The sequence below is a fragment of the Neorhizobium sp. S3-V5DH genome (assembly GCF_004343065.1).
In the GTDB taxonomy this organism is placed as follows: Bacteria; Pseudomonadota; Alphaproteobacteria; order Rhizobiales; family Rhizobiaceae; genus Neorhizobium; species Neorhizobium huautlense.
Genome location: NZ_SMCL01000006.1, coordinates 57,672 through 225,532, shown reverse-complemented (window position 1 = coordinate 225,532; position 167,861 = coordinate 57,672). Strand labels below are relative to the sequence as shown.

The window sequence follows — 167,861 nt, the reverse complement described above, 5'->3', positions numbered from 1 at the left end:
GTCGCCCTTCCGCAGTTGCGCTTCACTTCGCTCGCCATGACCAGCTTACGGTGGGACTTCCACCCACAAGAATGCGCCCATGCTGGGCGCACAACCGAAATACCAGCCGCCTCGGCGGCTGGTATTCGCAGTTCATTCAAGACACCGAATGGAAAGACGGGTCGCAATCGTCGTTCCGGGTGTAGAGACGGCCAGACTCTGAAACCGGCCATCATGTTCAAGATTAAGTGAAGATTTCCCACGAATCAATCACGCGGATACTCTTGGCCGTGAGTTTTTTGCGCCTCATCCCATCGCAGAGGCGCAGATGCGTTTCACTTACTCGTTCTGGGCGCAACCCAGAGGTCGTTTTGTAGACTTCTCACGCATTTTGGTTGGAACGTTCCGCCTTTGAAGGGATTTGTACCTTCGACGACGCGATCATTCGCATCGCTTCGTTATTTCGAAAGAGGAAAGGACAGGAAATGAAGACCTATCTTACTTCCAGTATTGCCGCTCTCGTCATTTCGGCTGGATTTGCAGGCGCCGCGGGCGCCCAGGACATGTACTCCAATCCTGAAGGCATCCCGCAGTCCCCGCCGACCATCCAGCAGTCCCGCGGCCAGGATGTTGACACCATGTCGACCGGCAGCATCGTCCGTTATGGCACCAGCCCCTCCTGGAATGGCAGCACGGGCGGCAATGCCGATCTCGACGGCGGCCAGGATGAAGGCGACTATTACGACGGCGCATACCGCCCTCATAATTAAGCATTTGCTTCAAGGCACCGCATCCCGCGCTGGTCGCAAGCAATGTGCGAGGACGCCAAGCGATAAAAGAAAGCCGGCTTTCCAGGCCGGCTTTTTCATTGGTGGGGTGTGTTGCGTTCGATAGGGCGGCGATCCTCCGGCGGTCCTCGATCGACCCCTTGTCTTCGCCGTCAATCATTCTGAACTGAAAATGAATCTGCCCCTCAGCCCGTGTTCAGTGCGCCGCCTTCATTCTGCCGCCATTGGGACCGGGAGAAGACCATGGCCATTCTTGCACGCCGCCTGACAATCATCACGCTGATCATGACGATCTTCGCGCTCGCTTTCGTAGCGCTGGTGGAGCAGCCTGCGCGGCGGGAGTTGCGCGTGCATCTTGGAACCAATGCGCCCTGCTATCACCCCGCGACGCCGGGTTGTGTCGCATCGCTTTAGCGGGTCCGGCAGGAGAGCGACGCGAAACAGGGGAGCGTCGTTTGATTGTCAGAAAGTTCCCACTATAATAGCGCATGAACACACGAATCTTTTCACTCTCCCCCCTCCCCTTCATCAGCCCCAGCGCCCTGGAACCCCAAGTATTCGACAATCCGGTCGAAGCTGTGGATGCGCTGACCGCGCTTTACGAACGCAACACGCAATTCCTGATCGATGCGTTCGGCAGCCTCGCCAAGGGCGCGGCCGTTACCGGCCGCTACCGCGCATGCTATCCGCAGGTCAGCATCGAAACGACCTCGTTCGGGCATGCCGATTCCCGCCTTTCCTACGGGCATGTCGCAGCGCCCGGCATCTACACGACGACGATCACCCGACCGAAACTCTTCCGCCATTATCTGAAGGAACAGCTCGGCCTGCTGATGCGCAACCACAGCGTTCCGGTGACCGTGTCTGAATCTGCGACGCCTATCCCACTGCATTTCGCCTTCGGCGAGGGCGCCCATGTGGAAGCGTCAGCGACAAGCTCGCTTGCGGATCTCTCCCTGCGCGACCTGTTCGACACGCCCGACCTCAACAACACCGACGACCTGATTGCCAACGGGGAATACGAGGCCTTGCCGGGCGAACCCGCCCCGCTTGCACCATTCACGGCACAGCGCATCGACTATTCTCTGGCCCGCCTCAGCCACTATACGGCCACCAATGCAGACCATTTCCAGAATTTCGTGCTCTTCACGAACTATCAGTTCTACATCGACGAATTTGCCGCCTGGGCGCGCGAGCTGATGGCCAAGGGTGGCGAGGGATATACCGCCTTCGTTGAACCGGGCAACATCATCACCCCAGCAGGCAGCGACAAGCCCGACACACCCGGTACGGTCCGCATGCCGCAGATGCCTGCCTATCACCTGAAGAAGAAGGGCCATGCCGGGATTACGCTGGTCAATATCGGCGTCGGCCCCTCGAATGCCAAGACGATCACAGACCATATCGCCGTGCTCCGCCCGCATGCCTGGCTCATGGTCGGCCATTGCGCAGGACTGCGGAACAGCCAACGGCTCGGCGATTACGTGCTTGCCCATGCCTATGTGCGCGAAGACCACGTACTCGACGACGACCTGCCGGTCTGGGTGCCGATCCCGGCGCTTGCCGAGGTGCAGCAGGCGCTGGAAAGCGCGGTCGAGGAAGTTACCGGCTACCAGGGCTTCGAACTGAAACGCATCATGCGTACCGGCACCGTCGCGACGATCGACAACCGGAACTGGGAATTGCGCGACCAGCGCGGACCGGTCAAGCGGCTGTCGCAATCACGCGCGATCGCGCTGGACATGGAATCGGCAACGATCGCTGCAAACGGCTTCCGCTTCCGGGTGCCTTACGGGACGCTGCTCTGCGTTTCCGACCGGCCGCTGCATGGCGAACTGAAGCTGCCGGGAATGGCGACGGCATTCTACCGCACCCAAGTCAGCCAGCATCTGCAGATCGGCATCCGCGCCGTGCAGAAGCTCGCCGCCATGCCGATCGAAACGCTGCACTCACGCAAGCTCCGGAGCTTCTACGAGACCGCGTTCCAGTGATGTTGTGACTGTGGCCCTACTGGTGTATAATTTTCGACGTTCATACACACGAGGCTGCCATGCGCACCAATATCGAACTCGATGACGAACTGATCACGGAAGCAATGGAGCTGACCGGCCTGCCGACAAAAAAGGCGACGGTGGAGCAGGCATTGAGGGATTTGGTCCGCATTCGTAGGCAGATGCGCGCAGTCGACAATCTTGAAGGCATCGGCTGGGATAGCGATCTTGATGAAATGCGAAAAGACTCGAGGAGATTTGCCGATTGGGGCTTGAAAGGCGGCGAATGATTGTCGCTGACAGCTCCGTCTGGATTTCGCTATTTCGGAAAGACGATGCCGAGGTCGCGGAAAGATTGCGCTTTTTCATAGCCCAAGGCGTTGTTCTTGTCGGCGATATCATCATGCTCGAAGTGCTCCAAGGCGCTCGCGATTACCATCAAGCCAGCTGGATCGAACAGAACTTCCGCGACTTTCCCGCCGCACAGATGCTGTCTCCCTCACTCGCAATAAAGGCGGCAGCCAATTACCGTACTCTTCGGAATCGAGGCGTTACGGTTCGGAAGACGATAGACATGATCATCGGCACCTATTGCATCGAACACCGACACAGCCTGTTGCATAAGGACAAGGATTACCTGCCGATGGTCGAATATCTCGGCCTTCGGACCGCCTGATTATTCGGCTTTCGTGGGCCTTGCCACCAGCAATGACAGCGCCGTACCCACCAGCGAGGAAACGATCACCAGCAAATGGGTGTTGATTGCGGCCTGGCCGAGCTCTTTCAAGGGCACCCCGGCCGTGTCCGCGCCGAAGGCGATGGCGCCGGCGGTGATGCCGGCGGGATAGGTGCCGACGCCTGCCGGGGCATGCACGGGAAGCACCGAGGAAAGCTCGCCGCCCAGAGCGCCGCCGAAACCGGCCGCGACCGTCAGGCCGCCGAGAAGGCTCAGCACCCAGGCAAGCACGGCAATCTTGGTGAACCAGTTGAGGAGCGTGGCACCCCAGGCGCGGGCAAAGGCGCCGCTATCGGACGGCAGTCCGGCCTCCACCTCGCTCAGCAGGCTCCTTGCCTTGTTCGGCACAACTTTGGCCGTCAGTCGGAAGGCGGCCCTGCGGAGCGCGAAGGCGATTGCCGGCAGGATCAGGAAGGCAAGCCAGAGAGCCCAGGCCCAGACAGCACCAAGCTCCAGTGCGAGCCCGGTACCGGCCGCGGCCAGCAGTGCATGGAGATCAAAAAGCCGCATGACGAGCAAGGCGGACGTGCCCCGCGCCAGGCCCAGGCCGAATTCCCGCTTCATCAACAGCGGAAAGCTCGCCTCACCCGTGCGGAACGGCAGAATGACGTTCAGAAGATTGTGGACCTGCACCAGCCGCAGAAGCGTGCCGAAATGACCGCCGGTTTCTTTGGGAAAGTAATCGTAGATGCGCCAGGTGCGCAGGACATAGGTCCCGAGGAGAGCCGCCAGAGCGACAAGCGCGGTACTCCAGCCGGCGCCGCTCCACAGCGACACGATGCTCTGCCAGCCCCAGACCCACTGGATGAAAGCGGCATAAAGGAGAATGATCGCGATCGTTGCGAGCGTCATCGTGTTACGAATTATCCATGCGCGGCGGCTGGCAACGGAATAATTCTTCATATAGTAGGATGCCCCATGTGACGGTTTCGGGTGAAGTTTCAGGTTAGGGTCGCCATGACGGCGCGCGCTTCCGGCCCGAGGTTTAGGAGAAAGACAAGGTGCGTACAACAGCAGAGTCGGTCACCAGCCGTATCCAGACGGCCGAACCGATCGAACTGTCCCTCGTCGTGCCTCTCTTCAACGAAGAGGAAAGCGTCGGACCGCTGATCGAGCGGATCACGACGGCAATGGCGAACTATCCCGGGACATGGGAACTCATTCTCGTCGACGACGGGAGCACCGATGCCACGATCGCCAATGCCCGAACTGCGCTTAGCCGTCCTGGCCTCGACCTCAAGATCGTGGCTTTGCAACGCAACTTCGGCCAGACGGCAGCCATGCAGGCTGGCATCAACCAGGCCGAAGGCCGGCTGATCGCCACGCTCGACGGCGACCTGCAGAACGACCCGAAGGACATCCCCGCCATGGTGGCGGAGCTGGAGCGGCGCGAACTGGACCTCCTCGTCGGCTGGCGCAAGAACCGTCAGGACGGATTGCTGCTTCGCAAGGTGCCATCCTGGATCGCCAACCGGCTGATCGGCCGCATTACCGGCGTACGCCTGCACGACTACGGCTGTTCGCTCAAGATCTATCGCGGCTCGGTCATCAAGCAGGTGAAGCTGATGGGCGAAATGCACCGCTTCATCCCGGCTTGGGTGGCGGGCGTCGTGCCGAGCTCACGGATCGGCGAAATGCCGGTGACGCATCACGCGCGCCAGCACGGCGTTTCGAAATACGGCATTTCCCGCACTTTCCGGGTGATCCTCGATCTGCTCTCGGTGATGTTCTTCATGCGCTTCAAGGCGCGGCCGGGGCATTTCTTCGGCTCCCTCGGGCTTGGCCTCGGCGCATTGTCGGCGATCATCCTCACCTACCTGTTCATCGACAAGTTCATCATGGGTAACGACATCGGCACCCGGCCGCTCTTCCTGATCGGCGTCATGCTGTTCCTGTCGGCCGTGCAGATGATCACCACCGGCATCATCGCCGAGATGATCGCCCGCACCTATTATCGCGAAGATACGGCGCTCAGCTACATCGTCAGGGAAGTCTATGAGGGCGATCAGGCGCATCAGTGACGCGCTTGCCCGCCGTCCGGAAATCGTTCTTTGGCTGATCGCCGCCTACTACGTGCTGGCGGTCGCCTTGCGGATGCTGCGCTCGGAGGCGCTTAATAGCGATGAGGCCGAACAACTCGTACAGTCGCAGTTCTTCCTGATGGGTTACGGGCGGCAGCCGCCTTTCTACAATTGGCTGCAATACGGCATCATCCAGCTGACCGGTCCGTCGATCTTCGCCCTGTCGCTCGTCAAAAACCTGCTGCTCTTCCTTTGCTGCGCTGTCTATGGGCTGGCGGCGCGGCTTGTGCTCAAGGACAGGCGCCTGGTCGCAGTCGCCATACTTGGCGTGATCGCCGTGCCGGCCGTCAGCGTCATGGCGCAACGCGACCTGACGCACGCGATCGCCACGCTGTTTGCCGTCGCATTTTTCCTCTATGCCTTCCTGCAGACGCTGATCCGCCCGAGCCTCGGCTTCTATCTGTTAACCGGTCTCGCTGTCGGCATAGGGCTGATCGCCAAATACAACTTCGTCATCGTGCCGGTGGCGGCGATACTTGCCATCCTGCCGGAGCCGGAGCTTCGCAAGCGTATCTTCGACTGGCGGATCATTCCGGCGCTTGCCGTCACTGCCGCCCTGTGCCTGCCGCACGGGCTCTGGCTGCTCGGCAACCTCGCCGAGGCGACGGACGGGACGATCAAGGCGATGCGGGAGGATGCCTCCGGCAATCCCATCCTCGATCGGTTGTCCGGCCTCGGCACGCTGGCTGTGGCGATACTTTCTGGCACGCTGCCGGTCCTTGCCTTCTTCCTGATCGCATTCCGCAGATCCCTCGTCGAGGCACGGACGGCAGCCAGCGAATGGACACGCGTGATCGGACGCATGCTGCTCCTGTGCCTTGTCGCCGTCGGACTGATCGGCCTCGGCTTCGGCGCAACGACCATCAGCGAGAAATGGCTGTCTCCCTTCCTTATCCTGCTGCCGCTCTATCTCTGCCTGAAGCTCGGTTCAGCCGGAGCAGACAGCAGCCGCAGCGTCGCGCGGATGCTTTTTCCCGTTGCTGCGCTCGCCCTCGGCTTCATTGCCTATATGGCGCTCGGCAATGTTATCGGACCACGCCTCGGCCAGTACAACAAGGAGAACCTTCCCTCCGGCCCCTTCCTGCGCGAGGTGCTGGCTGAACGGGCCGATACAAATCCTGCCTATGTCATCGCCGCCGATCCGTTTCTCGGCGGAAGCGCCCGGATCGAATTGCCAAGCGCGCGCATATTGTGGCCTCGCTTCGGCCAGACGCCGCTCCTCGACACGATAGAGAGGGGGCAGGTCGGGCTGATTGTCTGGCGGGAGAACGGCAATGGCATGCCGGATGGTTTGAGCGCCTATTTGCAAGAAAACGGCATAGACGCCGAGCGCCTGGCGACAGCCACCAAGGCCGTGCCTTATCTCTTTTCCGGCGGGCGAGACACCGTCACCTTCGGTTTCGCATGGACAGTCGGCGACGCAGGGACGCCCAGAACAGGCAATCGGCCTCGAAGCGGAATGAAAAATTAGTGTTGCAATTCCCCGCTAGGCTGCGGCTCTCGGTCAGCGCCGGAGGGGATATTGCTGCAACAAAATCGATCGGCCGCCTATGGCATCCGGCTTTCGTCCGAACGCCATGTCATCCTGCTCGCAGCAATCGCCATCTATTTCATCATCAATTTCCTGGTGCGAATGGCACTGCCGGTGAACCTGGAACTGGACGAGGCAGAACAGTCCTATTTTTCTCAGTGGCTTATGTCCGGCTATGGCTCGCAGCCGCCGCTCTACAATTGGCTTCAATATGCCACCGTGCAGCTTTTCGGCCTGTCGCTTGCGTCGCTCTCGGCCTTGAAGAACCTCCTTCTGTTCAGCGCCTATGTCTTTTATTTTCTGGCTGCGCGGGAAGTGATCCGCGACCGGCAGATTGCCGCGCTGGCAGCGCTGGGGCTGCTGACCATTCCGCAAGTGGCCTTCGAAGCCCAACGGGACCTCAGCCACACCGTCGCGACGATCTTTACCGCCTCCCTGTTTCTCTACGCCTTCCTGCGCACAGTCCGACGCCCCTCGATTTCGTCTTTCCTGCTGTTCGGGCTGGCGACCGGGCTTGGCGTTATTGCGAAGTATAATTTCGTGCTGCTTCCGGCCGCCGCCTTCCTGGCGATCCTGAGCGACGCCAGATGGCGGCCGCGCCTGTTCGACTGGAGGCTGTTGCTCGCCGGCGCCATCGCGCTCACGATCGTCGCGCCGCACGCGCTGTGGCTCCTGGATCATTTCGGCGCGGCCAGCGCCCATACCATGCGCAAGCTCACCGGGTCCGGCAGCACTCCTGCGGTCGCGATGCTGAGCGGCCTTGGATCGCTGACGCTCGCCTCGCTCGGCTTCGGCGGTCTGACGATTGCTGTTTTCTCCCTTGCCTACCGGGAAAGGCTGCCGGCGATCATCCGCGCCCGCAGCGACTGGACGCGCCTTTCCGGGCGGATCCTGATCTTCGCACTCGGCCTGATCGTGCTGATGATCCTGTTTGGCGGGGTCGAAAAGGTTCGCGACCGCTGGCTTACGCCGATCCTCATCCTGCTGCCCATCTATTTCGCGCTCAAGATCGACGCCGCGGCCACGAACCTGCATCCGGGGATGAGGAGGATCTGGGGTGTCGCGTTCACGCTGATGGCCCTCATCCCGACCCTGCTTCTCGGCCGGGTCGCCACCGCATCGCTGACGGGGCTCTACCAATACCCGAATTACCCATTCATCTCGATGGCCGAGGAGGTGCGCCCGCAGGTGACGTCGGCGCCGACGCTTGTCATCACCTTCGACACCCATATGGCGGGGAACCTGCGTCTTCATCTGCAGCCGGTTCCCGTCCTCGCGCTTTCGACACCCGCAGGCCTTAAACCTCCGCCGACGCCTGAGCATCAGCGCATTCTCTTCGCCTGGCGAAGCGCCGCCGATGGCACCTCCGCCGGCCTACCGCAAAAGTTCGAACAATACCTGCAGGAGCGCGGAATCACCCCCGATGCATCGCAGATCCGTGCCGTCACGCTTCCCTATACCTACGGAAGGGCTGGTGACCAATACCACTTCGCCTATGCCGTTTTCGACATCGGCCGTTGACAGCTATTCCTTCACCGTGTCCCGCAGGTGGTCGAGAGCCCGGCGCAGCTTGTCGATCACCTCGTCCACCTCGGAGCGGCTGATCGTAAGCGCCGGCGAGGCCAGCATGCGGTCCCCCGTCGCGCGCATGATCAGACCGTTTTCGACGCAGTGATTGCGCACCAGTGTGCCGATGTCGTCAGGCTTGGCATAACGGCGGCGGACGGATTTGTCTGCTGCAAGCTGCAGACCGCCCATCAGCCCGACGCTCTCCGCCTGCCCCACCACCTCGTGATCCTCGAGGCTCTTCCAGGCGGAGGCGAAATAGGGGCCGATATCCTCGCGGACGCGTTCGACCAGCCCCTCCTCCTCGATGATCCGGATGTTCTCCAATGCGGCGGCGGCACAGACCGGGTGACCGGAATAGGTGAAGCCGTGGTAGAAATCGCCGAGCTCACCGACCATCACGTCGGCCACCCGATCGCTTACCAGCACGCCGCCGATCGGCAGGTAACCGGAGGACAGCCCCTTGGCGATCGGCGCCAGATCCGGCTCGACGCCGTAATACTGATGGCCGAACCACTCTCCCAGCCGGCCGAAACCGCAGATCACCTCGTCAGCGACCAGAAGAATGTTGCGCGCCCTGCAGATGCGGGCGATTTCCGGCCAGTAGGTTTCCGGCGGAATGATCACGCCCCCCGCCCCCTGGATGGGTTCGGCGACGAAAGCGGCGACGCGATCCTCGCCAAGTTCATCGATCTTCGCCTCCAGCTCGCGGGCAAGCTTGAGGCCGAATTCGGCGGGCGAGAGATCGCCACCTTCCGCATACCAATAAGGCTGGCCGATATGGTGGATGCCCTCGATCGGCAGGTTGCCTTGCTCGTGCATCAGCTTCATGCCGCCAAGCGAGGCGCCGGCGACCGTCGAGCCGTGATAACCATTCTTTCGGGCGACTACTTGCGTCTTTTCCAGTTTGCCGAGCGCCTTCCAATAGACGCGCGCCATGCGGAACCAGGTGTCGGTCGCCTCCGAGCCGGAATTGGTGAAGAAGATACGTTTCAGCCTGTCGCCTGTATGCGAGGCGATCTTCTGGGCAAGCAGGGTGGCCGGAGGGGTCGTGGTGCCGAAAAAGCTATTGTAGTAAGGCAGTTCCTGCATCTGCTTGTAGGCGGCATCGGCGATCGACTTGCGACCGTAACCGACATTGACGCACCAGAGGCCGGCAAAGGCATCGAGATATTTCTTACCCGTGGAATCATAGATGTAGACGCCCTCGGCCCGTTCGATGATGCGCGTGCCCTTGGCGTTGAGCTGCTTCATGTCGGAGAACGGATGGAGGTGATGGGCGGCGTCGATCGCGGCGAGATTGGAAAGGGCGCTGATATCGGTCATGGAGTTGGCCTCTGATTGTGCGGCCAATTCTTATCGGCTACGAACTCTCTTCCGCAACGCCCTTTCAAAGACCTGCCGATGTCCTTTCAATCCGTCCCGCCTCATATCGAAATCCTGCTCGTCGGCATGAATGGCGACCTGCGCGGCAAGCGCATTCCGCTGGACAAGGAAAACAAGGTCTGGGAGGGCGCAGTGAGGCTGCCGACGTCCACGCAGTCGTTGGACATATGGGGCGACGACAATGACGATATCACCGGACTGTCGCTGACGATCGGAGATCCGGATGGCGTCTGCATTCCCGACCAGCGCAGCCTCGCGCCGATGCCCTGGGCGCCGGAAGGATCCAGGCAGGTGCTTTCCACCATGCATGAGCTCTCCGGGGAACCGAGCTTCATGGACCCTCGCGGCATTCTCGCCGCGCTCTTGAAACGCTTCGAAGAGCGCGGGCTGACACCGGTCGTCGCGACGGAACTCGAATTCTACGTGGTGCAGGACGACTGGCGCGAGACCGGCAGGCCCCGGCCACCGGAAAAGCTGATGTATCGCGGCAAGCCGAACGGTTTTCAGCTCTACGACATGGGCGCCGTCGATGCGCTCGACGATTACCTGCAGACAGTCAGGACCTGGGCGAAGCTCCAGGACCTGCCGGCCGATGCGACGACGGCCGAGTTCGGTCCCGGGCAGTTCGAGATCAACCTGCTTCATCACGCCGACGCGCTGGCAGCCGCCGACGACTGCATCTATCTGAAGCGCATCGCCGAACAGGCCGCGAGGAGACACGGGCTGAAATCCACCTGTATGGCCAAGCCCTACGCGAACCAGGCGGGCTCCGGCCTGCACGTGCATGCCAGCATCATCGACCGGGACGGAAACAATGTGCTGGACGCCAAGGGCGGCGATCCGGTACGGCTCAAATCCGTCTGCGCGGGAATGCTGAAGACCATGCGCGACGCGCAGCTCGTCCTCGCGCCGTTTGCCAATTCGTATCGCCGGTTCCAGCCCGGATCCTTTGCGCCGGTGGATATCGACTGGGGCTTTGGCCATCGGGGAACGGCGGTGCGTATTCCCGACAAGGACGGCGCGGCCGCCCGGATCGAGCATAGGGTCGCCGGCGCCGACGCCAATCCCTATCTGCTGCTGACGGCTATTCTCGGCGGCATGCTTCTGGGGCTGGACGAGATGCTCGATCCGGGTCCTGCGACCGAACCGGGCAAGGAGCCGCCGGCGGGAGCCAAACGCCTGACGCACGACTTCCTGACGGCGGTCGAGGAATTCTCCGCCTCGCCCTTCATCAAAGACGTGTTCGGCGCGCGCTACCAGAAGCTCTATGGCGATACGAAGCGCAAGGAAGCGATCACCTATCTGCGCACCGTCAGCGATTTCGACTACCAGACCTATCTGCCCCGGGTTTAGAAAAGCCGACGGTCGGGAGGCTATTTGCCGCCAGACTGTGTCGATGGCAAAGACGGTTTCGAGATCCAGGGCGCGTATGGCAGATCGTCGATGTCTAGCAACATCGGCGGCCCCTTCTCATAATCGAAAGCCAGGTTAATCGAGGCGACGAACTTGCCGTATTCCTCCTGGAGCTGCTGGAGCGCTTCGCGATTGCCGGTCTGCGCCGCAACCACCTCCTCCTCCTTCAGAGCCCTGGTCAGGTCGCGATAGGTACTGTTGCCATCCTTATCAGGGATAAGGACCACAACCCCGCCCTTTTCCTTGAACTTGATGCCCACGTAGAGCTCATCGTCGGTGAAGAGATCGCGATTCTTGTTGATCATCTGCGGGAGGGCGAGCGCAAACAGGCTTTCCCGGCTAAGGCCGCCATGCGCTTCGTATTGCTGGTTCACCAGCTGCGCAAACTGCCAGCCTTTCTCGGCAAGCAGCCCTTTCAGCATGTTCTTGGCGATGGGATCGCTTATTTTGAACTGATCGGAATTGATGAAGTCGATAGCATCGGAGACGAGTTGGCTCTTCTCGTCCATTTCGACAAATGCGGCGTTGATCGCGAAAGCGGCTCTTATCGTTTCCTTGGCGGGTTCGCCGGAGATTCCGTTCGCCACCTGGACGAGATCGGTTCTCTTCGCGTCGGTTTCCTTGCTTTCTTCGGCAGGGGCGGCCGAAAGGGCCGACTGCTGGAGGATCAGCAAGGCTGCAGGTTCAAGCCCGGAGATGGAAGTCATGCCGTTCCTCGCGCGTGCCTTTCGCCTGTCATAGGCCGAGGCAACGTCTGCCGGAACCATCATGGCCCGAAACAAGCAATCTGCTCTATCGGAGGTTGAAGTTAGGAGTCAGGGGATAACAAGATATGAACGCCTCATCGCGAGATATTGCCATCACCGCGGCAGCTCCGCGACAAGCAAGAGCCGGCGATTGTTTTGGGCGGATGACGGCGAGGTCGAAGTTGTTCTTCAGCCTATCTTAAATCCCTCGGGTCTAAGGAAGCGGTATATTTAATACAATTGCGGCTCCGTGGATGCGTCTCGTTCTCGCCAAGTCACTGCTGACCGGTCTGTTGTCACTGCTCGCTTCGCTTGCGCTGTCGTTCGCCTTCGTCCCCATGATGGGGGGAGAGGTGGCCGGTGCAGGCCTGGTGATGACGATCGTCTGCCCGCTGGCGATTTCGATTCCCGCCTCGGCTATGATGTTCTGGCAGTCGGAAAGGGTTCGACGGGCCGAAAAAACCGCTTCCGATGCCCTGGAAAAACTTGCCCTTGCCTATGAAGAACTTCGACTGCAATCCCGGCGCGACAGCCTGACCGGACTGCTCAATCGCGGCGCATTCCTGGAAGAGCTCGAGGCGTTCAGCCGCAACGGCATGACCGGTGCTCTGATTTTCCTCGATCTCGACCATTTCAAATCGATCAATGATCGCCATGGCCATGCGGCCGGAGACGACGTGCTTCGCGGTACAGGCCGGATACTCTCGACCTATCGGGGGCAATTCGACATCGCCGGCCGTCTCGGAGGCGAAGAGTTCGCCCTTTTTCGAGGCGGGATCGCAATAAAGGACATGCCGAGGCGATGCGAGGATGTTCGCGAGGCCGTCGGCGGCCTTGATATCCGCTCCTCCTCCGGGGCGAAGATCGGAGTTTCGACGAGCATCGGAGCCTTGTATTGCGGCGCGGGTTTCGATCCCCATGCCTGCCTCAAGGCAGCGGACGTCAATCTGTACGAGGCAAAGTCCCGCGGCCGGAACCAGGTCGTCTCGTCGGCTTAGCGCGCGGAAGCGCTCAGATTCCGCTGCCGTCCCGCTCGGCCAGTTCGCGAGGTTGCGGCTCGTTGACCAGTACCCTCAGTTCGCCGGCATGGATCTTCAAATGCACATCGCGCTTCATCGGCAGGAGTTCGCCGTCGATGACGCAGCGAATGTCGTGCCGCTCGCGCGGGAAATGCAGTTCGACCTCCGTAGCGGTCATGGCCGTTACCGCCGGGTTCTCTTTCAACCGCCCTCGCAGGATGTCGACGGCGAGTTTCGCGACGCCTGGAGGTGTCAGGGGATCGGCGAAATAAAGGCCCAGATGCCCGCGCGTCAGTCGATCCGCATACATCAAGGGATCGGGACCGAATTCATTGTTGGAGACGGAGATAGCGGAAACCTCACGGGAAACAGTCGTGCCGCCGACATTGAACTCGACCTCGAATTCGGGCGGATTGAACATCACCCCGATCGCGGCGCGGGTGCTGGCCCGGATTTTCCCAAGCCGGGACGCATAGGTCATGGAATTGCGGTAGCGCACCATGCGAGCGTGCAGGCCGGCCGAGAACTGATGGACAAAGCTCTTGCCGTTGGCGCTGGCGATGTCGATGCTCTCCGGAGTGCCTGCAGCCAGCGTGTCCAACACCTGCCATATATCGAGCGGCAGCTTCAGGGAGCGGGCAAAGAGGTTCATGGTGCCAGCCGGGACGACGCCGAGGACGAGGCCGCTCTTCCAGGCAATGCCGGCCGCAGCCGAAATCGTGCCGTCGCCGCCGCCTGCGATGAGGCCCTCGATGCCGGGAGTGGCGGCCGCCCTTTCCATGGTCGCCACCACCTCATTGCCGGAGACCACATGGCATTCGATCTGATGGCCGGCGGATTTGAAAGCCTGAACGGCCTGGGCGCAATAGGCGTCCATGTCGGTGGTTCTGAAGGTACCGCCATCGCGGTTGAAGACGGCAAAAAGGTTCATCGCATCAAAGCTCTGGGCGGGCGGTTTCGGCCGCGAGACAACGGGACACCGGAGAAATGGTTGCGATGACGTGCTTTATCAACACGGCGCCAATGAGGCCGGCACCTGGCACACAATGCCGTGAGCACCGAGAGAATACTCCGGAGGCTCTACCGCAACGCACAATCCCGTGTTACTTTTGACCTGTGTCATTTTTTCAATGACCGCTCACCTCCAGAGCGGGTGGACGTCTCCCACGTCTCACCCGCATCTTTTTTCAAGCAGATTCAATTTTATGACCGATTCCGCCGTCTCTTTCGATTCCGCTCGCGATCGTTCAGTCTCTCCCGTCGCCGACGCCACTTCCAGCCTCTCGCCGCTCGCAATCCTCCTGATCGAGATTGCGCTTGCCGTCGGTGGATTTGGCATCGGCACCGGCGAGTTCGTCATCATGGGGCTTCTGCCCGACGTGGCGTCGACGTTCGAAGTCAGCATCCCCACCGCAGGCTACGTCATCAGCGCCTATGCACTGGGCGTCGTCATCGGCGCGCCGGTTATCGCAATCCTTTCCGCCCGCCTGCCGCGCCGGACGCTGCTTCTCTGCCTGATGGGTCTGTTTGCAGTGGGCAATACCCTCAGTGCGCTGGCGCCGACCTTCTGGAGCTTTACCGCCCTGCGCTTCATCACCGGCCTGCCGCATGGCGCCTATTTCGGCGTCGCCTCGCTGGTTGCCGCATCCATGGTGCCGCCCAACAAACGCACCCGCGCCGTCGGCCGCGTCATGCTCGGGCTGACCATCGCGACGCTTGCCGGCACGCCGCTTGCCACCTTCATGGGGCAGATGCTCAGCTGGCGTGCCGCCTTCTTCCTCGTCGGCGGCATCGGCGCGCTGACCGTTGCATTGCTCTGGTATTTCCAACCCCGCGACAAAGTGCAGGAAGGGGCGAGCATCCGGCGAGAGCTCAGCGCTTTCGGCCGCAGCCAGGTGTGGCTGACGCTCGGCATCGCCGCGATCGGCTTCGGCGGCATGTTCTCCGTCTTCAGCTACATCGCCTCGACGACGACACAAACCGCCCAGTTGCCGGTCGGCATGGTCTCGATCGTGCTTGCGCTCTTCGGCATCGGCATGAATGTCGGCAATATCGTCGGCTCCAGGCTGGCCGACATATCGCTGAAGGGCACGATCGGCGGCTCGATGGTCTTCTATATCGTGGTGATGCTCGCCTTCGCGCTCTTTGCTCACCATCCGATCGCGCTCTATATCACCGTCTTCCTGGTCGGCTGCGGTTTTGCCCCGGGTCCGGCACTGCAGACGCGGCTGATGGATGTGGCGGCCGACGCGCAGACGCTTGCTGCCGCATCCAATCACTCCGCCTTCAACGTCGCCAATGCGCTCGGCGCCTGGCTCGGCGGGCTGGTCATTTCCTGGGGCTGGGGTTTTGCCGCAACGGGTTATGTCGGCGCATTCCTGTCGTTGCTCGGGCTCGGCATTTTCGCCGTCTCGGTCAGCCTGGAGAAGCGGAGAGGTGCCGCCTGACTTGATCAGGCGGCTTTGGACGGCGCTTTGGCTTCGGTTTCCGGCATCACCATGAATTTCCGCCCGTCACGGCAAATGACGTGTTCCTTGCCCCAGACGCGCAGTGCCGTAATCACCGGCTCCAGGCTGAGGCCCAGCGGCGTCAGCGTGTAATCGACACGCGGCGGCACGACCGCAAACACGGTCCGCTCCAGCAGCCCCGCCTCTTCGAGCTCCCTCAGCTGTTTGGTCAGCATGCGCTGCGTCACCGACGGAATGCGGCGGCGAAGCTCGTTGAAGCGCAGCGTCCCGTTTTCGAGCAGATGATAAAGGATCACGCCCTTCCATTTGCCGTCGAGAAAACTCAGCGTCGATTCGACGGGGCAGCCGGGGAAATTGTCGGTGAGCTTGGCACGCGGCTTCGACATCCGGAGATCCTTTCACGGTACACTTTTGGGTACTATACACCAAAAATGTGCATTCTTGCGCCGACAAACCATACGGGCCATCTAGTCTCCAGGCAACAAATGCCATTCACGAACGAAGGAGATTTTCATGCGCGCCGTCGGCTTCAACGCACCCCAGCCCATTACCGCCGAAACTTCGCTGATCGACATCGATCTGCCGATGCCTGAAGCGGCCGGCCGCGACCTGCTGGTCGAAATCAAGGCGGTATCCGTCAACCCGGTCGACACGAAGGTCCGCGCTTCGGCGCCTGTCGAACCTGGCCAGCACCGGGTCCTGGGCTATGACGCGGCGGGTGTCGTCAAGGCAGTCGGATCGGACGTGAAGCTCTTCAAGCCGGGCGACGAGGTCTATTACGCGGGTGCGATCAACCGGCCCGGCACCAATGCGCAATTCCATCTGGTCGACGAGCGGATTGTCGGCTTCAAGCCGAAGACGTTGAGCTTTGAGGAAGCCGCCGCGCTGCCACTCACCGCCATCACCGCTTACGAGACCCTCTTCCATCGCATGAAGGTTCAGGACAAGGTGCCGGGCGCCTGGAACGCGGTGCTCGTCATCGGCGGCGCCGGCGGCGTCGGTTCGATCGCCATCCAGCTCCTGCGAGAGCTTTCCGACGTCACCGTCATCGGCACCGGCTCCCGACCGGAAACACAGGCTTGGATCAAGGACCTCGGCGCCCATCACGTGCTCGATCATTCGAAGCCGCTTGCCAAGCAGCTGGCGGAACTGGCGATCGGCGCGCCGGGTTTCGTCTTTTCGACCACCCATACCGACCAGCATATCAAGGACGTTCTGGAGCTCATCGCGCCGCAGGGGCGGTTCGCGCTGATCGACGATCCGAAGGAGCCGATTGACATCCGTCCGTTCAAGAGCAAGACCCTTTCGATCCATTGGGAAATGATGTTCGCCCGGCCAGTCTGGCAGACGGCCGACATGATCGAGCAACACAAGCTTCTCAACCACGTGGCCGAATTGGTGGACGCAGAAAAAATCCGCACCACCCTTTCCGAGACGCTTGGCCCGATCAATGCTTCAAACCTGAAGAAGGCGCATTCGATGATCGAGAGCAACCGGACAAAGGGCAAGCTGGTGCTTTCGGGCTTCTAAACGACAAAAAAGCCCGCCGTGGCTGAAACGGCGGGCTTTCTTGGTCAGGCTTGATGATCTCTGTCAGGCCTGGATGACGACAACCTTGGCGCCGACCTTGACGCGTTCATAGAGGTCGATGACGTCGTGATTCATCATGCGGATGCAACCGCTCGACATGGCGAGACCGATCGATTCCGGCTGATTGGTGCCGTGGATGCGGAAATGCGTGTCGTTGCCGCCGCGGTAGAGGTACATCGCGCGGGCACCCAGCGGATTGTTCGGGCCGCCGGGCATGCCACCCGCGAGCTTCCGGTAGCGCGCCTCCCGGCGCTGCATGTTGGCCGTCGGCGTCCAGGTCGGCCACTCGGCCTTGCGCCCGACATAGGCATTGCCGGCAAGCGCAAGGCCCGCCCGGCCGACGCCGACGCCGTAACGGATCGCCCGGCCGTTACCGAGAACATAATAAGCGCGGCGAGCGGGCGTATCGACGATCACCGTGCCTGCCGGATGCGTCGTTTCATAGGCGACTTCCTGACGGCGCAGTTCGGGCTTGATCTTCTCGGCCGGTACCGCCTTCAGCGGAAACTGCTCGTTCGGCAGGGCTGCATAGTTCGTATACTGCGGAACGGTGGAGGCGCAGCCCGCCAGCATCAGCGGCAGACCGACCAGGAAACCGCGACGGGAGATCGACATGAATGTGTCCTTGGTGCGTCAAGATGGTGACGCAACTTAAGGAGATTATGGTTAATGAAGTGATAAGGCGGATCGCTCCGAACACGTGACTGACGCAAAACGTAAAGCTACCGGTACCCCGGAGAGCTTGTCGCGGCATCTAGGGAACAGCGGTCGAGAATCAATCTCCACCGCCTTGCTCACATATTCGGATAAACCGGCCCTTCGCCGCCCTGGGGCGGGACCCAGTTGATGTTCTGGTTGGGGTCCTTGATGTCGCAGGTCTTGCAGTGGACGCAGTTCTGCGCGTTGATGACGTAGACCTGCTCGCCGTCCTTCTCCACCCATTCGTAAACGCCGGCCGGACAGTAACGCGTCGAAGGGCCCGCGAAGACCTCGAGTTCAGAACGCTTCTGCAGGTCCATGTCCTTGACCTGCAGATGCACCGGCTGGTCTTCCTCGTGGTTGGTATTCGACAGGAAGACCGAGGAAAGCCGGTCGAAGGTCAGCACGCCATCGGGCTTCGGATAATCAATCTTGCTGTGCTTTGCCGCCGGCTCCAGGCTCTCGGCATCGGTCTTGCCGTGCTTCATGGTGCCGAAGAGGGACAGGCCGAAAAGCTGGTTGGTCCACATGTCGAGGCCGCCAAGCGCGATACCAAGCCCCGTTCCGAGCTTCGACCAGAGCGGCTTGACGTTTCTGACCCGCTTCAGATCCGTGCCGATCGCGGTCTGGCGCCATTCGGTCTCGATCTCGATCGGCTCGTCGTTTGCCCGGCCGGCGGCAATCGCCGCGGCAATCTTGTCGGCGGCGAGCATGCCCGACAGAACCGCATTGTGGCTGCCCTTGATGCGGGGAACGTTGACGAGACCGGCCGAACAGCCGATCAGGGCGCCGCCTGGGAAGGATAGTTTCGGCACCGACTGGTAACCGCCCTCGGTGATGGCGCGGGCGCCGTAGGAGAGACGCTTGCCGCCTTCGAAAGTGGCGCGTATCGCCGGATGCGTCTTGAAGCGCTGGAACTCCTCGAACGGATAAAGATAGGGGTTCTTGTAGTTCAAATGCACCACGAACCCGACGGCGACGAGGTTGTCTTCCAGGTGGTAGAGGAAGGAACCGCCGCCCGTCTTCATGCCGAGCGGCCAGCCGAACGAATGCTGCACCAGGCCTGGCCTGTGGTTCTCCGGCTTCACCTGCCAGAGCTCCTTGAGCCCGATCCCGTATTTCTGCGGCTCCCGATCGTCCTGCAGAGCGAACCGCAGGATCAGTTGCTTGGCGAGCGAACCGCGCACACCTTCGCCGATCAGCACATATTTGCCGTGCAATTCCATGCCGCGGGTGAAGGCCGGGCCAGGTTCGCCGCTCTTCTCGATGCCCATGTCGCCGGTGGCGACGCCGATCACGGCACCCTGGTCATTGTAGAGCACTTCTGTCGCGGCAAAACCCGGATAGATTTCGACGCCCAGCGCCTCCGCCTTTTCAGCGAGCCAGCGACAGACGTTTCCGAGCGAGACGATGTAATTGCCATGGTTGTTCATCAAAGGCGGCATGGCGAAGTTCGGCAGGCGGACGGAACCGGCCGGCCCTAAGAACAGGAACTGGTCGTCGGTGACCGGCGTCTTGAAAGGATGCCCCTCATCCTGCCGCCAGTCCGGCAAAAGCTTGTCGATGCCGACAGGATCCACCACCGCGCCCGAGAGAATATGCGCGCCGACTTCCGAGCCTTTTTCCAAGACAACGACGGTCAGTTCCGGATTGATCTGCTTCAGGCGGATCGCCGCCGAAAGACCCGCCGGCCCGGCGCCGACGATCACCACGTCAAATTCCATCGATTCGCGTTCGGGAAGTTCCTGCTCGCTCATTTCCAACTCCGCTCGCCGGCCCCTCCCGGCTCATATTCAGGCACCTGTCTTGACAAAAGCGACCCCGTTTGTCGAGGCAGGAAAGCGTCTTCAGCCTTGCCATTCGCGCAAACTGCGTTTCGCTTTACTGATATTACTTTTACGTGCACGTCAATTATAGCGACGAGACCCACGAAAGCAAGATCGGCCTTTCACGACTCCGCGGCGCTGTTATAAAGGCCGATATCGATGACAGAATTGGCGAAGGAAACACATCATGGATCTCGGAATTTCGGGCAAACGCGCCCTTGTGCTTGCCTCGTCCCGCGGGCTCGGCCTCGGCATCGCCAGGGCACTTGCCGCCGAAGGTGCGAATGTGCTGCTGGTCGGCCGTTCCGGAGACATGCTTGCTGAAAACTGCAAGGCGATCAATGCCGAGGGCAAGGGAAAGGCCGACTGGGTCTGGGGCGACCTTTCCGAACTGAATTTCGTCGAGACGATGACCACGGCTGTGAAGGAAAAGCTCGGCGGCATCGACATCCTCGTCAACAATACCGGCGGCCCGACGCCCGGTACCTCGGAGGAAATGACGGCGGACAAGCTCGATACTTTCTTCCAGTCCATGGTACTGCGCGTCATCACGCTGACCAATGCCCTCCTGCCGCAGATGAAGGAACAAGGATGGGGACGTATCCTGACGGTCGCCTCCTCCGGCGTTTTTGAACCCATCCCGAATCTGGCGCTATCCAATACGCTGCGGTCGGCCCTGGTCGGCTGGAACAAGACGCTCGCGGTGGAAGTAGCGGGCCACGGGATCACCGCCAATATGCTGCTTCCCGGCCGCATCCATACCGACCGCATCGACGAACTGGACGGGGCGAATGCCAAGCGTACCGGAAAGTCGCTGGAGGAAATCCGCGCGGCATCGGTCAAATCGATCCCCGCCGGTCGTCTCGGCAAGGTGGAGGAATTTGCGGCAGCCGGCGCGTTCCTGTGCTCGGTACCGGCAAGCTATGTTACGGGTACGATGCTTCGGGTCGACGGCGGCGCTTCCCGTTCGATCTGACGGGCTGCGGCGAGCCGCGCCGAACCCAAAAGCTAAACATTGAATCGAATTGCGGTCCCGGCATTTCCGGGATCGCAATATGGCGGCGATAGGAATTGGGCAGGCCCCAACTCACAGGATCGCCGGCATGATCGAAAGCATTTCCGGGGCCGCCGAAGCTCCCTCCCCGAGTAGTCCCGCAACGGCCGCGCGGACGCCGACCTCCACGGCTGCGGCAATCGCCCAGACGCTTGCGGTTGAGCAAGTGGAGACAGCATTTCTCGGAACCCGGCAAGCGGCCACGCGGTACGCGTCCGAGACCGCGGCGCTTGCGAGCAAGTCCACCATGCTTCATGCGCGCAGCCTGGAAGCGGTGGACGATGTGGTTGTCCGTAATCTCCTGGACAGCCTCTCGCCGGCGAGCCGCATCATCGGTAGCTTCTTCCTGACCGATGGCGAAGACCCGGCGCCGAAATCGTTGATTGCCACCTATTACGAAGACGTCTGACCTCCCCCCGCCGCGCAATCGCATTTGCCGGTGCCGATACGAAAGCCTATGATCCCCAAAATCCCCGGCTCGGAGGTCGTCACATGAAATTCGCCAGACCGGCACTCGTCATCCTGGGCATTCTCCTGACCCTCATTGGCATCCTGTGGATCAGCCAGGGCAGCGGGATATTTCCCTATCCGGCGGCAAGTTTCATGATCAACCAGACGCCCTGGATCGCCAACGGCGCGATCGCGGTGATCGTCGGGCTCGGGATCATCTGGCTTGCGCGGCGTGTTCTCCGCTAACGGTGCGGCAGGTAACCTTAACGAATAACCTGAACACCAGACTCCGTTTGCCTTAGCCCCCTCCAATGTCGTTTATAGAAGGCGCAATGCATTGCCAAAGTCGGCGCTCAGCGCTGCGGGCGGCCGGGTCAGGGGGTGACCCGGCCGTTTCGGTATCAGGGGTACGCGGCCTGGGGAAAGCGAGGAGCGTTATGCCCGGAGTTCAGAACTTTTCCGCCAGTTTCGGAAAGTCCTGAATCAGCGAATCCCGCACAACAAAGCTGATCGGCTTGTCACTATGCCGTTTTGTATCGACCAGCAGCCTTGCGAAGACGACGCGGCGCCCATCCTTCATCGCCCAGCCAACGAACCAGCCGAGCGGGCGCGCATAATCCGCCTTGCCGGCCTTGTCACGCAGCCAGCCTGAACCGGTCTTGCCCTGGATATCCCAACCTTCGCCCGCCTCGAAATGCGGGACGATGGCGAGGGTCATATCGACGGCATGTTCGGAGATCGGCAGGCCTCCATTGAGGAAGCGGCGCAGGAATTGCACCTGCTCGTTCGGCGAGATCTTCAAGGACGACATCAGCCAGGATTCGGTCAGGCCGTCGGTCTTGCCGGGGCCGCCGGAGACATCGCGATTGCCGTAGCCGAAGCGCTGGATGTAATCTGCAAACTTTCCTTTTCCGAGCTTGCGGGCGATCTCCTGCGAATACCAGACGACCGATTCCTTTTCCCAGATCAGCGGATCGACATCCTTCTTGACCCGCTCCGGTCCGCCGAACTTCGCCTGGTATTTCCAGCGGGGGTTCTGGCGGTCGGTCAGGATGCCGGCGTCATAGCCCATCATGGCCAAAGGCAGTTTGAAGGTCGATTGCGGATAAAAATCCTGGTCGCAGGTGCCCTGACGATAAAGCGTATCACCGCTGCCCTCGTCGATAATGACGGTGCAGCGGATCGGATCGGCGGCGCGAGCCATAGTGCAATCCAGCAAAGCAGCGGTAATTCCGAGGGAAAATGCAAGAAGAAAGGAATTTCTAAAAGCCATCGAGGTGCTCCAAGTGTGTTGACCGGGCCTTTTTAGGTCGGCTTGCGAGCCCCAATCAAACGATGATATCTGCGGGCAGACATGAATCAAACTAGGGCATTGCCATGGTCCGGCCGTATTTGCCGCTGAACGCGCTGCGCGCCTTCGAGGCGGCCGCGCGTCACCTCTCCTTCACCCGGGCGGCGATCGAGCTCAACGTCACGCAGGCGGCCGTCAGCCATCAGGTGAAGCTTCTGGAACAGCGGCTCGGCGTGACGCTGTTCCGCCGCCTGCCGCGCGGGCTGATGATTACCGAGGAAGGACTGGCGCTCCTGCCGGCGCTGCAGGATTCGTTCGACCGGATGGCGGCAATGCTGGAGCGCTTTGAAGACGGGCATGTGCGCGAGGTGCTGAAGCTTGGCGCAGTCGGCACCCTCGCGGTCGGCTGGCTGCTGCCCCGGCTTGCCGATTTCCGGGAGAAGTATCCGTTCATCGACTTGAGGCTCTCCACCAACAACAACCGCGTCGACATCGCCGCGGAAGGGCTCGACTACACCATCAAATTCGGCAACGGTGCCTGGCACGATATCGAGGCGGAAGCGCTCTTCGAAGCACCGCTTTCGGTGCTCTCCATTCCGTCGATCGCAAGGCAGCTGAAAGCTCCGGAGGACGTGGCGCACCAGACGCTGCTGCGCTCCTACCGCGCCGACGAATGGCCGAGCTGGTTCGAGGCGGCAGGCGTCTCCCCGCCGCCGATCCGCGGCATGGTGTTCGACAGTTCCGTGCTGATGGTCGAGGCGGCCTTGCAGGGCGCCGGCGTGGCGCTCGCTCCGCCGCTGATGTTTTCCCGACAGTTCGCCGCAGGTATGATCGAACAACCCTTCAATATCACCATATCCAAGGGCAGCTATTGGCTGACGCGGCTCAAATCCCGCTCTGTCACGCCGGCCATGGAAATGTTCCGCAACTGGCTCGCCGGAATGGCTGCCGAGACGCGAGGTCAGTTGAAAATCTAGGGCCGCCAGGGTTGCCATCCGCCTTCCCTTGTGCGATCACGCGCCCTCTCAAAATTTTCTGGGCGCGAGCAGCGCCCTTTTTGCGTTCGGAGCCTTGTGGGTTTCGGTTCAACGATCTTCGATGGATAAAAGGAGCACGGCCATGGCACGGGCGCTCGGGCTTGATTTCGGCACGACCAATACGGTTCTGGCGCTTGCCGACGGCGGCAGCGCCACGCATTCCATGCACTTTACCAGCAGCGCGGGCGAGAGCGATTCGATGCGCACCGCGCTTTCCTTCATGAAGGACCCGGTGATGGGGGCGCAGGCGCTGAAGGTCGAGGCCGGACAGGCGGCGATCCGCCAGTTCATCGACAATCCCGGCGACTGCCGTTTCCTGCAGTCGATCAAGACCTTTGCGGCAAGTGCGCTCTTCCAGGGCACTCTGATCTTCGCGCGCCGGCATGTCTTCGAAGACCTGATGGAGATCTTCCTCAAGCGTCTCAAGACCTATGCAGACGACAATTGGCCCTCGGAGATTTCCCGCGTCATCGCCGGCCGGCCGGTGCATTTTGCCGGAGCCAACCCGGACCCGAAGCTCGCCACCGAACGCTACAACGAGGCTTTGACGCGGCTCGGCTTTCCGGAAATCCACTATGTCTACGAGCCCGTGGCGGCGGCCTATTATTTCGCCCAGACGCTGAAAAGCGATGCCAATGTGCTGGTTGCCGATTTCGGCGGCGGCACGACCGACTATTCGCTGATCCGTTTCGAGCGCAAGGCAGGCAAGCTGACGGCGACGCCCATCGGCCATTCCGGTGTCGGCATTGCCGGCGATCATTTCGACTACCGGATGATCGACAATCTGGTGGCGCCCGAAATCGGCAAGGGCACGTTCTTCAAGAGCTTCGACAAGGTGCTGGAGGTTCCGGCCGGCTACTATGCGAATTTCGGCCGCTGGAACCAGCTGTCGATCTTCAAGACCACGCGCGAATTCACCGATTTGAAATCGCTGGTGCGTTCGGCGCTCGATCCGGACAAACTGGAACTGTTCATCGATCTCGTCGAACATGATGAGGGCTACCCGCTCTATCAGGCGATCTCTGCGACCAAGATGGCGCTGTCCGGCGCTGAAGAAGCCGAATTCAACTTCGCGCCGCTCGGCAAGGCCGGCCGCAAGCTGGTGAAACGGGCCGATTTCGAGACGTGGATCGCCGACGATCTTGCCCGCATCGAGGGCGCGCTTGACGAGGTGCTGGAAAAGACGAATACGCGGCCTGCAGAAATCGACAAGGTGTTCCTGACCGGCGGAACGTCCTTCGTGCCGGCCGTGCGCGGCATCTTCACCCGGCGCTTCGAGGCTTCGAGGATCGAAAGCGGCGGCGAACTGCTATCGATTGCGCATGGCTTGGCCTTGATCGGAGAGAGCGACAACGTCCAGCAATGGGCGGCGTGACTTCCCTCGGAGCCCGCGGTTCGCTAGGGTGAGATCGATGAACGCCGCCAAGGATCTCGATACGCCGGAGCTTCGTGCCCTTCTGCATTTCTATGCGGATTCGGGGGTGGAATGGCTTGTCGAGGACGAACCGGTCGACCGGTTTGGGCAATTCGCTGCGCAGAAGGCGGCGCAGGCCGAGGCAAAAATGCCGGCGACGGCGCGCCAGCAGCCGGTGCAGGGCGAAACCGGTCCCTTGTCCCGAGCCGCGAGCGCTCCAGCACCCGCACAGGGTCGCACCGCTCCGACCGCGCGGCCCGCCGCCGGATCGGCGCTGCCCTCGGTCGCCGTGCCGGACGGCGAGGCCGTTGCCTCGGCCCGCTTTGCGGCGGAAAGCGCCCGGTCGCTGCCGGAACTCAAGACGGCGCTCGAAGCCTTCAACGGCTGCAACCTCAAGAACGGCGCACGCTCAACGGTTTTTGCGAGCGGCGATCCCGGCTCGGGCATCATGGTGATCGGCCCGATGCCGAATGCCGACGACGACCGCGACGGCATTCCCTTTTCAGGGCGGCAGGGCCAGCTCCTGGATAGAATGCTCGGCGCAATCGGTCTTTCGCGCCAGGCGGTCATGCTCACCAACGTGATTCCCTGGCGGCCGCCCGGCAGCCGCATGCCCTCAGACGCCGAACTCGACATCTGCCGACCCTTCCTCGAGCGACAGGTGGCGCTTTCGGAACCTAAACTGCTCCTGCTGCTCGGCAATTTTCCTGCCCGCTTTTTCTTCGGCGGCAATGGGACGATCCACTCGTTGCGTGGAGAATGGCGCGATATTTCGTTCGGCGGCATTAATCTTCCGGCGATCGCAACCCTGCATCCGCAGGAGCTTCTGGCTGCCCCCGCCAACAAGGCGCTCGCCTGGCAGGATCTGCTGACGTTCAAAATGCGCCTTTCTGATCGCTGACTGCCTGAATTTTAGCCAAGCCTACTCCAAATTGGAACAAAGTTACCAAATTATGAAAAGCGTCATGCATTTAGCGCATGGCAGCGCAGCGTTTTGTTGCATTGCAGAATCGATGCTGCATTGCAATATATGGATTGTGTCTTGGGAGGAATTCTAGGTTTAAGGAACCAAGGCCATGACTACCCGCTTCCGTCCGATCCATTCGGGCTTCGAAACCCTTCGCATCGCCGGCATGCCGCCGCGCTCGACGCAGGGTTACCATCATTTCGGTTCAGCCACCAACGAGCAGATGACATCGCGCGCCATGGCGCGTCCGATCGGCGTTGCCCGTCCTGCTGCCGTCTTCGCGGATTTCCGCGAGCGCTGATCAAACCGACAAGGAAGCCGTCATGACAACTGCCCTCCTCCATCCGATCCGGACGCTGCGCGAAAACCTGTCTCAGATCGGCGCTGCCGTAAATGCCTCGCGCGAATATAGCCGCGCCGGCGCCATTCGTGCCAGCGCCGAGAAGGTCAATCCCCTCACGGCGGCAATCCCGCTCTGATCCCAACGTTCTTCAGGTCCCGGCACCCGGCGGCGATGCCTTGCGCGCCGCCTTTCGCTCGAGTCCGAGCTGGTGCTCTCGGTAAATGATGAATATCCCCGCCGAGACCGTGATTGCTGTTCCGACGAGCATACTGACGGTCGGGACATCTCCGAACAGAACATAGGCGATGCCGATCCCCAGCAGGATCGACGTATATTCGAAGGGCGCGACGGTCGAAACGTCGGCGTTGCGATAGCTTTCGGTCAAAAGGAGCTGTCCGATGCCGCCGCAGAATCCGGCTCCAACGAGATAGAGCTTTTGCTCCACCGTCAGGGGAGCCCAGCCGAACGGCAGGCTGACCAGGGAGAAGACCGCCGCCGTCAGCGAGAAATAGAGAACGATGGTCGAGGTCTTCTCGGTGCGGACGAGCTGGCGTGTCTGGACCAGCGCAAAACCTGCCAGGACTGCCGACAAAATCACGGCGGCGGCTCCGACCGCCTGCTCCGATCCCATGCCGCCCTCGTTGAACATGGTCAGTTTCGGCCACGAGACGATCACCACTCCGACCATGCCGATCGCCACCGCGGTCCATCGGTAGATGCGCACCGTTTCCTTCAGGACGATGGCCGCAAAGACCACCGCCAGCAGCGGCGTCGAATAACCGAGCGCAATGGCATCCGGCATCGGAAGGTGCACCAGGCCGTAAAACCCGCAGGCCATGGAGAGGATGCCGAAGAAACCGCGCTTCAGGTGGCCCGGAAGACTTTCGGTGTGGAAACCGCGCTGGAGTTCACGCTGAGCGGCGAGATAAACCAGGATCGGCACAAGCGCGAAGGCAGACCGGTAGAATGTAATCTGGCCGGCAGGAACACCTGCGCCCGCCGACTTGATGCAGGTTTGCATCATCACGAAAACGACGACGGAGGAAACTTTGAACATGATTCCCCGAAGGGGATTCAGGGCGTCGGCAGCCATAAAAAGAACTCTTGGAAGATTTTGGGCCGCGTCAATACGGAGCCTGGCAGGAGGTTCGGAGATTCACTTTGCCGTCAAAGTAACTCAAAAGTGCGGCGCACGCGATCAAAACCGGTGATAGGTCTATGAATATCCGTGACCGGATAAATACGTGCGGGAATATACGGAGCCGTATGAGTTTATAATTTAGCGAAAATTTCAACAATCGTTTAGCATTGCGTGCAACTATGCCGGCGGCAATGGGACGCCGATCAATTCAAGGGATTACCGAAAGGCTCCCGACGCCACATTGAAGAGCCGGTTCAGGAAGAAACATGCGAACAGATACGGGCCAGATCGTTCATCTGGCAGATTACCGCCCCACCGATTTCATCCTGGAACGCGTCGATCTGACGTTTGAGCTCGATCCGACCAATACCAAGGTCGAGGCCAGGCTGATCTTCCACCGCCGCGAGGGTGTCGATCCGTCCATCCCTCTGGTGCTCGATGGCGACGAGCTGTCGCTTTCCGGCCTCCTGCTCGACCAGAACGAAGTACCGGCCGGCCAGTACGACGTGACGCCGGAAAGCCTGACCATCCGCGATCTGCCCGCGGAGGCTCCCTTCGAGATCACCGTTACGACGTTCATCAATCCCGAAGCCAACACGCAGCTGATGGGCCTCTACCGCACCAACGGCATCTACTGCACCCAGTGCGAGGCGGAAGGTTTCCGGCGCATCACCTATTTCCCCGACCGGCCGGATGTGCTGGCGCCCTATACGATCACCATCATCGGCGACAAGGCCGCCAACCCGGTCATGCTGTCGAACGGTAATTTCCTCGGCGGCGCGGGATATGACGAGGGCCGGGCGTTTGCCGCGTGGTTCGACCCGCATCCGAAACCAAGCTACCTCTTCGCACTGGTCGCCGGCGATCTCGGCGTCGTCGAAGACACGTTCGTCACCATGTCCGAACGTGAAGTGGCGCTGAAGATCTATGTTGAGCACGGCAAGGAAGCTCGCGCGGCCTACGCCATGGACGCGCTGAAGCGCTCGATGAAATGGGACGAGGAGCGGTTCGGCCGCGAATACGATCTCGACATCTTCATGATCGTCGCCGTTTCGGACTTCAACATGGGGGCCATGGAAAACAAGGGCCTCAACGTCTTCAACGACAAATACGTGCTGGCCGACCCTGAAACCGCGACCGACCAGGATTATGCGAATATCGAGGCGATCATCGCGCACGAATATTTCCACAACTGGACCGGCAATCGCATCACCTGCCGCGACTGGTTCCAGCTCTGCCTCAAGGAAGGCCTGACGGTCTATCGCGACCACGAGTTTTCAGCGGACCAGCGTTCGCGTCCGGTGAAGCGCATTGCCGAAGTGCGGCACCTGAAGTCGGAGCAGTTTCCGGAGGATGCCGGGCCGCTGGCCCATCCCGTCCGCCCGACCAAATATCGCGAGATCAACAATTTCTACACGACGACCGTCTACGAAAAAGGTTCGGAAGTCACCCGGATGATCGCCACGCTTCTCGGCCGCGACGATTTCAAGGCCGGCATGGATCTTTATTTCGAGCGCCATGACGGGCAGGCCGCAACCGTCGAGGATTTCGTCAAATGCTTCGAGGATGCCAGCGGCCGCGACCTGACGCAGTTCTCGCTCTGGTACCATCAGGCAGGCACCCCGCTCGTGACGGCGTCCGGCGGTTACGACCAGTCGAACGGCACCTTCACGCTGTCTCTGGAGCAGATGATCCCTGCGACGCCCGGCCAGGCGGCCAAGGAGCCGATGCATATCCCGCTGTCTTTCGCGCTGATCCTCGACAACGGCTCTCTCGCAACGCCCACCGCGGTCAAGGGCGGTGAGGTCACCGGCGACGTGCTGCACCTGACGGACCGCAAGCAGACTTTCACCTTTTCGGATATCTCCTCACGTCCCGTCCTTTCGCTCAACCGGTCCTTTTCGGCGCCGATCAACCTGCATTTCGATCAGGCACCGGCCGATCTCGCCCATATTGCCCGCCACGACACCGACCTCTTCGCCCGTTGGCAGGCACTCACTGATCTTGCCATGCCGAACCTGATGAAGGCGGCACGCGACGCCCGCGACGGCAAGGAGATCAGCTGTGATCAGGCCCTGATCTCCGCCCTTCTCGAGGCCGCGGCAGACGACAAGCTCGAGCCGGCCTTCCGTGCCCAGGCGCTGACGCTTCCAAGCGAGTCCGACATCGCTCGCGAACTCGGCAGCAACAACGATCCCGATGCGATCCATCGCGGACGCCACGCCGTGCTTAATGCGATAGCGAAGGCTGGAGAAAAGATCTTTCTGCGGCTTTTCGAAGAGATGGCGATTCCCGGCCCCTATAGGCCGGATGCGGCGAGCGCCGGCAAGCGTTCGCTCAGAAACAGCGCGCTTTCCTATCTCACCTATGCGGAGGGAACGCCTGCCCGCGCGGCGGAGGCTTTCGGTTCGGCCGACAACATGACCGACCTGGCGCAGGCGCTCACGCTGCTTGCCAATCGCTTCCCCGATTCGTCCGAGACGACGGCGGCGCTTGCGAGCTTCCTGACCCGCTTCGACGGCAATCCTCTGGTCATCGACAAGTGGTTCTCGATCCAGGCGACCATTCCCGGCGCCGGAGCCTTGACCCGCGTAAAGGGACTGATGGAGAACCCCCGTTTCGTCGCCACCAATCCGAACCGCGTCCGCGCCCTGATCGGCACCTTCGCTTTCTCCAACCCGACCGGCTTCAACCGCGCCGACGGAGAAGCCTACCGGTTCCTCGCCGAGCAGATCCTGGCAATCGACCCGAAGAACCCGCAACTCGCCGCCCGCATCCTCACATCGATGCGCTCCTGGCGTTCGCTGGAGCCCGTTCGTGCCGATCACGCGCGATTGGCACTCGGGGCGATCGAACGCGCCTCGGCGCTGTCGACGGATGTCCGGGATATCGTCGAGCGCATGCTCAAGGGCTGACGAAAAATGCCGCCACGGGCACTCCCGCGGCGGCGCTTCTCCTTACGCCGCTGATGCGCTGCCCGCAGACTCGGGCGAATCGCATTGAAATCAGAGTATTAAAAAAATCTTATCAACCCTCTGGACACGAAGAATCACTAATGATTCATTAAGTCAGATTCGGGCGAGCGGCGCGTCGAATCACCACGAGGGACTACATGAAAACGATGGCGGACGTGCAGCGGGCAACCGCGGCCGAGGGGCGGCTGCGTTTCAAATTTCCGAGCTTTTCGAGTTTGAAGCACGTCATCCCAGACGAGGCTCGGCTTTCGGTTCAGCCCATTTCGCGGCAGATGCCGCGGGTGGAGCTGGTTCTGAAGCGGTCGATCCCCCTCCTCATTATCGCCTTCCTCTCCGTTGTCGCGGCGTCTCGCATTCTCGGTATCATAGCCGAGCATGGACGAATGGAAGATGGCGCGCAGCAATCGACCGCGCTCATGGCTATGGCGGCGAAGGCGGCCTTGTCGTCCGAGCCCTTCGACTTTTCCGTCAACAACCGTCGGATGGCGGAAACGCGCGTTGGCGCCGTTCTGCCGTCGCCTCAGCTTCGGGCTGATGCCTTCATTCTGCTCGTCGATGATGCCGGATACATCTTCGGCGGGTCCGGACAGGTGGCTGCCTATGTCGGGCGGCGTCTCACATCCGTCCTGCCGGAAACCGCAGCTCTGCGCCGGCTTGGCGAAGACAATAGCGTCATCGAGACCTATTTCGGCGCTGTCCCGCACTATGCTGCGATCCAGCCTATCGGCAGCGAAGGCGCGCTGATCGTCGCGGCCCATTCGCTTGAAAGCATCAACCGCTTCTGGCGTCACGAAGTCTCGCTCAACGTGACGCTTTTCACCGGCATTTCCGCAATTCTGCTCATTATCCTCTACGCCTACTACATGCAGGTGAGACGGGCGCGCGAGGCGGACGACGTCTTTGTGGAATCGAACCTGCGTATCGAGACCGCATTGTCACGCGGACGCTGCGGCTTGTGGGATTTCGACGTCACCAACCGCCGCCTGTTCTGGTCGGGCTCCATGTACGAGATGCTCGGCCTGCCGCCCGCCGGCAACGTCATTTCCTTCGCCGACGCAGCACGGATGATGCATCCGAGCGACGGCAATATCTACGCGCTTGCCCGGGCGATCAGCCGCAGCAACGCCAAACAGGTCGACCAGGTCTTCCGCATGCGCCACGCCGCCGGCCACTATGTCTGGATGCGTGCCCGTGCCCAGGTGGTGAAGACCGCCGCCGGCCGCACTCACGTCATCGGCATCGCCATGGACGTCACCGAGCAGCACCGCCTCGCCCAACGTTATGCGGAAGCGGATCAGCGCCTGGCCGACGCGATCGAATGCACCTCGGAAGCCTTCGTGCTGTGGGACAAAAACGACCGGCTGGTCATGTGCAATACCCATTTCCAGCAGGCTTACGGATTGCCGGACAGCGTGCTGGTGCCCGGCACCGAACGTACCGCCGTCAACGCTGCGGCAGCGCGTCCTGTCATCGAACGCCGTGTCGCCGATCCGGACGGCAGCGGCATGTCCCGCACCACCGAAGTGCAGCTTGCCGACGAGCGCTGGCTGCAGATCAACGAGCGGCGCACCCGCGACGGCGGGCTTGTCTCCGTCGGCACCGACATTACGCTGCTGAAACGCCACCAGGAGCGGCTGCGCGACAGCGAACGCCGGCTGATGGCGACGATCGGCGATCTTTCCTCGTCGCAGAAGAAACTGGAGCGCCAGAAGGCCGAGCTTTCCACCGCCAATGCCAATTATCAGGCGGAAAAGGAACGCGCCGAAGCCGCCAACAAGGCGAAGTCCGAGTTCCTCGCCAATATGTCGCACGAGCTGCGGACGCCGTTGAACGCCATCCTGGGCTTCTCGGAAATCCTGATGAACGGCATGTTCGGCCCGCTGGGCTCGCCAAAATATATGGAATATTCCAAGGACATCCACGACAGCGGCAAACATCTCCTGAACGTCATCAGCGACATTCTCGACATGTCGAAGATCGAAGCCGGCCACATGCGCATCCAGTGCGAAGCCGTGGACCTGAAGCCGCTCATCGAGGAAAGCCTGCGCCTGACATCCGTCGCGGCCCAGGATAAGGCGATCACCATCCAGCGGCGCCTGTGCGACGATCTGAACATGGGCGGCGACCGCCGCGCGCTGAAACAGGTGATGCTGAACCTCCTGTCCAATGCCGTGAAATTCACCAATGAGGGCGGCAAGATCGAATTGCGGGCGCGCCGGCTGGAGAAGGGCGTTTTGCTCACCATCGCCGACACCGGCATCGGCATACCGAAGGAATCGCTCAACAAGATCGGTCAGCCATTCGAGCAGGTGCAGAGCCAATATGCAAAGAGCAAGGGCGGTTCCGGCCTTGGTCTTGCCATCTCCCGCTCGCTGATCACGCTGCACGGCGGCACCATGCGGATCCGCTCCAAGGTCGGTGAAGGCACCGTTGTTTCGCTGCACATTCCAGACCTGCCGTTTCCGGTCGCCATGAGACGGTCTGCCTGAAACCGACCCACTGGCCGAGGCGCGGGAGCGGCAGGGTCGATCCTGCCGCTCCCGCGTCCGCACCGTAGAAAGGGTCAAAGGTCGCTTGTGATATCGGAATTTGTCAGCCAGCCCAGAACAGGCTCGTCGGATTTGCCGTTCTTGGTGACAAAGACATCCTCGCATCCCTTCACCGCCAGCATCGCGGCGCGCGCATCGGCAAGCGTGGCGTCTTCCTTGACGAAAACGAAGCGCTTGGCGATCTCGCCGATGGTCTGGTCACCCGCCTGATGGCTGAGCAACTCGGTAAGGCCTGCTGCGGACGGGCTGCCTGCAGGTGCCTGCCCCGCTTCCGCGAGTCTGGACCGGTCGGCGATGAACCGGTTGAGCGTGCTTTCATGGATCACGTATTTGATCGTACCGCGCGGCGTAAAGATCAGAACCCGCGAGTAACCTTCGCCGACAAGCGCTGTCAGATCGCCGACCAGAATTGCCTTTTCGTCCTCTCCCTCCTTGAGCTGGAGGGCCTTGATCGAGGCCTCGGGGTTTCATCGCCTGTCGCACTGGCGTTTGAGCCGGGCGCTGCTCCGGCGTCAATCTGTCGACAATCCGATTGACCGCCTCATTGGCCTCCTTGAAATTCTCCCGGGTGAAATAGAATGTCAGGATAGTTCCCACCCAGGTGCCGAAAAGCGGCGCAAGCACATTGAAGACCTCTCGTCCGGGACCAGTCACCTGGGCAAGCGACCAAAAGGCAGTCAACAACAAGCCGAAGAAGGAGCATATAAAGACCAGTCCCGCGAGGTGGTTCTTGAAGTTCCTTTCCCACCATCCTTCGGCGACTGCAATTCCGCCCTCACCTGCATTCCCCATTGATCCCTCCACAAAACAACCATCGAGGGAATTATGCATCTTTAAATAGATCTTAAAAGGTGTAACAATTTATAAGGGAATTATCCTTTCGATACCACAACCTTCTGAAATATTGTGCGCACAGCCGTGGACAGACGCTTGACCTCGCCCTCAAGCGTTCCGATGTCCGGGCAGTCGCCGGCGCGGCAGATGCGTTCAACAAGGCCGGTCGGAGCATCGCCCGGATCGAAAGGTCCGTCGACGCAAAGCCGGATGATCTGGGACAGTTCCGTGAAGAGCCTGAGGCCCTCCAGGCAGGCGTCGAGGTCGCCGGGTGTCATCAACGTCTCGCCCACCGCCTTCAAGGCCTCTCCGGTGCTGAGCCCATAGGTATCAGCCGTGAGGCCCTTTGCCGGCGCGATCAGCCTGAGATATTGCGCAATGAATTCGATATCGATCAGTCCGCCGGGGATCAGCTTGAAATCCCAGATGTCGCGCGGCGGCTTTTCCTTTTCGATCAGTTCGCGCATTTCGGCCACGTCCGCCGCGACCTTTCCGACCTCCCTTTCCGCCGCCAGCACATCCCGTATAACGCCCCTCGCCTCGTTGACGAGACTGGCCTCGCCACAGATGAGCCGCGCCCGCGTCAGGGCCATATGCTCCCAGGTCCAGGCCTCCTCGCGTTGATATTTCCCAAAGGCGTTGATGCGGGTGGCGACCGGCCCCTTGTTGCCGGAAGGCCGCAGCCGAAGGTCAACTTCGAATATGACCCCTTCGGCCATGGGCGCAGAGAGAGCCGCGATCAGGCGCTGGGTCAAGCGCGTGAAATAGCGAGTGGAATCGAGCGGCTTCGCGCCTTCGCTTTCCATCGCCTCGCTGTCGTAGTCGTAGAGCAGAATGAGGTCGACGTCTGATCCGGCCGTCAGTTCGAAGCTGCCGAGCTTGCCCATGCCCATGACGGCCACCCTGCCGCCCGGATAGGTCCCATGCGCAGCTTCGATCTCCCGCACCACTGCGTTCAGAGCCGCTTCGATCAGGAGATCGGCGAGATGGGTAAAGCCGCGTGCAGCCTGCACGCCGGAAATTGCACCGGTCAGGAGCCGGATGCCGATAAGAAAACGCTGTTCGGCAGCAAAGATGCGCAGACGGTCGAGCTGCTCCTCGTAGTGTCTGGCTCCGCTGATAAAAGTCGTCAATCGCTGGGAAAGATAGTCCCGCGTCGGCAGTTCCGTCATCATGCCGGGATCCAACATGCCGTCGAAGACATGCGGCTTGGAGGCGATTATGTCGGCAAGCCGCGGCGCCGACGACATGATCGTGACGATAAGCGCAAGTAGCGGCGGATTGTTGCCGATCAGCGAGAAAAGCTGGATGCCGGCCGGCAGCCCCTTCAGGAAATGGTCGAAACGCAGAAGGGCTTCGTCTGCCCGCTGGCTTTCCCCGAAGGCCTTCAGGAGAGCCGGCATCAACTCGGTCAGCCGTTCGCGCGATTCGACGGATTGGGTTGCCCGGTAACGGCCATAGTGCCAGGTGCGAATGACGCGCGATATGTCGGCTGGCCGCTCGAAGCCCAGGGCCGCGAGCGTCTTCAGCGTTCCCGGATCGTCCTGCTGGCCGGTGAAGACGAGGTTGCCGTCGCCGCCGGAGAGCTTCGCCTCCTGTTCGAAAAGCCGCGCATAACGCTTCTCCACAGTCCGCAGCACCTCTTCCAGCCGGGCCGAAAAACTCGCGGCATCGGGAAAGCCCAGCATGAAGGCGATGCGTTTTAGCTCCGCATCCGTGCCGGGAAGGTCATGGGTCTGCTCGTCGTGCACCATCTGGATGCGGTGCTCGACATCCCGCAGGAACCAATAGCAGTCCGTCAATTCTGCCGCGATTTCGGGCGTGATCCATCTGGCATCCGCCAGCGCCTTGAGCGCCGCTTCGGTTTCGCGGGCGCGAAGCGGTGGCATCCGCCCGCCGGCGATTAGCTGCTGGGTCTGGGCAAAGAATTCGATCTCGCGGATACCGCCCCGGCCGAGCTTCACGTCGTGACCCTTCACGGTGATCGCCCCGTGTCCCTTGTGCACGTGGATCTGCCGCTTGATCGAATGGATATCGGCAATTGCCGCATAGTCCAGATATTTGCGGAAGACGAAAGGCGTCAGTAGCCGCATGAAGTTTTCGCCTGCAGCGATGTCGCCGGCAATCGGCCGGGCCTTGATGAAGGCGGCCCGCTCCCAGTTCTGCCCCCTGCCTTCGTAGTAGATCAGCGCCGCGTCGAGCGAGACGGCAAGCGGCGTCGAACCGGGATCGGGACGCAGGCGCAGGTCGGTGCGGAAAACATAACCGTCAGCCGTTCTCTCCTGCAGGATGCGGATCAGACGCCGCATCATCCGGCCGTAGGTTTCGGAAGCGTCGAGGGGGTCGGCGAGGATGCCGGCCTCCGGATCGAAAAAAACGACGATGTCGATATCGGAGGAATAATTGAGTTCGCGGCCGCCAAGCTTGCCCATACCGAGCACGATCAGACCGGAATCCTTGCTTGGACTATCCGGGTCGGGAGTTTTAAGCTTGCCGCTTTCCTGACCGGCGAGCAAAAGGTGGTCGATTGCGGCGGCCACGCAGGCATCAGCCATCGCACTCAACCATCGGGTTGTGTCGCTTGCAGAAAAGACGCGCGCGAGATCGGCAAGGGCGACCAGAAAGCTCAGGCCTCGCTTCGCGGTTCGCAGCGCGGTCATCACCTCGTTTTCGGAAGGCGTCTTGCCGTCTCTGGGCCGCCAGGCATTCCGCGCTGAATCGACCAGCCGGTCCAATGCCGGCTCCAGCGGCTCGGTGACCGCGGTGACAAGAAGCGCTGGGGAAACGGTCGCTATATCGCGCAGATAGGGCGACAGCGTGAAAGCCGCGATGATGAATTCCTTGAGCGCGCTATCCGCCTTCAGCAATTCCGCAAGGAGCGGCTCGGTCTTGGCGATATCCCTCAGCCCGGCGGCGACCGATTTTGATTCCGCCTGGTTCAGCGGCCGAATGATCTCCGCCTTGACCGAATCCAGCCGGCTCTGCTTTTCCGCCACGATATCCCTCCTCGAATCTCGCCTTGCCCTCTCCCAATTAGGGCTTCGGCGCGGGAAAGACCATGGTCGCGGTAAGGCCGGGCGCTTCCTTGTCGCTCTCGTCGGTGGCGGAAAGCTCGAGCGAGCCGCCATGCAACTCCATCACCGCCTCGACCAGCGACAGGCCAAGACCAGTGCCCGGTTTCGAACGGCTTTCGTCGAGGCGCACGAAGCGTTTCGTCACCTCCTGGCGCTTGTCGCGGGGAATACCCGGTCCGTGGTCGCATACGGAGAGGCGGAACGATCCGTTCTGCCCCGAAAGCCTGACGCAGATTTTCTTTTCGCCCTTGCCTTCGGCGGCATATTTGACCGCATTGTCGAGCAGATTGAAGATCGCCTGCCCGATCAGCTCGCGATTGCCCTGAACCACCAGTCCCGGCTGCAGTTCGGTCGTCAGGGAAAGGCCCGCTTCCTCCGCCACAGGCTCATAGAGCTCGGCGCTATCGCCGGAAATCGCCGAAAGATCGACTTCGGACATCTCCGCCGCGATCGAACCCGCCTCGACCCTCGAAATCATCAGCAGCGCATTGAATGTCCGGATGAGCTGATCGGATTCGGCAATGATTCCTTCCAGAGCCGTCCGCCGCACATCGTCTCGTCCTTCTGCCAGCGCATCGGCCGCCTTGTTGCGCAGTCTGGTCAGCGGCGTCTTCAGGTCGTGGGCGATGTTGTCAGAAACCTGGCGCAGCCCCTCGTTCAGCTTTTCGATGCGCCCGAGCATGGCATTCAGCGAATCCGACAGGCGATCGAATTCGTCGCCGGACCTGCCGACGGGCAGTCGTTGAGAGAGGTCGCCGGCCATGATCTTCTGGCTTGCCGCCGACATCCGGTCGATACGTTTCAGCGCGTTGCGGCCTATGCCGAACCAGATCACCAGCGCGCCGATGCCCATGATGGTCAGAGCCACCATCAGTGCCCGGCGCACGATGCCTCGGAAGCGTCCGGGATCGCCGAGGTCACGCCCGATCATAACCCTCAAGCCGTTATCCAGACGCAAGACATTGGCAACCGCCATGTGCCGGCCTGGGCGGCTGACTTCCGCATAGGGCTCGTAGCTGAAAGGAAATCCCGTCCAGCCCTGCTCGTCGAGGACACCCGGCTGCACCGAAGCGACATTGCCTGCGAGCATCTCGCCGTTCGGGCCGGCGATCACGTAAAGATTGGCTCCGGGCTGGCGGGCGCGACGCTCGATCATGCGCAGAAGAAGACTGATCCCTCCGCGTTCATAGGCGCGCTGAACATCCTGCACTTCTTCCTGCAGCGTCTGGCGCGTCTGCTGGGCAAGCAGGCGCTCGGACATGGCTGTCACGTAGAAGACCAGAAAAGCAGCACACAGTGCAAAGAGCAGGATATAGAGCGCCGACAGCCGCACGGCCGTCGAGCGGAACATCAGACGGGCACGTGCCAGCAATGAAGCCTACCCCTCGTCCTTGATCATATAGCCCGCACCGCGGATGGTCTTCAGAAGCGGCTTGTCGAAGTCCTTCTCGATCTTCGAGCGCAGCCGCGAGACATGCACGTCAATGACATTTGTCTGAGGGTCGAAGTGATAGTCCCAGACGTGTTCGAGCAGCATGGTCCGCGTCACCACCTGGCCGGCATTCTTCATCAGGTATTCGAGAAGTCGGAATTCGCGCGGCTGCAGCAGGATTTCCTTGCCCGCGCGCCTTACTTCGTGGGACAGCCGGTCGAGTTCCAGATCGCCGACGCGATAGACCATGTCCTGCTCCGGCGCCCCCTTGCGGCGGCCGAGCACCTCGACCCGGGCGAGCAATTCGGAAAAGGCGTAGGGCTTCGGCAGGTAATCGTCGCCGCCGGCGCGAAGCCCGGTCACGCGATCGTCCACCTGACCCAGCGCGGAAAGGATCAGCACCGGCGTATTAACGCCGCGCTTGCGCAGTTCGCTGATGACCGACAGCCCGTCCCGGCGTGGCAGCATCCGGTCGATGACCATCACGTCGTAGGAATTTTCGGAGCCCATGAAGAGGCCGCTTTCGCCATCGCTCGCGTGATCGACCACGATCCCGGCCTCGCGAAAAGCCTTGGTCATGTACGCGGCTGCCTCAAGATCGTCTTCGATCACCAGAATCTTCATGTGCGGCACAATAGCGTCCGCGTCCGTTTTTGCACCATGGGATTCGGCGCCCTGGCGGGAATAACGAATACTCGTTTCCATCTTTGATCCCTTTCAACGGAAGGGGCGCCGGCCGTTGCCGGCGGCGCCCCTTGCTTGGGTCTGGCGAATTGATCAGCCCTCGTTGATCGGCAGGGCGACGAAGCGGCTGTTGCCGCCCGATTCCACCTGGAACAGCGCACGGGTGCGGCCGTCCTTGCGGGCCTGGTCGATCACCTTGCCGATATCGGCTGCGTTTTCGACCTTGCGGTTGTTGACCGACACGATCTTTTCACCGGCCTTGAGGCCGCGGGCTGCAGCTTCCGAGTCCGGATCGACATCGGTCACCGAAAGGCCGGAGCCGTCTTCGGCGGGAGCGACGGTAATGCCGAGATCAGCGAGCGCCTTCTCACTGGACGGAGCCGGGGCGTCCGGCTGCTTCGGTTCCGCGGCGGCAGCCTCGTCGCTCTGGAGGTTGCCGAGCGTGACCGGGACGGTCTCCTTCTTGCCGTCACGCCACAGGTCGACATCGACCTTGGCATTCGGGCCGAAAGCGGCGACGCGCTTGGCGAGATCTCGGGCGTCCTTGATCGGCTGGCCGTTGACGGCGGTGATCACGTCGCCTTCCTTGATACCGGCCTTCTGGCCCGGCGAGCCTTCCTGCGGAGCGACGACGAGCGCACCCGAAGCCTCCTTGAGGCCGAGGGAATCGGCAATATCCTGATTGACCGGCTGGATCTGCACGCCGAGCCAGCCGCGCTCGACCTTGCCATCCTTGATGAGATCGTTGACGACATCCTTGGCAACCGAGGCCGGAATGGCGAAGGCGATGCCGACATTGCCACCAGACGGCGAAAAGATCGCGGTATTGATGCCGACGACTTCGCCGGAGAGGTTGAAGGTCGGGCCGCCCGAATTGCCGCGGTTCACCGCCGCGTCGACCTGGATGTAGTCGTCATAGGGACCGGAGCCGATATCGCGGCCACGGGCCGAAACGATACCGGCGGTCACGGTGCCGCCAAGCCCGAAAGGATTGCCGACAGCCACGACCCAGTCGCCGACACGGACCTTCGTATCATCGGCAAAGGTGACATAGGTGAATTTGCGGCTTGAGGCGTCGACCTTCAGCACGGCGAGATCGGTGCGGCTGTCCTTGCCGACAAGCTTGGCTTCCAGCTCGGTACCGTCGTTCATCACGACGGTGTAGGCCGAGCCGTCCGAAACGACGTGGTTGTTGGTCACCAGATATCCGTCTTCGGAAATGAAGAAACCGGATCCCTGTGCTGTCGGGCGGAGGGGGTGCGGGCGGTTGTCATGACGATCGCGATCACGCGGACCGCCGCGCTCGGCGCGATCCTGGTTGCGGTCGCCTGGGCCGCCAGGCATCTGGCCGCCGAACTCGCGGAAGAACCGCTTCAGGGGATGATCGTCGGGAAGCTGGTCGAAGCCGCGGCCGCCGAAATTGAAGGTGAAGTTGCTGTCGTCGTCATCCGAGGCGACTTGAGTGTTGGATTGAACACGAACGGAAACGACGGCGGGAGAAACGGCCGAAACGACATCGGCAAAGCTTGGAGCCTGCGGTGCGGTAACGGTCACCGGAGCAGCATAGGATTGGACGATCTGCGCCGGGATGCCGCTCGAAAGCATGACCGCCGCAAGACCTGCAACCGTCGTGGTCTGCAGGACGGTCTTCAAAGAGGGACGTTCAATATTGCGCATCTGTTGCTACCTTCTTCTCGTCAGTCATGTTGTTGGCCGGAGGTCCGGCGTGCGGTGGATGACGAGAGATATAGGCGCCCGGAAGTTAACTGCAGATGGCGACCGGATGAAATATTGGTAATGTTCGGGTGACGCGTCGCCCTATTTTTTAAGCAGCTCTTCTATGCGAGCCTGTTCTTCTGGCGTCAGCGCCGCGACCGTCCGCTGGTTCGGACGCGTGCGCACGAAAATGAAGATCGCAATCGCGCCGATAACGAGCAGCAGGATGGGTGCGGCCCAGAGGATCATCGTCTTGGCGCTGAACCGCGGCTTCAAGAGCACGAATTCGCCATACCGGGAAACCACATAGTCGATCACCTGGCTGTCGCTGTCGCCATTCACCAGCCGCTCGCGCACCAGCACGCGCAGGTCGCGCGCCAGTTCCGCACTGGAATCGTCGATCGACTGGTTCTGGCAGACCATGCAGCGCAACTGCGCCGAAAGATTTCGGGCGCGCTGTTCGAGGGCCGGATCGGAAAGCACTTCATCAGGGTTGACCGCAAGAGCGGGCAACGCGCTGAAAACCAGAAAAATCGCGATCAGCAGCCGGCGCATCATTCCGCCGCCTCCAGCGTCGCTTTCACCGTTTTCGCCTTGCGGCTCGGCGCTCCGACCCGCAGGCGCCGGTCCGAAAGGGACACGAACCCGCCCGCCATCATGATCAGCGCACCGCCCCAGATGCAGAGGATGAACGGTTTCCACCAGATGCGCACGACGATGCCGCCGCCCTCCATCGGATCGCCTAGCGAAACATAAAGCTGGCTCAGCCCGAAGGTGAGGATGCCCGCTTCCGTCGTCGGCATCCGCCTCGCGGTATAAAGCCGCTTCGACGACCAGACGTCGGCAATCGCCACCCCGCCGCGGCTCACTGTGAAGTGACCGCGTTCTTCCGTAAAGTTCGGCCCCACCGCCTCGCGCATGCCGTCGAATGTCAGCGAATAGCCGCCGGCATCGACCGTTGCGCGCGGCTTCATCTCGACCACCGTCTCGGTTCCGAACAGGGTGGCGGAGAAAATGCCGAGCACCGTCACGCCAAGGCCGAAATGGGCGATTGCCGTCCCGAATACCGATCGCGGCAACCCGGCCAGCCGGCGAAGCCCGACGGCCAAGCCAACCTTGGAGAAATTCCCGCGGTACCAGAGATCGGCGACGGCGCCGAACATACCCCAGAACCCGAGCGCAAGGCCGAAGATCGCCATCACCGGTCCACCGTTCTGGACATAGTAGAAGACGAGGCCGGCCACGAGGGCGAGCGCCGCGAAGAGATAAAGGCGCTGCAGGGTGCCCAGCAGATCGCCGCGTTTCCAGGCAAGCAACGGTCCGAAAGGTACCGCGACCAGAAGCGGCAGCATCAACAGGCCGAAGGTCATGTTGAAGAACGGCGCACCGACGGAAATCTTTTCGCCGGTCAGGGTTTCGAGGACGAGCGGATAGAGCGTTCCGATCAGGACCGTCGCGGTCGCGACCGTCAGGATCAGGTTGTTCAACACCAGCGCACCCTCGCGCGAGATCGGCGCGAACAGTCCGCCCGCCTTCAGCATCGGCGCGCGCCAGGCAAAGAGGATGAACGCGCCGCCGATAAAGATCGCGAGGATGCAGAGAATGAAGATGCCGCGGGTCGGATCCGTCGCGAATGCGTGCACCGAGGTCAATACGCCGGAGCGCACCAGGAAGGTGCCGAGCAGCGACAGCGAGAACGTCATGATCGCAAGCAGCACGGTCCAGATCTTCAGGGCTTCGCGCTTTTCCATCACCAGGGCCGAATGGAGAAGTGCGGTGCCGGCAAGCCAGGGCATGAAGGAAGCGTTCTCGACCGGATCCCAGAACCACCAGCCGCCCCAGCCGAGCTCGTAATAGGCCCAATAGGAGCCCATGGCGATACCCGCGGTGAGGAAGGTCCAGGCGCCGAGCGTCCAGGGCCGCACCCAGCGGGCCCAAGCGGCGTCGATCCGGCCCTCGATCAGAGCGGCGACCGCAAAGGAGAAGCAGACGGAGAACCCGACATAACCGAGATAAAGCAGCGGCGGATGAACCGCGAGCCCGAAATCCTGCAGCACCGGGTTAAGGTCCTGCCCCTCCGCCGGAGCCGGATCGAGCCGGAGGAAGGGGTTGGAGGTGAGCAGGATGAAGAGCAGGAAGGCTGCGGTGATCCAGGCCTGCACGGCCAGCACGTTCGCCTTGAGGCTATCGGGGAGGTTTCTGCCGAAGACCGCAACCAGAGCGCTGAAGAAGACCAGGATCAGCAGCCACAGCATCATGGAGCCTTCGTGATTGCCCCAGACACCGGAATATTTGTAGATCAGCGGCATCAGCGAATGGGAGTTCTCCCAGACGTTTCTGACGGAAAAGTCGGAAACCACATAGGCCCAGGTCAGCGCAGCAAACGAAAGTGCAACCAGCCAGAATGTCGCCAGCGTGCCGGTTGTCGCGAGCGCCATCATCGCCGCGTCGCCGCGCCGGGCGCCGATCACCGGCAGGATCGCGAGGATCAGCGCGGTGGCGAGCGCCAGAACGAGTGCGTAGTGACCGATTTCGACGATCATTGGCTCGCAGCCCCCTTGCCCTCGTTCCATACGCCGTCGGCCTTCAGCCGATCGGCGACTTCCTTCGGCATATAGTTTTCGTCGTGCTTGGCCAGCACGCTGTCGGCGACGAAATTATGGGCGGCATCGAACGTGCCTTCGGTCACCACGCCCTGCCCTTCACGGAAAAGGTCGGGCAGAATTCCGGTATAGCTGACCGGCACGTTGCCGGTGCCGTCGGTGACGGTGAAGCTTACCGTCGAGCCCTGGCCGCGCTTTACGGAACCTTCCGCCACCAGACCGCCCAAGCGGATCCGGGTGCCCGGCTTGACGTCGGTCTTTGCCAGGTCGGCCGGCATGAAGAAATAGGCGACCGACTGGCTGAAGGCGAACATGACCAGCAGCACGGCAACGATGATGAAGCTCATCCCGCCCGCGATCACCGCCAGCCGTTTCTGCTTGCGAGTCATTGCGTCACTCCCTTGGGCGCCGAACCCTCGACGGCAAGCCCTATCTCGTTTGCCAGCGCCACCAGTTCACCCGAGGACGGAAACTGCTTCAGGCCGCTCTTCAACGCTTCCTCGGCCTTTTCCTTTTCGCCCAGCACCGAATACGAGCGCACCAGCCTCACCCAGCCTTCGAGATTGTCCGGGTCCTCTTTCAGCCGGGCGGCGAGGCTGTCGACCATGCCGCGGATCATCGCCTCTCGGTCGTCCTGCGCCATCGCTCCGGCTGCCGCCATGTCTTCCTGCGTCGGGTTGGCGAGCGCCGGCGCCCCGCCGGTGGCGGCATCCGGATTTGTTGCGACGGTGCCGCCGTTCTTTGCGATGTGCTGGTTGACGAGCTGCATCCAGGGGGCCTCTGGGGGAGATTCCTTGGCGATCGCCTCGAAGACGGCCCTTGCCTCGACCATGCGGCCGGCCTGTTCGAAACCGAGCCCAACATAAAACCGGGAGCGCGGATTTTTGGGATCGAGCTTTACGGCTTCTTCGAATACCGAACGCGCATCCTCGGTCACGATGCCGTCATTGGTGGCGATGAGAGTCTCGCCAAGACCGGCGAGCCGCTCCGAGCTGGCACCGAGCAGACGGATTGCATTGCGATACGCCATCTCGGCATCGCCAAGCCGCATCGTGCGGAAATAGATCGGCGCCAGCAGGTCCCAACCGGCGCCGTCATTGGGGTTCTGCGCCAAGTGCCGCTCCGCCTTGGCGACGAGCAGGGCGATATTGTTTCCCGGATTGGCGAGCCGCGCTTCGAGCGGCTGGTCCGGCAGGTTCGGGTTGCCGAGAGCCAAATAAAGACAGAGCCCGACAATCGGGGGAATGACCGTCACGATGGCGGCGACCAGCGCATGGGATCTCTGCTTCGGGGCTTCAGAACTCGCTGCGCCATCCTCACTCGCCGCCGCAAGCAGCCGGCGACCGATCTCGGCGCGAGCATATTCAGCCTGCTGGGCATCGATGAGCCCCTGGGCACGATCGCGCTCCAGTTCCTTGAGCTGGTCGCGGTAGACTTCGACCTCACCGGCGTGACTTGCAGGCGCCGCCATGCCACGGCGGGAGAAGGGCATGATCAGCACGGCTGCAACCGCCGCCGTCAGAAGCGCTAGGATGATCCACAAGAACATAATGGCCCATTACTGCAACCACCGGCGCATTCCAACCGCGGAGCCGGCGTTGACGCAAATTTGAGGCGTTTCGCCGCAAGTTATAACGCCGATATGGCACCGGAAGTCGCCCGTGGCCATGACATAAGTCAAAGATGGGGTCAGGTCAGCGGCGTCCAGGTCCCGTCCGAGTTGCGGCAGGCAGCACCTCGTGCGGTCATTTCGCGCCCTCCGGCCGTCAGCGTGTGGCGATATTGCCGGCAGTTCTGTCTTCCTACCTGATAGGGTGCATTGGCTATTACCTGGCCGCTTGCATCATCGCCCTTCCAGGGGATGGTCTGGCCCCCTGCGGCAGCTTCAAGGGCGCGATATTCCGCCTCCAGGGCGCGGGAGCGGTCGCTTGAGGAAAGTTCAACGCCGGCGCGGCCGACAATCCCACCCTGCAACGCGGAGATATAGGATGCCGAAGCGGAAGGACGCGGCGAAAGAAGCCCGCGCGATCCTCCCTTGTCGGCACCGGACGACGTACTGCAGCCTGCTAGCAGACCGGTTACGACAGCCAGGGTTAGGATGTTTTGGAGACCTTGGGATCGCATGTCAGAACCGGCTCATAAGTCATCTTCATTCAGGAATCGATCCGGGAGTGCTCCCGTCCCGGCATGGCATCATTATGGCATTGCTGGGAAACTCGCAGATCCGCCGATCGTTCAATTTCCCATTTTAGCGGAGGGAGATAGCCACGTCCCAGTCCACGAAGATATAGCAGGCAATCTATCCGTCCATATTGCGGCGCACTGATTGCCGGAATGTTGCGCATCCGTCACACTGGCGCCCCCCACCGAGCCCATGATCTTTCAGCTCGCATCCTTCGTCACGCCCGGCAGAAGCAGCTGGGCTCTCAGGCCGCCACGCAGGCCTCGGGTCAACTCGAACCGACCCTGATACTCGCCGGCAATCTCCCGGACGATCGAAAGGCCAAGCCCGGCTCCCGGCTTGCTTTCATCGAGCCTCCTGCCGCGCTTCATGGCTTCGCGGATCTGGTCGGGTTCAAGTCCCGGTCCATCATCTTCGATTGCCATTTCAAGCCAGTAGCGGCGTGGCACCTCGGCTTCCCTGCCAGGCGGAGCGGCAGCCGTCGCTGCGGTGATCCAGACACCCGTCTTGCAGAAGCGTGCGGCGTTCTCAAGCAGGTTGCCGATCGTTTCCTCTACGTCTTGCTGCTCCATCGCAAGCGCCATCCCGGGCGGGAAGACGGACAGATGGAATTCTTTTTCGGGGTTCAATCGGCGAATCACCCGCACCAGCCGCTCCAGCACCGGCTCGACATCCGTACGGGCGAGCAGGGATTCGCGCTGGGCGGCGATGCGAGCTCGGTTCAGGTAGGACTGTACCTGCGCCTGCATCGCCTCGGCCTGCGAACGAACCAGGTCCGACTGCACCCTCTCAAGCATCCGGGATTCATTCAGGAGAACGGCGATCGGCGTTTTCAGCGAATGGGCGAGATTGCCGACCTGCATGCGCGCCCGCTCGACAATGCGGCGGTTGCTTTCGATCAGCGCGTTGATTTCGTTGGCGAGCGGCATGACCTCACGGGGGAATTCGCCATCCAGCCGCTCCGCCTCCCCTCGACGCACCATTTCAAGCGCGCGGCGGGCACCCACCAAGGGCTGCAGCCCGTAGAGAATGGCGAGGCCGTTGACGACGAGGCTTCCGACACCGAAGACGGCGAGCGCGATATAGAGGCTGCGGGAGAATGCGCGGATGTCATCTTCCACCACACCGAGATTGCCTGCCACCCGGAAGCGGGCGGCACGGCCTTCCCCATCGAGCACCACCTCAGTCTCCGAGATCAGCAGATGGTTTCCGAAGGCGTCGGTTGCCGGATAGAAGCGCTCGTAGCGATTGTTGAACGGCACTGCCAGAATCGAAGGCACGCTGATGTTGGAGGTGCCGAGCGAGGATGAGGAGAGCGGCCTGGCAGCAAATGTGCCGAGCGGTTCGATGATCCAGTACCATCCCGTCTCCGGCTGTGAAAAACGCAGGTCGCCAAGTTGCGGGCTGCCGGAAAGCTGGTTGTCGTCGCCGATCGTGATCGAGTTGATGACGTTATAAAGCTGCGCCCTCAGAAGGTCGGTGAAAGCGCGCTCCGCCGATTGCCGATAGAGCTGCGAGATGACGATCGAGATGACCACCAGCGCCAGGGCCGACCACAGCGTCGCCAGCAGCAGCACGCGGGCTGTCAGCGACCTGGGGCCGGTCGGAAGGATCCTAATGCGCATCTGTCGGCGCTTGCATCCTGTAGCCGAGGCCCCGGACCGTTTCAATGAGATCGACGCCAAGTTTCTTGCGGAGCCGGCCCACGAAAACTTCGATCGTATTGGAATCGCGGTCGAAATCCTGGTCATACATGTGTTCCACTAGCTCGGTGCGGGAAACGACCTGACCCATATGGTGCATCAGGTAGGAAAGCAGCCGGAATTCGTGCGAGGTCAATTTCAGCGCCACGCCGTCCACGCTCGCTTTCGAAGCCTTGGTATCGAGTCTCACAGGGCCGCAGACGATTTCCGAGGAGGAATGACCGGCCGCGCGCCGGATCAGGGCCCGTACGCGCGCCAGCACTTCCTCTGTATGGAAGGGCTTGGCCACATAGTCGTCGGCACCGGCATCGATACCCGCTACCTTGTCGCTCCAGCGGTCGCGGGCGGTGAGCATCAGAACCGGCATACCCTTGCCTTCGGCCCGCCATTTCTCGACCACGGTTATCCCGTCCATGACAGGCAGGCCGATATCGAGGATAACAGCGTCATAGGGTTCGGTTTCGCCGAGGTAATGTCCTTCCTCGCCATCGAAAGCCTGGTCGACCACATAACCCGCCTCCTTCAATGCATCGGACAACTGCCGATTGAGATTGACGTCGTCTTCGACCACCAGAATGCGCATGCACCGCCCCTCGAATAATATGCCGGCAGATATATCAGATAATAAGCCTGCCGGATCCGCCTACATTGGAACCCTTACGGTTACCTTGCGCGGCCTTTGGCTGCCGTTGCCCTGGACGAGCACGGTCACGATGCAGGTCTGGCCGTCCGAGGAAGGCTGGGCGGAAAGAAGCTGGCCGCCCGTCTCCCGCACGACGCGGGACGCAGCCGATCCGCAATCGCTCGCAACGAGCAGAAGATAATCGCGCGCAGAGGCGTTTTCCGGCTGAAGACCGGAAAAACCGGCGATGCCGGCGGCCAGTATTGCGATGATCGGCAGTCGCGCCATGATTTAACGTTTCCACTCGCAGACAAAACAGGATTCATGTCCAAAGCATGTGATGAATTATGTAGCCAAAGGCTGCTGAATGGCAAATGAATGGTCCGTAATGCTTCCCTTCAGGCGGCTATTTTCCCCTGATTCCAGTTGCGGCCCTGAGCCGCCCGCTGATTGCCAGAAGCCCGCCGGCAACACCCGCCAAGGTTACCGCAATGTTGGCAAGATCGGCCTGCATATCTGCGCTGAGCTCGATTCCCTTGATCTGCAGAAGCGATGAACCGACCGCTATCAAAGCACCCCAGACAGTCTTCGATTGATACCAGGCTTTCATATCATCCATGTTCTCGTCTCTGATTTTGATTGTTCAGGGTGAAGATGCCGAAGAAGGATCGGCAACCGGTATCGCTCCCACCGCAAGCTGGCCGCGAGAGGAGAAAAACGTCTCCGCGGCGTAGCTTGCCCGAGCAGGCTGCTAGTGGATACCGCCCGCGCCGAGCCGAAAGGCGGAAGCGTATTCGCTGGGCGGGCAGCCGATCCTTTGGCGGAAGGCGGTGCTGAACGCACTGGCTGACTTATAGCCAATATGCTCCGCGATTGTTTCGAGCGACTGGCCGCCGCGCAGCAGCGCATCTTTGGCAAGTGCCATTCGCCAATTCAGCAGATATTCCACGGGTCCGAGGCCGACCGTCTCTGAGAAGCGACGCGCGAAAACCGAGCGCGACATGCCCACCTGCCTAGCGAGTTCGCCGACCGTCCAGCCGCGGGCCACATCCGCATGGATGTGCGCAAGCGCCTGAGCGAGTTGCGGCTGCGCCAATCCAGCGAGCAGGCCCGCATGCGGCGACCAGAAGGCCTCCCGACGCAGGGTCTCGATCAGCATCACTTCGATCAGACGGCAGAGAATGGCGTCCCGCCCGGGCCGGATGTCCTCCGCTTCCTCCCGCAGGATCGAGGCGAGAGCGCGCAATCGCGCCCCTCCCTGCTCCGAAGCCGGTACGTGCACGACGCGTGGCAGCAGCCCGATCAGCAACTCGGCATTGGCTTTCTCGCATTGGACAAGACCACCCAGGATTCGTGTCGTCGGCCCACTTTCCAGATCGCCGACCCGCATCTCGCCATCAACGTAATGACGAGCCTTGAAGGCTTCATCAGACAGCGCCGTCTCCACGCCCGGGCTGCTCAGGAATCGGTCGTTTATCGGCCTGACCGAGAGGATGTAGTCGCCTTCGCGCAGCTCAATAAGCCCCGCCTCTTCTGCCTCGAAATAGCAGCCACCCTCCGTCACAAGATAGAATGTTGGGGCCGGCTGTTCGGGCACCTGGACACCCCAAGCTCCGCGGCCGGACATACTCCCTAACAGCACGGTGCTGGGCCGTAATAACCCTATAATATCGGTCAGAGCATCCATTTGGGACGATCCATAATGAAAAGAGGACTATCCGTTATAGAATGCTTCCCTGTACAAGGATAGGTCCAGCCCCATTAACAATGGAGCCTCACATGACCAAAACCGTTCTCATCACCGGCTGCTCCTCCGGCCTCGGCCGGATGACTGCCATTCATTTCGCTTCTCAAGGCTGGAACGTCATCGCCACCATGCGCAAGCCTGAACCGGAACTCGCGGAAAACCATCCCGGCCGCGTTCTCGTACACCCCCTCGACGTGTCCGATCGCCAAAGCGTCGACACCGCAATCGCGGCCGGCGTGGAGCATTTTGGTGGTCTCGACGCCATCGTGAATAACGCCGGGATCACCATGCTCTCCGTCTTCGAGGCGACTCCGGCAGAGGCTTTCCGACGCATATTCGAAACCAACGTCTTCGGAGTGGTGAATGTCATTCAGTCGGCCCTTCCGCATCTGCGCCAGCGCGCCAGAAGCACGATCGTCAATGTCAGTTCCGGTGTTGGCTTCGCTGCCGTGCCGCTGCTCTCGGCATATGTGGCCTCCAAGCACGCCATTGAGGGGCTCTCTGAGTCCCTCTCATACGAGCTGGAATCACAGAATATCGGAATAAAACTGGTTGAGCCGGGCGCCATGCGGAACACCAATTTCACCGCCACGGGCATGTCTGCTTCGGAGGCGGCCGTCGTGCCGGAGGGGTACAAAACCTATTTCGATCACGCCCTTCAGTCGATGATCAACTATCCTTTTGCCTCGACCGACGAAAAGTCGGTCGCCGAGGCGATCTATGCTGCTGCGAGCGATTCGTCCGGTCGCCTTCGTTACGTGGTCGGCCCCGATGTTGAGGAATATGCCCGCCTGCGCTGGTCCACTTCGGAGGATCACTATCTTGCCGAGATGAGCCGGCTGACGGGGCAGAGTGCTTGGCGCGAAATGGCGAAGTAACATCACGCCGACAGCCGCCGGACCGGCAGCCGTCGGCACTTCCCGGTTCAAACGACGAGTTCGACCGCCACCTCCGCCGGAATGCCGAGCGGCACCGCCCGGCCGATCTGCCGGCGATACGGCCCCCGTTCATATCAGGTGGCGGTATTTGCCCTACCTCTGGCGCTTCCCATATCTGCCGGCCACCCCAGCCAGAGCGCCAAGCACCCACCAAGCGCAAAGGCTTGCCGCTGCCGAGCCCGCCAGGATAACCTTGGAGCCCGACAGCTCCCCTTCGATACCGAGTTTCGTCGTCAGCCAAACGCCCATCGGCTCCCCAAAGATCAGACCGAAGCTCATTCCGGTCAAAAACCTGCTCGCAGCTTCGCGGCAGGTCCTCGGCAGGAGGTAGATCAACGAAATGCCGGCGCCCGCAGTGGACCCGAGAATCGTCGCGATGCCGACGCCGGGCTCGCTTCCGAGGTCAGTCATTTTTAATCTTTCTGTTTTAGGATGAACACATAAGAGCCGACAGGGCTCGATAGCCACTATCGGCTCTCTCGGCCTCCCTTCGGGGTGGCCGCTTCTGTTTTTGCCAATCGTCAGAAGAGCTTGGCGCCGCCGGCTCAAAGGTTGATTCCGCGACTTCAGAGGCGGTCGACGCTACAAAAAATCGACTCGTCCCCTCATAGGCGAGCCACGGCACGGCGGCGGCCGCTTCTGCAATCATTCGCATCGCCCGATAGGCGACGGGGTTCTTCATGAAGCCGGTCCGCGCCAGCGCCGCATAGGAGAGCCCTGACCAATGCGCCGCGCCTTCGCCCGCGACGATCGCAAAGCCAGCCGCCATCTTCGTCGCGCGTTCCAGTGCTTCAGTCCTTTCTGCAGGCACGGCTTTTCGCCCGCCCGTGGAGGCCCACGGCAGGTGGAATGGCGATTTCATGTTCAGAACCTCTAGGTTTTTGTGAAGTCCATCTTCAGACGAGGACCGCCGAACTCAGAGCGGGCGTTTCGCGGCTCTGTCGACGTCGTAGTCGGCCGCAAGCCGCATCTCCCGCACCGGCCGCACCCGGTCGATGGATTCCTGGTAGATCGGATGCGCCTTGTAGGCGGCAAGCGCCGCTTCGTCCTCGAATTCGCCGTAGACCACAAAGTCCACCTGGTTGCCGAGCTGATCGACCTTGTTGTTGATGCCGATCTCCAGGAGGCTCGCATGCGGTATCCGGGTCAGCAGCGACAGCCCCGAAAGAACAGTATCCCGGTCGTCCTCGCTGCGTGCGGTAAAAAAGACGATATGGCGGATCATGCGTCACTCCGGTTTTTAAAGGCGGGGCGTCGGCTATCATATCTCCGCCCGCTTCCCAAGTGTGCCGAGCGCCGCATGGAAGATCCTGCCATATCCGGCAACCAGTTCCGCCCGTCATTGCCATTGATGATCCGCCTTGCGCCGACCCACTCGGCTTTCTCCGCTGAAAAATAATGATCGAGCCTGCGGCCGGTAAAACCGCCGTGCCGCATTCCCTCGATCAGGATCGTCGCCGCGACATCCTTTTCCATCGCCCGGGACGGATCGGCGACGAGGTCGATCCCGGTCACCTTCGACATGGCCTCGTAGTCCCGCTTGTGGGCGAGCTGCACCAGCCCGCGCCACAGCCAAATCCTGCCGTCGGCGTCCGGACGCCAATAGGGCGTCTTCACCGAAGCCAGCCGGCCGGCGGAAAACGCCCTGTCCAACCGTCCGATCGCCGCCGCGTCGCTTGCCGCCCGCGTCTCGCGCACCGGCTGCATGGTGGCCGCCGTCTCGTGAAAGGCGGTCGCCAGCACATAGGCAAGTCCGTTGGGGCCGCCCTTGGGGCACACGCACCTGCCAAAGGTCGAGAATCGCGTCGAGCCCCTCAACCTGTGCTGCCCGGATTTTTCCCTTGATTAATCTTGTGCGGATGAAATCGAGGAAGGCAGCGCGGTTGCGCGGCATTTTGAGCTTACCTCTTTACCGTGTCCCGAAGTTTCAATCGGTTTAGAAAAACTAAATCGTTTTAAGCCTTTAGGCGCCGCTTTACTTTTCTCTAACGCTATGGAACCAACGAACATCTACGACGTTCACGTCGGCTTTCTGATGAACAAGGAGATCATGATGATGCCGCAGCCGGTACAGGCCGTCCCTTCGAAACAGATCCCACAGCATGTCGTCGAGCGCATGGAATCGGAGTGGAAGCAGATCCGCGAGAGCGCTCCAAAACCGGCCGATACCCGCCGCTAATCCCCTTTTCATTCACGCGGCCGCGCGTGAGATGCCTCGCACGCGCGGTTCGCCATGGCCCTCCAGCAGGAGTGCCGTCAACGCCCAGACCAGCGCGCCGAGCCGGTCGGGCGCCCGCCCCGAAGACAGCCCGTCTGGCCCGAAGTCGCACATCTGATCCTCGAGTTCCGCAAATCGTCCCGCATGGGCCACACGACCCTGCTCGTAGAGCGCCGCCACCGGTTCGGCGCGCAAGTATTTTCCCCGCGTCGCCCTGACAATCGTTACCGGCAAGGCTGCGTCGACACTTCTCAACGTCGCCGTCACCATATCGCCGCCCTGGTTCACTTCCGCCACCACCCGGTCGGCCTGGAAGCGCGAATAGGCCTTGGCAACGGCATGAGCCCGACCCGCCGAGCTTTTTCCCTCGACCGAACAATCGGCGAGCACCACCGCCCGGCCGCTTGCCTCAAGCCCGGCCACAACGATGCCGCAGCATGATCCCTCGCCCGAACCGGCCAGAGGATCGACCGCCACGACAATGCGCTGCAGCACTCCGCCCGATCAAAGTCTCGAAATCATCCATGGCCGATAAATCCGATGCAATTTCTGGGCGCGCAACGGCATCCGCCGCGCTCCTGTCGAACGCGCCGGTTCCCGATGCCAATCTCCCGAAATGAAAAGACCCGGTGTTCAGACCGGGCCGATGACTGAAGCCTCGCACCGGACATCCGCTAAGGCTCCCCACCGGCGCAATTCTTCGACTATGCCAAAAACCTATCAAACCACCGTCACGCCGTCAAGGATTATTTTCCTATCTTGGTGAATTTTTCCTCACGTCCCGCAGAACGTCTGCGTCACCCGCTCCTCCGGCTTCGGCGGCGTCGTCAGGTCGGCGAATTCCGGCCGTTCCTCGAAGGGGTGTTCGATCGCCGCAAGCAGCCGCTCGAAATAGCTGAAGTCGCCGTAATTGGCAGCCGAAAGCGCCTCCTCGACGCGGTGGTTGCGGGGAATGAGGGCGGGATTGGCCGCGCGCAGCGCCGAAGCTCGTTCGCTGCCCTCTTGCATCTCGCCGGAGAGACGCTCGCGCCAGGCCGAAAGCCAGTCGCTGGCTTTGGGAATAGCGGCAAAGCAGGCAAGGAACGCTTCATCCTCGCCCTCCGCCGCACCGGCGAGCCGCCGGAAGGCAAGGGTGAAATCCGCCTCCCCTTCCTGCATGGCGGAAAGCAGCGCCTGGATCAGTTCGCCGTCGCCTTCGGCCTCGGAGAAAAGCCCGATCTTCCTGCGGAAAACCGCCAGCCATTCTGTCTGAAACCGCTCGCCGAATTCTTTCAGCACGCCGTTTGCAGCCTCCACCGCCTTTTCCTCGTCGGCGTTGAGCAGCGGCAGCAGGCATTCCGCCAGCCGGGCGATGTTCCACTGGCCGATCCCAGGCTGGTTGCGATAGGCATAACGGCCCATCTGATCGATCGAGGAAAACACCTTCATAGGATTATATTCGTCGAGAAAGGCGCAGGGGCCGAAATCGATCGTCTCGCCTGATATCGTCATGTTGTCGGTGTTCATCACCCCGTGGATGAAGCCGGCGCCCATCCAGCGGGCGATTAGCGCCGCCTGCCGCATGGCCACCTCCCCGAGCAGCGCCAGATGGGGATTTTCGCGCCCTTGAAGCTCGGGGTAGTGGCGCTCGATCACGTAGTCGGCGAGTAGCTTGACGCCGTCATTGTCGCCCCGGGCAGCAAAGAACTGGAAGGTGCCGATCCGCACATGGCTTGCCGCCACCCGCACGAAGACGGCCCCCTGCTCGACCCGTTCGCGATAGACCGGCTCGCCGGTCGCGACTGCCGCAAGGGCCCGGGTCGCCGGAATGCCGAGCGCCGCAAACGCCTCGGAGAGGATATATTCGCGAAGCACGGGTCCAAGTGCAGCACGCCCGTCGCCGCGGCGGGAAAAGGGTGTCGGCCCGGCTCCCTTCAACTGAATGTCGCGGCGCACTCCCCTGCGGTCCACCACCTCGCCGAGCAGGATTGCCCGCCCGTCGCCGAGCTGCGGCACGAAATTGCCGAACTGGTGGCCCGCATAGGCCATGGCGATCGGCGCGGCACCCGGCGGTACGACATTGCCGGCAAGGATCGCCGCAAGCCTGGCGGGATCGGAAAAATCCGCCTCGATGCCAAGTTCCTCCGCCAGCTCCTGGTTGAACTTCAACAAGACCGGACCGTCCACCGGTTCCGGGTAGACGGACGCGAAAAACCTGTCCGGCAGGCGGGCATAGGAATTGTCGAACTGGAACACCAAAAATGTGCCTCCTCAGGGCCGCCGCGGCCCCGTTTACTCAATATGGGTAACCTCCCCTGCCGAACAAGGAAATGACACTTTTGTTGCGCGTTGGTGGTAGATCGAGCGGGACTGTCCAGCGCGAACAGGCGTCAAGTAAAACCTCCGGCGGACGACCACCTCACCATTTGGATTAGTTATAATTCACTAAAACCTATGTAATAATTGATTTACATCGGGTGGATCCCGGGTAAAGGCGTTGTCGCGTTGGAGGGGATGAGTATGAGAAAAGTTCTGTTTGCGTTGACCGCCACGGCAGTCCTCGCGCTGAACGGGGGCGCCGCCCTCGCCATGGGGGGTATTGGATACGGCGGCGGTCATGGCGGCGGTGGCGGAGGGGGTCCCCGGGGCGCGCCGTTTCCGATTGCGGCACTTGGCCTGCCGCTCGCAGCCGGCCTTTTTGCCTATGTCATACTCAAGCGTAGCAAGAACTGATCCATCCGCTGCATCTTTACTTTCCAGGGCTACCCTTCTCCTTGAAAGAGAGCGCCTAGGTCCCCTCTATTCGAACCTTGTACTGTGCGCCTTCGGCAACGCTGTTTTCGAAGATATCCGCAAGGTGTTCGTTGAAGACGGCATCGTGTCCGCACTGCTCACGGGCGGAGGCGTTCACCCGGTACTCTTGTTTTCGGTGCTGTGGGTCGCCTGGGCGCTTTGGAAGATGCCTCTCGAAAGCCGTCTGCCGCTCTGGGCGGAAAGGTTGGTCATTGGCCTGGTCGCCCTTCTTCTCTATCTGCCGCTGACCTGGTTTTCCTGGGTCGCGCTGACCATCCTCGGCGGACGGGTGCTTCTCTCCGACCGCAAGCTCGGCACCCTTTCGATCTATCTGACCGTGCCCAAGTTCTGGGGCCTCATCCTCGTCATGGCGATCGGCACGCCGGTCCTGACCATCGATGCCTATGTCACGGCACTCGCCGCGGGATACGAGAGCAGCGCCAATTTCGTCGTTCCGACGGACGGCAACGATCCGGTACTCATCCTGTGGGCCTGTTCCTCGTTCCACGGCATTTCCTACATGCTTCTGGCATGGTTGGCGTTTTCGGTGGTGAACAAGGTCAGCCCGCTTCGGGGTCTCAACTGGCTGGCGGCGGGCATTGCCGGCGTCGTGCTCATCAACTGGATGCGGCTGTTCGCAATGATCCGCTTCATGGACCTTTACGAGCCTTTGCATGACGGCGTCGCCGGAGAAGTGGTCGGCCTGCTCACCACCTTCTGGATAATCGGCCTCGCATCGATGGGTCGGAAATCTGCGGTGCGCGCATGATCCGCATGTTTATCGTTGCCGTCCTGCTTCTGGCCCTTCCGCTCGTCCTCAAGGAAAAGGCCGGAGGTCTGCGCGATCTTGCCTCAACACGATGGCGCGAAGGCGTCGCAAACGAGGAAGTGCTGACTGCCATTCAGACGTCAGGCATGTCGGTCAAGGTCGGTCCGAACGGATCGGAAGGAACGGCGCAAGCGGCCGGTTGCGAGCTGCTGTTTCAGCCTGCCGATCCGCGCGGACAAAACCTCGGTTATCTCATCGAGCTTTCCAAGGAATTTAACCGCCTGTCATTCCTCTACAAGGGGAGGCTCCACGACGAGTTTCCCTATCTGAACGCGCTCACCCGGCATATCCTGTTCATTCTCCTGAATGCCGTCGGCATCGATAATGACTACCGGCCGGTCATCGGAGTTTTTGAGAAGGGCGCCTGCGGCAACCTCGACCCGTTGCGCCAAATCTGAAACCCGGGTTTCCGGGCGTCAGTTGCCTTTCAGCCTGACGCCGAAGCCGAACAGGAAGGTCAGCAGCGCGCCTGCAGCCGCCGTGCCGTAAAGCCAGATGGCCGGCCCGCCTGCCTCCCCGCCGTCGAGCCGGGATACCAGGCCCGTGGCGGTCGCGATCATTCCGGCAAGACCTGCGCCGATCGCGTAACCGGCAGTCGAAATCGTCGGCAGCAGCGCGCTCGCCAGATCCCGCTCCGCAGTCTCGGCCGCCTCCATGGCGGCCTGGTTGATGCTGGCCCAGGCCAGGCCGAAACCTGTGCCAATCGCGATCTGGCCGAAAAGCAGGAGCCCCAGGGAACCGTACGCAAACGATGTGGCGAGCGCCAGGAAGCCGAGGAGCTGGAACAGGGCACCGCCGCGCATCCAGGCATGCCGCGCTCCCAGCGCCACGATGCGGCTGGCAGCAACTGCGACCACGCTCCAGGTGAGTGCCATGCTGACGACGAGGTATCCGACCACCGCCGGCCGGAACCCGAAGACCGCGTCGATCATCACAGCCATGTAGACGCTACCGACCGAATGGCTGGTCGACATCAGAAACAGCACCCAGAAGCCGTTTCCGAGTACCGAGCCCAGCCGGAAGGCTCCGGCCGGAAAAAGCCTCGCACCGATCTTTCCGTCGAGCTTCAGGGCCGGCAGAAAAAGCCCCGCCCCGGCGGCGATCGCCACAGCCTGCATGGCGCCGTCGGTGGCGACGGAGGAGAGCGACAGGACGAAGGAAGCGGCAAGGCACAGCCCGATCGTGGCGAAGGAAAGCGGCATGGGCGCCGCCTCCGTCACACGGGGCCTTGCAACCAGCGTCAGGACTGGCAGAAGCAGAACGAAGGGCGCGACGGCGAGGAACGCCGCCCGCCAGGAATAGGCCTCGGTCAACAGCCCCCCTGCGAGCGGCCCGGCAATCGCCGCCACCGCCCAGACGATCGCTTCGACGGCGAAGACCTTGGCGATGAGGGCGGAGGGAAAGTTCGCGGGGATGAGGCTGTAGCAGATCGCCACCACCAGCCCGTCGGCGACACCCTGCAGGAGACGCCCCGCCATGATCCAGGAAAAGGCGGGTGCGGCAAGCGCAAACAGTCCGCCGACGGCAAAGAGGAGGGCAGAGATCATCAGGCTCGCCTTCACGCCGATTCGGTCCCGGAATGCCGCCGCTCCGGTGCCGCCGGCAATCGAACCCAGGAAATACAGCGTATAGGCCCAGCTGAAATAATCCGTGCCGCCGATCTCTCGCGCCGCCGGCGGCAAAGCCGCAACGATTGCGAACTGGTTGAAGGCATGAAGCCCGATCCCGGAGGAAATCAGTGCCAGCATGGCACCGTCACGGCCCCGCAAAAGCCTCGACCAACTCGTATCCATATCCTGCAGCACACCCGTCTCCATGTCCGTTATTACGATGCGCGGCACGCTACGACCTCAAGCGCAGTTGAGGTCAAGGCGGCAGGCGAAAATAAAAACAGCGCAATTTCAGAGACTTAAAATGTATCGTCAGTTTCGGCCTTTTGTTGTATTTTAGCTACAGCTTTGCAAGCAAGTCGCACTACATCAATATCATCATCAACCGGAGGGAATATCCATGAAGGCTATTTTCATTCTCGCCACGACGGCCGCCATGACCGCCTCTTCCGTTGTCTATGCCGCGGATGCGGTCGAAGCGGTTCCCGCCGCACCGGAAGCGGTGGAAATGCCGGCTGCGTTCACCTGGTCCGGCCCCTATATCGGTCTTCATACCGGGTATGGCTGGGGAGACGGCGATGCGATCGTCGGTGGCTCCGACAGCTTCGACGGCTGGAGGTTCGGCGGTTTTGTCGGCTACAACTGGCAGTTTTCGAGCGGTTTCGTCGCGGGTCTCGAAGGCGACGTGAACTATGACTGGAATGAGAACAGCTATGCGGGCGGCGTCGACATCGGCACCGGCTTCTCCGGTTCAGTGCGCGGCCGCGTGGGTTATGCCATGGATCGGGCGCTCATCTTCGCGGCCGGCGGCTGGACCGCCACCAATGCCAGCATCGATGGCGGCGGGTTCGATGATGACGACACTCTGCACGGCTGGACGATCGGCGGCGGTATCGACTACGCCTTCACCGACAACGTCTTCGGCCGTATCGAATACCGCTACAACGACTTTGGGGAAGGCGATCTCGCAGGCTCCGACTTCAATTTCAACCAACACATCATCAATGTCGGCATCGGCGTGAAATTCTAATCGCACCACGTTGCGACCAAAGCCGCCGGAACACGCTTCCGGCGGTCAAGGGACGTGGTTTTCTTCAACACCATCGCCCTCAGGACGCTCAGCGCTTCGCCATCTGCTCGCGCAGGCGCTCGTGCTGGTCCACGATTTCCGACGTCAGGACATCGGCAAAATCCTCCATCTCGTAGAGAGGCCGGATCTCGATCTCGCTCGGGCCCGGCATCGGATTGGGGCAACGCTTGACCCAGGCGACGGCCTCGTCCATGTCCTTCACCTGCCAGAGCCAGTAACCGGCCACCAGTTCCTTCGTCTCCGTAAACGGGCCGTCGATCACCAGCCGATCGGCACCGTCGAAGGCAACGCGCTTGCCCTGGGACGAGGGTTTCAGGCCATCGCCGGCCAGCATGATCCCGGCTTTCACCAGTTCCTCGTTGAACTTGCCCATCGCTTCGAAAAGCTCAACGGTCGGCATCACACCGACTTCGCTATCCTTGGTCGCCTTGACCATCACCATGACACGCATCTTGCTCTCCTCTTGCCAACCGGCCACCTCGGCCGTCTTGCGAAAGACGGATGAAACCGGCCCAAACCGACAAACGACACCAAATTAAACTCAGCAAAGGGTCAGATGAAGGCTCGGGGCGTCACCTTGTGACCGCATATTGCGCGTGCCATCATAAATTCATGACAAGACTCAGCATCGACCGGATTGAAACCGCCGTTCACAAGATCGACAGCGTCTTTCAGAACACGCCCCAGTATTTTTGCCCCCATCTCAGCAGGGTTTTGGGATGCCGCGTCGTATTGAAGGTAGAGACGTTGAACCCCGTCCGGTGTTTCAAGGGACGCGGAACAGAAACGGTGCTGGCCAATCTCGAAGCCGCCGGCGGTCAAAAGGCGGTGGTCTGCGCAAGTGCTGGAAATCTTGGCCAGGCACTCGCCTATAGCGGAAGGAATAGAGGTTTCGGCGTTACCGTCACAGCCTCATCCGCTGCCAATCCCTTGAAGATCGAACGCATGAAAGCATTGGGCGCGGCGGTCGTTCTGGTAGAAGGCCAGATCGAAGAAGCACTTGAAGCTGCGCTTACGCATTCCCGAGAAACAGGCGCATTCCTGGTCGAAGACAGCAAAAACATCGATACCTGCGAAGGAGCAGGGACAATCGGTCTGGAACTCGCCAAACTGCCGTTCCCGCTGGATTCCGTCCTGATTTCGCTTGGCGCCGGGGCGATGGCGACAGGTATTGGTTTTGCGCTCAAAAACCGTTGCCCGGACACGACGGTTTTGTCCGTTCAGCCTCAAAATGCGCCCGCGTTGACCCGATCCTATCTTGCCGGCGCGGTCATCGATTCCGGGCCGCCCCACACGATCGCCGACGGCGTGGCCGGACGATACGTCATCCCCGATGTTTTGACGGATATGCTGGAAGTCGTGGACGATGCGCTTCTGGTCGAGGAAGACAGTATCGTCGAGGGCATGAGGCTCCTCTACAGTCACTCCGGCCTGATCGTCGAACCTGCCGCTGCTTTGGGTATTGCCAGCATTCTCGAAAACCCGGGCCATTTTCGCGGGCAAACCGTCGCGACAGTCCTGTGTGGAAGCAACGTCGCGCCACGGGATTTCGAAAATTGGGTGAATCATTGAAGCCATGAGCAGCCGGCTCGGTGGCCGCCCTTTGCTTTACTGAAAGAATCGCCAAATCTACTTTATTCACGAGATCTAAACTTGGCTCCGCAATGAGATCGGATGTATTTATCCACAGAATGGTCTGAAATCGACAATGCAAGCCCCTATATGGGGGATGGATTTTCTCCCCGCGCTCCCGTTTATTGCGCAGATCGAATTGAGGTAACGAGGCACCGCGACGTGAGCGCCATAACCGATCTGGTAACCGAACTCGTGCGATCGGCAAATGAGCTGGTGCGGCTTTCCGACGTGGGAAAGCGGCAGTTGTTAATCCGCGCCAGCGAGAAGATCTTTGACCTGGAGGAAGGCGCCTGCTTTGCGGGCACCCACAAGGAGATCGTCGATCTCCAGTCCATTTCCCTGACGCTCGGGATAGGCAAGATCACCAACGACCAGCTTCAGGCCAATCTGCTCGACGCCGCCGGCGCACTGAGAATGCTGCATATCGCGATCGACGGCCGGCGGGCATGAGTTCAGGTGCGATCAGGCAGCCACCCGTTCCGGGCTGTAGCCTGCCTCTCGAATGGCTTCCTCGGCCTTTTTCGCATCGCCTTCGACCGTGACCTTTTTGGATGAGAGGTCGACCGTCACGGCGGCACCCGGCAACGCTTCGTCCAGCGCTCCGCGCACGGTCTTTTCGCAATGGCCGCAGGTCATGTCCGGTACGGTGAAAACAGCAGTCATTTCAAGATTCTCCTTATCTCACTAGATATCTTCTGCACCTTCCGATGAAGGGAAGGTCAAGCGGGTTGTTTCGCCTTCTTGCGAGGCGTCGGCGCAGGTGCGTCGCCGGCAAGGTCGTCGAGGATCGGGCAGTTCGGCCGCTGATCGCCGCCGCAGCAATGGGCAAGATGCTTCAGCGTCTTCACCATGCTCTGCATCTCGGCAATCCGGCGCTCCAGATCGGCGATATGGGCGGTCGCCACGTCCTTGACGGCCGCGCTCTCCCGGCTCTGGTCCTGCCAGAGTTTCAGAAGCGTCTCAGTCTCTTCGAGCGAAAAACCGAGGTTGCGGGCGCGTTTGATGAAGCGCAGGACATGCACCTCCTCCTCGCCATAGACGCGGTAGTTGTTGCCTGTGCGGCCCATCGGCCGGATCAGCCCGATCTCCTCGTAATAGCGGATCATCTTGGCCGAAACGCCGGATGCTTCGGAAGCCTGGCCGATATTCATTTCTCTTCTCCAATCGTGACGGTCTTCAGCCTGAGCGCGTTGCCGAGCACGAAGACGCTCGACAGCGCCATGGCGCCGGCGGCGATCATCGGCGACAGCAGCCAGCCGAAGGCGGGATACAAAGCCCCTGCCGCAACGGGGATCAGCGCCACGTTGTAGCCAAAGGCCCAGAACAGGTTCTGCTTGATATTGGTCATGGTCGCGCGGCTCATGGCGATCGCCGCAACTGCGCCGGAAAGCTCGCCGCCCACCAGCACCACGTCGGCGCTTTCGATCGCCACATCCGTGCCGGTGCCGATCGCGATGCCGATATCTGCCTCGGCTAGTGCGGGAGCGTCGTTGATGCCGTCGCCGACGAAGGCGAGCTTCCTGCCGCCCGCGCGCATATCGTGGACCGCCTTTACCTTGCCCTCGGGCAAGACTTCGGCCACGACCCTACCGATACCGACCTGACGGGCTATGGCTTCCGCAGTGCGGCGGTTGTCGCCCGTCACCATGGCGACTTCGATACCCATGTCATGCAGAGCCTTGATCGCGTCGCGGCTGGCGGGCTTCAACGGATCGGCAACTGCGATTGCAGCCGCGACCTTGCCGTCGATTGCGGCATATAGCGGCGTCTTGCCCTCGTCTGCGAGGCGCGCTGCAGCTTCGGCAAAGGCTTCGACCGAGAGGCCGAGCTTTTCCATGAAGCGGTCGGCGCCGACCGCCACTCGGCGGCCGTCCACGTCGGCTTCGATGCCGTAACCCGTGACGGAGTTGAAGTTTTCCGCCTTCGGCACGGCAATCCCCTTCGCTTCCGCCGCCTTGACGAAGGCGTCGGCAATCGGATGTTCCGATTGCGCCTCGACGCCGGCGACGAGCTTCAGGACGTCGTCCTCGGCAAAACCTTCTGCGGCGACGAGGTCGGTCAGTTCGGGCCGGCCCTTGGTGACCGTGCCGGTCTTGTCGAGCACCACGAGATCGACATTGCGCAATTCCTGCAGCGCCTCGCCCTTGCGGAACAGCACGCCGAGCTCCGCCGCGCGCCCGCCGCCCACCACGATCGAGGTCGGCACGGCAAGCCCCATTGCACATGGGCAGGCAATAATCAGCACGGCGACCGCATTGACGAGCGCGTGGGTAAGCGCCGGGCTGGGGCCGTAGAAGAACCAGACGGCGAAGGTCAGCGCCGCCAGCACGATCACCGCCGGCACGAACCATGCGGTCACCCGGTCGACCAGGGTCTGGATCGGCAGTTTCGACCCCTGCGCCTGCTCGACCATGCGGATGATCTGCGCAAGCATGGTATCGCGGCCCACCTTGTCGGCACGGAAGCGGAAGGAGCCGGTCTTGTTGATCGTACCGCCGACGACGCTTGCTCCTGCCGCCTTTTCGACCGGCAGCGGCTCGCCTGAAATCATCGATTCGTCGACATTCGACTGTCCGTCGATCACCGTGCCGTCGACGGGCAGGCGTTCGCCGGGGCGGATCACCACGATGTCGCCCGCAACCACCTGGTCTGCCGGAATATCCATCGTCTGGCCGTCACGCTCGACGCGGGCAGTCTTGGCCTGGAGGCCGGCGAGTTTCTGGATCGCCTCGCCGGTACGTCCGCTGGCGCGCGCCTCCAGCAGCCTGCCGAAGAGGATCAGCGTGACGATGACCGTCGCCGCCTCGAAATAGACGTAGCGGGCGCTTTCCGGCAAAAGATCGGGAGCAAAGGTGGCAACCAGCGAATAGCCATAGGCTGCCAGCACGCCGACGGCCACCAGCGAGTTCATCTCCGGCGCGCCGCGCAACAGCGCCGGCAGGCCGAGCCTGAGAAAACGGAAGCCCGGACCGAAGATCACCGCCGTCGCAGCCAGGAAATAGAGGTAATAAAGGTTCTGCGTGTCGATGACGCCCATCAGCCAGTGATGGAACGGGTCGTAGAAATGGCTGCCCATTTCGAGCACGAAAAGCGGCAGGGTCAGCACGAAGGCGATCGCCAGATCGCGCTTCAGTACGCCCTCCTCACCCTGATGCATATGCATGTGGTCATGCCCGCCGGCGGAGGCGGAATGATCGTGGCTTTCCATATGCCCCGCATGCTCTGCCTGGGCATGATGATGGTCATGTCCGGCATGTTTCGCCGCCAGCGCCGCAGGCAGCATGCCGGCATCGCGCATGGCATGATCCATGGCGCCGGGCGGAATCTCGTAGCCCACCTTGCGGATCGCCTTTTCGAGATCGTCCGGTGAAAATCCTTCAGACGATTGCACCGTCAGTTTCTTGGTGGCGAAATTGACAGCGCTGCTGTCGACGCCCCGCACCTTGGCGGCTGCGTTTTCAACGCGGCGCACGCAGGAGGCGCAGGTCATGCCGTCCACGGGTATGGTGAAAGGCTCGGCGGGATGGATGTGGTTTGCGATCTGGTTCATGGGCGGAATCTCCCTTTCTTCGCGGGATGTCTCACTGTCCCGCCCTATGTGGAGCTTCCCATCATGGGAAGGTCAAGGGGCAATAAGATTTTCCGTTCGCCGGTCTTTTAGCTCCACTTTGACCTGCGTTGGTTGCTGTCGATCAATGCAGATTGAGGGAGATGTGGATTATTGGAAGTCTGGAGGTGCGAACATGCTGCCATTTTCCCGCGAGCAATTCATGTCCGTGTTCGTTATCTACAATCAGGCCATATGGCCGGCGCAGATCGTTGCCGAGGTTTTGGGGCTGGCAATCATCTATGCGATCTGGCGGCAGATAAGATGGAGCGGCAATTTCGCCAATCTGGGCCTAGCCGTAATGTGGCTCTGGACGGGGTTATCCTATCACTTCGCTTTTTTCAGCGGCATCAACAGCGCTGCGTTCATTTTCGCCGCCTTCTTCGTCCTCCAGGGCCTGCTGTTCCTGTTGGCTGCCGCCCTCAATAATCCGCAATTCGGGAAGGTGCCGCCGATCAGGGCCTATGCCGGCGGCCTTCTGATTTTCTACGCGATTTTACTTTACCCCTTGATCGGAGTTCTCCTCGGGCATTCGCTGGTCGAGTTGCCGAGTTTTGGCGTTACCCCGTGTCCCCTCACGATTTTCTCGTTTGGGGTCCTCTTGTTGGCGAAGCAAAGGGTGCCGATTTGGCTTTTGGCCATTCCCCTATTGTGGTCGGTCGTCGGAGGAAGCGCTGCGCTCCTGTTGAGTGTTCCTCAAGACTGGATGCTGCTTGCCAGCAGCATAACGTCGCTGATCCTGATGAAAATGACTATCGGAAACAGGGGCGAACCTGCCAAAGGTGCGTCCTGACCCAAAGCCGCCATTAGGCTCCTATGCCGTATCCCCGCTGCCATTGATCGAACCCGGAGCGGAGAGCCCCGACAGCAGAAGCACCAGTTCCGCCTGCCTGGTCGTGCCGGTCTTCTGCATGATCCGCTTCAGATGCGAGCGGGCGGTTTCGAGCGAAATGCCGAGCGAAGCGGCGATCGTCTCCGTTGTCTGCCCCAGCGCGATGCCTCGCGCCACCCGGGCTTCTGCCGGCGTCAGGTCGAAAAGACCGGAAAGGACCCGCATGTCCGGCGCGCCGACCTTGCCCACCTCCGTCACGGCGAGCACCGCCATGGAGCGGGAGAAGATGTCGCGGGCCGCCCGGCGCACCGGAAGGAGATGCAGGATGAGCGCCGGCGCGCCGTTGCGTGGCACCATCGGAAGGGACTGCACAGTGGGAACAGCCCGGGCGCGGTAACGCTCCAGGGCTTCGTTAAACAGGGCGCTCGCCCCGCCGCTCTCGAATACAAGACGGTTACCAGCGCCGGTGCGGATGCGCGGGCTCAAACTTTCCATTTCGGGATTCATGGCGATCGCCTGCCCGCTATCGCCTATCACGGCCGCGGGCAGCCCGAGCATGGAGAGCGCCTCGGTCATCGAGCGCGCTTCGTTGAAAGCAAGCCGGGACGACATGTAGGCTGCCCGGGCCAGGTCCGGCTTCAGCGCGTTCAACCGTGCCAATTGCTCATCGGAAAAGTGCCCGCGCCCCTTGGCTTGCATCAGGATGATTGCGATCATATGCCCGGTCGGCTCCTGGAAGACGCAACCTGCTTCCCATTCCATTCCATGAGGGTGCAGGAAAGCGGGACGAATGGGGTCCTGCTCGTATTCCTCCTTCGTCAGGATATCGATGTCCCTGCCGAAGGCGAAGGGCGATCGCTCCAGCGCCCGTTGCGCCCGGATATTGGTCAGCCGAAGTTTGCTGTTGGCGAATTGGCGAAAGGCTTCGGCAATATTCCTGCTGGTGACGTAGCGGTGGGTTCCATGACCGTCGACTGTGAAGATGGACGCGGTGGAGGATCCGATTTCCGCAGCGAGCCGCTCGCAGGTGTCAGTCCAAAGCTCGGGAACGAGAGCCGCCTCATAAAGGTGGTCTGCGAGCGTGCCGTCTGTCGTCATGGAAATGCCGATCTATTACCCTTGCCCCACGCAACAAGTATTATCTGTTGCTAAACAAGAAACATATACGTCATTTGCATGTACGAAATTGCCTTAAGTCAATTCTGACCTACCGTCAGAGGCCAATCAACAAGATAGTCTTCGAAATCGTCGACATCGACTTCTTCCTCGCTCACCGTGCGGCCGCGAGCGGAAATGCCCGCCTGATGCACGGTTTCGGGATCTCCAGAGACGAGCGGATGCCACCAGTAGAGGTCCTCTCCATCCCGCACCAGCCGATAGCCACAGGTCGGCGGCAGCCAGGAAATATCATTGACCGTCTCCGGCGTGAGCTGAATGCAATCCGGCACCGTCGCCTGGCGGTTGTCGTAATCCTTGCAGCGACAAGTCGTTCCGTCGAGAAGCCGGCAGGCGACGGAAGTGAAGACCACGTCCCCCGTATCCCAATCTTCAAGCTTGTTGAGACAACAGAGCCCGCAGCCGTCGCAGAGGCTTTCCCACTCGTCTTGAGTCAGCTCATCAAGCCGCTTGGTTTTCCAGAAAGGCATGTCCGTCATCGATGAAACATCACTTTTGCGGCAGAACGGAACAAATCGCCGTATCTGCATTTTACCTGTTGCGAATTGGCTATCGCGCATCAACCATTTGTCAGCTATTGCTGAATAACGGTGAGAGGCTCATGCTCTTGATCCCTGCAGGGGACGGCGTCAAGCAAAACTCATCCAGAACAGGCGGGGGAACTCCAAGGTGCAGGAAGAGCCGCAGGACGAACCAAGACCATCCGGCGGTCGGCCGCGCCGGAGGCGCCATATCCTGCTGCGCATCGATTCCTGGATCGACTCCACCGTCTGGAACCTTGGCTTCAAGCTCGGCGAAATCTGGGAAGAGATCACCATCTTCTTCCGCCGGTTTCGCGTGCGCGGCTGGAAGCGCCTCGGCTTCGAGCTTGCCGGCGAGGCCATGACGCTCGGCACGGCCGGTTCGGTGGTCGTGCTTGCACTCGCCCTGCCCGCCTTCGAGGAAACCAAGGAAGATTGGCGAAACCGTGGCGACTTCGCCGTCACCTTCCTCGACCGCTACGGCAATACCATCGGCCATCGCGGTATCATCCATGAAGATTCCGTGCCGATCGACGAACTGCCGGACCATCTGATCAAAGCCGTGCTGGCAACCGAAGACCGGCGTTTCTTCGACCATTTCGGCATCGACTTCCTGGGCCTTGCCCGCGCCATGAGCGAAAACGCCAAGGCCGGCGGCGTCGTCCAGGGCGGCTCGACGATTACCCAGCAGCTTGCAAAGAACCTCTTCCTGACCAACGAGCGCTCGATCGAACGCAAGATCAAGGAAGCCTTCCTGGCGCTATGGCTCGAGGCGAACCTTTCCAAGAAGGAGATCCTCTCCCTTTATCTCGACCGCGCCTATATGGGCGGCGGCACTTTCGGCGCGGCCGCGGCTTCGCAATTTTATTTCGGCAAGAACATTACCGAAGTGAACCTCGCAGAATCCGCCATGCTGGCCGGCCTGTTCAAGGCGCCGGCCAAATATGCCCCACATGTCAACCTGCCGGCGGCACGCTCGCGCGCCAACGAAGTGCTTTCCAACCTGGTTCAGGGCGGGCTTATGACCGAAGGTCAGGTCATTGCCGCCCGCCGCAGCCCGGCGACTGTGGTCGACCGGGCCGACGTCAATGCGCCGGACTATTTCCTCGACTGGGCGTTCGACGAGGTGCAGCGGCTCGCCGCGGCCGGCAAGCTCAAGGAGCATTCCGTCATCGTGCGCAGCACGATCGACACCGGCCTCCAGCAGGCCGCCGAGACCGCGATGGAATCGAGCCTGCGCGAATATGGCGAAAGCTACAAGGCCAAGCAGGGCGCGCTTGTCATGATCGAGAACGGCGGCGCCGTCAGGGCCATGGTGGGCGGGCGCGACTATGGCGCAAGCCAGTTCAATCGTGCAGCAAAGGCGCTTCGCCAGCCGGGCTCCTCCTTCAAGCTCTATACCTATTCCGCGGCCATGGAGCACGGTTTCACACCCGAATCGGTCATTTCGGATGCGCCGATCACCTGGCGCGGGTGGTCTCCGCAGAACTACGCCCGTTCCTACAAGGGCAAGGTGACGCTGCTTTCGGCCATGGCGCAATCGCTGAACACCGTGCCAGTCCGGCTCGCCAAAGACCATCTCGGCACCGATGTGATCGTGCAGACCGCCAAGGCCATGGGCATCGAAACGCCGCTCAGGAGCGACAAGACCGTCCCGCTCGGCACGTCGGAAGTTACCGTTCTCGACCAGGCGACCGCCTATGCCGTGATGCCGGCGGGCGGCATGCAGTCGCGCCGCCACGGCATTGAGCAGGTGCTGAGTTATGGCGGCGAGGTTCTTTATGACTTCAATCGCGACGAACCGCCGGCCCGGCGCGTGCTGTCGGAGAAGGCAATGTCGTCCATGAACCGCATCCTGACACAAATCCCGGTGATCGGCACCGCCAGGCGGGCCGCCCTAGACGGCGGCATTGTCACGGGCGGCAAGACCGGCACCTCGCAGAGCTACCGGGACGCCTGGTTCATCGGCTTCACGGGCAACTACACCACCGCCGTCTGGTTCGGAAACGACGATTTCACCTCGATGGACAACATGACAGGCGGCTCTCTGCCGGCGATGACCTTCAAGACGGTGATGGATTACGCCCATCAGGGCATCGAGCTTAGACCCATCCCAGGCATCGAAAATCCGCTGCCGACCGGCGATCACAAGGGCAAGGAGGTTGCGAAGAAGGAAGGCGAGGCTCCCGGCCTGCCGGCGCTTGTCCGGCCGCGCTCGCTGTCGGCCGAATCGACCCGCATCCTCAAGCAGATCGCCGCCAAGCTGAAGGCCGCCAGCCCCCTCCTTCCCGCCAAGGTGGCCGATGCCGGCATTGTCGGCCCGGCCGGCGACGACGCATCCCGGCCATCCCTCGCAGCCACCACCGCCAGCACCGAATTGAAGCGGTAGTCAGGCAGCGGGGGGCCTCTTTGCCCATTCCCCCCCGGCAGAATCAATGCTAACCCTCTGACACAGCTGTTCCCGAGGACCCAAGCAAACCCGTGTTTCGTGTTCCCATCCTCATCGCGATCGCACTTGCCATCGCCTTCGGCGGCGGGATCTGGTCCACCCTCGTGGCACTCGATGCGACCGTGGGTTTCGGCGCTATCAAGCTCGGGCCCTGGGAGGCCTTTCCGGAGGTGCAGACGGCGGCGGCCGACCCTTACGCGAAATCGCACAGGGCCAATGGCGGCAGGCTGCTTTATGCCAGCGCCGAAGGTCTGGTCTTTACGGCCACCGTCGATGAAACGGGCGCGCGCCTTTCCGGAAACTGCACCTATAAGCTGACGGGCCACACGCCTCAGGCGCGCCTCTGGACGTTGTTTGCCGCGCCCCCGGGAGGCGCACCGCCTTCGGCACAGTCGGATTTGCCGACGGCGCTCAACTCCCGCATCGTATTGCGCGATGAGGCCGGTAGTTTCGATATCGCGCTTGCCGCAACCGCCAGGCCCGGCAACTGGCTCGCCGTGCCCCCAAACGGCCCCTTCCGTCTGACGCTGACGCTTTTCGATACTCCGACCGCGGGCAGTTCTGGCCTTATCGACCTCACCATGCCGCGCATCGAAAAAACCGGGTGCGGCAATGCTTAGATCTGGGCTCGGATTTAGGCCCAGATTTGCCCTTCAGGTCATCTTTGCCATCGTGACCGGCCTTGTCGGGGCGGCGCTGCTGCATCTCATCATCGTGCTGCTGCTGCCGGAATTCAGCGAGCGGGACGCTTATACGCGCATCCTGGCGAAGGGCGAGATTCATCGCTTCTATCGTCTCGGAGAAAAGGCGGACCGGACGGGGCTTGCCAAGGACGACCCGTTTGTAGAGGTGGCCGTCTGCGCTTTCGATGTGGCGGACGGTCCGGTGCGTCTCACCGCGGCCAACAGCGGCGTGCCGTTCTGGTCGCTGGCGATCTACGATCAGTCGTCCAACGAAGTGTTCAGCATCAACGACCGCACATCCGCCGGCGGAGGCCTGGACCTGGTGATCGCCACGCCGGTGCAGCTCACCACGCTGCGAAAATCGCTGCCCCAGGCGATATCACAATCGATCCTGGTCGAAACGCGGCAGGCCGATGGTTATGCCGTGTTGAGAAGTCTCGCACCGCAAAAGAGCTTTGCGGATATAGCGTCGCAGTTCCTGGACAAGGCAACCTGTACGCCGTTCGAATGGCGCACCAGAAGCCGCTTCTGATGGAACCATCTCTTCGAAAGGTCAGTCGGCGCGCACCGCGTGATTTTCCGCCTTGCGGTCCATCCGGTCGTCGAAGCGCTCGTAGCGCACGCCGGTAAAGAACAGGAGCTGACCCGCCTCTTTCGCTTCGCCGATCTTGATCTGCGGCCGGCGGGGGTGCTCGCTGCGCCATCTGTTCAATATTACGATCTCTGCCATGCTCGCCTCCGTTTTCGGAATTCGAGACGGATGAAGACGGATCGATCTCACCCTGCCCTCTGAATGGGGCCGACGCTTCCGGGAACCCCGGACATTCGCGCCTTTCTCGTCAGTGCGCTTCTTGAAAAGCGCAAGGACATTTCGCCATAAACGGCCGGTTCCGCCTGAGCCGGCCGGGAATGGGATGGCCCTCAAGACTTACATGAACGCGAGGGCCACCCGGAACTCGAAGCCCCGGCAACACACGCCGGTTAACCAGAATTTCGCCAGAACGACCTTAACAGTGAGTTAATGCTAAAATAGCACTTACTACCGATGCTTACCTGTTGTCTGCAGCCAAAAACACAGACGCGGCTGCTTTTCGGCTCCGCTTTCGGGACAACCAACCACCAAAAAATGACAGGCGTATCAAAACGACCCGTCTTCACCGACCGTTAACTCTCATAGCGTTACCATCCGGTTAAACCAAGGCGTCCCGCGAAGCAGTTGTCTTCCCATCTGCATGAGCGATGCGGCGCCGCCGGGAGTTCCCCAGGAAAGGTACGATGACAGCATCAGGCAAGCCCAAACGGCCCACCTGAAGGCTTCACGGCACCTCATGAGTTGTATTTGCGTCTATGTGAGTTTGCCTGTGACGAATGAGTTCCGCGACCTCGAAAGGCCCCGTGCCATGCGTAAGAAGGATGTGGTGCTGATGGCCACCGTGACTGTTTTTGAAAGCCTGCCGCATCCGACGCGGTCAGAGCTTCGACAGTTCGCCGAGCTTTTCGCGCCGCTCTTTTCCGCGTCCTCCGAGGAAGCCCGCCGCGAGGCCGTCGCCGCGCTTTCCCAATGCAAGAACGTGCCGCCGGCCGTCGCCTTCTTCATCGCCAGCCAGCCGATTTCGATCGCAGCCCCTTTCCTCACCTCTTCGAGCTGCCTCTCCGACGAGACGCTGATCACCATTGCCCGCACCCAGGGCGAAGCCCATGCACGGGCGATCGTCCGCCGCGAAGCGCTGTCGCCTACCGTCATCGACGCATTGGTGGGGCTGCGCCATAACCGTGCCGCCAGACCCGCCGAGACGCCCGCAACGGAAGCGACCACGGCACCGGTCGTGGAGGACATCGCAACCGCCGAGCGGCTGGTCCGCGAAGAGGGCCTGCGCCAGCGCATCAAGGCGCTTGCCAGCCATATCGACCGTCCGGCTCACGACCGGCTCGGCCTGCGCAGCTTATCGCCGATCCAGGAAGCCCTGCTCGTGCGCTTCGCGCGAGATCGGGAGGCCGGCCTTTTCGCAACCGTTCTCGCCGATTCCCTTTCGGCAAGCCTCTGGCTTTCCGAGCGCATCATGCTGGACATTTCAGGCCAGCAGCTTGCCACCACGCTCAAGGGCCTTGCGATGCGGGGAGAGGACGCGATCTTCATCCTGCAGCGGATCTACGATCATCTCGGCAGCCATGAGGATGGCGTCACGCGCGCTGAAGCGCTGTGGACGATGCTCGATGAGGACGAATGCGGCAGGCGGATCGAAGCCTGGCGCCGGGCCGACAGTTATACCTATGCGGAACCGAAACGGCAGCCGGCCGCGGCCAACGAGATGCAAGAGCACGAGGCCGAACCCCGCATCCTGCGCACCAGCGCCAGCCTCCGGCGCGCGGCGGCCGGCGTCCACCGGGCTCGCTAGCCCAAGATCAGGCCGGCTTCACCACCTCGAAAAGATCGGTAACGTCTTCGGTCTCCAGTTCCACGAGCCAGAGGTCCGGATCGAAACGCAGCTCGCGCGACAAGATCTCGCGGACCGCGTCCGGCTCGGCCTTTTCCGCCCTCACCTCGAATTTGCGCTGCCCGTCGTCCTCGCCGAAGAAGTTCTGCGGTGCCGGGGCATAGAGTGTTTCCGACCCATCGCGAAAGCGATGGCGGATGAAGATGGCGCCCGCTTCCTCCGCGCCTTTCTTCTCGACGGCGGCAAAACCACCGAGCCCGAAGACGCGGCGGATCAGGGCGGAGACGAAGATATGGGATTTCAGACGCATTCCCCCTCTTACGGCGGTTCATCGCCCGACGCAAATGAGGAGGCGTATTTTACCCGGGTATAATATTGCAATAATTTAATCCGGGTGATATTGCGGATCTCAAATGAGGAAACCGATATGACCATTACCGACAGAAAAGCGGCAATCGCCGCCTACAAGAAAAGAAAGGCGCCCGCGGGCATTTATGCGATCCGCTGCCTCGCCACCGACCAGCAATGGGTCGGCCGGGCGGCCGATCTCGACAAGATCAGGAACCGCATCTGGTTCACGCTTCAACACGGCAGCCACGGAACCAAAAGCCTTCAGGCCGCCTGGAACGCTTACTCGGACGCGGACTTCGAGATCAGACGGCTGGAGGAGATCAGCGAGGAACTGACGGGTTATCTGGAAGACCGGACACTGAAGGGCCGCCTTATCCACTGGGCTTTCGAGCTTGGAGCCGAGGCGGTCTGAGGCCTTTCGACGCCTGCACGACCTCGACCGCTCCCCCTTTCCTTTCCTGCGCCGCACCATAGTTAAAGCCTCGTGCCATAAGGCATTGTCTTCAAAAAGGAGTTGGGGCTTGGGTACTTCCGTCCTGATCAGCATTCTGATCACCTTCCTGGTGATCGTTCTGGTTCTCTATCTCATCGCACGCCTGCCGATCGACGGCCGCGCAAAACAGATTGCGCGCATCATCGTCATTTTGATCGGCATCATCTCGCTCCTGAAATATCTCGCGGTATTCTGATCCCGATTGCGGCCGGATCACCTCGACTTCAGAAAAGTCCGGCCGCAATCGCCGTCTCCAGCTGCGCGCGCGGCAGGCGCCACGAGGGTTTTCCACAGCTAATGACCAGAGGAAGCGGGCTCGATCATCCGAGCTAGAAGGGCCGGAAAGCGGTCTTCCGTTTGCGGTCGGCAACGTAGCTCATGCTAATAAATAGAAGCCCATTTCCTCTATCCCGCAGCAATGAAAATAAATTCATGACCGCGGACCATTTGCCGCCCCACAAAGAAATTCATTCCTACACCCTTCTCGCCAGGGCGTGATACGTCACGCAGGATTTACCTCAAACAGCGGCAGAACTGCCGATTTCCAAGGCAAAACATCTTCCTTCGGCGGTTTGCCTACCTCTTTAGGCTGAATTGCACGGGAGGGATGACTCTTCCAACTTGCCTCAGCCAATCGGGCTATCCAGCAGCCGTTCGGCGACACGTGAGGCTCAAGAGGAGGGGCGTAGCGACATGAAATTTTTTCTTCACGTAGACGAGCAGAGGGGTCTCATTCACGATGTGGAAGGGATTGATTTTCCTTCCGTCGAGAAAGCCGTTCTCGAGACCTTCTTCGGCATGCGTGATATCGCTGCGGACTGTCTGAGGAGCGGCGAGGAGCTGACTCTCAAGGCCATCGCGATTGCCGACGAAACCGGCTTTGTCTTCGCGACAATCACCTCCCACGACGTGCTGCAGGGCCTTTTCCCGACGTTCAGCTGAAGTGCATTGATGACGGGTGAGCGGCAGGACTCAATCAGGAATGCTCCGGTATCACTTGGAGTACGTGGTTATCAGAGCTGAGCAATCCGCCGGTCTTGCCCGATATGGTGCTGCACCGCAGTGGAATGCAATCGGCGGCGCGGGGGCAGCTGCGCCGCCGAGTCCGGTGTAAGTCGCCTATCTGTCAGTACTTGCAAATTTCGAGTCCGCCGTGCCACCATTGTCGCTACCGGCGTTGATCCCGTCATGGACACCCTGGTTCTTTTCCTGTCCCCACCCGTTATTTCCCTTGGAGGTGGGTTCCGGCGGCGGCTCGCATTCGCCCTCTCCGCACGCGTAACTCGCAGAGAAGCCCGCGCCGGCGAGCACCATCGCGGCGCTTAGAGCGATAGCCTGCAGTAACTTCGTTGACATCGCGGTATTCCTCCCTTGCTTCGGATGTGAACTGCTTCACCCGTGAGAGAATGGTCCGGTTGCCCCTGCATGTCATGGCAGCAGAATGACGGATCGGTCAAAAGGCGTAGCGCGCTCGGAGGTGGAAGAAAGCAGGCTCGGAGCAGGTTGATACCAAGGCAGCTCTCAGACGGGTAAGTTCATTTGCTTGCGCAGGCTCTGGTCGAAGGCGCTTGACGGAACGAGGCGTCGCAGAAGACGAAGCCGGCGCGCCCGCTTGCCGGCGGGGTAACGGAGTTTCGGCGATGTGGCGGCGGCGGCGGTAACGACGGTGGCGGCGACCGTTTCCGGCGCGTCGCCCGTCTCGATGGCGCTGTTCCAGACCGCATTCATCGATGCACGCGCCTTCTCGTAGATGCCGAGCATCCGATCCGGCTGGGTTGCGTTTTGCTCGAAGGATGTACGGGTGAATGCGGGTTCGACGAGCAGGACGCGGATTCCGTCGGTACGGACTTCGTGATCGAGCGATTCGGAATAGCCTTCGATCGCGTGTTTGGTCGAGGAATAGAGGGCGCTGAACGGGCTTGGAAGGAAGCCGACCACCGAGGACATATTGATGATACGGCCGCCGCCCTGACGCCTCATGACCGGCAGGACTTCATTGGTAACGCGCATTACGCCGAAGACGTTGACTTCGAACAGGGTCTTCGCCTGATCAACCGAGGATTCCTCTGCGCCGCCGATCAGGCCGCTGCCGGCGTTGTTGACGAGCAGGTCTATGCGGCCGGCTTGGCTCACCACGTCCGCCACCATCCGCCGTACGGACTCCTCGTCCGTCACGTCACAGACCAGCATCGTTATCCCGCTTGCTGCGTCCGGCACGGCCTTCCGGCTGGTCCCGAATACCCGATATCCCTCACGCTGCAGCGCTCGCGCCGTCGCCAACCCGATACCGGAGGAAGCGCCCGTGACCAGGGCGACGCCGTGTTTTGTCTTGCTCATCTGTCTCAGCTTTCATTTTTCAGTGGAACATCTATGCAAAGCTAGTTACTATCATTTCGAAAGTAAGTCACTATCAAAAAGATATCGACATGCAAGATCTTTTGGACCAACCATGCCTGATCGCCCGCAGCCTCGCATTGATGGGGGATGCATGGAGCATGCTGATCCTGCGGGACGCCCATGCGGGGCTCACCCGCTTTGACGAGTTCCGCAAAAGCCTCGGCATCGCGCCGACGATCCTGACCCGCCGGCTTTCGGCACTCACCGACGAAGGGTTGCTGAAAAAGCGCCGCTACTCCGAGAGGCCGCCGCGGGATGAGTATGTGCTGACGACGGCCGGGCGCGACTTTCTTCCGGTCCTGTTCGCAATCGGCGCGTGGGGACGAAAGCATCGCGGCGGGGGGCAGGTAACCCGGTTTTTCGACGCCGAGACGGGAACGGAGATCGATCCCGTCACTATCGACCGCTCGACCGGCGCTCCGATCGGCACACGCCCCATTCGCATCGTGACGCCCGAATAGAGCAGAAAGGTCCGGTTTCCGTGACTCGGAGCTTATCAGCTGACCTTCTTATTGCGCCATCGTCTGCTGTGCCCACGGCTCCTTCTTACCGGCACGAAGGAGCAGCCAGCCTATGATGACCATGATCGCGCCCCAGATTAAAAATCCGATATCCCAGTAGATACGGTGGGCCTCAGCCACGGTTTCATTGACGCGATGGAGGCCGAGCAGCTGGTGGTTAATCAATCCCTCGATGAAGTTGAAGGCACCGAAACCAATCAGCATAGTGCCAATAAGGAGCTTGCTGGACCAGTACAGGTGTCGGCGGTGGGCGTGGCGCCAGAGGATGAACAGCCCTGCTGCGACGAAGAGATACGTGCTGCTATGGAATATGCCGTCCCAAAGCGTGTTCAGCTCCAGGTCTTCAATGGTTAAGATCGGATACCGGGAACTGAGCATATGATGCCATTGGAGCACCTGGTGCAGGACGATGCCGTCTAAAAAGCCTCCAAGGCCGACGCCGAACAGGATGCCGGCACTCATGGGGAATGTTCGTTCTTGCGGCTGCATGACCAGTGTGCTCCTGCCCTTCCGTTCTTCCGCGAACTTGTGGATCTCCCCGAGGTTCCGTTAGCCTTCCGGATTTAAGATGTTGGGGCCGCTTGCTGCCCGAAAAGCCGGCGCGAGGTCAGACAGTACCGTTATAATTTTCACGACGGAAACATGCCCGGCTTGCAACCAAATAAGTCCGCGCTAGTTCTTTTCTCCGACCAAGGAGGAAGTATGAACGAAGTTTTGAGTAAGAAAGCCAAGACCGGCGTGCAAGGACTGGACGATATATTGTCCGGCGGTCTCACCCGAAGTCATGTGTTCCTGCTTGAAGGCTCCCCGGGCACGGGGAAGACAACAATCGCGTTGCAGTTCCTCATGCAAGGCGCCGAACTGGGAGAACGTTGCCTTTATATAAGCCTCTCCGAAACCGAGGAGGAGTTACGCGACAGCGCCCTGTCCCACGGCATAGAAATTGCCGAGCAGATCGAGATTTTCGAACTCGTGCCCCCCGAAAGCCTGCTTGATGCCGATCAGCAGCAAAGCCTTCTATATTCGTCCGACCTTGAGCTGGGAGAGACGACCAAACTGATATTCCAGGCCTTCGAGCGAGCGAAACCGGCCAGGGTCGTCATCGACAGCCTTTCCGAAATCCGGCTGCTTGCCCAGAGTTCTCTGCGTTACCGTCGGCAGATTCTAGCACTGAAGCACTTTTTCTCCCGTTCCGACGCAACAGTGCTACTTCTTGACGACATGACTGCGGAGAACATGGACAAGACCGTGCACAGCGTTGTCCACGGCGTCATACACCTTGAGCAGCTTGCTCCAGACTACGGATCGGAACGCCGGCGGCTGCGGGTCGTAAAGTATCGCGGGCAGTCTTTTCGCGGCGGTTACCACGACTTCGTGATCAAGACCGGCGGCGTGGCGGTATTCCCGCGCCTGCGCGCTATCGAGCATAAGATGGGCTTCCAGCGGATGACGCTTAGGAGCGGTGTCCGCGAGTTCGACGAATTGCTCGGCGGAGGAATAGAGCGGGGTTCCAGCACGCTTCTGATCGGTCCGGCGGGGGCGGGTAAGAGTCTCTTCGCGTTGCAGTTTATCGACGCCGCGATCAAACGCGGAGAGAAAGCGGCAATTTTTATCTTTGACGAAGAATTGGGCCTTCTATTTTCGCGCACAAAATCAATGGGGCTCGATCTTGAAAAGATGCGCGACGACGGCTCCCTTTACATCGAGCAGTTGGATGCTGCCGAACTGTCCCCAGGGGAGTTCGCGCACCGCGTCAGGGATCGCGTCGCCAGCTTCGATGCCAAGGCCGTGATCATTGACAGCGTCAATGGCTATCAGGCGTCCATGCCGGAAGAGAATGCATTGATTCTCCACATGCACGAACTGCTTCAGTATCTGAACCGGCAAGGATGCAATACATTCCTGACCGTTGCGCAGCATGGTTTGGTCGGCGACATGAAGTCGCCGGTAGATGTCACTTATCTGGCTGACACCGTTATCCTGCTTCGGTATTTCGAGGCCCACGGCCGAGTTCGCCGCGCCGTTTCCGTTATCAAGAAGCGGACGGGTAAACACGAGGAGACTATTCGTGAATTTCGAATCGGCGAAAAAGGGCTAACTTTGGGTGAGCCGCTTTCCGATTTTCAGGGTATCTTGCGCGGCGTACCGACATTCGTAGGCAAGAGCAAGCCTTTGTTAGAAAGCTCAGACGAGGACGGCCACCATTCCTAACCGAGAGGCCATAGGCCTGATTCACGCACCGCTCGGACGGGATGCGCAGATTGCAGCTTCGCTTCTGCAGGAAGCGGGGATTGCGTCCACGGCGGCCCCGGATCTTTCCGCCTTCGTCGCTAGCCTAAACGACGACGTCGCTTTTGCCGTGATTACGGACGAGGCCCTGCGTTCCGCCGATCTGCGTTCCCTCGCCTCATGGATCGAGCATCAGCCGAGCTGGTCGGACTTGCCGTTTATCATCCTCACAGCCCGGGGCGGCGGCCCCGAACGCAATCCCGCAGCGGCCCGTCTGTTGGAGGTGCTGGGCAATGTGAGCTTCGTGGAACGCCCTTTTCACGCGACGACGTTCATCAGCGTGGCCCGCTCCGCCATGCGGGGAAGGCGACGGCAATACGAAGCCCGCCTCAGGATGGAGGCCCTGGATGAAGGCGAGCGGCGCCTCCAAACGGCGCTGGAGGCGGGACGCCTGGGTGCCTGGGAGCTGGATCTTGCAACCAACGAGCTGACGACGTCGTCCACCTGTAAACGGATTTTCGGCCGTGATCCCGAAGATCGCTTCACTTATGACGAATTCTTGGCCGCCACTCATCCGGACGATCTCGAACGTGTGCAGTCTGCAGTCAGGACTGCGATTGCGACGGGCTCGGACTATTCCATCGAATACAAGACCGTATGGAAGGACGGCTCCATTCACTGGGCGGAAATTCGGGCCCAGCTCTACAGGGATCGCATGGGCAGCGCGATCAGGCTGGTGGGCGTGTCGGCCGATATCACCGAACGACTGAAGGCGGAAGAACACCAGCGGCATCTCAACGAGGTCCTGGAAGAAAAGGTCGCGGAACGCACGCGAGAACTTAAAGAGGCCCATGCCCAGGTGATGGCCGAAATGAACCAGCGTGAATTGGCGGAGGAGCAGCTTCGCCAGGCGCAGAAGATGGAGGCCATAGGCCAGCTCACAGGCGGCGTCGCTCACGACTTCAACAACCTCCTGATGGCCGTGCTTGGCAACCTCGAGCTTCTCCGCAAGCATGTAGGCGAAGACATCAAGGCAATCCGGCTCATCGACGGCGCGTTGCAGGGTGCAAAGCGTGGCGCCTCGCTCACACAAAGATTGCTTGCATTCGCCCGCCGGCAGGACCTTCGCATAGGCCCTGTCGATCTCGGGGGCCTCGTGGTGGGGATGAAGGATCTGCTGGCGCGCTCCGTCGGCTCCACGGTTTCGATCGAGGTTGTTGCTCCCGACCAGCTCCCTCTCGTATCGGCCGATGCCAATCAGGTGGAGCTGGCACTTCTTAACCTCGCCGTCAACGCGAGGGACGCGATGCCGGATGGCGGGAGGATCCGTATAGAACTCAACGAAACGGAGCAGCTTTCAGGAACGGATACGCTCGCTGCCGGGCGCTATGTCGTTCTTTCCGTTGCCGACGAGGGCCATGGAATGGACGAGGAGACCCTGCAAAAGGCAATCGAACCGTTCTTTTCCACCAAGGAACTGGGCAAGGGGACGGGGCTGGGGCTTTCGATGATCCACGGTCTGGCCTTGCAGCTAAAAGGGGCGCTAAAATTATCGAGCATACCCGGCAAGGGCACGACAGCCCAGCTGTGGGTACCCATCTCGACATCGTCCGCTCCGGAACAGGAACAAAGCCAAATGACGCCGAACGACGCAGTGAACCCCGTAGGGCCGAAACGGATCCTACTGGTCGATGACGACGCTTTGATCGCCATGAGTTCCGCCGACATGCTGAGCGATCTCGGGCACCATGTGGTCGAAGCCCATTCCGGGCACGAGGCGCTTGCCCGCCTCACAGAGCACGATGGTTTCGACATCATGATTACGGATTATTCGATGCCGGGGATGACCGGCGCCGAGCTTGCCAAAGCAGCCCGCCAAATCGTTCCCGGGCTGCCGATTGTCATTGCGTCGGGCTATGCCGAACTTCCGCCGGGCCTGGACCTCGATGTCGCAAGGCTGGGAAAACCATATACTCAGGATCAACTGTCTCTGGAAATTCACAAGCTGACCGCCGCCGTCGAAAAGGCCTGACCGCCACGGGGGTGAAGGCCCGACACCAGGAGCCCGCCCGATTGTTTCCGTCGGGCTGCGCATGCAAAGCCGCTACAGGGCGCCGATCGATTTGAGCTTCTTCAGCACCATGGCGTTCGGTTCGCCGGTTTCCGGTAGACGATAGTGCTTTTCGAAGCGGCGGATGGCCGCCTTGGTCTGTTCGCCGGCAACACCGTCGACTTCCACATCCGCATAGGCAATGTTGGAGAGCCCCCGCTGGATCTGCAGCACCAGATCCGTCGAAGGCGATGTCGCCGCGGACGGCCGGACAGCGGCGGGAACTGCGGCTGGCGGCCGGGCGGCAGCGGGGATGGACCCGGCCACCCGGCGAGCATTGGGGATTTCGGCAGGCGGCGTCATGGACGGAAGGCGCTCGGCGGCACGGATTGCCGCCGCCACCGGGTCTTCGCTCCGGACGCCGGCATTCTGTGCCGGCCGGCGCGGCAAGGCAGCCTTCTGTATTGGCGCCGGCGCCGGCTGGGCCGGTTTGACCGAGGCGGGAGCCGGCGCCCTGGCGGTTTCGACCGGAGCGGGCTTCGGGGTCATGGGGGCGGCAGGAAGAGGTGCGGCGGTCTGCGGACGCGGAGCCGGCGGCATGGCCGGGACCGGAGCGGCGACCGGCTCGGAAACGGGTACAGCAACAGACGGCGCTGTTACCGCGGGGCTTGCGCGTTCGATCCGGAAGGTCGTCGTGTCGGCGGGCGCGGTGCGCCGCACTGGCCGGTAGCCGGCGATCGCATTCGGGTCATCGGCATCGCGGGTGGCCAGGAAGGGTGCAGGATGACCGCCCGGCTGATACCACAGCGCATTGGCGGCAACGAAGCTGAAAACGATGCCAAGGGTTGCAAAGCCGAACAGAGGTTTTGGATGGCGCAGGGCCGCGCGCCCCGCCGCCGAAGCGAGGTTCGACAGAAGACCCGGTTGCCGGACGGCTTTTTTCCTGTCAGGCGATTTTCGCTTTCGCGCGGTCATCGGCAAAATCCTGTTCGTCCATCATGGGCGCCTGCCGGACTGCCTGCAGCCGCGGCGGGAATTCAATCTCCTCATGCAATTCGCCCGGTGTGCCATCGATCCCCGAGCCGTCGACCGGAAGCGCGACGGTGACCACCGTCCCCTCGCCCGGCCGGCTGGTGATCGAGAAGCGGCCGCCATGCAGCGCCACCAGTCCCTTGACCAGCGAGAGACCGAGGCCGGTTCCTTCGTACGAGCGGGTATAGGCGTTTTCAACCTGCATGAACGGCTGTCCAATGAATTCGAGCTTCTCGGCGGCGATGCCGATACCCGTGTCGCTCACCGAAATCACCACGTCATCGCCCGACATCATGGCATCAATGGAGACGACGCCGCCGTGGCCGGTAAATTTGATCGCGTTGCCGGCGAGGTTGATCAGAATCTGCTGCACGGCGCGGCGGTCCGCTACCACTTCGCCAAGGCTCCGCGAGGCGCGGCTCGTCAAGGTGATGCCTTTTTCGCGGGCCGTCAGATCCAGCATGGCGCGGCAGGCTTCCATCGCCTCCGCAAGCGAGAAGGGCTCGGCCAGGAGCTCGTAGCGGCCAGCCTCGATCTTCGACATGTCGAGCATGGTGTTGACGACGGACAGCAGATGCGCGCCCGATTGGCGGATCAGCCCGACATATTCGCGCTGGCGGTCGTTCGCGAGCCGGCCGAAATATTCCCCCGCCAGCACATCGGAAAAACCGAGGATGGCGTTCAGCGGCGTGCGCAGCTCGTGGCTGACCGCTGCAAGAAACCGCGACTTGGCTTCATGGGCGGAACGGGCCTCGGCCACATGGGCGGCGGCCTTGGCATGCAGGTCCTGCTCGTCCGAAACGTCGCGTGCCTGCGCAAAGACGTAGAGAACCTGGCCCTCGCCGTCGCGGATGGCGGTCATGTCGAAACGGACGGGCAGGAACTGGCGCCCGGCGGAGGAAAAGGGCCGCTCGATGCGGATATCGGCGACAGCGCTTGCCGCTCCCTGACGCAAGGCATCGAACGCCTGGATAAGGCCGATCCGATCGGACACGTGGACGAGTTCGGCAAGCGACTGGCCGGCCGCTTCGCGCAGGTTTACGGGAAAGCCGCAGCGGTCCCGTCCGCCCGTCTTCACGACATGGCCGTGCAAGTCGAGAATCACCGACAGACCGGGGCAGGCATCGAACAGCACGTCATCCGGCTGCGCGGCCGCGACGGAAACCGCCACGGGGCGCGGGAAGGCAAAGGCGGCCGCGACGCAGAGAAGGAAGAGCGAGAGCACCAGGGCGACCCCGACCGGCAGCGCCAATGCCGGCGCAAGAAGCATGGTCAACGCAGGCGGCACGACGACCAGCGCGGCGGCGCAGGCAAAGACCAGACGCCGCAGCCGTGCGATATCGCCGACGCGGGCTTCCTCGCCTTCGCCAAGGCGGGTCAGCCAGCGGATTGCGGTCTTGTCGACCAGCAGAACCGCCTTCCCGGCAATGTTACTCAATACGCGCACGCAAAACCCTGAACAGATAAATTCGACAAGGCCGACAATAGGTCCCGGCGGCTTAAGGAAAGGATAAAAATAGGGGTCGGCACCCCGGCCGGAAGGCCCCAAATCCGGCTTTGGGACATATTGGCCGACCGTTCTCTGCTTGTGGTTAACGGCGGGTAAGCGACGGATTTGGCTTGATTTTTCTGGTTCTGTTAACTTTTGTGGCAGCGGGAGGCACGGCAAGCCCAAGGCTTTCGGCGGAGCTGCCGCAATTATGCTTAACATCGATCATTAAACTTCTAACGGACGTGTCCGCGGATGCCACACTGGAGAGGCGATCGTTCGAATTTTAGATAAATTTGCCGAAAATGCGAACGGCTGCGTCAAAGCCATATTTGCTTCCGGCCGATACAACCATGTTCAAGACCGGCACAGACCCGGCAGCCCGCTAAACCTTGCGGGAAAAACAGGTGGACAGGACGATGTGGTTTCTCATCAAGGGAAGTGTTTGGTTTGCAGCCGTGCTGGTGGTGCTTTCCTATTTCAGCAGCCGCCCGGCGACCGAAACCCAGGGCGCCTCGGCGCTTGAGGTCAGTGACGCTTTTGCCGCAGCAACCGAAGCCTATCAATATGTCAGCGCCATCTGCGCCGAAAAACCGGATGTTTGCGAAAAGGGTGCGGAGACCTTCTCGGCGCTCGGCGTCAGGGCCAAGGAAGGTGCTCGCGTAGCCTTTGAACTCCTCGACAGGCAGTTCGGCAGCAGCAAGCCCGCACTGGACACCGCCGTGCTTGCCGACCCGCAGCCAACGCCTTTCCCGGCGAAACCTCTCGAGAGCGCGGCCGCCGCGGCCTCCGACACCATCTTCACCGGCACCGTACCGGTGCCCCAGAAGCGCCCGGCACACTGAACGCTGGCGCCTTCACAACGAATTTTAAAGCTTGCGCCGGGCTCCGTTGCCTCGGTTCCCGGCGCCGGACTGCCTGCCCTGCTATTCGGCTTTTTGCTGACGCCGTGAGGAATGAACTCCTCACGGCGCATTTTTTTCTTCCATACCGACAGTCAATAACTATATGGAGCGCAGGTAATTGCGGAGCGCCCATGGCCAGTCTCGAACAGATCCTCGATGATTTCGCCTTCCTCGACGAGTGGGAGGACCGCTACCGCTATGTGATCGAACTGGGCAAGGCCCTGCCCGACCTTGCCGACGACCAGAAGACCTCCCAGAACAAGGTGCAAGGCTGCGCCAGCCAGGTCTGGCTCGTGAGCCATATCGACGGCGGGGCGGATCCGGTGATGACTTTCGACGGCGATTCGGACGCCCATATCGTGCGCGGCCTCGTCGCCATCGTGCTCGCCGTCTATTCGGGCAAGCGCGCCTCCGAGATCGCGGCGACGGACGCGATCGAGATCTTCGACCGCATCGGGCTCGTCGAACACCTCTCCTCGCAGCGGGCCAACGGGCTTAGGTCCATGGTCAAACGCATTCGCGAAGAGGCGAAGATGAAGGTGGCTGCGTAAGGCGCCGGCCTCCCCACTTGAGGAACGAGGCATGCCTTGACTATTTCAGAACGGTTACGTTCATCGTGGTGTCCGCTATCCTTCCATCCCCGAATGGCGCGCGCAATACAAACCTGTCTTTGCCGACATAACCGCGTTTGGCCGTATAGTAGGCAACCAGCCCCATCACCTTGACCGTCCGGCACTTCTCTAGTTTACCCTTTGCATCCGGAAAGATGGGTTGGCGCACGATCTCGAGACGACCATGCTTGGGTGCCTGAACAATACGAGTAGCCGGGACATCGGCGAGGCTACAGTCGTTGTTGATATGCCAGTGCTGGCCGAGCTTGGTGCGCTCGCCGCTGAGCACCGTTCTGGACACCGACCGGCGTTTGAAGCTGTCGTCGGCTACTGCGCAATCTGAAAACAACAGTGCGATCATGGCGGCAGACAAAGCCGCAATAGTGTATTTCATTGCTTACCCCTGGGTTGAGAAGCGATTGAATATTCGCTTCTCCCAGGAAGTCAATTCGACCACAAGACCCCCAGCATCATCCGCGAAATCACAGCTCCGGCCGGTAGTCCTCCGTGCCCCAATGGTGGCTTTTGCGAGGATTGGGCGCTTGCGGGGGCGCATAGTGGCGGGAAAGCACCAGAAGTGCGGTCCTGAGCATTAGCTTGGCCGAACGCGCCGGCCACTGGCGTTCACGCTCCACCGTCTCCAGTCCCTTGGAGAAGCAGCATACATCCACCGCCACGCCTGATAATTCCGGCCCCATGGCATCCACCGCCTTGGAGAACCGGATCCGTGCCGCCATCGCGCTGTCGGCGATTTCCGCCTGCCCGCCCGCCTGGCCCTTCGTCCGGGTCGCCAGACGCGGCTCCCAGGACGATGTGACGCGCGGCTGAAGCTGGCCGCGGGTGAAGTCGGACAACAGCCGCTCGCCCGCATCGATCGCCTCCGCAGGAAGAAAGTCCTTGCCGTCGCGGTCCTTCAGCCGGGCGACTACCCCCAGCGGAGATTCCAGAAGATTGCGGCGAACCGGCTGGCGTGCGCCCTCCACCTCCGCCGAGGCAATGGCGAACTCGCCATGCTGCTCGATGAACGCCTCCTCGCCCGTCACCAACGACCGGCGCAGAAAGGCGGAGGCTTCGGCAGTGGCGGAGATTCGCGTCGCAGACAGATGCACCAGGCCGAGGGAGCGTGCCTGCGATACCACGGCCTCCGGATAAAGCCGCTCCTCGGCGCCTAAGAGCCTGATTTCGCCGCCCTGCGTCCTTTGAATACCGCAGTCGCCGCGGGCCAGTTGGCGGATCAGCCTGAGAAGTTGTTTCCTCGATGCAGGATTGGATGCCCTTTCAATCATGAGACAGCACTTCCGACAGGCCAAAGACGGCAGTGGCGATCCGCTCGATCGCGGAGACGAAATTATCGAAGGCCGCGTCGTCGCGGCGATCTTCCACGACATGGCAGGCATGGCCGACCGTGGTGCGATCGCGCCCGAAAGCATGTCCGATATCGCGCATGGGGATTTGAAGCGAAACGTGGCACACATACGTGGCAATCTGGCGCGCATGGCAGGCGCAGCGGCGGCGGTCGCGGCGCAGCATCAGCCGGTCGCCGAACAAAAGGATCAATTCTGCAACCATCTGGCGGACGATTCGGCATGCGGTCCTGATCGGCATGCTGGCGGGAAGCCGGGACGGATCGGCCGGTGCGTCGAAGGCCGGAAGGCGGCCGCCCTGCGGAACCTGCGGCTCGAAATGTTTCTCCAAAGGCATGACAACTCCTCAATGAATAGGAATTAATTCATACACCTTAGAGCAAGAGTGAGGACATATAAATCGCGAGTCCGAAAATTGTCAGCTGAAAACATTATGATTTTTTGCAAATGCTTGAAAGGAAATGGGATTTTTTTCCTCTATTTATCCTCCTCGTTCAAGCCAGGAAAAAACCGGGCACGATGGCCCGGCCTTAGTCCGTATACCGCTCGGGCATACAACTCATCCGCCCGTCGTTTGCGCGATCGGTTCCTTTCGGACGAGATTAAAATCCTCCCATGCCTGACCGGAGTTCCGGATCAGGCCTTGCCGCGCTTGCGGCGTTGTCCAAGGCCCATTTCCTTGGCAAGTCTCGAACGAGCTTCCGCGTATGCGGGCGCTACCATCGGATAATCGGCCGGCAGGCCCCACTTCTCACGATACTCTTCCGGTGTCATGTTGTAGTGGGTCATGAGGTGCCGCTTCAACGACTTGAACTTCTGACCGTCCTCAAGGCAGATCAGATAGTCGTCCTCGATCGACTTCTTGATCGGAACCGGCGGCTTCGGCTTTTCGACGGCCGTAATCACCGGAGCGGGCGACGAGGTATTGCTCAGCGCCGAGTGTACGTCTGCGATCAGATTGGAAAGATCACTGACGGGGACCACGTGGTTGCTCACATAGGCAGCCACGATATCTGCGGTCAATTCCACCAGCAGATCCTGGCCTTTGCCCAATGCGATTTCTGTCATTTGTTGTCTCCTGTTCAACGTCATGGCAGGCTCTGCGACCTCCGCAGATCCTGCCGTTCGTAGAGTCTTTCGGAGAAAACCCCCTTGCCCCGCACCGTCTTGCGACCGAAGCCTACCCCTAAGCTTCATGCGGAAGAAAAGCCGATTTTCACCGGATATTGCTTTCGATTGAAACCTGCCCTGCGACCAGCTACTGTGTGTTCTTCCACTTGAAGAACTTGCTGTCTTTGCCCTATTGGCGATGGGGACGTCTAATCTCGAACAACATCTGCACTCTACTTGAAATGAAGTACCACCGCTCGCCTCAATGTCCAAGTGAGAAATTTTTCGGATACAGGGCTTTCTATCGGCTATAGACGCCCTAAATCAGCATTACTGACGTATAGACGGTGATTTCCTCAATTATGACAAGCTTATAACTCGTTTTGTGACGGGTTATATTCAGTTTTGGTGATCGTTCAGGTCATCCCGAACGGATTGCTCATGCAGAGGATAACCCATCTTGTGTGCCGCCATGGCGAGCAGATGGGCCGAAATCGGCGCTGTCAGGACGAAGAAGAAGAAACCTGCCAGCGCCCGCGCAAGGGTCGAAAGATCGCCGGCATGCAGGGCGACCGCCAGAAGCATGAGACCGGAACCGACAGTGCCCGCCTTGGATGCTGCGTGCATGCGGGTATAGACGTCCGGCAACCGGTTGATGCCGATTGCGGCCACCAGCGCAAATCCTGCACCGACCAGGATAAGAAGAGCGGTCAGCAGGGCGATCAACACCGCGATCATTTTTTTGCCTTTCGACTGAAGGCGGGGCCGGCGCCCGGCTTGCGGCTGCGCGCCAGCTTGGTTTTTTGCGCCGGGGGCGGAGCGGGCATCACCGGGCTCGCCTTCGCCTCGGGCGCTTCTTCACCCCTGCCACGCGCCAGGATGAAGCGGGCGAAGGCGACGGTCGCCAGAAAACCGACCAGGCCGAGGGAGATGGCGATGTCGATATAGAGCGTGAAGCCGGTGCGGATGGCGATAAGAGCAATAAAGCCGATCACGATGCCGACCAGCATGTCGAGCGCCACCACCCGATCAGGAAGCGTCGGTCCCTTGATGACGCGCCAGACGGTCAGCACGAAGGAAAGGCCAAGCACCACAAGCGCCAGCCAGAGGGCCGAAGAGAGGATCGTCTGTGCCGTCATCGGAAGGCCTCCATGATCTTCCTTTCGAAACCGGTGGCAATGTCGCGCCTGGTCGCCTCAGGGTCCGAGCAGTCGATTGCATGGACGAACAGCGTCTTGCGGTCCGCCGACACATCGACGGAAAGCGTTCCGGGCGTCAGCGTGATGAGATTGGCAAGCAGGGTGATCTCGAAATCCCGGTCGACCGTCAGCGGATAGGCAAAGATGCCCGGCTTCAATTCCATTCGCGGGCTCATCACCAGGACGGCGACCTTCCAGGCCGAGAGCGCCAGTTCCTTGAAGAACAGGACAAGCAGGGACAGGATGCGGCCCATCCGCCGCCAGTAGCCGCGGGCACTCATCTGTTCGCGAACGATCCACAGCGACAAGGTGGAAAGCGCGAAACCGAAGATGAGATTGTGCAACGTGCCGCTGCCGGTGACGGCGACCCAGACGACGGCAAAGACCAGCGAGAGGATATAGGTGGTCACGGCGCGGCACCCCCGGGGAAAACCGACCCGATATAGGCCGACGGCTCGGCAAGGCCCGCTGCGGCTCTCTGCGAAAGATCCAGTACCGTCTCCGGAAACAGACCGAAAAGAATGGAAAGCGCCGTCAGGCAGCCGAGCGGCCAGGCGATCCGCCAGTCGATTGCGGTCACCGGTTCGGGAACAATCTCAAGCACCGGCTCGGACCGCGGCCGCCAGTAGGCGAGCAGGAAGACGCGGGCAAGCGCCATGGTGACGATGAAGGCGGAAAGCAGGATGGCTGCGGCGAGCCACCAGGCGCCGATATCGAGAGAAGCCTTGAGAAGCACCAGTTTTGGCCAGAGCCCCGACAGGGGCGGCAGACCGGCGGCGGCCAGGAAAAGGGTCAGCGAGGCTGCGGAAAACCATGGTGCACCGCGATAAAGCCCGCCAAGAGCAGAGAGGGTCCAGACGCCGCCGAGCCGTGCCGCTTCGCCCGCCACCAGGTAGAGCGCCGTCATCGTCACCACCGAGTGCAGCGCGTAGAGGATCGATCCACTGACGGCCGCCGGCGTGCCGATCGCGACCCCAGCCAACATATTGCCGATACCCACAATCACCACATAGCCGACGAGCCGGCGCAGATCGTTCTGCGCCAAAGCGCCCAGAGCGCCGATGACCATGGTCAGCGCGGCGGAGATCGCGACGATGAAACTCAGTTCCTCCCGCTCGACGGGAAAGAGCATGACGGTGACGCGGATCAGCGCATAGATGCCGACCTTTGTCAGCAGGCCGCCGAACAGCGCCGACACCACGATGCGCGGCGTGTGATAGGAGGCTGGCAGCCAGAAATTCACCGGGAAAGCCGCGGCCTTCATGGCAAAGGCGAGAATGAAGAGCGCCGTCAGCGTGACGAGCGGGGCAGTCACTCTGAGCCCCGATGCCTTGCCGGCGATATCGGCCATGTTGAGCGTGCCGAAGATTGCATAGAGATAACCGACGGCGATCAGGAACAGCGTCGTGCCTATCAGATTGAGCACGGCATATTTCAGCGCGCCATCGATCTGCTCGGGTTCAGAACCGAGGATCAGCAGGCCGAAGGAGGAGATCAGCAGCACTTCGAACCAGACATAGAGGTTGAAGATGTCGCCGGTCAGGAACGCCCCGGAAACCCCTGCCATCAGCAGCATCAGAAACGGAAAGAAGCCGTAGCGGCGTCCGGCGGCATCGATGTCGCGGAGCGCAAAGACACCGGCAGCTAGCGCTACCACGGCCGAGACGAGTGCCATCAACGAGCCGAAGAGATCAGCGGTGAACGCAATGCCGAAAGGCGGCAGCCAGCGGCCCATGACCATGGTGACCGGCCCCTGTATCGAAACGCGCATGAGCAGCGCCGCATCGAGGAGAACGAGCAGGACCAGACCGGTGATGGCGATCGTCCCGTGCAGGCGCACGGATTTGCGCACCATCATTAGGAGCGCACCGACGCCGATCATCAGCACGACCGGCAGGACCACCAGCCAGTCGGCGATTGCAGGCGCGGCAAGGACAAGGGCTGCGGAGAGATCGGTCGAAGGGGCGGCCATTTATAGAATCTCCCTCGGGGCAAAAGCACCGCTGGGCGATACGGTTCTGGAAGGGGAAACCTGCAACACCATGCTTTCTAATACCCCATCGGCGGACGTTCTTCGTCCCGCGGTTCGGCAAGACGCATCTCGTCGGTATTATCGGTGCCGAGCTCCTGGTAGGCGCGGTAGGTCAGCACCAGAAGGAAGGCGAAGAAGGAAAAGGAGATGACGATCGCCGTCAGGATGAGCGCCTGCGGCAGCGGGTTGGCGGCGCCCGCCGGCAAGGCGTCCATGCCGTTCGGGATGATCGGCGGCACTTCGCGCGTCAGTCGGCCGGTGGTGAAGAGCAGCAAGTTGACGGCATTTCCGAGCAGTACGATGCCGAGCAGGATGCGCACCGTATGCTTCGACAGCATCAGGTAGATCGCGGCCGCGAAAAACAGGCCGATCAGAATGGCAAAAGGCGTTTCCATCAGCCCCTCTCTTTCGGCTTATGGGCGGGTTTGCGGGGCCTTTTCACCCGGACAGGCGGCTGTTCGCCGATGGCATCAGCCGGCTCGGACTCTTCCTGCTCCAGCGCCAGAGCGATCGACGTGATGGCTCCGACCACCACCAGATAAACCCCGATATCGAAGGACATGACGGTCGCGACAGGCACTTCCACGCCGAGAACTTCCGGGTAAATCCAGAGGCCGGTCATGAAGGGCACGCCGGCAAAGATGGAGATCAGGCCGGAGAGTGCTGCAAGCAGGAGGCCCGCCCCGGCGATCGCCATCGGATGAAAGCGGATGGCGCGGCGCACGGCCGAAACTCCGAAGGCAATGCCATAGATCGCAAGCGCAGACGCGGCAATCAGCCCGCCGATGAAGCCGCCGCCGGGCTCGTTATGGCCGCGCAGGAGGACGAAAACGGAAAACAGAAGCATCAACGCCGTCAGCACCGGGGCGACAGTGCGCAGGATGAGCGTGTTCATGGGCGACCGCCTTGCTTATCTTCAGCAGCGACACGCCTGCCCGCCTTCACCCGGATCAGGGCCAGGACCGCAAGGCCGGTGATCATGACCACGGCGATTTCGCCGAGCGTATCTGTGCCGCGGAAATCGACGATGATGACGTTCACGACATTGGCGCCGTGGGCAATCGTCTTGGAATAGGCGTTGAAAAAATCCGTCAACAGGTTGTCGAACGGCGCCTCCACCGACTTCAACAGCAGCAGCGTGAAGCCGAGCCCGCAGGCGACGGCAATCACTGCGTCGAGCAGCATCTGTCCCACCGGCCTGTGGTCGCGCGGGGAAAGCCTCAGCCGGGTCATGACCAGCGCCAGGATGACGACCGATAGGGTTTCCACCATGAACTGCGTGAAGGACAGATCCGGCGCCCCGAACAGCAGGAAAATCACGGCGACGGCAAATCCCTGAATGCCGAGCGACACGATCGCCGTCAGCCTGTCCGCGGCACGAAGCACGGCAATGAGGCCGATCAGCGCGATCAGCAGGAAGGCCGCCTCCTGAACCAAAATTTTTTCGGGCCAGTTCGGCATGCCGGGCAGTTCGCCGAAGACGAAGGGCGGAACCAGCAGCGTCAGCGCCAGCAGGATGAAGGTCGCCGTGACATAAATCTCCAGCCGCCCCGGCTGCACGAAGCGGGTGACGGCGCCGGACAGCCGGACCAGCCCGGAGATCAGATGATCGAAGCCGCGGTCGGGCCCCGGCCCGAGGTTTTCCAGCACGCGGACCATCAGGGCGCGGGCAGTGTCGAGCCGCCAGTAGACGAGCACGCCGAGCGTGATGGTGACCAGCGAAAGCAGCAGCGGCAGACCGACATGCGGCATGGCGGCAATCTCGACCGTGACCCTCCGATCGACAATGGCGCTCGCCATAGGCGATGAGACGTATCGATGAGCAAGGCCGGAGAAAAGTGCCCCGAGCAGGCCGAGTGCAGCCAGCACCACAGGCCCGAGCCAGAGCGCCGCCGGGCCTTCGTGGGCCTGTTTCGGCGTCTCGACGCGAGGGCCGAGAAACGGCTTCAGCCCGACGGCAAATGCGATCGCGAACATCAGCGCGTTGCCGACCACGGCAAGAGCGGTGAAAAAGACCGCGCGGGGATTTCCGGCCGCAAGTGCTGTGTAGATCTCCTCCTTGGCAAGAAAACCAAAAAACAGCGGCAGCCCGCCCATGGAAAATGCCGCAAGCAATCCGGCAGCGAAGGTGATCGGCATTGCCGCCTTCAATCCTCCGAGGCGCGTCACGTCGCGGATACCTGTTTCGTGATCCACTGCGCCGGCGACCATGAAGAGCGCGCCCTTGAACAGCGAATGAGCGACCAGATAGAGCACCGCCGCTTCCACCGCGTGCGGCGCACCAAAGCCGGTGAGCATGACGAGAAGGCCGAGCGAGGCCATGGTGGTATAGGCGAGCATCAGCTTGAGGTCCGTCTGCCGGATGGCAAGGAGGGTACCTGATATCAGCGTGATGCCGCCGAAGAAGGGCAGCAGGATTTCCCAGGCGGGCGTGTGCCCCATCACCGGGCTCAGCCGCATCAGCAGATAGACGCCGGCCTTCACCATGGTTGCCGAATGCAGGTAGGCCGAAACCGGCGTCGGCGCCTCCATGGCGTTGGGCAGCCAGAAATGGAACGGGAACTGCGCCGATTTGGTGAAGGCGCCGGCCAGAACCAGAATAAGCGTCGCCAAATAGAACGGGCTTTCGCGCAGCCCGTTTTCCAGATGGACGAGCAGCGAAAGCTGCGTGACCCCGGTGATATTCCAAAGAAACAAGAGGCCGGCGAGCAGGCAGAGCCCGCCGCCGCCGGTCACCACCAGCGCCTGTAGAGCCGCGCGGCGGGCGGCCTCCCGTTCGTGATCGAAACCGATCAGCAGGAAGGACGTGATGGAGGTGAGTTCCCAATAGACGAAGAGCATGAAGAAACTGTCGGAGACGACAAGCCCGAGCATCGCACCCATGAAGAGGAGGATGAATGCCAGGAACCGCCCCTGATCCGGATGGCTTTTCATATAGCCGCCGGAATAGACGACGATCAGGGTGCCGATACCGGTGATCAGCAGCGCGAAGGTGAGCGACAGGCCATCGAGAAACCAGGAGAAGGACAGGTTGAAGCTCGGCACCCAAGCATAGCCGCCGGTCACCACTTCACCTGCGGCAATCTCGCCCAGGAAGGTGCAAAAATGCAGGAAGGCAAGTGCCGGAGCGAGCGCCAGGAACCAGGCGGCTTTGTCACCCAGCAAGCGGGTGAGACCGGGAGCGAGGACAGCCCCCAGAAAGGGGAGAAAAAGGACGATGAATGTCAATGCCGACACATTGGCAGCCATGTCATCTCCTCGGGTTGAACGCCAGAAATTCCCCCGAGCATTCGGAAGGAAATGGCTTTCTAGGGTAAAGCTTTCCCAGCCTCAAGCAAAACCGGGCACAACACACAGAAACACGGCTTTCCGCCGGGGCTGCGGATGCCTATCTATGGGGAAAACGAAAGGATCCTGCCGATGTCCGATGTCACCACCCCCAAGGTTCACAAGAGCGATGTGGAATGGCGCGAGCAGTTGTCGTCCGAGCAGTATCGCATCCTCCGGCAAGCCGGCACCGAGCGCGCCTTTACCGGCCCCTTCTGGAACAGCAAGGAGAAGGGCCTCTACCGATGCGCCGGCTGCGGCGAAGAACTCTTCGTCTCCGATACCAAGTTCGATTCAGGCTGCGGCTGGCCGAGTTATTTCGAGCCGGTGAAACCGGATGCCGTCACCGAGTTTCGCGATACATCGCACGGCATGGTGCGGACGGAGGTGCGCTGCGCCAATTGCGGCGGTCATCTCGGTCACGTCTTTCCCGACGGCCCGCCGCCGACCGGCCTGCGGTACTGCATCAACGGCCACGCGATGACCTTCGAGCCGCTGAAATAACAGGGGCGGCGCCGGCATCGCCGGCGCCTTTATCGAACGCCTCTGTCTCTTACGCAGCCCGGCCGCGGATCACCCAGGCCCGTGCCCGAAAGGCTATGGAGCCGTCGCTCTCATAAGGAAGATCGGTCTCCAGTTTGTCTCTGAGCCTTTGCCTCTGGTCGGCGGGCAGGCTGACGCAGTAGCCCGGCGCCGGCCCCGCCCCCAGGGTGAAGGGACGCCAGAAGTCGTCGAAATTCGAAAAGCGTGTCGCAACCTCGATCTCACCCGCTTCGACATCCGCCCATCCGGATTGCTGCGCAAGGTTTGCCAGTTGATCCTTCGTGCAAAAGGGGAAGCGACGGTCCTCGCTGAGGTCGCGGGCAGCGGCATCCAGCGCGCCGGCCGCCGTCCAGAACGCGCGCATGAACCCCATGCCGCCGCCCGGATAATCCCAGACATAGAAGGCCAGGGTGGCACCCGCCCTCGCAACGCGCGCCATTTCCTGCAGCGCCTTTTGCCGGTCGGGTACGAAGTTGACCATCAGTCCGGAAACGACAATGTCCATGGTGTGCGAAGAGAGCGACAAGGCTTGCGCATCGCCCACCCGGAACTCGGCGCGAGGATCCTCCACATTCGCTCTCGCCTTGTTCAAAAACCCCTCCGATGGGTCGATGCCAGCCAGGCTTTTGGGATCGCAGGTAGCGAGGATCGCCGCCGACAATGCGCCCGTGCCGCAGCCGACCTCCAGCCAATCGAGCTTGGCGCCCGGCTGCAGCCATTCGAGGAAACGTGGCGCGACCTTCCGGCTCCATCGACCCATATAGAGGTCGTAGCTGTCGCCCATCTGCCATGCGTCATGCCGGGAAGCTTCGGTCACTGTTCATCCTCCACCCATATGCGGACCAGATGATACGTGCGTGCGTCCTTCCGGAAAATAGTCCAAGGGAGGTAGACCGGCCGCTCAGAGCCGGCCGGGCAGTTCCACCGTGAATGCGAAGCGCGCCTTTGCGCCGGGCTGCAGGATGGTGCTGTAGGGGCGCTCGGCAAGGTCGTCGGAACCGCCGAGTTCGGCGGCCGTGCCGTGCCAAGGCTCGATGCAGATGAAGGGTGCGCCGGGTTTTTGCCAGAGCGCCAGGTTCGGCAGGTTCTCGAAGGAGAACTTGAGCGCCGGCCCATCCTCGGCGGCATAGGCGAGACCTTCACCGGCGCCTTCGGGAAAGATCATCGCATCGGCCTCGAACATGGCATGGTCGAGTATGAGCCGGCCTGCCTTGAAGGGGGAATCACGTCTTTCAGGGTCTATCAGACCATTGCCGAGGCGAACGAGCGGCGGTTCTGCGCCGTTGTCGAGCGTCACGATATGAGCCTTCCCCTCCGCTCCCGGCAGCGGCCAAAGGAAGGCCGGATGGAAGCCGAGGCCGAAGGGCATCGGCCGCGTGTCGCGGTTTTCCACCTCCGCCGACACGGTGAGCTTGAGGCCGTCCAGCGCGTGCTCGACCGCCAGCAGAAATTCGAAGGGATACACGGCTCGGGTCATATCGGAAGCGGCCAATTCGTAGCGGCACATGGTTTCGGTTGCCGCGACCAGATCGAACTCGCTGCGGCGGGCAAAACCGTGCTGCGCCATCTCGTAGGATCTGCCCTCAATGCTGACCCTGTTTTCCGGGGCCTTGCCGACCATGGGGAAGAGGATCGGCGAGCGGCCGTTCCAGAAGGCGGCATCGCCGTTCCACAGCCAGGAACGGCCGTCGGCGGTTGCAAGGCTCTGCATTTCCGCGCCGAGAGAAGAGACATCGACCGTCAGATGCTGGTTTGCAATTCGGGTCTGGCTGGGCATGGCGGCTGCTCCTGGGCTTTCATTCGGGGAGAGGCGATATCAATTCTGGATGACGCTCGTATCAAGGCGGTCAGCCTTCAGGCACTGAGCGCGATCGGCCGCTCGGCCTGCTCTTCGGCTTTCAGCGCCATGCGGATCTCATAAGCCTTGCCCCAGTCCGCCATGACGCCAACCGCATGGTTGAGGCTGCGGCCGAAATCGGTCGCCGAATATTCCACCTTCTGCACCTTTCCCGGAAAGACCTCGCGGCGGATCAGATCGTCCGCCTCCATCTCGCGGAGCTGCTGGGCGAGGACCTTTTCGCTGATGCCGGCCAGGATGCGCCGGAGCTCGCCGAAACGGCGCGGCGCCACATTGATCTCCCAGAGGATGTCGGTCTTCCATTTTCCGCCGATCACATTGAGGGCGCTCGCAAAGCCGCAATCGTCATCCGGCAGTCGTTTCATCCTTGATCTCCTAACCTCAACGTAACCGCTTACCCGAAGGTGCGTAATTTACCGGTCTGGGCCGGCAGCCATATCAGAGTGCATCGCAAATATGGAGTTCTACCAGATGACCACAATAGGTTTTCTCGGCGCCGGCCGAATGGGCACCGCACTTGTCAGGACGCTTTTGCAGAATGGCCATCAGGTGCAGGTCTGGAACCGGACGGCGGAAAAGGCGGAAGCGCTCACGGCTTTCGGCGCGACAGCGAAGCCAACGCCGGAAGAGGCTATCGGCGGGGTGGACATCGCGATCGTCAACCTGCTCGACTATGCCGCATCCGATGCGCAGTTGCGCCGGCCCGCCGTCACCGAGGCGCTGAAGGGCAATCTTCTGGTGCAGCTTACCTCCGGTTCGCCGATGACCGGCCGGGAAACCGGCGAGTGGGCGACCGGTAACGGCATTGCCTATCTCGACGGAGCGATCATGGCGACGCCGGATCTGATCGGCGATCCGGGAACACTGGTTCTCTACAGCGGTTCGCGACCGCAATTCGAACAGTACCAGGCTTTATTCATGTGCCTCGGTGGCAAGTCCGCCTTCGTGAGCGAGGATTTCGGCGCGGCCTCGGCGCTCGACAGCGCAATCCTCGCCCAGATGTGGGGTACGCTGTTCGGCGCGCTTCAGGCGCTTGCCGTCACCCGCGTGGAAAAGATCGACCCGGACACCTATGCCACATTCCTGAAGCAAAGCCAGCCTGTCATCGATGCGGCCACCAAAGACCTGATGCAGCGCGTCCGTGATGGCCGTGACCGCGGCGACGAGGCTACATTGGCAAGCATCGCCGCCCATAACGCGGCCTTCCACCATCTGCGCGACATTGTGCGGGACCGCGGCATCAATCCTGCAATATCAGATGCCTTCGGCAGCCTGTTCGAGGCGGCGATCGCCAAGGGCCATCAGGAGGACGACTTTGCCATGCTCGCTCGCTTCATGGTGGCTGCGTGAGCGGTAACAAAGCCTCAGATCACCCGGCCACCCGCACCGCGAGCTGCGCCTGCGGCAGCTTGCGACTTTCCTTTCGCGGCGAGCCGGTGCGCGTTTATGCCTGCGCCTGCCTCGAATGCCAGCGCGCCACCGGCACTGCCTTCGCCTATCGGGCTCGGTTCAACCAGGAGGCTATCGTCGAAGACCGCGGCGAGCGGCGGCGCTTCCGGCGTCTCACCGACGAGGGCCGCTGGATGGACCAGATCTTCTGCCCGACCTGCGGGACGCTCATCTACATGGAGGCGGAAGTGATGCCGGGAGCGCTCGTCGTTTCCGTCGGCTGCTTCGGCGATCCCGATTTCGCACCGCCCGCAGCACTTTTCTGGGCCAGGCGCAAACACGGCTGGTACGAGCTCGACGAGGCGGTCGCCCGGAAAGACTGAGGTCAGTCCTTCGCGACCTCGCCGGAATACTGATCGTCTGCGACCGGCTCCAGCCATTCGGCCGTCTTGCCGTCGAGGGCCTCCTGGATGGCGATATGGGTCATGGCGGTGGTGGCCGTTGCCCCGTGCCAGTGTTTTTCGCCCGGCGGAAACCAGATGACGTCACCGGGGCGGATCGTTTGGATCGGCTCGCCCCAGACCTGCGCCAAGCCGCAGCCGGCGGTGACGACCAGCGTCTGGCCGAGCGGATGGGTGTGCCAGTTGGTGCGGGCGCCGGGCTCGAAGGTGACGGATGCCGCAACGACGCGGGCGGGCGCCTGCGCTTCGTTGAGCGGGTCGAGGCGCACTGCACCGGTGAAATAATCGGGCGGCTGCCTTTTCGACGGCTGCGATCCACTGCGCTTGATGTCCATGGTGATGTTCCCGCTGTTATCCGCTCTCCTCCCTCACATAGGAGGGGAATATCGAGAATTAAGCCCGTTCGCGAAGAATATCGCCGCGGTGGCTTTCTTAACAGGCGCGAGCGTATAGCGTAGCTTTGCCCTGGCTTGCCGCGCGCCATGCGTAACCGGCTCCAAAGGCGATGACAAACCAAGGGGTTTCGGATGCGCTTCATTTTGCCGGCATTGTTCGTTTTCGCAACGGCGGTTGCCGGGATCACCGGAGCTGCGGCAGAGGATGACGGCCTGCCGCCGGTGGATTATCCAAGCCTTCCGGCCGCCGTCGCCACACGCGCGGAACTGGTCCCGGCAGGCTGGACCGTCGAGGCAGAGGCTACCGGCGATCTCGACGGCGACAGACGGCCGGATCTCGCCCTCGTCCTTCAATCGGAAAAACCGGATCTCAGCCCCTCCGGCGAACCGCTCGTCGGCCCGCGCATGCTGGTCGTCGCATTCGGAACCCGCAAAGGCTATCAGCGGATCACGGTCAATCACCAGCTGATCCCGCGTGCCTCCAGCCGCTTCGTCGAGGACTATTTCGATGCTGAATCAGGCGCATTGAGCATCGAGCGGGGGACCCTCACCATCAAGCTGCATTATTTCGCCACGATGGGCGGCTGGGGCATGTGGGACAAGACCTATTCCTTCAAATTGAGAAAGAACGAATTCGTCCTTTCCCGCTACGACCACGACTACACCCATCGAGCCAAGGGCGACACCAAACGGATCATTGCCGACTACGAGGCCCGAAGGCTCAGAGTGATCACGGGCAATATCCAGGAGGACGCCACCAAAACGAAAAAGTTGAAATTGCCCGAACCGTCGACGGTGACGCTGGAACAGGTCGGGGACGGAATGAAGTTCAGCCCGATGCCCGCCGAATGATGCTCGCGGGAAAGACCGCGCCGTTTTGACTTTTCCGTGCCGTCTGTTATCCCTTGCAACCGAAGAGCGTCGGCTTTTGAGGTTCATTTTGCCTAAGTAACTCCCGGTCTCGACAGTTTCCCCTTCCATGCGGGCAGGCCGATCGCCGCCGCGTGGGTAATTCTGTTCGTCGGGGTGGCAGCTTGAGACCGGTTTGGCATTGATCTGCCAGTGCTGCTCAAAAGCCGCCCTGAGACGCCCGACGCCTTCTTCTCCATAAGTCAGGACCTTCGCCACGCCGCGCCCGAAAGGGCTTCTCGACTGCCGTTCCGAATGAACTTCCAGACCGGAAGATCAAAACGGCATGTGCGACATCCTTCATGTGGAATGGACCATCGTTCCCAAAACTCCACCCCAGGCAATACTCCGCTGCAGTTCCTGCGGCGATACGAGGCCCTTCCGCTCCAGCGGACGGACGCGCCTCAACGCCAACGGCAAACAGCTCGACGCCTGGCTCATCTACAAATGCATCGACTGCGACGGCACCTGGAACCGGCCGATTTTCGAGCGGCAATCGGTCCGCTCGCTCGACCCGGTCCTCGTGGAAGCTCTGCAGGCAAGCGCTCCCGGTTACGTGGCGGGCCTCGAATTCGATCAGGAAGGACTGAAGGCTTCGGCGGGCCGCATTGAGGAAAGCGAGGAATTCGAGCTGCGCAGGCGAACAATCTGCGCTTCGGGGAATCGGGCGAGAATCGTCATCACGCTCGCTCTCCCCTACCCCGCCAGCCTGCGGCTCGACCGGCTGCTGGCCTCGGAGTTGCAGCTTTCCCGCAGCCGGCTGAAGGTGCTTTTCGAGGCGGGCGATATCCGGGTCGAGCCGGCGCGGAAGGACGCGCTGAAACGCAGCATCCGCGACGGCACCGTGATCACGCTGGGCCTGCGTGACGAAGCCGAACGGCTGGCGACAGGGCGGGCAGCGATGGGCGGCTATCAGCGGTAACCGGTGGCGTCGGCCGGCTTGCCCGCTTCCTGCACCTCTGTCAGGTAACGCCAGCAATCCGGCCGCGAGCCATCGACATCGTCGAATTCGTAGACCTGCGCGAGCCCGCCACTGGAGAGCGACTGGCCGTTCCATCTCGCGCGGTCCGGATCAGCGGCCAGCGCGGCGATCGCACGGCCGATGAAATGCGGCGTCTCGGAGATGCAGAAATGAGGCTGGATGGTGATCGCGTCGCGCCAGTTTTCCTCGCTGACCTCGTATGCCTCCAGCATCATTTCAGACCGCAGCCAGCCGGGCGTGATCGAGACCGACATGCAGCCGTGCTTTTCGAGATCCTTCGCATGCGCCCAGGCCATGCGCGTCGCCGAGGTTTTGGCAAGGTCGTAGAAAGGCGACAGGCGGTAGTGATCGGAATTGTAGTCGGCCGTGCCGTCGGTGACTTCCACCAACAGCCCTCCCGGCCTTTCAATCATCAGTTTCAGCGCGTGATGGGCGGTGATGAGATGGGTGTCGATCGCGAGCCGGAGCAGGCGCAGGCCGTTTTCAAGATCGTGCTCCCAAACCGCCTTGTCCCACTCGAACAGGCGCTCGCCGCCCCAGATGTCGTTGACCAGAATATCCAGCCCGCCCTGCTCGCTGCGGATCCGCTCGACCAGCGCCGCCACATCCTCCGAAACAAGATGATCGACGGCAACAGCGATACCGGTGCCGCCAGCTTCGGTCACCAATGCCGCCGTCTCCTCAATCGTCTCGGGCCGGTCATATTCGGAGCGCTTTCCGCGCGTCGAGCGGCCGGTGCAATAGGCCGTGGCGCCGGCGGCACCGAGCTCGACCGCGATCCCCCTGCCGGCGCCGCGGGTGGCACCCGCCACCAGTGCGATCTTCCCGGTCAGCGGCTTTTTTCTTGAATTCGACATGAGAGCTCCTTCCCTTGACATTCCGCGGAGCTAAAATTGGCGTTCAGGACAGTATTCGTATATAAACGTCTATTCGTTTATTATTTGCGAGGCAAGATGCCGAGACCAAAAACCATGCCGGATGGCGAAGTGCTGAAGGCCGCGCTGAAACTGATGCACGAAAAAGGCCCGGACGCGCTGACCTTCGCCTCCCTTTCTACGGCCTCCGGCCTTTCGCCGTCGACGCTGGTGCAGCGGTTCCGCAACAAGGAAGAACTCGCCAGGGCGGCCCTCCTGCATGCATGGGACGAACTCGACGCCAAGACGGAAGCGGCGATCACGGCCGCGCCCGGGACACCGGACGGCGCGGTGGATATGCTCGTCGCACTCTCCGGAGATTATGGGGGCATCGAAGCCTATGCTGAAGGACTGCTGATGCTGCGCGAGGATTTTCGCGATCCTCTGCTGCGGGAGCGCGGTAGAGCCTGGGGCGAGCGGCTTTCGGGCGCTATCGTCGATTGTTTTTCAGAAAAGGCCGGCGCGCCTGACGATATTGGCATGCTGATGGCTTCCCAATGGCAGGGCTGCCTTCTCTGGTGGGGTTTCAATCCGACGGAAACGATCGCCGCGCATGTGCGCAAAAGCCTGGAGGCGTTTCTGGCGGCGATAGGCCTGCCTCACAGGTAGGAGCTTGCACGCAGCCTGGGGAAATGAAACGGAAGACCCTTCAGCGATACGATCGCAACACCTGCAAGCACGATTGCGGTAGCGACGATTTCGCGCAAGCTCACCGGTTCGCCGAGCAGGACGAAACCGAGCAGGATCGTCCAGGGCGGCAGGAAATAACCGTTCATCGAGCCGACAGTAGGACCGGCCTTTTTCAGGATGTTCATGTAGAGAACGATGGGCAGTGCCGTGCCGAAGACGCCGAGCACCAGCAGGACGCCCGCCGCATCGAGCGCCGGCGCGAAGGACGACATCCCGCCGAGCCAGATGACGACCGCGAAGGTCGGCAGGCCGGAAAAGAGCTGCTGGCCGAGCGCAAGCCGCATCGGCTGCGGGCTCGGTATGGCGCGTACATAAAGATTTCCGAGCGCGTAGCTCAGCGCCACAATCACCATGGCGCCGACGCCGTTCAGGCCGACATCACCCGCGCCGAACGCCGCGGGACCGACCAACATGACCATTCCGGTAAAACCGGTGGCGAGCCCGAGCGCCACCTTGAGCGTCAGCCGCTCGCTGGCGAACAGGGCCTGCGCCAGAACCGCGACGATAAGCGGCGTGGAAGCCTGGATCATCGAGGTGAGGCCCGCCGAAATCTGGGTGAGCGCATAGGCTGTCAGTGCGTTTGGCACGACGCCCTGCAGGAAGCCTAGAACGATCCAGTCACGAAGCTCATGCCCGCGCGGCAGGACCTGATGCCCGGCGGCCGCCATGAAGGCGGCGATGAGACCGCCTCCCATCAAGCCGCGCAGCGCCGTGAGCGCCAGCGGCGAAAGCGAAGTTCCCGCGATTTTCAGCAGGATGAAGGCGCTTGCCCATAAAAAGGAGCAGACGAGCATCTGCACGATCAACGGCACAGCGAAAGACTTCCGTATAGCAAGCGTGGGCATCGCGGCCTCCCATTTATCTTCATGTGAAGATATTTGCATGAAATTTATCTTCATGTCAAGATAGTTTGAAATTGCATGGGAGACCGCATGAGCCGCGAACACAAACCGCAGGACCACATCGATCGGGCACGGGCCCAATGGACAAAGGAACTGCCGGACCTGGATACGGAGCCGATGGAGATCCTCGGCCGCATCTACCGCCTGTCGCGGCTGATGACGCCGTCGATCGAAGAGATATTCGCCTCCTTCGGGCTGGATCGCGGCGAGTTCGACGTGGTGGCGACCCTCAGACGCTCTGGCCCGCCCTACCGGCTCACGCCTACTGAGCTTTACCGATCGCTGATGGTCGCCTCCGGCAGTCTCACCCATCGGCTAGGACGGCTCGAAAAGGCTGGTCTCATCCGGCGCGTGCCGTCGGAGCACGATGGCCGCAGTCTTGCAGTCCAGCTGACGGAAGAAGGCATTCGCCGGGCCGAAGCGGCATTCCGGCGGGACATGGCCAATGAGGCAGACGCCATCGCCTCTTTCAACCGGGAAAAGAAACGGCAGATTTCCGCGCTGCTGCGTGAACTGAACCTGACGGTCGAGGCACATCTTGCCGCGCGAGCGGATGAAGCCCCGGAGGCTTGAGCGATGGCAGTGCTTGGCGAAGAGGACAAGGCGTGGCAGCCACTCCTGCCGCATGAGATCGCCGCTGTTCTGGAAAAAGCGCCGTTCCCCTGGTGGATCGCCGGCGGTTATGCAATCGAGGCTTTCGTCGGCCACACGGTCCGGCCGCATGGGGACATCGACATCCTGATGCTCAGAACGGACCGTGTGGCGGCACGGGCACAGCTGAAGGATTGGGACTGCTGGGCGGCCGATCCGCCCGGGACCCTGCGCCCCTGGCGAGAGGATGAGACGCTGCCCGCCACGGTCGATCACATCTGGTGCCGCGGGCACGCCGACGACGCCTGGCGCTTTCAGCTCATGTTTGACGACGGCGATGGCGAGACATGGCGCTTGCGGCGCTGTCCCTCGGTAGTCCGTCCGGTTTCGGAAATGGGATGGCGGCATGCAGGCAGACTTTTCTACCTCGCGCCGGAAATCCAGCTTTTCTACAAAGCGAAGTCTCCAAGGCCGAAGGATGAAAAGGACTTTTCCGCAATTAGGCAGCAACTGCCACCAGACTCCTGGTCGCCTGAACGCATAGGATCCTCGCGATCCTATGGAGTGGTTGCGAATGGTTCTTGTTGCAGACGAGTTGAAGCGGAAGCGGGCCGAGATCGGTGCCAAGATCGAGGAGGTGCGGGCGAAGATCGTATCGCTGGAGAGGCAGCAGGCCGCGTTCGACGTGGTCATCCCGTCCTACGAACCGGAATACTCGCCCGCCGGGACACCTCGAGCCGCCACCTGGCGCAAGCGCCAAGGCGTCATTGAAGTCTCGGAGTTGCTGAAGGATGTCGATCGCCGTGGCTTCGTGCTGCGCACGCTCCGCGAAGCCGGGCGCCCGATCACGACGGCGGAGTGCGCCAAGGCCTTCGCACGCGAGACTGGTCTGGCCGAAGACGACGCCCGGCTCGGACAGGTCGCAAATCGATTTTCCCAGACGCTCGACCGGCTTGCCAGGACGAACCGTGTCCGCCGTGCCGGATAGGCTGACGGGTGTCGCTACCTCTGGGAAGTCGCGGCGTAGGTGTCGGGGTTTTCGCCGCCGTCCCAGACCAGATCGGGCGGATGCCGACCCTGCCAGTAGCCGCAGAGGTTCCGCGACGTCTTCCGGGACATCGCGAAGTGGATCATCCCCCAGAGCAGCATGCCGTTGTCGACGTGGCGGTTGTCCTCGCCCCAGGCGATCTCCGCCGCATACCAGTCGAAGTACCGCACCGAGAAGCGGTGATGGATACCGACGTAGGACCGCTGGATGCGGCTGAAGAAGCTTTCGACGTGGTTCGTGTTCACGCCGCCCTTCGTCTGGTACTCCTTGCTGTGGTTCACCCGGAACAGGTCCTGCAGGCCTGCCAGGTCGTCGTACGAGAAGCGCTCGTCGGCATGGATGCGCGATCCTTTGCGGACGTGCTTCCTGACGAATTCCCAGGCCTCGTTCGGATGCTCGCTACGCACGACGCGGGTCAGCGTCCGCTCTCGGCCGCGGCCAAACGGCGTCTTCTCCCGGAGCGTCAGGATCGTGAGGCGCTTGAAGTTCTGATACTCGGGGCGGCGTCGGTCGACGCGATCCTCCTTGCGGTTCTTCTGCTTGGTGTGACCGCCGGCGTACTTGCCGTCGATGTGGATCTCGCCCTCCAACATCATCCGGAACCGTCGGGTCGCGACCGCCTCGCGCATCTTCATGAGCAGCACCCATGCCGTCTTGTACTGGACGCCGAGCTCGCGGGAGAGTTGGAGCGCACTCTTGCCTTTGACCGAGTTCACCGAGAACCAGAGGCCAGCCAGAATGTCCTGGAAGCTCATCTTGCGGAAGGCGAAGACCGTGCCGGTCGTCACCGAAAATTCCCGGCGGCAGGCCGGCATTTGAAGCGCCGACGCCGGATCTCCCAGCAGTTCGTATGCGAACAGCGGACGCAGGTCGGTCGCCCTTCCGTATCCGGCCAGCGGATGAGGCAGAACGCCTTGGAGGACTTGGCGTCGTCGAACGAGCGGAGATGGCTAAGCGTGAACGTCCGGCAATACGGGGACAGCAGGAAGTGCTGGTTTCCCCAATATTTCTACACTCCGGAGGACCTCCAGATCGGGTGCGGCCTTGCGCGGCTGCGGAATGACGGACGGCAGGTTGTCGGAGACCATGTTCAGTTCCCTGTAGGATACGCGATACGACGGGACCTCGCCGGGTGCGGCGAGCGGAAGTCAGCGTCGTCGTATTCGTATGATCCGGAACATGCGGCGGAACATACCAGGGTGGTCGTCAGGAGTCGATCGCGAACGGCCCGGCGTTATCATCTGCTTGCAAAAATCTTAATTGCGATTATGTTAGCACTAAAGGCCACTATTCGCGTTTAGGTGTTATTATGTTCGCATTTAAGATGTCATCCCCCGTCGAAGTCATTCGAGGCTTGTCGGAAAGAATGAAGCGCCGAAGAATCCAGCACGGACTGACCCAGCGGGAACTGGCGACAAGATCGAATGTCTCATACGGATCACTGAGGTTATTCGAGGAAAGTGGGAAAATTTCGCTCGAGAGTCTCGTGAAAATTGCCTTCGTCCTTGAGGCCGAGGCTGAGTTCGACCACTTGTTTCCAAGTCGGCCGCCGCAGAATATCGATGATGTCGTTGATCGTCCTCTTAAGCAGCGGGTGCGCCGGAGATGAAGTTCAAACCAATCCAGCAGATGAGTGTTTATCTGAATCTCGAAGGGAGCGACAAGAAACTCGGCACACTTGCCTGGAGTGGCAAGGAACGAAGGGCCTACTTTGAGTACTCGGCGGAGTTTCTCGCGGCACCCCTTCTGATCTCGCCATTCCATATGAAGGTCGCTACTGGCTTGATCGCGGCGCCGCGCGACCCGTTCGACGGGCTCCATGGGCTATTTAACGACAGCCTACCTGACGGTTGGGGCCGTCTATTGCTGGACCGTCGTCTCCAGCGAGCTGGCATCGACTACACTCAACTCACTCCTATCGACCGCCTTTCCGCAGTGGGCAGAACGGGCATGGGCGCGCTGACATATGTTCCTGACTTGCCGGACGACCAGAAACAGCCGACCGATGCCGATCTGGATTGGTTTGCTGATCAGGTGGAGCTGGTGCAGACGGAAATGGATGTCGCTGACATCGATAGTTTGCAGGGCGCGCAAGGCGGGTCCGCGGGCGCACGGCCAAAGATCATGATCGGCTTCAACAGGGTCGAAAACACATGTGTGTTGGACTACGGCCAGCAGTTGGATCCGGGGTACGAAAGATGGATGGTCAAGGCTCCCAGTTCTGACGACCCGCGCGAAATCGGCGCCGAGGAAAAAGCCTACGCGTTCATGGCGGTAGCTGCGGGACTGGAGATGGCTGAGACCCGCCTGTTTGACACCCGTAAGGGAAGACGACTTTTCGCGACAAAACGGTTCGATAGGACACGTGCCGGCAGGCTCCATATGCACACAGCAAGCGGCCTGTTGAATGCCAGCCACCGCGAGGCATCACTGAACTATGAGCAACTGCACAAGCTTACGCATATGATGACCCGCGATGCCGGGGAAGTTCTCAAGATGTTCCGAAACATGGTGTTTAACGTCTATGCTAGGAACCGCGACGACCATGCGAAGAACCACGCTTTCTTAATGGACGGGAATGGTCGGTGGTCATTGGCGCCTGCATACGACCTTACCTTTTCGTCCGGGCCAGGCGGAGAACACAGCGCCGCAATCGCCGGAGAAGGAAGAACGCCTGGATTGCCTCACCTCTTGGCGGTCGCCAGGGGGGCCTCGATCTCGGATCAGGATGCCAAGGATGTTATAGAGCACGTGCGAACGGCCGTCGATCGATGGCCGGAGTTTGCTGAAAAGGTGCAACTATCCAGATCCCGTACCGTTGAACTGGACAATTTCTTGAACGGTAATAGGCCAAGTCATACGCTCGGCGTGTCCTATGATCGGAATGACTACAGCATTTCTGGACCAACGCGAGCAGTCAAAAGCTCAAGCGACGATGATATGGAGGGGTTCAGCCCGAAGCGCTGAATCCCTCTTACAAGTTTGGTGGCAGTTGCTACCTAATTTCGGACTTTTCCGCCATCCTGCCTCTCCTCGGCAAAGTGCGGAAGGCCTGGCTGCGCGAGGCGATCATCATCGCCTATGGGCCAGAAAATGCGTGGCTGGCGAGGCTTTAGAGACCTTCCTCGTCCGGGAACAGGATCTTCTCGTAGTCCGGGCACCGTTGAGGACGTGAGTATGGGCTCACCCCGAGACCTTCAATTCCATGCAGGTGAGGTCGAGCCAGCGGCCGAATTTGGTTCCGACTTCGGAGAATTTTCCGGCGATGCGGAAGCCGAGCTTCTCATGCAACCGAATCGAGGCGTCGTTTTCGGATTCGATCGCGGCGATCATCACATGCACGCCATTGGAGGCGGCGCGGGCGATCAGTTCCTGCATCAGCAGCCGACCAATGCCGCCGCCCCTGGCATCACGGTGTACATAGACCGAATGCTCAACGGTATGACGATAGCCATCGAAGGCCCGCCAATCGCCATAGGATGCGTAACCGGCGACCTTGCCGTCCAGTTCCGCAACCAGCACCGGAAAACCTTTCGCCTTTCGGGCGGCAAACCATTCCTTCCGGTTTTGAAGATCGACCAGCACGTCGTTCCAGATGGCCGTGGTATTGGCAACGGCGTCATTATAGATTTCCATGATGATCGGTAGATCGGCTTCGGTTGCGTCGCGCACCAGCGTCATGATTTTTGTCCATTATAATATCTCTACATCCACTTTAGCAGACGCACATCACCTGTCCACAATTGTTGCGGAACCGCTCTTCTGGTAAAGCCGCTAGCGGGAATGGAGGATTGGAATGCGGGTTTTCCTGGCAGCATCGGCAACACTTGCCGCGGTGTCGGCGCAAGCGGCCGAGTGGCAGACCTATTCCAACGACCGTTATGGCTTTACTGTCGAGGTGCCCCCCGGTTTCGTCATGCAGAGGGCGCCGGACAACGGCGATGGCGGCACATTTCTCGGCAGGAACGGTGACCGGATCTTCGTCTTCGGGACCTTCCTGGTCGACTTGTTCTTTGACGATGAAGCCAGGAACCGCATCGTTCAGGCGAAGAAGCTCGGCTGGGATATTTCCTATTCGCGGATCGAGCCGGATTGGGCGAGCTATTCCGGCACCAAGGGAGACCGCATCCTCTATGTCCGCGGCAACTGGCTGTGCAAAGACGCAGCCGCCTTCGTGCATCTGGAATACCGCAGCCGGGATCGCAAGGCCTATGATGCGATCGTCAAGCGGATGATCGCAAGCCTCAAACCCGTCGGCTGCCCCGAGTAAGGTCAGAGCCCGCCGCCCGAGAGGCTGAAACAGGTCATCACGGCGCCGTAATGCACCGCGGCGGCGGCGACGACGAAACCATGCCAGATGGCGTTTTGAAAGCGCAGCCTCTCCCAGACGTGGAAGATCACTCCGAGCGAATAGATGAGGCCGCCAATCACGATCAGCCAGACGGTGACCGCCGGCAGATAGGTGGAAACGGGGCCCATCACCATCACACCGCTCCAGCCCATGCCGAGATAGAGCAGGATCGTCAGCTTATCGTAGCGGCCGGGAAACAGGCATTTCAGCATGATACCGACGACAGCCGTCACCCAGATCGCCAGCAGCATGGCGAAGATCCAGGCGTCCCCCGAACCGCGCTGCAGAAACGGCGTATAGGTCGCGGCAATCAGGATGAAGATCGCCGAGTGGTCGAAACGCCTCAAAAACCATTTGGTGCGGGAGTGCGGCCAGATGTTGTAGGTGAAGGAAATCGACAGGCAGAGAACGAGGCCGAGGCCATAGACCCACGCGGCGATGATCTCGCCATGGCTCGACCAGACAGTCGCATAGAAGATCAACGCCGTTGCCCCGACCAGCGCAAAAACGATCCCGATGCCGTGGATGATTCCATCCGCGACGATCTCGTGAAAATCGTAATGCCGTCCGAAGTTGAAGAGTTCGCTCATCCTGCCTTCCGCCCTCCCGATCCAAGAATGGCCATAGCAATGGCGGAAGGCAAGAGACAAGCGCTTCACATTAGGTTTTAGGTTTTAACCTTCCGGCTCAGCCTTCCAGCGTAAACCGTCCAATGTAAACTCCGGTTAAGCCTCGCCGGCACAGGCTTGACACAGCGGCGTATGCGGTACGGTGCCTAGTCGTCTTTCGGCGATCGGCTGGCCGCATTTCGCACAGATGCCGAAGGTGCCGGCATCGATCCGAGCCAGTGCGGCATCGATCGCAACGAGCTCCTTCTCGCCGGCCTCACCCAATTCCTCGAGCACTTCGTCATTGTTGCGCTCGACGGCGCGATCGTCGTCATCAGGGTTGCGCGGCGTGGTGAAATCCTGCTCGATCCGGCTCAGCCGGTTTTCAAGCTCGGCCTTGCGGGCCTTGAGGATGCGCTGATATTTGGCGGTATTCATCTCGACAATTCCTTCTCAGCGGTCGATCAGAACCGAGCATTTCGCGTGGCGCACGACCCGGTCGGCCGTGGCGCCGATGAAGTAGTTGGAAATATCCGGCACATGGGATGCGACGATGACGAGATCGGCCTTGCGCTGTTCGGTCGCGGCGAGAATCTCCCGCGCTGGCGAACCCTGGCGTATCTCGATATTGGCCGGGAGGCCGACTTTTTCGCGCAGGTTCAGAAGAAGCTGCTCGGATTCCTGGCGCGCCCTGACCATCAGGTCGACCGAGACATCGGCCACGTAATAGCCGGGAAGGTCTTCCACCACGTTGAGCAGAACCAGGCTGCCACCCTCATCGAGAAGCGTCGCTGCCTTACGGAAGATCCTCTCCCCCTTCTCCAGCTGAGCTACGTCGACAGCAACGATGATTTTTGCGTACATCTCACTTTCCTCATTCGTTTTCCCCATTTTTCTAGGATCGTCCCGAGGGAACTGCGTTGATCGAAGTCAACGAAGAGCTATCCCCTTGTTCACTTTTACGAAACGATGCATCGCTGTTTTCTGGTCTTTTGTGAACGCAGCACCTGCGCCATATCATATCGCAACACGGCATCGGCCGGCTAATCAAACGAGGATTTTTTCCATGACCGGCAACGTTCAATCTTTCGCACTGACGCGTCCGGCGCATGTAAAGGGCGCGCATCTTATCGTCAGCGATCTAGGCAGGGTTTCCAGCTTTTATCAGCATATTATCGGGCTGCGGGTGCTCGAACGGAATTCGAGCGGAGAGATACTCGGGGTCGCGGGCCAGCCACTACTGACGCTCTCAACCGGCAACAACGTCGCCGCGGCGCCACGCAATGCGGCGGGCCTGTTCCACACCGCCTTTCTGGTACCTAACAGGCAGGAGCTCGCCCACTGGCTGGCCCATGCCGCCCACAACAACGTCCGCCTCGACGGCGCCTCGGACCATCTGGTCAGCGAAGCGATCTATCTTTCAGACCCGGAAGGCAACGGCATCGAGATCTATCGCGACCGAACGTCCGAAGAATGGACCTATCACCATGACGGCACGGTAGAGATGGCGACCGAACGGCTGAACCTGCAGGCGCTCTACGAGCTCGCGTCTAAGGAGAAGTGGGGCGGCATGGCGGACGGGACAGCTGTCGGCCATATCCACCTGCAGGTGGGCGACCTTCCTGAGGCCGACGCCTTCTACCGGGACGTTCTCGGCCTGAAGGTCATGGCCCGTTATCCGGGTGCGCGCTTCTTTGCCACCGGCGGTTATCACCACCACATCGCCGCCAATATCTGGAACAGCCGCGGCGCCGGGGTCCGCCAGGGCAACATGACCGGCCTTTCGGACTACAGCATTGTCTTCAACGAAAAAGAGGCGCTCGACAGGGCGCTCACGGCGCTCGACCGCCAGGAGATCGCCGCTACCAAAACCGCCGAAGGATGGTCCCTGAAGGACCCCTGGGGCATCGGCCTGACGCTCGCAGCCTGACCTTTGCCGCATTTCCTCCCATGGAAGCGGCCTTCCGGAACCGGAGCGCCGCTTTCGCGTTGAAAGGCATCACGGGGACAGCTGGAATATGGCGATCTTGGGTGCGCACGGCGCCAAGCCGAAGAAACAGCCGCTGGAGCTTGCGTTAAACCGCAAGGACACAGCGGGCATCTATCCGGAAGAAGACGAGGTTGCCGAGCATCTTCCGCTCGGTCGTGAGGCGCTCGACGTCGCCATGGCCTGGGCGGTGATCGGCATCTTCGCAATCGCTTTCTTTGCCCTCGTTCATTACATGTCGATGATCCTGATCCCCGTCACGCTCGCCGTGGTGGTGGGATTGATTCTCGGGCGTGTAGCCGACCGCCTCGGGGAAGCCGGCGTGCCGCGTTTCGGCATCGCGTTCATTCTGTCCACGCTCGTCTTTGCCGTGCTCTTTGTGATCATCAACTCGCTGGTGGAACCACTCAGCACGCTCATCAAGGAAGGCCCCAACTTCATCGAGCGGACGATCAACCGGATCATGCCCTTTCTGGAAAGCCAGCACTGGCTGAACATCTCGCCTGCGACCTTCGAAACCGGGCCGATGTCGATGCAATCGCTGCTCGAAAACTCCAGCAACATCTTAGGCGTGATCACTGCCAATCTGACGCCGGCGATCATCCAGGGGCTGATCTTCTTCGCCGCGCTGCTGCTCTTCCTCTACGGGCGGCTGAAGCTGAGGAGAACGATCATCCTCGCCTTCCCGACGCGGCGGCAACGGCTGATGGCAATCCGGGTGCTGAACTCGGTCGACGAAGTGCTGGGCTATTACTTCGCCACTGCCAGCGTTCTCTATCTCGCGCTCGGGGTGTCGATGACGCTGATCGCCTATTTCGGCGGCCTCGCCATGCCGATGCTCTGGGGCCTGTTTGCGTTTCTGTCGAGCTTCATCCCGTTTCTCGGGATCACGCTGATGACGCTTTCGGTTGCGGTTGCCGGCATCCTGACGCACGACGCCATGTTTATCGGACTTATCCCCGCCTTCATCTTCTTCTCCGTACACCTGGTGATGGAGAACCTGATCTTTCCCGCCATCATGGGCCGGCAGTGGGAGATCAATCCTTTCCTGGTATTCGTCGCCATCCTGTTCTGGACCTGGATGTGGGGAGCGGTCGGCGCCATGCTGGCGCTGCCGCTCTCCCTCATCATGATGACGGCACTCTCGGAACTTTTCCCCGAGCGCAAGACGACGCCCCATCTGCCGGGCTGATCGCCTCAGTCATAGAGAAAGTGCTGCTCCCACTCGTTGCGGGGCACCTTCGAGCCGATCTTGTAGTCGAAGGACATGACCGTGAGGCCTTCCTCGCCCGTCTCGCATTTGTATTTGAGACGGTACCAATCGCCGCCGCTGCGGAAAACGGCGCCGGGGGCGCGGATCGAATTGCCGGCCTCGATCGGGTCGGCAAAGGTGTAGGCGATCACCTTGTCGGGCTTGTATTCGCCCTCGGCGTCTTTCTTGATGCGGTCGATCGCTTCGAGATCGCAACGCTGTTCCCGGCGTTCGTCGGGTGCAAGCGCGTCGAGCTGTTTGGCGATGCGGGAGTCGAGGGCATGTGCCGGCAGGGCGGAAAGAACGAACAGAACCGCCAGCGACCAGTGTTTCTTCATAGCATTTCCTATCCAATCTGACTCGGACGGCGCGGAAACTAGGAGATGGATCACCCGTTGACCACCTACCAGAGCGGGAAATAAAGCTGACGTGATCAAGTTGGGGGACAGCGGGATCAAGTAACGGCGGCCTTGCAAGCGCTTTGGCTCTGGTACGCCCGTTGCTTGTTTTATCATCGGCGTCACGCTGCATTTAACAGCGATGAAGGTGCTTGAAAGGCTGAATAGATGATCGAGAACCTTATGCTGCTTTTGCCCCGATGGTCGGGCTGCTGTTGATTGCAGCTTTCGTCTATTGGCAGAAGGAACGCGACGCAAAGCGCCAGGACAAGAAATAACGCGCCGACCTTCCCGCTTGCCTCCAGCGCAAGCGCCCCCTATCTCTGGCACTCCTTTCAGACAATCCGGAGTGCTTCCTTGGACACCGCCTCGAAAAAGCCCTTTGCCCATCTTCCCGCGGCCCCCGTCGCGCCGAAGAAGCCGGTCTCCGACAGCCGCCACGGCATTGACCGCGTTGACGACTATGCCTGGTTCCGCGCCGACAACTGGCAGGCCATGTTCAAGGATCCGTCGATCCTCGACCCGGAGATCCGCAAGCATCTGGAAGCGGAAAACGCCTATATGGAAGCGGCGATGGGCGATACGGCGGACCTGCAGAAGGTGCTGTTTGCAGAGATGCGCGGCCGCATCAAGGAAGACGATTCCTCCGTTCCGATGAAGGACGGTCCTTTCGCCTACGGCACGCTCTACGTGACGGGCGGAGAACAGCCGCATTATTTCCGCACGCCCCGCGATGGCGGCGAAAAGCAGATTCTGCTGAACGGTGACAAGGAAGCCGAGGGCAAGGACTATTTCCGCCTCTCCGGCATCGACCACACCACCGATCATGCCAAGGGTATCTGGGGCTACGACGACAAAGGGTCGGAATATTTCACGCTGCGCATCCGCGACCTTTCGAGCGGCGAAGACCTTTCGGACGTCTTGGAGAATACCGCCGGAGGCGGCGTCTGGGCGCCGGACGGCGAGAGCTTTTTCTACACGCTGCAGGACGAAAACCACCGTCCGTCCAAGGTCTTTCACCACATCGTCGGGACACCGCAATCGGAAGATTGTCTCGTCTACGAGGAAGAGGATCCGGGCTTCTTCATGGGCGTCGGCGGCTCGTTGCTCGACGACTTCATCTATATCGACATCCACGACCACGAAACTTCGGAATATCGGCTGCTGTCGACGAAGGATCTCACCGCCGAGCCGATGCTGGTCGCCGAACGGGTGGAGGGCGTGGAATATTCGATGACGGAGGGCGGCGACGTCTTCTACATCCTGACCAATGACGGCGGAGCGAAGGATTTCAAGATCGTCCAGGCCCCGGTCCTAGCACCCGGCAAGGAAAACTGGACGGAGGTCGTGCCGCACGAGCCGGGCCGGCTGATCATTTCGCATATGGCATTCGCGCGCCATCTCGTCTGGCTGCAGCGCAAGGACGGCCTGCCCCAGATTATCATCCGCGACCGGCAGACCGGCGAGGAACATGCGATCGCGTTTGCCGAAGAGGCCTATTCGCTCGGACTGCAGGGCGCGGCGGAATACGACACCAACATCATCCGCTTCTCCTACTCCTCGATGACGACACCATCGCAGCTCTTCGACTACGACATGGCGACGCGAGAACGGGTGCTCCTGAAGACCCAGGAAGTCCCCTCCGGCCATAACCCCGAGGACTATGTGACGCGCCGGGTGATGGCGCCGGCCCATGACGGAGAACTGGTGCCGGTTTCGTTGCTCTATCGTAAAGATACGCCGCTCGACGGCTCCGCCCCCTGCCTTCTCTACGGCTATGGTGCCTATGGCATCACCATCCCGGCCGGCTTCAACACCAACAACCTGTCGCTTGCCGACCGCGGCTTCGTCTATGCCATCGCCCATATCCGCGGCGGCAAGGACAAGGGGTTTGCCTGGTACGAAAACGGCAAGATGGAGCATAAAGAAAACACGTTCAAAGACTTCATCGCCGCAGCTGACTATCTGAGCGAGCAGAAATTCACGTCTTACACGAAGATCATCGCCGAGGGCGGCTCGGCCGGCGGCATGCTGATGGGTGCTATCGCCAATATGGCGCCCGAAAAATTCGCAGGCATTATCGCCGCCGTGCCTTTCGTCGACGTACTTAACACCATGCTCGACGACACGCTGCCGCTCACGCCCCCGGAATGGCCCGAATGGGGCAATCCGATCGAATCGCTCAACGAGTATCAATGGATCGCCGCCTACTCTCCCTATGACAATGTCGGTGCAAAGCCCTATCCGCCGATCCTGGCGCTTTCCGGCCTGACGGACCCGCGCGTCACCTATTGGGAGCCGACCAAATGGGTGGCGAAGCTGCGCGAACAAGCGCCGGAGGCAGGCCCCTATCTTCTGAAGACCAATATGGCAGCCGGCCACGGCGGCAAGTCCGGCCGCTTCCAGCGCCTGGAAGAGATCGCTTTCGAATATGCATTCGCCATCAAGGTGGCGGGGAAGATGTAGAGGCTGGAACAACAGATCCCGGGAGGTGAGGACGATGACCGTCTATGTGGCCCTGCTGCGGGCGGTAAATGTTGCAGGCACCGCACTTCCGATGGCCGAACTCAAGGCGATCTGCGAGGATCTCGGGTTCGAGGACGGGAAAACCTACATCCAGAGCGGCAATGTCCTGTTCCGCTCGGACGACAGCGAGGCCGCGGTCGCGGCAAAGCTCGACGATGCGCTCGGAAGGAAATTCGGCAAGCGGCCGGGCGTCATGGTGCGCACGACGGAAGAGCTGGAGGCGGCAGCGGCGAACGCGCCCTTCCCCGATGCCAAGCCGAACTTCCTGCTCGTCTATTTTCTGCCGGAAAAGGCATCGACCGACGCGCTCAAGGGCATGGTGGCGCCGGACGGCGAGGAGGCGGTCGTGGCCGGACGGGAAATCTACGTCCATTATCCCAATGGCTCCGGCCGTTCAAAACTGAAAGTGCCGGCGCTCAAACCCGGCACGTCACGCAATCTGAACACGGTCCGCAAGCTCGCCGAATTGGCGCGAGCGATGGAATAGGCAAGCGGGCGGCATGGCGGGCATCATCATTCCGATCGTCTGTTTCGCCGTCATCATCTATGTCGTCGGGACGATCTCCTGGTCCATCTGGCGACAGCGAAGGAGCACGGCTGCCGACTGGCCGCCCTACCCTCTCATCAACGCCAGCGACGAGGAGATGGATAGTCGAGCGGCCGAACTGCGCAACTTGCTGTCCTGCAAGCCGCTCGGTGCGGAAAGGGCGCGCCAGCTCTGGGACCAGTTGCAGCGAGCGAAAATCGGCGAAGGCCTGATTCACCAATTCCACCGCGATTTCTGCGGCCACGGACTGATCCGCACGGATGCCGGCATTATTCTTTGCGATATCCAGGATGGCTGTTTTCCGGGCGCGGCCATCGCCACATGGTCTACGGAGGAAGAGTTCGTCGCCTTCTTCTCCCGCCAGAGCGATTTCACCATGAGCGGCTGGGATCCGGCCGAACCGGTCTTTTTTACCGAAGACAGCTGGTACCGGAACAATCAGCGGCTGACGACGACGATCATCGACGGATTTCTCCAAGGCATGAACATATAAGGAACCGGCGCGAAGCACGGGCCGGTTGTACTTCTTTGTCAAGAGTCCGCCGTCAAGCCAAAACACTCGCCGCAAGCCTCGCGCAAGCTTCGGACGTTAACCCTTCGTTAACCATTCTGAACACAGGCGCGTTTTGCCATGAAGATCGATAGCGGCCTCAGCGGCTATTATTATCCCAACCGGACGCAAGAGGTGGACCGGAAGACGGAAGAAGCGCCCCAACGGGAGGCGCTGCCCATTCAGCGCTCTCCCAACGCGTTGACCGGCAGCAGCACGCTGCTTTCCTCATCGCTTGCCAATGCGCTCTGGGTCATGGAAACCGGCGAGACCGGTTCGTCTGTAGCCGAGCAGCCGATGCCGGCCGTTCCGCAGGACTGGGTCGAAGGTATCTACCAGGAATTCGCCTGATCCTTTCCGATCCACCGAAAAACGGAAACCGGTTTCCGTTTCTCCCCAAATTGCTTTATGCCGCATCCGCCGGCGTTACCTCCACCGTGACATGCGACAGGTTCGTCATCGCCCGGAGTTTCTCCTTATAAAAGGAAGGCGGCCGCGGTTTTGGCGTTATCAGGGCGACGATCGCCGCATGATGCCCCGGCCCCACCTGCCAGACATGCAAGTCGGCAATCCGGTCTTCCTCCGTTTCCACGTTCCGGCGGATTTCGCCGGCAAGGTCATCGTCATCCGGCTGGGCATCCAGGAGAACCCCGGCGGTGGCGCGGATCAGTCCCCAGGACCAGCGCGCGATCACGAGCCCCCCGACAATCCCCATCACCGGATCGAGCATATCCCAGCCGTAGCTGCGCCCGAGAATCAGCGCCAGGATCGCCAGCACCGAGGTCAGCGCGTCGGCGAGCACATGCAGGTAGGCCGCGCGCAGATTGTGGTCTTCGGCATGATGGGCGTGATCGTGCCCGCCGTGATCATGCCCGTGGTCGTCGCCGTGGCGATGGCCGCCGTCATGTCCATGGGCATCATGATGATGGTGATGGCCATGATGGTGATCCTCTCGCAAAAGCCAGGCGCTCAGCAGATTGACCGCCAGCCCCAGGATGGCGACCAGAATCGCCTGGTTGAAATCGATCGGAACAGGACGGGCGAGACGAATGGCGCTTTCCCAGGCGATCAGAAGCGCGATCAGCGCCAGTACGATGGCGCTCGCAAATCCCGCAAGATCGCCGAGCTTGCCCGTCCCGAAGGTATAGCGCGGATTGCGGGCCTGCCGACGGGCGTAAACATAAGCGAGCGCCGAAATTAGCATCGCACCCGCATGCGTCGACATATGCCAGCCATCGGCCGTCAACGCCATCGAACCGAAGATCGAACCGGCGGCAATCTCCGCCACCATCATCGTTGCGGTCAGCGCAATCACCAGCCAGACCCTGCGTTCGTTGCGCTCGTGATCGGCGCCGAGAAATACGTGGTCGTGCTTCAATTCTTCGACGGAATGGGCCATCGCGGTTCTCCCCTTTTTTGTCGACCCCGGTTAGCGGATATAGGTTCTGAGCGCCTCGGCGAGTTCTTCCGCCGCCTGCGCCCTCTCTTTCTCATCTGCAGCGTGCAGAACGTGCTCATGAAGGTGATCCTCCATCACCTCGCCGGTGAGGCCGGCGAGCGCGCCGCGAATCGAAGCGAGCTGACGCAATACTTCACCGCAAGGCGCCTCCGCCTCCAGTGCCCGTTCGACCGCCTCCATCTGCCCCTTCAATCGGCGCACCCGCGCCAGAAGCTTTGACTTTTCCCGAATGGTATGGGCCATGGTTGCTCCGAAAGGTAATATAGGGGGGTAGGCTATTTGGAGTCTTATCAGAATGCAAATCGGGTCATGCCGTCTAGCGCGAAGAAGTACCCCCCACGAAGGAGCCGCCTCCTTCCCGCTCGTCCCAGTGCCGGCGATCCGCCGGCGAACGCCTGAGGACCTCTATCGCCAAGACCAGCCAGAAACCGGCAGCGATGGCGACGAGCACCCAGAAGGCCCGGAAATGACCTCTGGAAAATTCTTCGAACCTGCCGTGGCAATATCTGCAGCTTGCGTCCATGACGTCACCTCTCCGCTTGCGCCTTGTTCAGTGACCACCTAGATAATTCCTATAGTCACTAGAGCTTCAAGAGGAATTTTCGCCATGTTGTCGATCGGTAGTCTCTCAAAACGGACGGGCGTGAAGGTACCGACCATTCGCTACTACGAGCAGATGGGCCTCTTGAAAGCGGCCGAACGCTCGGAAGGCAATCAGCGGCGCTACGAAAGGAGCGATCTGGAGCGGCTTGCCTTCATCCGCCATGCCCGCGACCTCGGCCTCGACATTCCTGCAATCCGCGAGCTCATCCGATTGAGCGAACATTCGCAGCAACCCTGCGCCGATGCCGACAGGATCGCCGCCGAACATCTGGCGGCGGTGCGCGAAAAGATCGCAAGGCTGAGGAAGCTGGAGCAGGAACTCGACCGGATCGTCTCCCATTGCGACGGCGGCCATTCGATCGAGGAATGTTACGTGATCCGCGCCCTATCGGATCACGGACTTTGCGAGAGTGAGCACTAACGGGCCGTCGGCCATTCTTAATCGCGCTTGACAAGTTCCTCGATCGGGAGCATTCAACGCGCATGATCAAGACGCGCACCATCATCGCCTGCTCGTATTTTTGGGCCTACCTCTAAGGGGCGGCTCGACAGATCATCATGTCAACAAGCCGCCGTCAGGCGGCTTTGTTCATGAGAAACGGCACCTGACGGCGAAATAAGACCGAAAAAGGATGCCGGAAATGACCGAAGATACCGAAATCTCACTGCTCAGACCGCCCGTTGTGACCATCCGCAGCGCGAAATCGCGAGACCTGCCGGAACTCAACGAGATGATCGCGGCGCTGGCCGCCCATCACAACGACCCCGCCGCCATCACGCCCGAAAAGCTGGAACGCGACCTTTTCGGTCCCATGCCCTGGATCACCGCGCTTGTTGCCGATACCGGTTCGGGATTGATCGGTTACGCCATTCTCGTGCCGCTCTACAGGGCCCAGGAAGGCACACGCGGCATGGACCTTCACCATCTTTTCGTGCGCGACGGTCATCGCGGCCACGGCATCGGCCAACACCTCGTCGCGCGCGCCCGCGAAATCGCCAAGAACGCCGGCTGCGACTACCTTTCGGTCAGCGCCGCGACCGGCAATTTCGCAGCGCACCGCTTCTACGAGCATATGGATTTCAAGCCGCGCCCGGTGACCGGCATGCGCTATATGCAGGCGCTGGCATAAACGCGCGACTGGCCAAGGTCTATCCGGCCGCCTTGGCCAGTACCTCTCCTGCCCACTCATTCAGGCTTTTACCGGCAAGTTCCGCAGCTTGAGCGGCGCGCCTATGGATTTCGGGGCTCACGCGGAACATCATCTTTCCTGAATAAGGTTTCTGCGGTTCCTTACCGACTTTGGCACAGGTCTCGATATAGTCGTCGACCGCTTCACGAAAAGCAGTCCGCAGTTGGTCCACACTATCCGCGTGGAAACCGACACCGTCGCGGATGCCGGAAATCTGGCCAAACAGGATGCCGTCCTCGTCATCGTATTCAATACGAGCGGAGTAACCCTTGTAAGTCATTACATTCGTCATGGCATTATCCCTAGACGGATCAAGTAAGTACGTGCTGCACGCACTTGATAGCGCTTTGCTTCCTTAGCTGGATGCGGTCGATGGAAAGTCTCGATCTCCCCGTCCCTGTCAAAACGGACACGAGACCCGCTCCCCTCAATGACGACGCAACCAGCAGCAACAAGCAAGCTCTCGATAGCCGCCCATTCGAGCGTTCCGGATACCGGATCCCTAAAGACAGCTTCCAGTGTCTTGCGGTGCTTGCCGTTCATATAGACAAAGTAGTAGATGATAGCATTTTTTGCAAGCACCTCACTCTACAGGCGGCACCGCCTTCAGATAAGCCGCGATAGCTTCCAGATCGCTCTTCGGCAGATGCGCGATGTTCTGCTGGACCTCGACCATGGAGCCGCCGACGCTGTCGAAGTCGGGCGTGAAGCCGGTTTCGAGATAGGCGGCAATGTCGCCCTCGCTCCAGGACCCGACATCCTTGCTCCCAGAGGTGATATTGGGGATGCTGCCCTTGCCTTCCGGATTTGGACCGCCGGCCAGCCAGCGGTCGGGCTGGAAGCCGCCCATGGGGTCGCGCGGTGTATGACATTCGCCGCAATGGCCCGGTCCTTCCACGAGGAACTGACCGCGCTTTACTTTCTCATCGGTCGAAGCCAGCGCAACGCGCGGCTGGTCGTTGAAATAGAGATATTTCCAGACGCCGACGCCAAGGCGGATATTGTAGGGGAAAGCAAGTTCGTGCGGCGGAGCGGCGTTGGAATTTGCCGGCAGCGTCTTCAGGTAACCGAAGAGATCGTTGATATCCTTCGCCGAAAGGCGGGCATAGGAGCCGTAGGGAAAGGACGGATAGAGATGCTCGCCGTCCGGACCGACACCGCGGGTCATGGCGTTGCCGAATTGCGCCAGCGTCCAGTTGCCGATGCCTGCCTGCGGGTCCGGGGAGATATTCGGGATATGGAAGGTGCCGAAGGGACTGGGCAGCGCGCGTCCCCCCGACATCACCTTCAAGGCGTCTCCCTTGGCGCCGGTCGCGGCGTGACAGCCCGCGCAACCGCCGGCCCAGAACAGCTGTTCGCCGGCGCCGAGATCCGGATCCCCGAGATTGGCCCAATAGCTTTCCGGATGAGGATCGGGTTTCGTGAGCGCCCAGGCTATCCCGGCGCCGACCGCCACAACGACCGCGCCGGCCACCAAGACTTTCGCCCACCGAGACGCCATGATCTTCTCCTTGAAAGTTCGTGAAGGCCGGCGGCGGACCGCCGCCGGCGTCCGGTCCCACCGATCAGTTCATGGGAGCCCGGTAGGTCTTGTGACAGTCGGAACAGATCGGACCCAACCGTCCCAATGCTGCCGCAACACCTGCCTTATCGGCCGGCATGGATGCAAGCAGCGCATCGGCTTCCGACCCGAGCTTTGTCGCCAGAGCGCGGAAGTCATCCGGCTTTTCCCAAATCGCCGGTAGCGCCTTGGTCTTTCCTTTGTCCGAGCCTGCCGGAAATTGCTCCGGAAATGCTTTGATATTGGTGCTGATGGTCGTCAGCGCCGTTTTCACAACCGTCGCATCATATGGCTTCTCGCCCTTGGCGATCGCACCCAGAGCGCCGGCCGACTGCCCGTTTTCCTTCATCAGCTTTTGCCGGGCAGCGATCGCATCCTCCTGCGCGAACGCCGTGGACAGACAGAGACAGGCGGCAGCCGCCGCAATGGTATAAGACCTCAACTGCATGTGCACATTCCTCCCGTGAGCCGGCAGGGCCGGCCTGTTGACAACGGCTCACGATGCGATGGGTGCTCGGCGGGAGGAAGTAACAAGGCGGTGATAATATTCAATATTTCGCAATAGACGAAGGGCCGGAACGGCGGAGCGGCTTGCAGCCGCCCCGCAAGCGGCTACTTCTTCACGCGATAGGTCTGGTGACAGTCGCTGCAGGTGCCTCCAAGAGCGTTCATCGCCGCGCCGACGCCGGCCTGATCGGCCGGGACGGCGGCCAGCAGCTTATCCGCTTCGGCAGCGAGCTTTTCCGCCTTGGCGTGGAAGTCCTTGGGGTTCTGCCAGACCGCCGGAGCAGCTTCCGTTTCCGAACCTGCTTCCGAGCCAGCAGGAAATTGATCGGGAAAAACCTTCATGGTCGTGCTGATGGTCGTCAGCGCCGCTTTTACGGTCTCGGCCTCGTACGGCTTCTGACCCTTGGCGATGCCGCCGAGCGCGCCGAGTGCGCCGCCTACGGCTTTCATCTGGCTCTGGCGCCGAACCTGAGGTTCCTCCTGGGCAATGGCAGCGGACAAACCAAGACAGCCGACAACGGCAGCGAGGGCAATCGATTTAAGTCGCATGAAAGACATTCTCCTCTTTGGCATCGAATCCGGGCGGTCTCTACGATGCGCCGCACCATGACCGTCCGGCCGATGACAAAGAAGTAACAAAACGGTGAGATCGCCTTAGGAATCAAATCTCTAGCTGGGGGCCGCTGCGGCGTTCGCTCCTCGGCTGAGCAGCTATCACCCCTTCAAGCCCTCCCACAGGGTGAGAAGCGAGACGCCGAGCAGCAGCAGGCCGGCGGTCCGCCCGACCCAGATGGTGGCGTTGCTGTTGCCGACGAGAAGCGTTCGAGCCCTGCCGGCCACCACTGCCAGCCCGCCATAGATCGCGAGTTGGGTCGCCGACGTCATCACCGCCATGACCGCTGCCTGCGGCGCGAGGGGACCGAAATCGGGGCGCAGGAACTGCGGATAGACCGCGAGCATGAAGAGATAGGCCTTCGGGTTGATAAGGCAGGTGACGGCACCGCGCCGGAACGCATCCCAGTTGGAGCGGGTGTCGGCAGGCCCTACGTGATCGACTGTGATGGAACTGCGGATCAGGCTGATGCCGATCCAGGCCATATAGAGCGCTCCGAGAATAAGGAGCGGCCTGAACAGCACCGGCATCAGGCTTGCCAGCAGTCCGACGCCGATTGCGCCGTAGAGCGAATGCACCAGCCCGCCCAGCATGATGCCGGCGGTGGCGGCAAGACCGGCAGTCCGGCCACGGGTGAGCGCATTGGCGAGCACGAAGATCATGTCCATGCCCGGCACCACGATGATGCCGAAGAGGAGGGTGAAGAAGAGCCAGAGGTTTTCCGTATAGGTCATGTCAGTTTCTCTTGTCGCACTTTTGGTCTCCGGAAAGGGGAAACCTTGTTTTTCAACCGGATATGAGGTCCTATACGTCAAGCCAACTGACAGCGTTCTGTCAGTTGGCGTCATTTCGGCGACAGGAAAAAGCATGCGCAAGGCGTCGCGCCTCTTCGAGATCATCCAGATTCTGCGACTTGCCAGGAAGCCCGTGACGGCGGCCGAAATCGCGGCGCAGCTCGAGGTGACTGTGCGCTCCATCTACCGGGATATTGCTGCACTTCAGGGGATGCGGGTGCCGATCGAGGGTGGGCGCGGCATCGGCTATATCCTTCGGCCGGGCTTTACGCTGCCGCCGCTGATGCTGTCGATCGAGGAGACGGAGGCGATCGTGCTGGCGCTGGCGCTTCTCGAGCGCACCGGCGACACCGGCCTCAAACAGGCGGCCAAGCAGGTGAACCGCAAGATCGCCGGAGTCGTGCCGCCGCCGCTCGCCGGGCTGTTTTCCGACAACGCGCTGCATGCCTGGGGTTCGCCGGCACCGGTGCCGGAAGCGGTCGACCTTGCCATGGTGCGCCGGGCGATCCGCGACGAGCAGAAGCTGGCGCTCGACTACCGCGACGAGCTGGGTCGGGCGACGGAGCGGACGATCCGGCCGATCGCGCTCATCTATTATTCGCAGACCGCCAATATCGTCGCCTGGTGTGAGCTTCGACAGGCGATCCGCAATTTTCGCGCCGACCGGGTGGAGCATTGCGGCCCAGCGGACGATTTCTTCCACGGCCAGGGGGAGAGACTGAGAGCCTTGTGGGTACAGGGCTGGACCGCATCGGAACCAGCCTGAAGCCTGTCGCGGTCCGCGGGATACTCCACATTAGAAGGAAAGCGTGCGGCTTTCCTCACGTCCATGACCGATAATCTCCATGCGGTCGGGAAAGATTTCGACGACGGCGAAGGTGTTTTCCGTCTCGGTATCGACCATGCCCTTAAAATTGATATACCAGGTCGTGCCGTCGCGGCCGAGATTTCCGGCATGGTTGTGGCCGTTCAGATAGGCCAGCACATTGCCCGAACGGGCAAATAGCTGGGTGAGCCGCTCGTGGTCCCAGAGGTTATGTTCGTTTGCCGGATAAAGCGGATAGTGCCCCATGACGACGACCTTCTCGCCAGCCGCATCGGCGCGTGCCAGCGTGTCTTGCAGCCAGGCGAACTGTTCCTCGCCGATGCCGCCGTTCCATTCCCTGGCGTTGATCGCGCCCGCGGCCTGCAGCGCCTCCAGCCGCTGCTGCGCCAAAGTATGGCGCGGATGGCCGCCCGGCGTCGAAAACAGACTCACCTCATTGCCGTCGATCACCACGAAGCGGACTCCGCCCCGGGAAAAATCATGCCAGGGCGCCGGCATGCCGAGCCGCGCGTGAACGTCGTCCAGCCGCTCCGGCGACAGGAAAAAATCGTGGTTTCCGGGGAGCAGGAAACTCTCGTGGCGCAGGCCCTCATAGAGCGGGAGAACCGCGTCGTAGCTCTCCCAGTCGCGATCGATGAGATCGCCGAGCGTCGCTACGAAGGATAGATCCTCATCGTTCAGAATGCCGATGGCCTGCTGAAGTTTGGCCAGGCTGTTGCGATAATACCGGTCAAGCTCCGCCCAGGGCTCGGCATCGGCATATTGCGGATCGGCGATGATGCCGAAGCGGAGAAGAGGTTTTTCGTGGGGCATGAAGCGGGAATAGACCGGCGTTAAGACAGGTATGTGACAGGTACGTCGATAGCGGGGACGCAGCGCCGCCGCAACAGTCAGAAGGCAAGTTCGTCGGGCGACTTCACCGGCACCTCGAATGGCCTGAAGTGCTTCAGGTTACGGGTGACGATCGTCAACCGCCCGGAACAAAAACACCCGGCGTTGGAAAACGCCGGGTGCGGTCATCGGGGTCAAACCCGAGGTGACGACTTTTAAAGGTTACTTCGCCGCCGCTTCGTAGCGTTCCAGCACGTAATCCCAGTTGATCAGGCTGTCGATGAAGGCTTCGAGGTATTTCGGGCGGGCATTGCGGTAGTCGATGTAATAGGAATGTTCCCATACGTCGACGCCAAGGATCGGCTCCGCGCCGTGCACCAGCGGATTTTCGCCGTTCGGGGTTTTCGAAATGACGAGCTTGCCGTCCTTGACGGAAACCCAGGCCCAGCCGGAGCCGAACTGGGTGGTGCCGGCGGCAATGAGATCGGCCTTGAACTTGTCGTAGCCGCCGAGGTCGCTATCGATCGCGGCCTGCAGCTTGCCCGGCAGCGAGGTGCCGCCACCGCCCTTCTTCATCCACTTCCAGAAATGGATGTGGTTGTAGTGCTGGGCGGCGTTGTTGAAGAGGGTCTGATGGGTGCCGAAGGACTTCTTGACCACTTCCTCGACCGAAAGGTCGCCCATGCCGGCTTCGGCCGCGAGCTTGTTGCCCGTGTCCACATAGGCCTTGTGGTGCTTGTCGTGATGGAATTCCAGCGTCTCCTTCGACATGTAGGGCGAAAGCGCTTCGTAGTCGTAGGGGAGTTCGGGAAGTTCGAAAGCCATTGTCTTACTCCTTTTCGGCAAACACCTTGAATAGAGGTCGTGCGGGAACATAGGAGTGCTGCGGCCAAGAGGCAACGGTGAACTTGCCAAAAATCAAGCAGATCAGGCCAAGACCTTGCGGAATTTAGGGCTTAGAAGAAAAGAGCCACATCACCGATTCGGAGCCCCCGCCATGACGTCTCGACTTGCCATTGCCACCCTCATGATCGCAGCCGGCCTCGCCCCCGCATACGCCTCCTCGGACGACGCGTGGACAGAGTTCTCAAAGGAGGTCGGGCAGAAATGCGAGGCCGCCGCCAAGGGCATGATCGAGGCCCCGAAAGCGGTCGTCGATCCCTTCGGCAGCGAAAAATTCGGCCTTGCGATCGTCACCGGCAAGGCGAAGGGCGCCAAGGTTCAGATCAGCCATATCTGCGTCATGGACAAAAAGACCAAGACCGTCGAACTCGGCAGCGAGCTGGGGCCGGACGTGCTCAAGGTGGCCCTGCCGAAATAAGGAGGGGCAATATGCTGGTTCCGCCAAACGGGAACCTTTGATCCTATCCGTGAATTGGGAGCGACCGCAGGCGATAAAAGAGGAGGCTGCATGCCGCTCGATTTCCTGACGTCGGACTTTCTGATTTTCATCGCCATCGGCTTCCTGGCGCAGATTGTCGACGGAGCGCTCGGAATGGCCTTCGGGGTGCTGACCACCACCAGCCTGCTCGCGGTCGGCGTGCCGCCTGCCGTGGCAAGCGCAATGACGCATGTCACCGAATGCTTTACGACAGCGGCCTCCGGGCTTTCGCATCTCTACCACCGCAATGTCGACTGGCGGCTTGTCGTGAGGCTGGCCCCGGCCGGCATGATCGGCGGGGCGATCGGGGCCTATATGCTCTCCAACATCGACGGCGAGGCGATCGAACCCCTGGTTTCGGCCTATCTGATCGCTGTCGGCCTGTTCATCTTGTACAAGGCATTTCAGCCGAGATGGCCGCGCGACGTGCGCGACTGGATCGTGCCCTTCGTGGGCGCCGGCGGCGGCGTGCTGGACGCCATGGGCGGCGGCGGATGGGGGCCGATCGTCACAAGCAGCCTGCTCGGCCGCGGCCACGATCCGAAAAAGGTGATCGGCTCGACCAATCTCACTGAATTTGCCGTCACCACCGTCATTTCGGCGACCTTCATTGTGGCACTCGGCTGGTCGGAGCTTTCCTCGGCCGTCGGCTTGATCATCGGCGGCGTGCTTGCCGCTCCGCTTGGGGCACTGATCGTCAGGAGGCTGCCGGTAAAGCCGCTGATGATCGCTGTCTCGCTCATCATCATCGGGACGGCCGCCGTTCGGTTCCTCTAGCGGGAAAGCGCGCTGGGGGCGGCCGCAGGAATATGGCAGGTTGGCATGATGGAAAACAGCGCCGAAGGTCCGAGCCGCCGCATCGATCGGCCGTGGCGCGCTCAGGCAGACGCGGACAGATCATAGAAGATGCGCTGACGTACGCCGACGTTCTCTCGATCCGTCGCCGTCCTTCCTCAGACGTCGTCGCCCGTCGTGGAACGCGCCCAGTCCATGTAGACCTCCAGCGCCTTGCGGGCGACCGGGCCTTCCTGCAGCTGGCGATCTTCGAACCGGTTGACCGGAACGATCTTGGAATAGTTGCCGGAGGTGAAGATCTCGTCGGCGTCCGTAAAGTCCTCGACGGTCAGCGTCGTCTCACGGACGTCGAAGCCTGCCTTCCGCAACAGCCCGATGACGCGCGAACGGGTGATGCCGGCAAGGAAGGTGCCGTTTGCGACCGGCGTCATCACCACCCCATCCTTGACCACGAAGATGTTCGACGAGGCGGTTTCGGCGACATTGCCGTTCATGTCGCGGGCAAGCGCATTGTCGAAGCCGCGGTTGCGGGCGTCCAAGATCATGCGGCCGCTGTTGGGGTAAAGGCTGCCGGTCTTGGCGGCGGTCATCGCCACTTCCGGGCTGGGGCGGCGATAGGGCGAAACGGTGAGCGAGGAGGGTTTTGCGGTGTGCATCGGCGCCTCGAAGAGGCAGAGCGCGAAACGGGTCGATTCCGGGTCGGCCGTGACGACGCTGAACGGCATGCCATGCTCGCTCCAATACATCGGCTTGATGTAGATCGCGGTCCTGCCGTCGAACTTCTTCACCCCTTCCCAGGCGAGCGCCTCGATTTCCTCGGCCTGCATCACCGGTTTCATGCCCATATTCTTCGCCGAACGATTGACGCGCTGGCAATGCAGATCGAGGTCCGGCGCGATGCCGTCGAACCACCGGGCGCCGTCGAAAACCGTCGAACCGAGCCACATGGCATGCGACGTTGGGCCCACGAGCTTCGGATTGCCCTCGAGCCACTCGCCGTCCACAAAGGTCCAGGTGGTGGTGCGGGCGGATGTATCGACGGCCATTGGCATTCTCCTTGAGGTTCTTCGAATTGCGAGCCGAGTGAAGGCCTCAGCCATCCGGAACGTCAAGGAGAAATTTGTCGACCTGCCAGAGCCGAACGCCCTGGCGTCCATGTCAGTTCGTTGAACTCACAATGCTTTTTTGATAGCCAGCACCGCAGCGAATGGAAGCATCACAAAAAATCATGCGATCTTGAGGGCGGACGGGACAGGGAACCTGGGAGCTGGTGACGCGTTCCCGCTCCGCCGCGCGCCGGGCAAACACCCTCCGGGCGGAAGCGGCAGGAACGGAACCGGCTGGACATGACCTCCTTGTTGACAGAAGGTGAAAGTTGCTGGCGGATTGCCCGCGCCGAACGGCTTTCGGTCATCATCGACGGAGCCGATTTCTTTCACTATGCCAAGCAGGCGATGCTCAAGGCGAAGCGGTCGATCTACCTGATCGGCTGGGATTTCGACACGCGCATCCGGCTGGAGCCCGGAAGAAAAGATGCGTCACGGCCGGACAAGCTCGGACGCTTCCTCAACGCGCTCGCCAGGAAGAACGACAGGATCGACATCCGGATTCTCAAATGGGACGTCGGCCTTCTGGCTTCGCTGACGCGTGGCGAAACGCCCTTCTACATTCTTCGCTGGCTTTTCAACGACCGCATCCATCTGAAGCTCGATGGCGCCCATCCACTGACGTCGGCCCATCATATGAAGCTGCTGGTCGTCGACGACCGCCTTGCCTTCTGCGGCGGCATCGATATGACGGCCGGTCGCTGGGATACGCAGGACCATCGCGAGGACGATCCGGCCCGGCGTTCTCCGATGGGGTTTGCAGAGGCGCCCTGGCACGACGCGACGAGCTGTTGTTCGGGACCGCTGGCGGCGGCCCTTGGAGAGCTTGCCCGCGAACGCTGGAAGATGGCAACCGGAGAAACGCTCGAACGGCACGTGGTGGAAAGCGACTCGTGGCCGGAAGATCTTGTTGTCGAATACGAGAATATCGACGTCGGCATCGCCCGCACCGCCCCGGAATATCTCGAGCGCAAGCAGGTCACCGAAATCGAGACCGCAACGCTCGCGATCATCGCCGCGGCGAAAAATACACTCTATGTGGAGAGCCAGTATTTCGCCTCGCGCCGCGTTGCAGAAGCCATGGCCAGGCGCCTCAGCGAACCGGACGGGCCGGAAATCGTGCTTGTCAATCCGGCCGGAGCGGAGGGCTGGCTGGAATCCAAGGCGATGGATTCAGCCCGGATACGCCTCATGAAACTCGTCCAGGACGCCGATTGCGGCAAGAAGTTCCGTATACTTTATCCCGTCAACGAGGCCGGCACGCCGATCTATGTCCATGCAAAACTGATGATCGCGGATGACCGCGTCCTCAAAATTGGCTCAGCCAATCTCAACAATCGCTCTATGGGTTACGATACCGAATGCGACCTCATCCTGGAGGCCAGGGAGGACCAGCCGGAGCTCCGCCAAAAAATTGCCGAGGAACGCGACGCGCTGCTCGCCGAACATCTCGGCTGCTCAAGGGAAGATGTACAGAACGGCCTTGAGCAGGCGAATGGGTCGATCCTCCGCGTCATCGACCTGCTCAATCGCGAGAAGGGCCGCGGCCTGCGCCCGGTCCCGATGCGCGAACTCACGCCGGCCGAAGAGCTTATGGCAGAATCCGACATGGCCGACCCGGAACGGCCCGCCGGCATGACTTACCGCGCATCCGCTTTCCTGCGGAAAAGGCTGCACCGGCCGGCAGGGTGGTCATAGGATCGGGGCAGATGCGAACTCTGCCGGCCTTCCTTACGGATCGCGCGGCGAAGGCGCGCCCCGCAACAGATTGGCATGGGAAGGGTCGGGAGCATCGAGCCGACTGTCGCCCTGAGGCCATTGGCCGGGGTCGTTCATCCAGACGATACTCAAAACACACCCGATCAGGATCAACAACACCGCAATAAAAAGCCAACGCATCAGTTCGGGAACTCCACTTCTCCGGGAATGGAAAGATTTCAGGCGGTATGGAACCGGCTGAGGAAGCCGCGGATCAGCGGCACGACTTCGTCGAGGTTGGTCTCCAGCAGCCAGTGGCCGCCATCGAGCAGGTGCAGTTCCGCCTTCGGCAGATCGCGCAGATAGGCCCGGCCGGATTTTTCCGGCATGTAGCCGTCCTGCGGCCCCCAGACGATCAGCGTCGGAGGCTGGTGATCGCGCAGATACTGCTGGTAACGGGGAAACCATTCGACGTTCTCGCGAAGCTTGGCGATGACGTCGATGGCAATCTTGCGCCGCCGTTCGTCCATCAGCGACCAATGCAGTTTCCAGAGGTCGGGCGAGATGCGCTCGGCAAGTTCCGGCCGCACCTCGTTCAGGAATTCCTCCCTGAACCCTTCCTCGCTCACCGCGTCGGCGATCTTCTGCCTCGCTTCCGCCGTGGGATTGCGCCAATACTCCTGGAGGCCTTCGTATTTCGGACCAAGAACATCCTCGTAGATATCGCCGTTCTGGATGACCAGCGCCGCGATGCGGTGCGGTTTCTTGATGGCCAGGCGAAGACCGATCTGCGAACCGAAATCATGGAGATAGAGGGCGAATCTCTGCAGGCCGAGTTTCTGGGTGAAGGTGTCCAAGAAATCGGCGAAACCGTCGAAATCGTAACGGAAGCCGTCCGGCGTGTCGGTATAGCCACTGCCAGGAAAATCCGGCGCGATGAGGTGCCATCGGTCGGCAAGCCGGGGCATCAACGCACGGAATTCATACGACGAACAGGGATAACCGTGCGGCAGAAGCAGAACGGGAGCACCTGGCCTTCCCGCTTCCCGATAGAAAATTTTCATACCGGCAAGATCGAGCCATCTGTGCTTGACCTGGATCTCGTCGAGGCCGGCGTCTGGGATCATGTCCATGATCATCCTCCGTGACGATATTATTTCGGCATCTTTCAGTCGGAAATAATCCGTGACCTTTACAGCAGAACATCTTGGCGGTGATGCGGCAGCGCGGCAAAACGGATTGACTCGGGACGGCAGCGACTGCACCGTTGCAGCTTCCGTCCCGCTAAACTGTCTGGAACCATGCCGAAGATCCGCAGGATGTCGCTCACGCAGGAACTGGTCGATCTCTGCTTTCGCGATGAGACCGACCCGGGCCCTCCGCCCTCCTGGCAGCCGATGACCGAGGAGGATTATGCCTCGCTGACGGATCGCCTGACGCAGGAAGTCGGCGACGGGCCATTGTGGATCTTCGCCTATGGTTCACTGATCTGGAAGCCGGGCTTCGATTCCATCGCCTCGCGGCGGGCAACCGCATTCGGCTGGCACCGTTCCTTCTCGCTCAGGATCGAGCGCGGCCGCGGCTCGCCCACGCAACCGGGACTGATGATGGTGCTTTCACGCGGCGGGCGCTGCGACGGCGTGATCTACCGGGTGGCCGGCAACGAAAAGCGGATGCAGATCGAAAAAGCGCTGCGCCGCGAGGTCAGCAATCGCGACAGCCTCACCTCGATGCGTTGGCTGCCGGTCAGGACCGAGGAGGGTGACACCGTGCGGGCGCTGACCTTCTGGGTCGGCGGCAACAGCCAGCGGCTCATTCGCCCGCTCCTGCCGCTTCACGATGTTGCGCCGGTTCTCGCCCGTGCCTGCGGGCACCGCGGGTCTTGCGCGGAATACCTCTACAATACCGTCGTGCATCTTGCCGAGTTCGGCATCTACGACCGTAACCTCTGGCGCCTGCAGGAACTGGTGGCGGAGGAAATCAAGGCGCTTCACGCCCAGACCCCGATTCGCGAACACGCATAACCGGTTGCATTGTCTAACCGGTTAGGTTATTCAGATACCGGTTTTACAGTGCAATCGGTTTGGGAGGCCGCAAAATGCGTCCAGTTCTCTATTTTCATCCGTTCTCGTCCTACTGCCAGAAGGTTCTGACGGCGGTTTACGAAAACGGCACCGCTTTCGACGCCCGTATGTTGGGACCTGAGGATCCTTCCGCCTATCAGGAACTCACCGCAATGTGGCCGGTAAAACGCTTTCCAGTTCTGGTAGACGACGGAAAACCTGTCTTGGAGGCGACGATCATCATCGAATATCTGGGAGTTCACTATCCCGGACCGGTGAAGCTGATTCCGGACGACTTCGATCAGGCGCTGGAGGTGCGGATGCTCGACCGGTTCTTTGACAACTATATTTCAACACCACAGCAGCGGATCGTCTTCAATGCCATCAGACCGGAAGATAAGCGCGATGCCTACGGCGTGCAGGAAGCGCGCGACATGCTGGATGCGGCCTATGGCTGGCTCGACCAGCGCATGGCGGGACGCGAGTGGGCGGCATGCGACCGGTTCAGCCTGGCCGACTGCGCGGCAGCACCCTTCCTCTTCTACGCTGACTGGACGCATGAGATTGCCGACCGCTTCGCCAATGTGCGGGCCTATCGTTCGCGCCTGCTTGCTCGTCCCTCATTTGCGCGGGCGGTGGACGAAGCGCGGCCCTACCGGCAGCTATTTCCGCTCGGCGCGCCGGACCGGGATTGACCCGGGCAGGTCCACCCAAAAGGTTGTCTTGACGCAGGAGAACTTGCCGTAGTTGTATTGGCCGTCATTTCTCGGCAAAGCGGCGCAAGGTGACTTCGATGCTCGATGGACTGTCTTACCCGGTGATCGTCGTTCCCGGAATCACCGCAACCTATCTCGACGATCACTATACGCTGCCGCCCGACAAGGTCTGGTCGGTAATCAATAAGGATTACGACCGGTCCGCTCTGCATCCGGACAACCTGCGCTTCGAGGCGACCGAACCGGCGCTGGTGCGAGGCGGCCAGCTCTTCGAGATCTGCTACCGGGAACTCATCGAGGAGCTGCGCTACAATCTGAGAGCGAGGGAGACCGAACCGGTGCCGGTCTATCCCTTTTCATACGACTGGCGGCAACCGCTCGACGATACGGCCGAACGGCTCGGCCGGATGATCGACGAGGTGATCGCCCGCACCTCGCTGATGCGCCACTACGACAAGAAAAACTACGGGGCCGATCCCAAGGTCAATCTTGTCGGCCATTCCATGGGCGGGCTGGTGATCACCAATTATCTGCGGAGATTCGGAAGCGCGAAGAAGGTGGCGAAGGTGGTAACGCTCGCAACTCCCTATCGCGGCTCCTTCGAAGCCGTGATCAAGATTGCGACGGGAACGGCAAATCTCGGCACCTCGCCGCCGAGTTCTCGCGAGCGAGAGGCGGCGCGCATGACGCCGTCGCTCTATCATCTCCTGCCGGATCTTCCAGACGCCATGACAATCGAAGATGCGTCGCTGCCGAAAACCCTCTTCGACCCCGCCGTCTGGCAACCCTCCATCACGGAAACGATCGCGGAATACATTCGTCTGCGCGGACTGAGGCAGGCGGACCGGCAGCAACAAGCACGGACGCTGTTCAAGGTCCTGCTCGACGACGCGAAAGCGACCCGTCAGGCGCTTGCCGAGTTCAAACTCGACGATACCTCGCTTTCAGAGGAGGACTGGCTTTGCGTTGTCGGCGTCGATGCAGACACCCGCGTCGCGCTGAAGATCGCGCAACGTCAGGGGCGTCCGGAATTCGAGTTCAGGAGCAGCGACCGGGACAACAAGTGGGGCAATGCGGATGACGGAATTCGGCGCCGGACGGGCGACGGCACCGTGCCCTATGACGGCGCCATTCCGCATTTCCTTCCACTGGAGCGGTTGGTCTGCGTTCGCCCGCACGATTACGGCTATTGGGAATTGACCGATCGGGCCGCCACCCAATTCGCCGGCTTCCACGGTATCCTGCCCAACATGGATATGCTGCACCGACTGATCGTGCGTTTCTTCAAGAAACAGCGGGATACGCATGGCAATACCTGGGGCTCGCCACCTGTCGGCGTCAGCAAGGAAAGCTGGCGGCCTCCGCTCGTCGGAGGCCTGGAAGCCAAGAACAGGGCATAGCCTTGCCGGCGATAGACGTCAGAAGCTGCTGTCGGTCGCAACCGCATGGCCGTGCATGGCGGCCCAGATCATCCGGACCTCGCGCCGGAGAACCGCACTGGGGCGCACGCCCCCGCTCGAATAATTGCTGTATTTCTGCCGATAGGCCTCGATGAAGGTCGTCACGGCTTCCATCACATCGTCGTGCTGAATCACCTTGCGGCGTAGCTCCTCCCGCTCCGAATGCAGTATTTCAAAGGTTTGGACCAGCAACCTCAGGTCTTCCATGGGGATGCTGAGATGCGGCCGCTCGGCGGAAGCGGCGCTGACTTCGGCGCGGAGACGGTCGAGGATTTCGTTGAGTTGTTCGGACATGGTCAGATTCTCCTGAGCCCACCGGATATCCCAAGAAAATCGGCCAAACCATGGCAGGAATGAGGCGATTGGGACACAGTGCGTGATCAAAGACGCGCCGCCAGGAAATCGATATAGGCGCGGATACGCACCGCCAGATGCTCGTGGCCCGCGTAAACGGCGTGGATTTCCTCTATATCCTCCGGGTTGAAATCCTCAAGGACCGGAATAAGTCGCCCCGCCTGGATATCCGGCTCCACATGGAAACGACCGACACGCCCGATGCCGAGGCCGGCAAGGCAGAACTGCCGGATGATGGAGCCACTGCTGGCCTTCAGGCTTCCCGAGACGGGGCGGATATCACGCCGCCCGGTTTGCGGATCACGAAACGGCCAGCCCTCCACCGCGCGGCGGAAATTGAAGTTGATGCAATTGTGGCGGGAAAGATCGGCCGGCGTTTCCGGCGTGCCGTGCCTTTGAAGGTAGCTGGGCGAAGCCATTACCACCTGCCGGCTTTCGCCGAGCTTTCTGGCCACCAGGGCCGAATCGCGCAGCGTTCCGTGGCGGATCGCGATATCCACCCGCTCGCGAATCAGGTCGACGACATCGTCGGTCAGCGTGATATCGAGCTGCACCTCCGGAAAGAGCTGCAGGAATTCGTCCGCCAGCGGAAGGACGTATCTTTCCCCGAAGCCGACCGAGGCATTGATGGAAAGCGGCCCGCGCGGCAGCATCCGCCCGCCGCCGGCCACGACCTCTTCGGTATCGGCGATCTCTGCAAGGATGCGCTGGGCGCGCGCCAGATACGTTTCGCCTTCCGGCGTGAGCTGCAGCAGGCGGGTTGAGCGAACCACAAGACGCGTTCCGAGACGGTTTTCGAGACGCGTCACGAGCTTGCTCACCGCCGACGGCGAGAGCTTCAGCTTGCGCCCGGCAGCGGAAAAGCTTTTCAGCTCCGCGGCGAGCGCGAAGACTTCCATTTCGCCGGCACGGTTGTCCATTGCTCATCACCTGTGACTTAAATTCACAAATGATTATCCGCTTGTGCGGCTACACAGGCAAGTCCTGGGTGACGATATTGCAGTGCAGAAGGCCTCCTGGTCATCCGGGGGCCAATGACCATCAACTCCTTTCTCCCAAGGACGAGGATCCAAGCCAATGCCTCTCGCTCTCTACGCGTTGACGGCCGGTGCCTTCGGCATCGGGGTCACCGAATTCGTCATCATGGGCCTGCTGATCGACGTCAGCAGCGACCTCGGCGTGTCGATCTCCGCCGCCGGCTTGCTAATTTCCGGCTACGCGCTCGGCGTCGTGGTCGGTGCGCCCATTCTCGGCGCGCTCGCCGGTAGGTGGTCGCAGAAAACCCTGCTGGTGAGCCTAATGATGGTGTTCACCATCGGCAATCTCGCCTGCGCGCTCGCACCCGACTACTGGACGCTGATGGCCGCGCGTGTCCTGACCGCATTCGCCCATGCCTCCTTCTTCGGCGTCGGCTCTGTCGTCGCCACCAGCCTTGTTGCTCCGGGCAGGCAAGCCTCCGCCATCGCCGTCATGTTCACGGGCCTGACGGTCGCAAACGTTCTCGGCGTGCCGTTCGGCACCTGGCTCGGTCAGGCCTATGGCTGGCGCTCGACCTTCTTTGCCGTGACCGCAATCGGCATTGTCGCGCTCGCAGTCATCGCGCTTCTCGTTCCGAAGGACAAGCCCTGCGAGGACAGGCAAGAGGCTTCACAGAGCGTGCTGGCCGTGCTCGGCCGACGCTCCGTCATCCTCGGCCTGCTGACCACCGTGCTCTCCTGGGTCGGCGTTTTTGCGGGCTTCACCTATATCGCGCCGATCCTGACCGGGATCACCGGCTTTTCCGAAGCCGCCGTCTCGCCGATCCTGCTCGTCTTCGGCGGCGGACTGGTCATCGGCAATCTCCTCGGCGGCCGTTTCGCGGACCGGCATCTCGTGCCGACGATCGTTGCGAGCCTCGTCGCGCTCTCCGCCGTCCTCATCGCCATGACCGCGGCGATCCACCAGCCGGTATTTACCGTCATCGCCATCGGTCTGTTCGGTGCTGCAGCCTTCGCCACAGTTTCCCCCCTGCAGATCTGGGTGCTTCAGAAGGCCGAAGGCGCCGGCCAGGGGCTCGCCTCCTCCTTCAATATCGCAGCCTTCAATCTGGGCAATGCGATCGGCGCCTGGCTCGGCGGCGCGGTGATCGACGATGGCCCCGGCCTCGGTTTTGTCACTCTCATTGCCGGGCTTGTCCCGCTTGCGGCTCTGGCCGTGGCGCTGATTGCCATCCGGCTGGACCGCCAGAACACCGATACGCCCGCTGCCGCGCTTGCCTGCCCCGCCGAATAGAACTTCAACAAGGATAGAAGCTATGGAATATCGCAATCTCGGACAATCAGGCCTTAGGGTGCCAGTCTTGAGTTTCGGAGCCGGCACATTCGGCGGCTCCGGTCCGCTCTTCAGCCATTGGGGCACGACCGATGTGGCACAAGCTCGCCGCCTCGTCGATATCTGCCTCGAAGCCGGCGTCAACCTGTTCGACACGGCCGACGTCTATTCGAACGGTGCTTCGGAAGAGGTGCTCGGGCAGGCGATCAAGGGCCGGCGGGACCAGGTGCTGGTCTCCACCAAGGCCAGCCTGCCGACCGGCGACGGGCCGAACGACTGGGGCTCCTCCCGCTCCCGCCTGATCGCTTCCGTCGAGGCCGCATTGAAGCGGCTCGATACCGATCATATCGACATCTTCCAACTGCACGCCTTCGACGCCTCCACGCCGGTCGAGGAAGTGGTTTCGACGCTCGATCAGCTCGTGAAGGACGGAAAGCTGCGCTATATTGGCGTCTCCAACTTCTCGGGCTGGCAGATCATGAAGTCGCTCGCCGCCGCCGAAAAACATGGTCAGACCCGCTATGTGGCGAACCAGGTCTATTATTCGCTGGTCGGCCGCGACTACGAATGGGATCTGATGCCGCTCGGGAAGGACCAGGGGCTAGGCGCGCTCGTCTGGAGCCCGCTTGGCTGGGGGCGGCTCACCGGCAAGATCAGCAGAAACAAGCCGATCCCGGCCGGCAGCCGTCTGCACGAGACCGCGGATTTCGGCCCGCCGGTGGATGAGGAACTGCTCTACCGCGTTGTCGATGCCCTGGAGGAGGTGGCCGTCGAAACGGACAAGTCCGTGCCGCAGGTGGCGATCAACTGGCTCGTCGGCCGACCGACCGTCTCTTCCGTCATCATCGGCGCCCGCAACGAGGAACAGCTTCGCCAGAATCTCGGGTCCGTCGGCTGGTCGCTGACGAAAGAGCAGGTCGAAAAGCTCGATGCGGCGAGCACGGTGACGGCTCCCTATCCGCATTTCCCCTATCGCCGGCAGGAAGGTTTTGCCCGTCTCAACTCACCGATTGCGGGGTAACATCCGAAAGGACGGAGGTTGATCCGGCAGAAAATCGGTCCATTTAATATGGGCCTTTCGTTTCAGGCCCGGCGCATGTCGGGCTTCCCACAGGAGTTCCAGATGTTCACAGTCAGCGCCAACGGCGCCAATATTCCAGCCCTTGGCTTTGGCACCTTCCGCATGCCCGACGAAGACGTTTTCCGCGTGCTGCCGGAAGCCCTGAAGCTCGGCTTTCGCCATGTCGATACGGCGCAGATCTACGGCAACGAGGCTTCCGTCGGCGAGCTCATCGCTAAGTCCGGAATTCCGCGCGCCGACATCTTTCTCACCACCAAGGTCTGGGTCGACAAGGTGGGGCACAACGCCTTCATCGCATCGGTCGACGAGAGCCTGAGGAAGCTGAAGACCGACCATGTCGACCTGCTGCTCCTCCATTGGCCGCAGAGCGAAATGCCGCTTGCCGACCGCATCGGCGCGCTGAATGACCTCGTCAAAGCCGGCAAGGTGAAGAATATCGGCGTTTCGAACTTCTCGACCCCGCTGATGGCCGAGGCCGTGAAGCTTTCAGATGCGCCGATCGCCACCAACCAGGTGGAGTACCATCCGTATCTGAGCCAGGCGAAGGTGCTGGGCGAGGCGCGCAAGCACGGCATGTCTCTGACCGCCTATTACCTGATGGCGGACGGCAAGGTGCCGAGCGATCCGCTTCTGAAAGAAATCGGTGCCAAACACGGCAAGACGGCCGCGCAGGTGGTGCTGCGCTGGGCGATCCAGCAGAAGGATGTCGTCGCACTTTCAAAGACCGCCACCGTTTCCCGCCTGGCCGAAAACTTCGACGTCTTCGACTTCGCCCTGTCGCTGGACGAGATGGAAGCGATCCACGGCCTCGCCCACCCGAACGGCCGTATCGTCAATCCGGGGCATCTCGCGCCGGAATGGGATAAGTGAGCATGCCCTATTCGCGACGATAAAATGCGCCGGCCCTCCGGCGCTTTTTTGTTGCAGAACCACTGAGACGCTGCATGATGAGATGAGTGGACTGCTTCTAATTTCTGTAGTAACAATAAATGGCTATTATATTCGATCAGGCAAAGCGGCTCTTGACCATGGAACGGCGGGGGCTTGATTTTGCCGAAGCGGACAAGGTTTTCGGCGGTCCGCATTTGACCGTCAGCGACGACAGGTTCGACTATGGAGAAAATCGCTATTTCACCATTGGTTTTCTGGAGGAGCGAATGGTCGTTCTGGTTTGGACGCCAAGGGGGGAGGATCAGCGTATCATCAGCATGAGGAAAGCCAATGACCGAGAGCAGAAAGCCTACGGCGCAAGACTCGCTGGACATTGAAGACGACGCGCCGGATTTGGCCGAAAGTCCGTGGGCCGAAAAACTCGCGGCAACCCCTGTCCTTCGGGGCCGCCCCAAGAGCGATCAGACCAAGATTTCGACAACAATACGGCTTGACGCCGATATCTTGGAGAGATTCAGAGCAGGAGGGCCAGGATGGCAATCTCGCATAAACGAGGCACTTCGCGATTGGCTGACGAAAAGGTAAAAGCTGCTGTCGAACCAGCTGCTTCCACGTCAGTTGGACATCTGTTTGAAACTTCGGCCTAGACGAAATAGAAGTCGTCCGCGGCAAGCATCGTGCCGCGGTTTACGGCAGCAAAGATGACCGCCGCTCCGTCGCCGGAGCCGTCAGCGTCGAACAGAAGACGACCGGAGCAGGCGTCGTAGATGATCCGGTCGCCCTCATCCAAAGCGCGTCTGCCCTCCACGAAGGCATCGGCATCGAGTGCTCCCGGTGCGGCCCCGCCGAAAACCGAACCCGCCAGCCGGAACATATCGTCGGCAGCGATGAAGTCTTCTATCCTGTCGCGGTTTTCCGGTGTGAGCGGTGCATCGAACAAGAAGGTGTCGCGTCCCTCCCCGCCGACGAGCACATCACGGCCGGCACCGCCGGCGAGGACATCATTGCCGGCGTCGCCGTAGAGGTGATCCCGGTCCGCGCCCCCCACGACTTCGTCGTTGCCCGCGCCGCCGTGCAAGCGATCGTTGCCTGTTCCGCCATCGAGCAGATCCCCGAACCGGCTGCCAGTGATCCGGTCGTCGTCGCCGAGTGCCGCAAGCAGGACCGGATGATCGCTTGCGTCATAGCTGAAGACATTTCTGGCATCGGTGAGCGTGATCTCTTCGGCGGGCGGTTCGATCGTGATCGTGATGGTCGCCAGATTGCTGTTGCCCTGGCCATCTGTGGCGTAGACGGTGAAGCTGTCAGTGCCGATGAAGCCGGCGGCCGGCGTATAATCGAAGACATTACCGTTCAGATAGGCGGAATGATGATGCAGGCTGCCGCCATAACTGCCCTGCGGGAAGGGATAATACCCTTCGTCGAATTGCGTCTCCTGCTCCAGCGCGCCGTGGTCCGGACCATCGATAACGATGAAACTCAGGAGATCGTAGTCGATATCCGAAGCACTGAAGCGGATGTCGATCAGGGTTTCGCCCGGTGAAAGCTGAAACTCCATGTCGTTGACGGTTGGTGCATGGTTGACGAAGGTGTCGGGCGCGATCGCGCCGCCTTCCAGAATGATCTGGTGCTCACCATACTGGGTGTTCTGGCCGCCATAATATTCGTTGGCGCCTAGCCAGGTCACGGTGATGTCGTCCGGGCTGGCCGCGGTGACCGAAATGACCTCGGTCGAGAGATAGGCGGCCTGGGCCGAAAGAGCCCGGATGAAATTGCCCTCGTTGTCGAAGACGAAGGTTTCGAGCGTCGTAAAAAGCTCCGTCCGGCCGTCATTGGTGAAGGTCGTGACGGTAAAGAAGCCGTCGAACACGTCAACGGAGGCAAGATCGACCCAACCGAAAGGAAAATCCGTGCGGGCGCCGACCGGTCCAAGCACGTCGCCATCGGTTTCAGTGATGTTGAAGAGGATCGCGTCCGGGCTCTGGTTGTCGGTGTCTTCCCATATCTCAAGCTCACTGCCGTTGCTCAAAGTGGGCATGGTCTCGTCCTTCGCTGTCGGGGAAACGGATCTGCAGATGTCCCAGCCAGAAGCGACATAGGCCGGCGGATGAGGAGATCAAGAAGCGGCAATCACGGCCGGACATTTGTTTCGTCCGGCCGCCACGTCGCTGGCGGTCGACGCTCTCCCCGTTCCGCAAAAGCCGGTCAGAGCCACCCTCTCCGCTTGAAATAGAGATAAGGCAGCGCCATGGAGACCACCATGGCGACGATTGCCATATGGTAGCCGTAGTGCCATTGCAGTTCCGGCTGATAGGCGAAGTTCATGCCGTAGATCGAGGCGACCAGCGTCGGCGGCAGGAAGACCACCGAGGCGACCGAGAAGATCTTGATGATCTGGTTCTGCTCGAGATTGATCAGCCCGAGCGTCGCATCGAGCAGGAAATTGATCTTGCCGGACAGGAAGGCGGAGTGATCGCCGAGCGAGGTCGCATCCCGCTGCAGCAGCTTCAGCCGCTGGCGCAGTTCCTTGGAAAGCTTGCGGTCGACGCCGTCGAGCGCCGCGTAATAGGCGACGGCGCGCGAAACGCTGACGAGGCTTTCCCTGACGACGGTGATGAACTCGCCCTTCTGTCCGACCTCGCGCATCAGGTCCTGCAGGTCGCGGGTCTTCTTGTTGGCCTTGGTCGCCTTGGCGCTGAAGACCTCCTGCGAAATCTGGTCGATCTCGGTGCCGAGCCGCTCCAGCGTATCGGCCATGCGGTCGATGATTGCCTCGATCAGCCCCGTCATGATGAGTTCGCCGTTGTTGCAGTGGAGCCCGGTTCCGTTCGGCTTGCGGGCACGCGCCATGAACGCGTCGAAAGGGCGCGGCTCCGAATGGCGGACCGTAATGAGAACCTGGCCCTTGACGATGAAGGTGACGGGCACCTTTCGCGGCGTGCCGGCATCCGGCCTGATCAGCACCGTCATGGTCATGAACTCGGCGCCGTCCTCCTGGTAGAGGCGGGCGGAAAGCTCGATATCCTCCATCTCGTCCATGGTCGGCACGGCGATGCCGAGGATCTCGCCGACGGTGCGCTCTTCTTCTCTCGTGGGATTGACGAGATCGTACCAGACGGGGGCCGGCTGCACTTCGGCCGGCAGATCGGACGCCAGGGCACCGCCTTCGACGGGAGTCGGCGCCACAACGGGCACGGAAGCAACCGGAACAAGGCGATCAAGGTCGTAGGCATGGATACGCAGCATGACGGCTCCTTTTTTGGACCATCGGTCCCTCCGGAGCGCGTATCCTTGATGAGAAGGATTAGAGCCCCGAAAAAACGGGTCGGTATATTGACGTCGAACTTCGACTGTCGGGGTTCATCTCTGTTTGTCCTTTGAAAGAGCGACGCCCGGACGGGCATCGCTTTGCGCCTGACATGGGCCTTAGACCGCCAGAAGTCAATGGCCTACCGGGCAGTCGCCCATCTGCCTCAGACGAACTGGGAAAGGCCCGGAACGGAGGCGACGACCGTGTCGACCACCTCGTCGCCGGCGTGCTCGCGGGCGACCGCCATGGTCTCCTTGGCGAGCCCCGTGATCTCGCCCATGCCAAGGCCCTGGCTCATCAATTGCTGGCCGAGCGCCATGACGCCGCCGCCGAAGCTCGCCATCAGGCCGCCCAGCAGACCACCGCCGCCGGCGCCTTCGCCGTTGAACTTGGCGACGAGTTCCGGCGCGCCGGGGATCGCTTCGATCATCTTCGCAACCGCGCCGTCATCGGCCTCGCGCTGCAGGAAACCCAGCATCATGCCGATCGCCTTTTCGGCGACATCGGGGGCAATGCCGACATTCTCGGCCACGCGGGAAACCAGTTCGTTCATCAATCTCTCCTCAGGTTTTGACGTTCACGTCAAGGTAATACACAGAGTCCTGGCCGAAGCCAACAGGCCGCCGGACCGATCTCACGCGTCTCTCGCCGGTTCGCCCACGGTGTCCGCCATATAAGCGCCGCGTGTTCCCATGGGCTCGGGCGGACCGGTGGTCGAATCGCGGGCGGTCTGATGCTCCAGCTCCGCGTTGATCTCGGCTCCGACGATGACGATGATGACCGAAACCCATGTCCAGACCATGAAGCCGATCAGCGCGCCAAGCGTACCGTAGGTCGCGTTGTAATCGGCAATATTCGCCAGATAATAGGAAACCGCAATGGAGCCCAGCAGCCAGGCAAGGGTCGCAAATGCCGCACCCCAGGTGAGCCATCTCAATTTGGCCGGCTCGCGGCTCGGACCGAAGCGGTAAAGTACCATGATGCCGCCGGCCACGAACAACATCATGATCGGCCAGCGGGCCAGGCGGATGATGATCTCCGTCCATTGATCGAGCCAGAGATAGCTGAGAAGTGCTGGCACGCCGCCCATGGCACTCAATACGATGATGGTTAGAACCAGCGCGCCGAGCGTGAAGAGCAGCGAGATGAAATTGAGCCGGACGAGGCTGCGCTTTTCCTGCTCCGCATAGGCGACGTTCATCGCCTCGAAGAGCGCCTTCATGCCGGCATTGGCGCTCCAGAGCGCCAATGCCAAACCGCCGATCAGAGCGATCGACAGCGTCGTGTTGCGCTCCGAGGTCAAGGCACGGAGCTGGTCGAGGAAGATGTTCAGCGCGTCCGCGGGCATGACCGAGCTCAGGAATGAGATCCTATCCGCGATCGCCGCCGGATCGGAGACGAAACCATAGATGGATACGAGAGCGCTGGCTGCCGGAAAGAGGGCCAGCAGGAGATAGTAAGTGACGCCAGCGGCAATCAGCATCACCCGATCTTCGTCGATCGCCGCGTAAAGGCGCCAGAAAACATCCTTCAGGCCGCGGGCCGGAATGTCGCCGGGGGTCTCGGCCTCCCTGCCCCTCCCGTCGACCGACCGAGAGGAGCCTGCAGCGCGCAACGCCTTTTCGGTGGAAGCCATGGATTCGCTGATGCTCATGTCTGCAGCCTCCCGCGCCATCGTTTGGCGGACGACTTTCCGTTGCCCGCCGCCGCGGCGCATCCTATAAACAGCTGGCGAACAACGCGGCGAGGGAGCGCATAGTTGCATGGACGAAACGGGAAAGCTCTTCATCGGCGGCAGCCGCAATCCGGATGATTCGCTCAACAAGGCGGAACATCTAGAACTGAAATTCGGCAACCGCCACGGGCTGGTGACCGGCGCCACGGGCACCGGCAAGACCGTCACCCTGCAAATCCTGGCTGAGGGTTTTTCGAAGGCCGGCGTTCCGGTCTTTGCAGCCGACATCAAGGGCGATCTTTCCGGTATCGCCGCCAAGGGCGAGCCTAAGGATTTCCTCCTGAAGCGAGCCGAGCAGATCGGTTTTGCGGATTACGAGTTCGAACAGTTCCCGGTGATCTTCTGGGATCTCTTCGGCGAAAAGGGCCACCGGGTGCGCACCACGATTGCCGAAATGGGGCCCCTTCTCCTTTCCCGGCTGATGGATGCATCCGAGCCGCAGGAAGGCGTCATTAACATCGCCTTCAAGATCGCCGACAAGGCGGGCCTGCCGCTGCTTGACCTCAAGGATTTTTCGTCGCTCCTGAACTACCTGGCAGAAAACGCCTCCGAATTGTCCGGTCAGTTCGGCCTTATCTCCAAGGCTTCCGTCGCATCGATCCAGCGAAGCCTGCTGGTGCTTGAACAGCAAGGCGCCGAACACTTCTTCGGCGAACCGGCGCTCAAGATCACCGATGTGATGCGGGTAAACCCGAACAACGGCTATGGCCAGATCTCGGTGCTTGCCGCCGACAAGCTGATGATGAACCCGAGGCTCTACGCGACCTTCCTGCTGTGGCTGCTTTCCGAGCTTTTCGAGGAACTGCCGGAAGTGGGCGATCCGGAAAAGCCGAAGCTGGTCTTCTTCTTCGACGAGGCGCATCTGCTCTTCAACGACGCGCCCAAGGTACTTGTCGAACGCGTCGAGCAGGTTGTCCGTCTGATTCGCTCTAAGGGCGTCGGCGTCTATTTCGTCACCCAGAACCCGCTGGATGTGCCGGAGACGGTGCTTGCGCAACTGGGCAACCGGGTGCAGCACGCGTTACGTGCCTACACGCCGCGCGAACAGAAGGCGGTGAAGACGGCGGCGGATACCTTCAGGCCCAATCCGGCCTTCGACTGCGCCACGGCGATCACCAATCTCGGCACCGGCGAAGCGCTGGTCTCGACGCTCGAGGGCAAGGGCGCTCCCTCCATGGTGGAGCGCACGCTGATCCGTCCCCCTTCCGGGCGCATCGGGCCGATCAGCGACCAGGAGCGCCAGCTGGTCATGGACAAGAGCCCCGTGCTCGGCCTCTATGACGAGACACTGGATCGCGAATCCGCCTTCGAAATGCTCACTGCCCGCGCCAAGGTGGCTGCCGATGCGGCCGCCGCGAAAAAGGCCCAGGACGAACTCGCCCCCTCCCCGCCCGCAGGCTCCGGCGAAACGACCGGCTGGACGCTGCCGGGCTTCGGCACCGACAAGGACGACGACCAGAGCCGCGCCCAGCCGCGCCGCTCCGGCTACCAGCGCGAGACGCTGGTCGAGGCGGCCATGAAAAGCGTCACCCGCACGGTCGCCACCCAGCTCGGCCGGGCACTGGTGCGCGGGATTTTGGGGAGCTTGAAGCGGTAGAGGCAAGGGATACAACTGCGATCGAATCTTGTTGCAAATCCCATGTCTTCGAGATCCTGGTGCAGAAGGTCGTGTTCAACCCGTCCGTTCTCAACAAGGCCTATGACGAGACCTTCCCGAACCGGCCGCAGAGCCGCAAGCTCAGGCTGTTCTATTGGTCGATCCGCGGCGAACGGCAGCAGGAAGTCTGGCAGCCGCCGACAGATCAACGAACCGCGCCGGAAGCGAACAAGCCGGAGCCGGCCAGTTCTCAGCTTCCCAAGCAATGAGTTTCTGGAAACAGCGGCGTTTACCGCTTGCGGACGAATTCCGTTCGCAGGACGAGGCCCTTGATGGCGTCGTAGCGGCAGTCGATCTCTTCCGGATTGTCGGTGAGGCGGATCGACCGGATGACCGTGCCCTGCTTCAGGGTTTGCCCCGCGCCCTTGACCTTCAGGTCCTTGATGAGAGTGACGGAATCACCGTCCTTGAGGAGGTTTCCCGAAGCGTCGCGGACTTCCGCTGCCGCCTGCGCGGCCGCAGCTATTTCGGACGCCGGGCGCCATTCGCCCGTCACCTCGTCATAGACGTAGTCGTCGTCATCGCCTGCCATGGCCGTGTGTCCCCGAAACCGGAATTTGCGCTTGATAGCCTGCCGCTTATAGCAGCAGGACTATCTACGCAAGCTCACGGCGATGAACCTTCCCATCCGTCCCCCTGCAGAACGCCGACGGCGGATAGGCTAGAGCTCCGCCATAAGGCGGAGGCCGGTCCAATAGGCGGCCAATCTATCTCAGCGCCTGGGTGCCACGAGGCAGAAGAAGGCGCCCTGGGGATCGATGCACTGGATGATCCAGCTGCCGCCGGGAACCTCCATCGGACCATTGACAACCTGTCCGCCGCCCAAGGTGACGCGCGAGGCCGCGGCATCGATCGCTTCCACATTGAAATAGTAGCACCAGCAGGGCATGGGCACGCTTTCCGGCCGCGTCATCATGCCGCCGATCGGCGTCCCGTTATGGGCGAAGATCTTGTAGACGCCCATCGACCCCATATCCATGTCGTGGTCGAGCGTCCAGCCAAAGACTTTCGAATAGAAGTCGAAGGCCTGGTTGCCGTCACCGGCATAAAGTTCACGCCAGCCGACATTTCCGACCGCCTCCGGTGCCAGTTCCTGCGGCGGGTTTTCCATTGGAAACGGCTTCATGATGCAGATGACGGCGCCATGGGGATCGGCAACGACGGCAAAACGGCCGATACCCGGGATATCTTCCGGCTCGCGCTGCACCTGACCGCCGTTGGCGATGAAATCCTTGGCGGTCTGGTCGCAATCGTCGACCGCGACATAACCGGTCCAGTTCGGCGGGATCTTTCCTTCAAGTTCAGGCGGGAAATTCATCATGCCGCCGACGCCCGGGCAGTTGTCGCCCTCCCCCATCTCGAACAGGAAGTAGGGGAATTCAAGGTCCGGCATTTCGACCGGCTTCACCTTCCAGCCGATCACCGACGAATAGAACCTCCCGGATGCCTCGGTATCTGGCGTCATCAGTTCGCACCAGATGAATTTGCCATGGGTCTGTGAACGAGACCCAGAAACGGACTGCAACATTGTCCTCTCCTCAAACGGTTAGTGCGTCTACCGACGCGGTGTCATTAAGCGCCGGCATCAGCCCTTGCGTGCGTATCGGGCTTCCATGAACTGCTTCCAGGTACCGTCCGGCTGCTTGACGCTGGAGTTGAAGATGCGGTTATCGCGATCGGTGAAGACGATCTGCTCGCGATACTCGCCGATCTTACCGGGCTCAGCAAAGTCCGGGCCGGTCGTGTAGAGATTGAGGGTCGTGCCGTCATCGGAGACGTCGCCTTCATAGACCCACATGTAGTTCATCATGCTGCCGATCCAGCTGCCGACATATTTACCCCGGGCCGGATCGTATCCTAATGTGAGCACGGTCGTCGCCGGCCCGCCGCCGCCCGGCATCTCGCCATTGCCTTCCGCGACGAACCAGATGCCGTTCAGCGAGCGGACGACTTCCGTCCACGTCTCGTCGTTACCCATGCTGGACGAAGTGACGTCCCAGGTTCCCACGAGCTTTTCGAGAAAGCCGTGCTCCGCCTGGGGTTTGGCCATTTCCATGCCCATGATCTTTCCTCCCTGTGATCACTGATGATGACGCCAGTTAATGGCAACAGGATGAAGCTTCCGCCTTCGGCGCGGGTTCGTATTCATCATGCCGCTTGACGAAATCCATTGTCGAACCCTCGTTGCGCCCGAAGGGGGCGCGGTCGAGGATCATCAGCGTTCCGATCAGTTCTTCGCCGCCGCGGGCGTAGCTCGAATAGGTATGGAAGATCTCGCCCTTCTCGTTCTTGTAGAATGCCGAAAGACCCGGCAGTTCATCATGCGCCTGCTCCGGCGGGATGGCCGAGAAATTATAATAGACCTTCTCCTTCGCCAGGTCTTCCTTGGTGAAGGAGACGTGGAAATCGAAATTAAAATCGTTGCCGAAGGACGAGACCCACGGAAATTTCCAACCCATGCGCTTCTTGTAAGCCTCGATCTTGTCGAGCGGAGCGCGGGAGACGGAGACCCAGGTGACGTCGTGATTGTTCAGGTGCGGCAAAGCTCCGTCGATGTGGTCCGACAGGAAGGAGCAGCCGGGGCAGCCGGCATCCCAATCCGGGCCGAGCATAAAGTGGTAAATGAGAAGCTGGCTACGACCGTCGAAGAGATCGGCAAGGCTCTTTTTACCCGCCGGGGTATCGAAGATGTAGTTCTTGTCCATTTTGACCCAAGGGAGCGTCTGGCGGGCCGCTCGCACCTTGTCGCGCAAGCGGGTTTCTTCCTTTTCCAACGCAAGCAGCTTGCGGCGCGCTTCCAGCCATTCCTCTCGGGATACAATGGGATTTTTAGGCGATGCGGTCACGTCCATTTCAGCCTCCTCCTGATTGACAATTTATGTTGATATCAACATATTAAACCCATGCTGTCAAACACCGAAACTATCGAACTGATTCCTTTTTCCACCACGCTGCTTGTCCGCGACACGTGCCTCTGCCTTCACGTACAGCGCGCCGCGCGAGCGCTGGCGCGCCGTTTCGACACGGCAATGAAGCCCATCGGGCTTACAAATGGGCAATTTTCGCTGATGATGTCGCTCAACCGGCCGCAGCCGGCAACCATGGGCCAGGTCGCAAGCGTGCTTGCGATGGATCGCACGACGCTGACGGCGGCCTTGAAGGTGCTGGAGCGGCGCGGGCTGGTGAGGACCGAAAACGATCCGAAGGACCGGCGCGGCAAGCTGCTGAAACTGACAGCAGACGGCATGAGCATGTTGTCCGCCGCCCTGCCGATCTGGAAGAGGGTGCATGCGGAAATCGATGCCGAACTCGGAGACGGTGGCTCGGAAGGGCTGCGCAGGACGCTGGTGGCCGTCAAATAACGAAAAAGCCGGCGCAAAGGCCGGCTCTTCCTAAAAAAAACTGGTCGGATCAGGCGACGGAGACCGGAACTTCCGTCGAGGTGCGCATCGCGTGGCTATAGGGGCAAACGATATGCGCCTTGGCGACGAGGTCTTCGGCCACCGACTTCTCGACGCCCGGAATGTCGACCAGCAGCGATACCTCAATGCCGAAGCCGGTGCCATCGTCACGCGGGCCGATGCCGACCGTTGCCGTCACTTTGGCATCGTCCGGAATCTTAACCTTTTCCTTGCCGGCCACGGCCTTCAAAGCCCCGAGGAAGCAAGCGGAATAACCGACTGCAAAGAGCTGTTCCGGATTGGTGCCGGTGGCGCCATCGCCGCCCAGCTCTTTCGGAACCGTCAAGGTCACATCCAGGACGCCATTTTCGGAAGCGCCGTGGCCTGCTCGGCCACCGGTGGCGGAGCCCTTGGTCGTGTAAAGAATAGGCATGCTACATACTCCCTTTATAGTAATTCGTTCGCAATTCAATTGCGCGCAATCTAATTACGCGCATTGCAAATTCCCGTCAAGCCTGCGATTATGCGGTCGAGAAAAACATAGAGCACGAAAGCGTGAAGTCAGGACCGATGAAGGAGAAAGTGTCAGCCGCCGCTTCTCAGGGATTCGAGATTAAGCTCGATACCCAGCTCTGTTTTGCCATCTATGGGGCAGCTCACGCCTTCACGCGCACCTACAAGCCTTTGCTCGAGCCGCTCGGCCTCACCTATCCGCAATATCTCGTGATGATCGCGCTGTGGGAGGAGGACGACCAGCCGGTGAAGGCGATCGGCGACCGTCTGGGGCTCGATTCCGGGACGCTCTCGCCGCTCCTCAAGCGACTGGAACAGAGTGGCTTGGTCTTGCGAAAGCGAGATCGGGACGACGAGCGGCTGGTGAGAATTTCCCTTACCGAAAAGGGTTCCGGCCTCAGGCTGAAGGCTCTGGACGTGACCGAAGCGATCGGCAAGGCGATAGGTTGCGGCCTGGAAGAGGCCGCAACGCTGCGGGATGCATTGATTTCGCTTCGCAAACGCATGGACGACAGGGACTGACATCCGCGCGGAGTGATCGGAGGGCCTCGCCCCCTCTGTATTCCACGTCTTGATTTCTGCTGAGGCTACCTCTAGCGCATCGTCCTGGTTTTCAAGACACGCCGCCAACGGGATCGGCGCTGCTTCAAGAGATCTATTGATGACATCCAACACGGCGCCTCCCCGGCAACCCATTGCCATCCCCCGTACGGTCTGGGTGCTGGGCGTAGTCAGCCTGCTGATGGATATTTCGTCGGAGATGATCCAGACGCTGTTGCCGCTTTACCTGGTCGCGGGCCTTGGCGCCTCGGCCATAGCGATCGGATTTATCGAAGGACTGTCGGTTGCGATCGCGACCGTTACAAAACTGTTTTCGGGAATGATCTCGGACTGGACGGGACGGCGGAAACCGCTTGCCGTGCTCGGTTACGGGCTCGGCGCGCTTTCCAAGCCGATCTTTCCCCTCGCCACTTCGATCGGCTGGATCGTGGTGGCCAAAGCGGTCGACCGTGTGGGCAAGGGCATCCGCGGTACCCCGCGCGACGCGCTGATTGCCGATGTGACGCCGCCGGAAATCCGTGGCGCAAGCTTCGGCCTGCGCAAATCCCTCGATACGGTGGGCGGGTTCGTCGGCCCGCTTGCGGCAATCGGATTGATGCTCGCCACCGATGGCGACATGATCGTCATCTTCTGGATCGCCGCGATCCCGGCTTTCCTGGCGGTCGCCCTGCTGATCATCGGCGTCAAGGAGCCGGAGCAGCCGCCCTCCTCCTCCAAGGGCATGCCACGCTTCAGGGATGCCCGGCGCCTCAACCGCGCCGTCTGGATCGTCATCGGGGTCTCGAGCCTGTTGACGCTTGCCCGTTTCAGCGAGGCTTTCCTCCTCCTGAAATCGCAGCAAGCCGGTCTCTCGCTCGCCTGGATCCCGGTCACCATGGTGGTCATGCACGCGGTCTACGGCCTGACGGCCTATCCCGTCGGCTATCTTTCGGACCGCATCGGACGCCGAAGCATGATCGCGCTCAGCCTTGTGTTCCTCATCGCCGCCGACCTAGCGCTCGCCACGGCGCAAACGCTCCCGATGCTTTTTGCCGGCATCGTCCTCTGGGGCCTGCATATGGGATTTTCGCAAGGCATTCTTTCGACGCTGATTGCCGACAGTGCGCCGCAGAACCTGAAGGGTACGGCGTTCGGCGTGTTCAACCTGGCGACCGGCCTGACCGTGATCCTCGGCAATGTCGCGGCAGGCTTGCTTTGGGAAACCTGGGGTTCCGCCTCGACCTTCCTCGCCGGCGCCGTGGTGGCGCTCGCATCCCTCGCCGCCGTGCCGCTGCTATCAGCGGCGCGCCAGCCGGCACAATAGATCCGGATCAGATTCCGCCAAGAGGATCGGCCACGATCCGGTCGATCCAGCGGCGGTGAGTGTCGGCCTTCTCGCGATCTTCGTGCCGGTGTTCGGCAATGGTGATGAGCGCCTTCCAGAGGCACCAGCCGCGTGCCCTCTCCCATGTCTGCCGATCAAGACCGACACGAGCGCGAAAGGCATTGCGGGCCGGCTCGTCAAACAGCGTCCAGGCAATCACCAGATCGGAAGACGGGTCGCCGACGCCGGAACTGCCGAAATCGATGACCGCGGAAAGCCGCCCGTCCCGGACGAGCAGATTGCCCTCGGCGATATCGCCATGGACCCAGACGGGTTTCTCCCGCCAGCTCGAACCCAGCGCACGCTTCCATATTTTTGTCAGCAGAGAGACGTCAAGTTCATCCGCCAGGGCATTAAGCGCCTGCCGGGTTTCCCCATCATAAACGGCAAGCGATCCTCCGCGGTGGAAATTATGCGCTCCGGCAAGCGGGCCATCCGAGGCATCTATTCTCCGGAGAGCGACCAGGAAATCCGCAAGCTCCTCGGCAAACGCCGTGAGATCGGAAATCGCACCGCGGCTCGCACGATCTCCCTCGATCCATCCATAGATCGACCACGGCCACGGATAGCCCGCGTCGGGCCTGCCGATGGCGAGCGGTGCAGGGATCGGCAGCGGCAGTTGCGAGGCCAAGGCGGGAAGCCAGCGATGCTCCTTCTCCACCTGGGCGACGTAACGCTCGGCGCTCGGCAGGCGCACCGACATGGCATCGCCGAGATGGAAAGTGCGGTTGTCCCAGCCGCCCCCCGCTACGGCCCGCACCGGCAGGTCTGCCCATTGGGTGAATTGCCGAGCTACGAGGGTCCTGACGAGGGCTGCATCTATTTCCGGCATCGCGAGGAGCCCAATCAGCCGTTTATTGCGTCACGAGACATTGCGGCGGGCCTACTGCCAGACGACGATGCGAGCCTTGTTCGGCACGCGGTCGTAGAGGTCGATGATGTCCTGGTTCATCAGGCGCACGCAGCCGGAAGAGACCGCCCGGCCGATCGAGTTCCATTCGGGCGAGCCGTGCAGGCGATAGAGCGTGTCCTGCCCGTTCTGGAAGATGTAGAGCGCGCGGGCACCCAGCGGATTGCTCAACCCCGGCGGCATGCCGCCATTGTCCGCCGAATATTTCGCGAGTTCCGGCTGGCGGGCGATCATCTCGTTCGGCGGCGTCCATTTCGGCCATTTCTGCCGCCATTGGATGACTCCATCGCCGGACCAGGAAAAGCCCTCGCGGCCGATGCCGACGCCATAACGCATGGCAGAACCGCCGGGCTCGACCAGATAGAGGAAGCGCGACGGGGTGTCCACGACCACGGTGCCGGGCCGTTCGCCGGTCGGATCCACAACCCGCTGGCGATAATAGCGGGGATTGATCTGCTGATAGGGAATGGCAGGGATGACGAAGCCGCCGTCAACCGTGGTTCCGTACATCGCATCCAGTTCGGCCGAGCTGCCAGGAAGGATTTCCGGCCGGCGAACGCTGCCGCCGTCACGATAGGCGACGATCGGATCGCCTCGTCCGGGCGCCGTCGACGCGCAACCGGCCAGAGTCGAGGCTGCACCGGCGCTTAGGAGAGACAGAAAGCTCCGGCGGGAATAGGATTTTTTCAGGATCATGTGCGGCAGGACCGTTCGATAAACACGCTACAGACGACAAAGCATAAATCAATGGAAGGATGACCGAAAGGTTCCGAATCCCCTGCCGAGGCCGCAACCATAGGCCTGCTGCATTTGGGCAACTATTCACGACCGCCACACGGGATTTCAAACCCGCGGCATCAAAAAACGAAAAAAGCGGCCGAGGCCGCCCTTCAAGTCAAAATGCCGGTCTGTCTCAGAGAACGACGATCGGGGTGCCTGACGGAACGCGGTCGAAAAGATCGATGACGTCCTGGTTGAGCATACGTACGCAACCCGAAGAGGTGGCCTTGCCGACCGACTGCCAGTCGGGCGTGCCATGGACACGGTAGAGCGTGTCCTTGCCGTCCTTGAAGATGTAGAGCGCTCGAGCCCCCAGCGGATTGTTGAGGCCCGGATCGGCGCCGCCTTCGGAAGCGGCGAACTGGCGGAGTTCCGGCTGACGCGCGACCATGTCCTGCGGCGGCGTCCAGCGCGGCCATTTGGCCTTGCGTTCGATCACGCCGCGGCCTTGCCAGCCGAAGCCGGCCTTTCCGAGACCGACACCGTAGCGGATCGCCTTGCCGCCCGGCTGGACGAGATAAAGGAAACGCTGGCGGGTATCGACGACGATCGTTCCGGGCGCCTCGTTGCTGCGGTATTCGACCTCCTGGCGCAGATACCGGGCGTCGACGCGCGAATAGGGAATGGCCGGAAGCGTGTGCCCCTCGTCGCGGATCACCCCATACATGGTTCGATGCACCGGGTTCGATACCGGCAGGCCATAGGTCTGATGGAAGGTTGAGGGGTAGAGCTGGCGCTTGTGCGGAATTCCGCCCGGCATCGGAGGCGGCTGGTTTGTCGGGGGATCTTCATAAGGAGGGATGTAAAAGACCGGCGCCGTCTCCTGAACGAAGACATCCGGGTTCATGCGGCTCGTGTCGGTCACGAAAGGCACCTGGCAGCCAGCCAAGGCGGCAGCCGCGGCAAACACGAAGGAGAGGCCGGGGATTCGGCGGAAAGGCTGAGAAAAGAATGGCATGGGACCCGCTTCCGGCAGATGACGTCGAGACCAGGATGGCAGGCCCGGCTGGCGCGAAGCTGGTGAAAAGATTTCAGGACGAGCAGGCGGACCCGGGATGCCCGGCAAGCGCCGGATGCCGCACCATGCGGCTGTCGAAGTCGGCGGCTATATCTGCCAACGTCACATGGGCAAAGCGCTCCAGCAGCAGTTTTTCGGCTTCGGCAAAAGCATCGGCAAGAGCGCCGTTAACCGCCTGCTCCACCAGGCATTCCGGCCTGTCGCAAGCCGGACCTATGGCAAAGAGCGGCGGCTCTCCTACCGCCCGATAGACATCGAGAAGCGTCATCTCCTCCAGCCTCCGGCTCAGCGTCCAGCCCCCTCCATGGCCCTTTTCGGAACGGACATAGCCCTGTTCCCTCAAGCCCGCCATGGTGCGGCGGACGACGACGGGATTGGTGTTTAGCATCTGGGCGATCAGCTCGGATGTGGCAGCTCCTTCATGCCGGGCCATATGGATCAGCACGTGCAGCATGCGCGAAAGACGGCCATCATAGCGCATCGAACTCATCCCTCCTTCAATCGGCAAATCCCATCCTAGTGGATGGAACCTTATGCAACAAGCAAAGTTACAAACTCTTGACGTGGAGACATCATGTAACTTACGATGTAGCGAGAAATTCTCAAGGAGCCAAACGATGTCCTACGATGCGATCATTGTCGGCGGCAGCTATGCCGGACTTTCGGCGGCGCTCCAGCTCGCCCGCGCCCGCAGACGGATCCTGGTGATCGACGAAGGCATGCGCCGAAACCGGTTCGCCGCGACCTCACATGGATTTCTCGGCCAGGACGGACGCGCTCCGGGCGCAATCGCTGCCGATGCCCGCGAACAGCTGCTGCGTTACCCGACGGTCGAATGGCGAGATGCCCGCGCGGAAGAGGCGGAAAAACAGGGCGAAGGCTTTTCCATCCGAACCAGCGACGGGCGGCAGCTTTCCGCCCGGCGGCTGGTGCTGGCAATCGGGGTGACCGACGAGCTTCCCGAGATTCCCGGACTTGCAGAGCGCTGGGGACGCGCCGCCTTCCACTGCCCCTATTGCCACGGATACGAGCTCGACCAGGGCGAAATCGGCGTGATCGCCAGCTCGGAAGCCTCCATGCACCACGCGCTGATGCTGCCGGATTGGGGCCGGACGACCTTGATGCTCGACGGCTGCTTTTCACCGGACGCAGAACAGCAGGCAAAACTCGATGAGCGAGGCGTCACGATCGAGACGGCAAGGGTCAAGGAGATCAGCGGACATGCCGATGTCGTTTTCGAGGATGGCCGCACCTTCAGCTTTGCCGGGCTTTTCGTCCTGCCGAAACCTCGGCTCGCCAGCACCATCGCCGAACAGCTCGGCTGCGACTTCGAGGAGGATGGCCTCTATCCGTTCATCAAGACCGACCTTACCAAGGAAACGAGCGTGCCGGGCGTCTTCGCCTGCGGGGACGCGGCGAGAGCGGCAGGTTCGGTCGCGCTAGCAGTTGGAGACGGCAATATCGCGGGAGCCGCCACCCACCAGTCATTGATCTTCAGGTAGGAGATCTTCAGGTGTGACTGGCAACCGCTCGCCTGCAACCGGCAAGCGCCACCGCCCGGATGCCCTCCGGGCGATATCGATGAAGGCGCGCAGTTTTGGCGCCATGAAGCGCTCGGCGCGGATAATAAAGGAACAAGCCGTCTTCTTCGACGGCTGAATCCGGCAGCACCCATTTCAGCCGCCCCTCGCGAATATCGGAACGGACCAACGGTTCGAAGCCATAGGCAATGCCGATGCCCGAAAGGGCCAGATCCCGCGCATAGGTAGCGTCGGTCACCACGGCGGTGCCGGCCGCCCGCACCGAAACATCCTTGCCCTGGTCGTTGAGATCCCATTCATACAGCCCGCCCGAACCCAGCATCCGGAAGCCGATACAATTGTGGCTCGACAGATCGGCAATCGCTTCGGGTTCGCCCCTCGCCTGCAGGTAATCGGGCGATGCGGCAAGGATCGCCTTGAAAGCCGGCGTCAGCCGGACGGTCACCATGTCCTGCTGCACGGCCTCGCCCAGCCGAATGCCAGCATCGAAGCCCGCGCGACGATATCCACGAAGGCATCGTGGATATGGATCTCCACCGTCAGGCGGGGATAGGCGCAGGCCAGTTTTGCCATGATCGGCGTACGCAGAACGCCGCGGGTTTTTCTTTAGGCGTTCCCCCAGTCGGTGTGGTTAAAAAGTCACAGCCAATATCCCCTGAATTAGCTATCGTTAAGCATCAAGATGACGGAGTCTCATATGCGTTCTTTACTTTTCACATCTGTTGCTATGCTCGCACTCTCCACCGCAGCGCAAGCAGCCGATGCAGTTGATCAGGTGCCAACCGCACCTGTTGCAGAAGAAGTGCAGGTTTTCACCTGGTCGGGTCCGTACGTTGGTATTCAGGGTGGCTACGCATGGGGCGATGGATCCTTTGACATCTCTGGTGGTGCCGGCACGTTCGACGCAGACCTTGACGGTGGCCTCCTTGGCGCATTCGTCGGATACAATCATCAGTTTTCCAATAACTTCGTCCTCGGCATCGAAGCTGACCTTGAGCGTAATTGGAACGAAGATGAAATCGTTGCGGGTGCTGAAGCGAAGACGGAATGGCAAGGCTCAGTCCGCGCTCGTGTTGGCTACGCCATTGATCATGCCCTCCTTTACGCCACTGCTGGTTGGACCGGCGCTCGCGGCGAGGTGAGTGTACCTGGATTTGGCACCGAAGAAGAAATGTTTAGTGGTTACACCGTTGGTGCCGGCGTGGATTACGCGTTTACCGACAACATCTTCGCTCGAGTTGAATACCGATATAGCGACTTCGGTAGCAAGACGTTCGACTTCGGAGCGGGTACTATCGACGCGGACCTGGACCAGCACGCTATTAAGGTCGGCCTAGGTGTGAAGTTCTGACCCCAAAGTTTTGCCGAATCGATGCCGAGATCTCTCGAGGTCTCGGCATTTTTGTTTAAGGGTTAGGTTTCGACGTGTTAGGGGGCGAAGGTGGCGGAATGGATGGGCACGCTCGGCTTCGAACTCGACATCCTTACCCAGACTAAAGAGGCCGAGCTTGTCTTCGCTGCGACTCGTCGCTGGCTTCCAGCCCCTGAAAGCCGCTGGCGCTCCATCCGATCTATCCGCTCCCGAAGGTCAAGCAGAATGTCGACCTTCCCGAACTTGATCTGCAGTCCTTCAATTGAAGGATTGTCCTCTGCCCGTACTGGTCGATTCGAAAATCCCTCAGCGTTTTACGGGAACCGGGAGAAGCTGTTCCGCCGCCAAACCAGCATTGGTTGGAACACAGATAGGTGGGATCCATCAACTACAAAGCTTTGGCGATGATCCTGGGCTCTGCGCGCCGCAGTCTCCATCGACAGAATAAGAGTGGAAAACACAGAAAAGACAGTCCAGCGCTTCAGGCCGCGACCTCGTTGAAAAAGCGGATGCTTTCAAGTACAGCGGCGGGAACGACGCCATTGTGGTTTCCCGGCAGGAGCTTGGCGTCGATGGAAACGCCGGCAGAGCGGGCCCGATCGATCAGGAGCTGATGATCCTTGTCGAAGGGTCGTTCTTCAGTGCCGCGCAGCAAAAGGGCCGGGCATTTGAGGCTCGGGCCGAAGCAGACCGAAGAGCGCATGATGAACTCCCTCGGATCAGCCGCATCGAAGCGGATTTCGCGATCGTAGCGGCTGAAGAAACGCCATGCATTGACGCCGGCCGAAACCGGCGCCGCAGCGCGGAATTTGCGCGTCATCGCGGCAAGGATCGCCAGCGTGCCGCCATTGCTGTGGCCTGCAAGGAAGAGGCGGTCCTTGTCGATCCCCGGTAGGGCCTCCAGATAGCTCGCAGCCGCCAGCGCATCGGCCGTCTCGTCGTAAAAGCCGGAAAAGTTACCCGCCTGGCCGTTTTCGCCACGGAAGGACGGATGCAGCACAACGAAACCTGCTTCCCAATAGGGCTTCATCAGCTCCCAGTGGCCTTCGCCGGTCGCATTGCCGCCGTGAAGGAAGAGAACCGCGGGCTTCAATTTGGCCGACGGCTGGTAGTGGGAAAGCCAGGCGATCAACTCGATCGAGCGATCCGGACCGCCGCGATAGAAGACGCGCCTTGCACCGGGCGGCGTGCCGAGCGGCTCCGACTTTTCCGGGGATGCCCCTTTGTTGACGAGATTGGTTCGAAAGCGCCGGCGGGCGTCCGCATAGTCTTCTCTTTCAAGCGGCAGCATTTCGGGAACGGGAAAAGCGACCGCGCTTGCCGATGCCGGCAGAAGCGCCGCCGCCGACAGGCCGGAGGTTGCAGCAAGAAACGCGCGGCGGGTGAGCCCGCCTTGGAAAGAACGCGTGAAGGAAGTCTTCCGGCCGTCTGCCATGTTTTCCGAGTCCTGAAAAATATAACCCTCAGCGATCTCAGCATTCGGTCACGGCGCTGTCCATTCAACGATTTGAGATCGGCGATCAGCCTTGTCCCGTTTTCGCACCTAACATCGCCGTCAGCGTCGAAAGCCGGTCGGCATCGCGTGGCAGCTTGTCCTGTCTCAGCCGGGCGATGCGCGGGAAGCGCATGGCGACACCGGATTTGTGGCGGGTGGAGCGGTTGATGCCTTCGAAGGCAACCTCCAGCACGAAGCCGAAGCCGGGCTCCGCCCGCACTGCCCTCACCGGCCCGAAGCGGTCGACTGTGTTGTCGCGCACGAACTTGTCGAGCACTTCGAGCTCCGCATCGGTGAAGCCGAAATAGGCCTTTCCGACCGGCACCAGCTCTTCGCCATCCGGCGTCTCGGCCCAGACGCCGAAGGTGAAATCGGAATAATAGCTCGAGCGCTTGCCGTGGCCGCGCTGGGCATACAGCATCACCGCGTCAATGTTGTAGGGATCGCGCTTCCACTTGAACCATGGCCCCTTGAGCCGTCCGGCCTGATAGGGACTGTCCTTCCTTTTGATCATCACGCCTTCAATGACCGGGTCCGGCGGCGCGATCCGCAGGCTGTCCAGTTCCTCCCACGTGGTGAAAGGCACGAGCTGCGAGAGGTCGAACCGATCGTGCGGCGCGCCCTCTATGATACCGGCAAGACGATCGCGGCGTTCGAAGAAGGACCTGGCGCGGATATCCATATCGCCCTGGAAGAGCAGGTCGTAGGCGCGCACGAAGGCCGGATATTCGTCCAGCATCTTGCCCGTTACCGTCTTGCGGTTCAGCCGCTGCTGCAGGTCAGAAAACGTGCGGGTTGGGCTGTTGGAACGCAAAGTGCCGCCGACGAGCAATTCGCCGTCGATGACGCCTTCGAAATTGATCGCCGCAACGATATCCGGAAAGGCGCCGGTAATGTCGTCGCCGGAGCGGGAATAGAGTTTCTTCGTGCCGCCGTAGCTGGACATCTGGACTCGAATGCCGTCCCATTTCCATTCGGCGGCATAGTCGAGAGGATCGATCTTTTGGAGATCGCCCTCTTCGACCGGATTTGCCAGCATGACTGAATGGAAGATGGCGGGGGTTGCGAGCACCGGCTTCTCCGCCCGGCCCTCCAGCCAGGCGAAGAGAGGCTCGTAGGGCGGCGCCAATCCGTGCCAGAGGGTTTCGATTTCAGTCACGTCCTTGCCGCTCATATCGGATAGTGCCTGTTTCGCAAGGCGGGCGGAGACACCGATGCGGAGCGATCCGGTCGCGAGTTTCAGGAATGCGAAGCGGCTCGACGGATCAAGCCTGTCAAGCAGGTCGCGAACGGCCGAGCGCACTTCGGTGCGGCCGAGCGAGTTCATGCGGGTGACGACCTCGCCGAGACGCGGCTGGTGCTCATCATCGATCGTATCCTTGGCGCCGCCATCCCAAACCAGCGAAATCGTCTCGGCGAGATCGCCGACATAATCGTAGGAATACTGGAAGAGGATCGGGTCCATGCGCTCCAACACCAGGTCGCGCAGCATCGCAGGTTTGACACTTTTCAAGTCGAGCCCGCCGGCCAGCGCGGCTAGGCCATAACCGCGGTCGGGATCCGGCGTATCGCGGAAATAGTCGGCAAGCAGGGTCAGCTTGCCGTTGCGCGAGGGGGTGAAGACCAGCCGGTCGAGGAGTGTCGCGAAGGCTTTCATCAATCCCCCTCGTCCTCGTAGCCGACGAGATGCAGAGGCCGGGCCGGGATATCCCTCAGCTCGCACCAGCGCACCAGCGCCTCCTCGCGGCCATGGGTGACCCATACCTCGGACGGGCCGATCTCCTCGATCGTCGCCAGTAATTCCGGCCAATCGCAATGGTCGGAAATGACGAGCGGCAACTCGACTCCACCCTGTTTCGCCCGCTGGCGCACCATCATCCAGCCTGATGCAAAAGCGATCAACGGCTCGTTGAAACGCCGCGCCCAGCGATCCTGAAATGCGGACGGCGGCCCAACCACGACAGCGCCTCTGAAGGCTGCGGGACTGCTCTTCTCGATCGTTGCCGGACGGATGTCGCCAAGATCTATCCCTTCGCCGACATAATACTCACAGAGCTTGGCAAGCGCGCCGTGAATGAAGATCGGTTCGGAATAGCCGCAATCGCGGATCAGCCGGATGACGCGCTGCGCCTTGCCAAGCGCATAGGCACCGATCAGATGGCTGCGCTCGGGAAACTGTTTCAGCGAGGTCAGCAGCTTGGCGATCTCCTCCTTGGGGTCCGGATGATGGAAAACCGGCAGGCCGAAGGTCGCCTCGGTTATGAAGACATCGCAGGCAACCGGCACGAAAGGTGCGCAAGTGGGATCGATGCCGCGCTTGTAATCTCCGGAGACGACGATGCGCATGCCATCCTTCTCGATGGCGATCTGCGCCGAGCCGAGCACGTGACCGGCAGGGTGGAAGCTTACCCTGACGCCTTCGATATCGATCTCCTCGCCGAAGGCGGCTGCCTGTTCCCCACTACAAAAGTCATCGCCATAGCGCAGCCGCATGATATCGAGCGTCTGGCGTGTCGCCAGAACCTTCGCGTGGCCGGCGCGGGCATGGTCGGAATGGCCGTGGGTGATTAAAGCCCGTTCGACGGGGCGTACCGGATCGACGTGAAAACGGCCGATGGGGCAGAAGAGCCCGGCCGGGGTAGGATGAAGCAGGGCCTCTGGTTTCATGCCCTTGAAGATAGGGCAAAAATGGCACGCCGCCAGATCAGCGTCACTTCACGTCGGGCTTATCCGCATGCCTTGCCGGCGGAAGGCGGACGGGCTTCAGGAAAAGGCCGGCAAGGAGGCCTGCCGCTGCAATTATCGCCGCCGTTGTGAACACGGATGTGAAAGCGCCGGCATAAACATGCTGCACGGCAAGGCGGGCGGTAGCCGGAAGATCAAGGAGCATTTGCGGCGTCAGCGAGCCTATCTCGGCGACACCCGGGATATTGGCCTCCACCCCGCGCAGCCCCGCTGCAACGATCGCGCCATAGAGCGAAATGGCAACCGAAGCCCCGGCCATGCGCGTCAGGGTTACGGCACCGGTGGCGGCGCCGACATCGTCATGCGGAGCGGAATTCTGCACGCCGATGATCGGCGCTTGCTGGCCAAAGCCGATCGCCAGGCCCTGCAGGAACATCAGCGCGAAAATGATCGAAAGGGGTGTTCCTGCGGCCAATTGCGAAAAGAGGAAGAGTGCCGCGATGTTCAATGTCATCCCCGCGATTGCGAACGGCTTGTAGCGCCCCGTAATCGAGATCAGCCGGCCCGCCGACAGGGAGCCGATAACAATGCCGGAGGTCGCGCCGATGAAGAACAGTCCCGCGCTCGATGGCGAGAGTCCGGTTGTCGTCTGCAGGAAGAGCGCGAAATAATTGACCATGCCAATCGCGACGCCACCCGAACAAAAGGCGATGATCAGGAACAAGGAAAAGGTGGAATCACGGAAAAGCTTCAATGGCACGATCGGCTCGGGCACGCGGGCCTCGACGACTATCCAGAGAGCCGCGCACAGCATGCCCGACGCCACGATCATCAAGGACTGCCAGGCAAACAGCGAGCCGAACAAAGTGACGCTGTCTGCCCATGCCACAAAGCTGGTGACCGTCGCTGCCAGCAGGATCGCGCCCACATAATCGATCTTCGGCCGGCGGACGGGACGGCGGTAGGGCAGAAGCAGCAGGATGCCGGTCAAGGCGATGATGCCGATCGGCAGGTTGATCAGGAATATCGAACGCCAGCCGAAGAGCTCGCTCATCGTGCCGCCGAGCAGCGGTCCCACGCTTCCCGAGGCCATGATCACCAGGCTGGAATAACTCTGGTATTTCGCCCGCTCGCGCGCTTCGAAAAGATCTGCGTTGATGGAGAAGATCGAGACCATGATGCCGCCGCCGCCCATGCCTTGAAGCACTCGGGAGGCGATCAACGAATCCATTGACCATGCAAGGCCGCAGGTCAGCGAGCCGACGGTGAAAATCACGATCGCTGCGATCATCACGTATTTTCGCCCGAACAGATCCCCCAGCTTGCCGTAGACGGGCATTGTCGCACTGGTGGCGAGAAGATAGGCCGATCCGACCCAGCCGAAACGTTCCAGCTGTCCGAATTCAGCAGCGATGGTCGGCAGAGCCGTCGAAACGATCTGGTTGTCTAGCGTCGCCATAAAGAGCGCCGTCAGGAGAAAACAGAAGATCGCCAACCGCTGGCGGTGGCTGGCAACGAGCGGCGCGCCGGCCGGGCGGGTCATATCCATGAGACAATCCACATGGAGGAAATTTTATCTGCCTTTAGCATATAATTGTCAATCGCACCTTGATGTAAACAGCAAAGAACTATTGGTCGGACGAAAACGCTCTGATATCTTCAGGCAATGACGACCCAAAACGACCAAAGACACGACATTGCGGCGGCCTCTCCATCACCCGAGAACGTGGCACGTATCGGCGAAACGCTTGCGCGCATGCGTCTCCTGATCGGCCGGCGGATCATCGGGCGAACAGCTATCGCCCGAATCGTTCCCGGTCTGGAAATCTCCCATCTCGACGTCCTGGACGTGATCCGCCGCATAGAGGGGGAAGCGACAGTGGGAGCGATCGCTGAAGCCATGCGCATCGACCCCTCTCGCGGCAGCCGGCTGGTCGCAGACCTCGTCGCCCGCGGCATTCTGCGCCGCGACGCCTCGCAGGCCGACGGGCGACGTTCGCTGCTGGTGGCGACGGAACTGGGGGAAAGTCTTTTTGCGGAAATCCGCTCCGTCAAGCGCTCGCTTCTCGCCCATGTGCTCAAAGGCTGGCCGGACGACGAGATCAACGCATTTTCCGTCCTTTTCGAGAAGTTCGTTTCCGGTTTCGAAGCGATCTATATGGCGGCGGAGAGGGTTCGCGATCCCACGGCGACAACGAGCGCCGAATAATCCGCACCACGGTGGCGGAGGTTAAATTCCCTCGCCGCCGGCTACGCGCAGTTTGTCGCGGCCCATGTCCTTGGCTTCGTACATGGCGCGGTCCGCACGGGCGAGCAGAGCCTCCGGCGTATCGCCGTCCTGCGGGAAAAAGGCGACGCCCATGCTGCAGGTCGCAACCACGGAGTGCTCTTCGATGAAGAATGGCCGGGAAATCCCGGCCCGCAGTTCCTGCAGGCGGCGCAGCACGCCGAGATCATCGTGATTTGGATTGCTGAAGACGATCGCAAATTCGTCGCCGCCGAGACGGACCAGGAGGTCGCTCGCCCTGATGCAGCGGGCCATGCGGGATGACAAGGTCTTCAGAACTTCGTCGCCGGCGGCATGGCCGAGCGTATCGTTGATCTGCTTGAAATTGTCGAGGTCGATATAGGCGACGGTGACCTTGCGGTTTTCCCGACGCGCCTCGTGCAATGCGCGGCCGAACTGCGTCCAGAACAGCGTCCGGTTCGGCAGGCCGGTCAGCGGATCATGGTGCGCCATATGCCGGATACGGTCTTCGTTGCGGGCGCGCTCGATGGCGATGCCGGCGATATCGGTCGCCATGGCTGTCAACTCCCACTCGAGTTCCGTCGGTTCGCGGCCGGCCTCTGAATAAAGTCCGAAAGTGCCGAGGACGACGCCGTCGGGGGCCATGATCGGAGTCGACCAGCAGGAACCCAGGGAAAACGCCTTCGCAAGCTCGCGATAATCCTCCCACAGCGGATCGGTCATCACATCCTTGACCACCACAGGGGCGCGTCTCCAGGCGGCGGTGCCGCAGGAGCCGACCTTCGGTCCGATCTGAATGCCGTCGATGAGTTTGGTATAGGCGGGCGGCAGATTTGTCGCCGCGCCGTGCCGCAGCCGGTCCGTTCCTTCCTCCAGAAGAAGGACCGAGGCGGTGACGCCGTCGAGTTCCTCCTCGACGGTGCGAACCAACGCGTCCAGCACCGCCCGCAGCGGCTGGCCGCGGGCGATCATTTCCAGGAGGCGCGCGTGGCCGTGCCGGCGATCGTCCTGACGCTTGCGCTCGGTGATGTCCCTGGAAATGCCGACAAGGCCGACGATGTATCCATCCGCGTTGCGTAGCGGCATCTTCGAGGTAGTGAGCCACAATAGCCGGCCGTCCGGCAGCGTGATGCGCTCCTCGCGCCCCTCCACCGGCGTGCCGGTGGACATCACCTCCTGCTCGATCGCAAAGAGCTCACGGGCGGTCGCTTGATCCAGGATGTCGAAATCGGTCTTGCCGATGAGGTCAGAGCCGTCGTGAAACCTGCTGTTGCGACCAGCCGCGGCATTGGCAAAAACGAAGCGGCTGCGGCGGTCTTTCACGTAGATGAATTCGGGCAGTTGGTCGAGCAGGGTGCGCGTCTCGAGCTCGCGGGTCACCAAGGCAACGTCCAAATCGATATCGCTGTCGGTAGAAATACGCAGGAGGCGGCTGCAGAGTTCATCGAGCGGATCGGCCGCGTCGCTCCCAGCGACGCTATGCAACAGGGTTTCCACCATCCCTGTATCTCCTTTCAATCCGCTTCAAAATGCACAAGACCCAACGCCCCACTGCGGACAGTATGGCGGGAAAATCCTTAGCGGCGCTTAAGAACATTATGAAATTGCCATTCTTGAAGCCTCTAAAAAAGCCTTTTCGCCCCACTCTTCCAAGTCTATTTCGTAGTAAACCTATGCAAAGAACGCGCATGGCAAATGCTTTGCTAACGACGGGGAGCACGCCGGATGATTTTAAGACGCGCGGCATTGACCTTGATAGGTGCAGCCAGCGCCGGAATGGCGTCACATACCTTCGCAAATTCGTCGGGCCTGTCGCCCGTGGACCTGCGTGGTTCGATCGATGTCAGCAAGCACGGCATCACGCCAGGTGGTGGCGACAGGCAGAGGCGCAAGCTCAACGAGATCATCGCCACGGCGGCCCGCCAGAACATGGCGGTCTTCCTGCCACCCGGAGACTACCAGGTCTCCAATCTCGATCTGCCGGACGGCACCCGCATCGCCGGCATGGCAGGTGCATCCCGCCTCGTCTATTCGGGCGGAGGGTATCTCATCAGGGGCGACGGCGCGCGGCGGATCGAACTTTCCAATATCGTCATCGACGGTGCGAACGGCCGGCTCGACGACCAGAGCCCGGCGATCGTTCGCCTGACCGGTGTCGAAAACGCGATCATAGACAGTTGTGAGATCATCGGATCAGGCAAGACGGCCATCTATCTCGAACGTTCCGGCGGCAGGATCGAAAGATGTCGTATCTCGGGCGCTGGGGAATACGGTCTTTTCGCAGTCGAAAGCAGCGGCCTTTCGGTCACCGGCAATACGATCTTCGACTGCGGCAACGGCGGCATCCTGATCCACCGCTGGAACAAGGGCAAAGACGGAACCATGGTCACCGGCAACCGTCTCTACCGGATCGGCGCCACCAATGGCGGCACCGGGCAATATGGTAATGCCATCAATCTCTTTCGCGCCGACAACGTGATGGTGGCGGGTAACCACATCTCGGAGTCGGCCTTCTCCGCCATACGCGCCAACAGCGCCTCGAATGCGCAGATCGTCAACAACCAGTGCTTCGGCTCCGGAGAGACTGCCATCTATGCCGAGTTCGCCTTCGAAGGCGCGATGATTTCGGGCAATGTCGTCGACGGTGCGGCAAACGGCATCTCCGTCGTGAATTTCAATGAAGGCGGCCGACTGGCAACCATCGCCGGCAACATCGTCCGTAATCTCAAACCCATTGGTCCCTATGGGCTGGACGAGGCGATCTTCGGCGTCGGCATCAGCGCCGAGGCGGATACGGCCATGACCGGCAATGTCATCGAGAATGTCCCGCTGTGGGGATTGGCGATCGGTTTCGGCCCTTACCTGCGCAACGTGCTCGCCAGCGGCAACATCGTGCGGCAGGCGAAGGTCGGCTGCGCCGTGACCGTCGTCGAGGGCGCGGGCAACGCCCTGATCGCCGGCAATCTCTTCGAACAGGTCAGGGACGGGGCGGTGGTCGGTCATCGCTGGAAGCAAGCCGCCACAGCCGAACTCGGTCGTGGCGATAATACTGGATTTAAACATCTGACGATCGAGGGAAACAGGATCGTCTGAATTTCCATCGATCTAAAACTTTCATGACTGTCCAACGCGGATTGATCTTTTGTTTTTCGCAAGCGCGCCATAGCTTGCGCCGACATTTCAAAGAGGGACGATCATGCTGAAAATCTATGGGGTCTATCGCTCGCGGGCCACCCGCCCGCTCTGGCTTGTCGAGGAACTGGGCATCCCGTTCGAGCATGTGCCGGTGATCCAGGCCTACCGCCTGCCGGAGCCGATGGCCTCGGAGGCGCCGATCAACACGCTCTCGACCGATTTCCTGGGCCTCAACCCGATGGGCTCAATCCCTTCCATGGATGATGACGGTTTCGTGCTGCATGAATCGCTCGCGATCTCGCTCTATCTTGCCCGCAAATACGGCGGGGCTATCGGTCCGAAGGACATCAATGAAGAGGCGCTGATGATCCAGTGGTCGCTTTTCGCCGCCACCAGCATCGAGACACCGGCGCTCAAAATCCAGCAAACGAAAGCGGATACAGACGACGGCAAATCGGAGATCGAGGTCGCAGCCCGCCTGCTCAAGCGGCCGTTCGATGTGCTGGAAAAGCACTTCTCCCAAAACAGCCATATGGTGGGCGGCCGATTCACCGTGGCGGACATCAATGTCGCGGAAATCGTTCGCTACGCCCAGGGACACTCGGCGCTCTTCGACAACCGCCCTGCGCTGAAGACGTGGCTCGAAACGTGCCAGGCCCGCCCGGCCTTCAAGGCAATGTGGGAGAAGCGTCTCGCCGAACCGGCGTAAGACCAATCATCCTTGCGTTTCCAAGGGGGACGGCAGTTCATTCTTCAGCCACGCCCTGAACGCCTTCACCTTCGCCGGCAATCGTGCGCCGGCGCGGGTGACGAGATAGTGCCCCATGCCAGTGCGGGCGCGCACGGAAAAAGGCTCGACCAGCCGGCCCTGCTCCAGCGCGTAGGTGGCAAGCGTATGCCAGGCGAGCATGACGCCCTGCCCCGCAATCGTCGCGTCGAGGCAAAGCGAAGCATCGTTGAAGACGTGGCGGGTGGCCATGCTTGACCCGTCAAGCCCGGCCTCCTTCAGCCATATGTCCCAGGAAAACATCGAGGGGCCGTCGATGATCGCCGGCACTTGCAGGATATCCCGGGGCTCTTTCAGTCTCTCGGCCAGTGCCGGAGCGCAGACCGGAAACACGGTCTGCTCGATGAGAAGTTCGGCATCGACACCGGGCCAGGTGCCGGGCCCGACGCGGATGGCGAGATCGATATCGTCGGTGCCAAGGTCAGCAAGCCTTGTGGTGGCATCGATTCGAAGACGGATGTCCGGATGCAGCGTGGAGAACCGGTCGAGCCGATGGACCAGGAAACGGGCCGCGAATACCGGCGCAACCGAGATCGTCAGCAGCGTATCGTCTCGCCGCCTCCCGAGCCCGACCGCCTCTGACAAGGAGTGAAACCCGTCCGTCAGGCGGGCGAGCATGGGGCGTGCCCCGTCCACCGCCACCATGCCCCTCGGCAGGCGCTGAAACA

The 167,861-nt window shown here is 61.2% G+C and carries 186 protein-coding genes and 4 pseudogenes (1 of these 190 only partly in view); 86 read left to right on the top strand and 104 right to left on the bottom strand.

All coding sequences use genetic code 11. The features are described 5' to 3' along the window. From EDE09_RS28450 to EDE09_RS12475, 6 genes are all read left to right on the top strand, one after another. A partial coding sequence (locus EDE09_RS28450; RefSeq protein ID WP_207914837.1) for a hypothetical protein occupies window positions 1-185 on the top strand: 185 nt, incomplete at its 5' end. Between the two features lie 279 nt (window positions 186-464). Further along, window positions 465-749 carry a hypothetical protein gene (locus tag EDE09_RS12490; RefSeq protein WP_112802885.1) on the top strand — a complete coding sequence of 95 codons (285 nt, stop codon included), beginning with the start codon at window positions 465-467 and terminating at the stop codon, window positions 747-749. 261 nt (window positions 750-1,010) lie between these two features. Further along, a complete protein-coding gene (locus EDE09_RS28165; protein WP_162712537.1) occupies window positions 1,011-1,181 on the top strand; it encodes a hypothetical protein in 171 nt (56 codons plus the stop codon). 74 nt (window positions 1,182-1,255) lie between these two features. Beyond that, entirely contained in the window at window positions 1,256-2,758 is a 1,503-nt protein-coding gene (gene amn, locus EDE09_RS12485) for an AMP nucleosidase (protein WP_112802884.1), read from the top strand. 59 nt (window positions 2,759-2,817) lie between these two features. Continuing rightward, a complete protein-coding gene (locus tag EDE09_RS12480) occupies window positions 2,818-3,048 on the top strand; it encodes a type II toxin-antitoxin system VapB family antitoxin (RefSeq protein WP_105371616.1) in 231 nt (76 codons plus the stop codon). Next, the gene (locus EDE09_RS12475; protein WP_105371617.1) at window positions 3,045-3,434 is read left to right on the top strand and encodes a PIN domain nuclease; all 390 of its coding nucleotides are present in this window, start codon (window positions 3,045-3,047) and stop codon (window positions 3,432-3,434) included. Before EDE09_RS12480 ends, EDE09_RS12475 begins: the two co-directional genes overlap by 4 nt. Here EDE09_RS12475 and EDE09_RS12470 read toward each other — a convergent pair whose 3' ends face one another. Then, a complete protein-coding gene (locus tag EDE09_RS12470) occupies window positions 3,435-4,397 on the bottom strand; it encodes a lysylphosphatidylglycerol synthase domain-containing protein (protein ID WP_132410724.1) in 963 nt (320 codons plus the stop codon). It abuts the gene before it with no gap. 98 nt (window positions 4,398-4,495) lie between these two features. Between EDE09_RS12470 and EDE09_RS12465 the strand changes: the two genes are divergently transcribed. The 3 genes from EDE09_RS12465 to EDE09_RS12455 are packed head-to-tail and all read left to right on the top strand — an operon-like array spanning window position 4,496 to window position 8,627. Then, entirely contained in the window at window positions 4,496-5,515 is a 1,020-nt protein-coding gene (locus EDE09_RS12465; RefSeq protein WP_105371619.1) for a glycosyltransferase family 2 protein, read from the top strand. Next, complete coding sequence (locus EDE09_RS12460) at window positions 5,490-7,046, top strand: glycosyltransferase family 39 protein (protein ID WP_132410722.1); 1,557 nt, start codon at window positions 5,490-5,492, stop codon at window positions 7,044-7,046. The genes EDE09_RS12465 and EDE09_RS12460 overlap by 26 nt, the downstream gene beginning before the upstream one ends. Window positions 7,047-7,097: 51 nt before the next feature. Further along, window positions 7,098-8,627: a glycosyltransferase family 39 protein gene (locus EDE09_RS12455; protein ID WP_132410720.1), complete on the top strand. Its 1,530-nt coding sequence runs from the start codon at window positions 7,098-7,100 to the stop codon at window positions 8,625-8,627. A 3-nt stretch (window positions 8,628-8,630) separates the two neighbouring features. On the opposite strand, the gene EDE09_RS12450 is transcribed toward EDE09_RS12455, so the two are convergent. Next, window positions 8,631-9,998, bottom strand: a complete 1,368-nt coding sequence (locus EDE09_RS12450) for an aspartate aminotransferase family protein (RefSeq protein WP_132410718.1) — start codon at window positions 9,996-9,998, stop codon at window positions 8,631-8,633. A gap of 78 nt (window positions 9,999-10,076) precedes the next feature. Between EDE09_RS12450 and EDE09_RS12445 the strand changes: the two genes are divergently transcribed. Continuing rightward, window positions 10,077-11,411 carry a glutamine synthetase family protein gene (locus EDE09_RS12445; RefSeq protein WP_132410715.1) on the top strand — a complete coding sequence of 445 codons (1,335 nt, stop codon included), beginning with the start codon at window positions 10,077-10,079 and terminating at the stop codon, window positions 11,409-11,411. A 20-nt stretch (window positions 11,412-11,431) separates the two neighbouring features. On the opposite strand, the gene EDE09_RS12440 is transcribed toward EDE09_RS12445, so the two are convergent. Next, window positions 11,432-12,178: a hypothetical protein gene (locus EDE09_RS12440; protein ID WP_132410713.1), complete on the bottom strand. Its 747-nt coding sequence runs from the start codon at window positions 12,176-12,178 to the stop codon at window positions 11,432-11,434. Between the two features lie 293 nt (window positions 12,179-12,471). On the opposite strand from EDE09_RS12440, the gene EDE09_RS12435 reads away from it, so the two are divergent. Then, window positions 12,472-13,215 carry a GGDEF domain-containing protein gene (locus tag EDE09_RS12435; protein ID WP_132410711.1) on the top strand — a complete coding sequence of 248 codons (744 nt, stop codon included), beginning with the start codon at window positions 12,472-12,474 and terminating at the stop codon, window positions 13,213-13,215. A gap of 13 nt (window positions 13,216-13,228) precedes the next feature. Here EDE09_RS12435 and EDE09_RS12430 read toward each other — a convergent pair whose 3' ends face one another. Then, complete coding sequence (locus EDE09_RS12430) at window positions 13,229-14,167, bottom strand: diacylglycerol kinase family protein (RefSeq protein ID WP_105371626.1); 939 nt, start codon at window positions 14,165-14,167, stop codon at window positions 13,229-13,231. A gap of 274 nt (window positions 14,168-14,441) precedes the next feature. Here EDE09_RS12430 and EDE09_RS12425 point away from each other — a divergent pair, with 274 nt between their 5' ends. Then, entirely contained in the window at window positions 14,442-15,683 is a 1,242-nt protein-coding gene (locus EDE09_RS12425) for an MFS transporter (protein ID WP_132410709.1), read from the top strand. A gap of 5 nt (window positions 15,684-15,688) precedes the next feature. On the opposite strand, the gene EDE09_RS12420 is transcribed toward EDE09_RS12425, so the two are convergent. Continuing rightward, window positions 15,689-16,090, bottom strand: coding sequence for a helix-turn-helix domain-containing protein (locus EDE09_RS12420; RefSeq protein WP_112802868.1), 402 nt, complete (start codon window positions 16,088-16,090; stop codon window positions 15,689-15,691). Window positions 16,091-16,217: 127 nt separating this feature from the next. Here EDE09_RS12420 and EDE09_RS12415 point away from each other — a divergent pair, with 127 nt between their 5' ends. Continuing rightward, window positions 16,218-17,234, top strand: coding sequence for a zinc-binding alcohol dehydrogenase family protein (locus EDE09_RS12415; protein WP_112802865.1), 1,017 nt, complete (start codon window positions 16,218-16,220; stop codon window positions 17,232-17,234). Window positions 17,235-17,297: 63 nt separating this feature from the next. Here EDE09_RS12415 and EDE09_RS12410 read toward each other — a convergent pair whose 3' ends face one another. Beyond that, complete coding sequence (locus tag EDE09_RS12410) at window positions 17,298-17,909, bottom strand: L,D-transpeptidase (protein ID WP_112802863.1); 612 nt, start codon at window positions 17,907-17,909, stop codon at window positions 17,298-17,300. A gap of 179 nt (window positions 17,910-18,088) precedes the next feature. Next, on the bottom strand, window positions 18,089-19,750 hold the full coding sequence (locus EDE09_RS12405) for an electron transfer flavoprotein-ubiquinone oxidoreductase (RefSeq protein WP_132410707.1): 1,662 nt from the start codon (window positions 19,748-19,750) through the stop codon (window positions 18,089-18,091). 256 nt (window positions 19,751-20,006) lie between these two features. Between EDE09_RS12405 and EDE09_RS12400 the strand changes: the two genes are divergently transcribed. The 3 genes from EDE09_RS12400 to EDE09_RS12390 all read left to right on the top strand — a co-directional run bounded on the left by EDE09_RS12400 (window position 20,007) and on the right by EDE09_RS12390 (window position 21,569). Next, a complete protein-coding gene (locus EDE09_RS12400; RefSeq protein WP_132410705.1) occupies window positions 20,007-20,795 on the top strand; it encodes an SDR family oxidoreductase in 789 nt (262 codons plus the stop codon). A gap of 127 nt (window positions 20,796-20,922) precedes the next feature. After that, window positions 20,923-21,282 (top strand): hypothetical protein, encoded by a 360-nt coding sequence (locus EDE09_RS12395; RefSeq protein WP_132410703.1) that lies wholly within the window; start codon window positions 20,923-20,925, stop codon window positions 21,280-21,282. Window positions 21,283-21,365: 83 nt separating this feature from the next. Further along, window positions 21,366-21,569 (top strand): hypothetical protein, encoded by a 204-nt coding sequence (locus tag EDE09_RS12390; RefSeq protein ID WP_105371634.1) that lies wholly within the window; start codon window positions 21,366-21,368, stop codon window positions 21,567-21,569. Window positions 21,570-21,771: 202 nt separating this feature from the next. Here EDE09_RS12390 and blaOXA read toward each other — a convergent pair whose 3' ends face one another. Beyond that, window positions 21,772-22,596: a class D beta-lactamase gene (gene blaOXA / locus EDE09_RS12385; protein ID WP_132410701.1), complete on the bottom strand. Its 825-nt coding sequence runs from the start codon at window positions 22,594-22,596 to the stop codon at window positions 21,772-21,774. A gap of 104 nt (window positions 22,597-22,700) precedes the next feature. Here blaOXA and EDE09_RS12380 point away from each other — a divergent pair, with 104 nt between their 5' ends. The 5 genes from EDE09_RS12380 to EDE09_RS28160 all read left to right on the top strand — a co-directional run bounded on the left by EDE09_RS12380 (window position 22,701) and on the right by EDE09_RS28160 (window position 26,511). Further along, complete coding sequence (locus EDE09_RS12380; RefSeq protein WP_132410699.1) at window positions 22,701-23,591, top strand: LysR family transcriptional regulator; 891 nt, start codon at window positions 22,701-22,703, stop codon at window positions 23,589-23,591. A 142-nt stretch (window positions 23,592-23,733) separates the two neighbouring features. Beyond that, window positions 23,734-25,026, top strand: coding sequence for an Hsp70 family protein (locus EDE09_RS12375; protein WP_112802850.1), 1,293 nt, complete (start codon window positions 23,734-23,736; stop codon window positions 25,024-25,026). Window positions 25,027-25,063: 37 nt separating this feature from the next. Then, window positions 25,064-25,966 (top strand): uracil-DNA glycosylase, encoded by a 903-nt coding sequence (locus EDE09_RS12370; protein WP_132410697.1) that lies wholly within the window; start codon window positions 25,064-25,066, stop codon window positions 25,964-25,966. 175 nt (window positions 25,967-26,141) lie between these two features. Then, window positions 26,142-26,333 carry a hypothetical protein gene (locus tag EDE09_RS12365; RefSeq protein WP_132410695.1) on the top strand — a complete coding sequence of 64 codons (192 nt, stop codon included), beginning with the start codon at window positions 26,142-26,144 and terminating at the stop codon, window positions 26,331-26,333. Between the two features lie 22 nt (window positions 26,334-26,355). Continuing rightward, window positions 26,356-26,511: a hypothetical protein gene (locus EDE09_RS28160; RefSeq protein WP_157949006.1), complete on the top strand. Its 156-nt coding sequence runs from the start codon at window positions 26,356-26,358 to the stop codon at window positions 26,509-26,511. A 12-nt stretch (window positions 26,512-26,523) separates the two neighbouring features. Here EDE09_RS28160 and EDE09_RS12360 read toward each other — a convergent pair whose 3' ends face one another. Then, window positions 26,524-27,468, bottom strand: a complete 945-nt coding sequence (locus tag EDE09_RS12360) for a DMT family transporter (protein ID WP_132410693.1) — start codon at window positions 27,466-27,468, stop codon at window positions 26,524-26,526. Between the two features lie 314 nt (window positions 27,469-27,782). Here EDE09_RS12360 and pepN point away from each other — a divergent pair, with 314 nt between their 5' ends. Both pepN and EDE09_RS12350 read left to right on the top strand, forming a co-directional pair. Continuing rightward, window positions 27,783-30,431 (top strand): aminopeptidase N, encoded by a 2,649-nt coding sequence (gene pepN / locus EDE09_RS12355; protein WP_132410691.1) that lies wholly within the window; start codon window positions 27,783-27,785, stop codon window positions 30,429-30,431. Window positions 30,432-30,637: 206 nt separating this feature from the next. Next, window positions 30,638-32,980 (top strand): ATP-binding protein, encoded by a 2,343-nt coding sequence (locus EDE09_RS12350; RefSeq protein ID WP_112802844.1) that lies wholly within the window; start codon window positions 30,638-30,640, stop codon window positions 32,978-32,980. 74 nt (window positions 32,981-33,054) lie between these two features. Here the strand turns inward: EDE09_RS12350 and EDE09_RS12345 are convergent, their stop codons facing one another. Continuing rightward, window positions 33,055-33,366: a hypothetical protein gene (locus EDE09_RS12345; protein WP_132410689.1), complete on the bottom strand. Its 312-nt coding sequence runs from the start codon at window positions 33,364-33,366 to the stop codon at window positions 33,055-33,057. A 121-nt stretch (window positions 33,367-33,487) separates the two neighbouring features. On the opposite strand from EDE09_RS12345, the gene EDE09_RS12340 reads away from it, so the two are divergent. Next, window positions 33,488-33,835 carry a hypothetical protein gene (locus tag EDE09_RS12340; protein WP_132410687.1) on the top strand — a complete coding sequence of 116 codons (348 nt, stop codon included), beginning with the start codon at window positions 33,488-33,490 and terminating at the stop codon, window positions 33,833-33,835. 77 nt (window positions 33,836-33,912) lie between these two features. Here the strand turns inward: EDE09_RS12340 and EDE09_RS12335 are convergent, their stop codons facing one another. From EDE09_RS12335 to EDE09_RS12270, 14 genes are all read right to left on the bottom strand, one after another. Continuing rightward, a complete protein-coding gene (locus EDE09_RS12335) occupies window positions 33,913-36,870 on the bottom strand; it encodes a bifunctional [glutamine synthetase] adenylyltransferase/[glutamine synthetase]-adenylyl-L-tyrosine phosphorylase (protein ID WP_245505129.1) in 2,958 nt (985 codons plus the stop codon). A gap of 37 nt (window positions 36,871-36,907) precedes the next feature. Further along, the gene (locus tag EDE09_RS12330) at window positions 36,908-38,317 is read right to left on the bottom strand and encodes an ATP-binding protein (RefSeq protein WP_112802928.1); all 1,410 of its coding nucleotides are present in this window, start codon (window positions 38,315-38,317) and stop codon (window positions 36,908-36,910) included. A 9-nt stretch (window positions 38,318-38,326) separates the two neighbouring features. After that, on the bottom strand, window positions 38,327-39,085 hold the full coding sequence (locus EDE09_RS12325; RefSeq protein WP_112802840.1) for a response regulator transcription factor: 759 nt from the start codon (window positions 39,083-39,085) through the stop codon (window positions 38,327-38,329). Between the two features lie 72 nt (window positions 39,086-39,157). After that, a complete protein-coding gene (locus EDE09_RS12320) occupies window positions 39,158-40,741 on the bottom strand; it encodes a Do family serine endopeptidase (RefSeq protein WP_132410683.1) in 1,584 nt (527 codons plus the stop codon). A 141-nt stretch (window positions 40,742-40,882) separates the two neighbouring features. Beyond that, window positions 40,883-41,338, bottom strand: coding sequence for a cytochrome c-type biogenesis protein (locus tag EDE09_RS12315; RefSeq protein WP_132410681.1), 456 nt, complete (start codon window positions 41,336-41,338; stop codon window positions 40,883-40,885). After that, window positions 41,335-43,323, bottom strand: coding sequence for a heme lyase CcmF/NrfE family subunit (locus EDE09_RS12310; protein ID WP_112802836.1), 1,989 nt, complete (start codon window positions 43,321-43,323; stop codon window positions 41,335-41,337). The genes EDE09_RS12315 and EDE09_RS12310 overlap by 4 nt, the downstream gene beginning before the upstream one ends. After that, window positions 43,320-43,772 (bottom strand): cytochrome c maturation protein CcmE, encoded by a 453-nt coding sequence (ccmE, locus tag EDE09_RS12305; protein WP_105371649.1) that lies wholly within the window; start codon window positions 43,770-43,772, stop codon window positions 43,320-43,322. The genes EDE09_RS12310 and ccmE overlap by 4 nt, the downstream gene beginning before the upstream one ends. Beyond that, the gene (gene ccmI / locus EDE09_RS12300; RefSeq protein ID WP_112802831.1) at window positions 43,769-44,932 is read right to left on the bottom strand and encodes a c-type cytochrome biogenesis protein CcmI; all 1,164 of its coding nucleotides are present in this window, start codon (window positions 44,930-44,932) and stop codon (window positions 43,769-43,771) included. The genes ccmE and ccmI overlap by 4 nt, the downstream gene beginning before the upstream one ends. 140 nt (window positions 44,933-45,072) lie before the next feature. Then, window positions 45,073-45,507 (bottom strand): hypothetical protein, encoded by a 435-nt coding sequence (locus EDE09_RS12295; protein WP_112802829.1) that lies wholly within the window; start codon window positions 45,505-45,507, stop codon window positions 45,073-45,075. Window positions 45,508-45,765: 258 nt separating this feature from the next. After that, window positions 45,766-47,190, bottom strand: a complete 1,425-nt coding sequence (locus EDE09_RS12290; RefSeq protein WP_132410679.1) for a HAMP domain-containing sensor histidine kinase — start codon at window positions 47,188-47,190, stop codon at window positions 45,766-45,768. Beyond that, window positions 47,180-47,851 (bottom strand): response regulator transcription factor, encoded by a 672-nt coding sequence (locus tag EDE09_RS12285; protein WP_105371841.1) that lies wholly within the window; start codon window positions 47,849-47,851, stop codon window positions 47,180-47,182. Before EDE09_RS12285 ends, EDE09_RS12290 begins: the two co-directional genes overlap by 11 nt. A gap of 60 nt (window positions 47,852-47,911) precedes the next feature. Further along, window positions 47,912-48,178: a hypothetical protein gene (locus tag EDE09_RS12280; protein WP_112802824.1), complete on the bottom strand. Its 267-nt coding sequence runs from the start codon at window positions 48,176-48,178 to the stop codon at window positions 47,912-47,914. A gap of 118 nt (window positions 48,179-48,296) precedes the next feature. Beyond that, window positions 48,297-48,509, bottom strand: coding sequence for a hypothetical protein (locus EDE09_RS12275; RefSeq protein ID WP_132410677.1), 213 nt, complete (start codon window positions 48,507-48,509; stop codon window positions 48,297-48,299). Window positions 48,510-48,641: 132 nt separating this feature from the next. After that, on the bottom strand, window positions 48,642-49,577 hold the full coding sequence (locus tag EDE09_RS12270; RefSeq protein WP_132410675.1) for an AraC family transcriptional regulator: 936 nt from the start codon (window positions 49,575-49,577) through the stop codon (window positions 48,642-48,644). Between the two features lie 92 nt (window positions 49,578-49,669). Here EDE09_RS12270 and EDE09_RS12265 point away from each other — a divergent pair, with 92 nt between their 5' ends. Further along, complete coding sequence (locus EDE09_RS12265; RefSeq protein WP_132410673.1) at window positions 49,670-50,515, top strand: SDR family oxidoreductase; 846 nt, start codon at window positions 49,670-49,672, stop codon at window positions 50,513-50,515. 153 nt (window positions 50,516-50,668) lie between these two features. Here the strand turns inward: EDE09_RS12265 and EDE09_RS12260 are convergent, their stop codons facing one another. From EDE09_RS12260 to EDE09_RS12245, 4 genes and pseudogenes are all read right to left on the bottom strand, one after another. Next, entirely contained in the window at window positions 50,669-50,986 is a 318-nt protein-coding gene (locus EDE09_RS12260; RefSeq protein ID WP_132410671.1) for a DUF6107 family protein, read from the bottom strand. 190 nt (window positions 50,987-51,176) lie between these two features. Then, a pseudogene (locus EDE09_RS12255) lies at window positions 51,177-51,437 on the bottom strand (phage portal protein); the annotation flags it as partial. A 54-nt stretch (window positions 51,438-51,491) separates the two neighbouring features. Continuing rightward, window positions 51,492-51,800, bottom strand: coding sequence for a Dabb family protein (locus EDE09_RS12250; RefSeq protein ID WP_105371656.1), 309 nt, complete (start codon window positions 51,798-51,800; stop codon window positions 51,492-51,494). 36 nt (window positions 51,801-51,836) lie between these two features. After that, window positions 51,837-52,469 (bottom strand): annotated as a pseudogene (locus EDE09_RS12245) (hypothetical protein). Between the two features lie 141 nt (window positions 52,470-52,610). Here EDE09_RS12245 and EDE09_RS28155 point away from each other — a divergent pair. After that, window positions 52,611-52,754, top strand: coding sequence for a hypothetical protein (locus tag EDE09_RS28155; RefSeq protein ID WP_162712525.1), 144 nt, complete (start codon window positions 52,611-52,613; stop codon window positions 52,752-52,754). A 12-nt stretch (window positions 52,755-52,766) separates the two neighbouring features. Here the strand turns inward: EDE09_RS28155 and EDE09_RS12240 are convergent. Together EDE09_RS12240 and EDE09_RS12235 are read right to left on the bottom strand one after the other, a co-directional pair. Further along, a pseudogene (locus EDE09_RS12240) lies at window positions 52,767-53,285 on the bottom strand (DNA-packaging protein); the annotation flags it as partial. A gap of 282 nt (window positions 53,286-53,567) precedes the next feature. Continuing rightward, the gene (locus EDE09_RS12235; protein ID WP_132410669.1) at window positions 53,568-55,028 is read right to left on the bottom strand and encodes a protein adenylyltransferase SelO; all 1,461 of its coding nucleotides are present in this window, start codon (window positions 55,026-55,028) and stop codon (window positions 53,568-53,570) included. 264 nt (window positions 55,029-55,292) lie between these two features. Here EDE09_RS12235 and EDE09_RS28150 point away from each other — a divergent pair, with 264 nt between their 5' ends. The 3 genes from EDE09_RS28150 to EDE09_RS12225 all read left to right on the top strand — a co-directional run bounded on the left by EDE09_RS28150 (window position 55,293) and on the right by EDE09_RS12225 (window position 56,792). Beyond that, window positions 55,293-55,505 (top strand): hypothetical protein, encoded by a 213-nt coding sequence (locus tag EDE09_RS28150; RefSeq protein WP_134101284.1) that lies wholly within the window; start codon window positions 55,293-55,295, stop codon window positions 55,503-55,505. Window positions 55,506-55,629: 124 nt separating this feature from the next. Next, window positions 55,630-56,334, top strand: a complete 705-nt coding sequence (locus tag EDE09_RS12230; protein WP_207914836.1) for a hypothetical protein — start codon at window positions 55,630-55,632, stop codon at window positions 56,332-56,334. Further along, on the top strand, window positions 56,331-56,792 hold the full coding sequence (locus tag EDE09_RS12225) for a hypothetical protein (protein ID WP_132410665.1): 462 nt from the start codon (window positions 56,331-56,333) through the stop codon (window positions 56,790-56,792). Before EDE09_RS12230 ends, EDE09_RS12225 begins: the two co-directional genes overlap by 4 nt. Before the next feature lie 18 nt (window positions 56,793-56,810). On the opposite strand, the gene EDE09_RS12220 is transcribed toward EDE09_RS12225, so the two are convergent. Beyond that, window positions 56,811-58,235: an MFS transporter gene (locus EDE09_RS12220; RefSeq protein WP_132410663.1), complete on the bottom strand. Its 1,425-nt coding sequence runs from the start codon at window positions 58,233-58,235 to the stop codon at window positions 56,811-56,813. 169 nt (window positions 58,236-58,404) lie between these two features. Between EDE09_RS12220 and EDE09_RS12215 the strand changes: the two genes are divergently transcribed. Beyond that, complete coding sequence (locus EDE09_RS12215; RefSeq protein ID WP_132410661.1) at window positions 58,405-59,034, top strand: outer membrane protein; 630 nt, start codon at window positions 58,405-58,407, stop codon at window positions 59,032-59,034. A gap of 88 nt (window positions 59,035-59,122) precedes the next feature. Here EDE09_RS12215 and EDE09_RS12210 read toward each other — a convergent pair whose 3' ends face one another. Then, window positions 59,123-59,545: a YciI family protein gene (locus EDE09_RS12210; RefSeq protein ID WP_132410659.1), complete on the bottom strand. Its 423-nt coding sequence runs from the start codon at window positions 59,543-59,545 to the stop codon at window positions 59,123-59,125. Between the two features lie 161 nt (window positions 59,546-59,706). On the opposite strand from EDE09_RS12210, the gene EDE09_RS12205 reads away from it, so the two are divergent. Next, window positions 59,707-60,666, top strand: a complete 960-nt coding sequence (locus tag EDE09_RS12205; protein WP_132410657.1) for a pyridoxal-phosphate dependent enzyme — start codon at window positions 59,707-59,709, stop codon at window positions 60,664-60,666. A 222-nt stretch (window positions 60,667-60,888) separates the two neighbouring features. Continuing rightward, window positions 60,889-61,179 carry a hypothetical protein gene (locus EDE09_RS12200; protein ID WP_132410655.1) on the top strand — a complete coding sequence of 97 codons (291 nt, stop codon included), beginning with the start codon at window positions 60,889-60,891 and terminating at the stop codon, window positions 61,177-61,179. A 12-nt stretch (window positions 61,180-61,191) separates the two neighbouring features. Here the strand turns inward: EDE09_RS12200 and EDE09_RS12195 are convergent, their stop codons facing one another. The 3 genes from EDE09_RS12195 to EDE09_RS12185 are packed head-to-tail and all read right to left on the bottom strand — an operon-like array spanning window position 61,192 to window position 64,279. After that, a complete protein-coding gene (locus EDE09_RS12195) occupies window positions 61,192-61,392 on the bottom strand; it encodes a heavy-metal-associated domain-containing protein (protein WP_112802802.1) in 201 nt (66 codons plus the stop codon). A gap of 56 nt (window positions 61,393-61,448) precedes the next feature. Further along, window positions 61,449-61,880, bottom strand: coding sequence for a Cu(I)-responsive transcriptional regulator (gene cueR, locus EDE09_RS12190; protein WP_132410653.1), 432 nt, complete (start codon window positions 61,878-61,880; stop codon window positions 61,449-61,451). Then, window positions 61,877-64,279: a heavy metal translocating P-type ATPase gene (locus tag EDE09_RS12185; protein ID WP_132410651.1), complete on the bottom strand. Its 2,403-nt coding sequence runs from the start codon at window positions 64,277-64,279 to the stop codon at window positions 61,877-61,879. The genes cueR and EDE09_RS12185 overlap by 4 nt, the downstream gene beginning before the upstream one ends. A 145-nt stretch (window positions 64,280-64,424) precedes the next feature. On the opposite strand from EDE09_RS12185, the gene EDE09_RS12180 reads away from it, so the two are divergent. After that, window positions 64,425-65,129 (top strand): DUF6064 family protein, encoded by a 705-nt coding sequence (locus tag EDE09_RS12180; RefSeq protein WP_245505127.1) that lies wholly within the window; start codon window positions 64,425-64,427, stop codon window positions 65,127-65,129. Window positions 65,130-65,150: 21 nt separating this feature from the next. Here EDE09_RS12180 and EDE09_RS12175 read toward each other — a convergent pair whose 3' ends face one another. Next, window positions 65,151-66,266, bottom strand: coding sequence for a helix-turn-helix transcriptional regulator (locus EDE09_RS12175; RefSeq protein ID WP_132410649.1), 1,116 nt, complete (start codon window positions 66,264-66,266; stop codon window positions 65,151-65,153). Between the two features lie 98 nt (window positions 66,267-66,364). After that, on the bottom strand, window positions 66,365-66,823 hold the full coding sequence (locus EDE09_RS12170) for a YcgN family cysteine cluster protein (protein WP_112802794.1): 459 nt from the start codon (window positions 66,821-66,823) through the stop codon (window positions 66,365-66,367). A gap of 190 nt (window positions 66,824-67,013) precedes the next feature. Here EDE09_RS12170 and EDE09_RS12165 point away from each other — a divergent pair, with 190 nt between their 5' ends. From EDE09_RS12165 to EDE09_RS12155, 3 genes are all read left to right on the top strand, one after another. After that, window positions 67,014-69,254, top strand: coding sequence for a transglycosylase domain-containing protein (locus tag EDE09_RS12165; RefSeq protein WP_132410647.1), 2,241 nt, complete (start codon window positions 67,014-67,016; stop codon window positions 69,252-69,254). Window positions 69,255-69,346: 92 nt separating this feature from the next. Further along, window positions 69,347-69,934 carry a DUF1214 domain-containing protein gene (locus EDE09_RS12160; RefSeq protein ID WP_132410645.1) on the top strand — a complete coding sequence of 196 codons (588 nt, stop codon included), beginning with the start codon at window positions 69,347-69,349 and terminating at the stop codon, window positions 69,932-69,934. Further along, complete coding sequence (locus EDE09_RS12155; RefSeq protein WP_132410643.1) at window positions 69,927-70,529, top strand: DUF1254 domain-containing protein; 603 nt, start codon at window positions 69,927-69,929, stop codon at window positions 70,527-70,529. The genes EDE09_RS12160 and EDE09_RS12155 overlap by 8 nt, the downstream gene beginning before the upstream one ends. Window positions 70,530-70,550: 21 nt before the next feature. Here EDE09_RS12155 and EDE09_RS28145 read toward each other — a convergent pair whose 3' ends face one another. Continuing rightward, window positions 70,551-70,727 carry a hypothetical protein gene (locus EDE09_RS28145; protein WP_165924163.1) on the bottom strand — a complete coding sequence of 59 codons (177 nt, stop codon included), beginning with the start codon at window positions 70,725-70,727 and terminating at the stop codon, window positions 70,551-70,553. 631 nt (window positions 70,728-71,358) lie between these two features. On the opposite strand from EDE09_RS28145, the gene EDE09_RS12150 reads away from it, so the two are divergent. Further along, window positions 71,359-72,393, top strand: coding sequence for a DUF2336 domain-containing protein (locus EDE09_RS12150; RefSeq protein WP_132410641.1), 1,035 nt, complete (start codon window positions 71,359-71,361; stop codon window positions 72,391-72,393). Window positions 72,394-72,400: 7 nt separating this feature from the next. Here EDE09_RS12150 and EDE09_RS12145 read toward each other — a convergent pair whose 3' ends face one another. Then, window positions 72,401-72,742: a DUF1491 family protein gene (locus EDE09_RS12145; protein WP_132410639.1), complete on the bottom strand. Its 342-nt coding sequence runs from the start codon at window positions 72,740-72,742 to the stop codon at window positions 72,401-72,403. Window positions 72,743-72,859: 117 nt separating this feature from the next. On the opposite strand from EDE09_RS12145, the gene EDE09_RS12140 reads away from it, so the two are divergent. The 3 genes from EDE09_RS12140 to EDE09_RS12130 all read left to right on the top strand — a co-directional run bounded on the left by EDE09_RS12140 (window position 72,860) and on the right by EDE09_RS12130 (window position 74,218). Then, window positions 72,860-73,195 (top strand): GIY-YIG nuclease family protein, encoded by a 336-nt coding sequence (locus tag EDE09_RS12140; protein WP_132410637.1) that lies wholly within the window; start codon window positions 72,860-72,862, stop codon window positions 73,193-73,195. Window positions 73,196-73,304: 109 nt separating this feature from the next. Continuing rightward, window positions 73,305-73,472, top strand: coding sequence for a Thivi_2564 family membrane protein (locus EDE09_RS12135; protein WP_105371678.1), 168 nt, complete (start codon window positions 73,305-73,307; stop codon window positions 73,470-73,472). Between the two features lie 497 nt (window positions 73,473-73,969). Then, complete coding sequence (locus EDE09_RS12130) at window positions 73,970-74,218, top strand: hypothetical protein (RefSeq protein ID WP_105371679.1); 249 nt, start codon at window positions 73,970-73,972, stop codon at window positions 74,216-74,218. A 177-nt stretch (window positions 74,219-74,395) separates the two neighbouring features. Here the strand turns inward: EDE09_RS12130 and EDE09_RS12125 are convergent, their stop codons facing one another. Both EDE09_RS12125 and EDE09_RS12120 read right to left on the bottom strand, forming a co-directional pair. Next, entirely contained in the window at window positions 74,396-74,632 is a 237-nt protein-coding gene (locus tag EDE09_RS12125) for a hypothetical protein (protein ID WP_105371680.1), read from the bottom strand. A 165-nt stretch (window positions 74,633-74,797) separates the two neighbouring features. Then, on the bottom strand, window positions 74,798-75,613 hold the full coding sequence (locus EDE09_RS12120) for an oxidoreductase (protein ID WP_132410635.1): 816 nt from the start codon (window positions 75,611-75,613) through the stop codon (window positions 74,798-74,800). An 89-nt stretch (window positions 75,614-75,702) separates the two neighbouring features. On the opposite strand from EDE09_RS12120, the gene EDE09_RS12115 reads away from it, so the two are divergent. After that, a complete protein-coding gene (locus EDE09_RS12115; RefSeq protein ID WP_112802780.1) occupies window positions 75,703-76,134 on the top strand; it encodes a helix-turn-helix domain-containing protein in 432 nt (143 codons plus the stop codon). 48 nt (window positions 76,135-76,182) lie between these two features. Here the strand turns inward: EDE09_RS12115 and EDE09_RS12110 are convergent, their stop codons facing one another. After that, on the bottom strand, window positions 76,183-76,683 hold the full coding sequence (locus EDE09_RS12110; protein ID WP_132410633.1) for a DUF2243 domain-containing protein: 501 nt from the start codon (window positions 76,681-76,683) through the stop codon (window positions 76,183-76,185). A gap of 213 nt (window positions 76,684-76,896) precedes the next feature. Between EDE09_RS12110 and EDE09_RS12105 the strand changes: the two genes are divergently transcribed. Together EDE09_RS12105 and EDE09_RS12100 are read left to right on the top strand one after the other, a co-directional pair. Next, window positions 76,897-78,405, top strand: a complete 1,509-nt coding sequence (locus EDE09_RS12105; RefSeq protein WP_112802777.1) for an ATPase domain-containing protein — start codon at window positions 76,897-76,899, stop codon at window positions 78,403-78,405. Continuing rightward, window positions 78,398-80,455, top strand: a complete 2,058-nt coding sequence (locus tag EDE09_RS12100) for a response regulator (RefSeq protein ID WP_281033650.1) — start codon at window positions 78,398-78,400, stop codon at window positions 80,453-80,455. Before EDE09_RS12105 ends, EDE09_RS12100 begins: the two co-directional genes overlap by 8 nt. A gap of 72 nt (window positions 80,456-80,527) precedes the next feature. Here the strand turns inward: EDE09_RS12100 and EDE09_RS12095 are convergent, their stop codons facing one another. Beyond that, window positions 80,528-81,448, bottom strand: coding sequence for a peptidoglycan-binding domain-containing protein (locus EDE09_RS12095; protein WP_132410629.1), 921 nt, complete (start codon window positions 81,446-81,448; stop codon window positions 80,528-80,530). Then, window positions 81,420-82,952: a PAS domain-containing sensor histidine kinase gene (locus tag EDE09_RS12090; protein WP_165924162.1), complete on the bottom strand. Its 1,533-nt coding sequence runs from the start codon at window positions 82,950-82,952 to the stop codon at window positions 81,420-81,422. The genes EDE09_RS12095 and EDE09_RS12090 overlap by 29 nt, the downstream gene beginning before the upstream one ends. A gap of 461 nt (window positions 82,953-83,413) precedes the next feature. On the opposite strand from EDE09_RS12090, the gene EDE09_RS12085 reads away from it, so the two are divergent. Further along, complete coding sequence (locus tag EDE09_RS12085; protein WP_132410734.1) at window positions 83,414-83,839, top strand: DUF5330 domain-containing protein; 426 nt, start codon at window positions 83,414-83,416, stop codon at window positions 83,837-83,839. A gap of 191 nt (window positions 83,840-84,030) precedes the next feature. After that, window positions 84,031-84,450 carry a SufE family protein gene (locus EDE09_RS12080; RefSeq protein ID WP_112802767.1) on the top strand — a complete coding sequence of 140 codons (420 nt, stop codon included), beginning with the start codon at window positions 84,031-84,033 and terminating at the stop codon, window positions 84,448-84,450. A gap of 40 nt (window positions 84,451-84,490) precedes the next feature. Here the strand turns inward: EDE09_RS12080 and EDE09_RS12075 are convergent, their stop codons facing one another. The 11 genes and pseudogenes from EDE09_RS12075 to EDE09_RS12025 all read right to left on the bottom strand — a co-directional run bounded on the left by EDE09_RS12075 (window position 84,491) and on the right by EDE09_RS12025 (window position 93,464). Continuing rightward, complete coding sequence (locus tag EDE09_RS12075; protein WP_132410625.1) at window positions 84,491-84,904, bottom strand: hypothetical protein; 414 nt, start codon at window positions 84,902-84,904, stop codon at window positions 84,491-84,493. Window positions 84,905-84,992: 88 nt separating this feature from the next. Then, entirely contained in the window at window positions 84,993-85,796 is an 804-nt protein-coding gene (locus tag EDE09_RS12070) for a DUF6456 domain-containing protein (protein ID WP_132410623.1), read from the bottom strand. Next, complete coding sequence (locus EDE09_RS12065) at window positions 85,789-86,211, bottom strand: helix-turn-helix domain-containing protein (protein WP_348631317.1); 423 nt, start codon at window positions 86,209-86,211, stop codon at window positions 85,789-85,791. The genes EDE09_RS12070 and EDE09_RS12065 overlap by 8 nt, the downstream gene beginning before the upstream one ends. Window positions 86,212-86,510: 299 nt before the next feature. After that, window positions 86,511-86,942 carry a MucR family transcriptional regulator gene (locus tag EDE09_RS12060; protein ID WP_105371694.1) on the bottom strand — a complete coding sequence of 144 codons (432 nt, stop codon included), beginning with the start codon at window positions 86,940-86,942 and terminating at the stop codon, window positions 86,511-86,513. Between the two features lie 441 nt (window positions 86,943-87,383). After that, window positions 87,384-87,722, bottom strand: a complete 339-nt coding sequence (gene mnhG, locus EDE09_RS12055; RefSeq protein ID WP_105371695.1) for a monovalent cation/H(+) antiporter subunit G — start codon at window positions 87,720-87,722, stop codon at window positions 87,384-87,386. Further along, the gene (locus EDE09_RS12050) at window positions 87,719-88,123 is read right to left on the bottom strand and encodes a cation:proton antiporter (protein WP_132410621.1); all 405 of its coding nucleotides are present in this window, start codon (window positions 88,121-88,123) and stop codon (window positions 87,719-87,721) included. Before EDE09_RS12050 ends, mnhG begins: the two co-directional genes overlap by 4 nt. Then, window positions 88,120-88,593 (bottom strand): Na+/H+ antiporter subunit E, encoded by a 474-nt coding sequence (locus EDE09_RS12045; RefSeq protein ID WP_112802759.1) that lies wholly within the window; start codon window positions 88,591-88,593, stop codon window positions 88,120-88,122. Before EDE09_RS12045 ends, EDE09_RS12050 begins: the two co-directional genes overlap by 4 nt. Continuing rightward, entirely contained in the window at window positions 88,590-90,155 is a 1,566-nt protein-coding gene (locus EDE09_RS12040; RefSeq protein ID WP_132410619.1) for a Na+/H+ antiporter subunit D, read from the bottom strand. Before EDE09_RS12040 ends, EDE09_RS12045 begins: the two co-directional genes overlap by 4 nt. A 77-nt stretch (window positions 90,156-90,232) precedes the next feature. Beyond that, window positions 90,233-90,610: a Na+/H+ antiporter subunit C gene (locus tag EDE09_RS12035; RefSeq protein WP_105371699.1), complete on the bottom strand. Its 378-nt coding sequence runs from the start codon at window positions 90,608-90,610 to the stop codon at window positions 90,233-90,235. A gap of 83 nt (window positions 90,611-90,693) precedes the next feature. Continuing rightward, window positions 90,694-91,110: pseudogene (locus EDE09_RS12030) on the bottom strand (Na+/H+ antiporter subunit B); the annotation flags it as partial. After that, window positions 91,107-93,464 (bottom strand): putative monovalent cation/H+ antiporter subunit A, encoded by a 2,358-nt coding sequence (locus EDE09_RS12025; protein WP_132410617.1) that lies wholly within the window; start codon window positions 93,462-93,464, stop codon window positions 91,107-91,109. The pseudogene EDE09_RS12030 and the gene EDE09_RS12025, both read right to left, overlap by 4 nt. A gap of 171 nt (window positions 93,465-93,635) precedes the next feature. On the opposite strand from EDE09_RS12025, the gene msrB reads away from it, so the two are divergent. Next, window positions 93,636-94,046, top strand: coding sequence for a peptide-methionine (R)-S-oxide reductase MsrB (gene msrB / locus EDE09_RS12020; RefSeq protein WP_132410615.1), 411 nt, complete (start codon window positions 93,636-93,638; stop codon window positions 94,044-94,046). 49 nt (window positions 94,047-94,095) lie between these two features. Here msrB and EDE09_RS12015 read toward each other — a convergent pair whose 3' ends face one another. The 3 genes from EDE09_RS12015 to EDE09_RS12005 form a co-directional block, all read right to left on the bottom strand. Next, complete coding sequence (locus tag EDE09_RS12015; RefSeq protein WP_207914835.1) at window positions 94,096-94,902, bottom strand: class I SAM-dependent methyltransferase; 807 nt, start codon at window positions 94,900-94,902, stop codon at window positions 94,096-94,098. Between the two features lie 84 nt (window positions 94,903-94,986). Then, on the bottom strand, window positions 94,987-95,862 hold the full coding sequence (locus EDE09_RS12010) for an aldose 1-epimerase family protein (RefSeq protein WP_132410613.1): 876 nt from the start codon (window positions 95,860-95,862) through the stop codon (window positions 94,987-94,989). A 77-nt stretch (window positions 95,863-95,939) separates the two neighbouring features. Continuing rightward, window positions 95,940-96,308 (bottom strand): helix-turn-helix domain-containing protein, encoded by a 369-nt coding sequence (locus EDE09_RS12005; RefSeq protein ID WP_105371704.1) that lies wholly within the window; start codon window positions 96,306-96,308, stop codon window positions 95,940-95,942. A gap of 106 nt (window positions 96,309-96,414) precedes the next feature. Here EDE09_RS12005 and EDE09_RS12000 point away from each other — a divergent pair, with 106 nt between their 5' ends. Beyond that, window positions 96,415-97,293, top strand: coding sequence for an NAD(P)-binding domain-containing protein (locus EDE09_RS12000; RefSeq protein ID WP_165924161.1), 879 nt, complete (start codon window positions 96,415-96,417; stop codon window positions 97,291-97,293). Then, entirely contained in the window at window positions 97,290-97,715 is a 426-nt protein-coding gene (locus EDE09_RS11995) for a GFA family protein (RefSeq protein WP_132410609.1), read from the top strand. Before EDE09_RS12000 ends, EDE09_RS11995 begins: the two co-directional genes overlap by 4 nt. Window positions 97,716-97,717: 2 nt before the next feature. Here the strand turns inward: EDE09_RS11995 and EDE09_RS11990 are convergent, their stop codons facing one another. Further along, complete coding sequence (locus EDE09_RS11990) at window positions 97,718-98,128, bottom strand: cupin domain-containing protein (RefSeq protein WP_112802747.1); 411 nt, start codon at window positions 98,126-98,128, stop codon at window positions 97,718-97,720. A gap of 192 nt (window positions 98,129-98,320) precedes the next feature. Here EDE09_RS11990 and EDE09_RS11985 point away from each other — a divergent pair, with 192 nt between their 5' ends. Both EDE09_RS11985 and EDE09_RS11980 read left to right on the top strand, forming a co-directional pair. Then, the gene (locus EDE09_RS11985) at window positions 98,321-99,040 is read left to right on the top strand and encodes a hypothetical protein (RefSeq protein ID WP_132410607.1); all 720 of its coding nucleotides are present in this window, start codon (window positions 98,321-98,323) and stop codon (window positions 99,038-99,040) included. Window positions 99,041-99,383: 343 nt separating this feature from the next. Beyond that, on the top strand, window positions 99,384-100,019 hold the full coding sequence (locus EDE09_RS11980; RefSeq protein ID WP_132410605.1) for a DUF1062 domain-containing protein: 636 nt from the start codon (window positions 99,384-99,386) through the stop codon (window positions 100,017-100,019). Here the strand turns inward: EDE09_RS11980 and EDE09_RS11975 are convergent. Further along, window positions 100,010-100,936, bottom strand: a complete 927-nt coding sequence (locus tag EDE09_RS11975) for an SDR family oxidoreductase (protein ID WP_132410603.1) — start codon at window positions 100,934-100,936, stop codon at window positions 100,010-100,012. The two genes, EDE09_RS11980 and EDE09_RS11975, sit on opposite strands and share 10 nt — an antisense overlap. A 96-nt stretch (window positions 100,937-101,032) precedes the next feature. On the opposite strand from EDE09_RS11975, the gene EDE09_RS11970 reads away from it, so the two are divergent. After that, window positions 101,033-101,602: a TetR/AcrR family transcriptional regulator gene (locus EDE09_RS11970; protein WP_132410601.1), complete on the top strand. Its 570-nt coding sequence runs from the start codon at window positions 101,033-101,035 to the stop codon at window positions 101,600-101,602. On the opposite strand, the gene EDE09_RS11965 is transcribed toward EDE09_RS11970, so the two are convergent. Next, the gene (locus tag EDE09_RS11965; RefSeq protein ID WP_165924160.1) at window positions 101,593-102,528 is read right to left on the bottom strand and encodes a DMT family transporter; all 936 of its coding nucleotides are present in this window, start codon (window positions 102,526-102,528) and stop codon (window positions 101,593-101,595) included. The genes EDE09_RS11970 and EDE09_RS11965 overlap by 10 nt on opposite strands. A gap of 87 nt (window positions 102,529-102,615) precedes the next feature. Between EDE09_RS11965 and EDE09_RS11960 the strand changes: the two genes are divergently transcribed. Continuing rightward, the gene (locus EDE09_RS11960) at window positions 102,616-103,158 is read left to right on the top strand and encodes a MarR family transcriptional regulator (protein ID WP_245505126.1); all 543 of its coding nucleotides are present in this window, start codon (window positions 102,616-102,618) and stop codon (window positions 103,156-103,158) included. Between the two features lie 592 nt (window positions 103,159-103,750). Continuing rightward, window positions 103,751-104,164 carry a hypothetical protein gene (locus EDE09_RS28645; RefSeq protein ID WP_245505125.1) on the top strand — a complete coding sequence of 138 codons (414 nt, stop codon included), beginning with the start codon at window positions 103,751-103,753 and terminating at the stop codon, window positions 104,162-104,164. A 14-nt stretch (window positions 104,165-104,178) separates the two neighbouring features. Here EDE09_RS28645 and EDE09_RS11945 read toward each other — a convergent pair whose 3' ends face one another. After that, window positions 104,179-105,012: an IS1595 family transposase gene (locus tag EDE09_RS11945; protein ID WP_165924159.1), complete on the bottom strand. Its 834-nt coding sequence runs from the start codon at window positions 105,010-105,012 to the stop codon at window positions 104,179-104,181. 521 nt (window positions 105,013-105,533) lie between these two features. Here EDE09_RS11945 and EDE09_RS11940 point away from each other — a divergent pair. Together EDE09_RS11940 and EDE09_RS11935 are read left to right on the top strand one after the other, a co-directional pair. Beyond that, window positions 105,534-105,833 carry a helix-turn-helix transcriptional regulator gene (locus tag EDE09_RS11940; protein ID WP_348631316.1) on the top strand — a complete coding sequence of 100 codons (300 nt, stop codon included), beginning with the start codon at window positions 105,534-105,536 and terminating at the stop codon, window positions 105,831-105,833. Next, on the top strand, window positions 105,830-107,191 hold the full coding sequence (locus tag EDE09_RS11935) for a type II toxin-antitoxin system HipA family toxin (RefSeq protein ID WP_132410589.1): 1,362 nt from the start codon (window positions 105,830-105,832) through the stop codon (window positions 107,189-107,191). The genes EDE09_RS11940 and EDE09_RS11935 overlap by 4 nt, the downstream gene beginning before the upstream one ends. Before the next feature lie 216 nt (window positions 107,192-107,407). On the opposite strand, the gene EDE09_RS11930 is transcribed toward EDE09_RS11935, so the two are convergent. After that, the gene (locus tag EDE09_RS11930) at window positions 107,408-107,905 is read right to left on the bottom strand and encodes a GNAT family N-acetyltransferase (protein ID WP_105371717.1); all 498 of its coding nucleotides are present in this window, start codon (window positions 107,903-107,905) and stop codon (window positions 107,408-107,410) included. Window positions 107,906-108,020: 115 nt separating this feature from the next. Here EDE09_RS11930 and EDE09_RS11925 point away from each other — a divergent pair, with 115 nt between their 5' ends. Continuing rightward, the gene (locus EDE09_RS11925; RefSeq protein ID WP_132410587.1) at window positions 108,021-108,494 is read left to right on the top strand and encodes a hypothetical protein; all 474 of its coding nucleotides are present in this window, start codon (window positions 108,021-108,023) and stop codon (window positions 108,492-108,494) included. A gap of 2 nt (window positions 108,495-108,496) precedes the next feature. Here EDE09_RS11925 and EDE09_RS11920 read toward each other — a convergent pair whose 3' ends face one another. The 3 genes from EDE09_RS11920 to EDE09_RS11910 all read right to left on the bottom strand — a co-directional run bounded on the left by EDE09_RS11920 (window position 108,497) and on the right by EDE09_RS11910 (window position 110,047). Further along, complete coding sequence (locus EDE09_RS11920; protein ID WP_112802725.1) at window positions 108,497-109,165, bottom strand: hemolysin III family protein; 669 nt, start codon at window positions 109,163-109,165, stop codon at window positions 108,497-108,499. Between the two features lie 135 nt (window positions 109,166-109,300). After that, window positions 109,301-109,621: a TraR/DksA C4-type zinc finger protein gene (locus tag EDE09_RS11915; protein ID WP_132410585.1), complete on the bottom strand. Its 321-nt coding sequence runs from the start codon at window positions 109,619-109,621 to the stop codon at window positions 109,301-109,303. Window positions 109,622-109,636: 15 nt separating this feature from the next. Continuing rightward, entirely contained in the window at window positions 109,637-110,047 is a 411-nt protein-coding gene (locus EDE09_RS11910; protein ID WP_132410583.1) for a universal stress protein, read from the bottom strand. A gap of 202 nt (window positions 110,048-110,249) precedes the next feature. On the opposite strand from EDE09_RS11910, the gene EDE09_RS11905 reads away from it, so the two are divergent. Next, window positions 110,250-111,113, top strand: coding sequence for a VOC family protein (locus EDE09_RS11905; protein ID WP_132410581.1), 864 nt, complete (start codon window positions 110,250-110,252; stop codon window positions 111,111-111,113). Window positions 111,114-111,201: 88 nt separating this feature from the next. Beyond that, window positions 111,202-112,362, top strand: a complete 1,161-nt coding sequence (locus tag EDE09_RS11900; protein ID WP_132410579.1) for an AI-2E family transporter — start codon at window positions 111,202-111,204, stop codon at window positions 112,360-112,362. A gap of 5 nt (window positions 112,363-112,367) precedes the next feature. Here EDE09_RS11900 and EDE09_RS11895 read toward each other — a convergent pair whose 3' ends face one another. After that, window positions 112,368-112,760 (bottom strand): DUF930 domain-containing protein, encoded by a 393-nt coding sequence (locus EDE09_RS11895; RefSeq protein WP_105371732.1) that lies wholly within the window; start codon window positions 112,758-112,760, stop codon window positions 112,368-112,370. A gap of 417 nt (window positions 112,761-113,177) precedes the next feature. Here EDE09_RS11895 and EDE09_RS11890 point away from each other — a divergent pair, with 417 nt between their 5' ends. From EDE09_RS11890 to EDE09_RS11875, 4 genes are all read left to right on the top strand, one after another. After that, window positions 113,178-115,286, top strand: a complete 2,109-nt coding sequence (locus tag EDE09_RS11890; RefSeq protein ID WP_132410577.1) for a S9 family peptidase — start codon at window positions 113,178-113,180, stop codon at window positions 115,284-115,286. 34 nt (window positions 115,287-115,320) lie between these two features. Next, window positions 115,321-115,833 (top strand): DUF1697 domain-containing protein, encoded by a 513-nt coding sequence (locus EDE09_RS11885; RefSeq protein ID WP_112802714.1) that lies wholly within the window; start codon window positions 115,321-115,323, stop codon window positions 115,831-115,833. 13 nt (window positions 115,834-115,846) lie between these two features. After that, window positions 115,847-116,386: a hypothetical protein gene (locus EDE09_RS11880; protein WP_132410575.1), complete on the top strand. Its 540-nt coding sequence runs from the start codon at window positions 115,847-115,849 to the stop codon at window positions 116,384-116,386. 138 nt (window positions 116,387-116,524) lie between these two features. Beyond that, window positions 116,525-116,794 (top strand): hypothetical protein, encoded by a 270-nt coding sequence (locus tag EDE09_RS11875; protein WP_105371736.1) that lies wholly within the window; start codon window positions 116,525-116,527, stop codon window positions 116,792-116,794. A gap of 55 nt (window positions 116,795-116,849) precedes the next feature. Here EDE09_RS11875 and dmeF read toward each other — a convergent pair whose 3' ends face one another. The 3 genes from dmeF to EDE09_RS11860 all read right to left on the bottom strand — a co-directional run bounded on the left by dmeF (window position 116,850) and on the right by EDE09_RS11860 (window position 118,425). After that, window positions 116,850-117,842 (bottom strand): CDF family Co(II)/Ni(II) efflux transporter DmeF, encoded by a 993-nt coding sequence (gene dmeF / locus EDE09_RS11870; RefSeq protein WP_132410573.1) that lies wholly within the window; start codon window positions 117,840-117,842, stop codon window positions 116,850-116,852. A gap of 30 nt (window positions 117,843-117,872) precedes the next feature. After that, window positions 117,873-118,145: a Ni(II)/Co(II)-sensing transcriptional repressor DmeR gene (dmeR, locus tag EDE09_RS11865; protein ID WP_112802707.1), complete on the bottom strand. Its 273-nt coding sequence runs from the start codon at window positions 118,143-118,145 to the stop codon at window positions 117,873-117,875. Between the two features lie 73 nt (window positions 118,146-118,218). After that, window positions 118,219-118,425, bottom strand: a complete 207-nt coding sequence (locus EDE09_RS11860; protein WP_105371739.1) for a hypothetical protein — start codon at window positions 118,423-118,425, stop codon at window positions 118,219-118,221. Between the two features lie 84 nt (window positions 118,426-118,509). Between EDE09_RS11860 and EDE09_RS11855 the strand changes: the two genes are divergently transcribed. Continuing rightward, window positions 118,510-118,926, top strand: a complete 417-nt coding sequence (locus EDE09_RS11855; RefSeq protein WP_112802705.1) for a helix-turn-helix domain-containing protein — start codon at window positions 118,510-118,512, stop codon at window positions 118,924-118,926. A 211-nt stretch (window positions 118,927-119,137) separates the two neighbouring features. After that, window positions 119,138-119,635, top strand: a complete 498-nt coding sequence (locus EDE09_RS11850) for a GNAT family N-acetyltransferase (protein WP_112802702.1) — start codon at window positions 119,138-119,140, stop codon at window positions 119,633-119,635. Window positions 119,636-119,654: 19 nt separating this feature from the next. Here the strand turns inward: EDE09_RS11850 and EDE09_RS11845 are convergent, their stop codons facing one another. The 6 genes from EDE09_RS11845 to EDE09_RS11820 form a co-directional block, all read right to left on the bottom strand. Then, window positions 119,655-119,987 (bottom strand): type II toxin-antitoxin system HicB family antitoxin, encoded by a 333-nt coding sequence (locus EDE09_RS11845; RefSeq protein ID WP_105371742.1) that lies wholly within the window; start codon window positions 119,985-119,987, stop codon window positions 119,655-119,657. After that, window positions 119,984-120,238 carry a type II toxin-antitoxin system HicA family toxin gene (locus tag EDE09_RS11840; RefSeq protein WP_105371848.1) on the bottom strand — a complete coding sequence of 85 codons (255 nt, stop codon included), beginning with the start codon at window positions 120,236-120,238 and terminating at the stop codon, window positions 119,984-119,986. Before EDE09_RS11840 ends, EDE09_RS11845 begins: the two co-directional genes overlap by 4 nt. A gap of 40 nt (window positions 120,239-120,278) precedes the next feature. After that, window positions 120,279-121,196, bottom strand: a complete 918-nt coding sequence (locus EDE09_RS11835; protein WP_112802700.1) for a cytochrome c — start codon at window positions 121,194-121,196, stop codon at window positions 120,279-120,281. Between the two features lie 64 nt (window positions 121,197-121,260). Next, a complete protein-coding gene (locus tag EDE09_RS11830) occupies window positions 121,261-121,704 on the bottom strand; it encodes a cytochrome c (protein WP_132410571.1) in 444 nt (147 codons plus the stop codon). 164 nt (window positions 121,705-121,868) lie between these two features. Continuing rightward, entirely contained in the window at window positions 121,869-122,312 is a 444-nt protein-coding gene (locus tag EDE09_RS11825; protein WP_112802695.1) for a cytochrome c, read from the bottom strand. Window positions 122,313-122,477: 165 nt separating this feature from the next. Then, complete coding sequence (locus EDE09_RS11820; RefSeq protein ID WP_132410568.1) at window positions 122,478-123,110, bottom strand: LysE family translocator; 633 nt, start codon at window positions 123,108-123,110, stop codon at window positions 122,478-122,480. A 133-nt stretch (window positions 123,111-123,243) separates the two neighbouring features. On the opposite strand from EDE09_RS11820, the gene EDE09_RS11815 reads away from it, so the two are divergent. Next, complete coding sequence (locus tag EDE09_RS11815; RefSeq protein ID WP_112802691.1) at window positions 123,244-123,936, top strand: YafY family protein; 693 nt, start codon at window positions 123,244-123,246, stop codon at window positions 123,934-123,936. A 30-nt stretch (window positions 123,937-123,966) separates the two neighbouring features. Here EDE09_RS11815 and EDE09_RS11810 read toward each other — a convergent pair whose 3' ends face one another. Together EDE09_RS11810 and EDE09_RS11805 are read right to left on the bottom strand one after the other, a co-directional pair. After that, complete coding sequence (locus EDE09_RS11810) at window positions 123,967-124,809, bottom strand: metallophosphoesterase (protein ID WP_132410566.1); 843 nt, start codon at window positions 124,807-124,809, stop codon at window positions 123,967-123,969. Between the two features lie 240 nt (window positions 124,810-125,049). Continuing rightward, the gene (locus EDE09_RS11805; protein WP_112802687.1) at window positions 125,050-125,652 is read right to left on the bottom strand and encodes a superoxide dismutase; all 603 of its coding nucleotides are present in this window, start codon (window positions 125,650-125,652) and stop codon (window positions 125,050-125,052) included. 172 nt (window positions 125,653-125,824) lie between these two features. Between EDE09_RS11805 and EDE09_RS11800 the strand changes: the two genes are divergently transcribed. Next, window positions 125,825-126,148, top strand: coding sequence for a hypothetical protein (locus EDE09_RS11800; RefSeq protein ID WP_132410564.1), 324 nt, complete (start codon window positions 125,825-125,827; stop codon window positions 126,146-126,148). 105 nt (window positions 126,149-126,253) lie between these two features. Beyond that, window positions 126,254-126,985 carry a sulfite exporter TauE/SafE family protein gene (locus EDE09_RS11795; protein WP_112802907.1) on the top strand — a complete coding sequence of 244 codons (732 nt, stop codon included), beginning with the start codon at window positions 126,254-126,256 and terminating at the stop codon, window positions 126,983-126,985. A gap of 176 nt (window positions 126,986-127,161) precedes the next feature. Here the strand turns inward: EDE09_RS11795 and EDE09_RS11790 are convergent, their stop codons facing one another. Further along, window positions 127,162-128,049 carry a branched-chain amino acid aminotransferase gene (locus tag EDE09_RS11790; protein WP_132410562.1) on the bottom strand — a complete coding sequence of 296 codons (888 nt, stop codon included), beginning with the start codon at window positions 128,047-128,049 and terminating at the stop codon, window positions 127,162-127,164. A 300-nt stretch (window positions 128,050-128,349) separates the two neighbouring features. Between EDE09_RS11790 and EDE09_RS11785 the strand changes: the two genes are divergently transcribed. Next, window positions 128,350-129,807 (top strand): phospholipase D-like domain-containing protein, encoded by a 1,458-nt coding sequence (locus EDE09_RS11785; RefSeq protein WP_132410560.1) that lies wholly within the window; start codon window positions 128,350-128,352, stop codon window positions 129,805-129,807. 33 nt (window positions 129,808-129,840) lie between these two features. Here EDE09_RS11785 and EDE09_RS28140 read toward each other — a convergent pair whose 3' ends face one another. Together EDE09_RS28140 and EDE09_RS11780 are read right to left on the bottom strand one after the other, a co-directional pair. After that, complete coding sequence (locus EDE09_RS28140) at window positions 129,841-130,008, bottom strand: hypothetical protein (RefSeq protein ID WP_165924158.1); 168 nt, start codon at window positions 130,006-130,008, stop codon at window positions 129,841-129,843. Window positions 130,009-130,046: 38 nt separating this feature from the next. After that, window positions 130,047-130,934 carry an alpha/beta hydrolase gene (locus tag EDE09_RS11780; RefSeq protein WP_132410728.1) on the bottom strand — a complete coding sequence of 296 codons (888 nt, stop codon included), beginning with the start codon at window positions 130,932-130,934 and terminating at the stop codon, window positions 130,047-130,049. Window positions 130,935-131,108: 174 nt separating this feature from the next. On the opposite strand from EDE09_RS11780, the gene EDE09_RS11775 reads away from it, so the two are divergent. From EDE09_RS11775 to EDE09_RS11765, 3 genes are all read left to right on the top strand, one after another. Beyond that, window positions 131,109-131,831 carry a gamma-glutamylcyclotransferase gene (locus EDE09_RS11775; protein WP_132410558.1) on the top strand — a complete coding sequence of 241 codons (723 nt, stop codon included), beginning with the start codon at window positions 131,109-131,111 and terminating at the stop codon, window positions 131,829-131,831. A gap of 74 nt (window positions 131,832-131,905) precedes the next feature. Further along, window positions 131,906-132,565 (top strand): glutathione S-transferase family protein, encoded by a 660-nt coding sequence (locus tag EDE09_RS11770; RefSeq protein WP_132410556.1) that lies wholly within the window; start codon window positions 131,906-131,908, stop codon window positions 132,563-132,565. A 98-nt stretch (window positions 132,566-132,663) separates the two neighbouring features. Next, complete coding sequence (locus EDE09_RS11765) at window positions 132,664-133,986, top strand: alpha/beta fold hydrolase (protein WP_132410554.1); 1,323 nt, start codon at window positions 132,664-132,666, stop codon at window positions 133,984-133,986. Window positions 133,987-134,004: 18 nt separating this feature from the next. On the opposite strand, the gene EDE09_RS11760 is transcribed toward EDE09_RS11765, so the two are convergent. Continuing rightward, window positions 134,005-134,340, bottom strand: coding sequence for a hypothetical protein (locus EDE09_RS11760; protein WP_112802672.1), 336 nt, complete (start codon window positions 134,338-134,340; stop codon window positions 134,005-134,007). An 86-nt stretch (window positions 134,341-134,426) separates the two neighbouring features. Beyond that, on the bottom strand, window positions 134,427-135,320 hold the full coding sequence (locus EDE09_RS11755; protein ID WP_112802670.1) for a LysR family transcriptional regulator: 894 nt from the start codon (window positions 135,318-135,320) through the stop codon (window positions 134,427-134,429). A gap of 157 nt (window positions 135,321-135,477) precedes the next feature. Here EDE09_RS11755 and EDE09_RS11750 point away from each other — a divergent pair, with 157 nt between their 5' ends. The 5 genes from EDE09_RS11750 to EDE09_RS11730 all read left to right on the top strand — a co-directional run bounded on the left by EDE09_RS11750 (window position 135,478) and on the right by EDE09_RS11730 (window position 139,267). Beyond that, a complete protein-coding gene (locus EDE09_RS11750; protein ID WP_132410552.1) occupies window positions 135,478-136,671 on the top strand; it encodes an MFS transporter in 1,194 nt (397 codons plus the stop codon). 22 nt (window positions 136,672-136,693) lie between these two features. Beyond that, window positions 136,694-137,731, top strand: coding sequence for an aldo/keto reductase (locus tag EDE09_RS11745; protein WP_132410550.1), 1,038 nt, complete (start codon window positions 136,694-136,696; stop codon window positions 137,729-137,731). Window positions 137,732-137,833: 102 nt separating this feature from the next. After that, on the top strand, window positions 137,834-138,661 hold the full coding sequence (locus EDE09_RS11740; protein WP_132410548.1) for an aldo/keto reductase: 828 nt from the start codon (window positions 137,834-137,836) through the stop codon (window positions 138,659-138,661). 119 nt (window positions 138,662-138,780) lie between these two features. Continuing rightward, on the top strand, window positions 138,781-139,059 hold the full coding sequence (locus tag EDE09_RS11735; protein WP_132410546.1) for a BrnT family toxin: 279 nt from the start codon (window positions 138,781-138,783) through the stop codon (window positions 139,057-139,059). After that, window positions 139,013-139,267 (top strand): BrnA antitoxin family protein, encoded by a 255-nt coding sequence (locus EDE09_RS11730; RefSeq protein ID WP_132410544.1) that lies wholly within the window; start codon window positions 139,013-139,015, stop codon window positions 139,265-139,267. Before EDE09_RS11735 ends, EDE09_RS11730 begins: the two co-directional genes overlap by 47 nt. Before the next feature lie 58 nt (window positions 139,268-139,325). Here the strand turns inward: EDE09_RS11730 and EDE09_RS28845 are convergent, their stop codons facing one another. The 4 genes from EDE09_RS28845 to EDE09_RS11710 all read right to left on the bottom strand — a co-directional run bounded on the left by EDE09_RS28845 (window position 139,326) and on the right by EDE09_RS11710 (window position 143,646). Then, entirely contained in the window at window positions 139,326-140,720 is a 1,395-nt protein-coding gene (locus EDE09_RS28845; protein WP_132410542.1) for an Ig-like domain-containing protein, read from the bottom strand. Window positions 140,721-140,887: 167 nt separating this feature from the next. Next, the gene (locus tag EDE09_RS11720) at window positions 140,888-141,928 is read right to left on the bottom strand and encodes a magnesium transporter CorA family protein (protein WP_132410540.1); all 1,041 of its coding nucleotides are present in this window, start codon (window positions 141,926-141,928) and stop codon (window positions 140,888-140,890) included. A 227-nt stretch (window positions 141,929-142,155) separates the two neighbouring features. Continuing rightward, window positions 142,156-142,545 carry a hypothetical protein gene (locus tag EDE09_RS11715; protein WP_105371760.1) on the bottom strand — a complete coding sequence of 130 codons (390 nt, stop codon included), beginning with the start codon at window positions 142,543-142,545 and terminating at the stop codon, window positions 142,156-142,158. 81 nt (window positions 142,546-142,626) lie between these two features. Next, window positions 142,627-143,646, bottom strand: a complete 1,020-nt coding sequence (locus EDE09_RS11710; RefSeq protein ID WP_132410538.1) for a YihY/virulence factor BrkB family protein — start codon at window positions 143,644-143,646, stop codon at window positions 142,627-142,629. Between the two features lie 109 nt (window positions 143,647-143,755). Between EDE09_RS11710 and EDE09_RS11705 the strand changes: the two genes are divergently transcribed. Next, on the top strand, window positions 143,756-145,324 hold the full coding sequence (locus tag EDE09_RS11705) for a helicase HerA-like C-terminal domain-containing protein (RefSeq protein WP_132410536.1): 1,569 nt from the start codon (window positions 143,756-143,758) through the stop codon (window positions 145,322-145,324). 59 nt (window positions 145,325-145,383) lie between these two features. After that, on the top strand, window positions 145,384-145,593 hold the full coding sequence (locus tag EDE09_RS11700) for a hypothetical protein (protein WP_112823783.1): 210 nt from the start codon (window positions 145,384-145,386) through the stop codon (window positions 145,591-145,593). A 20-nt stretch (window positions 145,594-145,613) separates the two neighbouring features. Here EDE09_RS11700 and EDE09_RS11695 read toward each other — a convergent pair whose 3' ends face one another. The 4 genes from EDE09_RS11695 to EDE09_RS11680 all read right to left on the bottom strand — a co-directional run bounded on the left by EDE09_RS11695 (window position 145,614) and on the right by EDE09_RS11680 (window position 148,236). Further along, the gene (locus EDE09_RS11695; RefSeq protein ID WP_132410534.1) at window positions 145,614-145,916 is read right to left on the bottom strand and encodes an alkylphosphonate utilization protein; all 303 of its coding nucleotides are present in this window, start codon (window positions 145,914-145,916) and stop codon (window positions 145,614-145,616) included. Window positions 145,917-146,096: 180 nt separating this feature from the next. Then, window positions 146,097-146,912: a VOC family protein gene (locus tag EDE09_RS11690; RefSeq protein ID WP_132410532.1), complete on the bottom strand. Its 816-nt coding sequence runs from the start codon at window positions 146,910-146,912 to the stop codon at window positions 146,097-146,099. A gap of 57 nt (window positions 146,913-146,969) precedes the next feature. After that, the gene (locus EDE09_RS11685; RefSeq protein WP_132410726.1) at window positions 146,970-147,440 is read right to left on the bottom strand and encodes a DUF1579 domain-containing protein; all 471 of its coding nucleotides are present in this window, start codon (window positions 147,438-147,440) and stop codon (window positions 146,970-146,972) included. A 43-nt stretch (window positions 147,441-147,483) separates the two neighbouring features. Further along, window positions 147,484-148,236 (bottom strand): thioredoxin family protein, encoded by a 753-nt coding sequence (locus EDE09_RS11680; protein WP_132410530.1) that lies wholly within the window; start codon window positions 148,234-148,236, stop codon window positions 147,484-147,486. A 54-nt stretch (window positions 148,237-148,290) separates the two neighbouring features. Here EDE09_RS11680 and EDE09_RS11675 point away from each other — a divergent pair, with 54 nt between their 5' ends. Then, complete coding sequence (locus EDE09_RS11675) at window positions 148,291-148,746, top strand: MarR family transcriptional regulator (RefSeq protein WP_165924165.1); 456 nt, start codon at window positions 148,291-148,293, stop codon at window positions 148,744-148,746. 49 nt (window positions 148,747-148,795) lie between these two features. Here the strand turns inward: EDE09_RS11675 and EDE09_RS11670 are convergent, their stop codons facing one another. Then, window positions 148,796-149,218, bottom strand: coding sequence for an organic hydroperoxide resistance protein (locus tag EDE09_RS11670; protein ID WP_105371767.1), 423 nt, complete (start codon window positions 149,216-149,218; stop codon window positions 148,796-148,798). 137 nt (window positions 149,219-149,355) lie between these two features. On the opposite strand from EDE09_RS11670, the gene EDE09_RS11665 reads away from it, so the two are divergent. Together EDE09_RS11665 and EDE09_RS11660 are read left to right on the top strand one after the other, a co-directional pair. Further along, window positions 149,356-149,820 carry a MarR family transcriptional regulator gene (locus tag EDE09_RS11665; RefSeq protein ID WP_132410526.1) on the top strand — a complete coding sequence of 155 codons (465 nt, stop codon included), beginning with the start codon at window positions 149,356-149,358 and terminating at the stop codon, window positions 149,818-149,820. Window positions 149,821-149,959: 139 nt separating this feature from the next. Further along, on the top strand, window positions 149,960-151,162 hold the full coding sequence (locus EDE09_RS11660) for an MFS transporter (protein ID WP_132410524.1): 1,203 nt from the start codon (window positions 149,960-149,962) through the stop codon (window positions 151,160-151,162). A gap of 7 nt (window positions 151,163-151,169) precedes the next feature. Here EDE09_RS11660 and EDE09_RS11655 read toward each other — a convergent pair whose 3' ends face one another. The 4 genes from EDE09_RS11655 to EDE09_RS11640 form a co-directional block, all read right to left on the bottom strand. After that, on the bottom strand, window positions 151,170-152,054 hold the full coding sequence (locus EDE09_RS11655) for an aminoglycoside phosphotransferase family protein (protein ID WP_132410522.1): 885 nt from the start codon (window positions 152,052-152,054) through the stop codon (window positions 151,170-151,172). 51 nt (window positions 152,055-152,105) lie between these two features. Continuing rightward, complete coding sequence (locus tag EDE09_RS11650) at window positions 152,106-152,828, bottom strand: L,D-transpeptidase (RefSeq protein WP_132410520.1); 723 nt, start codon at window positions 152,826-152,828, stop codon at window positions 152,106-152,108. A gap of 217 nt (window positions 152,829-153,045) precedes the next feature. After that, complete coding sequence (locus tag EDE09_RS11645; protein WP_245505130.1) at window positions 153,046-153,759, bottom strand: L,D-transpeptidase; 714 nt, start codon at window positions 153,757-153,759, stop codon at window positions 153,046-153,048. Between the two features lie 184 nt (window positions 153,760-153,943). Continuing rightward, on the bottom strand, window positions 153,944-154,411 hold the full coding sequence (locus tag EDE09_RS11640) for an Rrf2 family transcriptional regulator (RefSeq protein WP_112802899.1): 468 nt from the start codon (window positions 154,409-154,411) through the stop codon (window positions 153,944-153,946). A 136-nt stretch (window positions 154,412-154,547) separates the two neighbouring features. Between EDE09_RS11640 and EDE09_RS11635 the strand changes: the two genes are divergently transcribed. Beyond that, complete coding sequence (locus tag EDE09_RS11635; RefSeq protein WP_132410516.1) at window positions 154,548-155,432, top strand: NAD(P)/FAD-dependent oxidoreductase; 885 nt, start codon at window positions 154,548-154,550, stop codon at window positions 155,430-155,432. A gap of 7 nt (window positions 155,433-155,439) precedes the next feature. Here the strand turns inward: EDE09_RS11635 and EDE09_RS11630 are convergent, their stop codons facing one another. Both EDE09_RS11630 and EDE09_RS28840 read right to left on the bottom strand, forming a co-directional pair. Then, a complete protein-coding gene (locus EDE09_RS11630; RefSeq protein ID WP_245505124.1) occupies window positions 155,440-155,931 on the bottom strand; it encodes a LysR substrate-binding domain-containing protein in 492 nt (163 codons plus the stop codon). Beyond that, window positions 155,913-156,044 carry a hypothetical protein gene (locus EDE09_RS28840; protein WP_281033649.1) on the bottom strand — a complete coding sequence of 44 codons (132 nt, stop codon included), beginning with the start codon at window positions 156,042-156,044 and terminating at the stop codon, window positions 155,913-155,915. The genes EDE09_RS11630 and EDE09_RS28840 overlap by 19 nt, the downstream gene beginning before the upstream one ends. A 124-nt stretch (window positions 156,045-156,168) precedes the next feature. Between EDE09_RS28840 and EDE09_RS11625 the strand changes: the two genes are divergently transcribed. After that, window positions 156,169-156,822, top strand: a complete 654-nt coding sequence (locus tag EDE09_RS11625; protein ID WP_105371775.1) for an outer membrane protein — start codon at window positions 156,169-156,171, stop codon at window positions 156,820-156,822. A gap of 502 nt (window positions 156,823-157,324) precedes the next feature. Here the strand turns inward: EDE09_RS11625 and EDE09_RS11620 are convergent. From EDE09_RS11620 to EDE09_RS11605, 4 genes are all read right to left on the bottom strand, one after another. After that, on the bottom strand, window positions 157,325-158,278 hold the full coding sequence (locus tag EDE09_RS11620) for an alpha/beta fold hydrolase (protein ID WP_132410514.1): 954 nt from the start codon (window positions 158,276-158,278) through the stop codon (window positions 157,325-157,327). An 85-nt stretch (window positions 158,279-158,363) separates the two neighbouring features. Then, window positions 158,364-159,995: a cisplatin damage response ATP-dependent DNA ligase gene (locus EDE09_RS11615; RefSeq protein ID WP_132410512.1), complete on the bottom strand. Its 1,632-nt coding sequence runs from the start codon at window positions 159,993-159,995 to the stop codon at window positions 158,364-158,366. Beyond that, window positions 159,995-161,005: a ligase-associated DNA damage response exonuclease gene (locus EDE09_RS11610; protein WP_132410510.1), complete on the bottom strand. Its 1,011-nt coding sequence runs from the start codon at window positions 161,003-161,005 to the stop codon at window positions 159,995-159,997. Before EDE09_RS11610 ends, EDE09_RS11615 begins: the two co-directional genes overlap by 1 nt. A 43-nt stretch (window positions 161,006-161,048) precedes the next feature. Next, window positions 161,049-162,572 (bottom strand): MDR family MFS transporter, encoded by a 1,524-nt coding sequence (locus EDE09_RS11605; RefSeq protein ID WP_132410508.1) that lies wholly within the window; start codon window positions 162,570-162,572, stop codon window positions 161,049-161,051. Window positions 162,573-162,689: 117 nt separating this feature from the next. On the opposite strand from EDE09_RS11605, the gene EDE09_RS11600 reads away from it, so the two are divergent. Beyond that, window positions 162,690-163,232 (top strand): MarR family transcriptional regulator, encoded by a 543-nt coding sequence (locus EDE09_RS11600; RefSeq protein ID WP_132410506.1) that lies wholly within the window; start codon window positions 162,690-162,692, stop codon window positions 163,230-163,232. Between the two features lie 21 nt (window positions 163,233-163,253). Here the strand turns inward: EDE09_RS11600 and EDE09_RS11595 are convergent, their stop codons facing one another. Then, window positions 163,254-164,771, bottom strand: a complete 1,518-nt coding sequence (locus EDE09_RS11595) for a diguanylate cyclase (protein WP_132410504.1) — start codon at window positions 164,769-164,771, stop codon at window positions 163,254-163,256. Between the two features lie 225 nt (window positions 164,772-164,996). Here EDE09_RS11595 and EDE09_RS11590 point away from each other — a divergent pair, with 225 nt between their 5' ends. Together EDE09_RS11590 and EDE09_RS11585 are read left to right on the top strand one after the other, a co-directional pair. After that, window positions 164,997-166,364: a TIGR03808 family TAT-translocated repetitive protein gene (locus tag EDE09_RS11590; protein ID WP_132410502.1), complete on the top strand. Its 1,368-nt coding sequence runs from the start codon at window positions 164,997-164,999 to the stop codon at window positions 166,362-166,364. 103 nt (window positions 166,365-166,467) lie between these two features. Then, a complete protein-coding gene (locus EDE09_RS11585) occupies window positions 166,468-167,115 on the top strand; it encodes a glutathione S-transferase family protein (protein ID WP_132410500.1) in 648 nt (215 codons plus the stop codon). Between the two features lie 6 nt (window positions 167,116-167,121). Here the strand turns inward: EDE09_RS11585 and EDE09_RS11580 are convergent, their stop codons facing one another. Continuing rightward, on the bottom strand, window positions 167,122-167,861 hold the 3' portion of the coding sequence (locus EDE09_RS11580; protein WP_132410498.1) for a LysR substrate-binding domain-containing protein. It continues 157 nt past the right edge of the window; the window shows 740 of its 897 coding nt (coding positions 158-897); its start codon lies off the right edge, out of view; it ends in the stop codon at window positions 167,122-167,124.

Excerpts from the sequence above, each read along its gene's own strand:
- EDE09_RS28845 (WP_132410542.1), bottom strand. The coding sequence starts at position 140,720 with ATGCCCACTTTGAGCAACGGCAGTGAGCTTGAGATATGGGAAGACACC.
- EDE09_RS12310 (WP_112802836.1), bottom strand. The coding sequence starts at position 43,323 with ATGATCGTCGAAATCGGTCACTACGCACTCGTTCTGGCGCTCGCCACC.
- EDE09_RS11625 (WP_105371775.1), top strand. The coding sequence starts at position 156,169 with ATGCGTTCTTTACTTTTCACATCTGTTGCTATGCTCGCACTCTCCACC.
- EDE09_RS28155 (WP_162712525.1), top strand. The coding sequence starts at position 52,611 with ATGAACAAGGAGATCATGATGATGCCGCAGCCGGTACAGGCCGTCCCT.
- EDE09_RS11850 (WP_112802702.1), top strand. The coding sequence starts at position 119,138 with ATGCCGGAAATGACCGAAGATACCGAAATCTCACTGCTCAGACCGCCC.
- EDE09_RS11940 (WP_348631316.1), top strand. The coding sequence starts at position 105,534 with ATGTTCGCATTTAAGATGTCATCCCCCGTCGAAGTCATTCGAGGCTTG.
- EDE09_RS11860 (WP_105371739.1), bottom strand. The coding sequence starts at position 118,425 with ATGGACGCAAGCTGCAGATATTGCCACGGCAGGTTCGAAGAATTTTCC.
- EDE09_RS12430 (WP_105371626.1), bottom strand. The coding sequence starts at position 14,167 with ATGAACCTTTTTGCCGTCTTCAACCGCGATGGCGGTACCTTCAGAACC.
- EDE09_RS11885 (WP_112802714.1), top strand. The coding sequence starts at position 115,321 with ATGACCGTCTATGTGGCCCTGCTGCGGGCGGTAAATGTTGCAGGCACC.
- EDE09_RS12035 (WP_105371699.1), bottom strand. The coding sequence starts at position 90,610 with ATGGAAACGCCTTTTGCCATTCTGATCGGCCTGTTTTTCGCGGCCGCG.
- pepN (WP_132410691.1), top strand. The coding sequence starts at position 27,783 with ATGCGAACAGATACGGGCCAGATCGTTCATCTGGCAGATTACCGCCCC.
- EDE09_RS11810 (WP_132410566.1), bottom strand. The coding sequence starts at position 124,809 with ATGCCCCACGAAAAACCTCTTCTCCGCTTCGGCATCATCGCCGATCCG.
- EDE09_RS11935 (WP_132410589.1), top strand. The coding sequence starts at position 105,830 with ATGAAGTTCAAACCAATCCAGCAGATGAGTGTTTATCTGAATCTCGAA.
- EDE09_RS11740 (WP_132410548.1), top strand. The coding sequence starts at position 137,834 with ATGTTCACAGTCAGCGCCAACGGCGCCAATATTCCAGCCCTTGGCTTT.
- EDE09_RS12180 (WP_245505127.1), top strand. The coding sequence starts at position 64,425 with ATGCAGATTGAGGGAGATGTGGATTATTGGAAGTCTGGAGGTGCGAAC.
- EDE09_RS12010 (WP_132410613.1), bottom strand. The coding sequence starts at position 95,862 with ATGCCCAGCCAGACCCGAATTGCAAACCAGCATCTGACGGTCGATGTC.
- ccmI (WP_112802831.1), bottom strand. The coding sequence starts at position 44,932 with ATGTTCTTGTGGATCATCCTAGCGCTTCTGACGGCGGCGGTTGCAGCC.
- EDE09_RS11855 (WP_112802705.1), top strand. The coding sequence starts at position 118,510 with ATGTTGTCGATCGGTAGTCTCTCAAAACGGACGGGCGTGAAGGTACCG.
- EDE09_RS11655 (WP_132410522.1), bottom strand. The coding sequence starts at position 152,054 with ATGCCGGAAATAGATGCAGCCCTCGTCAGGACCCTCGTAGCTCGGCAA.
- EDE09_RS12450 (WP_132410718.1), bottom strand. The coding sequence starts at position 9,998 with ATGACCGATATCAGCGCCCTTTCCAATCTCGCCGCGATCGACGCCGCC.
- EDE09_RS11765 (WP_132410554.1), top strand. The coding sequence starts at position 132,664 with ATGCTCGATGGACTGTCTTACCCGGTGATCGTCGTTCCCGGAATCACC.
- EDE09_RS11975 (WP_132410603.1), bottom strand. The coding sequence starts at position 100,936 with ATGTCGAATTCAAGAAAAAAGCCGCTGACCGGGAAGATCGCACTGGTG.
- EDE09_RS11980 (WP_132410605.1), top strand. The coding sequence starts at position 99,384 with ATGTGCGACATCCTTCATGTGGAATGGACCATCGTTCCCAAAACTCCA.
- EDE09_RS11900 (WP_132410579.1), top strand. The coding sequence starts at position 111,202 with ATGGCGATCTTGGGTGCGCACGGCGCCAAGCCGAAGAAACAGCCGCTG.
- EDE09_RS11705 (WP_132410536.1), top strand. The coding sequence starts at position 143,756 with ATGGACGAAACGGGAAAGCTCTTCATCGGCGGCAGCCGCAATCCGGAT.
- EDE09_RS11755 (WP_112802670.1), bottom strand. The coding sequence starts at position 135,320 with ATGGACAACCGTGCCGGCGAAATGGAAGTCTTCGCGCTCGCCGCGGAG.
- EDE09_RS11770 (WP_132410556.1), top strand. The coding sequence starts at position 131,906 with ATGCGTCCAGTTCTCTATTTTCATCCGTTCTCGTCCTACTGCCAGAAG.
- EDE09_RS11790 (WP_132410562.1), bottom strand. The coding sequence starts at position 128,049 with ATGGCCGTCGATACATCCGCCCGCACCACCACCTGGACCTTTGTGGAC.
- EDE09_RS12250 (WP_105371656.1), bottom strand. The coding sequence starts at position 51,800 with ATGATCCGCCATATCGTCTTTTTTACCGCACGCAGCGAGGACGACCGG.
- EDE09_RS11960 (WP_245505126.1), top strand. The coding sequence starts at position 102,616 with ATGAGCCGCGAACACAAACCGCAGGACCACATCGATCGGGCACGGGCC.
- EDE09_RS12185 (WP_132410651.1), bottom strand. The coding sequence starts at position 64,279 with ATGAACCAGATCGCAAACCACATCCATCCCGCCGAGCCTTTCACCATA.
- EDE09_RS12065 (WP_348631317.1), bottom strand. The coding sequence starts at position 86,211 with ATGCCTTTGGAGAAACATTTCGAGCCGCAGGTTCCGCAGGGCGGCCGC.
- EDE09_RS11780 (WP_132410728.1), bottom strand. The coding sequence starts at position 130,934 with ATGATCCCAGACGCCGGCCTCGACGAGATCCAGGTCAAGCACAGATGG.
- EDE09_RS11830 (WP_132410571.1), bottom strand. The coding sequence starts at position 121,704 with ATGCAGTTGAGGTCTTATACCATTGCGGCGGCTGCCGCCTGTCTCTGT.
- EDE09_RS11785 (WP_132410560.1), top strand. The coding sequence starts at position 128,350 with ATGACCTCCTTGTTGACAGAAGGTGAAAGTTGCTGGCGGATTGCCCGC.
- EDE09_RS12460 (WP_132410722.1), top strand. The coding sequence starts at position 5,490 with ATGAGGGCGATCAGGCGCATCAGTGACGCGCTTGCCCGCCGTCCGGAA.
- EDE09_RS12420 (WP_112802868.1), bottom strand. The coding sequence starts at position 16,090 with ATGTCGAAGCCGCGTGCCAAGCTCACCGACAATTTCCCCGGCTGCCCC.
- EDE09_RS12275 (WP_132410677.1), bottom strand. The coding sequence starts at position 48,509 with ATGGATGATATGAAAGCCTGGTATCAATCGAAGACTGTCTGGGGTGCT.
- EDE09_RS11920 (WP_112802725.1), bottom strand. The coding sequence starts at position 109,165 with ATGAGCGAACTCTTCAACTTCGGACGGCATTACGATTTTCACGAGATC.
- EDE09_RS11595 (WP_132410504.1), bottom strand. The coding sequence starts at position 164,771 with ATGGTGGAAACCCTGTTGCATAGCGTCGCTGGGAGCGACGCGGCCGAT.
- EDE09_RS12290 (WP_132410679.1), bottom strand. The coding sequence starts at position 47,190 with ATGCGCATTAGGATCCTTCCGACCGGCCCCAGGTCGCTGACAGCCCGC.
- EDE09_RS11610 (WP_132410510.1), bottom strand. The coding sequence starts at position 161,005 with ATGAAACCAGAGGCCCTGCTTCATCCTACCCCGGCCGGGCTCTTCTGC.
- EDE09_RS12265 (WP_132410673.1), top strand. The coding sequence starts at position 49,670 with ATGACCAAAACCGTTCTCATCACCGGCTGCTCCTCCGGCCTCGGCCGG.
- EDE09_RS12425 (WP_132410709.1), top strand. The coding sequence starts at position 14,442 with ATGACCGATTCCGCCGTCTCTTTCGATTCCGCTCGCGATCGTTCAGTC.
- EDE09_RS11915 (WP_132410585.1), bottom strand. The coding sequence starts at position 109,621 with ATGAATACCGCCAAATATCAGCGCATCCTCAAGGCCCGCAAGGCCGAG.
- EDE09_RS12440 (WP_132410713.1), bottom strand. The coding sequence starts at position 12,178 with ATGACTTCCATCTCCGGGCTTGAACCTGCAGCCTTGCTGATCCTCCAG.
- EDE09_RS12110 (WP_132410633.1), bottom strand. The coding sequence starts at position 76,683 with ATGCAGCCGCAAGAACGAACATTCCCCATGAGTGCCGGCATCCTGTTC.
- EDE09_RS11965 (WP_165924160.1), bottom strand. The coding sequence starts at position 102,528 with ATGCCCACGCTTGCTATACGGAAGTCTTTCGCTGTGCCGTTGATCGTG.
- EDE09_RS11590 (WP_132410502.1), top strand. The coding sequence starts at position 164,997 with ATGATTTTAAGACGCGCGGCATTGACCTTGATAGGTGCAGCCAGCGCC.
- EDE09_RS11710 (WP_132410538.1), bottom strand. The coding sequence starts at position 143,646 with ATGAGCATCAGCGAATCCATGGCTTCCACCGAAAAGGCGTTGCGCGCT.
- EDE09_RS11970 (WP_132410601.1), top strand. The coding sequence starts at position 101,033 with ATGCCGAGACCAAAAACCATGCCGGATGGCGAAGTGCTGAAGGCCGCG.
- EDE09_RS12210 (WP_132410659.1), bottom strand. The coding sequence starts at position 59,545 with ATGCGTGTCATGGTGATGGTCAAGGCGACCAAGGATAGCGAAGTCGGT.
- EDE09_RS11735 (WP_132410546.1), top strand. The coding sequence starts at position 138,781 with ATGGCTATTATATTCGATCAGGCAAAGCGGCTCTTGACCATGGAACGG.
- EDE09_RS11930 (WP_105371717.1), bottom strand. The coding sequence starts at position 107,905 with ATGACGCTGGTGCGCGACGCAACCGAAGCCGATCTACCGATCATCATG.
- EDE09_RS11750 (WP_132410552.1), top strand. The coding sequence starts at position 135,478 with ATGCCTCTCGCTCTCTACGCGTTGACGGCCGGTGCCTTCGGCATCGGG.
- EDE09_RS11800 (WP_132410564.1), top strand. The coding sequence starts at position 125,825 with ATGACGTCTCGACTTGCCATTGCCACCCTCATGATCGCAGCCGGCCTC.
- EDE09_RS11775 (WP_132410558.1), top strand. The coding sequence starts at position 131,109 with ATGCCGAAGATCCGCAGGATGTCGCTCACGCAGGAACTGGTCGATCTC.
- dmeR (WP_112802707.1), bottom strand. The coding sequence starts at position 118,145 with ATGGCCCATACCATTCGGGAAAAGTCAAAGCTTCTGGCGCGGGTGCGC.
- EDE09_RS11990 (WP_112802747.1), bottom strand. The coding sequence starts at position 98,128 with ATGGACATCAAGCGCAGTGGATCGCAGCCGTCGAAAAGGCAGCCGCCC.
- EDE09_RS12140 (WP_132410637.1), top strand. The coding sequence starts at position 72,860 with ATGACCATTACCGACAGAAAAGCGGCAATCGCCGCCTACAAGAAAAGA.
- EDE09_RS12005 (WP_105371704.1), bottom strand. The coding sequence starts at position 96,308 with ATGAAACGACTGCCGGATGACGATTGCGGCTTTGCGAGCGCCCTCAAT.
- EDE09_RS12280 (WP_112802824.1), bottom strand. The coding sequence starts at position 48,178 with ATGGCGCGACTGCCGATCATCGCAATACTGGCCGCCGGCATCGCCGGT.
- EDE09_RS12400 (WP_132410705.1), top strand. The coding sequence starts at position 20,007 with ATGGATCTCGGAATTTCGGGCAAACGCGCCCTTGTGCTTGCCTCGTCC.
- EDE09_RS11660 (WP_132410524.1), top strand. The coding sequence starts at position 149,960 with ATGACATCCAACACGGCGCCTCCCCGGCAACCCATTGCCATCCCCCGT.
- EDE09_RS12070 (WP_132410623.1), bottom strand. The coding sequence starts at position 85,796 with ATGATTGAAAGGGCATCCAATCCTGCATCGAGGAAACAACTTCTCAGG.
- EDE09_RS11620 (WP_132410514.1), bottom strand. The coding sequence starts at position 158,278 with ATGGCAGACGGCCGGAAGACTTCCTTCACGCGTTCTTTCCAAGGCGGG.
- EDE09_RS12225 (WP_132410665.1), top strand. The coding sequence starts at position 56,331 with ATGATCCGCATGTTTATCGTTGCCGTCCTGCTTCTGGCCCTTCCGCTC.
- EDE09_RS11845 (WP_105371742.1), bottom strand. The coding sequence starts at position 119,987 with ATGACGAATGTAATGACTTACAAGGGTTACTCCGCTCGTATTGAATAC.
- EDE09_RS11875 (WP_105371736.1), top strand. The coding sequence starts at position 116,525 with ATGAAGATCGATAGCGGCCTCAGCGGCTATTATTATCCCAACCGGACG.
- EDE09_RS12075 (WP_132410625.1), bottom strand. The coding sequence starts at position 84,904 with ATGAAATACACTATTGCGGCTTTGTCTGCCGCCATGATCGCACTGTTG.
- EDE09_RS12370 (WP_132410697.1), top strand. The coding sequence starts at position 25,064 with ATGAACGCCGCCAAGGATCTCGATACGCCGGAGCTTCGTGCCCTTCTG.
- EDE09_RS12410 (WP_112802863.1), bottom strand. The coding sequence starts at position 17,909 with ATGTCGATCTCCCGTCGCGGTTTCCTGGTCGGTCTGCCGCTGATGCTG.
- EDE09_RS12155 (WP_132410643.1), top strand. The coding sequence starts at position 69,927 with ATGCTTAGATCTGGGCTCGGATTTAGGCCCAGATTTGCCCTTCAGGTC.
- EDE09_RS12115 (WP_112802780.1), top strand. The coding sequence starts at position 75,703 with ATGCAAGATCTTTTGGACCAACCATGCCTGATCGCCCGCAGCCTCGCA.
- EDE09_RS11695 (WP_132410534.1), bottom strand. The coding sequence starts at position 145,916 with ATGGCAGGCGATGACGACGACTACGTCTATGACGAGGTGACGGGCGAA.
- EDE09_RS12390 (WP_105371634.1), top strand. The coding sequence starts at position 21,366 with ATGAAATTCGCCAGACCGGCACTCGTCATCCTGGGCATTCTCCTGACC.
- EDE09_RS12415 (WP_112802865.1), top strand. The coding sequence starts at position 16,218 with ATGCGCGCCGTCGGCTTCAACGCACCCCAGCCCATTACCGCCGAAACT.
- amn (WP_112802884.1), top strand. The coding sequence starts at position 1,256 with ATGAACACACGAATCTTTTCACTCTCCCCCCTCCCCTTCATCAGCCCC.
- cueR (WP_132410653.1), bottom strand. The coding sequence starts at position 61,880 with ATGAATATCGGCCAGGCTTCCGAAGCATCCGGCGTTTCGGCCAAGATG.
- EDE09_RS12125 (WP_105371680.1), bottom strand. The coding sequence starts at position 74,632 with ATGTCAACGAAGTTACTGCAGGCTATCGCTCTAAGCGCCGCGATGGTG.
- mnhG (WP_105371695.1), bottom strand. The coding sequence starts at position 87,722 with ATGATCGCGGTGTTGATCGCCCTGCTGACCGCTCTTCTTATCCTGGTC.
- dmeF (WP_132410573.1), bottom strand. The coding sequence starts at position 117,842 with ATGGCCCATTCCGTCGAAGAATTGAAGCACGACCACGTATTTCTCGGC.
- EDE09_RS11680 (WP_132410530.1), bottom strand. The coding sequence starts at position 148,236 with ATGGACGTGACCGCATCGCCTAAAAATCCCATTGTATCCCGAGAGGAA.
- EDE09_RS11840 (WP_105371848.1), bottom strand. The coding sequence starts at position 120,238 with ATGAACGGCAAGCACCGCAAGACACTGGAAGCTGTCTTTAGGGATCCG.
- EDE09_RS12375 (WP_112802850.1), top strand. The coding sequence starts at position 23,734 with ATGGCACGGGCGCTCGGGCTTGATTTCGGCACGACCAATACGGTTCTG.
- EDE09_RS12320 (WP_132410683.1), bottom strand. The coding sequence starts at position 40,741 with ATGCGCAATATTGAACGTCCCTCTTTGAAGACCGTCCTGCAGACCACG.
- EDE09_RS28150 (WP_134101284.1), top strand. The coding sequence starts at position 55,293 with ATGAGAAAAGTTCTGTTTGCGTTGACCGCCACGGCAGTCCTCGCGCTG.
- EDE09_RS12285 (WP_105371841.1), bottom strand. The coding sequence starts at position 47,851 with ATGCGCATTCTGGTGGTCGAAGACGACGTCAATCTCAATCGGCAGTTG.
- EDE09_RS12325 (WP_112802840.1), bottom strand. The coding sequence starts at position 39,085 with ATGGAAACGAGTATTCGTTATTCCCGCCAGGGCGCCGAATCCCATGGT.
- EDE09_RS11910 (WP_132410583.1), bottom strand. The coding sequence starts at position 110,047 with ATGTACGCAAAAATCATCGTTGCTGTCGACGTAGCTCAGCTGGAGAAG.
- EDE09_RS12445 (WP_132410715.1), top strand. The coding sequence starts at position 10,077 with ATGTCCTTTCAATCCGTCCCGCCTCATATCGAAATCCTGCTCGTCGGC.
- EDE09_RS11635 (WP_132410516.1), top strand. The coding sequence starts at position 154,548 with ATGTCCTACGATGCGATCATTGTCGGCGGCAGCTATGCCGGACTTTCG.
- EDE09_RS12405 (WP_132410707.1), bottom strand. The coding sequence starts at position 19,750 with ATGAGCGAGCAGGAACTTCCCGAACGCGAATCGATGGAATTTGACGTG.
- EDE09_RS28165 (WP_162712537.1), top strand. The coding sequence starts at position 1,011 with ATGGCCATTCTTGCACGCCGCCTGACAATCATCACGCTGATCATGACG.
- EDE09_RS11835 (WP_112802700.1), bottom strand. The coding sequence starts at position 121,196 with ATGGCGTCTCGGTGGGCGAAAGTCTTGGTGGCCGGCGCGGTCGTTGTG.
- EDE09_RS11600 (WP_132410506.1), top strand. The coding sequence starts at position 162,690 with ATGACGACCCAAAACGACCAAAGACACGACATTGCGGCGGCCTCTCCA.
- EDE09_RS28840 (WP_281033649.1), bottom strand. The coding sequence starts at position 156,044 with ATGGCAAAACTGGCCTGCGCCTATCCCCGCCTGACGGTGGAGATCCAT.
- EDE09_RS11690 (WP_132410532.1), bottom strand. The coding sequence starts at position 146,912 with ATGTTGCAGTCCGTTTCTGGGTCTCGTTCACAGACCCATGGCAAATTC.
- EDE09_RS11880 (WP_132410575.1), top strand. The coding sequence starts at position 115,847 with ATGGCGGGCATCATCATTCCGATCGTCTGTTTCGCCGTCATCATCTAT.
- EDE09_RS12470 (WP_132410724.1), bottom strand. The coding sequence starts at position 4,397 with ATGAAGAATTATTCCGTTGCCAGCCGCCGCGCATGGATAATTCGTAAC.
- EDE09_RS12120 (WP_132410635.1), bottom strand. The coding sequence starts at position 75,613 with ATGAGCAAGACAAAACACGGCGTCGCCCTGGTCACGGGCGCTTCCTCC.
- EDE09_RS11715 (WP_105371760.1), bottom strand. The coding sequence starts at position 142,545 with ATGAACGAACTGGTTTCCCGCGTGGCCGAGAATGTCGGCATTGCCCCC.
- EDE09_RS12380 (WP_132410699.1), top strand. The coding sequence starts at position 22,701 with ATGGTCCGGCCGTATTTGCCGCTGAACGCGCTGCGCGCCTTCGAGGCG.
- EDE09_RS12480 (WP_105371616.1), top strand. The coding sequence starts at position 2,818 with ATGCGCACCAATATCGAACTCGATGACGAACTGATCACGGAAGCAATG.
- EDE09_RS12350 (WP_112802844.1), top strand. The coding sequence starts at position 30,638 with ATGGCGGACGTGCAGCGGGCAACCGCGGCCGAGGGGCGGCTGCGTTTC.
- EDE09_RS12025 (WP_132410617.1), bottom strand. The coding sequence starts at position 93,464 with ATGGCTGCCAATGTGTCGGCATTGACATTCATCGTCCTTTTTCTCCCC.
- EDE09_RS11685 (WP_132410726.1), bottom strand. The coding sequence starts at position 147,440 with ATGGAAATGGCCAAACCCCAGGCGGAGCACGGCTTTCTCGAAAAGCTC.
- EDE09_RS12080 (WP_112802767.1), top strand. The coding sequence starts at position 84,031 with ATGGCCAGTCTCGAACAGATCCTCGATGATTTCGCCTTCCTCGACGAG.
- EDE09_RS11745 (WP_132410550.1), top strand. The coding sequence starts at position 136,694 with ATGGAATATCGCAATCTCGGACAATCAGGCCTTAGGGTGCCAGTCTTG.
- EDE09_RS12060 (WP_105371694.1), bottom strand. The coding sequence starts at position 86,942 with ATGACAGAAATCGCATTGGGCAAAGGCCAGGATCTGCTGGTGGAATTG.
- blaOXA (WP_132410701.1), bottom strand. The coding sequence starts at position 22,596 with ATGGCTTTTAGAAATTCCTTTCTTCTTGCATTTTCCCTCGGAATTACC.
- EDE09_RS12195 (WP_112802802.1), bottom strand. The coding sequence starts at position 61,392 with ATGACTGCTGTTTTCACCGTACCGGACATGACCTGCGGCCATTGCGAA.
- EDE09_RS12000 (WP_165924161.1), top strand. The coding sequence starts at position 96,415 with ATGACCACAATAGGTTTTCTCGGCGCCGGCCGAATGGGCACCGCACTT.
- EDE09_RS11815 (WP_112802691.1), top strand. The coding sequence starts at position 123,244 with ATGCGCAAGGCGTCGCGCCTCTTCGAGATCATCCAGATTCTGCGACTT.
- EDE09_RS11605 (WP_132410508.1), bottom strand. The coding sequence starts at position 162,572 with ATGGATATGACCCGCCCGGCCGGCGCGCCGCTCGTTGCCAGCCACCGC.
- EDE09_RS11585 (WP_132410500.1), top strand. The coding sequence starts at position 166,468 with ATGCTGAAAATCTATGGGGTCTATCGCTCGCGGGCCACCCGCCCGCTC.
- EDE09_RS11650 (WP_132410520.1), bottom strand. The coding sequence starts at position 152,828 with ATGATCCTGAAAAAATCCTATTCCCGCCGGAGCTTTCTGTCTCTCCTA.
- EDE09_RS11670 (WP_105371767.1), bottom strand. The coding sequence starts at position 149,218 with ATGCCTATTCTTTACACGACCAAGGGCTCCGCCACCGGTGGCCGAGCA.
- EDE09_RS12435 (WP_132410711.1), top strand. The coding sequence starts at position 12,472 with ATGCGTCTCGTTCTCGCCAAGTCACTGCTGACCGGTCTGTTGTCACTG.
- EDE09_RS11905 (WP_132410581.1), top strand. The coding sequence starts at position 110,250 with ATGACCGGCAACGTTCAATCTTTCGCACTGACGCGTCCGGCGCATGTA.
- EDE09_RS12170 (WP_112802794.1), bottom strand. The coding sequence starts at position 66,823 with ATGACGGACATGCCTTTCTGGAAAACCAAGCGGCTTGATGAGCTGACT.
- EDE09_RS28145 (WP_165924163.1), bottom strand. The coding sequence starts at position 70,727 with ATGGCAGAGATCGTAATATTGAACAGATGGCGCAGCGAGCACCCCCGC.
- EDE09_RS12295 (WP_112802829.1), bottom strand. The coding sequence starts at position 45,507 with ATGCGATCCCAAGGTCTCCAAAACATCCTAACCCTGGCTGTCGTAACC.
- EDE09_RS11665 (WP_132410526.1), top strand. The coding sequence starts at position 149,356 with ATGAAGGAGAAAGTGTCAGCCGCCGCTTCTCAGGGATTCGAGATTAAG.
- EDE09_RS12095 (WP_132410629.1), bottom strand. The coding sequence starts at position 81,448 with ATGACCGCGCGAAAGCGAAAATCGCCTGACAGGAAAAAAGCCGTCCGG.
- EDE09_RS12040 (WP_132410619.1), bottom strand. The coding sequence starts at position 90,155 with ATGGCCGCCCCTTCGACCGATCTCTCCGCAGCCCTTGTCCTTGCCGCG.
- EDE09_RS12105 (WP_112802777.1), top strand. The coding sequence starts at position 76,897 with ATGAACGAAGTTTTGAGTAAGAAAGCCAAGACCGGCGTGCAAGGACTG.
- EDE09_RS12205 (WP_132410657.1), top strand. The coding sequence starts at position 59,707 with ATGACAAGACTCAGCATCGACCGGATTGAAACCGCCGTTCACAAGATC.
- EDE09_RS12145 (WP_132410639.1), bottom strand. The coding sequence starts at position 72,742 with ATGCGTCTGAAATCCCATATCTTCGTCTCCGCCCTGATCCGCCGCGTC.
- EDE09_RS28160 (WP_157949006.1), top strand. The coding sequence starts at position 26,356 with ATGACAACTGCCCTCCTCCATCCGATCCGGACGCTGCGCGAAAACCTG.
- EDE09_RS11760 (WP_112802672.1), bottom strand. The coding sequence starts at position 134,340 with ATGTCCGAACAACTCAACGAAATCCTCGACCGTCTCCGCGCCGAAGTC.
- EDE09_RS12490 (WP_112802885.1), top strand. The coding sequence starts at position 465 with ATGAAGACCTATCTTACTTCCAGTATTGCCGCTCTCGTCATTTCGGCT.
- EDE09_RS11895 (WP_105371732.1), bottom strand. The coding sequence starts at position 112,760 with ATGAAGAAACACTGGTCGCTGGCGGTTCTGTTCGTTCTTTCCGCCCTG.
- EDE09_RS11985 (WP_132410607.1), top strand. The coding sequence starts at position 98,321 with ATGCGCTTCATTTTGCCGGCATTGTTCGTTTTCGCAACGGCGGTTGCC.
- EDE09_RS12260 (WP_132410671.1), bottom strand. The coding sequence starts at position 50,986 with ATGACTGACCTCGGAAGCGAGCCCGGCGTCGGCATCGCGACGATTCTC.
- EDE09_RS11825 (WP_112802695.1), bottom strand. The coding sequence starts at position 122,312 with ATGCGACTTAAATCGATTGCCCTCGCTGCCGTTGTCGGCTGTCTTGGT.
- EDE09_RS11720 (WP_132410540.1), bottom strand. The coding sequence starts at position 141,928 with ATGCTGCGTATCCATGCCTACGACCTTGATCGCCTTGTTCCGGTTGCT.
- EDE09_RS11645 (WP_245505130.1), bottom strand. The coding sequence starts at position 153,759 with ATGAACCCGGATGTCTTCGTTCAGGAGACGGCGCCGGTCTTTTACATC.
- EDE09_RS12315 (WP_132410681.1), bottom strand. The coding sequence starts at position 41,338 with ATGATGCGCCGGCTGCTGATCGCGATTTTTCTGGTTTTCAGCGCGTTG.
- EDE09_RS12130 (WP_105371679.1), top strand. The coding sequence starts at position 73,970 with ATGAAATTTTTTCTTCACGTAGACGAGCAGAGGGGTCTCATTCACGAT.
- EDE09_RS11925 (WP_132410587.1), top strand. The coding sequence starts at position 108,021 with ATGCGGGTTTTCCTGGCAGCATCGGCAACACTTGCCGCGGTGTCGGCG.
- msrB (WP_132410615.1), top strand. The coding sequence starts at position 93,636 with ATGTCCGATGTCACCACCCCCAAGGTTCACAAGAGCGATGTGGAATGG.
- EDE09_RS11820 (WP_132410568.1), bottom strand. The coding sequence starts at position 123,110 with ATGACCTATACGGAAAACCTCTGGCTCTTCTTCACCCTCCTCTTCGGC.
- EDE09_RS12175 (WP_132410649.1), bottom strand. The coding sequence starts at position 66,266 with ATGACGACAGACGGCACGCTCGCAGACCACCTTTATGAGGCGGCTCTC.
- EDE09_RS12215 (WP_132410661.1), top strand. The coding sequence starts at position 58,405 with ATGAAGGCTATTTTCATTCTCGCCACGACGGCCGCCATGACCGCCTCT.
- EDE09_RS28645 (WP_245505125.1), top strand. The coding sequence starts at position 103,751 with ATGGTTCTTGTTGCAGACGAGTTGAAGCGGAAGCGGGCCGAGATCGGT.
- EDE09_RS11805 (WP_112802687.1), bottom strand. The coding sequence starts at position 125,652 with ATGGCTTTCGAACTTCCCGAACTCCCCTACGACTACGAAGCGCTTTCG.
- EDE09_RS11615 (WP_132410512.1), bottom strand. The coding sequence starts at position 159,995 with ATGAAAGCCTTCGCGACACTCCTCGACCGGCTGGTCTTCACCCCCTCG.
- EDE09_RS12365 (WP_132410695.1), top strand. The coding sequence starts at position 26,142 with ATGACTACCCGCTTCCGTCCGATCCATTCGGGCTTCGAAACCCTTCGC.
- EDE09_RS12360 (WP_132410693.1), bottom strand. The coding sequence starts at position 27,468 with ATGGCTGCCGACGCCCTGAATCCCCTTCGGGGAATCATGTTCAAAGTT.
- ccmE (WP_105371649.1), bottom strand. The coding sequence starts at position 43,772 with ATGACTCGCAAGCAGAAACGGCTGGCGGTGATCGCGGGCGGGATGAGC.
- EDE09_RS11730 (WP_132410544.1), top strand. The coding sequence starts at position 139,013 with ATGACCGAGAGCAGAAAGCCTACGGCGCAAGACTCGCTGGACATTGAA.
- EDE09_RS28140 (WP_165924158.1), bottom strand. The coding sequence starts at position 130,008 with ATGCGTTGGCTTTTTATTGCGGTGTTGTTGATCCTGATCGGGTGTGTT.
- EDE09_RS12050 (WP_132410621.1), bottom strand. The coding sequence starts at position 88,123 with ATGACGGCACAGACGATCCTCTCTTCGGCCCTCTGGCTGGCGCTTGTG.
- EDE09_RS11640 (WP_112802899.1), bottom strand. The coding sequence starts at position 154,411 with ATGCGCTATGATGGCCGTCTTTCGCGCATGCTGCACGTGCTGATCCAT.
- EDE09_RS12270 (WP_132410675.1), bottom strand. The coding sequence starts at position 49,577 with ATGGATGCTCTGACCGATATTATAGGGTTATTACGGCCCAGCACCGTG.
- EDE09_RS12085 (WP_132410734.1), top strand. The coding sequence starts at position 83,414 with ATGTGGTTTCTCATCAAGGGAAGTGTTTGGTTTGCAGCCGTGCTGGTG.
- EDE09_RS12395 (WP_132410703.1), top strand. The coding sequence starts at position 20,923 with ATGATCGAAAGCATTTCCGGGGCCGCCGAAGCTCCCTCCCCGAGTAGT.
- EDE09_RS12475 (WP_105371617.1), top strand. The coding sequence starts at position 3,045 with ATGATTGTCGCTGACAGCTCCGTCTGGATTTCGCTATTTCGGAAAGAC.